Genomic DNA, 225307 nt, shown 5'->3' with positions numbered 1-225307 from the left:
AGAGATCAGCTCCGATGGTAGCGTGGCCTCGGGGCCGTTCGGCCGGACCCCCTTGATGACGGCCGAGGTTCAGAGGGCTACGCATGCGGGGGTCGCCGCTTGTGCCGATGCCAAGACCACGGGCGCACCTTTGCTACGCCTTACCTCGCAAGGCTTCGTCCCGTGGCGCGGCGGATACCGGGCTGCTATAGACAATCCGCTGATCTTTGCCGGGAATTCCTCGGTCTCGGTCGAAGTTGATCGCAGAGGCGCCTGCCACGTCAAAGTCACTCCGATCTACCCGATCGAGCTTCAGACTTTGCAATCCGTTACCTCTGGTGCCCTTGCTGGTCGCGGTGTGGGGTTGGATGTCTGGTTCGTTCGCAAAGGCGACGCTTATGAAGTGGTGCTGAATTAACATAAGGCACCGGCCTGCCACATCTGCCTCAGCCCCAACGACGGAGCATTTGATTGCGAGTGAACGGCAGGATCGTCCCGCAAAGCCGCCTCCCAAACAAAAAACGCCCGCCAATTGGCGGGCGTTTCCTGTTTCGCTCTGCCGCCCCGCTCAGACCGCGCGGATCGGGGTGACCTTGCCTTTCGGGGCGCTGCCGCCTGCGTTGGCGTCGATGAATTCCAGCACCAGCGGGCGGATGTTGTTGCGCCAGCTCGAGCCCGCGAAGATGCCGTAATGGCCTGCGCCCGGTTCCAGGTGCTGGGCTTTCTTGCTGTCGGGCAGGCCGGTGCACAGCCGCAGCGCCGCCACGCATTGACCCGGGGCCGAGATGTCGTCGTTCGAGCCTTCGACTGTCTTGACCGCGACATTGGTGATCTTGCCGATGTCGACCTTTTTGCCCGCCACCACGAATTTGTTCTGCGCGATTTCCAGACCTTTGAAGATGCGCTCGACGGTGGACAGGTAGAATTCGGCCGTCATGTCCATCACCGCCAGATATTCATCGTAGAAGATGTTGTGGTGGTCATGTTCGCTGCCTTCGCCTTTCGACTCGGCCAGGATCTTATCCTGAAACGCCTTGGCGTGTTTTTCGGCATTCATCGAGATGAACGAGGCCAGCTGCATCAGCCCCGGATAGACCAGACGCCCGGCGCCCTTGTATTTGAAGCCGACGCGCTGGATGACCATATGCTCCAGCTGGCCCATGGTGACGCGGGCACCGAAGTCGGTGACCTCGGTCGCGGCGGCGTCCGGGTCGATCGGGCCCCCGATCAGGGTCAGGGTGCGGGGCTGGGCGGCGGGGTCTTCTTCGGCCAGATAGGCGGTGGCGGCCAGCGTCAGGGGCGCGGGCTGGCACACGGCGATGACGTTCAGGTCGGGGCCCAGGTGGCGCATGAAATCGACCAGATAGAGGGTGTAATCCTCAATGTCGAATTTGCCGGCCGAGACGGGAATATCGCGGGCATTGTGCCAGTCGGTCACATAGACGTCACAGTCGGGCAGCAGACTGGCGACGGTCGAGCGCAGGAGGGTCGCATAATGGCCCGACATCGGCGCAACCAGAAGCACGCGGCGGGCCATCGGCTCGCGCCCGGAGACCTTGAAGTGAATGAGCGCGCCGAAGGGTTTGTCGAGGATCGTTTCGACGGAGATCAGGTGGTCGCGGCCATCGGCGCCCGGGATCGAGCGGATGCCCCAGTCGGGTTTGATCACCATGCGCGAGAAGCTGCGCTCGGTCACGCGCCCCCAGGCCGACATGACCTTGAACATCGGATGCGGGCTAAGGCCCCAGATCGGGTAGGATGCCATGGCCCGGGCCGAGGCCCCCATCCACTCATTGGTGTTCCTGATGGTCTCCATCAGGTCGTAACTCATAATGCCCTTCATCCGTATCTCCTTGGCCCGCAGGCTCCCTACAAAACGCCGCTTTACCCTCCCGCAAAGGCGGCGTTATGCTGCTGTTTGAAGGATAAGGAGGATTTCGGGTTATGACAACAACGGAGGAGGCCACCTCTGCTGCATCGCAGCAAATGCAGGAGAATCTGGCAAAGATCGAGGCTTTGACGCAACGCCTTGTCGAGGCTCTGTCGCATAAACGCGCGCCCAATCCGGCGCTGGAGGGGCCCGGCCTTGATCTTTATCTGAATGCGGGCGCGGCGCTGGTCAAGGAATGGGCGGACAAGCCGTCGAAGATTCTGGAAGCGCAGGTGAATTACTGGGGCCAGGCGATGAAGCACTACGTCGAGGCCAGTCACGCGCTAAGTCAGGGCCAGTTCAAGCCGCCGGCCGATACCGGGCCGAAGGACCGCCGTTTCTCCAATCCGTTGTGGGATACCCACCCCTATTTCAACTTCATCAAGCAGCAATACATGATCTCGTCCAAGGCGATCGAGGATGCGGTCGATGCGCTGGAGGATCTGGACCCGGTCGATCGCAAGCGGATCGACTATTTCGCCCATCAGATCATCGACATGATGGCGCCGACGAATTTCCTGGCGACGAACCCCGATGCGCTGGAACGCGCTGTGGCGACCGAGGGCGAAAGCCTTGTGAAGGGGCTGGAAAACCTGGTGCGGGATGTCGAGCTGAACAACGGCAATCTGGTGGTGACGCTGGCTGATCGCGATGCGTTCAAGGTGGGGCAGAATATCGGCACCGCCGAAGGCTCGGTGGTCTATCGCAACCGGCTGTTCGAACTGATCCAGTACAAGCCCACGACCGAGACGGTGCACAAGACCCCGCTGATCATCTTCCCGCCGTGGATCAACAAGTTCTACATCCTGGATCTGAAGCCCGCCAATTCGCTGATTCGCTGGATCGTCGATCAGGGGTTCACGCTGTTCGTCGTCAGCTGGAAGAACCCCGATGCCAGTTACGCCGATGTGGGTATGGATAGCTATGTCGAGGAAGGCTATCTGACCGCGATTGAGCAGGTGAAGGCGATCACCAAAGAGAAGAAGATCAACGCGGTCGGGTATTGCATCGCGGGCACGACGTTGTCGCTGACCCTGGCGCTGATGGAGAAGCGCAAGGATCGTTCGATCAACTCGGCCACGTTCTTCACCACGCTGACCGATTTCTCGGATCAGGGCGAGTTCACCACCTTCCTGCAGGACGATTTCGTCAACGGGATCGAGGCGCAGTGCAAGCGTGATGGGGTGCTGAGTTCGTATTTCATGACGCGCACCTTCAGCTATCTGCGCGCCAATGACCTGATCTATCAGCCCGCAATCCGCAGCTACATGATGGGCGAGGCGCCGCCGGCGTTCGATCTGCTGTACTGGAACGGTGACTCGACAAACCTGCCGGGCAAGATGGCGATCGAATATCTGCGTGGCCTGTGCCAGCAGGACAAGTTCGCCGCCAAGGGCTTCGAGGTGATGGGCGAGACGGTGAAGCTGAGCGATGTGAAGGTGCCGCTGTGTGCCATCGCCTGCGAGACCGACCACATCGCGCCCTGGATCGCCAGCTTCAATGGCATCGCGCAGATGGGATCGGCCGACAAGACCTTCCTGCTGTCGGAATCAGGGCATATCGCGGGCATCGTGAACCCGCCCAGCAAGCAGAAATACGGCCATTACACCAGCACGGCCCCGATCCACAATCCGAACGAATGGAAGGCCGAGGCGACCTATAACAAGGGCAGCTGGTGGCCGCATTGGGGCGAATGGCTTGCGGCGCGGTCGGGGCGGATGGTGCCCGCGCGCGAACCGGGCGATGCCGCCCATCCGGTGCTGGCGCCCGCGCCGGGCCTTTATGTGAACGAGGTGGTCCGGGTCTGACACCCGGGCTGCCTGCACCAAGACGACGCCCCGGCCCGACATCGAAGCGGGCAGGGGGCGTCCCGGTCGACGGCCGTTCCGTCCACACCCTCCGATTGTAAAAATTCTGCAACGCAGCATTTTTTCCTTGAAATGCTGCACTGCAGCATGTATATCTGTTTCGTAAGCGAACGGGCCCTCGCCACACCATCTTTCCTCGGGCCAAATCGGAGCAAGAACATGGCTAAGACCCAAGACTTCACCAAGATCATGCAAGATATGATGGCTTCCATGCCGGTGGACGCCTCGAAATTCCAGGACGCCTTCAAGTCGCAAGCCGCGCTGGGCGAGAAAATGACCAAAGTGGCGCTGGACGCTGCTGAAAAGTCGACCGAAATCACCTCGAAATGGGCCAAGGACACCATCGCCAAAGTTGGTTCGCTGGCCGCGAAAAAAGAAGAGCCCGCCGACTACGCCAAAGCTGTGAGCGACTTCGCGTCGGCTTCGGCTGAAATGGCTGCCGAAAACCTGGCCGCTTTCGCCGAAATCGCGAAAAAAGTGCAGATGGAAACCGTCGAGCTGATGCTGGCTGCTGGCAAAGACATCTCGGAAGATGCGACCGCCGCCGTCAAGAAAGCCACCGAGGAAGTCACCGCTGCTGCGAAAAAAGTGACCACCCCGGCGAAATAAGGTTCCTCCCGCAACCCGGCGTCCTCCTCCCTGCCGGGGAACGGAACCTGGAAGGGCGGGCTTCGGCTCGCCCTTTTCTTTTGTTGCTTTTGCGCCCGCGCCGCTCCAAGATTGCTGCGCTGCCAAAAAAAGGGGAGGAACCCGATGACTGATGACGCGAAGCCCTTGCTGATCAAACGCTACGCCAGCCGTCGCCTGTATAATACCGAAACCAGCGATTATGTGACGCTGGAAGACATTGCGCGGTTCATCCGCGATGGTCGCGAGGTGCAGATCGTCGATCTGAAAACCGGCGACGACCTGACCCGCCAATATCTGCTGCAGATCATCGCCGAACATGAAAGCCGCGGCGAAAGCGTGCTGCCCGTCGATGTGCTGACCGATCTGGTGCGCAGCTACACGACCTCGGCGCAGTCGGTCGTGCCGCAGTTCCTCGCCGCCAGCTTCGAGATGCTGCGCGAAGGCCAGTCGCAGCTGATGGAAAACTTTTCGTCCTTCCCCAATCCGATGGCGTCGATGCCCGGGTTCGACGCACTTCAGCGCCAGCAGCAGGCGTTCCTGAAGTCGATGATGGCGGGCTGGCCCACCTCGGGATCGTCGGGGCCCGAGGAGGAAGGCGACAGCACGGCCGCTAGCAAGGACCGCGAGGATCTGGCCACGATCAAGAAACAGCTGGCCGAGTTGCAGACGAAGCTGTCGAAACTCTGATCGCGCCGCGCCCGGCCTTGGGCCGTGGACGAAAAAAGGGGCGGGCCCAGCGGCGCCGCCCCTTCGATTTTTCGGACCTGACGAAGATCAGGCGACCTCGGCAAACACCTTTTTCAGCGCGCGGTCGAGCTTTTCGAACATCTCGTCCATCTGCGGCTCGGTCAGGATGAAGGGCGGGCACAGCACGATGGACTGGCCCAGCGGGCGGCAGATCAGCCCCATGTCGGTACAGGTATTGGCGATGCGTTCCGACACGCTCAGGCTGCCGTCGAAGGGCGTCTTGGTGGCGCGGTCCTTCACCGCCTCCAGCGCCCACATGTAGCCCACGCCGCGCAGCTCGCCGATATTGGGGTTCTGCGCGATTTCCGCCAGACCGGCCTCAAGCCGCGGGCTCAGCCGGTTGACGTTATCGGCCAGCCCCTCGTTCATCACCACGTCGATGGCCTTCAGCGCGATGGCGCAGCCGACCGGGTGCCCCGAGGCGGTGAAGCCATGCGGGAATTCCTCGATCGCCTCGGCTGCGGCCTGAACCCGCGCCGACAGCTCCGGCCCCAGGATCACCGCGCCCATCGGGAAGAAGCCCGCCGTCAGGTTTTTCGAGCTGATGACGGCATCGGGCATGAAGTCATAGGTCTGGCAGCCCCAGATGTTGCCGGTGCGCCCGAAGCCGCAGATCACCTCGTCCGAGATCAGCGGGATGTCGTATTTCTTCAGGATCGGCGCGATCGCCTGGAAATAGCCCTTCGACGGCGGAATCACCCCGCCCGCGCCCATCACCGGTTCGGCGAAGAAGCCCGCAATCGTGTCGGCGCCTTCCTTGATGATCGTGGCCTCCAGTTCCGCCGCCATGCGTTGCGTGAACTGCTCTTCGGTTTCGCCGGGCTTGCCGTTGCGCCAGTAATGCGGGCAGGTCAGGTGCAGGAAACCCGGCAGCGGCAGGCCGAAGACAGAATTATAGGGTTTGCCCGTCATGCTGGCCGACACCGCGGTCACGCCGTGATAGGCGTTCATGCGCGTCAGGATCTTGCGTTTCTGCGGCTTGCCTTCGGCGGCATGCAGGAACCACAGGATCTTGACCATCGTGTCATTCGCCTCGGACCCCGAGTTGGTGTAGAACACCTTGCCGCTGTCGAAGGGCGATACTTCGATCAGCTTCTCGCTCAGCATCACGGTCTGGTCCGACATCCGCCCGAAGAAGGCGTGATAGCCGGGGAAGCGCGCGTATTGGTCCTGCGCGGCCTTGATCAGCCCGGGGTGGTCGAACCCCGCGACCATGTTCCACAGCCCCGAGTTGGCATCCAGATACTGCCGCCCGTTGGTGTCAAAGACATAGGGGCCCTGACCATGCGTCAGAACAACGGTGCCCCGCTCGTGCACCGAGAGCAGATCGGTGAAACCATAGAGCGAAAACTCGTCGGCCCGGGCTTCCCAGCTGTTGGGGGTCTGATCACGCATGCGGCGTCTCCTTGTCTGAGTTGGCCACAGGCTAGCGGGGTGGATGGCGGCGTCAATGGGGCTGTCGCGGCACGCGATGGGGGCGAATTGGCGCAGGCCCCGTCAGAGGGGGCCTGCGAAATGCCTTTCAGCTTGGCGGAAATATCCCGGGGGTGAATGCCCGCAGGGCAGAGGGGGCAGGGCCCCCTCTCGCCGCTCAGACCAGCCGGCTTTGTTCCTTCGCGGCCTTGACGAAACCTGCAAACAGCGGATGCGGCGCGAAGGGTTTCGATTTCAGCTCGGGGTGGAACTGCACGCCGATGAACCAGGGATGGCCCTTGTGCTCGACAATCTCGGGCAGGCGGCCATCGGGGGACATGCCGGAAAACACCAGCCCGCAGTTTTCCAGCTGCTCGCGATATTTCACATCCACCTCATAGCGGTGGCGATGGCGCTCCTCGATCTCGCAGCTGCCGTAAACCTCGGCGACCTTCGATCCTTCTTTCAGCGTCGCGGAATAGGCGCCCAGACGCATCGTGCCGCCCTTGTCATCGTCGAGCTTGCGCTCGACCCGGTGGTTGCCCTGCACCCATTCCTTCAGGTGATAGACGACCGGGGTAAAGCGTTTGGCGCCGGCCTCGTGGTCGAATTCCTCAGATCCTGCATTGGTCACGCCCGCCAGGTTGCGCGCGGCCTCGATCACCGCCATCTGCATGCCCAGACAGATGCCCAGATAGGGGATGCCCTTTTCGCGCGCATATTGCGCGGCGCGGATCTTGCCCTCGGTGCCGCGCTCGCCAAAGCCGCCGGGCACGAGGATCGCGTTGAACCGTTCCAGATGTGGGCCGGGGTCTTCGCGCTCGAAGATTTCGGCGTCGATCCATTCGGCCTTGACGCGCACCCGGTTGGCCATGCCGCCATGGGTCAGCGCCTCAGCGATGGATTTATAGGCGTCTTCCAGCTGCACATATTTGCCGACGATGGCCACGTTGACCTCGCCTTCGGCATTGCTCAGCCGGTCCATCACGTCTTCCCAGCGGGTCATGTCGGGCTTCGGCGCGGGCGAGATGCCGAAGGCATCCAGCACCGCCTGATCCAGACCGACACGGTGATAGGCCAGCGGCGCCTCGTAGATCGACTTCAGGTCATAGGCGGGGATCACCGCCTCGGGACGCACGTTGCAGAACAGCGCGATCTTGGCGCGCTCTTTCTCCGGGATCGGATGTTCCGAGCGGCACACCAGAACGTCGGGCTGCAACCCGATCGAGCGCAGTTCCTTGACCGAGTGCTGCGTGGGTTTCGTCTTCAGCTCTCCGCTCGCCGCCAGATAGGGCAGCAGCGTCAGGTGCATGAAGATGCACTGCCCGCGCGGGCGGTCCTGGGCGAACTGGCGGATCGCCTCGAAGAAGGGCAGGCCTTCGATATCGCCGACCGTGCCGCCGATCTCGCACAGCATGAAATCGACCTCGTCATCGCCCACGGCGAGGAAGTCCTTGATCTCGTTGGTGACGTGCGGAATCACCTGGATCGTCTTGCCCAGATAGGCGCCCTTGCGCTCTTTCTCGAGCACGTTGGAATAGATCCGCCCCGAGGAAACGGAATCGGTCTTGCGTGCGGACACGCCGGTGAAGCGTTCGTAATGGCCCAGATCGAGGTCGGTTTCGGCGCCGTCATCGGTCACGAACACCTCGCCATGCTCAAAAGGCGACATCGTGCCGGGGTCGACGTTCAGATAGGGGTCCAGCTTGCGCAACCGCACCGAAAAGCCGCGGGCCTGCAGCAGCGCCCCGAGCGCCGCCGACGCCAGGCCCTTGCCCAGCGAGGACACCACGCCGCCGGTAATGAAAACGTAACGTGCCATGAGAGCCCCCGTGATTAGCCAAAATTCAGGTCTGTTCCCTGCACCGATTGGTCAGGGATCACGGGATTTAATGCTTACACGATTCGCGGCCCGCCCGCAACCGGACCGCAAGCAGTTGGGTGAAATGCGGCTGAATGCCCTAGGTCTGGGCTCAGTTCGCGGGAGGCGGGGTCACCGGGGCGTCGGCCGCCGCGGGCGGCAGTTCCACGGCCGGGGCCGCCGGAACGGTCTCGGCCGGGGCTTCGACAGGGGCCACCACGCGATCCACGACCGAGCTTTCCTCGGCCTTGCGCGCCGCCAGGATCGTCAGCGTGACCGAGGTCACGATGAAACCCGCCGCCAGAATCCAGGTCAGCTTGGACAGCGCATTGGCTGCCTGACGGCCGGTCATCACACCGCCACCGCCGCCACCGCCCATGCCCAGGCCACCGCCTTCGGAGCGTTGCAGCAGAACCACGCCGATCAGCAGGACTGCCAGGATCAGGTGGACGGAGAGGACGACGTTTTCCATGCGCGGGCTGGACCTTCTTGCAACAGACGCGCCTATCTAGGCGGATGCGGCCCGGGGCGCAAGGCTGTTTGTTCCCCGCGCGCCCTGGCAGGCACGCTCTGGCGGGCCACGGGGGCGCGCAATGAAGAGGGCGGCAGGGGGCGCTGCCCCCTCGCGCGTGCCGCGCTCACCCCCGGGATATTTGCACCAGAAAGAAGAACAAGCCCGGCTCGTTCTTTCTGGCTGAAATATCCCGGGGGGAGGCCGCAGGCCGGGGGGCAGAGCCCCCTTCGTGCGGTTGCCGCCTTACCTGCAGCCGGGAGCAGGAAATGACATAAAGATGACGGATGGGGCCGAAAAACCGGTTCCCCCCGCTGCGCGCCCCGGCTATATGTCGCACGGTTTTGCAACCCTCGAGGAGAGAGACATGGCCAATGTCGTGGTGGTCGGCGCGCAATGGGGCGACGAAGGCAAGGGCAAGATCGTTGACTGGCTCAGCGAACGTGCGGATGTGATTGCCCGGTTTCAGGGCGGCCATAACGCCGGTCATACGCTGGTCATCGACGGCAAGGTCTACAAGCTGAACGCCCTGCCCTCGGGGGTCGTGCGCGGTGGCAAGCTGTCGGTCATCGGCAACGGTGTGGTGCTGGACCCCTGGCACCTTGTGGGCGAGATCGCGAAGATCCGCGAGCAGGGCGTCGAGATCAACCCCGACTGCCTGATGATCGCCGAAAACACCCCGCTCATCATGCCCTATCACGGTGAGTTGGACCGCGCCCGCGAGGCGCAGGCCGCCGGGTCGAAGGCCAAGATCGGCACCACCGGGCGCGGCATCGGTCCGTGCTACGAAGACAAGGTCGGGCGCCGGGTGATCCGGGTGGCCGATCTGGCCGATGCGGCGACGCTGGAATTGCGTGTGGATCGTGCGCTGGTGCATCACAACGCGCTGCGCGCCGGGCTGGGGCTGGAACCGATCGACCGCGACGCGCTGATCGCCGAGCTGAACAAGATCGCGCCGGAAATCCTGCAATATGCCGCCCCCGTCTGGAAGGTGATGAACGACCTGCGCCGCGCGGGCAAACGCATCCTGTTCGAAGGCGCGCAGGGCAGCCTGCTGGACATCGACTTCGGCACCTATCCCTATGTCACCTCGTCGAACGTGATCGCCGGGCAGGCGGCAACGGGCGTGGGCCTCGGGCCCAATGCGATCGACTTCGTGCTGGGCATCGTCAAGGCCTATACCACCCGCGTGGGCGAAGGCCCGTTCCCGACCGAACTGAACGACGCCGACGGCGAGCGTCTGGGCACCCGCGGCCATGAATTCGGCACCGTCACCGGGCGCAAGCGCCGTTGCGGCTGGTTCGATGCGGCGCTGGTGCGGCAGACCTGCGCGATTTCAGGCATCACCGGCATCGCGCTGACCAAGCTCGACGTGCTCGACGGGTTCGACACGATCAAGATCTGCACCGGCTACAATCTGGATGGCGAGGTGCTGGACTATCTGCCCACCGCCGCCGATCAGCAGGCGCGCTGCACCCCGATCTATGAAGAGGTCGAAGGTTGGTCGGAATCCACCGAAGGCGCGCGCAGCTGGAACGATCTGCCGGGCGCCGCGGTGAAATACGTCCGTCGCGTCGAGGAACTGATCGGCTGCCCGGTGGCGATGCTGTCGACCAGCCCCGAGCGGGACGACACGATCCTCGTGACCGATCCCTTCGCGGATTGATCCTTTGCAGGCGGGCGTGTCGTCACCCGCCTTGCCCTTGCCGGAGGCGCCCATGAGTTTGTCTTACAAAGCCCGCCGTCGGCTGTCCTTGCTGGTTCTGGTTGTGGGGCTGCCGCTTTACATCGTGATTGCGGTTACCCTGACCGGGTGGCTGGATGCGCGGTTCGGACGGCTGCCGATCTGGGCGGAACTGGGCGTCTATGTCGGCCTTGGGTTCCTGTGGATCGCCCCGCTGAAGCCCGTGTTCACCGGTGTCGGCCGCGCTGAAAGCGACGACTGAGCCTGCCCACGGCGCCAAAATGAAAACGGAGGGGCGTTGCCCCTCCGTTTGCGTTTCTGGCCGGTGGATCAGGCGCGCTTGCCTTCGGAATAGAAGCGCGACTGTTCGGTGATCGCATATTGGCCGCGGCGGATCTTGGTGATCTTGCCCTGACGCAGCAGCTTGCCGAAGACACGCAGCCGTTCTTCGCGGCTGACATGGGCGCCTTCGGACATGGCGGCGATTTTCCGCATGATCTGCGGCGGCGAGAAATGCGGCCGACCCTCGACCTGCGCGGTATAGGCCGCTGCGGCCTCCAGCAGGTCGGACAGGCCCTGCGTGCCAAGGCTTTCGGCGAAATCGGCAAAGCTTTCGGCTTCGCCTGCCGCGATCGGAGTCGGGGTTTCGATCTCGTCCTCTGCCATGTCTTGCGCGATCTGCGAGGTCGAGATCCGGCGCGGGCGCACAACCGCGCCCGATGTCAGGGATTCGTCCGCCGGGCGATCCACGCGCTGCTCAGACACCAGAACCAGCGGAGCCGCGCGCACCGGCGCGACTTCGGGACGCTGGGTATGGGCCTGATGCGCCGCAGGTCGGCGCGGGCGCACGGCTTGGCTCAGATCGTCGCGATAGGCCTTGGTGTCGTCGGCAGGCTTCGCGCCCCCCTGAACCCGGCGATCCGCCACGGTTGCGGCAACGGCCGCTTTCAGATGCGCGATCGCCGAGAACCGGCGGCGGTTTTCCTGGCCCAGAAGCTGTTCATCGGCCTGCCGCATCAGGCGGCTCAGATCGGCTTCGGGATCGGGTTCGTTTTGCCCTGCCGAGGTGACCGGCGCCTGGTCGGCCACGTTCAGCGGCACCTCTTCGGGCGCCGGAGCGGCGGGGCTGTCGGCTTCGAGCGCGGCCAGTTCGGCTTGCAGATCGGCCTCGGCCTCGGGGCTCAGCGCGGTTTCGATGGCGGGTTCGTCTTCGGCCTCGGCGCCGGTTTCGGCGGCCAGCCGCGCAGCCAGCGCTTCGGAAATATCCGTGGCGTCCAGTTCGGCAATCGGCTGGGCTGAAGCTTCGTCGTCACCGTCCGGTTCCGCGGGGATGATCGGATCGGCGCGGCGCACCTTGATGACGCGGGCACGAATCTGCGGGCGCCGCGGTTGAACGGGCGGCGCCGCTTCGGCGGTGGCCGTTTCGGGCGTCTGTGCGGCGGGCGGGGCCGCTTCGGGCGCGGGCTCCTGCTGCGCCATGGCCGCTTTGACCGATGCCATCAGCGGCTCTTCACTGTCGTCCGGCACGGGGCCCGCAGATGCCGGGGTGGCCTCGGCTTCCGCTGCGACCTCTTGCACGGCTTCGTCTTCGGCGGCCTCCGGCGTCATCAACTCTTGCGCGGCGGCGGCCAGGGCGGCAGTCCGGGCTGCACGGCGGGCGGCCCGGCGCGCGGCCAACTCGGCCTGCCGGTCCGCTTCGGCGTCTGCCTCGGGCTCTTCGACGGTATCGGGCGCGGATTCGACGGCGGCCTGATTGGGCTCTTCCGCTTCCGTCTCTGCCGCCGGCTCAAAACCCATATCGGCGGCGGCGGCTTCAGCCTCCGGCACCGGGGGCTCTGCGGGCAGTTCGGCCGCCTCCTCCAGGTCTTCGGCGTTCAGCGGCCCCGAAATATCGAGCGAAAATCCAAAGTCCTCGGCCTCGGCCGAACTTTGCGCGCTGAAATCCGTCTCTGCCGCAGGGCCAGGCAGGGTGTCGGGGGCTTCGGTCTCCAGGATCTCGTCATCCTCGACATAGGTGGGCACGGCGCTGGCCGCCGCGCGGGCCGAGGCGACGGCGGCGCGGATACGCTGCAGCTTGGCGGCCACGGATTCAGGCACCGGGTTGGCCGTCGGAGCGGGCGCAATGATTTGCGGCATTTCTGCGGCAGCCGGGGGTTCGTCCGGCATCGTTTCCGGGGGCACCGTCGCGGCAACGGGCGCATGCTCGACCGGGGCTGCGGGGTCTGCGATGGCGGGGGCCGCAGGGCTCGGCGTCTGGACTACGGGTTCGGGCGCAGGTTCGGGCATGGGCTCTGGTTCCGGCTTCGGCGCGGTGTCGATCTGCGGGCGCAGCACCACGCCGTTGGCGTTGATCTTGGCTTCGACCCGGCGCTGAATCTCGCGCTCTGCGATCCTGTGCAGCATTTCGGCATCCGGGGTCGGCGGTTCTGCCCCGAAATAGCGGTCGTCTGCAGCAAGATCGCGGAAATACTCGGCAATCGCCTTCATCGTGTTGAACGGCTCGTCAAACCCTTCCAGAGTGCAGGAGAAGGTGCCGTAAGACACGGTAAGGATTTTACTCGCACCAACCATGGAACGCTCGCTTTCTCTAAACCAGGTCCGTTCACCCTCAGTGTAAACTGGTGCTTTACCGTGAACAGAAAAAGGAAATTGTGGGGCATTTTATCAAAGCAGATTGTGTTCCCTTGCCTTAATCGGCATCAATCCGGCCATGTCACCGAAGATTATCCACTCACAAACCGGGGTTACGCTGCTGGGCGGGGGGGCCGTCACGGCCGTTGATGTCCATGATGCGTTGACAATCGCTCCGCTCCTGGTCGCGGCGGACGGCGGGGGCGACCGGGCGCTGGACCTTGGCCTGACCCCCGAGGCGGTGATCGGCGACATGGACAGCCTGAGTGCCGGCGCGCGTGCGCGTCTGGGCACGCGGGTGCATGAAATCGCCGAACAGGACAGCACCGATTTCGGCAAATGCCTGCAGATGGTGGCGGCGCCCTTCTATCTGGCGCTCGGGTTCACCGGGCTCCGTCTCGATCACACACTGGCGACGCTGTCACTGGTCGCGGCGCGTTCCGGGCAGCGGGTGATCCTGATGGGCGAGGAAGACGTGATCTTTCGCGCGCCACCCGACCTGGCGCTGGATCTGCCGCTGGGGGCGCGGTTTTCCCTGTTTCCCTTCGGTCCGGTTTCCGGGCGCTCCCGCGGGTTGCGCTGGCCGATCGACGGTCTGGACCTGACACCTGACGGACGGGTGAGCACCTCGAACGAGGTGGCAGGCCCCGTGCGGATCAGCCTTTCGGGGTCATGCCTTGTGCTGCTGCCAAAGGCGCATTTGCCGGCCGTGCTTGGCGCGCTGCAGCTGCGGTGACGCGCTCGCGGTGGATGATGTAAAGCCCCGAAGCGGTGATGATCGCCACACCGATCCAAGTCAGCGTATTGGGGAAATCGCCAAACACCAGATAGCCGAACAGCGTCGCCGTCAGCATCTCGAAATAATGCAGCGGCGCGAGCGTCGAAGATGGGGCAAATTTCAGCGCGTAAGTCATCGACATATGGCTGACCGTGGCCGCCAGCCCGACGCAGAAGACCCAGATCCAGAACACCCCCTGCGGTGCCGCGAACCGCCACTGACCGAAGTCCAGAACCCCGCCCACCGCCAGCATCGGCACGCACAGCACCGTCGCGGCCAGCGCGGTATGCAACTGCATCGTCACCGGATGCATCTGCCGCGACAGCGCCCGCGTCAGCAGGATATAGAGCGCGAAACACACGGCCGTTCCCAACGGAAACAGCGCAACCGCGCCGAACCGCGAAAACGAGGGCTGAATCACGAATAACGCGCCGATGAACCCCACCACCGAGGCGCCCAGCCTGCGCGGTCCGACCTCTTCGCCCATCACGAAGCGCCCGATCAGCAGGATCACGAAGGGCTCGACAAAGGCAATGGCCAGCGCATCGGCGATCGGCATCACCTGCACCGCCGCGACGAAGGAATAGGTCGCCAGGATCGAGACGAAAGCCCGCGCCAGCGTCAGCCGCAGCGCCGCCGGGCCGATCCGCAGGGGCAGCCGCATCGCCAGAACGATCGGCGCCATCAGCGCGGCCTGCACCACGAAACGCCCCAGCGTGATCGTGCCCACCGGAACCGCCTGCGCGGCCAGTTTCGAGGCCACGTCGATCAGCGGGGCGATCGCGCAAAAGCCCAACATCAGGGCAATACCGGGGAAGATGCGGTCGGTCTGGGTCATGCCCCCGGCTATCGCGCGCCAACTGCGGCGTCCATCCTGAAAACGACATGCGGGGGTGTGATTTCAGATCGTGAAAGGGGGGACGCCGCCCCCCTCTTCGGCTGCGCCGAATTCACCCCCGGGGATATTTCGGCCAGAAAGAACGCGCAAAGATGGTTTTCTTTCTGGTCGAAATATCCCGGGGGAGCTTCCTGAAAGGAAGCCGGGGGGCAGCGCCCCCGCCTGCCGGGTCGGGCTCAGCCCATCCGTTCCGAGGCGTAGCTGCCCGGGCTGGCGGGGAAGACCACCGTCTTGTTGCCATTCAGGAAGGTGCGGTGATGGATATGGGCATGGATCGCGCGCGCCAGAACCTGCGCTTCGACATCGCGCCCGAGGCTGACGTAATCCTCGGGGCTTTGGGCATGGGTGATGCGCACGGTGTCCTGTTCGATGATCGGGCCCTCGTCCAGATCGGCGGTGACGTAATGCGCCGTGGCGCCGATCAGTTTCACGCCGCGTTCATAGGCCTGCTTGTAGGGGTTGGCGCCCTTGAAGGACGGCAGGAACGAATGGTGGATGTTGATGATCCGGCCCGACATCTTCTGACAGATCGCATCCGACAGGATCTGCATGTAGCGCGCCAGAACGACCAGTTCGGCGCCGCTGTCCTCGACCACCGCCATCAGCTGCGCCTCGGCCTGGGGCTTGTTTTCCTTGGTCACCTTGATGTGGTGGAACGGGATGTCGTGGTTTACCACCACCTTCTGATAGGTCAGGTGGTTCGAGATCACGCCCACGATCTCGATCGGCAGGGCACCGATACGCCAGCGATAGAGCAGATCGTTCAGGCAATGGCCGAAGTTCGACACCATCAGCAGCACTTTCGTCTTGGCGGCGCCGGAATGGATCGCCCAATCCATCGCGAAACTGTCGGCCACGGGGCCGAAGCCTTCGGTCAGTGCCTCTTGCGTGGCGCCCTGTTCCGACACGAAGGTCACCCGCATGAAGAACCGGCCCGTCAGCGGGTCGTCGAACTGATGCGAGTCGGTGAGGTTACAGCCCTGATCGGCCAGATAATTCGCAATCGCCGCCACGATCCCACGGGTCGATGGGCAGTTCACCGTCAGCACATAAGAAGTCATCGCAGGTCCTTTTGCTTTGCTCCGGGAAGCCCGGGCCGTCGCCGCAGATTTGCCGTGGCGCCGCGCGATTGGCCAGCCGGATACGACCGCGCACGCGCGAAAAGCGGCGTCGGGCGCGTCGCAATCGGGAACCGGCGTTTCCGATAGTGGACAGCGCGTCAGAGCCGGGGCAGACTGCGTGCCTGCACGAAAGGGGGATGCGATGGCCGGCGGATGGGCACAGGACGGGGCGGTGAACGAACAGATCGAGGCCTCGATCGCGGATGAGCTGGCACGGCTGAAGGCGCGGCGGGGTCCGGTGGGCGAGAGCCTGACCCATTGCGCCGAGTGCGACGAGCCGATCCCCGAGGCGCGCCGCCAGGCCTTGCCCGGGGTCAAGCTGTGCATCGACTGCCAGAATGCGCGCGATGCCCGCCCGAAACTGCGTGGCGGCATCAACCGGCGCGGGTCGAAAGACAGCCAGATGAAATAGCCGGGCGCGTGCCTGCGCGCACGCTACCGCCGCGCACATGCAAAGGCCGCCTTGCGGCGGCCTGCGGGTGATCCGGGGTCAGATCTGTTTTTCGGGGATATGCACCACCAGACCGTCAAGATCGGGCGTGACCTTGATCTGGCAGGTCAGCCGCGAGGTGACCGGATCGGGCTTCCAGGCGAAATCGAGCATGTCCTCTTCCATCGAATCCTTCGCCGGCACCCGGTCGACCCAGGCGGGATCGACATAGACATGACAGGTCGAACAGGCGCAGGCGCCGCCGCAATCGGCGTCGATCCCGGGCACACCATTGTCGCGCGCGCCTTCCATCACGGTGGCGCCGGGCTTGACCTCGACCTCGTGTTTGGTGCCGTTGTGTTCGATGTAGATGATCTTTGCCATGGCTGCTTTCCATTGCTTTGGGTTTCGTGGCGGGGAGGCCGCGGATCTGTTGCCCAAGGTTTAGGGCAAGGGCGCGGGCTTGACCAGAGGGCGCTGTGCCGCGCTCTTTCCCCTTTGTGTGAAAGTGGATAGACTGCGTGCGAGTTTTTCCAAAGGCCGCGCCCGAATGATCCGCCTGACCTGTCTGCTTCCGGTCGCAGCCCTTGCGCTGGCCGCCTGCACCCCTGCCGCCCCGCCATTGCCCGACGCGCCCCCGCAACCCACGCTGGCGGGCGAATGGCGTGCCAAGCCGCCGCAACCGGGCGAGGGCGGGTGTTTCGCGCGCCAGACCCGACCTGCGGTGCTGGAGACCGTGACCGAGCAGGTCCTGGTCCAGCCCGAGCAGCGCGACCCCGCCACCGGCAAGGTTACGCGACCGGCGGCCTATCGCACCTCGACCCATCAGCGGATTGTCGAGGGGCGGGCCGAGATGTGGTTCAAATCTCCCTGTGCGGCGGATCTGACACCGGATTTCGTGGCCAGCCTGCAGCGGGCCTTGAAGGCGCGGGGGCTATACAAGGGGCAGGCGCATGGGGTCTTGGACCCCGCGACCAGCACTGCGATCCGGGCCTATCAGGCGCCGCGCGGGCTGTTGTCGGCCACGCTGTCGACCCGTGCGGCGCAGGAGCTGGGGCTGATCGCCTGGACCGAATAGCGGCGCGGGCCGCGCGCGCCATCATCCACCTGTGGCTGTGCAAAACCGGGCAGGCATGAAAAAGGCGCCCCCGGGGGCGCCTTTGCCGTTTCGAAAGGGGGATGTCGCTTACTCCAGCGGCAGCGCCACGAAGCGCGGCTCGCCGCCGCGGCGGATCAGCAGCAACACCGATTTGCGGCCTGCGGCCTTGGCCTCGTCGATCCGGGTTTCCAGATCGCTCAGGCTGGTGACCGGCAATTGCCCGGCCTCGACGATCAGATCGCCCGCCCTCAGACCCTTTTCAAAGGCGCTGCTGTCCTCGGTGATCGACTTGACGATCAGCCCGGCGGTGCCGGTGGGCAGGCCCATTTCCGTGGACAGACCCGGCGTCACCGGGGTGACGACCATGCCCAGCAGTTCCTTTTCCTGATCCTGCGGCGCGGTCACCGCGGCGGGCACGGCCTCGCCCTCGGCCAGTTCGCGCCGGCCCAGCGTCACCAGCAGGGTTTCGGATTTGCCCGCGCGCAGCACGGTCACCCGCACCGCCTCGCCGACCGGGGCATCGGCCACGCGGCGCACCAGATCGCGGGTGTCCTTGACCTCGCCGCCATCGAAACTGATGATGATGTCACCGGCCAGCATGCCCGCCTCTTTCGCGGGGCCGTCGGGCACTTCGGAAACCATCGCGCCCTCGGGTTTGGCGATGCCCATCGCTTCGGCCATGTCGGGGGTCACGTCCTGGATCTTGACACCGAGCCAGCCGCGGCGCGTCTCGCCGAATTCCTTCAGCTGCCCCACGACCTTGTTCACCACGTTCGACGCCATCGAGAAACCGATCCCGATCGAGCCGCCGTTGGGCGACAGGATCGCGGTGTTCACGCCCACGACCTCGCCCGCCATATCGAACAGCGGCCCGCCCGAGTTGCCCCGGTTGATCGCTGCATCGGTTTGCAGATAGTCGTCATAGGTGCCGCTGAGTTCACGGTTGCGCGCCGAGATGATCCCGGCCGAAACCGAAAATCCCTGACCCAGCGGGTTGCCCATCGCCATCACCCAGTCGCCGACCCGCATCTTGTCGCTGTCGCCGAATTTCACGAAGGGCAGCGGCTTGTCGCTTTCGACCTTCAGAAGCGCGATGTCGGTTTTCGGGTCGGTGCCGATCAGCTTGGCCTTCAGCTTGTCGCCCGAGAAGAACTCGATCTCGATCTCGTCGGCGCCTTCGATCACATGGTTGTTGGTGACGATATAGCCGTCTTCGGAAATCACGAAACCCGACCCCAACGCGTTCGAGCGGCGCGGGGTTTGCGGGCCCTGCGGGCCGGTCGGGCCGTCGGGGAAGCCGAAATCGCGGAACAGATCCGAGAAGGGAGAGCCATCGGGGAACATCGGGCCCTGATTGGCCGGGGCGGCGACCATCGTCGAGGTGGTGATGTTCACGACCGAAGGGCTGATCTGTTCGGCCAGATCGGCGAAGCTTTCCGGGGCAGCGCGTGCTTCGGCCTGGGCCATCGGCACCACGGCAAGGCTGACTGCGAGCATCGTGGCGCACAGTGCGGTGCTCAGACGCAGACGCGCGGAGTTAAGTGCTGACAGGGACTGGTTTTTGATCGTCATGCTTGGCTCCCGATTTCCTCTGGACCGGTCACGGAACGCACGCGCCGGTTTCCCCCTGATAAATACCTAAGGGCAGGGCGGGGCAAATGAAAGCCTGTCGCGCGGGCTCAATTCGATGTGAGCCGGTTGTGAGCGGCAAAAAAACGCGTCAAATGCCGCCGGTTGTCCAGCGCAGCAGCGCCAGGATCGCGACGCCTGCCGCAAGGCCCGCCAACCCCAGCAGGCGCCGCCCTTCGGGGCCCAGCGAGGCCAGAAAGGCCAGCGCCTCTTCGATACGCGAAGGGGCCAGCGCAAGCGCCAGCCCCTCGATAATCAGAACCAGCGCAAGCCCGCTGATCAGCGCGTGGATCATTGCGCCGCCGTTTCGCCGATGCTTTGCAGGAAGCGGTCATAGTCGAAATAGACGCTGTCCGGCTGGGTCACGAGCGAGGACGAGCCCGGCTTCATGCTGCTGGCATAGAACTGCAGCGCGCGGGTGAAGGCAAAGAAATCGGCGTCCTTGCCATAGGCTTCGGCATAGATCCGGTTGGCTTCGGCGTCGGCCTCACCGCGGATGATCTCGGCCTGTTTGCGGGCCTCGGAGGTCAGTTCGACCACGGTGCGGTCGGCGGTTGCGCGCACGCGTTGTGCGGCCTCGCCGCCCCGGGCGCGTTCATCCGCCGCCTCGCGTTCGCGTTCGGCGCGCATCCGGGCATAGGTGGCCGAAAGGTTCTGGTCGGGCAGGTCGGTCCGGGTCAGGCGCACGTCGATGATGTCGACGCCCAGTGCCGCCGCCTCACGCCGGGCCAGATCGCGGATCTGGTTCATCAGCGGCGTCCGGTCGGCCGACAGGACCGAGGTCGAGGGCACCGAGCCCAGAACTTCGCGGATCGCGGCATTGATGATGCTGTCCAGACGCGATTTCGCGACCTGCTCGCCACCGGCACCCACGGCTTCGCGGAAGTTCACCAGATCGACGATGCGCCAGCGCGCGAAAGCGTCCACCACCAGGCGGCGGTCATCAAGCGGCGTCACCTCGAGCGGGCGGGTCGGCAGGCTCAGGATGCGGTCGTCATATTTGACGACTTCCTGAATCAGCGGCAGCTTGAAGCCCAGACCGGGGTCGGTCTTGATCTGCTTGACCTGGCCGAATTGCAGCACCAGCGCCTTTTCGCGTTCGTCGACCACGAAGATCGACGACAGCGCGATGCCGGCCACGATCACGGCAGCGGGGATCAGAAACGGAGCGCGGGCCATCAGTTCGTCCCCCCATTGGTCGGTTTGCGCAACTGGTCAAGCGGCAGATAGGGCACCACGCCCGAGCCGCCAGCGGTCTGGTCGATGATGACCTTGTTCACCGATCCAAGGATTTTTTCCATGGTTTCCATGAACATACGGCGTTTTGTTACCTCGGGCGCCTTGATGTATTCGGCATAGACACTGCTGAAGCGCGCGGCTTCGCCCTCGGCGTTGTTCACCGTCTGGGCGCGGTAGGCCTCGGCCTGTTCCTTCAGCTGCGCGGCTTCACCGCGGGCGCCGGCGGTCACCTGGTTGGCATAGGCGTCGGCCTCTTTTTCCAGCCGGTCGCGTTCCTGCTGGGCGGCCTGCACGTCGCGGAAGCTGTCGATCACCTCGCGCGGCGGATCGGCGCGGTTGAAGTTCACGCGCACCACGTTGATGCCCGCGTTATAGCTGTCCAGCGTGCCCTGCACGGCCTGACGCAGGTCGGCGGCGATCACGCCGCGGTCGCGGTTCAGGATCGGCGCCAGTTCGGACCGCGCGATGATGTCGCGCATCGCCGATTCCGACACCGCGCGGATCGTGTCCTCGGGGTCGGCCAGGTTGAACAGGTATTTCGCCGGGTCGGTGATGTTCCAGACCACCTGGAATTCGATGTCGACGATGTTCTGGTCGCGGGTCAGCATCAGGCCGGTGTCCATGTCGCCGCCGCGCCCGGTGCCGACATCGGTCGTCTGTTCGCGGGTGACCTGCACGATTTCGGCGGTGACCACCGGCCAGGGGGCAAAGTTCAGGCCCGGGCCGCCGGTCGACTGGAACTGGCCGAACATCAACTCGACCGAGCGTTCCTCGGGTTTCACGGTGTAGAACGACGCATAGGCCCAGAGTCCCGCCGCCGCCAGTGCCGCCAGCGCCAGCGTCGAGCCGGTGAAGGCCGGGCCCGAAGGCAGGTTGCCCGAGGGGCGCTGACCGCCGGTGCCGCCACCGCGCCCGCCCATCAGCACGCGCAACTGTTCGGAGCCCTTCTTCATGAACTCTTCGATCTCGGGGATCGGGGCGCCTTCGCCGGGGCGGCGCTGGCCGGGGCGATTCTTGTCGCGGCCGCGATCGTCGTCACCGTCACCGCCGGTGCCCCAAGGTCCTCCGTTGCTCATCCTGTCCTCACTTCTTCCATCTGTTCCATTGCCACTTGGGCATGAGTTTGCCGATTTCAACCGCCCGCAGCGGCGGAATCACGCGTGCCGCACAGGTTTGCGCATCGTCACCAGCTCTTCGGCCATGGTGGGATGCACCGCGCAGGTCGCGTCGAACTGTGCCTTGGTTGCGCCCATCTTGATGGCGATGGCCACCATCTGGATCATCTCGCCCGCATCCGGGGCCACGATGTGGCAGCCCAGAACGCGTTGCGTTTCCTTGCACACCACCAGTTTCATCAGCACCCGGTCGTCCGCCCCCGCAAAGCTTGATCGCATCGGACGGAAGGCCGAGACATAGACCTCGATCGGGCCGCGCTCGCGGGCGGCCTCTTCGCTCAGGCCGACGGTGCCGAATTCGGGCTGGGTGAAGACGGCCGAGGCGACCAGATCGTGGTCAACCTTGCGCGGCATCGCGCCAAAGACGGTATCGGCAAAGGCGTGGCCTTCGCGGATCGCGACCGGCGTCAGTTGAATCCGGTCGGTCACGTCGCCCACGGCGTAGATCGAGGGGATGTTGGTCTGCGACCAGTCGTCGACCTTGACCGCGCCATTCTCGGCCAGCTCGACCCCGGCCTCGGCCAGCCCGAGCCCCTCGGTATAGGGCACGCGGCCGGTGGCATAGAGCACCGCATCGAAGGTGTCGTCGCGCAGATCCGAGCCGTGGATCTTGAGGCCCGCATCGGTCTTTTCGATCCGGTCGATCACAATGCCGGTGTGGATCGCGATACCGTGCGCCTGCATCTGCGCCACGATCAGATCGCGGCATTCGGCATCAAACCCGCGCAGCAGGGCCGAGCGGTTGATCTGCGTGACCTGCACGCCCAGCCCGGCCATGATCCCCGCAAATTCACAGGCGATATAGCCACCGCCGACAATCAGCAGGCGTTTGGGCAGTTCGGGCAGCTGGAAGATCTCGTTCGAGGTCAGAACATGTTCGCGGCCCGGGAAGTCCGGCACGAAGGGGCGCCCGCCGGTCGCGACCAGAATATGCTTGGTGGTAACCACCTGACCATCGGCCAGCCGCACCTCATGCGGGCCCGCGACGGTCGCGCGCTGGTCATAGACCGTGACGCCCGCGTTCTGCTGGCCCGCGCGATAGATCTTTTCCAGCCGGGTCAGTTCGGCATCGAGCTTGGCGCGGAAGGCGGTCCAGTCGAAGCCGCCGATCTGCGCGTCCCAGCCATAGGCGCGCGCTTCCTCGACCGCGCCGGGCATGCCCGAGGCATAGACCATCAGTTTCTTCGGAACGCAGCCGCGGATGACGCAGGTGCCGCCCATCCGGTATTCTTCGGCCAGCGCGACGCGCGCGCCATGTTCGGCCGCCGCGATGCGCGCCGCACGCACACCGCCCGAACCGCCGCCAATCACGAACAGGTCATAGTCAAAGCTCATCTCGGCCATCGCCCCTTATATCTTGCGTTCCCCCATGCCAGATAAGGGCTGCGGGGGCGGTTTCCAGCGTCCAATATGTCGCGGCCGCAGCAAAAGCCCGGATCGGGCTGTCGGCCCGCGCGCGCGGCTCGGGCTGGCCTGCCGTCAGTCCAGATCGCTGAAGATGTTGCTTTCCTCGGCAAAGTCGATGCGCTCATGCGCGACGGTGCCTTCGTTGATGTCGCGGATCTCGACCTTGCCATCGGCGCCGCCGATGATGACCTTGTCGCAGATGTCGATGAACAGCCCGTTTTCCACCACGCCCGGGATCTGGTTCAGCACCAGGCTCAGTTGCCGGGCATTGCCGATCCGGTTCAGGTGCAGATCGACGATATAGTTGCCCTCGTCGGTCACGAAGGGCTGGCTGCCGTTCAGCCGCAGCGTGGTGGTGCGGCCCAGCACATCCATGCTGACCAGCATTTCCTCGATCAGCGCGCGCGAGGTCTGCCAGCCGAAGGGCACCACCTCGACCGGCAGCGGGAAGCCGCCCAGCTGTGCCACCTCTTTGGCGGCATCGGTGATGACGATCATCTGATCGGAGGCGGTGGCCACGATCTTTTCTTGCAGCAGCGCCCCGCCACCGCCCTTGATCAGGTTCAGGTCGGGGTCGAATTCGTCGGCGCCGTCGATCGTCAGGTCCAGCCATTTCGCCTCGTCCAGCCCGACGACGGTGATGCCCACCTGCCGCGCCAGATCGGCGGTGCGCGAACTGGTCGGCACGCCGGTGATCCGCAGGCCTTCCTCGCGCACCATCTCGCCCAGGCAGCGCACCATCCAAGCGGCGGTCGATCCGGTGCCAAGGCCCACTTTCATGCCGTCTTCCACGAAGTCAACGGCACGGCGGGCGGCGGCGAATTTCGCCTTGTCGATCGGGGAAAGTTCGGCGGGCATGGGCAGCTCCTGCAAGGGGTTTGCGGTGGTTATAGGCAATCGCCCGCCCGCGTGCGAGACCGAATCGGCCCGAAATTGCATTGGCGGATGCGCCGGGGCTTGCGCGTTCGGGCGCTCAAATGTCGCTTTGGCACTGTCGGGCCGGGCAATCCGTGGCATCGTGGGGGCCGGGAAAAGGGGCCACGGATGTTTCTGAGCGTTTTCGATATCTTCAAGATCGGGGTCGGGCCGTCCTCGTCGCACACGATGGGGCCGATGGTGGCCGGGGGGCGGTTTCTGGCGGCCCTGCGGGCCTCGCCCTTTCAGGCGGCGGGGCTGCGCGCGCGGCTTTACGGCTCGCTCGCCTTCACCGGCAAGGGGCACGCGACCGACCGTGCGACGATCCTGGGGCTGGCGGGGTTTCTGCCCGAAACCTATGACGCCGCGGCCGCCGAGGCCGCGCTGGCGGCCAATCGCGATACCGGCCTGCTGACGCCCCCCGATCTGGCGCCGCTGCGGTTCGATCCGGCCCGCGATCTGGTCTTCGACTACGGCCCCGCGCTGCCCGGCCATGCCAACGGCATGGTGATCGAGGCGCTGGACGCCCAAGGCGACGTGCTGCTGCAGGAAACCTATTATTCGATCGGCGGCGGTTTCGTGCTCAGCGCGGCCGAGGCCGAGGCCGTCACCGACCGCGCCCTGAGCGCGCCCAGCCCGGTGCCGTTCCCGTTCCGCACCGCGGCCGAGATGTTGCAGATGGCGCATGGCGCGGGGCTCAGCATCGCGCAGATGAAACGGCGCAACGAGGCGCGGTTCCGCACCGAGGCAGAGATCGACGCGGGGCTGGCGCGGATCTGGGCGGTGATGAGCGATTGCATCGCACGGGGCCTGACGCAGGACGGTATCCTGCCCGGCGGGCTCAAGGTGAAGCGCCGCGCCAAGGCGATTCATGCGGCACTGCTGGCCGAACGCGGCCAGAACCTGACCGCGCCGCATGTCATCAACGACTGGATTTCGACCTATGCCATGGCGGTGAACGAGGAAAACGCCGCCGGCGGCCAGGTGGTCACCGCGCCCACCAATGGCGCGGCGGGCGTGGTGCCTGCGGTGATCCGCTACTGGCTGGATCATGTGCCCGGCGCCAGTTCGGCCCGGGTGGGCGAGTTCCTGCTGACCGCCGCCGCCGTGGGCGGCATCATCAAGACCAATGCCAGCATCTCGGGCGCGGAATGCGGCTGCCAGGCCGAGGTCGGCTCCGCCGCCGCGATGGCCGCCGCGGGGCTTGCCGCGGTGCTGGGCGGCAGCCCCGAGCAGATCGAGAACGCGGCCGAAATCGCGCTCGAACACCACCTCGGGATGACCTGCGATCCGGTCAAGGGGCTGGTGCAGGTGCCCTGCATCGAACGCAACGGGCTTGGCGCGATCAAGGCGATTTCCGCGGCGAGCCTTGCACTGCGCGGCGACGGCACACATTTCGTGCCGCTCGATGCGGCGATCGAGACCATGCGCCAGACCGGGCGCGACATGCACGAACATTACAAGGAAACCAGCCTCGGCGGGCTGGCGGTCAACGTCCCGAACTGCTGAAGCCGGGCAGGGGGCGCTCGCGCCCCCTCGGGGCTGCGCCCCTTCCCCCCCTGAGGATATTTTGCCAGAAAGAAAGCTCTTTCACTTTGGCCCAAATATCCCGGGGGGCGCGCGTCCGCGCGGGGGGCAGCGCCCCCCTGCACGGTTTCAAAGTGCGCGCCAGCCGATGTCGCGGCGGCAAAAGCCCTGCGGCCAGTCGATCCGGTCGACCATCGCATAGGCGCGCGCCTGCGCCTCGGCCAGCGTGTCGCCGCGTGCGGTGACGTTCAGGACCCGCCCCCCGGTGGCGACGATCTGGCCGTCGCGCGCGGCGGTGCCGGCATGGAAGACCATATTGAAGCTGTCTTCGGGCAGGGCGTCGAGCCCCTTGATCGGCGTGCCCTTTTCATACGCGCCCGGATAGCCGTTGGCGGCCATCACCACGGTCAGGGCGTGGTCGTCCGCCCATTGCGCGCGCACCTGATCAAGCCGCCCTTCGGCGCAGGCCAGCAGCAGATCAAGCGCCTGCGCGCCAAGCCGCAGCATCAGCACCTGGCATTCCGGGTCGCCGAAACGGACGTTGTATTCCACCAGCCGCGCCTTGCCATCCTTGATCATCAGCCCGGCATAAAGCACGCCCTGGAACGGGGTTCCACGGCGGGCCATCTCGGCCACGGTCGGGCGCACGATCTGATCCATCACATCGGCCTGGATCGCGGGGGTCAGCACGGGGGCGGGCGAATAGGCGCCCATGCCGCCGGTATTGGGGCCGGTGTCGCCATCACCCACGCGCTTGTGGTCCTGCGCGGTGCCGACGGGCAGCACGTTCACCCCATCGGACAGGATGAAGAAGCTGGCTTCCTCGCCCTCCATGAATTCCTCGATCACCACTTCGGCGCCGGCGTCGCCAAAGGCCCCGCCGAAAATCTCATCCAGACCGGCCAGCGCCTCGTCCAGCGTCATCGCCACGATCACGCCCTTGCCCGCGGCCAGACCATCGGCCTTGACCACGATCGGGGCGCCCTGTTCGGTGACATAGGCCTTCGCAGCCGCCAGATCGGTGAACCGCGCATAGCCCGCCGTGGGCGCGCCGCAGGCATCGCAGATTTCCTTGGTGAAGGCTTTCGAGGCCTCCAGCCGTGCGGCCTCGGCCGAGGGGCCGAAAGTCAGGATGCCCGCCGCGCGCAGGCGGTCGGCCACACCGGCAGCCAGCGGTGCCTCGGGGCCCACGACCACGAAATCAATCGCATTTTCCTCGACGCAGGCCAGCACCGCCGCCGTGTCGCAGGGGTCGATGGCGGCGCATTCGGCCAGCGTGGCGATCCCCGCATTGCCCGGCGCCACGATCAGCCGGTCGCATTTCGGGTTTTGCTTGATCGCCCAGGCCAGCGCATGTTCGCGCCCGCCGCCGCCCAGCACCAGAATATTCATCGCATCCCCCTTGGCCTCGGTTTGCGGGCCTTCTAAGCTTTGGCAACCCATCAGGCAAGGCAGGCAATGGACCTTATCGACGAGCCCGCGGGCAATAATGCCCATGAATACACCGTTTCGGAAATCTCCGGCGCGGTGAAGCGCGTGATCGAGGGCGAATTCGCCCGGGTCCGGGTGCGCGGCGAGGTGGGGCGCGTCAGCCGCCCGGCCTCGGGGCATCTGTATTTCGACCTGAAGGATGACCGCGCGGTCATCGCCGCGATCAGCTGGAAGGGGCAGGTGGCGAAAATGCAGATCCGCCCCGAAGAGGGGATGGAGGTGATCGCCACCGGCCGGATGACGACCTTCCCGGGCCAGTCGAAATATCAGCTGATCGTCGATGACATCGAACCGGCAGGCGCGGGCGCGCTGATGGCGATGCTGGAGGCACGCCGCCGTGCGCTGGCCGCCGAGGGCCTGTTTGATGACCGGCGCAAGCAGCCGATTCCCTGGCTGCCCAAGGTGATCGGAGTCGTCACCTCGCCTTCGGGGGCAGTCATTCGCGACATCCTGCACCGGCTGCGCGACCGCTTTCCGCGCCATGTGCTGATCTGGCCGGTGGCGGTGCAGGGCCAGGCCTGCGCGCCCGAGGTGGCCGCTGCGATCCGTGGTTTCAACGCGCTGGCGCCCGGCGGGCCGATCCCGCGCCCCGATCTGATCATCGTGGCGCGCGGCGGTGGCAGCCTGGAAGACCTGTGGGGTTTCAACGAGGAAATCGTGGTGCGCGCCGCGGCCGACAGCGCGATTCCGCTGATCTCGGCGGTGGGCCATGAAACCGATACGACGCTGATCGACCACGCCGCCGACCGGCGCGCGCCCACGCCCACGGCGGCGGCCGAAATGGCGGTGCCGGTGCGGGCCGATCTGATGGCCTGGCTGTCCGAGGCCGAGGCGCGGATGGCGCGGGCCGCGCGCGGGCGGATGGATGTGCGGGCGCAGCGGCTGGCCGATCTGGGCCGGGCGCTGGGGCGCCCCGAGGCGCTGGTGGCGCCCGCGCGGCAGCGGTTCGATCTGTGGGCCGACCGTCTGGCGCCCGCGCTGCGCATGGTCACCACCCGCAAACGCGCGGGTTTTGCGCCGCTCGAGGCGCGGATCGCGCCGCGCATCCTGCGCGGTTTCATGCGGCAGGAAGAGGACCGGCTGACCCGTCTGGCCGCCCGTCTGGCCCCGGCGCTGGCCCGCAACCGCGCCGAGGCCGCGCGCAGCAATGCGCGCAACCGCAGCGCCCTTGATACGCTGGCCGAGCGGCTGGAGCGCGCGCCCGCGCAGCGTCTGGCGGCGCTGGCCGAACGGTTGGAGCGGCTGGACCGGATGCGCCAGACGCTGGGCTACACCGAAACCCTGCGGCGCGGCTATGCCGTGGTGCGCGATGCGGAAGGCGTGGTCACCGGGCGGGCGGCCGCAGCCGGGGCGGTGGCGCTGGAGATCGAATTCCACGACGGCCGGCTTTCGGTGCGCCCTGATGATGCGCCGCCGCCCGCCGCGCCACCCGGGGCCACCCCTGCGCCGGAACCGGCCAAACCGGCGCCGAAACCCGCCCGCAAGAAGCCCGCGCCCCCTGAACAGGGCAGCCTGTTCTGAGCGCTGTTTCGCGCGCGGCCTCCGGTCGTTTTTGAGTATTTATGCCAAGAAGAAGGACAGGGTTTCTTCTTGGCATAAATACTCGGACCCGGCCTGTCCCGGGCACCGCGCCGGTCAGACGCCCAGATCGGGGCCGTGACAGGCCAGCGGATCGGGGCTTTCGCTGAGCGACACCAGCGGCTCGGCGGCATCGTCGCCCTGAAACTTGGCGCTCAGCCCCTGCGGGGTGTCGAAGAACGTCCAGCACTGCAGCCCGCTGTCATCGTGATAGTCAAAGCAGATCTGGTCGCCCGCGGGAAACCAGGTGCCTTCCTTGCATTCGCTTTCGGTGAAGGCCCAGAGCACGCGCCGCCCCGGCAGGTATTGCTCCACGCCATAGGGCTCGCCGCCCGCGGAATAGGTGATGGTGCGCCCGACGGTGCGGGCATCGAATTCCATCGCGTTGAGGGGGCTGGGGGCGGGGCCATCCTGGGCGAGGGCGGCGGTGGCACACAGGGCGCAGGTCAGCACGGCGGCGGCGAGGGCAGTTCGCATCGGATCTCTCATCTCGGGTCGGCACCAGCCTGCCAGAGCGGGCCCGGGATGGAAAGCCACAGCCCCGTGAGGCTCAGCCCGGTGCGCAGGGTTGTGCTGCGCGCAGGGCGGTTACCCGCCGGTCCATCACCCGGCGCCAGAGCGGTGGGATCAGGGCGATAGCCGCCATCGCGGGCAGGCTGCGCGGCAAGACGGGGCGGCCCGGCGCGGCCAGATCGCCCAGCCGCAGCGCCGGATAGATCCGCCCCGGGTGGGCATGGTGGTCGGAATGGCGCGGTGCGTTCAGCATCCACAGCGCCGAGACCGGCTGCGGCGCGTCCCAGCTGTGGCGGGCGTCCACCGGCTCGAACCGGGTCGCGTCCAGCGCCCGGCGCTGCAGGCCGTAGTGTTGCACATAATCCGAAAGCAGAAGTTGCATCTGCGCATAGGCACAGAGCGCGAGATAGGCCACCACGCCGGGCCCGCCGAACAGCTGCGCCATCAATGCCACCCACCACAGCGCGCCCAGCACATAGACGACATAGGGGTTGATCGCCGCGATTCGTGCCCGCAGCCCTTTCGGGGTGCGGGCCGCGGCGCGGGCGCGCTCCATCTCGTACCCGGCGACGAAAGAGCCGATCCAGGCGCGCGGCGCGAAGGTCCAGAACCCCTCGCCCAGGGGGGCGGAGTTCGGATCTTCGGGGGTGGCGACAAAGCGGTGATGCACCAGCCGGTGCGCCGAGGTGTGATGCCCGAACAGAAGCGAGATATAGATCCATTTCCCCAGCATGAACAAACGCTTGTCGCTGCGATGGATGAGTTCGTGCGCGTTCGAGTTCGATACCTGCCCGAAGAACAGCCCGAAGGCGAAGAACAGCACGATCCGGTTGCTCCAGTCCAGATCGGTCGCGCCCGACAGGGCGGCGACGCCAGCCAGAAGTGCTGCGAAATGGGCCAAGGCCAGCCCGACGGACAGGGCATTTGCGGCGGGAAACTCCGCGCCTTCGGGGGCATCGGGCGCGGCACGGGCGATCAGCGTGTCGAGCACGAAGATCAGCGCGGCGATATAAAAGGCCGCAGCCCAGGCAAAGATACCACCAATGGCCGCCCCGAGCCCCAGCAGCGGCAGTGGCGCCAATGTGACAAGGGCGAAACTGCGCACCCTGGGGACCTTGTGGCTCAACCCGCGCAAGGGGGCAGGCATGCGCAGGCGGGGTTGGCGGCGGGGAAGGTTTGGGTCTTGGGGCATCGGGTCACCTGAAAATCGCGACCAGACTAGCGCAAAATTCGGCCAAATCAGGGCGGATGCTTGAAATGGTGCAAAATCTCTGCCCCTGTTGCGCGATGATCCCGTTGACCGTTTCTCCGATCTCCGCCCTGTTGCTGGTCACTGCCGCCGGTTTGGCGCTGTGGCAGGTGCTGCGCTATGCGGCTGCGCCGCCAAGTTGGATGAAAACCTGGGTCAAGACCGGTTCGGTCGCGGCGCTGGCCCTGGCGGCGCCGGGGTTGGCTGCGCCCTGGGCCATCACCTTGGGGCTGGCACTGGGGGCGGTGGGCGATTTCTGCCTGTCGCGACCGGGAGAGCGCGCCTTTCTGGCAGGGATGGGCGCCTTTGCGGCGGGGCATCTGGCCTATCTGGCGGCATTCGTGGGTTTTGGCGCGACGCTGCCGGGCGCGGGGGCAATCCTTGGGCTGCTGGTGCTGGGGGCCTCGACCGAGCTGTGGCTGGCCCCGCGCACCGGGGCCTTGCGCTGGCCGGTGCGGGGCTATGTGCTGATTATTCTGGCGATGGCGCTGGCGGCGCTTGGTCTGCCGCCCGAAGGTTTTGCGGGGCAGGGTCTGGTGCTGCTGGGCGCGCTGAGCTTTGTGGCCTCGGATCTGATCCTGGCGGTCGAGATGTTCGTGCTGCCCGAGGGCCGACTGCGGCAGATCGCGCGGCGGGTGCTTTGGGTGCTGTATTGGGGTGGGCAGGCGCTGATCCTGTGGGGCGCGCGGGGCTGAGCGCGTGGCGACTGGGGCATTGGCCCTTCCATCGCGCGCGCGGATTGATTAGGTGAAGGGAAACCGGAAGGGCCCTGCGATGTCGTTTTTCAACAAGCTGAAATCCCGCCTGACGCGTTCTTCGACCAAGCTCGAAGAGGGGCTGGAGGCGATTGTCGCCGAGGCGCCCGAGGCCCCGCCCGCGCCCGAGGCCCCGCAATCCACCGTGCCGCAGGCTGCCCCCGCGCCTGATGCAGGCAAGAAGCCGGGCCTGTTCGGGCGGATTCTGGGCCGGTCCGAGGCCGAAGCCGCGCCGCGCCGGGTGCTGGACGATGCGATGCTCGAAAGCCTGGAGGAGCTGCTGATCGCCTCCGACATGGGCGTCGATACGGCGTTGCGCGTCAGTGCCAATCTGGCCGAGGGCCGGATGGGCCGCCGCCTGTCGGTGCCCGAAATCCAGGGCCTTCTGGCCGCCGAAATCGCCCGGATCATGGAGCCGGTGGCGCGCCCGATGCCGATTTACCCCAAGCGCCCGCAGGTGGTGCTGGTGGTGGGGGTCAACGGATCGGGCAAGACCACGACGATCGGCAAGCTGGCGGCGCAGTTCCGCGCGGCGGGCAAGTCGGTGGTGATCGCGGCGGGCGATACGTTCCGCGCCGCCGCGGTGGGGCAGTTGCAGGTCTGGGGCGAACGCGCGGGTGTGCCGGTGCTGACCGCGCCCGAGGGTTCGGACCCGGCCTCGCTGGCCTTCGATGCGATGACCAAGGCCGAAGCCGATGGCGCCGATCTGTTGCTGATCGACACGGCGGGGCGGCTGCAGAACCGCGCCGACCTGATGGAGGAACTGGCCAAGATCGTGCGGGTCATCCGCAAGAAAGATCCGAGCGCGCCGCATAACACGCTGCTGGTGCTGGACGCGACGACGGGCCAGAACGCGCTGAGCCAGGTCGAGATTTTCCGCAAGATTTCCGATGTGTCGGGGCTGGTGATGACCAAGCTGGACGGCACCGCGAAGGGCGGCGTTCTGGTCGCGCTGGCCGACAAGTTCGGGCTGCCGATCCATGCCATCGGCGTGGGCGAGCAGATCGACGATCTGGCGCCCTTCGACCCCGAGGAATTCGCCCGCGCCCTGGTCGGCGCGGATGTCTGAGGCTCAGTCCTCGGTGCCCGGCGGGCGTCTGGCATGCGTGGAGGCGCCCGGTGCCGGTTCGGGGGTGACCGGGGTCTGGGCGGCATGGCTTTCGATCCGGTCTTCAAGCACGCGGAACAGCCACAGCACGATCACCGTCAGCGTGGTGGCCAGCAGTCCCAGCCCGATCTGGCCGGTGCCGCAGGCCAGCCCCACGGCCCCCGCCAGCCACATGCCCGCCCCCGTCGTCAGCCCCTTGACCCGATTGCCGGCCGTGAAGATCGAGCCCGCCGCCAGAAACGCCACGCCCGAGGTCACCGCGCCGATCAGCCGCAAGATGTCATTGCGTGCCCCCGGATCGCCCGAATTGGCCGAGATCTGGACCAGCTCCAGCGCGATCAGCGCAAACAGCGCCGCGGCCACCGAGATCAGCATATGCGTGCGCAGCCCGGCCGATTTGTGGTGCCATTCGCGTTCAAAGCCGATCGCCCCACCCAAGCTCAGCGCCGCGACCAGCCGCAAGGTGGCGACCGAGGGCGGCGTCGCCACGAACGAACTGGCCAGATCGAGCCAGAGACGATCAAGGATTTCCATGGTGGGCGCACTCCGTTCCGGTAAGGCGACCCTGCACAAGAGGGCAGCATGAGTCAGTTTATCGCCTCGCTCGAGGGCACGCCAGCGGGCCATGACGCGGCGCTTGTGCTGGCGCTGATGGCGGCGCTGCTGCATGCGCTGTTCGGGGCGCTGCAGAAGGGCCGCCATGACCCCTGGCTGAGCCGCGCCGCGATCGACGTGAGCTATGGCGTGATCGCGGCCCCGTTCGCGCTGTTTGTCGTGCCCTGGCCGGAACCGCATATGTGGCCGATCTTTGCCGGGGCCTTCGTGATCCATGCAGGCTACAAGCTGGCGCAGGCGATGACCTATACCCGGGGCGCCTATACCGTTGTCTATCCGGTGGTGCGCGGCACCGGCCCGCTGTTTGCCGTGATCGGCGCCGGGCTGATCTTTGGCGAGCATTTCAACGCGGGCCAATGGGCGGGGGTGGCGGTGCTGCTGGCGGGGATCTACGGGCTGGCGCTGTATAATCTGCGCACGATCACCGTGAACCGCGACACGATGCTGCCCGCGCTTGGCTTTGCCGTGCTGACCGGGGGCTTTGTTGCGCTTTACACCACCTATGATGCCTATGGCATCCGCGCCACCGCCGATCCGTTCACCTTTCTGGCGTGGTTCTTCTTCATCGACGGCTGGTTCATGCCCGCCGTGACGGTGCGGCGCTGGCGCCACTTGCCCAGTTCGGAAATCGTGCCGCTTCTGAAAAGGGGTGTCATCGGCGCCTTTGTGGCCTATTTCTCGTTCGGCGCGATCATGCTGGCCACCCGCCTGGACAAGGTGGGCGAGGCGGCGGTGCTGCGCGAAACCTCGACCGTGTTCGCCGCGCTGATCGGCTGGCTGGTTCTGGGGGAAAAAGTGGGGCCCCGTCGCACCGCGCTGATGGCGCTGATCGCGGTCGGGGCGGTGATTGTCGAAGTTGCGGGGTCCTATGGCGGGTAAAAAGATCAATCCCTGGCTGAAGGCCGGGCTGGAATTCGGCCCGCTGCTGGCGTTTTTCGTGGCCTTCGGGCGGATGAAGGAGGCCACCTTCCACATCGGCAATACCGATTATTCGGGCTTCGTCGTGGCCACGGCGCTGTTCATTCCGCTGATGGTGGTGACGACGCTGGCGTTGTGGCGGCTGACCGGGCGGCTGGCGCCGATGCAGATCGCGACGCTGGTTCTGGTGGTGGGCTTCGGCGGGCTGTCGATCTGGTTCAACGATCCGCGCTTCTTCAAGATGAAGCCGACGCTGATCTATCTGATCTTCGCGGGTCTTCTGGGGTTCGGCCTGTTGCTGGGCAAGCCCTGGCTGCAACTGGTGATGGACGAGGCGATCCCGATGCAGCCCGAGGGCTGGCTGATCCTGACCAAGCGGCTGGCGCTGTTCTTTCTGGGGCTGGCCGTCGCGAACGAGCTGATCTGGCGCAATATGTCCGACCAGGCCTGGGTGAATTTCAAGACCTTCGGTCTGACGGCGGCGATGTTTGCCTTCTTCATGGCGCAGTCGCGGCTGTTCGCGCGCTACGGCTATGAACGTCCCAAGGCGGATGACGACAAGGCCTGATCGGGCTGCCAGCCCGGGCTGGCCGCATTCAAACCCTTGAATACAAGGCCGAACTGCACCTGATGAAGGGCGTGGCAGGTTGACGCAGCCGGGGCTTGGCGTTAGGGCAAGGCACTTTTGCAACGAAAGGCCCGGCCCGATGACGCAGGAATGGAACACCCGCACGAAACTGGTGCATGACGGCATCCGCCGCAGCCAATATGGCGAGATGGCCGAGGCGCTGTTCCTGACGCAGGGCTTCGTCTACCCCACGGCTGAGGCCGCCGAGGCGCGTTTCATCGCCAGCGGTGACGACGAATTCATCTATGCCCGCTATGGCAACCCGACGACGCGCATGTTCGAGGACCGGATCGCGTCGATCGAGGGCACCGAGGATGCCTTTGCCACCGCCAGCGGCATGGCCGCAATCAATGGCGCGCTGACCGCATTGGTGAAGATGGGCGATCACATCGTGGCCGCGCGGCAGATGTTCGGCTCGTGCCTGCATGTGCTCAAGGTGCTGCAGGGGTTCGGGGTCGAGGTGACGCTGGTCGATGGCACCAAGCTGGACGAATGGCGCGCGGCGATGCGGCCCAACACCAAGGTGTGCTTCTTCGAAAGCGTGTCGAACCCGGGGCTGGAGGTGATCGACATCGCGGGCGTGGCTGAAATCGCCCATGCCGGCGGCGCGGTGGTGGTAGTGGACAACGTGTTCTCCTCGCCGATTTTTTCGCGGGCGGTGGCCTTGGGCGCCGATGTGGTCGCCTATTCGACCACGAAACACATCGACGGCGGCGGCAGGGTGCTGGGCGGTGTCGTCTGCGGCACGCGCGCCTTCATCCGCGGCCCGCTGGAAACCTATGTCAAACACACCGGCGGCGCGATGAGCCCGTTTCATGCCTGGATCATGCTGAACGGCATGCAGACGCTGGATCTGCGGGTGCGCGCGCAGGCCGCCAGTGCCGCGATGATCGCCAGCGCCGTGGCAGGGCATGACAAACTGAGCCGCACGATCTATCCGGGGCTGATGGATCACCCGCAACACGCCTTGGCGATGGCGCAGATGGGGTCGGGCGGGACGATGCTGGGGCTGGATCTGGCGGGCGGCAAAGAGGCCGCGTTCCGTTTCCTCAATGCGCTGAATATCGTCAGCATTTCCAACAATCTGGGCGATGCCAAGTCGATTGCGACCCATCCCGCCACGACCACGCACAAGAACCTGACGGACGAGGAACGTGCCGTGATCGGCATCACCCCGGGTCTGGTGCGAATCTCGATGGGGATCGAGGACAGCGGCGATCTGCTGGCCGATATTCAGGCGGCGCTGTCCGCCGCCTGAGTCCCACGCGCAACTTTTCTTGGACTTGGTGCGTAAAACTCCCATATGTCACCAAAGCGCCCTGCGTGCCCATGCGCGGCGCTGCTCCAAGGGGAAGCAGATGAATAGCCAAGGCCGTATCGAGAGACCCGACACCGAAGAGGCGCGCGCCGCGCTGGCCACCTTGCGTGACTGGGCACAGCGCGCCGATCCGGTCGAGGTGGCACAGCTGGACCCGGCCATCGCACGACTTTTGCCGGGCCATGCGCTGCCCAACTACCCCGATCTGTCGCGCGTCTATGACGATGCGTTCCGCGTCGATGCCACCTACAAGGCCGGGCTGCCCGATCTGCAGAACGGCCCCGCCAGTCTGATCGTCGGCGCGAAGACCCGGATCGAACATGTCGGCATTTCCAATTTCCGCCTGCCGATCCGGTTTCGGATGCGTGACAATGGCGATCTGACGCTCGAAGCCTCGGTCACCGGCACGGTCAGTCTGGAAGCCGAGAAGAAGGGCATCAACATGAGCCGCATCATGCGCTCGTTCTACGCCCATGCCGAGCGCGCCTTCTCGTTCGAGGTGCTGGAGGCGGTGCTGGATGACTACAAGGATCATCTGGACAGTTTCGACGCCCGGCTGATGATGCGCTTTTCCTTTCCGGTGAAGGTGCAAAGCCTGCGCTCGGGGCTGCAAGGCTGGCAATATTACGACATTGCGCTGGAACTGACCGAGGTCGCCGGTGCGCGCGTCAAGATCGTGCATCTCGATTACGTCTATGCCTCGACCTGCCCCTGTTCGCTGGAACTGAGCGAACATGCGCGCGCCACGCGCGGGCAATTGGCGACGCCGCATTCGCAACGCTCGGTCGCGCGGATCTCGGTGGTGGTCGAGCCGGGCAATTGCCTGTGGTTCGAGGATCTGATCGACATCGCCCGCGCCGCCGTGCCGACCGAAACGCAGGTGATGGTCAAACGCGAGGATGAGCAGGCCTTTGCCGAACTGAACGCCGCCCACCCGATCTTTGTCGAGGATGCGGTGCGCGCCTTTGCGGCGGGCTTGCTGGCCGATCCGCGGGTGGGCGATTTCCGGGTGCTGGCCAGCCATCAGGAAAGCCTGCACAGCCATGATGCCGTGGCGGTTCTGACCGAAGGCACCACTTTCGCCAGTGCCAGTCTCGATCCGCGGCTCTTTGCCTCGCTGGTGCATGGGGGGTGACCGGGCAGGGGGCGCTCGCGCCCCTCGGGTCTGCGACCCTCACCCCCTGAGGATATTTCGACCAGAAAGAACCTGGCTTTTCCCTCTGGCGCAAATATCCCGGGGGAGCGCGGCACGCGCGGGGGCAGCGCCCCCATGCCCACGCGGGGTTTTTCTTGAACAATAGGAGAACATGCCTTGGCCTTGCCGTGTGGGATCGCTAGATTGTGGCCATGAGCGGATATGATGACACCGATGCTTTCGAAGGCGCGCTGAGCCTGTCGCAGCGCGCGATGATGGGCGCGCGGGGCCCCGCGCCCTATCTGGAGGGGCTGAACCCCGCACAGCGCGCGGCGGTCGAGACGCTCGACGGGCCGGTGCTGATGCTGGCGGGGGCGGGCACGGGCAAGACCAAGGCACTGACCTGCCGCATCGCGCATCTGATCCATACCGGGCGGGCGCGTCCGAATGAAATTCTGGCGGTGACCTTTACCAACAAGGCCGCGCGCGAGATGAAGGAACGCGTCGGGCATCTGTTGGGCACCGGTCCCGAAGGCATGCCCTGGATGGGCACGTTCCACTCGGTCTGCGTGAAACTGCTGCGCCGTCATGCCGAGATGGTCGGCCTGCGCGCGAATTTCACCATCCTGGATACGGACGATCAGATCCGGCTGCTCAAGCAGTTGATCCTCGCCGCCAATATGGACGAAAAACGCTGGCCCGCGCGGATGCTGGCCGGGATCATCGACGGCTGGAAGAACCGCGCGCTGACGCCCGAGCGGGTGAAGGGCCGGGATACGGCCGAGTTCAACAACCGCGGGTCCGAGCTTTACGCCGCCTATCAGGACCGTCTGCGCACGCTCAACGCCGTCGATTTCGGCGATCTGCTACTGCATATGATCACGATCTTTCAGGCCGCGCCCGACCTGCTGGCGCAGTATCAGCGCTGGTTCAAATACATTCTGGTCGACGAATATCAGGATACCAACGTCGCCCAGTATCTGTGGCTGCGGCTCTTGGCGCAGGGGCATCGCAACATCTGTTGCGTGGGGGATGACGACCAGTCGATCTATGGCTGGCGTGGCGCCGAGGTCGGCAACATCCTGCGGTTCGAAAAGGATTTTCCGGGCGCGCATGTGGTGCGGCTGGAACAGAATTATCGCTCGACCGAGCATATTCTGGGCGCGGCCTCGGGGTTGATTTCGGCCAATCAGGGGCGGCTGGGCAAGACCCTGTGGACCGAGGCGAAGGGCGGCGAGAAGGTGCGCCTGATCGGCCACTGGGACGGCGAGGAAGAGGCGCGCTGGATCGGCGAAGAGATCGAGGCGCTGCAGCGTGGCACCCGCGGGCTGGCGCCGGTCGATCTGGACGGGCAGGCCATTCTGGTGCGCGCGAGCCACCAGATGCGCGCCTTCGAGGACCGTTTCCTGACCATCGGGCTGCCCTATCGGGTGATCGGCGGGCCGCGGTTTTACGAACGGCTCGAGATCCGCGATGCGATGGCCTATTGCCGGCTGGCGGTCAGCCCCGATGACGATCTGGCCTTCGAGCGGGTGGTGAACACGCCCAAGCGCGGGTTGGGCGACAAGGCGCAGGCGCGGATTCAGGCGGTGGCGCGCGACAACGGGATCAGCCTGTTCGATGCGGCGCGGCTGCTGCTGCAACAGGGCGAGATCACCGGCAAGGCCGCGGGACAATTGCGCGGCTTCGTCGAGAATATCGCTCGCTGGCATGCGGCGGTGCAATCCGCCGGGCCGGTGCCGGTGGTGTCGCTGGGCGAAGAGGACGACGCCGTGATCGAGGCGGACCCCGATGCGGTGCCGGTGCGTGCGGCCAATGACCAGTCGCACATCCGTCTGGTGGAGCAGATTCTGGAGGAATCGGGCTACACCCAGATGTGGATGAACGACAAGACGCCCGAGGCGCCGGGGCGGCTCGACAACCTGAAGGAACTGGTCAAGGCCTTGGAACAGTTCGAAAATCTGCAAGGGTTTCTGGAACATGTTTCGCTGATCATGGACAATGACCGCACGGGCGACGAGCCCAAGGTCACGATCATGACACTGCACGCGGCCAAGGGGTTGGAATTTCCGGTGGTGTTTCTGCCGGGCTGGGAGGACGGGCTGTTCCCCAGCCAGCGCGCGATGGACGAGAGCGGGCAAAAGGCTATCGAGGAGGAACGCCGTCTGGCCTATGTCGGCATCACCCGGGCCGAGGAGTTGTGCACGATTTCCTTTGCGGGCAACCGGCGGGTCTATGGCCAGTGGCAAAGCCAGCTGCCCTCGCGCTTCATCGACGAATTGCCGGTGCGCCATGTCGAGGTGCTGACCCCGCCGGGGCTCTACGGGGGCGGTTTTGGCGCGGCGGGCGGCTTTGGCGGCGGGCGCGGGCATAGCAGTATCGACGAGCGGGCGACCCGGGCCGATGTCTATAACTCGCCGGGCTGGAAGCGGATGGAAAGTCGTGGTGTGACCAGCCAGCCGCAGCGCCGCGGGGCGATTGCGCCCGTTGCTGACGGGCCGGAGTTCGAGCCGGGCGAGCGGGTGTTTCACAAGAAATTCGGTTATGGTGAGGTCACCGGGGCCGATGGCGACAAGATCGTGGTGGCCTTTGACAAGGGGGGCGAAAAGCGGCTTCTGGCGTCGTTCGTGGTGCCGGCCGATCAGGCCGGGGACGTGCCGTTCTGAACAGGTGACACCGGGCGATCAGGGGCGGGATCGGCCCCGCGCAGCAGATGGGCGTAGGCTTCCAGCCCGCCGATCGCCTGCCATGTCGGCAAGTTGCCGGACGGGCGCGCGGGCAGGACATAAACGCCGCGTCCCGGTTTTTTGCTGGCCAGGAACATCGCGCGTTTTTGGCCGTTGGCTTGGGTGATCGCGGCCCACAGATCGGCGCCCTGCCGGCGGGTCAGCAACGGGCGCGCCGGGGTGTAGTTGCGCAGCATCAGCGGCTCGGGTAGCCGGGTCTGCAACCGGGCCATCATGAATTTCGCCTGCCGCCCCATCAGCAGGCTTTCCACCGCCATGCCTTGCGCGCTCAGCACCTCGTGGCGGGGGAGCAGCAGGTGGACATAGGCCATGCGGGGGCGGGGCGCGAGACGGATCGTGGCGCCGTTCACGAAGCTGATCGCGGGGGCCAGCACTTCGGGCACGCCATGGCGGGCGGCGACCTCGGGGCCGGACAGCAGGATGCGGTGTTGCTGGCTCAGTTCCAGCGGGGCGGTATTACCCAGGATGTCGCGTTCAAACCAGACCGGCGCGCCGCGCCCCTGGCCGGGCACCTCGGCCCGGGCGACCCACAGCACCGGCTGCGGCCCGTGATCGCGGGTCAGCACCCGATCCCCAAGCGCCAGACGGCCCACAGGGCGGGCGCCCGATGCGGTCTCGATCAAGGTATCCGGCGCGAAACAGGGCGCGGCATAGGTCGCGGCGGCCGCGTCGGCGGTATAGAAACCGGGCGGGTTGCCGCCGCTGTAATGATCCCAATACCACTTTTCCAGATCGAATTCCGGGGACCAGACAACCTGCACAAGATCGCCGTTCTGATCGAGCCCTTCGAAGACCACCGCCCAGCCCTGATCGCCGCCGACATCGACCGGGTCCGAGCGGATCACCACGGCGTCCTGGATCGTCGCGCCACCATTGCCGCCGAAGCTGAGCGTATAGGTGTCGCCGGGCGAGAAGATGAAAGGCGTCTCATCCCCCGGCTGCGAGGAAATCACCAGATCCTTGGTCGAGTTCGGCGGGTAATCGAAGGTCGATGTGCCCGGACCGTTGTTCACATTGCTGCCGGTCGCGGCAGCGAACTGATTGTCGAGGGCATAGATGGTCAGGGGCATCGGCGGGCTCTGGTTGGGCCTGCCGAGCCTAGCGCCCGGGGATTAAGGCGCGCTTAACGGCCGTTCAGCGCTGCATCGTGCCGGTTTCGACGAAGCGCTGATGCCAGCTCAGCGCCTCGGACAGGATATTCGGCGCGTGCTGGCCGTAGGAATGGGCCTGCGCGCGGGCGAAATAATCGGCCAGCTGGTCGCGATACGCGGGATGCGCGCAGCGTTCGATAATCAGTTTCGCGCGGGCCTTCGGCGCCAGACCGCGCAGATCGGCCAGCCCCTGTTCGGTCACCAGCACCTGCACATCCTGGCTGATGTGATCGGTATGCGCGACCTGCGGCACGATGGCCGAGATCTTGCCGCCCTTCGCGGTCGAGGGGGTCATAAAGATCGACACATAGGCGTTGCGCGCGAAATCGCCGGAACCACCGATGCCGTTCTGGATGCGAGACCCCATCACATGCGTCGAATTGACGTTGCCGTAGATGTCGGCCTCGATCAGCCCGTTCATCGCAAGGCAGCCCAGACGGCGCACCAGTTCGGGGTGGTTCGAGATTTCCTGCGGGCGCAGAATCAGCTTGTCGCGGAAACGGTGCGCCTCGGTGTTGAAGCGCATCGCCATTTCTGGGCTGAGCGAGAAAGCCGTGGCCGAGGCCATGCGCAGCTTGCCGGCCTCGATCATGTCGAGCATGCCGTCCTGGATCACCTCGGTGAAGGCGGTCATCTGCTCGAACGGGCCATCCATCAGCCCGGCCAGAACGGCGTTGGTAACATTGCCGACGCCGGATTGCAGCGGCAGCAGGCTGGCGGGCAGGCGGCCGCGGGCGACCTCGTGGCGGAAGAATTCCAGCAGGTGCCCGGCGATCGCATTGGCCACGGCGTCGGGCTTGGCGAAGGGGGCGTTGCGGTCGGGGCTGTCGGTTTCGACGATGGCCACGATCTTGGACGGATCGACGCGGAAATGCGGCTGGCCGATGCGGTCATCGGCGCGCACCAGCGGGATCGGCGTGCGGTGCGGCGGCAGCGCGGTGCCATAGTAGATGTCATGCATCCCGTCGAGCGCGGGGGATTGCCAGCTGTTCACCTCGAGGATGATTTTGTCTGCAATATCAAGCCATGTCTTGTTGTTGCCGATCGAGGACGAGGGGATCAGCGCGCCGTCTTCGGTAATCCCCGAGACCTCGATCACGGCGGTGTCCAGCGGTCCCAGGAACCCCTGCCAGGCCATCGGGGCGACCTGGCTCAGGTGCATGTCGAAATACTGCATCGTGCCCGCGTTGATCTTTTCGCGCGCGATCGGGTCCGAGTTGTAGGGCAGCCGGTAGTCGATGCCATCGGCCTTGGCCAGCGCGCCGTCCAGCTCCGGCCCGGTCGAGGCGCCGGACCAGATGCTGACCTTGAACGGGCGGCCCGCGGCATGCTCGGCCTCGATCCGCGCGGCCAGCGCCAGCGGCACCGCCTTGGGATAGCCCGACCCGGTGAAGCCGCTCATCCCGATTGTCGCCCCCGAAGGGATCAGCGCCGCGGCATCAGCGGCGGACATGACCTTGGCGCGCAGGCCGGAATGACGCAGGCGGGGATTGGTGAGCACGGGTGACCTCCTCAGGGCAAGCGGCAGGCGGGCATACCAACGCATACCGGGTTCCCGCAGAGGAAGCACGTTATTTAGGCATTGTCTAATTCGGGCTGATATGCGCTGAGGGCATAGCTTTCGGCGCAAACTGCATGGCTGGCGGTGCCTAGTGCCGCGCGGCAGCCAGAAACGCTTCGAACGCGCGCAGCGTCCGGTCCGAGACATGATGCTCGATCCCTTCGGCATCCAGTTCGGCGGTTTCTGCGGGCACGCCCACCGCGATCAGCAACTCTACCACCGTGCGATGGCGTGCGCGCACCCGCTCGGCCATCTCGGCCCCGGCTTCGGTCAGGAAAACCCCGCGATAGGGGCGCGATGTCGCCAGCCCCTCGCGCTTGAGCCGGGCGATTGCCTTGGTTGCCGTTGGCTGCGCCACCCCCATGCGCGCGGCGATGTCGGCCACCCGCGCTTCGCCCATCTCGGCGATCAGATCGCCGATCATCTCGACGTAATCTTCCAGCAGTGCCACGGCCTGCACCTCGCGGGCGCGGGCGAAACGGTCGGCCTGATCGGCGGGGGAGGGGCTGTCTTGGGGCACGCGCGGTCCTTGGGGCATCTGTCGGGGAAATCTTATAGCGGCGGGGGCGCCCTGCGGCCAGCGGATTATCCCGACTGCGTGAGCCGGTCGCACGCCGCAAGATTTGGGGTTGCGAAAAATATAGCATAGGCTATTTCTTCGCCCGACGGCTATAAAGAGAGCGACATGACCGACAAAAATGCCCCGACGCAGACCCTTTCGCAGCGCACGCAAAGCGGGATGGCGGCTGTTCTGGCCGGAGAGCGTGGCGGTCTGCGCAGCCGGTTGCTGTTTGCTGGCCCGGCGATCATCGCCTCGGTCGCCTATATGGACCCGGGCAATTACGCGACGAACATTCAGGCGGGCGCGGGCTATGGCTATGGGCTGCTGTGGGTCGTGCTGCTGGCCAATCTGATCGCGATGTTGTTTCAGGCGCTGTCGGCGCGGCTGGGCATCGTGACCGGCAAGAACCTGGCCGAGCTGTCGCGCGACAACTTCCCGCGCCCGGTCGTCTGGGTGATGTGGGCGGTCAGCGAGATTGCCGCGATGGCAACCGATCTGGCCGAATTTCTGGGGGGCGCGATCGGTCTGGCGCTTCTGTTCAATCTGCCGCTGATCGTCGGCATGGCGATCACCGCGATCGTCACCTATGCGATCTTGATGTTCGAAAGCAAAGGCTTCCGCCCGATGGAGCTGATCATCGGGGCGCTCGTGGGGGTGATCGGGCTGTGCTATCTGGCCGAGATCCTGATCGCGCCGGTCGACTGGGCGGCCGCGGGCATGGGGATGGTCACGCCAGAACTGGCCGATGCCGCCGCGCTGACGATTGCGGTGGGGATCATCGGGGCCACGGTGATGCCGCATGCGATCTATCTGCATTCCGGGCTGACGCAATCGCGCGCCGCCGTGCGCTCGGTTCAGGAACGGCGCCGGGTGCTGCGCTTCTCGAATGTCGAGGTGGTGCTGGCGCTGGCCGTGGCCGGGATGGTGAACATGGCGATGGTGATGATGGCGGCTTCGGCCTTCCATCAGGGCCATGCCGAGGTGGCCGAGATCGAGACCGCCTATCACACGCTGACGCCGCTTCTGGGCGCGGCGGCGGCGGGGATGTTCCTGGCCTCGCTGATCGCGTCGGGGATTTCCAGCTCGGTCGTGGGCACGATGGCGGGGCAGATGATCATGCAGGGCTTCTTGCGGGTGCGGGTGCCGATCTGGCTGCGCCGGATGGTCACGATGGTGCCGGCATTCGCCGTGGTGGCCGCCGGGGTGAACGCGACGCAGGCGCTGGTGGTCAGTCAGGTGATCCTGTCGATCGCACTGCCGGTGCCGATGATCGCGCTGATCATCTTCAGCGCGCGGCGCGACATCATGGGCGAATTCGTCGCCCCCCGTCTGGTGCGCGCGTTGGCCGGAGTGGGCGCGGTGGTGGTGCTGGGGCTGAACTTCGTCCTGCTGGCCGAGGCGTTCGGCCTGCCGATCCCGTTCCTGGCAGGCTGAGCGCGCGGCCTGTTAGAGCGTCTTGAACAATCCGGTCAGGCGTTTGGCCTCGCCCTCCAGCCCCCATGGCGGATTCAGCACGACCATGCCGGACCCGATCATGCCATGGCCTTCGCGGGCGGGCGGGAAGCGGACTTCGTGGATCAGCGCCTCGGGGTGTTCGGCGCGCAGGCGGGTGACCATCGCGCGCTGCGCCCCCGAGGCCGCAACGCGCCCGTCCAGCACCGGATACCACAGCGCGATGACGCCGACGTTCCATTTCCGCGCGACATGGCCGATCAGCTTGGGGATCGCCTCGTAATCGGCCTTCACCTCATAGCTCGGGTCGATCAGCAGCAGCCCGCGGCGCGGCGTCGGCGGGCATAACGCCAGCGCCATTTCCAGCCCGTCCTTCTGATGGAAGATCCCGCCATGCGGCGCTATCGCGGTTTTCAGCGCGGCAAACTCCTGCGGGTGCAATTCGCACAGCTGGATCGTGTCGGTCGGGCGCAGCAGCTGCGCGGCAATCAGCGGAGAGCCGGGATAAGCCGCGGGGCCATGCGCGGCGCGGGTCGCGGCCAGCGCGCGGGTGTAGGGGTGATCGGGCGCGAACCAGCCCTGTTTTTCAACCCGGGCGATGCCCTGCGCCGCCTCGCCGGTCTTCAGCGCCTCGGCGGCATCCAGTGCATAAAGCCCGCGCCCGGAATGGGTTTCCAGATAGCTGAGCGGTTTGTCCTTGCGCGTCAGGTAGTCAAGCATCACCGCCAGCAGCGCATGCTTGTGCACATCGGCCAGGTTCCCGGCGTGATAGATATGTTGATAGGACAGCATGGCACCCTCGCTCGCTTTCGTTCTTCCATGCCTCGCCCGGGGGCCGCAGGCAAGCGCGCAAAAGAAAACGGCGGCGCCCAGGGAGGAGGAGGGGCGCCGCCGTCATCGTTTCCGACGACCCCAGGGAGGAGGAGGGGGCCTTCGGTATTTTGTCCGCCCTCAGGGAGGAGGAAGAGGGCGGCCGTCCCGGACCCAGGGAGGAGGAAGGGGCCCGGTATGAGGTGGCGGCACCCTCAGGGAGGAGGAGGAGAGTGCCGCCTGTAACGATCAGCCCAGGGAGGAGGAGGGGCCTTTCGTGTTCGGTTGGGCGTTGGCGCCCGAATGTCTGTTCCCGCCGCGGGGAGGCGAAGCGCGGCGGCCCCAGGGAGGAGGAGGGGGCCGCCGCCTTCATCACGAGACCCCAGGGAGGAGGAGGGGGCCTTCGCTTCGGCGTCCGGCGTGCCCCTTGCGGGGCTGTGGCCGGTATCTGATGGCGGCACCCTCAGGGAGGAGGAGGAGGGTGCCGCCGATTTCCGAGGCCCAGGGAGGAGGAGGGGCCTCAGGAACCGTATTACTTGCCGTAGGCGGCCTCTTGGGCCACGCGGGTGATCATCGACCGGTGGATGCCCAGATCGGACAGCTCACGGGTGGACAGGGCTTGCAGTTCGCGCAGGGTCTGCCGATAGACCCGACGGCGAGCGAGGGCTTCGGAGAGCCCCGCAAAGAGGCCGGAAAGACCGGTCTCAACGCTGCGGATATCTTGGACGAGTGCCATTGCGGATGCCTTGAATTGGTTATGTTCTGCGATGTTCTATCGCTGTTCGGGCTAACATGGCCCTTATGCTGCGACTGCACAATGGGCAGGGCTGGCAATGCTGCTATGCAGAAAGTGCATGCCGTTCCGGCGTCGTTTTGAGGCCTTTTTTGCGGGCTTCAAGAAACTTCCGCCGCGTCATAATGAGTGTTTTGTTTGCACATATTACCCGGCCCCCTTGCGCCCCGCGGCAAAAACGCCACAGTCGGCCCGAAATCGTGCGGAGATAGTCATGTCGGTTACCAAGGAAATGGTCCTCAAAGCGCTTCGAATCGTGCCATTGCCGGGGGGCGGTGACCCTGTGTCACGCGATCTGATCCGGGCGCTGGCCGTCGAATCGGGCGTGGTCCGCTTCGTTCTGGAGGGCGATTCCCCGGAAATGCTGGAGGCGGCGCGCCCCGCCATCGAGGCTGCCGTGCGCGCGCTGCCCGGCGTCAGCAGCCTGTCGGTGGTCATTCCGGCGGGCCCGGCCAAGGGCATGGGCGCGGGGCCGAAGATCGGCGGCCATCCGACGCCGCAGGCCGGTCCGATGGCGGTGCCTGGGGTGCGCAAGATCATCGCGGTCGGCTCGGGTAAGGGCGGGGTCGGAAAATCCACGGTCAGTTCGAACCTGGCCGTGGCGCTGGCGCGCGCGGGCAAGCGCGTGGGCTTGCTGGATGCCGATATATACGGGCCGAGCCAGCCGCGGATGATGGGGGTCGCCAAGCGCCCGGCCTCGCCCGATGGCAAGACGATCCTGCCTTTGCAGGCGCATGGCGTTACGCTGATGTCGATCGGCTTGATGCTGAAGGAAGACGAGGCGGTGATCTGGCGCGGGCCGATGCTGATGGGGGCGCTGCAGCAGATGCTGGGTCAGGTGGCATGGGATCATTACGGCCCGCTGGATGTGCTGATCATCGACCTGCCGCCGGGGACGGGCGACATTCAGCTGACCCTGTGTCAGAAAACCAGGCTGGACGGTGCGATCGTGGTCTCGACCCCGCAGGACGTGGCGTTGCTGGATGCGAAAAAGGCGCTTGATATGTTCCGCCGTCTGGGCACGCCGGTGATCGGGCTGATCGAGAACATGTCGACCTATATCTGCCCCAACTGTGGCCATGAGGCGCATCTCTTCGGGCATGGCGGCGTGGCGCAGGCGGCGCAGACGCTGGGGCTTCCTTATCTGGGGGAATTGCCGCTGGATCTGGAAGTCCGGCTGGCGGGCGATGCGGGCACGCCGGTGGCGGCGGGCGAGGGGGCCGCAGCGCAGGCCTATGCCGGTCTGGCCGCCCGGCTGATCGCATCGGGCGCGATCTGACCGCGCAGGGGCGCGAAATCCGATGATCTGATGCTGGGGCGGCCGGTTGGCCGCCCCTTTGCCATGTGAGGGGCTCCGAGCGGGGCTATGGGAATTCATGGAATCCGGGCGACCGGATCGTCGTTCACAGCGAATCGCAGGCGCGTGATGGCCCGTGATTCCGCGAAATTTTGGATGGATGCGCCCTGCTGAGCGCTCTCGCTGCAATATTTTTAGAAGGTTTGGCGGGGCTTTGGGATTTCATGGGCTTTCGATGGGGTGTGCCTGCGGAACAATATCTGGTGGCTGGGTGTAAGTTGGGCGCTACTTCTGGCGCATGGTGGCGCCAAATTGACCACAAGACCTTGTTTTTCAATGTGGTCTGGAACCAGATCTGGCCTCGGATTTCCATGGCTGACCATTTTTTCCCTTGATTTCCCACCCCGGCCCGTGGCACCAATTGGACATCGAGAAGACGGGCTAACGAGGCACAAAGACCTCACGGCGAAATTAGCAGGTTTCATACAGGCACCCGCTTCACGAACACACGAGATCCGGCGCGCGGGCGAGCAGACATCCCCCCAGGTGGCGCGCGCAGTCGGACATACCCAGAGATGGGACGAGGGCGGCGGATTGGGCAGTGGCAGCAGCCCAATCCGCCGTTTTCGTTTCTGAAAACCAGGCGGGGGAACGGGACAGGAGCACGCGCCTTTGGCACGTCGGTTCAGAGGGTCAGAGACGTTCAAGGTGGACGCGAAGGGTCGCGTTTCCATCCCTGCCTCTTTCCGCCGCGTGATCGAGGCCTGCGATCCCGACTGGCAGCCCGGCCAACGCCCCAATATCGTCATCGTCTACGGTCCGCCCGAGCAGAAATATCTCGAGGTCTTTACCATGGAAGCGGCGTATGAGATCGATGATCAGATCGACGCCATGCAACGTGGGTCGCAGGAACGGCGCGAGGTCGAGGAAAAGATGTATGAGCTGTCGCATCAGACCGATATCGACAACGACGGCCGTCTGGTCCTGCCGCAGAAGCTGCGCGAAAAGATCGGCCTGAAGTCCGAGGCCTATTTCGCCTCGGCCGGGACGACCTTCAAGATCTGGGACCCCGAGGCCTATGAGGCCGACCGCGAAACCCGCATGGACCGCCCGAAAGATTATGACCCGCTGGTCAACCTGCCACAGGTGGCGCCATGACCGAGGCACCGCATGTCCCGGTATTGCTGCGGCCGCTCCTCGGGGCGGTCGCGCCTGTCTCTGGGGGCTGGCTGGATGGCACCTTCGGCGCGGGCGGCTATAGCCGGGGCCTGCTGGAGGCGGGCGCCGATCTGGTGATCGGCGTCGACCGCGATCCGATGGTGTTTCGCATGGCCGAGGATTGGCGCGGCGCCTATGGCGACCGCCTGCGGCTGGTCGAGGGCACGTTTTCCGAGCTGGACAGCTATGCTGCCGAGATCGCGCCGGGTGAGGGCGGTTTCGGGGGGCTCGATGGGGTGGTGCTGGATCTGGGCGTCAGCTCGATGCAGCTCGATCAGCCCGAGCGCGGGTTTTCCTTCCTGCGCGACGGGCCGCTGGACATGCGGATGTCCGACACGGGCCCCAGCGCCGCCGATCTGGTCAATACGCTGGAAGAGGGCGCGCTGGCTGACATCCTTTATCACTATGGCGAGGAACGCGCCTCGCGCCGGATCGCGCGGGCCATCGTGGCGGCGCGCCCCTTCACCACCACGCTGCAACTGGTGGCGGTGATCGAGCGCTGCCTGCCGCGCCCGAAACCGGGCCAGAGCCACCCGGCAACCCGCAGCTTCCAGGCGATCCGCATCGCCGTGAACGACGAATTCGGCCAGCTGATCGAGGGGCTGGAAGCCGCGGAGCGCGCCTTGAAACCCGGCGGCAAGCTGGCGGTCGTCAGCTTCCATTCGCTGGAGGATCGTGTGGTCAAGCGCTTCCTGTCGGCACGCTCCGGCGGGGCCGGGCAGGGCTCGCGCTATGCGCCGGTGCAGCAGGCCGAGGCGCCCGCTTTCCGGCTGCTGACCAAGGCGATTGGCCCCGACGATCAGGAACTGGCGGAAAATCCGCGCGCCCGGTCTGCCAAGTTGCGGGTGGCGGTGCGCACGGACGCCCCTGCGGGCCAGGCCGACCGCACCACCCTGGGCCTGCCTGCACCTGTCCTGAAACCAACTGGTTTTAAAGGGAAAAACCGATGAGATCGCTGATCTATCTTGCCACTGCGCTTTGTGTCATGGGTCTGGCTTTCTGGGCCTATCGGGTGAATTACGAAACGCAGGACAAGCAAAGCGAGTTGCGCGCGCTGCAGCGCGAGATTGCCTCGCTGCACGAAGGTCTGGGCGTGCTGAATGCCGAATGGGCCTATCTGAACCGGCCCGACCGGCTGCGCGAACTGGTCAACATGAATTTCGGCCGGCTGGCGCTGCTGCCGCTGACGCCCGAGCAGTTCGGCGATGTGGCGCAGATCGCCTATCCCGATCCGCAGGCGCTGCCGGTGACCGACCCGATCGACGTGATTGCCACCGGAGTTGAGGAGGCCGCCCAATGATCCGCACGCCGCTGCGCCCTCTGGCCCGCATTCTGGACGCCCGCGCCCGGGGGGTGAACCCGGACACGATCGAACGTGAAAACATCCGCCTGCGCGGAGAGGCGACGCGCGACCGCTCGCGCCTGGTGGCCGAGGGGCGGTTGCTGATGATGGGGCTGCTGTTCGTCGGCGCCTTCACCACTGTCGGGCTGCGGATGGGGACGCTGGCCGCGTCCGAACCCGTCGAACCGCAGCTCTCGGATACCGGCGCCGCGATCATGGCGCAGCGCGCCGACATCACCGACCGGCAGGGCCGCGTTCTGGCAACCAATCTGGTGACCCACGCGCTCTATGCGCAGCCGCCGATGCTGATCGATCCGGTCAACACCGCGGAAAAACTGGTCGAGATCTTCCCTGATTTGGATCGCGACAGGCTGGTGCGCGATTTTACGGGGACGCGCAAGTTCTTGTGGATAAAGAAGAAAATTAGCCCCGAGCAGATGCAGGCGGTGCATGACATCGGCGATCCCGGGCTGTTGTTCGGCCCGCGCGAGATGCGGCTTTATCCCAACGGCGCGCTGGCGGCGCATGTGCTGGGCGGCGCGCGCTTCGGGGCCGAAGGCGTGTCCTCGGCCGAGATCGTCGGCGTCGCGGGGGTCGAGAAGGCCTTTGACGGCTGGCTGCGCGACCCGGCCAATGCGGGCGCGCCGCTCAAGCTCTCGATCGACCTGACGATCCAGTCCGCGATGGAGGAAATCCTGTCGGGCGGGATGAAGCTGATGAATGCCAAGGGCGCGACCGCCGTGCTGATGGAGGTGCAGACCGGCGAGATCGTGGCGATGGCCAGCCTGCCCGATTTCGACCCCAACGATCGCCCCGCGCCGTTGACCAAGGGCGATGCGGGCGACAGCCCGCTGTTCAACCGCGCGGTGCAGGGGGTCTATGAACTGGGCTCGACCTTCAAGATCTTTGCCGTGGCGCAGGCGATGGAAATGGGGCTGGTCAATCCCGGCACGATGATTTCGACCAAGACGCCGCTGGTCTATGGCCGGTTCCGCATCCGCGATTTCCACAATTACGGCGCTGAAAACTCGGTCACCGACGTGATCGTGCATTCCTCGAACGTGGGCACCGCGCATATCGCGCAGATGATCGGGCCGGAACGGCAGCGTGAATTCCTGGGCAAGCTCGGGTTCCTCGAACCGACCCCGGTCGAACTGGTCGAGGCGCCGACGGGGCGGCCGATCATTCCGCAGAAATGGTCCGAGATCTCGGCAATGACCATCGGCTACGGTCACGGCCTTTCGGCCAGCCCGCTGCATCTGGCCGCCGCCTATGCGACGGTGGCCAACGGCGGGCGCAAGATCACGCCGACGCTGGTGCACAACGCCGATCATGCCCCGGGCGAGCGGGTGATGAGCGAGGTTGTCGCGCGGCGCACGCTGGCGATGATGCGCGCGGTGGTGACCCGCGGCACCGCCTCTTTCGGGGATGTGAAGGGCTATCAGGTGGCCGGCAAGACCGGCACCGCCGACAAGGCCAAGCCCACGGGCGGCTATTACAAGGACAAGGTGATCGCCACCTTCGCGGGCACCTTCCCGGTGACCGACCCGAAATATGTGCTGATCCTGACGCTGGACGAGCCGTCGGAAAATTCGGGCAGCGAGCCGCGCCGCACCGCGGGCTGGACCGCCGTTCCGGTGGCCGCCGAGGTGATCCGCCGTGTCGCGCCGCTGCTGGGCCTGCGCCCGCAGGCCGATCCCGAGACGCTCGAAGGGATTCAGCTGGTCAAAGTCAAAGGCTGACCGGATGGGAACGGACAGGGCGGCGGGTATCGGCAAAGCCGTGCCTGCCGCCTTTTTTACAGGGACCGTCGCGTTGACGCGCGGGGGCGCACCACGATAAATGGCAGCAGGCAAAAGCGGGGCACAAGATATGGGCAACTCAACCAAAACGCTCAGCGCACTTGGCCTGACGGCATTGCACGGGGCGGATGCGGAAATCACCGGGCTTAGCGTGGACAGCCGTCTTGTGCGCCCGGGCCATCTGTTTGCGGCGCTGCCCGGCACCAAGGCACATGGCGCCGAATTCATCCCCACCGCGCTGGAACGCGGCGCCGTGGCCGTGCTGACCGACCGCGAAGGCGCCGAGATCGCGCGCGCAGTGCTGGCGGGCGTGTCGCTGGTGGTGACCGAAGATCCGCGTCAGGCGCTGGCCTTTGCGGCGGCGCTGTGGTTCGGTCGCCAGCCCGAGACCGTGGTTGCCGTGACCGGCACCAATGGCAAGACCTCGGTCGCCACCTTCACCCGGCAGATCTGGCAGTTGCTGGGGCTGGAGGCCGCCAATATCGGCACCACCGGGGTCGAGGGCGCCTTTTCCGCGCCGTCCCCGCACACCACGCCCGAGCCGATCACCCTGCACCGGCTGCTGTCCGATATGGCCACCGCCGGGGTGACCCATGCCGCGATGGAGGCCAGTTCGCACGGGTTGGCGCAGCGGCGGTTGGACGGCGTGCGGCTGTCGGCGGCGGCGTTTACCAATTTCACCCAGGATCATCTGGATTATCACGCCACCTTCGACGAATATTTCGCCGCCAAGGCCGGGCTGTTCACCCGGGTGCTGCCCGAGGATGGCGTGGCAGTTATCAACCTTGATGACCCGAAGGGGGCCGAACTGGCGAAATACGCCACCGTGCGCGGCCAGCGGGTGATTGGCATCGGGCACGGCGAGGATTGCGAAATGCGCCTGCTGGGCCAGCGTTTCGACGCGACCGGGCAGGATGTGCGGTTTTCCTGGTTGGGCGAGACGCAGATGGTGCGCCTGCCGCTGATCGGCGGGTTTCAGGCGATGAACGTGCTGACGGCGGCGGCCCTGGCGATCGGCTGCGGTGCCGATGCGGCCGAGGTCTTTGCCGTGCTGCCGCGCCTGTCCACCGTGCGCGGGCGGATGCAGCTGGCCGCGACCCGCGACAACGGCGCGACGGTGTTCGTCGATTATTCGCACACCCCCGACGCGGTGCAGACGGCGCTGCGCGCGCTGCGCCCGCATGTGATGGGGCGGCTGGTGGCGATTGTCGGTGCGGGCGGCGACCGCGATCGCACCAAGCGCCCGCTGATGGGCCGGGCTGCCGCGGAAAACGCCGATCTGGTGATTGTGACCGATGACAACCCGCGCAGCGAAGACCCGGCCACGATCCGCGCCGCGGTGCTGCAGGGGGCGGGCCCCGAGGCGACCGAGGTCGGCGACCGCGCCGAGGCGATCCTGCGCGGGGTCGATGCGCTGGGGCCGGGCGACGCGTTGCTGATCTGCGGCAAGGGCCATGAAACGGGGCAGGTGATCGGCACCGACATCTACCCGTTTGACGATGTCGAACAGGCAAGCGTGGCCGTGGCCGCGCTGGATGGGAAAATCTGATGGCTGTCTTGTGGACTTCCGCCGACGCGGCCGCCGCAACCCGGGGCCGCGCCACGCGCCCGTTTGCGGTGACCGGAATTTCGATCGACACCCGCTCGATCCGGCCCGGCGATCTGTTCGTCGCGCTGAAGGATGTGCGCGATGGCCATGACTTCGTAGCCGATGCGCTGAAGAAAGGCGCCAGTGCGGCGCTGGTCAGCCGCATCCCCGAGGGCTGTTCCGAGGCCGATCCGCTGCTGATCGTGCCTGATGTGCTGGCCGCGCTGGAAGATCTGGGCCGCGCGGGTCGGGCGCGGACACGCGCCCGGGTGATCGCGGTCACGGGGTCTGTCGGCAAGACCTCGACCAAGGAAATGCTGCGCGCGGTTTTGTCGGCACAGGGCAAGGTCCATGCCGCCGAGGCCAGCTTCAACAACCACTGGGGCGTGCCGATCACGCTGGCGCGGATGCCGGCCGACGCGGATTTCGCGGTGGTCGAGATCGGCATGAACCACCCCGGAGAGATCGCGCCGCTGGCCCGCATGGCCCGTCCGCATGCCGCGATGATCACCACTGTCGCCCCCGCCCATCTGGAGGCCTTCGCCGATCTGGCCGGGATAGCGCGTGAAAAAGGTGCGATTTTCGAGGGGCTGGAACCGGGCGGCGTGGCGGTCATCCCGACCGGGCTGTCGGTCACCCCGATCCTGCGCGCGGCGGCCGCCGGTGCGGCGCGGGTTCTGACCTTCGGGCCGGAACCGGGCTCGGACTATCGTCTGACGGCCGCACGGATTGCGGGCGATGCGACGATCGTGCAGGCCGAACATGGCGGGCAGCCGCTGTTGTTCAAGGTGATGACGCCTGGAAAACATTTCGCAAACAATGCCTTGGGCGTACTGGCGCTGGCCGAGGCGGTCGGCGCCGATCCGGCGGTCGTCGCCTGTGACATGGGCCTGTGGGAGCCGCCCGCGGGCCGCGGTGCGCGCGAACGGATCTATCTGGATATCGTCGATGAGGGCCAGAGCTTCGATCTGTTCGACGATGCATTCAACGCCAACCCGGCCTCGATGGATGCCGCGCTTGATGTGCTGGCCGCAGCCAGCCCCCGCGACGGGGTGGGGCGCGTGAAGCACGGGCGCCGCGTGGCGATTCTGGGCGACATGCTGGAACTCGGCCCCGATGAGATCGCGCTGCATGCCGCCATCGCCGACCACCCGGCCATGGCGGCCGTCGATACCGTGCATCTGGCCGGGCCGCGGATGCACGCGCTGTGGGAGGTTCTGCCGCGGGCCAAACGGGGCGAGTGGTTCGATACCGCCCGCGCGCTGGCCGAGCGCGCGCCACATCTGGTCGACGCCGGCGATGTGGTGCTGGTCAAGGGCTCCAAAGGATCGAAAGTCAGCCTGGTGGTTGACGCGCTGAAAAAACTCGGGCAGCCCGGCGCGGCCGAGGCTCATAAAGGAAAAGAGTAATGTTGTATTGGCTGGCGAACCTGTCGGACGGTGGTGATTTCTTCAATCTCTTCCGATACATTACCTTTCGGGCCGGGGCTGCCTTCTTTACCGCGCTGATCTTCGGCTTCCTTTTCGGGCGTCCGCTGATCGACATTCTGCGCCGCAAGCAGGGCAAGGGTCAGCCGATCCGCACCGACGGACCGCAGACCCATTTCGCCAAGGCGGGCACCCCGACGATGGGGGGGCTGTTGATCCTGTCCGCGCTGCTGGTTTCGACGCTCCTGTGGGCGCGGCTCGACAACGGGTATATCTGGATCGTGCTGGGCGTGACCTATGGCTATGCGCTGATCGGGTTTGCCGATGATTACGCCAAGGTCACCAAGCAGAACGTCAAGGGCGTCAGCTCGCGCATCCGGATGATCTTGGGGCTGGCCCTTGCGGCGGTCGCGGCGGCGGCGGCGGCCTGGCTGCATCCGGCCGATCTGTCGAACCAGCTGGCGCTGCCGGTGTTCAAGGATGCGCTGATCAATCTGGGCTTCCTGTTCGTGCCCTTCGCGATGATCGTGATCGTCGGCGCGGCCAATGCGGTTAACCTGACCGACGGGCTCGACGGGCTGGCGATCATGCCGGTGATGATCGCGGCGGGCACGCTGGGGGCCATCGCCTATATCGTCGGGCGCGTCGATTTCACCAATTATCTGGGCGTGCATTTCGTGCCCGGCACCGGCGAGATCTTCGTCTTCACCGCCGCGCTGATCGGCGGGGGGCTGGGGTTCTTGTGGTATAACGCCCCGCCCGCGGCGGTCTTCATGGGCGATACCGGCTCTCTCGCGCTGGGCGGCGCCTTGGGGGCGATCGCGGTCTGCACCAAGCACGAGCTGGTTCTGGCGATCGTCGGCGGGCTGTTCGTGGTCGAGGCGCTGAGCGTCATCATCCAGGTGCTCTATTTCAAGCGCACCGGCAAGCGGGTCTTCCTGATGGCGCCGATCCACCACCATTTCGAGAAGAAAGGCTGGGGCGAGGCGCAGATCGTGATCCGGTTCTGGATCATCTCGCTGATCCTGGCGCTGATCGGTCTGGCGACGCTGAAGATCCGCTGAAGCCCGTGCGTGAGGCCGATCTCTACCCGCCTGTCAAAGCCTATCTCGAAGCGCAGGGCTATACCGTCAAGGCCGAGATCGGCGATTGCGACGTGCTGGCCCGGCGTGGCGAGGAGCCGCCGGTGGTGGTCGAACTCAAGCTGACGTTTTCGCTGGCGCTGGTGATGCAGGGCACCGCTCGTCAGGCGCTGTTCGATTATGTCTATCTGGCGGTGCCCGTGTCGTCTGCGCGCGGCTGGAAACTGCGCTATGCCGATATTCTGCGGCTCTGCCGCCGTCTGGGGCTTGGGCTGCTGGCGGTTGATCCGGGGAAATCCACGGTCGAGGCGCATCTCGACCCCGGCCCCTATGCGCCGCGCCGCAATACCAAACGCGCGAGCCGTCTGCTGCGCGAGTTCGAGCGCCGTGTGGGGGACCCCAATCTGGGTGGCACCACTGGCCAGACCCGGATGACCGCCTATCGTCAGGACGCGCTGCGACTGGCCTATCATCTGGCACAGAAAGGTCCGGGCAAGCCCGCCGATCTGGCGCGCGCCACCGGGGTTGCGCGCGCCGCGACCCTGATGCGCGCCGATCATTACGGCTGGTTCGATCATCCGGCGCGCGGGCTCTATGCGCTCTCGCCCAAAGGTGCCGCGGCGCTGGACGAAAATGCGCAAACCCTGGCCGCGCTCGGGCTTGCGCCGCTCTGAAACCTCTTTCCCCTTCTCTCTGGTTCAAATATCCCACGGGGGTGCGGGGGTGTGAAACCCCCGCGACAAACGCTGGGGGTATGCGATGATTCCGGTTCTGGGGTATGAAGGCTGCAAGGTTGCGGTGCTGGGGCTGGGCCGGTCCGGTCTGGCAACAGCGGCGGCGCTCCGGGCGGGCGGGGCCGAGCCGTTGTGCTGGGATGACAGCCCCGAAGGCCGCGCGCGGGCCGAGGCGGCGGGCTTTGTCTGCCACGATCTGACCCGTGCGGATGCCTGGGACGGGGTGTCGGCGCTGATTACATCGCCGGGGATCGCGCACCTTTATCCGGCGCCCAACAAGCTGATCGCGCGGGCGATGGCGGCGGGGGTTCCGGTCGATAACGACATCGGGCTGTTCTTTCGCAGCTGGGCCACCGCCGCGTGGGACAATTTCGACGTGGCGCCGCGCACGATCTGCGTGACGGGGTCGAATGGCAAATCCACCACCACCGCGCTGATCCATCACATTCTGGAACAGGCCGGCCGGGTGACGCAGATGGCGGGAAACATCGGACGCGGGGTGCTTGATCTGGAGCCTGCGCAGGATGGCGAGGTCGTGGTGCTTGAACTCAGCTCGTATCAGACCGATCTGGCCCGCGCGCTGACCCCCGACATTGCGGTCTTCACCAACCTCTCGCCCGATCATCTGGACCGGCACGGCGGGATGGGCGGCTATTTCGCGGCCAAGCGGCGGCTGTTTGCCGAGGGCGGGCCCGATCGCGCGGTTATCGGGGTGGATGAGGCTGAGGGTGTCTATCTTGCCAACCAGATCGCGACGGGCCCCGAAGACGATCGTGTGATCCGCATCTCCAGTGCGCGCAAGCTTGGGGATTTCGGCTGGTCTGTCTTTGCCCGCAAGGGATTTCTGGCCGAATGGCGCAAGGGGCGGCAGGTTGCCTCCATCGACCTGCGCGAGGTCCAGGGCCTGCCCGGGGCGCATAACCACCAGAACGCCTGCGCGGCCTACGCGGCAACGCGCGCGCTGGGGATCGGTCCGCGGGTCATCGAAGAGGCGTTCCACTCCTTCGCCGGCCTGCCGCATCGCAGCCAGACCGTGGCCGAAAAGGCGGGTGTGCGCTATGTCAATGACAGCAAGGCCACCAATGTGGACAGCGCGGCCAAGGCTCTGCAGGCCTTTGCCAATATTCGCTGGATTGCCGGTGGTCTGGGCAAGGAAGGCGGCGTGAGCGGGCTCCGGCCGTTTGTTGGAACGGTGAAGAAAGCCTATTTCATTGGCCATTCGGGGCGTGATTTCGCGCTGGAACTCGGGATCGCTCACGAGATTTGCGAGACGATGGAGGCCGCAGTCGCTGCCGCCGCGCGGGATGCCGAGGCGGGTGACACCGTATTGCTGGCCCCTGCGGCGGCGAGTTTTGACCAATACCCGAATTTCGAAAAGCGCGGTGCGCATTTCACCGAGCTGGTGCAGGCGCTGCCCGATTGAGGCCCCTCGTGTCTTCGCAGCCCAGCCCGCGTGCGTCATGCCCAGGGGCGAGGCGCGGGCTGTCGGGCGTGCCGCAAGATCACGATGCAAGGCGTGCCGGTTCCTCCTCCTCGGCTTCGATGGTAAAGACCGAGCTGATTTCCTTGAGCGAAAGTGCCTGGGTCATCAGGCCTTGAACGGCGGCGGAGTTTTCCTCGAACATCGCGGCATTTTGCTGGGTGACCTGATCGAGTTGGTTCACTGCGGTCGTCACTTCGGAAATCCCTACGGCCTGTTCGGCCGCCGAGGCGGCGATGGTTGAGACCAGTGTGTCGAGTTCCGACACCAGATCGCCGATATCCCCCAGGGCGGTGTCCGATTGCGAAGCCAGATCGACGCCTGATTTGACCTGGTGTTCCGAGGTGCTGATCAACTCGGCGATTTCGCGGGCGGCTTCGGAGGATCGCTGCGCCAGTGCGCGCACCTCAGAGGCGACGACGGCGAAGCCCCGCCCTGTTTCCCCGGCCCGTGCGGCCTCGACCCCGGCATTCAGCGCCAGCAGGTTGGTCTGGAACGCGATGTCGTCGATCACGCTGGTGATGCGCGAGATCTTCACCGAGCTTTGCGCAATGTCATGCATCGCTGCCACGGTCTGCTTGACGATGTCGCGCCCGGCGGTCGTGGTGTCACGGGTCTTCTCGACCGCCTTGGCGGCATTGCGCGCGCCAGCGGCGGAATTGTCGACCGAGGCCGCCATCTGGTTCATCGCAGCGGCGGTTTCTTCCAGAGAGGCGGCCTGGGTTTCGGTCCGGCGCCCCAGTTCCAGCGATGCGCTGCGCAGACTGCCGGTTTCGGCCTCGATCATGTTCGCGCTGGAAATGATCGACGCGGCCAGTTCCGAGAACTTTTCGATCGCGGCGTTGAAATCGAGACGCAGCTGTTCATAAGAGGGCGGGAAGTGCTCGTGTATCGCGACGCTCAGATCGCCGTGCGACATCGCCTTGAGATTGCGTGCAAGGGTGCTGACCACCTTTTCCTGTTCGCGCATTTGCGCATCGCGCTCGGCTTCGGTCTGCGCGCGCAGCGCATCGCGTTCGGCGCGCTGTGCTTCTTCCTGGCGGTGACGTTCTTCGACCGCAGCGGCATCGCGGGCCTTCATGTCTTCTTCGCGCTTGCGTGCCTCGTCCTGGGCGCGTTTCAGTTCGGCGTCCTTTTCCGCCCGCGCCTGTTCCAGCGCGTCTTTCTCCAGCAAGGCCATGCGGAACTGATCGAGGGCACGGGCCATGTCGCCGATGTCGCTTTTGGCTGCGGTATAGGGCACGTCGGTGGCCGTATCGCCCGCCGTCATCGAGTTCATCCGCGCACAGATCGCCGCGAAGGGGATCGTCACGCTGCGGGCCAGCAGGGTCGAAATCACCAGCAGCACCAGCACGCTGAGCCCCAGTGTGACATTGGCCGCCATTCGCAGTTTGCTCAGGGCTGCGTCGATATCCGAAACATAGGAACCGGTGCCGACGATCCAGCCCCAGGTCGGGAACAGCTTGACATAGCCGATCTTCTTTTCCGCCTCTTGTGCGTCGGGTTTCTTGAAATAGTAGGTCAGGCTGCCCTTGCCGTCGGCCTCGGCGATCTTCTGCATCTCTTCAAAGACGCGAGTGCCATAGAAATCGGCATAGGCCGACTGGTCGGTGCCGACCCAGTCCGGCATCGTGGGGTGAACGATGATGGTGATGTCCTTGTCGAAGGCGTAGAAATAGCCCGAGGTGTCGAAGCGCAGCGCGCTGAGCACCCGGCGCCCTTCGGCCTGCGCCTCTTCCATGCTCAGGGCTCCCGCCTCGACCTCGGATTGCAGCTCTGCCAGCATGCTGATGGCGGTGTCGATCACATCGTTCAGATGGCGTTCGCGCATGTCGTAGGCGTTGTTCACTGCCGAACTCAGCAAGATCTGGGACAGGATGGTCAGCGAAATCGCCGCGATGGTGACGATCGCGTAGATGCGGGCTGGAATTCTATACAGCTTGGAGAACATGGCCGGGAATCCTTGGTTAGACCGGGCCATCCTAAGCGCAAGGCGTGAAGCAATCGTTAGCTGCCGCCGGGAAGCCGCGCATCCCGCGTGGCAAATGTAATGAAAAAGCCCCGGATTGCTCAGGGGCTTTTTGCGGCAGGTGCATGCCGGGCTTAGGCCCGCTAGCGGCGTCAGAGCGCGCCGTTGCGTTGCTGGATCATCATAAACGTGTCGAAGTTGTATTCCGACAGTTGCGCCCAGACATAGGCGTCGCGCTTGTAGGCCAGCTGGCTTTCGTAGATCTTCTTGAAGGCCGCGTTCGACGAGGTGATCTCGGCATAGACTTCCTGCGCGGCGTTGTAGCAGGCGGTCAGTACCTCGGCCGAGAACGGACGCAGCTGCGCGCCATTCGCCATCAGCGTTTTCAGCGCCGCGGGGTTCTTGTAATCATAGGCCGCCAGCATGTCCGAGTTGGCCGCCTGACAGGCCGCGGTAAGCGCAACCTGATAGGCCTCGGGCAGTTCGTCCCATTTCGATTTGTTGAAGAACGCATGCAGGCAGGCGCCGCCTTCCCACCAGCCGGGGTAGTAGTAGTAGGGCGCCACTTTATAGAAGCCGAGCTTTTCATCGTCGTAGGGGCCGACCCATTCGGTCGCGTCGATGGTGCCTTTTTCCAGCGCGGGGTAGATGTCGCCGCCGGCGATCTGCTGCGGCACGACGCCGAGCTTTTCCATCACCTTGCCGCCGAAGCCGCCGATGCGCATTTTCACGCCCTTCAGATCGGCGACGGTGTTGATTTCCTTGCGGAACCAGCCGCCCATCTGCGCGCCGGTATTGCCGCAGGGCAGGCCGTGGATGCCCTGAGTGTTGTAGAATTCGTTCAGCAGGTCATTGCCGCCGCCATAATAGAACCAGCCGTTCTGCTGGCGCGCGTTGAGCCCGAAGGGCACCGCAGTGCCAAGCGCGAAGGTCGCGTCCTTGCCCCAGTAGTAGTAAGAGGCGGTGTGGCAGGCCTCGACCGTGCCGTTCGACACCGCGTCCATCGCCTGCAGGCCGGGGACGATCTCGCCCGCGGCGAAGACCTGGATCTTGAACTTGCCGCCGGTCATCTTCGAGACGTAATTGGCCATGGTTTCGGCCGCGCCATAGATGGTGTCGAGCGATTTGGGGAAAGACGAGGTCAGCCGCCAGGTGATCTCGGGCAGGTCCTCGGCCATGGCCGGCGCGGCCACCGTGGCCGCGGCCGCTGCTGCGGCACCCCCAAGCGCACCCTTGCGGATGAAAGAACGACGATCCATTGGTATTCCTCCCGTTGTTTTCTGAACCGTTCACCCCCGGTCCGCAGCGCGGTTCCTCCCCGGAAGTGGGTCTGGTGGTCACTTTACTTGACCGAAATCGCCTGTAAAGCGTTAGTTTTGCGATTTTTGCAATGCCGCTATCGAAAATGAGAAACCCCGGAATGCGGTCTGCACCCCGGGGTTGAACGTGTGAAACCTGCGCCGAAAAAACGCGGCGCAGGCCCGAAATTCAGGCGATCAGAGCGTGCCGTTGCGCTGCTGGATCATCATGAAGGTGTCGTAGTTGTATTCGGCAACCTGGGTCCAGAGGTAGTTTTCCGACCGGAATTCCTTGATCGACTGCCACAGCTTCGCGAACTCGGGGTTCGTGGCTTCCAGCTCGGCATAGACCTCGTTGGCGGCGGTGAAGCAGGCCTGCAGGATTTCCGGGCTGAACGGACGCAGTTGCGCACCGTTGGCAACCAGCGTCTTGAGCGCCTTGGGGTTCAGGTAGTCATACATCTGCAGCATGTTCGCATCGACGCCCTGGCAGATCGAGCGCAGCAGCGACTGATAGGCCGGGGGCAGGGCTTCGTAGGCGGCCTTGTTGAACATGAAGTGGACGGTCGGGCCACCTTCCCACCAGCCGGGGTAGTAGTAGTAGGGCGCAACTTTATAGAAGCCGAGCTTTTCATCGTCGTAGGGGCCGACCCATTCGGTCGCGTCGATGGTGCCTTTTTCCAGCGCCGGGTAGATGTCGCCGCCGGCGATCTGCTGCGGCACGAGGCCCAGTTTCTCCATCACCTTGCCGGCAAAGCCGCCGACGCGCATCTTCAGGCCCTTCAGGTCTTCGACGGTGTTGATTTCCTTGCGGAACCAGCCGCCCATCTGCACGCCGGTGTTGCCGCCCGGGAAGCCGACGAGGCCCTGGGTCGCGAGGAATTCGTTATACAGGTCGATGCCGCCGCCATGGTAGTGCCAGGCGTTGATGCCGCGCGCCGAGAGCGAGAACGGCACGGCCGCCGCAACGGCCCAGGCCGGGTTCTTGCCCCAGTAATAGTAGCCCACGGTGTGGCAGGCCTCGACCGTGCCCGCAGCGGCGGCATCGGCGGCTTGCAGGCCGGGGACGATTTCGCCGCCCGCAAAGACCTGGATCTTGAACTTGCCGCCGGTGGCTTCTTCGACGCGCTTGGCCAGAACCTCGGCGCCGCCGTAAATCGTGTCGAGCGATTTCGGGAAGGACGAGGTCAGGCGCCAGGTCACCTCGGGCAGATCCTGCGCAAGGGCGGGGGCGGCGAGGCTGGCAGCGGCGCCGCCGATGGCGGCTTTGGTCAGGAATGAACGGCGATCCATAGGTTTCCTCCCGGATGATCAGACTGTCGGAGCGGCGCGGCGCTAGCCTGCGGCACTGCCGGGAAACTGGCAGTTTGGTCGGGTGCTGTCCAGATAAAGCGCAACAGAATCTCTGCGATCCGGCCAGATTTCCAGACGATTTTGCAGAGGCTTAGCCCGAAAACGGTGCTGCTGCGCGTAACTGCCGCAGCTATGGGCGGCCCTGCTTATCCAAGAGGCAGGGGCGCGGGGGCGGGCAGTTCAACCCTCGCGGGTGTCGGGCAGGGAAATGCGCGCGACCTGTTCGGCGATCGGGTCCACCGACAGCGGATGGGTTTCGCTGCAATGGTCCTCGGGGTTGCCGATGTCCTGCCAGCGCCCGCCCTTGAAGATCTCCAGCGCAGAGAAATTCGCCTTGTACCCCATCTTGCGCGAGCCCGGCACCCAATAGCCCAGATAGACATAGGGCAGGCCCGCGCGGCGCGCGATCTCGACATGATCGAGGATCAGGAAGGTGCCCAGGCTGTCGTCGATCCGGTCGGGGTCATAGAAGCTGTAGACCATGCTCAGCCCGTCATCGAGCACATCGGTCAGGCAGACCGCCGTCAGCGCCCGCACGGAGCCGGGGCTTGCCGCGGTTTCGCGATATTCCACCACCCGCGACTTGACCGGCGTCTCCTCGATCATCGCGGCGAATTCGAAAATATCCATGTCCGCCATGCCGCCATCGGCGTGGCGATGGTCCAGATAGCGGCGAAACAGCGCGAATTGTTCCTCGGTCGCCCAGGGGCTGGTGGCGGTGCGCTTCAGATCGGCATTGCGCCGCAGCACCCGCCGCTGGGTGCGCGACAAGGTGAAATCCGCCACCCGGATGCGGGCCGACAGGCAGGCCGTGCAATCCGCGCAGGACGGGCGATACAGCACATTCTGCGAACGCCGGAATCCCTGCCGCGACAGGGCATTGTTCAGCTTTTCGGCGCCTTCGCCCTGCAGCGCGGTAAACAGCTTCCGTTCGGCCCGCCCGTCCAGATAGGGACAGGGCTGCGGCGCGGTCACATAGAACTGCGGGGCGAGCGGAAGGGAATGACGCATGATCGCTGAGGTTTTGGGTGGTTGAGCGGAAGGCTAGCAACTTCGGTGGCTTGCGCCAAGCCTTTCCTCGAACCGAAATAGTCGCAGGCCCGGCTTTTTCAAGCCGGGCCCGGGAAGGGCGCGCGTGCGTGGCGTGCCGAAGGGACGTGCGAACTCAGTAATTGCCGCGCGGAGCGTCGTCTTCGGGGGCGTTCTGCTCGGTCGCGGGCGCGGCGGCGGCGTGGGCGCGTTCGTCCATGTACTGGTCGAATTCAGCCTTGTCGCGGGCTTCGCGCAGGCGGGCCAGGAAGGCTTCGAAATCGTCCTGCTCGCGCTCCAGACGGGCCAGGGTGTCGGCCTTGTAGGCGTCGAAGGCGGCGTTGCCGGTGCCGCGGCGGGCGTGGAAATGCAGGCGCGGCCCGCACATGCGGCTGGCCTCCCGGGCGCGGCGGCAGCCCTTGCCGAAGCGGCCGGTAATCAGGATGAAGCCCAGAACCAGCAGGCCCAGCGGGCCGGCAAAGATGAACGAGCCGACCATCACCACGATCCAGGAGACCGGCCCGCGCTCGTCAAGCCAGTTGAGCGTGCGGGTGATCCAGCCGGGGCGGGCGGCGGCTTCGGCGGCGGAATAGGCATAAGCAGACATGGAAACCTCCGTTGCGATGTGAATTGCCTTCACATTACGGAAGATGGGGAGGGTTCCGTCGCGCACAAGGGGGGATGTAAAACTTTTTTACATTTTTCGATAGCGGGCCGGGCGCCATGCGCTGTCGGGCAAATCCCATTGACCGGCGCGGGCGGCGCAGTAGTGTGGCGCCATGACTTTCGCATCCCGCCTGACCCGCTGTCCCATTCCTTTCGAACCGGAGAGGGGGGCGGATGCTGCGCTGCCCTTTGCCGACCTCGCGCCCGAGTTGCGCGCGTTGATTGCGGGCACGGGCGGGTGTTCGCCCTATCTGTCCGGTCTGCTGACGCGCGAGGCCGCCTGGATCGCGCCTGCACTTTGCGGCACGCCCGAAGCCGCGCTGGAGGCCGAATTCGCGCGGCTGGGCGATGTGGCGCTGGATCAGCTCGGCCCCGAGTTGCGGCGTGCCAAGCGCCGGGTGGCCCTGCTGGCGGGGCTGGCCGATCTGGGCGGCGTCTGGCCGCTGGAGACGGTGACCGGCGCGCTGACACGGTTGGGCGATCTGGCGGTCGATCTGGCCTTGAAGCGGCTGGTCGCCGATGAAATCCGCCGCGGCAAGCTACCCGGCGCGACGCCCGAGGATGCGGCGATCGCGGGCGGCATGGTGGCCCTGGCGATGGGCAAGATGGGCGCGGGCGAGCTGAACTACAGTTCGGATATCGACCTGATCTGCCTGTTCGACGAAAGCCGTTTCGATCCCGCCGACCAGATGGAGGCCCGCGCCTCTTTCATCCGCGTCACCCGCAAGATGGCGGCGCTGCTGTCGGACATCACCGCCGAGGGCTATGTCTTCCGCACCGATCTGCGGCTGCGCCCCGATGCCAGTGTGACCCCGGTCTGCATCTCGATGGCCGCCGCCGAACAGTATTACGAAGCCGAAGGCCGCACCTGGGAACGCGCCGCCTATATCAAGGCGCGGCCCTGTGCCGGGGATCTGGCGGCGGGGCAGCGCTTCCTGACCACGCTGACGCCGTTCGTCTGGCGCAAACACCTCGATTTCGCGGCGATCCAGGATGCGCATGACATGCGCCTGCGGATTCGCGAGCACAAGGGCCTTCACGGTCCGATCACCCTGCCCGGGCATGACATGAAGCTGGGGCAGGGCGGCATACGCGAAATCGAGTTCTTCACCCAGACCCGGCAACTGATCGCGGGTGGGCGTGACCCCGATCTGCGCGATCGCACCACGGTGGGCGGGCTGTCGCTGCTGGCCTCGAAGGGTTGGGTCGATGGCGAGGTGGCGGCCGAGTTGATCGCGCATTACCGCGAGCATCGCGAGATCGAGCATCGCGTGCAGATGGTCAACGATGCCCAGACCCACCGTCTGCCGACGGCCCCCGACGGGCTTGCGCGGATCGCGGCGATGATGGGCGAGGGCGACGTGCAGGCCTGGAGTGCGCGCCTTCTGGGCCGGTTGGAGCGGGTCGAAGCACTGACCGGCGCTTTCTTTGCCCCCGGAGAAGCCGCCGAGGCCCCCGATCTTTCCGAAGGTGCGCAGCGCATCGTCGATGGCTGGCGCAGCTATCCCTGCCTGCGGTCGGACCGGGCGCGCGGGATCTTCCGCCGGGTCGAACCCGAGGTGCTGCGCCTACTGCAACGCGCCGCCAACCCCGAAGAGGCCCTGCGCCAGTTCGACGGTTTCCTCAGCCGTCTGCCTGCCGGGGTGCAGCTGTTCTCGCTGTTCGAGGCGAACCCGCAGCTTGTCGAACTGATCGTCGACATCTGTGCCACCGCGCCGGGCCTGGCGGATTATCTGTCGCGCAATGCGGGCGTTCTGGACGCGGTTCTGGGCGGCGCCTTCTTTGCCCCCTGGCCGGGCGCCGAAGGGCTGGCCGCCAGTCTGGCGGCGGCGTTGCAGGCCGCGCCGGATTACGAGAAGAAACTGGATGCCGCGCGCCGCTGGGCGAAGGAATGGCGCTTCCGCGTGGGGGTGCATCATCTGCGCGGGCTGGCCGATGCGGCCGAGGTGGCGCGGCACTATGCCGATGTGGCCGGGGCTGCGGTGGCCGGGCTCTGGCCCGAGGTGGTGGCCGAGTTCGCACAGAAACACGGGGCGCCCCCGGGGCGTGGCGCGGTCGTGCTGGGGATGGGGTCGCTCGGGGCTGAACGGCTGAATGCCGCCTCGGATCTGGACCTGATCGTGATCTATGATGCCCAGGGGGCCGAGCAATCCGAAGGCCGCAAGCCCCTGGCGACACGGGCCTATTTCGCGCGGCTGACGCAGGCGCTGATTACCGCGCTGACCGCGCCGATGCCGGAAGGACGGCTCTACGAGGTGGACATGCGGCTGCGGCCCTCGGGGCGGCAGGGGCCGGTTGCGGTGTCGCTCGATGCGTTCCGCAGCTATCAGATGGACGAGGCCTGGACATGGGAGCATCTGGCGCTGACCCGGGCGCGGCCGGTGGCGGGCGATGCCGGGCTGGCCGCGGATGTCGAGGCAGTGCGCCGCGCGGTGCTGGCCGCCAAGGGCGCAGGCCCGCAGGTGATGCCCGATCTGGCCGAGATGCGCGCGCGGATCTTCGCCGCGAAGGCCCCCGACGGCGCCTGGGAGGCCAAGATTGGCCCCGGCCGGTTGCAAGACATCGAGCTGTTGGCGCAAAGCTTCGCGCTGCGCGCGGGTGATCCGGCGCGCCGGGTGGAACCGCAACTTCGGATCGGGCCGCGGGGCGGCTTCGTCACCGCGGCGCAGGCCGAGGCGCTGGCGTCGGCCTATCGGTTCCTGTGGCGATTGCAGGCGGGCGGGCGGTTGCTGACCGACAAGCCCTTGGATATGGCTGCGATCGGCGAGGGCGGGCGCGCCTTCCTGCTGCGCGAGGCGGGCGAGGACACTCTGGACGCCCTTGCCGCGCGGCTGGCGCGCACCACATCAGAGGTCGCGGCGATCGTGGAACAGGCGCTGAGGTAACATGGCGAGGAAACTGATGGAGTTGAGCATCGCGGACCCGAAGGGTCTGATCCGCGAAAGCTATCGGATCGAGGGGATCGGCGATGCCGAATGCCGTTCGATCTTCATGGACTGGGCGCTGAGCCTGGAGCCGGGCGTGGATGCGCGCGAGGCAATGCGGGTGGTGCTGGCGGCCTATGAGGGCGCCCCCGGGCATCCGATGAGCGCGGTGCTGAGCGAAGGTCTGACCCGCGCCGATGCGGCAGGCACTCGGCGCGGCGGGCGCGCGGCCCGGTTCGCGCCGGGCGCCTGAGGCCTCAGCGCGGCAAGGCGGCGGCCGCGCGGGCCAGTGCCTCGATCCCGGCCCAGTCGCCCGCCTGCACCATCGCATCGGGCGCCACCCAGCTGCCGCCCGCGCACAGCACGTTGGTCAGCGACAGATAGCTGCCGGCATTCTGCGGGCTGATCCCGCCGGTCGGGCAGAACGAGATCTGCGGCAGCGGTGCGCCGATGGCCTTGAGCGCGGCGGCCCCGCCCGCCACCTCGGCCGGAAAGAATTTCTGCACGTTGTATCCGCGTTCCAGCAGAATCATCGCCTCGGTCGCGGTGGCCGCACCGGGCAACAGCGGCAACCCTTCGTCTTCGCAGGCGCGCAGCAGCGCATCGGTGGCGCCGGGCGAGACGCCGAACTGCGCCCCCGCCGCCTTGGCCGCGCGCACATCGGCGGGTGTGATCAGCGTGCCGGCCCCCACCACGCCACCCGCGACTCCGGCCATCGCGCGGATCGCCTCCAGCGCGCAGGGCGTGCGCAGCGTCACCTCCAGCGCGGGCAGGCCCCCCGCCACCAGCGCGCGGGCCAGCGATTCTGCATGGGCCACGTCCTTGACCACGATCACCGGGATGATCGGGGCCATCAGGCAGATCTTGCGGGCAGCGGCGGATTGATCGGCGGGGGTCATGGGGCACTCCAGTCACGGGCCGCGCGCGGGCGGCGGGTTCGGGAGCCTCCGGCGGGGATATTTGGGCCAGAAAGAAGGGGGAAAGCCGCGCGCCGCCTCGGGCCGCTTGCGGGGGAGACGGCGCGCTTTCTCTCTGGACGGTCATCGACGTCCCCGCCTGTACCGTGACAGCAGCTTTCCCGAACCTAGTTTCTTTCTGGTTAAAATATCCCCGCCGGAGGCAAAAACTCAAACAACCACCGCCGCGCCGTCGGTCGCTGGGCCGACAGTGCGGCGGAAGGCATCGAACAACTCGCGGCCAAGGCCATGTGCATTGGCCGACAGATCGGCACTGATGGGGGCGCGATCCGCGAAACCGTCGGTCAGGCAATCGAGCGTGCCCGCCACGGCGTCAAGCCGCACGATATCGCCGTCGATCAGCCGCGCCAGCGGGCCGGCGCAGGCGGCCTCGGGGCTGACGTGGATCGCGGCGGGCACCTTGCCGCTGGCGCCCGACATCCGCCCGTCGGTCACCAGTGCCACCCGCAGCCCGCGGCCCTGCAAAACCGAAAGCGTGGGGGTGAGCGAGTGCAGTTCGGGCATGCCATTGGCGCGCGGGCCCTGAAAACGGACGACGACCACCGTGTCCGCAGTGAATTCGCCGCGCTGGAAGGCGGCCTTCACATCGGCTTGATCGTGGAAGATGCGCACCGGGGCCTCGACCAGACGGTGTTCGGGGGCCACGGCCGAAATCTTGATGACGCCGCGCCCGAGGTTGCCTTCAAGCTGCCGCAGACCGCCAGAGGCGGCGAAGGGCGCGGTGGCGGGGCGCAGGATCTTGTCGTTCAGCGTGGTTTCGGGGCCGTCTTCCCAGACCAGCGTGCCGTCGCGCAGTTTGGGTTCGCGGATATAGGCGGCCAGCCCGTCGCCGGTGACGGTCTTGGCATCGGGGTGCAGCAGCCCTGCGCCCAGCAATTCACGGATCAGGAACTGCATCCCGCCCGCCGCGTGGAAATGGTTCACATCGGCCAGACCGTTCGGATAGACCTTGGCCATCAGCGGCACGACATCGGAAATCGCATCGAAATCGGCCAGATCCAGCACGATCCCGGCGGCACGCGCCATTGCGGGCATATGCAGCACCAGATTGGTCGATCCGCCCGTGGCCATCAGCCCGACCAGACCGTTGACGAAGGCACGTTCATCCAGAATCTCGCCCGCGGGGCGGTAATCGTTGCCCAAGGCGGTGATTTCGGCGGCGCGCCGCGCGCCCGCGACCGTCAGCGCCTGGCGCAGATCGGTGCCGGGGTTGACGAAGCTGGCGCCCGGCAGGTGCAGGCCCATGATCTCCATCAGCATCTGGTTGGTGTTGGCGGTGCCGTAGAAGGTGCAGGTGCCGGGGCCATGATAGCTGGCCATCTCCGCCGCCATCAGCGCGTCGCGCCCGACCTCGCCGGTGGCAAACTGCTGGCGCACCTTGGCCTTTTCGTCATTCGGCAGGCCCGAGGTCATCGGCCCTGCGGGCAGGAACACTGCCGGGATATGGCCGAAGGTCGCGGCGGCCATCACCAGCCCGGGCACGATCTTGTCGCAGACCCCGAGGTAGAGCGCGGCATCGAAGGTGTTATGCGACAGTGCCACCCCGGCGGCGAGGGCGATCACATCGCGCGAAAACAGGCTCAACTCCATCCCCGGCTGGCCCTGGGTCACGCCATCGCACATCGCGGGCACGCCGCCTGCGACCTGTGCGGTGGCGCCCATCGCGCGCAGTGCCTCGCGGATCAGCGCGGGATAGGTTTCATAGGGCTGATGCGCGCTGAGCATGTCATTATAGGCGGTGACGATGCCGATATTGGGGGCACGACCCTCGGCCAGCGCGGGCTGATCGGTGCCCATGGCGGCATAGGCATGGGCCTGGTTGCCGCAGCTCAGATGCGCGCGCGCGGGGCCCGCCTGTGCCGCGGCCTTGATCTGCGCCAGGTAATCCGCCCGCCGCCCGGCCGAACGCGCCCGGATCCGGTCGGTGACGCGGGCGATCGTGGCGTTCAGCGCAGCGGGGGTCTGGGGCATGGCGGGTTCTCGTCTGCAGGAGCATCTGCTGCGGGGCAGCGATGGCGTCTTATAACGTTAGCGCTAACAAATCAATCGGGAAGCTATTCTTTAAAAATGGGCTGCAAGTGACCTGTGGGCAAGGGTTTTTCCGCAGAATTGCGCCACTGTTAACCCTTTTCTGCCACATTCGGCCTGCATCTTCCAGCCCGTCAGGATGGCTCAGCCGGAGATGAACATTATGAAACCGACCCGTATGATCGCCCTTTTCGCCGCGCTTGCACTGCTGGCGGGGTGCGCCGAGGTGGAGCCGGCGTCGCGCGGGGCGACCGATGTCACGCCGCTGGCCGAAATCACCGTGGGCGCCGAAGACGCCGTGATGACCGCACCGCTTTACGATGTGCGGACGGTCCGGGTGTCGGTGCCGCGCACGCTGCATGTGTCCGAGGCCAACCTGTATTATCCGATCGCCGACATCGTCTGGCGCGGCGAGGCGCGTGGCGACCGTTACGCGCAGGTTTCTGCACTGTTCACCGAGGCGGCGGATCGCGCGACGGGCGCGATGACCGAGGGCCGCCCGGTTGTGGTCGACATCGAGGTCGTGCGCTTCCACGCGCTGACCGAAAAGACCCGCTATACCTTCGGCGGCAGCTACAGCCTGAAATTCAGGATCGGCGTGACGGATGCCGAAACCGGGGCTGTTGTGGTCGCGCCGCATCTGGTCAATGCCTCGCAGCCGGCTTCGGGTGGGCAAAAGGCGATCGAGGAGGAAGAGCGCGGCCTGACTCAGAAGGTTGTGGTGACGCAGATCCTGACCGATGCCATCCGCGCCGATCTGATGACGCCGGTGGCCCAACCGCGGGGGGCGCTGTCCGAACGGATCTCGCTGCTGGCGCCTGCGCTGACGGTTGCCGAATAGTCAAAGCTTTCGCCCGGCACGCGAACGGGGTAGAGGGGGCGGCAACGCCCCCTTTCTGGTTTGAGGCCCCCGATGTCAGACATGATCGCCGAAGATACCGCCGAACCCACCGCGACCCGTCCGGTGGTGCGCCTGCGCCCCAAAGCCGAGGCCCGGGCGATCCGCCACGGCTTCCCTTGGGTCTATGCCGACGAGCTGGTGACCGACCGGCGCACGCAGGCGCTGGCTGCGGGCACGATCTGCACGCTGGAAGATGACGCCCGCCGCCCGCTGGCGACCGTCACCGTGAATACCAAATCCAAGATCATTGCCCGCGTGCTGGAACGCGATGCCGGGGCGGTGATTGACCGTGCCTGGATCGCCGGGCGTCTGGCCCGCGCGCTGGAACTGCGCGCGCGGCTGTTCGACGAACCTTTCTATCGGCTGGTGCATGCCGAGGCCGACGGCCTGCCCGGTGTCATCATCGACCGTTTCGGCGATCTGGCGGTGATCCAGCCCAATGCCGCCTGGGCCGAGGCGATGATCGACGATCTGGCTGCGGCGCTGGCCGAGGTGACCGGGGTGCAGACCGTTGTGAAGAATGGCACCGGGCGGGCACGCGGGCTGGAAGGCCTGCCCGAGGAAACCGTGGTGCTGCAGGGCGCGGTCACCGGCCCGGTGGCGGTGCCGATGAACGGGGCAACCTATATGGCCGACGTGCTGGGCGGGCAGAAGACGGGGCTGTTCTTCGACCAGCGCCCGAACCATGCCTTTGCGGCGCGCCTAGCGCAGGGGGCGCGGGTGCTGGATGTGTTTTCCCATGTTGGCGGTTTTGCGCTGGCGTGCCTTGCGGGCGGTGCCGAAAGCGCGCTGTCGGTCGATGCCTCGGGTCCGGCGCTGGATCTGGCCGGGCAGGGTGCGGCCGCGATGGGGATGCAGGCGCGGTTCGCCACCCGTCAGGGCGATGCCTTCGCCACGCTGGAAGCGCTGGCCGCCGAGGGCGCGCAATTCGATCTGGTGATCTGCGACCCGCCCGCCTTCGCGCCGAACAAGCAGGCGCTGCAAGCGGGGCTGCGCGCTTATGAACGTGTTGCGCGTCTGGCCGCGCCGCTGGTCGCGCCGGGGGGCTATCTGGCGCTGTGCTCGTGCAGCCATGCGGCCGATCTGACGCAGTTCCGCAATGCCTCGGCGCGGGGCATCGGGCGGGGCGGGCGGCGCAGCCAACTGCTGCACACGGGCTATGCCGGCGCGGATCATCCGATGCTGCCGCAACTGGCGGAATCGGCCTATCTCAAAGCGCTGTTCTTCCGGCTCGACTGATGCCGGGCGCGCCGATCAAAGTGGTGCTGGACGCCTGCGTTCTGGTGCCGACCGTACTGCGCGAGATCCTGATCGGCGTGGCGCGTGCGGGGCTTTACACACCGCTGTGGTCAGAACGTATCCTGGAAGAATGGGCCCGCGCCGTGCGCCGCTTCGGCCCGGTGGACGAGGCCATGGCGCGGGGCCAGATCGCTGTTTTGAAAGCGCAATTTCCGCAGGCCAGCGTGGCGCCCCGCTCCGGGCTGGAGGCGCGTCTGCATCTGCCCGATGACAATGACATCCATGTGCTGGCGGCCGCAATCGCCGGCGGCGCCGAGGCGATCGTGACCTTCAACGCCGTCGATTTTCCGCGCGGCGTGCTGGCGGGCGAGGGGATTGCGCGGCGTGACCCGGACGGGTTTCTGTGGCAGTTGTGGTCCGATCATCCCGCCGAAGTCGGTGCCGTGGTCGAGGCGGTGCGCGCCGAGGCCGAGCGGCTGTCGGGGGAACCGCAGCCGGTGCGCGCGCTGCTGAAACGGGCCAAACTGCCGCGGTTGGGAAAGGCGCTGGGCTGATGTTGGGATTTCTGAGCTGTGCCGAACGCGGGCGGGCCGATGCGCTGTTGGCCCGGCTGGCGGCCGAACGGTTTGCGGCGGGCCTGCCGGTGGTGGCGATGGTGCGCGACGAGCTGCCCGCTGCGCGCGCCTGCGAGATGCAGCTGCGCCTGCTGCCGGCCAATACGATCATGCCGATTTCACAGGATCTTGGCCCCGGTGCGGACGGCTGCACGCTGGATGCCGGCGCGCTGGAGCAGGCCGTCGCCGATACCGCACGCGCGATTGCCGCTGCCGCGCCCGGAACCGTGCTGATCCTGAACAAATTCGGCAAGCAGGAAGCGGCCGGGCGTGGTGTGCGGCCGCTGATCGGGCAGGGGTTGGAGGCAGGCCTGCGCGTGTTGTTGTCGGTTCCGCCTGAAACCCGGGCGGCCTTCGATGCCTTTTCCTGCGGTTTCGCTGAAGAGATTTCGCCGGATATTCAGGCACTTCGGGCATTTCTGCACAAGGACGCGTGAGCGGGTGCGCATTTGCTTGGCCCTGCCCGCGCCTCAGGCTAGACTTCGGCGGGCGCTGGGGCTAAAACGCCCGCGTTAGCGATAACAACGGAGTGCCACATGGTTTCGCGCGTAATTCCGGTCGATCCTTTCGATCTGGTGGTGTTTGGCGCCACGGGCGATCTGGCCACCCGCAAGATCCTTCCCGGCCTCTATCGGCGCTTTTTTGCAGGCCAGATCCCGGATGGGGCGCGGATCATCGGCGCGGCGCGCTCCGAGATGGATGCAGATGCGTTTCGCGCGCAGGTCCGCGCGGCGATTGATGACCATGTCGGCGCCGCCAAGCGCGACCCCGCGCAGATCGACGCCTTTCTGGCCAATCTGGATTACGTTGCGGTCGATGCGATGGGCGACGAAGGCTGGGCGCCACTGAAGGCGCTGGTGCATCCCGACCGGGTCAACGCGTTCTATTTCTCGGTGGCGCCCGCGTTGTTCGGTCCGCTTGCCGAACGCTTGCACGCCCACGGCATCGCCACGCCCGACAGCCGGATCGTGGTGGAGAAGCCTTTCGGCCGCGATCTGACCTCGGCCCGCGCGCTCAACGCCACGCTGGCCGAGCATTTCGAGGAGCACCAGATCTATCGCATCGACCATTATCTGGGCAAGGAAACCGTGCAGAACCTGATGGCGGTGCGCTTCGCCAATATCCTGTTCGAGCCGCTGTGGAACGCGCAGTTTGTCGATCATGTGCAAATTACCGTGGCCGAAACCGTCGGTGTGGGCGGGCGCGGGTCGTATTATGACAAGTCGGGCGCCATGCGCGACATGGTCCAGAACCACATGATGCAGCTGTTGTGCCTGATCGCGATGGAGCCGCCCTATCACTTCGACCCGGACGCGGTGCGCGACGAAAAACTCAAGGTTATCCGTGCCTTGCAGCCCGTTGTTGCCAGCGACATCGTGCGCGGGCAATATCTGGGCACCCGCTCGCGTGGCACGGATTGCGACACCGCCCAGCCCGGCTATCTGCAGGACAGCGAAAACCCCGACAGCCGCACCGAAAGCTATGTCGCGCTGAAATGCCATGTCGCCAACTGGCGCTGGACCGGAACGCCATTCTATCTGCGCACCGGCAAGCGGCTGCGTGCGCGCACCAGCGAAATCGCCATCACCTTCAAGGAGCCGCCGCATTCGATCTTTGACGAGGCGGACGAAACCTGGCGCGAGAACGTGCTTGTCATCCGGTTGCAACCGAATGAGGGTATGAACCTGAAGATGATGATCAAGGAACCCGGGCCGGGGGGGATGCGACTGGTGCAGGTGCCACTCGACATGTCGTTCGCCGAGGCGCTTGGAGAAGAGGGCGCCGATATTCCCGACGCCTACGAGCGGCTGATCATGGATGTGATCCGCGGCAATCAGACCCTGTTCATGCGCGGCGACGAGGTCGAGGCCGCCTGGGCCTGGACCGACCCGATCATCGCCGGCTGGGAGGCACGGGGCGACAAGCCGCAGCCTTACGATTCCGGTTCCTCCGGGCCCGAGGATGCGCTGATGCTGATGCATCGCGACGGTCGCCGCTGGCGGGAGATCCGGGAATGAACTTTGTCGCTTACCCCGACCGCGACCTGATGATGCTGGCCGTCGCCGACCAGATCGCCGCGCAATTGCGCCGCGCGATCGAGGTCGAAGGGCTGGCCACGTTTTCGGTGCCGGGGGGCACCACGCCGGGGCCGGTGTTCGATATCCTGTCGGATCTGGATCTGGACTGGTCCAGGGTCGCGGTGCTGCTGAACGACGAACGCTGGGTGCCCGTGGACAGCCCGCGTTCGAACACCCGTCTGCTGCGCGAACGCTTGCTGCGCGGCCGGGCGGCGGCGGCGCAACTGGTGCCGCTTTATGCCCCCGCTGACGCGCCCGAGGATGTCTTGGCGCAGCTGACCGAGGGCGTGGAAACCGTGCTGCCGATCACCGTCTTGCTGCTGGGCATGGGGGCGGACATGCATACGGCCAGCCTGTTTCCCGGCGCCGATCATCTGGCCGAGGCGCTGTCGGATGACGCGCCGCCGCTGATGGCGCTGCGCGACGAGGCCGCGGGCGAGCCGCGCCTGACGCTGACCGCGCCGGTGCTGCGCGATGCGATGCACAGCCATATCCTGATCACCGGCGCCGAGAAACGCGCCGCAATCGAGCGTGCCGCCACCCTGCCGGAACTGCAGGCCCCGGTGCGCACCGTTCTGAAAAACGCCACCATTCACTGGGCAGACTGACATGACCATCTGGCAAGACCTGCGCGACCACGCAGAGGCCGTAAAATCCCGCCGCATCGCCGAATTGTTTGAAAATGACAATCGCGCCGCCGAGTTCACCGCAGAATTCGGCGGGTTCATGTTCGATTACTCCAAGACGAACATCGACGCAAAGGCCCGTAGCCTGCTGCTGCGTCTGGCGGAAAAGCAGGGTGTCGCGGAAAAACGCGCAGCGATGTTCGCAGGCAAGAAGATCAACGAGACCGAGCGCCGCGCCGTGCTGCATACCGCTCTGCGCAACCTCGATGGCGAGGTGATGGTGGACGGGCATGACGTGATGCCTGCGGTGCGCGAAACCCATGCCCGGATGACCGCCTTCGCGCGCGATATCCGCGCCGGGCGCTACACCGGGCAGGGCGGCGCGATCACCGATGTGGTCAATATCGGCATCGGCGGTTCGGACCTTGGGCCCGCGATGGCCACGCTGGCGCTGGCCCCCTATCACAACGGACCGCGGGTGCATTTCGTCTCGAACGTGGATGGCGCGCATATCCATGACACGCTCAGAGGGCTGAACCCGGAAACGACACTGGTGGTGGTGGCGTCCAAGACCTTCACCACGATCGAGACGATGACCAATGCCGAGACGGCGCGCAGATGGATGGCGGCGGCGGTGGCGGACCCGGGCGCGCAATTCGCGGCGCTCTCGACGGCGGCCGAGAAGACGGCGGCCTTCGGCATCGACGGCAGCCGGGTGTTCGGCTTCGCCGACTGGGTCGGTGGGCGCTATTCGATGTGGGGGCCGATCGGGTTGTCGCTGATGCTGGCGATCGGGCCGGAAAATTTCGATGCGATGCTGGCGGGGGCCGCCGCGATGGACGCGCATTTCTGCGATGCGCCCTTCGCCGAAAACCTGCCCGTTCTGCTGGCGCTGGTCGGCATCTGGCACAACCAGTTTTGCGACTATGCGACCCGCGCGGTGCTGCCCTACGATCAGCGTCTGGCACGTCTGCCCGCCTATCTGCAGCAGCTGGAAATGGAGAGTAACGGCAAACGCGTCAGCATGGATGGCGCCGATCTGCCCTATCACTCGGGGCCGGTGGTCTGGGGCGAGCCGGGCACCAACGGCCAGCACGCGTTCTACCAGTTGATCCATCAGGGCACCCGCATCGTGCCGTGCGAATTCATGCTGGCCGCCCAGGGGCACGAGCCCGACCTGGCGCATCAGCACCTGTTGCTGGTGGCCAATTGTCTGGCGCAATCAGAGGCGCTGATGCGGGGCCGCGATCTGGCCGAAGCCACTGAAATCATGCGCAAGAAGGGCCTTGAAGGGGAAGAGCTGGACCGACAGGCGCGCCACCGTGTCTTCCCGGGCTCGCGCCCCTCGACGACGCTTCTGTATCCGAAACTGACACCCGAGGTCTTCGGCGGGATCATCGCGCTTTACGAGCACCGCGTGTTCGTCGAGGGCGTAATTCTGGGCATCAACAGCTATGACCAATGGGGGGTCGAGCTGGGCAAGGAACTGGCGCTGGCACTGGCCCCGGTGCTGGAGGGCACGGCTGACGGCGCGGGCAAGGATGGCTCGACGCTGCAACTGGCCGGCCGCATCCGCGCGTTGCGCGGGGTCTGAGCCGGCAGGGGGCGGCGCCCCCGGCGGCGGCCTTACCGCGTTTCCTTCGGCCGCAGCACCAGCCAGATCAGCGCACCGCCCGCCAGCGTCAGGAAGGGCAACATCGCCAGGTTCACCGCCTGCCAGCCCGCCTGCGGATCGCCCGCGGCCGAGCAGTTCATCAGGCTGCCCGAACTGAGCGAGGCCAGAAACACCCCGCCGAAGACGACGAAATCGTTCATCCCCTGCACATGGCCGCGTTCGTCCGCGCTATGGGCCGAGGCCAGCATCGCGGTCGAGCCGATGAAGCCGAAGTTCCAGCCCAGTCCAAGCAGCACCAGCGCCAGATAGAATTTCTCCAGCTCGACCCCGGTCATTGCCACCGCGCCCGAGGCCGCCAGGATCACGAGGCCGACACCCACGATCATTTCGCGCCCGAAGCGGGCGATCAGATGGCCGGTGAAGAAGCTGGGCAGATACATCGCCAGAACGTGCGCCGAGACGATATTGGCGGCGTCGCCAGCCTCGAACCCGCAGCCGACCACGGCAAGCGGGGTCGAGGTCATCACCAGGTTCATCAGCGCATAGGACACCATGCCGCAGATCATCGCCACCGCGATCACCGGGTCACGCAGCAATTCGCGCCGGGTGCGGCCGGGATGGGCCACGCCCTTGGCACGCCGCCCCGGGGCCGGGATGCGCAGGAAGGAAAACAGGATCGGCCCCAGCAGGTTGAGCCCGATGATTGCCAGATAGGTGGCCATGAAGGGCACGACCATCGCCTGCGCGGTGGCCTTGACCAGCTGCGGGCCGATGATCGCGGCGGCCAGACCGCCGGCCATGACATAGGAAATCGCCTTGGGCTGGAACTCGGGCGCCACGCCATCGGTCGCGGCGAAGCGGTAAAACCCCTGTGCCGACATATAGATGCCGGTCAGGAAAGACCCGGCCATGAACAGCGGAAATGACCCGATATAGAGTGCGCGTGCCGCGATCGCCGCACCCAGGCCGCCCGCCACCGTGGCAAGGATGAACCCCGCACGACGCCCGTAGGCGGCCATGAATTCCGACATCGGCTGTGCCGACAGCACCGAACCCAGCACGATCAGCGACAGCGGCAGCGTCGACCAGCAGGGGTTCGGCGCCAGCGATTGGCCTGCCAGCCCGCCGACGGTGAAGATCATCGACATCTGCGCGCCCAGCACCGCCTGCGCGATGACCAGCACGATCACGTTGCGCCATTTGGCGGGGCTCGGGACGGGGAGAAACTGGCTCGTATCTTTCATGTGCATGGCCTATCCGGCCAGAACGGGGCTGGCAAGCGCGGCGTTGATCGGGCAGGGTGGCGCCATGGTCGGACGCATCATCACCACCGAAGACGACATCGCCGAGGGGGCCGAATGGCTGGCCCGGGCCGAGCCGCGCTTTGCCCGCGTGCTGGATCTGACCGGCCCCTGGCCCCTGCGGCGCCGGGCCGACGGGTTCGAGGCGCTGCGCGATGCTATTTTGGGCCAGCAGGTCTCGGTCGCGGCGGCCAACTCGATCCGCGACAAACTGCTGGGGGCCGGGTTCGGCGGGGCCGAAGCCCTGGCCGACGCAGCCGAGGACGATCTGCGTGCCTGCGGCCTGTCGCGGCAAAAGGTGAAATATGTTCAGGCCCTTGCCCGGGCCGGGATTGATTTCGACGCGCTGCGCCATTTGCCAGACGAAGAGGTCGTGGCGCAGCTTCTGCCGCTGCCCGGCATCGGGCGCTGGACGGTCGAGATGTATCTGATCTTTGCGCTGGGGCGGGCGGATGTGTTCGCGGTCGACGATCTGGCGCTGGCAGAGGGGGCGCGGATGCTGTTCGATCTGCCCGAGCGCCCGAAACGCAAGGACTTCACCGCATTGGCCGCGGCCTGGTCGCCCTGGCGCGCGGTTGCGGCGCGTGGGCTTTGGGCCTATTACGCGGCGTGCAAACTCAGGGAAGGGGTGGCGCCATGACGCGCGAGCTGCAAGTGGGGCGCCGGGCGCCGAAATCGGGCACGGTCAAATCGGCGGTGGTGTTCTTGCATGGCTATGGCGCGGATGGCGCCGATCTGCTGGGGCTGGCCGATCCGCTGGGCCCGCATCTGCCCGACACGCTGTTCCTGGCGCCCGACGCGCCCGAACCCTGTTCGGGCAACCCCTTCGGGCGGCAATGGTTCCCGATCCCGTGGCTGGATGGGTCGAGCGAAGAGGCCGCCGCCGAAGGGCTCGCCCGGGCTGCTGCTGACCTGAATGCCTTTCTTGACAAGACACTTGAAGAAGAGGCTCTAACCCCTTCGCAGTTGGCGATTATCGGGTTTTCGCAAGGCACGATGATGGCGCTGGAAGTGGCGCCGCGCCGCGCTGCGCCGCTGGCCGCCATCGTCGCGTTTTCGGGCCGCCTGCTGCGCCCAGAGGCGCTGGAGGCCGAGGCGGTCTCGAAGCCGCCGGTGTTGCTCATTCATGGCGATGCCGACCCGGTCGTGCCCTTCGCCGACATGCAGCTGGCGGGCAATGCGCTGGTGGGGGCCGGGTTCGAAACCTACGGCCATGTGATGCAGGGCACTGGCCACGGAATCGCGCCCGACGGGTTGTCGATGGCGCTGGCCTTCCTGAAGGAACGCCTGCCCGGCTGAAGTGCCTGAAATTTCGTCACATCCCCGTTGCATGCGTTTGCTAGCAATGCCGCAGGGCAGAAAATCGCATATGGCGGGACTTGCCAGACGCGAAACGCCATATATAGTTTAATCATAGGCTGGGGCGGGTTCCCCGCTCTGGGCCACCGATTGGCGACAGGGCGAGGACGGAGTCACTCATGCTGGACCACGGCGATAGGTCGGATTTTCGAACGCAATTCGTGCGCGAGCCTTCTGCGCTCAAACGCTTCCCGGCGCTGGTGCTGAACGCCGACTTCCGCCCGCTCAGCTATTACCCGCTGTCGCTGTGGCCCTGGCAAGAGGCGATCAAGGCGGTCTGTCTCGACCGGGTCACCATCCTCGCCGAATATGACGAGGTGGTGCGCAGCCAGCGCGAGGCGATACGGATACCCTCGGTCGTGGTGCTGAAAGAATTTGTCAAACCCCAGAAGCGCGTGGCTTTCACGCGCTTCAATCTTTTTCTGAGGGATGAATTCTGCTGCCAGTACTGCGGATCGAAGACGGATCTGACCTTCGACCATGTGATCCCCCGGTCGCGCGGCGGGGTGACGAGTTGGGAAAACGTGGTGGCGGCCTGTGCGCCCTGCAATCTGAAAAAGGCCAATAAATCGCTGAAAGCATCGGGTATGCGCCTCAAGCGCCCGGCCTGCCAGCCCACGCCCGAAGAGATGCACGCGGTCGGACGCCGCTTCCCCCCGGGGCATTTGCACGACAGCTGGATGGACTTCCTGTATTGGGATGCCGAACTCGAGGCCTGAGGCCGGTTGCGGGAAAGCGTTCTTAACGCGATAGTCCGCGGCCGCTGGGACCCCACCGCAAACTTCAAACCCCCGGTGGTTTTTCGTCCAGCACGACATGATCGGAAAGACGCCCCGAAAGAGACGGCGCTGGCGGCGGGACCCGCAAGAGTTCGCCCGTCGTCGTGTTCAGATTGCTGTAATTGTAGACATGGGTTTGCACGTCGCTCAGGTCTTTCAGACCCGCCATCGCCTTCCAGTGGGCCGAGTAATTGCTGTTGCGGGCGGTCGCAATCGCATTGGAGGCAAGGCCCGTCGCGACCTTTGCCGCGATCTGGGCTTCGGTGCGGATCGGCATATGCAGGATGCGGATGGTGTCCAGATGGACCTTCTGAAACGGGGCACGTTTGTTGAACAGCGCCCCGTGGTTGCCCTGAATGATCTTGGTCACGGTTTCTGCCCGGCTCAGATTCACGGCCAGCTTATGGATCTGGCAGGGCCCTTCCAGCCAGCCCTCGATCTCTGTTGCGGCCTGAATCGGGGATTGCAGCGCGACGGGGTAAACATTCACCCATTTCATGCGAACGGTGATTGCCGCGCGGTATCGCGACAGCTCCCGGCGGATCTCGTTTCGGCCCTTTTCAAAGATGAATTCATCACCGTCCAGAAAGAACATCCACCCCTTCGAAGTATGGCTTGCCACTTCCAGAAAGGCAGAGGTCATGACGGCGGATTGATTGTTGCCCGGCTCGGTATAGTCCCGGATTTCAAGGTTGTGGTAACGCTTCGCCAGCTCAAGAAGACGTTCGTGCGTTCCGTCGGAACTGAGGTGATTGTAGATCAGGACATGGTCGAAGATCGCACTCAGATGCGCCACCCACACATCTATGATGTCGATTTCATTGCGCACCATGGATGCGCAGATCAGCGGACCATCCGCTGCGGGGGTAAAGACCGATTTGGCCTGGCAGCTTAGCCTGCGAAGGGTTCTTTTCAGGTTCCTGATCATTTTGCACTGTTCCAAATCTGCTGGGCGAAGAAACCCTTGTATCGGCGATCCTCTGACGGCGGGGACCGCCGATGAAGCATAGAAGGGAAAACATCGTCTGCGTCCAGACCCGCTCTGGTGTGGGGGCTGCCTGCTTAACGTTTCCGATACAGCGAAAAAGGGGCGAAAAGGTAACGCCGGTGCAGTTGGGGACCTTGTGGCCGCGGGCACCGTCTTGCGCCAATCTGGCAGGGGGGGGCATCCAGGCGATGCATAGTCTGCATCTGACCTGCGTGTCATGGTTTCGGGTCGACAGTGGAACGGACCCACCCTACACAACAGTCTTGTTGTGACCCGCGAACGCGTTTTTCCATGATTGCCAGAAACCTTATCCACCTTGTCCGTTCTCATGCGGATCTTGCCCCCGAACTACGCCGCAATCTGGCGCAGCTGGCGGCGGCCAATCCGGGCTGGCGGCAGATCATCCTTTCCGATGAGGAGGCGCTGGAGTTCGTCCGACAGCATTACACCCCGCGCCATCTGGAGGCGCTCGCCCGGATCGACCCGGCCTATGGGCCCGCCCGTTCGGATCTGTTGCGCTATCTGGTCCTGTATCAGATCGGCGGGGTTTATCTGGACAACAAGAGCGGGCTGAAACGCCCTCTGGATCAGATCCTGCGCCCGGATGACGAGTACCTTGTCGTGCAATGGGACAACGGCCCCGGGGGGGCAGAAGAGCACTTCGGCTTTCACCCCGAAATCGCGGAGGTCGACGGGGGCGAATACATCAACTGGGTGCTGTGCAGCCGCGCGGGGCATCCCTATCTGGCTGCCGTGATCGACCGGATCGTCGAGAATATCGAGACCTATTCAGTGGCGAAATTCGGGGTTGGCAAGCTGGGAACCCTGCGCACGACCGGCCCGATCGCCTACACGCAGGCGATCCATCCGATCCTGGGGCTGCACCCGCACCGGCGGGTGCTGAGCGTGCCAGAGGGGTTTCTTTACACGGCGCTGAGCGAACCTTCGAGCCATCTTTTCCTGCACAAGCTGCATTACAGCCGGTTGCGGCATCCCGTCGTTTTGCCGGACCCGCGCGTGACGCCCTTGGGCACGCGGATGGCCGCGCATCTGTCGCGGCGCGTCCTGATCGGTCTTGCGTGGCTGCGTCACCGGAATCGGCACAGACGCAAGCAGTCGCGCCTGCGCCGGGGTGTCGTCAGGCGGCGTTAACTGGTGCAGGCCGCGTCTTGCGGGATCTCTTTGGCGTTCTGAACCTTGATGACCCGGACAGAGCCGCCCGATCCCATTGTAACGGTGGCAATCATGCGCTTCCCCTTGGGGGGGCTCGGGCCTTACACAGGGCGGGCAGTGGCAGTGGAGATCGGCGATGCGGGTGTTCATCAACGGATTCGGGCGGATCGGGCGGTCGGTGGTGCGGGCCGCGCTGCAGGATCGGGCGCGGGGCGGGGGGCGCTGGTCCGGCATCACGATCGCGGGCATCAATGACATCGCGACGCCCGAGATGTGCGCCTATCTGTTTCAATACGACAGTGTGTTCGGCCCCTGGCCGGGAACGGTCGCGCTGGAAGATGGCGCGCTGGTGGTCGACGGGTTGGCGATCCCGCTGCACCGCACCGCCGATCTGGCCGCGCTGGACCTGAGCGGCACCGATCTGGTGATGGAATGCACGGGCCGCGCGGACCGGCCCGAGATCGCGGGGCAGGGGCTGGCCGCCGGGGCCGACCGGGTGCTGATTTCCGGCCCTTCGCGCGCGGCCGAGTTCACCGTGGTTCTGGGCGCGAACGAGGCGGCGCTTGGCGCGCAGCGGATCGTGTCGAACGCCAGTTGCACCACCAATGCGCTGGCCCCGCTGGTCGCGCTGATCGAGGCGCACTGGGGCGTGGTGACGGGCACGATGACAACGGTGCATTGCTATACCGGCAGCCAGCCGACCGTGGATGCGCCCGCCGCCGATTTCGCCCGCTCGCGCGCCGCCGCGCTGTCGATGGTGCCGACGACGACCTCGGCGGGGCGCCTGCTGGACGGGGTTTTGCCCGGGCTCGAAGGACGGATCATCGCGCAGGCGGTGCGGGTGCCCACGGCCAGTGTCTCGGCGGTGGATCTGGCGGTGGTGACTGCGCGCCCGGTCACCGTCGATGCGGTGAACGCGGTGTTCCGTGTCTGTGCGGCCAAGGGCGGGGTGATCGGCGCCACGGATCAGCCGCTGGTCAGTTCCGACCTGCGTGCCCGGCGTGAAAGCGTGGTCATGGCCTGCCCGGAAACCCGGGTCACCGGCGTTCCGGTGGCAGGCGGCAGCTTGCTGCGGGTGTTCGGCTGGTATGACAATGAATGGGGCTTTTCCAACCGGATGCTGGATGTGGCTGCCCGGATGGCGGGCTGACCCCACCGCAGGCCCCGACATGAAAAAAGCCCCGCTTGCGCGGGGCTTTTTCGGTTCTGTGCGCTGCGATCACTCGCGGTTGCCAAGGAACTGCAGCAGGAACATGAACATGTTGATGAAGTCGAGGTAGAGCTGCAGCGCGCCCATGATGGCGGCCTTGCCCAGATATTCCTCATCGCTCTGCGCCATTTGCAGATAGATGTTCTTGATGTTCTGCGTGTCGAAGGCGGTCAGGCCCGCGAAGATCAGCACGCCGATCACCGAGATCGCGAATTGCAGCGCGCTCGACGCCAGGAAGATATTGACGATCGAGGCCACGATCAGACCGATCAGACCCATCATCAGGAACGAGCCCATCGCGCTCAGGTTGCGCTTCGTGGTGTAGCCGTAAAGCGACAGGCCAGCGAAAGCGATGGCGGTCACGAGGAAGGTCTGCGCGATCGAAACGCCGGTATAAACCAGGAAGATCGACGAGAGCGACGCGCCCATCAGCGCGGCATAGACCCAGAACACGATCTGCGCGGTCGAGGTCTGCATCTTGTGCAGCGTGGCCGAGAAGGCAAAGACCACCGCCAGCGGCGCGAACATCAGCACCCATTTCAGCGGGCTGGTGTAAAGGGTGGCGCCGAACTGCGTCAGATATTTGCTGGCACCGATCTGCGCCACGCCCAGTGCCGGATCGGTCGTCATCGCCATATTGGCCAGCAGGAAGGCCACCGCGCCGGTAATCAGCATCGCCGCCGACATCAGCCCGTAGACCTTGTTCATGTGCGCGCGCAGCCCCGCGTCGATCATTGCGGTGCGCGTCCCCGCATGCGTGGCGCGCATCGTGTTGAAATCAGCCATTCTTGCCTCCGTAAATCCCTTTGGCGGCCCCCTGAGACCGCGTCCTGTCGGATATTGGCATGGGTGCCCCGGGATTCAAGCGCCCGGGGCGGAAAAACCGCGCCCCTGTCCACCGTTTCTGCAAAGGCTCAGCGGGTCGAAGTTTCCCCCGCGCCGGTCAGCACCACAACCTTGCCGGTCGAGCGCCGCGCGCGCAGCAGGTCCAGCGCCTCGGTGGTCCGTTCCAGCGGGATCTGCGCCGAGATATGCGGCACCAGACCACCTTCCGAGAACCAGTCGAACAGCTGCGCCATCGAGCCGGTCAGCAATTCGGGCGCCAGTTTCAGATAGCCGCCCCAGTAAAGCCCGTGGATTTCCAGGTTCTTCACCAGGGCATGGTTGAGCGGCAGTTTCGGTTGCGCGCCCGAGGCGAAGCCGATCACCAGAAAGCGCCCGCCGGGACGCAGCGCGCGAAACGCCGCTTCGCCCGCCGCCCCGCCGATCGCATCATAGACCACGTCGGCCCCGCCCGCCGCTTTCAGCGCGGCTTTCAGATCGGGGGTCTCGGCGTCGATCAGCACCGTGGCCCCGGCCGCCCGCGCCACCTCGAGCTTGTCGGCGCCGCGTGCCACCGCAATCACCCGCGCGCCCATTCGCGCGCCGATTTCGACCGCGGTCAGTCCAACGCCACCCGCCGCCCCCAGCACCGCCAGGGTCTCGCCCGGGGCCAGACGGGCGCGCATTTCCAGCGCCAGATGCGAGGTGCCATAGGCGATCTGGAACGCCGCCGCCTGCGCAAAACTCATCGTATCGGGCAGCGGCGTGCAGCGATTTTCGGGAAAATTCCCCATTTCAGCAAGGCCACCCTGCCCTGAAAAGACAGCTACGCGCGTGCCGGGCGCCAATTTCGCGCCCGCTCCGGTTGTGCGGATCGTGCCGGCCAGCTCCATCCCCATCACAAACGGGGTCTGCGGAGTGTCCTGATATTTGCCCTCGATCATCAGAAGATCGGCAAAATTCAGCCCGCAGGCGGCAATTTCAATTTGCACTTCGCCCGGCCCGGGCGCTGGCAAATCCAGATTTGTCAATTGCGGCGGGGTGTTGAGGGCGGCAAGCTGAAAGGCGCGCATCGGGTCTCCGGGAGCTGAAATCCGCATCACAATAGCCCGGGACCCGGTGCGCGACCAGCCCGGACAGGCACTTCTGCGCGAATCGCGGGATTTGCAGGCTGGAATGATTGACGTTAAGGTAATTGCATTTTGCAATGCATTTTGCAAAACACGCGGGGCGTGAATTCTGTGTTTTTCAGTCCATCAGAGGCTGCGACCGGAAAAATTTGGTTCATTTGCCATGGCGCGTATCAATTCAGTGTCGCTGACCTGTCTTTTTGGACAGGTTTTGTCATTTGCGACGGAAAGGCGGTGCGAGGCCGTGGTAACCTTGCGGAACCGTAAGTGGTTTGAAGGACGATTGCATGAAACACCCTGTCGATGTCCACGTGGGCAAGCGTATCCGTCACCGTCGTTGGATGATCGGGATGACCCAACAGCAACTGGCCGACAAGGTCGGGATCAAGTTTCAGCAGATCCAGAAATACGAAACCGGGATGAACCGCGTTTCGGCCTCGCGTCTGTGGGATATCGCGGATGCGGTCGATGTGCCGATCTCGTTCTTCTTCGAAGGCCTTGCGGGCGAGGCGCTGGATCGTTCCGAAGTGTCCGGCGACATTCTTGCCGACAAGGAGGCGCTGGCCTTGGTGCGCTCTTACTACGCGATCCCCGAGGCGCAGCGCCGTCGACTGTTCGAACTGGCCAAGGTTCTGTCCGACGCGGCCTGATGCGCCGCGGACAATGGAATGACGGGTGTTGACCCGGACCGGGGGGGCGGCTACCGCTCCCCCTGATCATGTCCGAGCCCCGGAGACCCCGATGACCCAATCCCCGCCCGTGCTGAGCGCCGCCCTTCAGGCCGAGTTGATCGGCGTGGCGCAGGATCTGGCCGATGTCGCCCGCGTCGAGACGCTGCGCCACTTCCGCACCGAGGGCGGGCTGGGGGCCGACAGCAAGGAAACCGCCCGCTTCGATCCGGTGACCGTGGCCGACCGCGCCGCCGAGGCCGCGATGCGTGACATTCTGGCAAAGCGCCGCCCGCAGGACGGGATCTACGGCGAGGAATACGGCATCAGTCAGGGACGGTCGGGGTTCAGCTGGGTGCTTGACCCGATCGACGGCACCCGCGGCTACATGTCGGGCACGCCGACCTGGGGGGTGCTGATCGCGCTGACGCAGGATCTGGGCACGACGCTGGGGGCGCCGGTGCTGGGCCTGATCGACCAGCCCTATATCGGCGAGCGGTTTCTGGGCGGGTTCGGCCGGGCCGAGACCTCGGGGCCGTTGGGTCTGCGCCCGCTGCGGGCGCGTCCGCCGCGCGCCCTGTCCGATGCGATCCTCTACACCACCTTCCCCGAGGTCGGCACCCCCGCCGAAGGCGCCGCCTTCGCGCGCCTGTCGGCACAGGCCAAGCTGACCCGCTATGGCACCGATTGCTATGCCTATGCGCTGATCGCGGCCGGGCAGATCGACCTGGTGGTCGAGGCGGGGTTGCAACCCTACGATGTGCAGGCGCCGATCGCGGTGATCGAGGCGGCCGGGGGCATCGTGACCAACTGGCAGGGCGGTCCCGCACATATGGGCGGGCAGGTGCTGGCCGCGGCCAACCGGGCGGTGCATGCTGCGGCGATGGCGGTGCTGAACGGCTGACCCCTTTCGGGGCGTCGGCCGTGTGGATTCGCACGGACCGGGGCGGCGCCCCGGACCCCGAGGTATTTGCGGCAAGATGAAAGGGCTGGCGAGATGCACGAAATCCTGATCCGGGGCGCCGAGGTCGTGGTGACGATGGACGCCACGCGGCGTGAACTGGCAGGCGCCGATGTGCTGATCCGGGGCGGGCAGATTGCGGCTGTCGGGGCCGGGCTGGCGACGGATGGCACGGTCATCTCGGCCCACGGCTGCGTGGTGACGCCGGGCCTCGTGAACACCCATCACCACCTGTATCAGACGCTGACCCGCGCGGTGCCGGGCGGGCAGGATGCGCTGTTGTTCGGCTGGCTCAAGACGCTCTATCCGATCTGGGCGCGGATGGGCCCTGAAGAGATGCGGGTTTCGGCGCAGGTGGGCCTTGCGGAACTGGCGCTGAGCGGATGCACGCTTTCGTCCGATCACCTCTATCTTTATCCCAATGGCGCGCGGCTCGAGGATACGATCCATGCCGCGGCCGAGCTGGGCCTGCGCTTCCATCCGACCCGGGGCGCGATGTCGATCGGCGAAAGCGCGGGCGGGTTGCCGCCCGACAGTCTGGTTGAACGGGAAGCCGACATTCTGAACGATTGCATCCGGGTGATCGACGCCTTTCACGACCCGCGCGAAGGGTCGATGTGCCGGGTGGGCGTGGCGCCCTGTTCGCCGTTTTCGGTCAGTCGCGGGTTGATGAAGGACGCGGCCGATCTGGCGCGCGACAAGGGCGTGATGCTGCACACCCATCTGGCCGAGAACGACGAGGATATCGCCTATTCGCTGGCGCAATTCGGTTGCCGCCCCGGACAATACGCCGAGGATCTGGGCTGGACCGGCGCCGATGTCTGGCACGCGCATTGCGTCAGGCTGGATGCCGCCGAGATCGACCTGTTCGCCCGCACGAAAACCGGCGTGGCGCATTGCCCCTGCTCGAATTGCCGCCTTGGCAGCGGGATTGCCCCGGTGCGGGCGATGCGCGATGCGGGGGTGAGGGTGGCACTGGGAGTGGATGGGTCGGCCAGCAACGATGCAGGCAGCCTGATCGCCGAGGCGCGCATGGCGATGCTGCTGCAGCGCGTGCAGAACGGTGCCGATGCGATGAGCGCGCGCGAGGCGCTGGAAATCGCCACGCTCGGCGGCGCGCAGGTGCTGGGTCGACCCGATTGCGGCAGTCTTGAGCCCGGCAAACGCGCCGATCTGGCGATTTGGGATGTGTCGGGGCTGGAGGCCGCGGGCGCCTGGGACCCGGTCGCGGCACTGCTGCTGGCCGGTCCGCCGCGGGTGAAACACCTGTTCGTCGAGGGCCGCCAGATCGTCGCGGATGGCCAGATCGCCACGCTCGACATGCCGCGCCTGATTGCGACGCAAAACCGCCTGGCACGGGCCTTGATGGGCTGATCTTCATCTTGCCCGAAATACCTCACCGGGGGGGCGGGGGAGTGAATCCCCCGACGCGCGCGGCGCTCAGCGCAGCTTGCGCCCGCCGACCCAGACGCCCGCGACCGCGCGGTCATCGCCCATCATGATGGTCGGGAACAGCGCCTCCCAGAAACTGCCAGCATGGGCCACACGCTGGGCGATCGCCGGGGTCGAGGCCAGGTCGATCACCACCAGGTCGGCCTCCATCCCCGGGGCGATATTGCCGACCTTGTCGCCGATCTTCAGCGCCTGCGCCGAGGCGCCGGTGGCCAGCCACCACAGCTGCGCAGGGTGCAGCGGGTGATGGCGCAGCTGCGCCACCTCATAGGCCGCGGCCATCGTGCGCAGCATCGAAAAACTCGACCCGCCGCCGGTGTCCGTCGCCAGCCCCACCCGCAGCCGCCCGGCCAGCCCGTGCATGTCGAACAGCCCCGATCCGATGAAGGTGTTCGAGGTCGGGCAATGCACCAGCGCGGCGCCAACCTCGGTCAGCCGGTCCACCTCGCGCGGTTCCAGATGGATCGCATGGCCGTATAGCCCGTTCTCGCCCAAGAGGCCGAAGGCCTCGTAGGTGTCCAGATAGTCGCGCGCGGCGGGGAACAGCGATTTCACCCAGGCGATCTCGTCCACTTGCTCGCTCAGATGGGTTTGCATCAGGCAGGCCGGATGCTCGGCCCAGAGTGCCCCGAGCGCGTCGAGCTGTTCAGGCGTCGAGGTGGGCGAGAACCGCGGCGTGATGACATAGGACAGACGGTCGATCTGATGCCAGCGTTCCAACAGGCGCTTGCTGTCGTCATAGGCGCTTTGGGCGCTGTCGCGCAGACCCTCGGGGGCGTTGCGATCCATGCAGGTCTTGCCGCCCAGGGCCCGCATGCCACGCACCTGTGCCGCGCTGAAATAGGCATCGACGCTTTCGGGATGGACCGTGCAATAGCTGCACATCGTGGTCGTCCCGTGATCCAGCGCCAGATCGAAATAGCGCGCGGCAATCTCGCCCGCGTGGACCGGATCGTCGAAGCGCATCTCTTCGGGGAAGGTATAGGCATTGAGCCAGTCGATCAGCCGTTTGCCCCAGCTGGCGATGATCGCGGTCTGCGGATAATGCACATGCGCGTCGATGAACCCGGCCGAAATCAGCGCAGATCCGTAATCATGCACCCGCGCCTCGGGGTGGGCCGCGCGCAGGGTTTCTGCATCGCCCAGGGCCACGATCCGGCCATGCGCCACCACGACCGCGCCGCGGGTGATATGGCGCGCCGCCCCGGGGCCTTCGGTCATCGGGTCGCCGGCAAAGGAAATCACCTGCCCCAGCAATATCTCGGTCATTCGCGCCTCCGTTTTGGCCATGCTACGGCGTGGGGCGGCCAAGAACAATCGCCCGATGGACAGGGTTTTTCTGCCCGCGCCCCTGTTGCCTCGGGGCGCGCTCGGGTAAGGTGCGGGCAAACCACACGGGGGCGGCATGGCGGAAGAACGGGCAGAGGAACACGAGCGCGAGGAAGAAGACTATCGTCTGGATGGCGAGGTCGTCGACCAGATCCTCGAGGCCGTCGCGGCCGAGGACGCGCCCCGCCTTGCCGCGTTGATGGAGCCGCTGCACGCTGCCGACATCGCCGACCTTCTGGAACAGATCGGCGGGGCCGAACGGCGCGGCATCCTGCGGCTCTGGGGCCGCGAGATCGACGGCGAGATCCTGACCGAGATCGACGAATCGATCCGCGAAGAGGTGATCGACGCGATGCCGCGCGAGGTGCTGGCCGAGGCCGTGCGCGAACTCGACTCGGATGACGTTGTTGACCTGATCGAAGACCTGGAAGAACCGCAGCAGGAAGCGATCCTCGAGGCGCTGGACGATACCGACCGGGCCGCGGTCGAACAATCGCTGGCCTATCCCGAATATTCCGCAGGCCGCCTGATGCAGCGCGAAGTGGTGATGGCACCCGAGCACTGGACCGTGGGCGAGGCCATCGACCACATGCGCCACAACAAGAAAGACCTGCCCGAACAGTTCTATCACGTCATTCTGGTCGATCCGCGGATGAAGCCCACGGGCTATGTCACGCTGGGCAAGATCCTGTCGTCGAAACGCGCGGTGCCGCTGACCTCGATCGTCGAGGACAGTTTCCGCACGATCTCGGTCTATCAGGAAGAGGCCGACGTGGCCTATGCCTTCAACCAGTATCACCTGATCTCGGCGGCGGTGGTCGATGAAAACGACCGGCTGGTGGGCATCATCACCATCGACGATGCGATGGCGGTGCTTGATGACGAACACGAAGAGGACATCCTGCGTCTGGCCGGTGTGGGTGACGAGTCGGCGATTTCCGACACCGTGCTGGAAACCGTGCGTCAGCGGCTGCCGTGGCTCGCGGTCAACCTGATGACGGCGATCCTGGCTTCGGGGGTGATCGCGCTCTTCGAGGATACGATCGCGCGGCTGGTGGCGCTGGCCGTGCTGATGCCGATCGTGGCTTCGATGGGGGGCAATGCGGGCACCCAGACGCTGACCGTGGCGGTGAGGGCGCTGGCGACCAAGGATCTGACCGAAAGCAACGTCTGGCGCGTGGTGCGTCGCGAGGCGGTGGTGGGATTGCTGAACGGTCTGGCCTTCGCGCTGGTGATGGGGGCGGTGGCCTGGGTCTGGTTCGACACCGCCAGTCTGGGGCTGGTGATCGGCGCGGCGATGGTGATCAACCTGTTCGTGGCGGCGGTGGCGGGTATCGTCGTGCCCTTGTCGCTTGAAAAACTGGGCGCCGACCCGGCGCTGGCCTCGGGCACCTTCGTCACCACGGTGACCGATGTCGTGGGCTTCTTCGCCTTTCTGGGCCTGGCCGGGGCGTTGCTGCTGTGACCAAGGACGCGGCCCGTTGCGCCGCCTTTGCCGCTCGCAAGGCCGCCCATGCCGCCTATAGCGGCGATGCCACCGCCCATCTGCGCGCGGCACTGGCGCGTTTTGGGGACGCGCCGCTGGCCGGTTACATGCCGATCCGCACCGAGATCGACCCGCTGCCCTCCATGGCGGCGCATCCCGGCCCGGTGGGGGTGCCGGTGATCCTGGGCCCCGGCCAGCCGCTGATCTTCCGCACCTGGCGCCCCGATACACCGATGATCGTCGGCCCCTTCGGCGCGCTGATCCCCGAAACCGGGGCCGAGATCACGCCGCGGGTGCTGATCGTGCCGCTTGTCGCCTTCGATCGGCGCGGTTTCCGTCTGGGCTATGGCGGCGGTTTTTACGACCGCACGCTGGAACGGCTGCGCGCGCAAGCTCCGGTCACCGCCATCGGCTTTGCCTACGCGGCGCAGGAGCTGCCCGAAGTGCCGGTCGAACCCACCGACCAGCCGCTTGATCTGATCGTGACCGAAAGGGGCATCCTCACGCCCGCGCGCTGATCTTCTTCTTGGCCCAAATACTCCGGGGGGCAGGCTTGCCTGCGGGGGCAGCGCCCCCTCCAGCCTCGTCAGTCGGGCTCGCCGGGGGTTTTGCCCCCCCGGACCCCCGCAGGATATTTTCGCCAGAAAGAAGGGAAAAGATTGCCCTTTCGGGATCGTGGGCCTATGGGAGAGCGCATGAAAATCCTGTTTCTTGGCGATGTGATGGGGCGCGCGGGGCGTGCGGCCGTCTCTGGACAACTGGCGAAGATCCGTGAGGATTGGGGCCTCGATTTCGTTGTGGTCAATGGCGAGAACGCCTCGGGCGGCATGGGGCTGACGGGCGATCACGCGAAGCTCTTGCTGGCGGCGGGGGCCGATGTGGTGACGCTGGGCGATCATGCTTTTGACCAGAAAGACATGCTGCGATTCATCGACAGTGAGCCGCGGGTGATCCGACCGATCAACTATGCCAAGGATGCACCGGGCAAGGGGGCGCGCCTGTTCGAGGATCGCCGCGGGCGCAAGGTTCTGGTGGCGCAGGTGCTGGGGCAGGTCTTCATGAAGCGGGCCTTCGACGATCCGTTCTCGGCCATCGACGGGGTGTTGCGCGCGCATCCGCTGGGCGGGCTGGCGCAGGCCATTCTGGTTGATGTGCATTGCGAGGCGACGAGCGAGAAGATGGCGATGGGCCATTGGTGCGACGGGCGCGCCAGCGTCGTTGTGGGCACCCATACCCATGTGCCGACCGCCGATGCGATGGTTCTGCCTGGTGGCACCGCCTATCTGAGCGATGCGGGCATGTGCGGCGATTACCATTCTGTCATCGGCATGGACAAGGCCGAGCCGATGCGCCGCTTCATCACCGGCATGGCGCGCGAGCGCTTCAGCCCGGCCACGGGCGAGGCCACGCTGAGCGGATTTTACGTAGAGACCTGCGACCGGACCGGCAAGGCCAAGACCTGCCAGGCGGTGCGGCTGGGCGGGCGGCTTGCGCCCTCCGCTCCGGTTTGAGGCGCGCAGGCCGGAACCTGCCGGTTTTGCGGGCGTGGCGTGGCCGGGCCGGGGGCGGCGCGGCGAAAGGGCGCTTGTCTAACGCCCGCGCGCCGCTAGTATCGCGCTGAAATGAACGGTTCAGACGAGGCATCATGATCACTCTTCCCCTGTCCGAGACCGGCACCGCCCTGTTGGCGCTGGGGATCGTCGTGGGCATGTTCGTGATGTTCCTGCGCGAAAAGCACCCGCCCGAGGTTGTGGCCATGGGCGGCGCCGCGCTGATGCTGGTGCTGGGCATGGTGCCCTATGACACGGCGGTCAAGACCCTGTCGAACTCGGCCCCCTGGACGATCGCCTTCATGTTCCTGATCATGGGGGCGCTGGTGCGCACCGGTGCGCTGGACCGGATGACGCGCTATGCCGAAAGCCATATCTCGGCGCGTCCGGTGACCACGATCATCTTCATGTTCGTCATCACCATGCTGGCCTCGGGGGTGATGAACAACACGCCGGTGGTGGCGGTGATGATCCCGGTCTTCATCCAGGTCGCGCGCAAGCTGAATATCTCGCCCTCGCGGTTCCTGATGCCGCTGAGCTATTTCACGGTGATGGGCGGGATGCTGACGCTGATCGGTACCTCGACCAACATTCTGGTCGACGGGGTGGTGCGCAAGGACGGGCTGGAGCCGTTCTCGATCTTCGAAATCCTGCCGGTGGGCCTTGCCGTCGCGGCGGTGGGGTCGATCTTCATGGCGCTGTTTGCCAAGCATCTGGTGCCCGAGCGGCAGTCGATGTCCTTCCTGCTGGGCGAGCGGCCGAAGATGAAATATTTCACCGAGGTCGCGATCCCGGAAAACAGCAGCCTGATCGGGCAGGGGGTGCTGGGCGTCGATGCGTTCAAGCGCGAAGGCGTGCGCGTGGTCGATGTGCTGCGCGGCGATGCCAGCCTGCGGCGCGATCTGCCCAATGCGGAACTGGAGGCGGGCGACCGCGTGGTGCTGCGCACCGAGATGTCGGAATTGCTGGGCATGCAGCAGAACCCCGATCTGCGGATGGTCGACAAGCTGAGTTCGGTGGCGACCGAGACGGTCGAGGTGCTGATCTCGCCCGGCTGCCGGATGATCGGGCGGTCCTTGGGCGAATTGCGGCTGCGGCGGCGCTATGGCGTCTATGTTCTGGCCGCGCATCGGCGCAACCAGAACATCGGGCGTCAGCTGGACGATCTGGTGGTGGTGGTGGGCGACACCCTGCTGCTGGAGGGCGCACCCGAGGACATCGCGCGCCTGGCCGCCGACATGGATCTGGTCGATGTGTCCAAACCCACGGTGCGGGCGTTCCGGCGCAGCCACATGCCGCTGGCGGTGGGTGCGCTGGCCGCGGTCGTGGGGCTGTCGGCGCTGGATGTGGCGCCGATCATGGCCCTGGCGATGGTCGCGGTCGCGGTCATCCTGATCAGCCGCTGCATCGACGCGGACGAGGCGTTTTCCTTCATCGACGGGCGGTTGCTGGCGATGATCTTCTCGATGCTGGTGGTGGGCGAGGCGCTGGACGAGGCGGGGTCGGTCAAGCTGATCGTCGACGCCGTGGCGCCGTTCCTGGCCGAACTGCACCCGATGGCGGCGCTGTTCGCGGTCTATTTCCTGGGTCTGGTGATGACCGAGTTCCTGTCGAACAACGCCGTCGCGGTGATCTATACGCCGATCGCGATCAAGCTGGCGCTGGCGCTGGGGCTCGATCCGCGGCCCTTCGCGGTGGCGGTGATGTTCTCGGCCTCGGTCGCCTTTGCCACGCCGATCGGCTATCAGACGCATATGATGGTTTATGGTCCGGGCGGCTATCGGTTTTCGGATTTCCTGCGGCTGGGCATCCCGCTGGATATCGTCACCGGGCTGACCGCCTGTCTGGTGATCCCGCTGATCTGGCCGCTCTGAGGCGCGGTTTGCAGGCTTGGCTTGCGGGCGGGGCCCTTGCTGGCATATAGAGGCGCAAATTCAGAAATTCGACGGAGAAGGTCATGGCAGGCCATTCAAAATGGGCGAACATCCAGCACCGCAAGGGCAAGCAGGATAAACTTCGCTCCAAGATGTTCTCGAAGCTGGCGAAGGAAATCACCGTCGCGGCCAAGATGGGCGACCCGGACCCCGACAAAAACCCGCGTCTGCGTCTGGCGGTGAAAGCCGCGCGCTCGCAGTCGATGCCGAAGGATGTGATCGACCGCGCGATCAAGAAATCGCAGGGCGGCGATGCGGCCGATTACACCGAGATCCGCTATGAAGGCTATGGTCCGAACGGGATTGCGGTGATCGTCGAATGCATGACCGACAACCTCAACCGCACCGCCTCGAACGTGCGCAGCTATTTCACCAAGGCAGGCGGCAACCTGGGCCAGACCGGCTCGGTGTCGCACGGCTTCGACCGCGTGGGCGAAATCACCTATGCCGCCGATGTTGCGGATGCCGATACGGTGATGATGGCCGCGCTGGAAGCGGGCGCCGATGATGTCGAAAGCGACGAGGACGGGCATTTCATCTATTGCGCGATGGAAAGCCTGTCGGACGTGTCCGATGCGCTGGAAAAGGCCCTGGGCGAAAGCCAGGAATCCAAGCTGATCTGGAAGCCGCAGGCCCGTACCGAGGTCGATCTGGAAACCGCGCAGAAGCTGATGAAGCTGATCGACCTGCTGGAAGAAGACGATGACGTGCAGGAAGTGACGCATAACTTCGACGTGCCCGAAGACGTGGCGGCCCAGCTCTAACCCCTTGCAGACGATGACAAATGCGCCCTTCGGGGCGCCTTTTGCGTTTGGTGCGGGGGGGCGGCAGAAACGAACTGTTAGGCAATTAATCCTTTTGTGCCAGACGGATAGGGGGATCTGTGGCAGTTTCGGCGGGTCGCGTCCTTGCCGGAGGGAATTGCCGTGCGCCGTCTTCTGTTGTCGCTGATCTTGTTTCTTGCCCTGCCCTTATCGCCTGTCAGCGCCGAGCAGGCGCCCGACGGGCCGGTGCTGGTTCTTGCGGGCGATCTGCCGGGGCGGCCGCCGGGCACGGAAATCGCGTTCGACATGGCCGCGTTGCAGGCGTTGCCCGTGGCACGCTTCGCCACCACGACGATCTGGACCGAAGGCGAACAGCAGTTCGCTGGGGTGCCGCTACGGGCCTTGCTGGATGCCTACGGGATCGACGGGGGCACGGTGCAGGTCACCGCGGTCAACGATTACAGCGTGAAGATCCCCGTGTCCGAAATCCGCGAGGGCGAGGCGCTGCTGGCCTATGAACGCAACGGCGCCGCGATGCCGCTGCGCGACAAGGGGCCGCTGTGGCTCGTCTATCCCTATGATGCGGCCGAGAGCCTGCGTAACGAGGTGATCTATTCCCGCAGCGTGTGGCAGGTCGCCCGGCTGCGGATCGAGAAATAACCGGTTCGGTGAATGCACAGGCGCCCGAAGACAATGGCGTTCGCTTCCCCGGCCCCCGAGGGTGAGCGCCGGCCATCCCGGCTGCGCAAGGCGCTGGTTGTGCTTGGCGTGCTGGTGCTTCTGGGGGCGGCGCTTTGGGGGATTTATCGCTACGGCGCCGAGGTCAAGCAAGAGATTGACTCGCTTGCGATTGCCAATTCCGACAGTCAGCAATGGTCTTTGGCGCAGCTGGATGTCGAATTTGCGCGCATGCAGATCGCCCTGCTGCGCAGCGATCCGCAAGACCCCGCCAGCATCGCCGAATTTTCCCGCCGCTTCGATGTGTTCTACAGCCGCGTGCAGACCGTGCTGGATGGACACAGTTTCCGCCGGATCGTCATTACCCCGGTGGCGATTGCGCAGATCACGCAGCTGCAGGACTTCTTGCGCGATGCGGCCGGGCTGATCGACGCGCCTGACACCCCCTTCGCGCAGATCCGCCCCGATCTGATGGCCCGTTCCGACGCGCTGGCCGAAGCGGTGCGCAGCCTGTCGCTGCTGGGGGTGCGCGAATTCGCGGCCCAGGCGAAAGAGCAGCGCGAGCGCGTCTTCAATGCCCTGATGCGGCTGGCGATCCTGACTGCGCTGCTGATGGCGGTTCTGGCAGGCGGGTTTCTGGGGCTGTGGCTCTTGTGGCGGTTCGGGATGCGGCAGGCCCGCTCGCTGCGGGCGGCGAAACAGCGGCTGGAGGCGGTGATCGGAACCGCGCTGGACGCGGTGATCGTCGCCGATCAGCGCCTGCGGGTGATCGAATTCAATGCCGCGGCCGAGGCGATCTTCGGTGTCAGCCGCGATGACGCGATGGGCCGCGATCTGGCCGATCTGATCCTGCCCGAAGGGGATGCCGCGACCCGGGCGGGGGCACTGGCACATCTGCGTGGGACAGCGGGGCCGGGATTGGTGCAGCTTGATGTATGCCGCCACGATCGCACGGTGTTTCCGGCGGAACTGTCGGCGACCAACACCCGGATCGGGCGGCGGGACATCTATGTCCTGTTCCTGCGCGATATTTCCAGCCGGGTCGCTGCGCGGCAGGAACTGATTGCGGCGCGCGACACCGCGATGGCGGGCGAACGTGCCAAGGCGGCCTTCATTGCTGTGATGAGCCATGAGCTGCGCACGCCGCTGAACGGGTTGCTGGGAACGCTTGAAATCCTGCAGGGCACCTCGCTTGACGACCGTCAGCGCGATTTCGTCGCGGCGATGGCGCAGGCGGGGCAGATCCTGCTGCACCACGTCAACGATGTTCTGGATGTGGAGCGGCTGGACGCGGGCAAGCTGACGTTTTCGCGCGTGCCCTTCGACCCCGAACAGATCGCGCGGCAGATCATCGACACGCAGCGATCGGCCGCGGCCGCGCGCGGCAATGATATGGAGGTCGAGGTGCTGGGCCCCCCGATCGGGCGTGTGCTGGGGGACCCGGTGCGGGTCCGGCAGGTGTTGCTCAATCTGATCGGCAATGCGGCCAAGTTCACGACGGACGGGGTGATCCGTATCGAACTGGAATATCATCCCGCCCGCAGCACGCTGGAAATCCGCGTCATCGACACGGGAATCGGCATTTCGCGCAGCGATCTGTCGACGATCTTTGACGATTTCGTGTCGATCGACGCTGATCTGTCGCGTGAAAATACGGGCACCGGGCTGGGCCTGGGTATCGTGCGGCGGCTGGTGCAGGCGATGGGCGGCACGGTCGATGTCGAAAGCGAACTGGGCGAAGGGTCGGTCTTCTGGCTGTCGCTGCCCGCGCCACGGGCCGATCTGTCAGAGCCGGCAAGCAGCCCGACCGGACCTGCAGAGCCACCGCCGCCGGTGGAGCGTGCCGATCTGCCCGCGCTGGAGGTTCTGCTGGTCGAGGACAACACGCTCAACCGCACCGTGCTGAGCGAATTGCTGCGGCAGGGCGGACATCGGGTGACGGCGGCGCGCAATGGGCGTGAATGCGTTGATCTGGCATCGGAAAAGGTGTTCGACGTGATCTTGATGGATCTGAACATGCCGGTGCTGAACGGGTTGGAGGCGACGCGCATCCTGCGCACGGCGCCGGGTCCGAACCAGCACACGCAGATCATCGCGGTCACTGCGAACGTGTTGCCGGAAATGGCCGAGCGGTTGTTGCAGGCCGGGTGCAATCAGGTCACGTCGAAACCGGTTACCCGCAAGTCGCTGGCCGCTGCGCTGACGCAGCTTCATCTGAGGGCGAACGATAAGAATGACGACCCTGCCAGCCCGCTGGATGAAACGGTGCGGGCCGATCTGGAGGCCGTCTTCGGAAGCGAGGAATTCGCGCAACTGCAGGCGGATTTCCTTGCCGAAGGGCGCCGGCGGCTGGCCCGGATGCAGCAACTGGCGGCTGCGGGCACGTTGCCTGATTACGCTCAGGTGGCACATAAGTTCGCGGGCTCTGCGGCGATGCTGGGCCTGACCGGGTTGCATGCCGGGCTCAGACGGCACGAAATCCTGGCCGGGCAGGGGGACTTGCCTGAAATTCGTCAGGCGCTGCCCCCGCTCGCGACGCTCTGGGCCGAGGCTGAGGCCATGCTGGCCACCACACCTGGCGCGCGACCCACCACCTTGTCAGATCCGAGGCCGGGGCGCGCCCGCCTGCATTAGCGACGCTCGCCGCCATCTGGCAAGGCGGGGACGGCAGCGGTGTCGCGTGCAGCGGTTTCGGACTCAGGGGGCGTTGCGCGCGGCGGTGTCTTGCCCAGAATGCCGCGCGGTCCGCCTGCGATCAGCAGCGCGACATCGGCCATCGCCATCATCGGCGACACGCCGGGCGGCAGGGCGATGAACCGCGGCTGCCAGTCGGGGCGGAATTTCTGCTTGAACCCGCGCAGGCCCTCGAAATTGTAGAAAGCCCCGCCATGGCGGAACATCAGGTGGCCAAAGCGGTCCCAGAGCCGGGCGGTGCGTCGCTCGCTCAGCCCGGCCAGAGGCGCCACCCCAAGGCTGAATTCGGCCGCGCCCGCATCGCGATAGTGCTCGATCAAGGCCAGGAACAGGAACTCCATCAAACCCGACCCCCGCCCGGGACGATAGCGCATCAGGTCGATCGCCACCCGCGTGCCATTCCCCGGCGCCATGATATTGGCGAAGGCCAGGATCGGGGCCGGGGCGCCGGGCATCTCCGGATCATGCTGCCGCAGCACGGCAATCGGGAAATGCGCCAAATAGTCCGCATGGAAATGCCCGACAGAAAAGCGCTTCTCGCGTCCGGCCTTGGCCGCCAGCCATTCTTGCGAAATCGTGCCCAGCTCGGCCAGCAGCGTCTCGGAATGGGGCGGGTGCAAAAGCTGCAACGCCAGCCCCTCTCGCTGGGCCTTGTTATAGGCCGCGCGCATGGTCTTGAACGCCCCGCCCGCCAGAGAGAACCCGGGCAGCGCGATGACTGCCTCTTCGCCGACCTTGTGCAAGGCCAGCCCCATTTCGACCCAAAGCGTCAGGTGCCGCGCGCTGACCTCGTAGAAGATCGCGCGCCCCCCCGCGCGCAGCGCCTCTTCATGGAAGGCCCAGGCAGCCTCGACGCCAGAGCTTGCCGGCCCGACCGGGTCCCCCAGGGCGACCCAGTTGGCACGCTGGCGGCCATACATCACGAAAGCGCGTTGATCGGGCGAGAACTGAAAGGACTTGTCGCCGGTCAGCGCCAGACAGGCCTGGGGCTCATTTTGCGCGGCAATGATCTGCGCGGCCAGCGCGAGGCTTTCCTCGCAAGGGGCCCCAGATCGTGCTCGTGAGGGTTGCAGCGCCAGATAGACCGTGAAGGTCAGCAGCACTGCCGAAGCCGCCAGCGCCGCCCGGAAGGCCCGCGGCGTGTTGGCGTCATGGGTGAACTCGGTCCAGAAGGCCTGCGAATAGGGCGTGGCCTCGTGGACGAAGAAGAAGAACGACCCCGCCGCCAGCACCACCGCCGCGACCATCGCGAACCAGGCGGGGGTGAACACGCCTTCGGTGATCTTGGCATGACGGTGGAATTCATGCCGGAAGGGCAGCAGCGCCAGCGCGCCCAGCGTCAGAAGCAGTGCGCTTTCGATGTCGAAATTGTTCATCAGGGCCGCGATCACGCCGCCACCCAGGGCAACGATGGTCAGCCAGAATGCCCCCGACAGGCGCCGCATCAACCCGTGTGACAGGATCATCAGCACGATCCCCATCACGGCAGAGACCAGCGTGCCGCCTTCCAGTAGGATCGCGCCGACCAGATCGTCGCTGTCGCCGGTCGGGATGGCCGAAGGCATCAAGGCGACCAGCAGCAGATAGCCGCCAAAGCCCAGGGCCCAAAGCCCGGTCAGCCAGGGCGCGGCGCCGCCCAGTGCCCCCATCACGGGGCGCATCGGTTCGGACAGCTCGCCAAAGACGCGCGCCGCCCAGCCGCCCGCCAGCCGTGCCTCGTTCAGCGAAACGATGACGAAGGCAATGGCGAAGGGCAGCAGGTAATAGATCGAGCGGAACATCAGCAGCGCGGCGGCCACGTCCCCCACCGCAATGCCCGGCGGCATCGCCGCCAGCACCACGGTTTCGAAAACGCCCACGCCGCCCGGCACATGGCTGAGCACGCCGACCATCGTGGCGGTGGCATAGATCGCGAGGAAGGTGGTGAAGCCCGGCGCGCCCTCGGGCAGCAGGATATAGAGCGTCAGCGCCGCCATGGTGGAATCGAACAGCGCCACCACCAGCTGACCCACCAGAATCCGCGGGGCGGGCATGGTGATGTCATAGCGCCAGATCTTCAGGCTGCGGCGGCTGGCCGAGAGCCAGAACAGCAGCGCCAGCGTGCCGCCCCCCGCGCCGAAGGCTCCCAGCCGGATCAGCGATTGGGGCAGCGGCAACAGCCCGTGCAGCGCTGCGGGGTGCAGCCCCAGCGCAAACAACCCGACCAGCGTCAGCCCCATCCCCATCGCCAGCGCGATATAAGAGGCCAGCGCCGCCACGTCGAAGGCATTGAGGCCGAAGGCCGAATAGATCCGGTAACGCACCGCGCCGCCGGAAATCACACTGATGCCGATGGTATTGCCGAAGGCATAGCCCAGAAACCCGCCCAGGGCGACCGCGCGCAGCGGCAGGCGTTTCTCCAGATAGGTCAGCGCCCACCAGTCATAGCCGATCAGCGCCATGTAACCCAGTGCGGTGGCCGCCATCGCGATGGCCAGCGCCGAGGGCGGCATCGTCTTGATCTGAAGCAGGATATCGGCGGCATGCACGGGTTTGAGCAACCGATAGAGCGCCCAGAGCCCGACGGCAAACAGCCCCAGCCCAAGCCCGATGGGCAGCAGGTTGCGCAGGCGCGCGGTGCGGGGCGTCGCGGACGATGGACTTTGGGGCATCTGGGCACGATTCTGTTGCGCTGGTCATGGTATCGGCTATGCGCGCGCCCATCACAACGGCTTTGCGCCGAAAAATGTCGCATCCGGCGTAGCGGTGGATTGCCCCGGCGCGGGGGCTTTCCTTGGCGGCGCGCAGAGCTATCTTGCGCAAGGCATTACAACGGAGCCCCCGATGACCCGCTATCACAAGACCCCCGAGGCGTTGGCCCGCCTGAGCGCCGAAGAATACCATGTGACCCAGGAAGCGGGCACCGAACGGCCCTTTACCGGCGCGCTTCTGGGCAACAAGGCCCGCGGGATCTATGTCGATATCGTCTCGGGCGAGCCGCTGTTTGCGTCGTCCGACAAGTATGAATCGGGCTGCGGCTGGCCGTCGTTCACGCGCCCGCTGGTGACCAGCCATGTCGTCGAACTGCCCGACCCGAGCCTGGGCCATATGCGCACCGAGGTGCGTTCTGCCCATGGCGACAGCCATCTGGGCCATGTCTTCGAGGACGGCCCGGCCGAGGCGGGCGGTCTGCGCTATTGCATCAACTCGGCGGCGCTGCGCTTTGTGCCGGTCGAGGAGATGGAGGCCCAGGGCTATGGCGATCTGATCGACCAGGTCGGCTGAGCCGGTCGCTTGGGGGTTTCCCTCGCGCCGGGGCTGTGGCAGGCTCCGGCAAAATCCAGACAGGAGGCAGAGATGCGCAAGCGTGAATTGGGCCGGACCGGCCTGATGGTGTCCGAGATTTGTCTTGGCACCATGACCTGGGGCACCCAGAATACCGAAGCCGAGGGCCACGCCCAGATCGACCACGCGCTGGCGCGGGGCGTCGATTTCCTGGACACGGCAGAAATGTATCCGGTCAACCCGGTGACCGCGGAAACCGTGGGCGATACGGAAACGATCATCGGGTCGTGGCTGGCGAAATCGGGGCGGCGCGACGAGGTGGTGATCGCCTCGAAAATCGCCGGTCCGGGGCAGATCATCCGCAAGGGCGAACAGATCGACCCCGCCAACATCCGTCGCGCGCTGGAGGCCAGCCTGACCCGGCTGCGCACCGATTACATCGACCTGTATCAGTTCCACTGGCCCAATCGCGGCAGCTATCACTTCCGCCAGAACTGGGGCTTCGACGCCAGCAAGCAGCCCGCGCGGGCCGAGGTGATCGAGAACATGGCGGCCTGTCTGGAAACGCTGAAGGATCTGGTGGCCGAGGGCAAGATCCGGCATTTCGGCCTGTCGAACGAAAGCGCCTGGGGCACCGCGCAATGGCTGGCCTTGGCCGAGGCCGGGCATGGGCCGCGGGTGGCCTCGATCCAGAACGAATATTCGCTGATGTGCCGTCTGTATGACACCGATCTGGCCGAGCTGGGCGTGCATGAGGATGTCACCTGTCTGGCCTATTCGCCGCTGGCGGTGGGGATGCTGAGCGGCAAATATTCCGGCGGGGCGGTGCCCGAGGGCTCGCGCCGGTCACTCAACCGCGAGCTGGGCGGGCGCTCGAACCCGCGCGCCTATGAGATCGCGGATGTCTATGTCGGTATCGCGCGCGAGGCGGGGCTGGACCCGGTCACGATGGCGATCGCCTGGGTTCTGGGGCGCCCGTTCCCGGTCATCCCGATCATCGGCGGCACCTCGGTCGCGCAGCTGGACAAATCGCTGGATGCCGCAGGGATGGTGCTACCGCCCGACGTTCTCAAGGCGATCGAAAAGGCCCATCATGCGCATCCGATGCCGTTCTGACCGGCGTGTGAGGGTCGGGCTTGGTGTGGCTGTGGTCCTGCTGTCGCTGGCGGGCTGCAAGCCCGCCGATGACAGGCCGCCCAAGCTTGAACCCGTGGGCGCCGCGCTGGTCGCGCAGCAAAAGACGCTGTGCGAAGGGCAGGGCGGCGATTGGGTGGCAAGTCGCGACGGGCTGATCTGTCAGCATCGCCCGAAGGATGGCGGCAAGGCCTGCCGCACCGGCGCCGATTGCGAGGGCGTGTGTCTGGCGCGGTCGATGACCTGTGCGCCGGTAGTGCCCTTGTTGGGATGTAACGAGGTGGTGACCGCCTCTGGTTTGCGGGTGACCGAATGCGTCGACTGATCTGGGCTGCGGCCCTTGGGCTTGCGGCCTGTGCCGCCCCGGCCCCGGCGCCGGGGCTGCGCGAGGACGGGGCGTGGATTTCCTCGGCCGCGCTGTTCGATCCGGCGCGCTTCGCGGGCCGCTGGAAGGTGGCCGCAAGCGGCACGCCGGGCTGCGCGGGGGCCACGCAGGACTGGGCCTATGACGGGCACGGCGGCTATGCCCTGTCGGGTGTGGATTGCAGCGGGGCCAAGCCTGCGGTGCTGGCCGGGCGCGCGGTGGTGACGGGGCCGGGCGGGCGGATCACGCCCGACACGGGCTTCGGGCGCGAACCGGTCTGGGTGCTGTGGGTCGATCAGGATTACCGCGTCGCGGTGCTGGGCACGCCCTCGGGGCGGTTCGGCATGGTGCTGGCGCGTGATCTGCCGGCGCGGGCCGATCTGCGGACGGCGGCGCATGAGGTGCTGTCCTTCAACGGCTATCTGCCCGGCAAGATCGGGCGATGAGCGGGGCGCTGTTCGTCGTCATCACCTTCGCGGCGGCGGCGGTGCAGACGTTGCGCTTCATGCTGCAAAAACGGTTAACCGGCACCGGGCTGTCGGTCGGCGGCGCGACGTTTTCGCGGTTTCTGTTCGGCGCGCCGATTGCGGCGACGGTGGCGGCGCTGGTGCTGATCGCCACCGCGCAGGGCTGGCCCGAAACGGGCGCGCGGTTCTGGGGCTTTGCGCTGGCGGGGGGCGCCGCGCAGGTGGTCGCGACCTTCCTGACGGTCGCGCTGTTCAAGCTGCGCAATTTCGCCGTCGGTGTTGCCTTCACCAAGACCGAGACGGTGCAGGTCGCGCTGTTCTCGCTGCTGATCCTGGGCGAGGGCGTGTCGGTGCTGGGCTGGCTGGGCATCGGTGTCGGGTTGGCGGGGGTGCTGGCGCTGTCGAAATCCCCGGCGGGTGGCGCGATGTCGCCGCGCGCAGCACTTTATGGTATTGCGGCGGGCGGTTTGTTCGGCCTGTCGGCGATCTGTTATCGTGGCGCCACGCTCGAACTGATGCCGCTGCCCTTCTTTACCCGTGCCATCGTCACACTGGCCTGCGTTACCTTCGCGCAAAGCCTTGGCATGGCGGCCTATCTGCGCCTGCGCGAGCCGGGCGAGCTGGGCCGGGTGCTGCGCGCTTGGCACAAGACGGTCTGGGTCGGCATCACCGGGGTTGCGGGATCGGCGGGGTGGTTTGCGGCCTTTGCGCTGCAAAACGCGGCCTATGTGCGGGCCTTGGGGCAGGTGGAAATCGTTTTCACGCTGCTGGTGTCCGCGCTGGTATTCCACGAACGGCTGACCCGCCGCGAAGGCGTGGGGATCGCGCTGGTGGTGGCCTCGCTGCTGATTATCGTGCTGGGCGGCGCGCGCGGTTAGTCGATCCGCCGGAAGATCGAACGCGACCCGGAATTGTCGAAGAACGGCACGCTTTCGGGCGGCCCCAGCGGCCCGCTGGTGGACTCCAGCAGGGCCTGCACCTCGGCCAGCACGACCTCGGTGATGAAGGGCAGGTTCAGCGCGCGGGCCTCGGCCATCGGCACCCAGTGCAGATGGCTGAGTTCGTCGCAGGCGCGCGAGAAATCGTCGGGGTCCGAGGCCAGATCGGCGACATCGGTCAGGAAGAAACGCGCATCGAACCGGCGCGGGCGGCCCGGTGGGGTGATCGCGCGAAAGACGAAATGCAGCGGGGCGGCGGCGGGCAGGTGCCCGGTTTCTGCAAAGCCCGTCCAATCCGCGGGCGGGGTGTCCGGCCAGGCCCCGGGCGCCCCCAGCAGAAGGCCGGTTTCCTCCCACAGTTCGCGCACGGCGGCGGTGGCGAGGGCCGGGCCCACATCAACGGGCGCCTCGAAGGCCAGCCGCCGCGCGCAGGTCGCCGACAGTGGCGTGGCCTGTGCAATCGCGCTGTCGCCCGCATCGAGCGCGCCGCCCGGGAAGACGTATTTCGACGGCATGAAGGCCGCGCCAGCGCCGCGCATCCCCATCAGGACGGCAGGGCCTTGCGTGCCGTCGCGGCGCACGACCAGCACGGTCGCGGCATGGCGCAGCGCGGTCTTGTCGATGGTGGGGTGATGCGGGGCGGCGGGCGGGCTTTGTTCAGTCATGCACGATCTCTCCGGCGCCGAAGCCATGCATCCGGCGCGACCATTGAATGCCCACGATCATGCCTTTCAGCCGCGGCAGCAGCGCTAGCGACAGCGCGACCGTGCCGGTGGCGAAGATCGCGATCAGGGTTTGCGGGCTGGGGCGATAGGCGACGAAGGCCCACAGGATAGCGGGCGCCATCAGATGCCCGACGATCAGGATCGTCAGATAGGCCGGGCCATCGTCGGCGCGTTGGGGGGTGAAATCCTCGCCGCAGGCGGGGCAGGCGTCGCGCACCGTCAGATAGCCGCTAAGCAAGCGCCCGCGCCCGCACGCCGGGCAGCGGCACAGCAGACCGCGCGTGATGGCACGGCCCAGCGGGCGGTCGTCTTCGGTGTCGATCTGGGTCATGGTCATCGCGCTCTCCCCTTCGCGTTGCTTTGTTATCGGACGAAAGCGCGCGAGGGGGAAGGAAATTCCGCCGATAGTCCGTGGCTCACGATCGCTTCACGCTTGAGTGAGGGGCGCGCGTATGGCGACGGAACCCCGGGAATGCCGCGTTTGGAGGGTATCAGCGGCGCAGGAGGGTGCCGCGAAACACGGAGTTGATACGATGAAACGTACGCTGAAACAGACGATCGTGGCCGCGCTGATGGCGGGGACGGCGCTGGCCGTGGCCGTGCCGGTCGTGGCGCAGCAAATGAATGGCCAGCCGCCGGTGATGGCGCAGGCACAGGATGGCACCGGCCCGGTGGGTCAGGGTCCGATGGGGCGGCCCGGCATGGGCGGTCAAGGTCCGATGGGCCAAGGCCCGATGGTCGATGCGCCGATGGGTGGCCCGATGGGCGGTCCGATGCTGGGCTTTGACTTCAAGGACTTCGATACCGATGGCGATGGCAAGGTGACCGCGGAAGAGATCGCCGCCAAACGTGCCGCGGAGGCGGCCGCGCTGGATGCCAACGGGGATGGCAAGCTGAGTGCCGAAGAACTGGTGGCGGCGGATATGCGCAAGGCGCAGCTGCGTGCGGAAGCGCGGGTGAAGGCCCGGATCGCGGCGCAGGACACTGACGGCGACGGGATGCTGTCGGCGGCGGAACTGGCGCTGCCGCGCGGCCCGCAAGGGATGTTCGATCGCTTCGACGCCAATGACGATGGCGCGGTGACCGAGGACGAACTGGCTGCTTTGCAGGCCCGGATGGGGGATCGCATGGGGGGCCAGAATCGCGATGGGCGCTGGCATGATCGCCACGGCGGCAAGCACGGCGACCGGATGCGGGGCGATTGCAACGCGATGGGTCCGCAGGGGCCGATGGGCCGTCCGGGTGCCAATGGCCCGATGGGGCCGCAAAACGACGGCTGGGGGCAGTTCTTCAACCGCCAGACCGCGCCTGCGCCGCAGCAGGGTAACTGATCCGGTTCCGGCCCGGGGGAAACCTCCGGGCCGGGACGATGCACAAATTGCCACGGGACGGGAATAAGGCTAGGCCTACGGGAAGCATGGATATGGCATTCGACGCGCTCACCGAGGTCTCTGACGAGACGCTTCTGGTCCTTTATGGCAATGGGGACCGGGCGGCGGCGCGTTCGCTGACGTTGCGGCTGGGGCCTTTGGCCTACAGGGTTGCGCTGCGGATGCTGGGCGATCGGGCCGAGGCCGAGGATCTGGCGCAAGAGGCGCTGTTGCGGCTGTGGAAGATCGCACCCGAGTGGCGCGCCGGCGAGGCCAAGGTTTCCACCTGGCTTTATCGGGTGGTGACCAATCTGGCGACCGACCGGCTGCGCAGGCGGCGTGGCGTGGGGCTGGACGAGGCGCCCGAAGTGGCCGATGGCGCGGCCTCGGCGCTGGAGCGGATGATCGACGCGGACCGTGCGCAGGCCCTGCAACTGGCATTGGCGCAGCTGCCCGCACGGCAGCGTCAGGCGGTTGTTCTGAGGCATCTGGAAGGGTTGTCGAACCCCGAGATCGCCGCAGCGATGGAAATCGGGGTCGAGGCCGTAGAAAGCTTGACGGCCCGCGGAAAGCGCGCGCTGGCCGCGCTATTGGAAGGTAAACGCGAAGAGTTGGGGTATGGTCATGACTGACAAGGATCTGAACGGGACGGTGCTGGACGATTTCTTCGCCGCGGCCCGGGCCGATATGCCCGAGCCTTCGGACGCATTTCTGGCGCGGGCGCTGGCCGACGCCGAAGCTGTGCAGGCCGGGTTTCAGGCGGCTATCCCGGTTTCGCGCGCGGCGCCCAGGGGTGGTTTCCTGAGTGGCCTGTCGGCGGTGTTCGGCGGCTGGGCGGGGCTGAGCGGCATGGCCACGGCGACGATCGCCGGTCTGTGGATCGGCTTTGCCGGGGCCGATCAGCTGGGCACGGTGGCGGCAAGCTATATTGGCGGAACGGATACGCTGGGCACGGTCAACCTGTTGCCCGATGGCGATTTCTTCGCGCTGGCGGCGGAATGAGGCAGGAGGGGGAAAGATGACGCAGAAAACCGAAACGACGGCCCCGGTTTCGCAGGGGGGCGCGCCCAAGGCTGGGATGCGCGGCTGGGTGAAGGCGCTGTTCGTGATCTCGGTCACGCTCAACCTGCTGGTGGCCGGGGTGGTGATCGGCGGCATCGTCGGGCATGAACGCCATCCGCCGCGCCCGCAGGTCAGCGATGTCAGTCTGGGTCCGTTTACCGAGGCGCTGTCGCGCGAGGATCGCGAGGCGTTGCGCAAGGCCGCCGAGGCGGAGGGGCAGAGCTTTCGCAAGATGCGTCGCGAGGCTGCGGCCGATTTCAGCCGGCTGGTCGACGCGCTGGATGCCGAGCCCTGGGACGAGGCGGCGGCGCGGGCGCTGCTTGAAGGGCACCGGGCGCGGATGCTGGGCCAGATCGAGATTGGCGAACGGCTGATGTTCGAGCGGCTGCGGCAGATGACGCCGGAGGCGCGCCATGCCTTCGCCGAGCGGCTTCGTCATGCATTGTCGCATTCCGATCGCAAGTTTGCACCGCCGCCCGCTGCGGCCCGGCCCTGAGGGCGCGGCCAGCGCGTCCTTAATGACGGGTGAGGGGGTCAGGCGGCCGAAGGCCGGTCGAAGACCTTCACCTGATTGCGGCCATCGGCCTTGGAGCCGAGCAGCGCGCGGTCGGCCAGCGAAATCAGCGCATCGACCGGGTCATGTTCGGTGCCACCCCCCAGTGTCAGCCCGATCGAGACGGTCACCTGCACCGCGCCGGACCCGTCGGGCAGCGGGACCGGCGTTTCCTCCATCACGCGGCAAAGTCGTTCGGCGACGACTCGCGCCGCGTCGAGCGTGGTTTCCGGCATCGCGATCAGAAATTCCTCGCCGCCGATCCGGGCAATCAGATCGACCTGCCGCAGGTTGAAGTTGAGCCGCCGCGCGACCTCGACCAGGACGGCATCGCCCGCGGCGTGGCCGTAGGTGTCATTGACGGATTTGAAACGGTCGAGATCCAGCACCATGACCGCGAATTGCCGTTCCGTAATGCGCGACCGCTCGGCGATCCGGGCCAGATGCGGCATTGCGTACCGGCGGTTATACAGCCCGGTCAGCGGGTCGGTGACCGCCAGCCGCAGCCCGTCGGTGACATTCTCGCGCTGCTGATCCAGCGTGCGCTTGCGCATCAGTTGCGCCTTGAGCCGCAACGTCGCCTCTTCGGCGGTGGCCGGATCGGTCAGCACCTCGGGCAGCAGGTCGCTCGCCCCCAGATCAAGTGCGACGGCCGCCGTTTCGCGGGCATGTTCGCCGCTGACGATACAGATCACCGCATGGCGCGAACTGGGGCGCGAGCGGAGTTCGGACATCAGGCGGAGCCCTTCGCCGGGGCGCGACAGGTCGGCGGCGATGACGAAGGCATCGGGGCCATTGGCGCTGCTCGCCTCGATCAGCGCTTCGTCACGGTTGAGCACGACGAAAGTGTCGAGCGACATGAACCGTGCCAGCATGGTTTTCCACAGAAGACCCGTTTCGCGATCGGGCGCGACCAGGCCGATGCGGGCGGGGGCGCCAAAGCTGGCCTGCGCCTCGGCAAAGCCGAGTTCGCGGCAGGTGCTTTCACGCAGGCTCAACTCTTCGTCGGTTTCCTTGGCACGCAGTAGGCTGCGCAGACGCGCCAGCAGCAGCAGCTCGTCAAAGGGTTTGACAAGAACGTCGTCGGCCCCGGCGCGCAGCGCGTCAAGCCGTGTCTGCGGATCGGCGAAGGCGGTGATTATCACGATCGGGATGCCCCGGGTGGCGGGGCCGGCCTTGAGCGTGCGGCAGATTTCGATGCCGCTGCAATCGGGAAGCTGCACATCCAGAAGAATAAGATCAGGACGGCCCTGCGCGACATGCTGCAGAGCCTCGGTCCCGCTGCTGGCCTGAATCGTTTCGTATCGTGCGCCCGAGAGCTTCACTTTCAATACGATTCGATTTGTCGCAACGTCATCCACGATCAGGATTTTTCCTGCCATGGGGTCCCGCTCTCCTTCGACCTGCAGTTTTATTTGGTTCAGCTTTGCGCCAGATAGGTTAACAAAGTCTTTCGAATTGTGCGACGGGTAGTTGATGCAGCAGGAAACCGCTTATGTTCTGGCTCTTCGGGTGCTTGGCTGGCTGGCCGGGCAGGACGAGCTTTTCGATTCCTTTCTGGGGCAGTCCGGTGCTGATGCAGGGCAGGTGCGCGGGCTGGCGCAGGACCCGGCTTTTCTGTGCGCGGTCCTTGATTTCGTGTTGCAGTCCGATGCGTGGGTCATAGGCTGCGCGGCGGAACTGGGGGAGCGCCCCGAAGCGCTGGTGCAGGCGCGCGCGCTGCTGGGCGGGGGCGATCAGCTGCACTGGACCTGAGACGGGCGCGAGCCCCCGCAGAGAGCGGGGCGAAAGGACGGGCAGATGCGTGCGGAAACATCGCAGTCGATTGCGGCGGTGCTGTTCGACAAGGACGGGACGCTGTTTGATTTCAATGCCACCTGGGGTGCCTGGGCGCGCGGGATGCTGGCGGAACTGAGCGCGGGGGATGATCTGCTTGCGGCGCGGATGGCCGAGGCGATCCGTTTCGCGCCCGAGGCGGCGCTGTTCGAACCCGACTCGCCGGTGATTGCGGGCACTGTGGCCGAGGTGGCGGCGCTGTTGTTGCCGCATCTGCCGGGGCTGGAGGCCGACCAGTTGATCGCGCGGCTGGACGCCGGCGCACAGAAGGCCCCGCAGATGCCCGCCGTGCCGCTTGTGCCCTGCCTGCAGCAGTTGCGCGGTCAAGGGCTGCGGCTGGGCGTGGCGACCAACGATGCCGAGGCGTCGGCCCGGGTGCATCTGGCGCAGGCAGGCGTCGCCGGGCTTTTCGATTTTGTCGCAGGCTATGACAGCGGGCATGGCGCGAAACCCGCGCCGGGGCAGTTGCTGGCCTTTGCCGCGGCGATCGGTGTGGCACCGGGCCGGGTGGCGATGGTCGGTGACAGTCTGCACGACCTGCACGCCGCGCGGGCGGCGGGAATGGTCGCCGTGGGCGTGCTGAGCGGGCCTGCGCGTGCCGAGGTGCTGGCGCCGGTGGCCGATGTGGTGCTGGACGACATCGCCGCAATCGCGGGTTGGCTGGAGCAGAGCGCGCCCGGTGCCGGGCGTGCCTGAGCCGCGCGAAGAGAGCGTGGCGGGCTGGCAATTGCGCGTCCCGCCCGTTAGCCTGCGCACCAAGGGGTGTCCGGCGGGCATCCGGCAGGCAAGGGGAATGCGATGATCGGCGCAAGAGTGCAGTTTCTGATGCTGGGCAGTGCCGGGGGGCTTGCCTTCTGGGCGCTGACGGACCTTTTGTCGGATTGGCACGATACCCGGGCGCTGCTGGCGCTGGTGTTGCTGGCGGTGGTGTTTTTCGGCACGGCACTGGCGACGCTGGGTGAGTTGGGCGCGCGTCGGGCGCTTTTGGGCGGGGCCGCTCTGGGCGCGCTGGTAGCGGGGCTGGGTCTGCTGAAAAGCCTGAGTTTTTCGACTGCATCGCAGATGTTGGAGGCGGGCCATGTGCTGGTGGCGCTGATTGCGTTGGGCAGCCTGCCGGTGCCGTTCTGGGTCGCGCATAACCTGCGGGGCAGCACCGGCTGGGCCGATTATCGGGTGCTGTTTCTGGAAAGCTGGAATATCGTCGTGCGCTACGCCGCCGCCTGGGCTTTTGTCGGGGTGGTCTGGGTCGTGCTGCTGCTGTCGGCGGCGCTGCTGCGGCTCGTCGGGGTCGAATTGCTGGCCGATCTGCTGGATCAGGAGGTGGTGATCTGGCTGGTGTGCGGTGCGGCACTGGGGCTGGGTCTGTCGGTGGTGACCGAAATGTCGGACATGGTTTCGCCCTATCTGCTGCTGCGGTTGCTGCGGCTGTTGTTGCCGGTGGTTCTGGGTGTGGTGCTGATCTTCGTGCTGGCGTTGCCGCTGCGCGGGCTGACGCATCTGTTCGGGCATCTCTCGGCGGCAGGAACGCTGGGCGGCGCGGCGGTCGTGGTCATCTCGCTGATTGCGATTGCGGTCGATCAGGACGATGTCGAGGCGCCGCATGCGCCTGCACTGATCTGGTCGGCCCGCGGGCTGGCGCTGCTGCTGCCGGTGCTGAGCGGTCTTGCGGCTTGGGCGGTGGCGTTGCGGGTCGGGCAATATGGCTGGACGCCCGCGCGGGTGATGGCCACGGCGGGGGTTGCGGTGCTGCTGGGCTATGCGGTGACCTATGCGCTGGCGGTGCTGACCGGGCGCTACTGGATGGGCTGGGTCCGGCGCGCCAATACGGCGATGGCGCTGGCGATGATCGCGCTGGCGGTGGTGTGGCTGACACCGCTGATCTCGCCCGAGCGGATCGCGGTGAACTCGCAACTCGGGCGCTTCGCCGACGGGCGGCTGGCGCCCGAGGCGCTACCGCTGTGGGAACTGGCGAATGACTGGGGAAAACCCGGGCAGGCGGCACTGGCGGATCTGCGCGTGCGGGCCGGCAGCGACCCGGCCCTGGAGGCGGCCTTGGCGCGGATGGATCAGGCGGGGTCACGCTGGGAGCTGGAGCACCTTCTGCCGGCCGAGCCTGCCCGCGCGGAGGCCCTGCGCGGTGTGTTGACGGTGCAGCCAGCCGGCGCGGAACTGCCCGAGGATCTGTTGGCGGTGATTGCGCACAAGACCAGTTTTGACCCGGCGACCTGTGAACGCCGGACCCCGGCGGGGAACCCGGGATGCCTGGTGGTGCTGGCCGATCTGATGCCCGAAGTGCCGGGGGAGGAGGCCGTGCTGGTGGTCGCGTCCGGCACGGCAAGGCGCGATTTCCTGACCCTGCCGGTTGCCTTCTGGAAAGGGCCGCAGGGCTGGCAGCTCGGCCTGACCGTCTACCCGGACGGGCAGGACGGGTATCTTGAGGGGACGGGCGGCTTTGACGGTGCGGCTCTGATTGACGAGCTGAGCGCGGGCATGGCCCCGCTGGAGCCGGCGGGACTGATGGCGCTGCGGCTGGGACCGGGGCGGTTAACCATGACGCCCTGAAATCGGCCTGTGGCAGCCGGGCTTGGGGGTTTGTTAACTCGGCAGGTCTAGCGTCTCCGGTGACGGAGGGTCCATGCACGGTTTGATCAACAAGTCAGTTCAGGCGTTCTTGCGCGACAATTACGGGCCATCGCTGTGGTCCCGTGTCGCCCAGGATATCGGCATCGGCCCCGAGGGGTTCGAGGCGATGCTGCGCTATGACGACGCGCTGACCGAAGATCTGATCCGCGCGGCGATGGCGGCGCTGGACAAGCCGCGGGCGGTGGTTCTGGAAGATATCGGCGCCTATCTGGCAACGGTCGAGCCGGTGCGCCGACTGCTGCGTTTCAGCGGCACGGATTACTGGGAATTCCTGTTTTCGCTGGAGGAATTGCAAGGCCGCGGGCGGATGGCCTTGCCCGATCTGGAGTTTCCCGAACTGAGGTTCAATGCCGAGAGCCGGGGCCGCTTCACGCTGGAGGTGCGCGGCCCGATCCCGGGATGGGGCGCGGTGATCGCGGGACTACTGCGGGCAATGGCCGATGATTACGGTGCGCTTGTGCTGATCGAAGTGATCGAGCCGCAGGGGATCTGTGAACGCGTGCAGGTGCTGCTGCTGGAAGCGGCCTATGTAGAAGGGCGACGATTCGAGCTGGCCCGGCCGCGCGGGGGGCTGTGATGGTCGCGCGCTGCACCGTGGAACGTTGGGAAGATGCCCTGAGCGGGCTGTCGCCGCAAGAGATGGGGCAGTTGATGCCGATGTTCCTGTGGCTTGACCGGCGCGGAACGGTGCGCGCGCTGGGGCCGACGCTGGGCAAGATCCTGGGCCCGGAATGCCCGATCGGCACGCCTTTTGCGCAGCATTTTCAGCTGGGAAGCGCCCGGGCGCGGCGGTCGACTGCCGCAGGGGGCGGGGCGATGGCGGGGGGCAGGCGGCTGCATCTGACGCTATGCGCGCGCCCGGACATCAGCCTGCGGGGCAGCGCCGTCGAGGTTGGGCAGAACGGCGCCGAAGGGGTGTTGGTCAATCTGACCTTCGGCATCCATCTGGTCGAGGCTGTGCGGGTCTTCGGCCTGACCGAAGCGGATTTCGCGCCCTCGGACCTGGCGCTGGAACTGCTTTATCTACAAGAGGCGAAAACCGCGGTTCTCGATGAATTGCGCGCCCTGAACGCGCGGCTCGACGATGCGCGCCGTTCGGCGGTGACGCAGGCGCTGACCGATCCGTTGACCGGCTTGGCGAACCGCCGCGCGTTCGAACTGGCATTGGACAAGGCGCTCCAGGGGCTGGCCTTGGGTGGGCCGCCGTTTGCGCTGGCCCATGTCGATCTGGATCATTTCAAGGCGGTGAACGATACGCTGGGCCATGCGGCGGGCGATTATGTGCTGACCAAGGCCGCCGAAGTGTTGCGCGCGGAAACCCGGCGTGGCGATGTGGTGGCACGGGTCGGCGGTGACGAATTCGTGCTGCTCTTGCGGGGGGCACTGGCGCCCGCACGGCTGACGGCGATGGGCGCGCGGATCATCGCCCGTCTCGAGCAGCCTTGGGTGTTTGAAACGGCGATCTGTCGGATTTCGGGGTCGATCGGCGTGGCGCTGTCGGCCCATTACGTTACGCCTGACGCCGGGCAGATGCAGGCCGACGCCGATGCGGCGCTGTATTCCTCGAAGCGGCAGGGGCGGGGACGCTGCACCATCGCGGGCGGCGGGGAGATGGCCGAGGGCGATTCGCGCCTGAGCTGACCGGCGGTGCGGTCACCAGCGCGTTACATTGTGCTTCCAATGGCGGGGCGCAATCGCTAGGGCTGCGCTATGAGACAGGGTTTTCCCATTGCGCAGCCGGGCATGCGGATCGGTATTCTGGGCGGGTCGTTCGATCCGGCCCATGAAGGCCATGCCCGTATCACCCGCGAAGCCTTGCGCCGGTTCGGGTTGGACCGGGTCTGGTGGATGCTGAGCCCGGGCAATCCGCTCAAGGCGCATGGGCCCGCGCCGATGGCGGCACGGCTGCGCGAGGCGCGGCGGGTGATGCCAGACCCCCGCGTCGACATCACGGATCTGGAGGCGCGGCTGGGCAGCCGCTACACCGCGCAAACCCTGACGCGGCTGCTGCCGCTGTATCCCGGGGTGCATTTCGTCTGGCTGATGGGGGCAGACAACCTGGTGCAGTTCGATCGTTGGGACAACTGGCAGCAAATCCTGGATCTGGTGCCGGTGGGCGTGCTGGCGCGGCCCGGGTCCCGGATGGCGGCGCGGCGCTCGCGCGCGGCACAGATCTATGCGCAGGCGCGTTTGCCCGCGACCCAGGCCCGGGCCTTGCCGCTGGCGCGGCGCCCGGCCTGGTGCTTCATCGACATGCCGATGTCGGATCTGTCCTCCTCGGCGATCCGCGCTTCTGGCGCTTGGCGCGACAAGACCTGATCGGGGCCTTGAAGCCGGGGGGGCGCAAGCGTTACCGTGACGCGACTCCGGGGTATTTTTCCGGGGCCCGGCGGACGAGGCGATGATGCGGATTTCACGGCGCGGAATTTTAGGGGGCGCGGCCAGCATGGCTGCGCTTGCGACGCTGGGGGTGCCGGGGCGCGCAGCGGCGCAGGTGCTGCGGATGCCGACTGGCGCCGATCTGGTGGCCGCCGCGGGGTTGAGCGGTGATGTCTGCTACGTCGTGGCCGATCTGCGCTCGGGGCTGGTCCTGGAGGCGCGCGGCGCTGATCGGGCGATGCCGCCCGCCTCGACCGCGAAGGCGATTACCTCGCTTTATGCGCTGGAGACGCTGGGGCCGGGCTATCGGTTCCGCACCCGGCTGATCGCGACCGGGCCGGTGGTGGGGGGGCTGATCCAGGGCGATCTGGTGCTGGCAGGCGGCGGCGATCCGACGCTCTCGACCGACGATCTGGGCGATCTGGCGGCGCGGTTGGCGGGCACGGGGGTGCGCGGGGTCACGGGGCGGTTTCTGGTCTGGGGCGGGGCGCTGCCCTATGCGTCCGAAATCGCGGACGATCAGCCGGTGCATGTGGGATATAACCCTGCCGTTTCGGGCCTGATCCTGAACTACAACCGGGTGCATTTCGAATGGCGGCGCGCAGGCGGGGGGTATCAGCTGAGCATGGATGCGCGCGGTGCGCGGTTCCGGCCGCAAGCCTATACCGCCGATGTCGGGCTGGCCAACCGCAAGACACCGCTGTTCAGCTATAGCAAGTCGGGCGGCAAGGAACATTGGACGGTCGCCTCGGGCGCCCTGAACAAGGCGGGCAGCCGCTGGCTGCCGGTGCGCGACCCGGATGCCTATGCGGGCGACGTGTTCCAGACGCTGGCCCGCGCGCAGGGGATGCCGCTGCCCGCGCCGCAGCCGGTGCGCAGTCTGCCGGGGGGCACGGTTCTGGCCGAGCATGCCTCGGACAGCCTGCCCGCAATTCTGCGCGACATGATGAAATATTCGACCAACCTGACCGCCGAGGCGGTGGGCATGACCGCCAGCGCGCAGCGCGGCGCACCGGCGGGCCTTGGCCAGTCCGGCCCGGCGATGAGCGACTGGCTGCGTGCGCGGGCGGGGGTGGCCCAGGCGCAGTTCCGCGATCATTCGGGGCTGAACGCCGAGACCCGCATTTCGGCCATGGACATGGTGCGGGCGCTGGCGCAGCTCGGGCCGCAGGCGGGGCTGCGCGGGCTGATGAAAGGGTTTCAACTGCGCGATGACAGCGGGCGCAAGGTGCAGGGACAGAGCCTGCGGGTCGATGCCAAGACCGGCACCCTCAATTTCGTTTCTTCGCTGGCCGGTTACATGACGGCGCCCGATGGCACCGAGTTGGTGTTCGCGATTTTTACCGGCGATGTGGCGCGGCGGCGGCGAGCCGCCCGGACCGAGCAGCCCGAAGGCTCGACGCTCTGGATCAAGCGCTCCAAGATCCTGCAAAGCCGTCTGATCGAGCGGTGGGCGGCGCTTTACGGCAGTTGATCAGCCGCTGGCGGTCATCCAGACGATGTCTTCAAGCTCTTGCAACAGGGTTTCATAGGCGACGGCCAGATCGTCCAGCGTGTCGAGGCTCAGTGCCTGTCCCTCGAGCGCGGGGTCGAGCAGTTCGCGCATGTCGGTCCAGATCAGCAGCGATCTGTCCAGTGCCTCTTCGGTTTGGATGTCGGGCGGGGGCGCAACCCCGGCGTCGTCATCGCCCACCCGCAGCATGCTCATCGAGAGTTCGAACAGATCGGTGCGCGCGGTGATGGCGGCGTGATGGGTAGTGGTGTCGAGCCCGAGGGCTTCGGCGCGCGACAGCAGGCAGGCTTCCATGATGATGGCCTGTGACAGCATCCGCTGACGTCCGGCCATGTCGACGGCGCGCAGCCGCGTGGCCTGATTGGGCGAAATCGCGAGGTTCGCGGTCAGCGCGGCGACGACGCCTTGCGAAGCGGTCAGCAGGGCGGGTTCGTGTTCGGCTAGGTCGCGCAGCGCTTCGGGACTGGCGTCGCCCGTCAGCACGGCCTTGACCCGGGGCTCGACCTGCCCCCAGACCATGCGCGCGCCCTGCAGTGCCCAACGCACCTGCGGATCGGTCGTGGCGGGCAGGTTCAGCAGCGTATCGCCGCGGATCAGCCGGTTGAGCGTGGTGGGAAAGATTTCGCTGACCTCGGTCAGGGCCAGCGCCTGGGTGTCGTGCTGGATGCCCAACGACAGGAAGCAGGCCGAGGCCACCAGACGTTGCGAGAGCATCCGCTGGCGCCCGGCCATGTCGATTTGCAGGGCGAGGATTTCGGCCGGGTCACGCTCTGCCGCGGGGGCGGGTAGGGCAAGGGCACTCAGCAACAGGCCCAATGCGAGGGTGCGGGCGGTGCGCGCCAGCGAAAATGCGGTGTTGGTCATGGCGAATATCCTTGGCCCGGATCTGCGATGACCGTCTTGCTAGCAAAGGTTGGACAGCAATAGCTTAACGCCGCCCCCCTTACGCATCGGAAAGGGCGTGGAAATCCCGCTAAAATTTGTGTTGATTTGTAGCAGTGCAGAGGTGTCCCTGCGCCCGGCTGCGGGGCGCAGGGCGGTCATGCGATCACAGGTTGATGTGACGGACCCGGGCGCCCCATTCGATGGCCACCGCATGCAGCCGGTCGATCGCCAGTTCACCGCGCACTTCTTCGAGCATGCGCAACTCGGGCTGATGCAGCACACCGTCGGCCGCAGCCACATCGCAGGCCAGGGCATAGGCAGTTTCATAGAGCCGCTCGGGCAGGGCATCGCGGACCAGACCGAACAGGGCCTCCAGGCCCTCTTCTTCCTCGAACAGCGCATAGACGGTCTGCGCCACCGAGGAAATCCGGTCTTCGTCATAGGTCGCGAAGATCGGCATGTGGTTGACCATCCGTTCGATCGCGACGAGTTCGGAGGTGCGGATCTGTTCATCCGAGGCCGAGACCGCGACCATCACGGCAACGAGCGCATCCTGGGGCGAAAGCGAGGGCAGGGCATCGGTCACGGGCAGTTCCTTTCACTGGTTGGAGTGCAAATTATTGACGATTGCCCCCCCGTTCAATAGGTGAGGCGCCAAGGGGCGCATGGGGCGCCTGCGATGAGGTATGATATGACGAGCCTGCGTGACGCTGCGATGAACTCCAAAGCCTGGCCTTTCGAGGAAGCGCGCCGGGTTCTGAAGCGTTACGAGAAGAAGGATCCCGAAAAGGGATATGTGTTGTTCGAGACGGGCTATGGCCCCTCGGGTCTGCCGCATATCGGCACGTTCGGCGAGGTGGCGCGCACCACGATGATCCGCCGTGCGTTCGAGGTGATTTCGGATATCCCGACGAAGCTGCTGTGTTTCTCGGACGATATGGACGGCATGCGCAAGGTGCCCGAAAACGTGCCCCAGCAAGAGATGCTGCGCGAGCACATGCAAAAGCCGCTGACCGCGGTGCCCGACCCGTTCGGCGAATTCGACAGTTTCGGCAACCACAACAACGCGATGCTGCGCCGGTTTCTGGACACGTTCGGGTTCGATTACGAATTCGCCAGCGCGACAGACTATTACAAATCGGGCAAGTTCGACGCGATCCTGCTGCGTGCGGCCGAGAAATACGATGACATCATGGCGATCATGCTGAAGTCGCTGCGCGAGGAGCGTCAGCAGACCTACAGCTGCTTCCTGCCGATCAGCCCGAAGACCGGGCGGGTGCTTTATGTGCCGATGAAGAACGTCGACCCCAAGGCGGGCACGGTGACCTTCGATGACGAAGACGGGCAGGAGCTGACGCTGCCGGTCACCGGCGGCAATGTGAAACTGCAGTGGAAGCCCGATTTCGGTGCCCGCTGGGCCGCGCTGGATGTCGATTTCGAGATGTATGGCAAGGATCACGCCGCCAATACGCCGATCTATGACGGTATCTGCCGGGTGCTGGGCGGGCGTCCGCCGGAACATTTCACCTATGAGCTGTTCCTCGATCAAAACGGCGAGAAGATTTCGAAATCCAAGGGCAACGGGCTGTCGATCGACGAGTGGCTGACCTATGCCGCGACGGAATCGCTGAGCTATTTCATGTATCTCAAGCCGAAGACCGCGAAGCGGATGCATTTCGACGTGATCCCGAAGGCGGTGGATGAATACCACCAGCAGCTGCGCGCCTATCCCGATCAGCCGGTCGAGAAGCAGGTCGACAACCCGGTGTGGCATATCCACGGCGGCAATCCGCCCGAAAGCAAGATGGTGGTGCCCTTCGCGATGCTGCTGAACCTCGCGTCGGTTGCCGGGGCCAAGGACAAGGACGGGCTGTGGGGGTTCATCAAGCGCTATGCCCCCGAGGCCAGCCCCGAAACCCACCCTGATCTGGATCAGGCGGCGGGCTTTGCGGTGCGCTATTTCCACGATTTCGTGGCGCCCAAGCGGGCCTTCCGTCTGCCGAACGATCAGGAGCGCGCGGCGATCGAGGATCTGGCGGCCCGGCTGCGCGCCTTGCCCGATCAGGATCTGCACCTGACCTTCGAAGACCCGTCCGAGGGCCTGCAGACGCTGGTCTTCGCGGTCGGCAAGGATCACGGGTTCGAAAACCTGCGCGACTGGTTCACCGCGCTGTACGAGGTGCTGCTGGGGGCGAGCCAGGGGCCGCGCTTTGGCGGCTTCATCGCGCTTTACGGTGTGCAGGAGACCGTGGCACTGATCGGTCACGCGCTGGCGGGCGAGTTCGTTTCGCAGGGCTGAGACGCGCCGCTCAGTTGCGTTCGGCGCGCCAGAGTTGATACCAATGCCCCCAGCGTGCGCTGAGCGCCGCGGGGTCCTCGCCCAGAAGCCGGGTGCCGAGGTGGAAAGCCTCGGCCTCGCGGGCGCGTTGTTCCTGTCCGATCAGCCGGTCGAGAGCGTCAGACTCGGGTTCGGGCAGATGCGCGGGCACGGCGTGACGCAACACCGCCAGATCGTGATGTTCGCCCAAAATTTCGCCCAGCCGATCGGCGATGGTGATTTGAGGTTCCATCATCTCGGGCCAGATCGGGGCGAGCAACCGGGCCTGATACCAGTGATGTTTGATGCGTGACCGCCAGCGGTGAAAATTGCTGTCGGACAGGGTTTTGCGCGCGGCTTTCATGCGCTTTTGCGCCTGATGCAGCGTGAGTTCGAGCCCGGGTGCATAGGCGTGCCAGCCCTTTTCATGCGCCTTCCAATGCTCGGCCCGATGGCGGATCTGGGCGATTTCCTCGGAGAAGCGGGTCAGCGCGCTGTGATCGGGGCCGGTTTCGGACAACGGCGGCAGCTGCGCGCGCATGGTCGCGGCGGCCTCGGCGGCCTGCGTATTGCCGGGCAGGGCCGCCAGGGACTCGAGGGTGAGGCGCATCACTTCAGCATCGCGCAGCGCTGAAATCCCGGCGGCGGCATCGCGCAGCGCGGCGTTTTCGGTTTCAAAATCGGCAAATACCGGGCGCAGCAGACGCAGAAGGCCGCGGGTTTTCTTGACCGATTTGCGCAGTGCATGAAGGGGCGAGCCCGCGCCCGGGTCCTGCGCCAGTTTCAGGGCATCTGACAGTTCGGCATGCGCGATGCGGCGCAATGCGTCGGTAGGAGTCTTGTCTTCAGGGATCAGGCAATAGGGCATGGCACCAGTCTTTCGGATCAACCCCGACCTAGCAAGGCCATACGGCAGTTTCGTGACATTGTGCTGCACTGCGGCGTGGCGCGCGGTGGTCTCAGCAGTTCTTTAACCTTTCTGGCTAGACCTGAGCACGCCGGGGCGCAGAGGCACCGGCACATTCCCAGAGAAAGACCTGTCGCGGGGCGCGCGGCTGCGCGGGCATCCGGCCTGCGCCCCGATGCCCCATGCGTGGGACCGATCTGGGCGGGCCGGAACAAAGAGGATTCTCGGATGAACAAGGCGATTACCGATGGGCTGGCGCTGACCCCGCCCGCGTTTGAACTGGGTCTGGATGTCTGGTCGAGCGAGAACGGCACCGCAGGATCGGCGACCTATGACGGGGCGGCCAATGCCGCACTGATCGCGGCGGATGCCGATTTCGGGGCGTGTCTGGAAATGGTGAAGACCCAGACGACGCAGCAGCTGCGGTATATGGGGCAGACGCCGATCCTGCCGGGGTGCTATCTGCGGGTGACCGCGCGCGTGAAGGCGATCAGTGGCAACCTGCCGTCGGTGCGGATTGCAGGCTATGCGATGAGCGGGTCGGGCCATGTCGGCGGGCTGGTCGAGGTGGGCAGCGAGACGGCGCTGGATGCCTATGGCGAGGTGGTGACCGTCTCGGCCATCGTCGGCACCGGCAATCGGGGCGGCGTTGATATGATCTGGGGCACGGTGCCGATCTATGGTCATTTCGGGCTGGATCTGACCGGGCTGAACAATGGTGTGGTGCGGATCGACGATCTGCAGATCGAGGACGTGACCGAGGCCTTCCTGCGCGACATGATGGATTGGGTCGATGTGCGCGATTTCGGCGCGGTGGGCGACGGGGTCACCGATGACCGGGCGGCCTTCATGGCGGCGGATGCGGCGGCGGCGGGCCGGATGCTGGTGGTGCCCGAGGGCAGCTATTACATCGGGGCCAGCGTGTCGATCTATGCGCCGATCCGCTTTGTCGGGACGCTGGTGATGCCGGTCGATGCGCGCCTGTCGCTGCTGGCCAGCTATGATTTCCCGACCTATGCCGAGGCCTTCGGCGACGAGATGACCGGGTTCAAGAAGGCGTTGCAGGCGCTGTTCGGCTATACCGATCACAACACGCTGGACCTGAAGGGCCGCCGGATCGAGGTGACCGAACCGATCAATGTGGCCGAGATCGCGCCGGGCGTGACCTCGTTTGCCAACCGCCGGGTGCTGCGCAACGGGCAGTTCAACGTGATCGCCGGGCCGGCCTGGGATGATGTGGTGGTCACCTCGCAGGCGAGCTATGCCACGAGCGCGCCCAACACCCTGACCAATGTCGCCAATATCGCCAACATTCCGGTTGGCGCGCGGGTCAGCGGCACCGGCGTCGGGCGCGAGGTCTATGTGCGCGCGGTCAATATCGGCGCGGGATCGCTGACCTTGTCGCAGCCCTTCTATGGCGGTTCGGGCACCCGGACGCTGACATTCACGCGGCATAAATACCTGCTGGATTTCTCGGGCCTGTCGAAACTGGATCGCTTCAACATCGACGACATCGAATTCCTGTGCAACTCGCAGGCCAGCTGCATCATGCTGGCCCCGGTGGGCGAGATGTTCCATGTCCGCGACTGCTATCTCAACGCACCCAAGGACAAGGCGATCACCTCTATCGGGTCCGGCTGTCAGGATCTGCTGGTCGACCGTTGCCAGTTCCTGTCGAGCGAGATGTCGATGCCTGCGCAGGACCGGGTGTCGGTGGCGATCAACGTCAATGCCAATGACAGCAAGATCCGCGAGTCGCGCTTCGTGCGGTTCGGCACGACGATGATCCTGAACGGATCGGGCCATCTGATCGTGGGCAACCACTGGTTCCAGGGCGACAACGAAACCAACGCGGTGCGTGTCGCGGGGCTGGTGTTCACGCAGACCAACGTGCAATCGGCGGTGACGGGCAACTACATCGACAATTGCGTGCTGGAATGGACCAACGAATATTCGCCGAACCCCGATTTCGGCACGGAATATTCCTTCGGCGGCCTGACGGTGACGGGCAATACCTTCGTCGCCAGCAATGTCGCGCCCTGGTTCACTTGGTTCTCGGTCAAACCCTATGGCGCGGGGCATTTTCTGCACGGGCTGAATATCTCGTGCAATGTGTTCAAGGTCATCAACGGCAGCATCGACCGGGCCGAAAAGGTGGATACCACTTTCGCGACGCTGGATTATTCGCGCATGCGCAACATCCTGATGGAGGGGAATATCTTCAACGCCGTCAGCCAGTTCGTCTGCAATCCCGTCTATCTGCAGGTCGATCAGGCCACGGCGCAGTCGGTCTGGACGGTGCAGCCCGGAGCCTATCTTCCGTTCGGTGGCTGGGCGCGCAATGTCGAAAGCATCGTGGCCGAGGGGATGATCGCCAACGGCGCCGGTGCGCGGGTGTCGGGCACGCCCTATGTCAACGTCGAGCAGGGCACGGCGAAGCAGAACGTCACGCTGAACTGGCCCGAAGCGGCGAAGGGGCGGGTGCAGGTGCGCATTCGGATGGATAACCCGAACTGAGGACGGCCAAATTTCCCAAGCGGGCGCCGATGGCGCCCGTTTTCCTGTGTCAGGGGGCCAGATCGGCGGGGCCGAGCCGGTAGGCCCGGGCAAAGCCGCCGTTCAGGCTGCCACCCAGAAGAATGAATTCGACGAAGAAGAAATCCGGCAGGTCGATGTAGAGCTTCGCCTTGGGATGGTCAGTCAGCCAGCGCGTGCGCGCGGCGTCGAACCGGGGATCGTCGCGCGTCAAAGGCCGGGCCTCGACCTGCAGGCTCAGCCGCGGATGGGTCAGCGGATCGCCCTTGGGGCCGGGCTCGCCGACGAGCAATCCCGCGCGCGGATCGGCGCGCAGCGCCCGGCTGTGGGCCGACAAGCCCGACACCAGCGTCCAGAGCCCGCCTTCGGGGCCGGCGCCAAGGGCGATCCGGGTCACGGCGGGAAAGCCGGTTTCGGGGTCGATCACCCCAAGCGCGCCGAACCGGGCCCCGGCGATCAGCCTGCGGGCCAGTGCCCGCGCCTCGTCATCGGTGGCGCGGATCGGATCGGGGCGGTCATCGAGGGTGTCCGGCATGACGGGCCTTTGCGAGTTGCTTGACAACCCCGGGGTCGAGGTTTCTGTTAGCGGCACCTAACCGGTATCAACGAGCCATGCCCCATACAAGCCAAGACCTGCCGCGGCCGCGAGAGCCGCTGGAACCGATGTTGCTGAGTGCGCTGCGCGAAGGTTATGGCGGAGGGACGCTGCGCGCGGATGCGGTTGCAGGGATGACGGTGGCGATTGTGGCGCTGCCGCTGTCGATGGCGATTGCGATTGCCTCGGGGGTCGGGCCGGAGCGCGGGCTGTTCACCGCGATCGTGGGTGGTTTTCTGGTCGCTTGCTTCGGGGGCTCGCGCTATCAGATCGGCGGCCCCGCGGGGGCGTTCATCGTTCTGGTCGCGGCCTGCGTCGCGCAGACCGGGATTGCGGGGTTGGTGCTGGCGACCTTCCTGTCGGGCGTGATGCTTGCGGTGCTGGGGCTGGCGCGGCTGGGCAGTTACATCCGGTTCATGCCCTATCCGGTCACCGTGGGCTTCACCACCGGCATCGGCGTCATCATTTTCGTCAGTCAGGTCAAGGATATGTTCGGTCTGACCCTGCCGGGGGGCGAGCCCGGACCGATCCTGCCCAAGCTCGAGGCCCTGTGGGCGGCGCGCGACAGTGTCACGCCGGTTGCGGTGGCGGTCGCGCTGGCGACCGTGGTGCTGATCGAAGCGGTCAAGCGCTTCCGCCCGCGCTGGCCCAGCCTGCTGATCGGGATCGCGGCGGTCACGGCGGTCAGCGCGGTGCTGGGGCTGCCGGTGGAAACCATCGCCAGCCGTTTTGGCGCGTTGCCGCGGATGCTGCCCACGCCCGCGCTGCCCGAATTCAGCGCGCAGGCCGTCTGGGCCGCGCTGCCCTGGGCGGCCAGTTTCACCCTGCTGGGCGCGATTGAATCGCTGCTCTCGGCGATGGTGGCCGACGGGATGAGCGGCACGCAGCATCGCTCGAACATGGAGCTGGTGGCGCAGGGGCTGGCCAATATGGGCGCCGCGCTGGTGGGCGGCTTCTGCGTGACGGGCACGATCGCGCGCACGGCAACCAATGTGCGGGCCGGTGCGCAAACGCCGGTGGCCGGAATGCTGCATGCGGTGTTCGTGCTGGCGGTGATGCTGATCGCGGCGCCGCTGGCGGGCTATATTCCGCTGGCCGCGCTGGCCGGTCTGCTGGCCATCGTCGCCTGGAACATGATCGAGCGGCACGAATTCGCGGCGCTTACGCGGGCGTCGAAAGGCGACGCGCTGGTGTTGTGGGTGACCTTCCTGATGGTGGTGTTCCGCGATCTGGCCGAGGGGATCGTGCTGGGCTTCGCGCTGGGGGGGCTCGTCTTCATCCGGCACATGTCCGAGATGACGCGGCTGCACGAGGTACCGGCCGCCCCGCCCGAGGCGCTGCCCGAAATCACCCGTCAGCCGCATGATGTGGTGACCTATCGGCTGCACGGTGCGGTGTTCTTCGGTTCGGTTGCGCGGCTGGGCACGGTGCTTGACCGTATCGCGCAGCGCCCGCGTGCGGTGCTGCTGGACGTGTCCGACGTGAGTTTCATCGATTCCACCGGCGCACGGATGGTCCAGACGCTGGGCCAGACACTGTTGCGGCGGGGCGGTGAGCTGGTGATCGTGGGCGCGCGCCCCGCTCTGGCCCAGAGCATGCGGGCGCAGGGCGTGCAGGCGCCGCAGGTGCGCTTTGCCGAAGTCGCGGCACCCGGCGTGCAGGCGCCCAACTGACCTTTCGATGATCTGATGTCCGACGCCCGCGATGCGGGGCAAGCCGGGGACTTCGGCCCGAATCGCGCCGCTTTTGTGCGCGCGCGGCATGTCGTTGCCGCACTGCAGTGTCAACTCTGACCGGAAAGTCAAGTCCTGCGACGTAACGTCGTTTCGCGACTTCGTGAACAGGCAAGGGCTTGAAAGAAAATATCAAAATTTGGTCACAAATGAAAACATTTACATAGTTATCGCTGTGGCTGTGAATAAGTTTACAAAAAAATTCAATACACATGGGGGCTTACATAAAAAGTAATAATCGGTTTACACTGCGCTTGGGGTAGAACGCTCTCGATGATTGTTGAGGGCAGGGTGCGGCCTGAGGGCCGCGAAGATTTCTTTGGAGGAGGTCGAGTATGGCGACTCAGGAACAGGCAGCATCGGCACCGGAAGTGCGCGAGATTCCCGCGAATTTTGAAAACAGCCATTGCAGCACCGCGAAATACCGCGAGATGTATCAGGAATCGATCAGCGATCCTGACAAGTTCTGGGGCCGTGAAGGCAAGCGCCTCGACTGGATCACCCCCTACACCAAGGTCAAGAACACCGATTTCACCTTCGGCCATGTGTCGATCAAATGGTTCGAGGACGGCGTGCTGAACGCTTCGGTCAACTGCATCGACCGCCACCTCGCCACCCGCGGCGACCAGACCGCCATCATCTTCGAGCCCGATAGCCCGGACACCCCGGCCGAGCACATCACCTATCGCCAGCTGTCCGAGCGCGTGAACCGCATGGCCAACGTCCTGCTGAGCCAGGGCGTGATGCGCGGCGACCGCGTCGTGATCTACCTGCCGATGATCCCCGAAGCCGCCTATGCGATGCTGGCCTGTGCCCGGATCGGTGCGATCCATTCGATCGTCTTCGCCGGCTTCTCGCCCGATGCGCTGGCCAACCGGATCAACGATTGCGGCGCCAAGCTTGTCATCACCGCCGACACCGCCCCGCGCGGTGGCCGCCGCACGCCGCTGAAGGCCAACACCGACGCGGCGCTGCTGCACTGCTCGGACAAGGTGCGCTGCCTCGTGGTCAAGCACACCGGCGATCAGACCTCGTGGATTCAGGGCCGTGACGTCGACCTGAAACTGCTGATGGAACACGCGAGCCCGGAATGCCCGCCGCGCCCGATGAACGCCGAAGATCCGCTGTTCATCCTTTATACCTCGGGGTCGACCGGCAAACCCAAGGGCGTGGTGCATACCACCGGCGGCTACCTCGTCTATGCCTCGATGACCCACCAATACACCTTCGACTATCAGGACGGCGATGTGTTCTGGTGCACCGCCGACGTGGGTTGGGTCACCGGTCACAGCTATATCGTCTATGGTCCGCTGGCCAATGGCGCCACCACGATCATGTTCGAAGGCGTGCCGACCTACCCGGATGCGGGCCGCTTCTGGGAAGTCTGCGAAAAGCACAAGGTCAACCAGTTCTACACCGCGCCCACCGCGATCCGCTCGCTGATGGGGCAGGGCACCGAATGGGTCGAGAAATACGATCTGTCGTCGCTGCGCGTGCTGGGTTCGGTCGGCGAGCCGATCAACCCCGAAGCCTGGGTCTGGTATGACAAGCATGTCGGCAAGGGCAAATGCCCGATCGTCGACACCTTCTGGCAAACCGAAACCGGCGGCCACATGATTACGCCGCTGCCGGGCGCCACGCCCACCAAGCCGGGCTCGGCCACGATGCCCTTCTTCGGCGTGAAGTCGGTCATTCTGGACGCCAACACCGCCGTGCGTCAGGGCGAGACCGAGGCCGAGGGCGTGCTGTGCATCTCGGACAGCTGGCCGGGTCAGATGCGCACCCTGTGGGGCGATCATGAACGCTTCCAGGAGGCCTATTTCGGCCAGTATCGCGGCTATTACTTCACCGGCGACGGTGCGCGCCGCGACAAGGACGGCTATTACTGGATCACCGGCCGCGTCGATGACGTTATCAACGTCTCGGGTCACCGGATGGGCACCGCCGAGGTTGAATCCGCGCTGGTCGCGCATTCCGCCGTGGCCGAGGCCGCCGTCGTCGGCTACCCGCATGAGCTGAAGGGGCAGGGCATCTATGCCTATGTCACCCTGATGAACGACGTGGAGCCGACCGAGGAACTGCGCAAGGATCTGGAAAAATGGGTCCGCACCGAGATCGGCCCGATCGCCAAGCCCGACCTGATCCAGTGGTCGCCGGGCCTGCCCAAGACCCGTTCGGGCAAGATCATGCGCCGCATCCTGCGCAAGATCGCCGAAAACGACTATGGCAGCCTGGGCGACATCTCGACGCTGGCCGATCCGTCGGTCGTGCAGGAGCTGATCGACAACCGCATGAACCGGGGCTGAGAGCATGGCGGATACGGACAACACCGTTGAAACCAAGCCCGCCGTGCTGATCCTGCTCGGGCCTCCGGGCGCGGGCAAGGGCACCCAGGCGCGGATGCTGGAAGAGCGTTTCGGCCTCGTGCAGCTGTCCACCGGCGATCTGCTGCGCGGCGCGGTTGCCGCGGGCACGCCCGCAGGCCTGGCCGCCAAGGCGGTGATGGAAGCGGGCGGTCTGGTCAGCGACGAAATCGTTCTGGCGATCCTGCGCGAGCGGATGGCCCAGCCCGATGTGCAGGCCGGTGTCATCCTTGACGGTTTCCCGCGCACTGCGGGTCAGGCCGAGGCACTGGATGCGCTGCTGGCGCATTCGGGCCAGAAGGTCACCGCCGCGATCAGCCTTGAAGTGGATGACGAGGCGATGATCGCGCGCGTCGCGGGCCGCTATACCTGCGGCACCTGCGGCGAGGGCTATCACGACGAATTCAAGCAGCCCGCCGTTGCGGGCACTTGCGACAAATGCGGCGGCACGGAGTTCAAGCGCCGTGCCGACGACAATGCCGAAACGGCGCGTGCCCGGCTGCAGGCCTATCACGCGCAGACGGCGCCGCTGATCGCCCACTATGGCGCACTCGGCGTGCTCGAAAAGATCGACGCGATGGGCGGCATCGAGGACATCGCTTCGGGTCTTGGGTCGATCGTGGAACGCGTTTCGGCTTGATACGGGGAGGGGCGGGCCCTGAGAGGGGGCCCGTTCGGAGGTAAAAAACAGGGAGTTACGCTTATGGCGGACAAATCTTCGTCCAACGCCTACTGGAAAGCGAACATCCGGACCATCCAGATTTCTCTGGTGATCTGGTTCGTGTGTTCCTTCGGCTTTGGCATTCTGCTGCGCCCGATGCTGGCGGGTATCAAAATTGGTGGCACCGATCTGGGCTTCTGGTTCGCCCAGCAAGGTTCGATCATCGTGTTCCTCGTGCTGATCTTCGCCTACGCGGCCAAGATGAACAAGCTCGACAAAGAACACGGCGTGGAAGAATAAGGGAGCGCAGGGACAATGGATCAATTTACCCTCAACCTTATCGTTGTGGGCGCGACCTTTGCGCTCTACTTCGGTATCGCGATCTGGGCCCGTGCGGGCTCGACCGCCGAGTTCTACGCGGCCGGTGGCGGCGTTCACCCGGTGGCCAACGGCATGGCGACGGGCGCGGACTGGATGTCGGCGGCCTCGTTCATCTCGATGGCCGGCATCATCGCCTTCGGCGGCTATGACACCTCTGCCTATCTGATGGGCTGGACCGGCGGCTATGTGCTGCTCGCCATGCTTCTGGCGCCCTACCTGCGCAAGTTCGGCAAGTTCACCGTGCCGGAATTCGTGGGCGATCGCTTCTACTCGGGCACCGCGCGCGTCATCGCCGTGATCTGCCTGCTGATCATCTCGATTACCTATGTGATCGGCCAGATGTCGGGCGTGGGCGTCGCCTTCTCGCGCTTCCTGGAAGTGAAAGCGTCGACCGGCCTTTATATCGGTGCGGCGGTCGTGTTCGCCTATGCCGTGCTTGGCGGCATGAAGGGCATCACCTACACCCAGGTTGCGCAATATGTCGTTCTGATCATCGCCTACACCATTCCGGCGATCTTCATCTCGCTGAACCTGACCGGCAACCCGATCCCGGGTCTGGGCCTGTTCTCGAACGCGACCTCGACGGGCGAGCCGCTGCTGACCACGCTGAACGGTCTGCTGGCTGACCTGGGCTTTGCCAGCTACACCGAACAGCACGACACCACGCTGAACATGTTCCTGTTCACGATGTCGCTGATGATCGGCACCGCCGGTCTGCCCCACGTCATCGTGCGCTTCTTCACCGTGCCGAAAGTGGCCGATGCCCGTTCGTCGGCCGGCTGGGCGCTGGTGTTCATCGCGCTGCTGTATCTGACCGCTCCGGCGGTGGGTGCGATGGCACGCATGAACCTGATCAACACGATCTACCCGAATGGCGTGAGCGAAGCGCCGGTTGCCCGTGCGGACGTGCCCGATTGGGTCGACAACTGGGAAAAAACCGGTCTGCTGAAGTTCAACGACCTCAACGGCGACGGCCTGATCAACTACACCTCGTCGAAAGACACCAACGAGCTGGACGTGAACAAGGACATCATCGTGCTGGCCAACCCCGAGATCGCGCAGCTTCCGGGCTGGGTTATCGCGCTGGTTGCAGCCGGTGGTCTGGCGGCGGCCCTGTCGACCGCAGCGGGCCTGTTGATGGCGATCTCCTCGGCCGTGTCGCACGACCTGATCAAAGGCCAGCTGAACCCGGGTATCTCGGAAAAAGGCGAGCTGATGGCGGCGCGTGTGTCGATGGCGGTTGCGATCGGTGTGGCGACCTGGCTGGGTCTGAACCCCCCGGGCTTCGCGGCGCAAACCGTGGCTCTGGCCTTCGGTCTGGCGGCGTCGTCGATCTTCCCGGCGCTGATGATGGGCATCTTCTCGAAGCGCATCAACTCGAAAGGCGCGATCTGGGGCATGCTGGCCGGTCTGACCACCACGATCGTCTACATCTTCCTGCACAAGGGCTGGTTCTTCGTGGCGTCCACCGCGTCGTTCTCGGATGCCGACCCGCTGCTGGGTTCGATCAAGTCGACCTCGTTCGGCACGATCGGCGCGATCATCAACTTCGGTGTGGCCTATATCGTGTCGAACATGACCGAAGAGACCCCGGCCGAAGTTCAGGAACTGGTCGAATCGATCCGTATTCCGAAAGGTGCGGGCGCGGCGACGGGTCACTGATCCAAGGCTCCGGGCGGGGCGTCAGGCTCCGCCCGCTGGAAACAGGGTTGCGCCCCCGGCGGGGCGCAACCATCCCAAGCCGGAGAAAGTCATTATGGGCACGGATCTTCAGACCATCATCGCGTTTCTGGAAACCGTGCATCCCTATGACAACCTGCCGCGGGACGAGTTGGCGCGGGTCGCCGCCTCCTTCAGCCGCAGGGAATATGCCGCAGGCACCCAGATCTACACCCTGGGTGCGCCGCTTGAAGGCGTCTATCTGATCAAATCGGGGGGGGTCGAGGTGACCGACGCCAATGGCGCGCTGGTCTCGGTCCTGTCCAAACGCAATTCCTTTGGCGAGCGCGGGCTGATGCGCGACGGGCTGGCCGCCACCCATGCGCGCGCGGCCGAGGACAGTGTCGTGCTGCTGCTTCCGGTGGCCGAGTTCCGGCGGCTGAGCGCCGAGTTCCCGCCCTTCGCGCGGTTCTTCAACCGCTCGCGCAAGGCCGAGCCGCGGGGCACGGACATCGCCACGATGAAGATCGCCGATCTGCTGGCGCGCAAGCCGCTGTCCTGCGGCCCCGATGCGACGGTGCGCGAGGCCGCGCAGATCATGCGCGATGCGCATATCTCTTCGCTCGGGGTGACCGAACCCGCGCCGGGTGGCCAGAAGTTGCGCGGCATCGTCACGGTGCGCGATCTGTCCAACAAGGTGCTGGCGGGAGGGATGAGCCCCGACACGCCGGTCAGTGCGGTGATGACCGCCGATCCGATTTCCTTGCCGCCCACGGCGCTTGGCTCTGACATCCTGCATATCATGTTGGAACGCCGGATCGGGCATCTGCCGATCGTCGATCACGGGCTGTTTGCCGGGATGATCACGCAGACCGACCTGACGCGGTTTCAGGCGGTCAGTTCGGCGGTGCTGATCCGCGACATCGCCAGCGCCTCCAGTGTTGCGGAAATGGCCAATGTCACCGCGCAGATCCCGCAGCTGCTGGTGCAGCTGGTGGGCGGGCATCAAAGCCACGAGGTGGTCACGCGGCTGATTACCGACATCGCCGATGCCGTCACCCGCCGCCTGCTGGCGATGGCCGAGGCGGAACTTGGCCCCGCGCCGGTGCCCTATCTGTGGCTGGCCTGCGGCAGTCAGGGCCGCCAGGAACAGACCGGCGTTTCCGATCAGGACAACTGCCTGATCCTGGACGATGCCGCCACGCCCGACGACATGCGCTATTTCCACCGGCTTGCGAAGATAGTCTCGGACGGGCTGAATGACTGCGGCTATGTCTATTGCCCGGGCGACATGATGGCCACGGCCGAGCGCTGGTGCCAGCCGGTGCGGGTCTGGCGCGACTATTTCCACGGCTGGATCAACAAACCCAGCCCCGAGGCGCAGATGCTGGCGTCGGTCATGTTCGACCTGCGCGTGATCGGTGGCACCGGCGTCAGCCTGTTCACCGACCTGCAGGCCGAGACGCTGGAGCGCGCCTCGAAGAATTCGATCTTCGTGGCGCATATGATTTCGAATTCGCTGAAACACACCCCGCCTCTGGGGCTGATCCGGGGCTTTGCCACCATCCGCTCGGGCGAGCATCGCAACCATATCGACATGAAGCACAACGGCGTGGTGCCGGTGGCCGATCTGGGCCGGATCTATGCCCTGCAAGGCCGCCTGACCGAGGCCAACACCCGCGCCCGCCTGCAAGCCGCCGAAGAGGCCGGCGTGATTTCCGCCAGCGGGGCGCGCGATCTGATCGAGGCCTATGACCTGATCGCGACGATGCGTCTGGAAAGCCAGTCGCATCTGATCAAATCGGGCCGCAAGCCCGACAATTACCTGGCCCCCTCGGATCTGAGCGATTTCGAACGCTCGCATCTGCGTGACGCTTTCGTCGTCGTGCGCACGATGCAATCCGCCGTGGGGCACAACAAAGCCGCCGTAAGCTGAGGAGCGCAGATGGCCAACGATTTCCTTTCGATGCTGGCGGCGGCCTTTCTGGCGGTGGTGGTGGTCTATGCCGCCAAACACGCGCTCCGCAAGCTGACCGGCTATGTGCTGCCCAAATGGGTGATGCCCGCGGCGGCGGGCCTGTCGATGCTGGGCTATACGATCTATGCCGAATATTCCTGGTATCCGACGGTGCGCGACGGGCTGCCGCCCTCGGTCGCGGTGCTGCGCACGGTCGAGGACAGCGCGCCCTGGCGGCCCTGGACCTATGTCGCGCCGCTGACCACGCGGTTCATGGCGCTTGACTTGGACAAGCTGCGCCATCCGGCGCCGGGAATCGTCGAGGGCGAGTTGATGCTGATCGCGCGCTGGACGCCGATTCAGCAGGTCTCGGTCGCCTATGATTGCACCAATGCCGCGCGCGCCGATCTGGTCGAAGGCGCGCGGATCGACGACGGCGGGGTCTTGTCGGGGGCTGAATGGCGCCCGATCGACGCCACCGATGAGGGACTGAAGGCCGCCTGCAACGGAGGATGAGCATGGCCGACGGGGGGAGGAAGCAGCGTGTCCTGATCGTGGAGGATGAGGACAACATCGCGATCGCGCTCGATTATCTGATGGGGCGCGAAGGCTACGAACATGACCGCATCGCCAGCGGTGCCGGCGCGCTGGAAAAGATCCGCGCGACCCGCCCCGATCTGGTCTTGCTCGACGTCATGCTGCCCGAGGTGTCGGGCTATGAAATCTGTCAGGAGGTGCGCGCCGACATCGGGTTGAAAGGCGTCAAGATCTTGATGATGACTGCGCGCGGCTCGGCGATGGAACGGCGCAAGGGGTTGGCACTCGGGGCCGACGGGTTCATCGCAAAACCCTTTGAATTGAGGGAGTTGCGCGACGAAGTTCATCGCCTTCTGGACCCGGAGGGCGCGTGATGGATCTGACCCGGCTGAGCCTGCGCCTACGTGTTTTCCTGTTCTTTGCAGGACTTGCCGCAGGCAATGTCGCCGCGCTTGTCGCCGGTCTGGTCTTCGGGTTCGAACGTCTGGGCAAGCCCGAGGCGCTTGACGGCTTCATCATCGGCGGCGTGGTCGCGGGCTTCGTGATCGTCGGGCTGATCGTTGCGGTCTGGTTCCTGTTCGATGAAAACGTGGCCAAGCCGATCGAGCGGCTGGCGGGTGGGATGCGCGCGCGCACCCACGCCGAAGTCGCCGCCGATCTGGACCAGAACGCGGGCCGCTATCTGGGCGATCTGGCGCCCGCCGCCGCCGCGGTGACGCAGCATCTGGCCGAAACCCGCTCGGCCCTGACCGAAGCGGTGCAGCGCGAAACCACCCGTCTGGCACAGGAAAAGGAACGGCTCGAAACGCTTTTGTCGGATGTGCCGGTGGGGGTGTTGCTGTGTACGGCCGATCACCAGCTGGTGTTCTATAACGGGCAGGCGGTCGATCTGCTGGGGGGCGCGCATGCGCCGGGGCTGGACCGGCGCGTGTTCGATTACCTGCATCAGGCGCCCGTCGCCCATGCCTATGCCCGCCTGATGGAGACCGACGACCCCGACGCGGCCTCGGATCTGCTGTGCGCGACGGTGGCCGATGGCAAGGTTCTGGCCGCCCGGATGCGGCTTCTGTCCGAGGGTGAGGATCACCACGTCACCGCGCGCCCGGGCTATGTGCTGACATTGCGCGACGTGTCGGGCGACATGCGCGCCCATGCGCAGCGCGAACAGCTGATGGACGAGCTGTTCGACCGCATCCGCCGCCCCGCCGCCGCCCTGCAATCGCTGATCGGGGTGCTGACCGCCGATGACGGCCCGCAGGGCGCCGCACGCGACCGGGTGCGCGAGGCGGCGCGCGCCGAGGCCGGGCTTTTGAGCGGGGCGATCCACACGCTGTTCGAACGCCACGAACAGAACCGCGTCGACTGGTGGCCCTTGTCGATGATCCGCGCCTCGGATCTGGGCGAGGCGGTGCGCGCCCGGGTCGAGGCCGCGGGCGGCCAGGTGCTGAGCGTCACGGCCGGGCTGATGCTGCGCTGCGAAGGCTTTGAAATGGTGGCGTTTCTGGCGGCTCTGCTCGGGCGGCTGGAAGGCCGCAGCGATTTCCGGCTGGAGATCACCGAAGAAGGCGCAGGCGCCCTGATCGCGCTGGAATGGCGGGGACCGCCGGTGCCGATCGCCGAGCTTGAACGCTGGCTCGATGCGCCGCTCGAAGTGGGGATGGCCGATGTGACCGGGCGCCGCGTGCTGGTGACCCATGCCACCGAAATCTGGCCCGAGGTGCTCAACGACGGGCGCGCGCGGCTGTGTGTGCCGCTGCGCGAGGCGCGGCGGGTGTCGAAACGGCCCAAGCCGGTGCCGCGCGCCGTGGTCTATGATTTCGACCTGCTGGGCCGCGCGCGCGATGCCGAGGTGGCCGATACGCCGCTGGAACGGCTGACCTATGTCGTGTTCGATACCGAAACCACCGGGCTCTTGCCGACCGAGGGTGACGAGATCGTGCAGATCGCTGCGGTGCGGATCGTCAACGGGCGCCGGGTCGAGACCGAGGTTTTCGATACGCTGGTCAACCCGGGGCGCCGGATACCGCCCGGCTCGACCGAGGTGCACGGGATTTCCGATGCGATGGTGGCCGATGCCCCCGATATCGTCGAAGTGGGGCGCAAGTTCCACAAATTCGCCGAAGGCGCGGTTCTGGTCGCGCATAACGCGCCCTTCGATATGGAGTTCCTGCGCCGCAAAGAGGTTGCGATCGGGCAGAATTTCGACAATCCGATCCTCGATACGGTGCTGTTGTCGGCCGTGGTCTTCGGCCAGTCCGAAAGCCACAGCCTCGATGCGCTGACCCACCGGCTGGGCATCACCATCCCCGAAGAGGCGCGCCATACCGCGATTGGCGACACGGTGGCGACGGCGGATGCCTTCCTCAAACTTCTGCCCGCGTTGAAGGCGCGCGGCCTGACCACCTTCGGCGAGGTGGTGGACGAGGTGCGCAAGCACGGCCGCCTGATCAAGGATCTGAACGGGTGAGATGAGTATTTTTGCCAAGAAGAAGATGTTGATTTCTTCTTGGTGAAAATACTCCCGGGGGTGCGGGGGCAGGCGGCCCCCGCGCGTGCCCTTACAGGATGGCCAGCACAGCCTCGGGCGGGCGGCCAAGAGCGGCGGCGGTTTCGGTCAGCACCAGCGGACGTTCTATCAGGCGCGGATTGGCGGCAAGCGCGGCCAGGATCTCGGCCTCGGGGGCGTCTTTCGTCAGACCGGCGGGCAGGTCGGCCTCTTTCCAGCGCAGCAATGCCGCGGCGGGTTGGCCCAGCCGTGTCCGTGCCGCGGCCAGTTCGTCCAAGCTGGGCGCGTCCTGCAGATAAAGTCGCACCTGCGGGGTGATCCCGTGCGCCTGCAGCAGGGCCAGTGTCTCGCGCGATTTAGAACAGCGCGGATTGTGCCAGATCGTCACAACCACCGTTCGCGCCCCGTGCCCACCGCCTCGGCCACCGAGGTAAAGCCGTCGCGCGCCAGCAGCGCATCGAGCCCGCGCGCCACATCGGCGGCCAGCGACAACCCGCCAAAGACCATCGCGGTATAAAGCTGCACGGCAGAGGCGCCGGCGCGGATCTTTTCATAGGCCTGTTCGGCGCTGCCGATGCCACCGACACCGATCAGCGGCAGCTTGCCTGCGGTCAGCCGCGACAGCTGCGCCAGAACCCGGGTGGATTTCTCGAACAGGGGCGCACCGGACAACCCGCCCGGCTGATGGGCATCGGCGCATTTCAATCCGTCGCGGGCCAGCGTGGTGTTGGTGGCGATGATCCCGTCGATCCCGGAACTCAGCGCGACCTCGGCCAGATCTTCCAGTTCCGCCGGGCTCAGATCCGGGGCGATCTTCAGGAAGACCGGAATCGGCTGGGCAAGCCCCGCGCGCGCCGCGATCACGCCCGACAGCAGGGCGGCCAGCGCCTCCTTGCCCTGCAGATCACGCAGTTTCTCGGTATTGGGCGAGGATACGTTGACGGTCGCGAAATCCAGATGCGGCCCGGCATGGGCCAGCACGCGGGCGAAATCGGCGGCGCGATCGGCACTGTCCTTGTTCGCGCCGAGGTTGAGACCCACCGGAATGCCCGCAGGCCGTGCGGCGAGGCGCGCGGTAATCGGCTCCATGCCTTCGTTGTTGAAACCGAAGCGGTTGATCGCGGCGCGGTCCTCGGTCAGGCGCCAGAGCCGCGGGCGGGGGTTGCCCTCTTGCGGACGCGGCGTGGCGGCGCCGACCTCCAGCCAGCCGAAGCCCGCACGCATCAGCTGCGGCAGCGCCACGGCATTCTTGTCGAACCCCGCCGCCAGACCTACCGGGTTGGGCAGTTTCAGCCCGGCCAGATCGGTCGCCAACCGTGCCGAACTGACAGGCCCGGGCAGGGCTGCCAGGCCGGCACGCAGCGCGTGCAGCGACAGGCCATGCGCGGTTTCAGGGTCAAAGCGGTGCAGCAGGGCCAGTCCGGCGCGTTCGATCAGGGTCACAGCAGGGCCTCGGGGAAGATATGGCCGGTCGCCCCCAAGGGCAGGGAGGTATCCCAGACCACTTCGGACAGCTCCAGCGGGCGGTAAAGATGCGGGAACAATGCGCCCCCGCGCGAGGGTTCCCATTTCAGCGCCGGTCCAAGGGTATCGCCGTCAAAGGCGACCAGGACCAGGTCGCTTTCGGTCGCGAAATGCCGTGCGGCGGTTTCGGTGACCTGGGCCGCGGTCGAGAAGTGGATGAACCCGTCCGTCAGATCGACAGGCGCGCCAAGCGTCTGCCCGGCGTTGCGGAACGCATCCCATTCGGGGCGGCGAAAGATTTTGTAGATCAGCATGGCCTTCACATGCCCTGTGCCCGGTCAATGGTCAATCCCGCTTGGTGCCGCACGGAAGCGGGTTTCGCAGGCCTGTCATCCCGACGTCATGCTGCGCCATTACGCCGATTGCGTAAATCGGGTTTTGACAGCGCGTCCGCATGACCGCAGTGTAACACCCATGTGACAATCCCTGGAGGTATTCATGAACGCCCGTTTTCTGGCATCCGCAGCCGTTCTGGCTTTGAGCGCAGGCGCCGCGCAGGCCGACTACACGCTGCATGTGCTGCACACCAATGACCTGCATTCGCGTATTGAATCGATCAACAAATACGATTCGACCTGCGGCGCCGAGGATGAGGCCGAGGGCAAGTGCTTTGGCGGCATTGCCCGGCTGGCGACCAAGGTTGCCGAAATGCGCAAGGAACTGGAGGGCCAGAACGTCATCCTGCTGGATGCGGGCGATCAGTTCCAGGGCAGCCTGTTCTACACGACCTACAAGGGCAAGGACACGGCCGAATTCATGAACGCCATCGGCTATGATGCGATGGCGGTGGGCAACCACGAATTCGACGATGGCCCCGAGGCGCTGTCGGCCTTTATCGACATGGTGAAATTCCCGCTGGTGTCGGGCAATCTGGATGTCAGCCAGTCGAACCTGTTGAACGGCAAGGTTCAGGACACCGTCGTTCTGGAAGTCGGCGGCGAGAAGATCGGCATCATCTCGGCGCTGGCGACCGATACGGTGGAAACCTCTTCGCCCGGTCCGAACGTGATTTTCCAGGACGAGGCCGAGAGCCTGAAAGCCGATGTCGCGGCGCTGACCGAGGCGGGCGTGACCAAGATCATCGCGATCCCGCATACCGGCTTCGTGAAGGACAAGGCGCTGGCCGAGGCGGTGCCGGGGATCGACGCGATCGTGGGCGGGCATTCGCACACGCTGTTTTCCAACACCGAAGAGGGGGCCGAGAAATACCCGACCATGGTCGGCAACGTGCCCGTCGTTTCGGCCTATGCCTATTCGAAATATCTGGGCCATCTGGTCCTGACCTTCGATGACGAAGGCAATCTGAAGGACGCGGGCGGCGACGCGATTCTGCTGGACGCCTCGGTCACGCCCGATGCGACGCTGGCGGCCAAGATCGCCGAGATGGCCAAGCCGCTGGACGAGATCCGCGCCAAGGTCGTGGCCGAAACCAGCGCCGAGATCGACGGCTCGCGCGATACCTGCCGCGCCGTGGAATGCGCGATGGGCAACCTTGTGGCCGATGCGATGCTTGATCGTGTGGCCGCGCAGGGCGTGAGCATCGCGATCCAGAACGGCGGCGGTCTGCGCTCGTCGATCGACGCGGGGCCGGTGACCATGGGCGAGGTGCTGACCGTGCTGCCGTTCCAGAACACGCTGTCGACCTTCGAGGCCAAGGGCTCCACCGTCGTTGCGGCGCTGGAAAACGGGTTGAGCCAGGTCGAGGAAGGCGCCGGGCGCTTCCCGCAGGTGGCCGGGCTGAAATTCACCTGGGATGCCGCCAAGCCGGCGGGCGAGCGGGTGTCGGATGTGATGGTCGGTTCGGGCGACAGCTGGGCGCCGATTGAGGCCGATACCGTCTATGGCGTGGTGACTAACAACTATGTGCGCAACGGTGGCGATGGCTACAAGATGTTTGCGACCGAGGGCATGAACGCCTATGACTTCGGCCCCGATCTGGCGGATGTCACGGCCGAATATCTGGCGAAGGCCGGGCCTTACACGCCCTATACCGACGGCCGCATCAGCAAGAAATAAGCCCGGGTTTGCCGGGGCTTCCGGCTCTGGACAGGGTGCGCGACGGGGGCAGAGATGCCCCCGTTTTTTCATGCTTCCTGGGTGGCGGCGGTGGCCGGGCGTGGTTTTCCCTTGTCATGGCGGCGACGTGGCGGAACTGTGGGGCAGGCGTGGGGCGTTTCCGCCTGCCGCCCGTCAGACCACAGAAAGGCACCGATATGGCCGTGACAGACCCCTCCGCCTTCTTGCGTTCTCTGTTCGATGCGGCGGTGGCGGCGGCCGATCCGATGCGCGTCGTGCCCGCCGCCTTGCCGCCGCGGCCTGTGGGGCGCGTGGTGGTGGTCGGTGCGGGCAAGGCTTCGGCGCGGATGGCGCAGGCGGTCGAGGCGGCCTGGGGCCCTTGCGAGGGGCTGGTGATTACCCGCTATGGCTATGCCCAACCCTGCGAGGGGATCGAGATCGTCGAGGCCGCCCATCCGGTACCCGATCAGGCCGGTGTCGAGGCCACGCAGCGGATGCTGGAGCTGCTGCGCGGCCTTGGCCCCGAGGATTTCGTGCTGGCGCTGATTTCGGGCGGCGGGTCGGCGTTACTGTGTGCGCCTGCGCCGGGGGTGACGCTGGCGGACAAGCAGGCGGTGACGGGCGCGCTGCTGCGCAGTGGGGCCCCGATCGACGAGATCAACACCGTGCGCAAGCATCTGAGCGCGGTCAAGGGCGGGCAACTGGCCGCCGCAGCCTGGCCCGCGCGGATGCTGGCGCTGGTGATTTCGGATGTGGCGGGGGACGATCTGGCCTTCATCGCCTCGGGGCCGACGGTGGGCGATGCGCGCGGGGTGACCGAGGCGCGGGCGGTTTTGCAGGCCTATGGCATCACACCGCCGCCCGCGGTGCAGGCGGTTCTGGCGCGGGGTTCGGGCGTGTTGGCGCCGGGTGACGCACGGCTGGCGCAGGCCGAGACGCGGATCATCGCCGCCCCGGGGCAGTCGCTGGCGGCGGCAGCGGATCTGGCGCGCGCGGCGGGCGTCGAGGTGCGCCAGCTGGGCGATGCGCTGGAAGGGGAGGCACGCGATCTGGGTGCCGAACAGGCACGGATGGCGCTGCAGCTGGCTGCCGAACGCCCGGCATCCGCGCCGCCCTTTCTGCTGCTGTCAGGCGGCGAATGCACGGTGCAGCACCGGGGCGAGGGTGGCAGCGGTGGGCCGAATGCCGAATTCATCCTCTCGGCGCTGATCGCCTTGCAGGGCGCCCCGGGGATTCACGCGCTGGCCTGCGACACCGACGGCGTCGATGGCGCGGCCGAGGTCGCAGGCGCGCTGATCGGCCCCGAGGCCTGGACGCGCGCGCAGTCGCTTGAGCCGCATGCGGCGCTGGCGGCCCATGACAGCCACGGTTTTTTCGCGCGTTTGGGCGCGCAGGTCGTGATCGGGCCGACGCTGACGAATGTCAACGATTTCCGGGCGTTCCTGATTTTCGGCGGGGCTCAGACGGCGTAATAATCGCGATACCAGGCGACGAATTTCGCCACGCCCTCGGGCACGCGGGTCTGGGGGGCATAGCCGGTCAGACTGCGCAAAAGACCGGCATTGGCCCAGGTTGCGGGCACGTCGCCGGCCTGCATCGGCATCAGGTTGCGCGTGGCGGTGCGGCCGGTCGCGGCCTCGATCGCGGCGATGAAATCGGTCAACTGAACGGCATCGGAATTGCCGATATTCACCACCCGCCAGGGCGCCACCGGCGACAGGCTGTCACCTTCGGGCACCACGCCATCCGCAGGGCGCACCGGCGGCGTGTCGATCAGCAGGCGGATGCCCTGGACCAGATCCTCGACATAGGTGAAGTCGCGCTTCATGTCGCCGTAGTTATAGACGTCGATCGGGTCGCCGTTCAGGATCGCCTTGGTGAATTTGAACAGCGCCATGTCGGGCCGTCCCCAGGGGCCATAGACGGTGAAGAAGCGAAACATCGTCACCGGCAGGCCGAACAGATGCGCATAGCTGTGCGCCATGTTTTCCGTGGCCTTCTTGGTGGCCGCATAGAAGCTCATCTGATGGTCGGCGCGGTCGGTCTCGGTATAGGGCATTTCGGTATTGGCGCCATAGACCGAGCTGGTGGAGGCCAGCAGCATGTGCTGCGGCGGGTGGGCGCGGGCGGCTTCCAGCAGCTCGAACGTGCCGACGATATTGCTTTCAAGGTAAGACCGCGGGTTTTCGATCGAATAGCGCACGCCGGCCTGCGCGGCGAGGTGGATCACCACGTCGGGCTTCTCGGTTGCGAACAGACCCATCAGCAGGCCGGGCGTTTCGACCGCATCGTTGATGGCGCGGAAATTCGGGTTTTGCAGCAGCATCGACTGGCGCCGCTGCTTCAGCGCCACGTCGTAATAGTCGGTCATCGCATCCAGGCCGATCACCCGGAACCCGTCTTCCAGCAGCTGCTTGCAGGTGAAATAGCCGATGAACCCGGCCGAGCCGGTGACAAGCGCGGTGCGCGGGGTGGGGGAGGTCTGGGACATCAACGATCGCCTTTACGGATTGGGCACTGGGACTTCGGCTGTGGCACGGCACGCGCAGGTCGCTGGATACAGAGTGCGCGCCCCCGATGGCAAGGGGCATGGACGTCTGCCAGTGTTTACAGATGCACCGCCAACGGTGCGCTCAGCGGGTATTCCTGCAGGTTTGCGCCGGGGCCGATCCGGTCGATCACCGCAAACAGGCCCGGCGCGGACAGGGGCGTCAGCACGCCGTGCCAGACCCCGCGATGCAGGTTGATCCCCTGCGCACCATTGGTCAGGAACGCGCGCGGCAGGCCCGGTTTGCCCCCGTCATCGGGCGCGACGATCACCAGAAACGGATCGGCGCTCATCGGGATGAAGGCCTGGCTGCCTTCGGGGTGACGTTCGAGCAGAGTGCAGATGTAGGGCAGACTGCGCGGCTCGGCCTTGAAGATCGAGATCCCGGCGCGGCCATCGGAAAACTCAAGCCGCGCGCGGTCGTGATAGCGTCCGCACAGCCCGGCGTTGATGATCTTGTCGGGCGCGCCGCTGGCGTCGAGCACATCGCCGAAGGGGGCGAAAGCGGCGGCGGTGAGGGGTTCGGCCTTGATGTTCATTGCGGGCTCCGGATGGCGAGGCCGGGGGCTGTCTGCCCCCGGACCCCCGAGGATATTTTCGCCAGTGAGAAGATCAGCGGGTGAAGGGGCCGCGCAGCCGGGCGTGGCGGTTCACGTCCTTGTAGAGCAGATAGCGGAACGGGCCCGGGCCCGCGGCATAGCAGGCCTGCGGACAATAGGCGCGCAGCCACATGAAATCGCCCGCCTCGACCTCGACCCAGTCGGTGTTGAGTTTGTAAACTGCCTTGCCTTCCAGCACATAGAGCCCGTGCTCCATGACATGGGTTTCCTCGAACGGGATCAGGCCGCCGGGCTGGAAGGTGACGATGTTGACATGCATGTCGTGGCGCAGGTCGGTGGGGTCGACGAAGCGCGTGGTGGCCCAGCGGCCGCCGGTGTCGGGCATCGCAGTGGGGGCGATTTCGCGTTCATTCGTCACGAAGGCCTCGGGCGCGGGCAGGCCGGGGGCGGGTTCGTAGAGCTTGCGCACCCAGTGGAAGCGCAGCGGATGGTCGGCGCCATTGCGCACCGCCCAGTCGGTGCCGGGCGGGATATAGGCATAGCCGCCCGCCGCGAGTTCATATTCCTGCCCGTCGAGCGACAGCCACATCTCGCCCGCGGTGACGAACAGCACCGATTGCGCACCCGGTTCCGGGTCGGGGGTGTCCGATCCGCCATCGGGGCCGACCTCCATCACATATTGGCTGAAGGTTTCGGAAAACCCGGTCATCGGGCGGGCGATCAGCCAGAGTTTGGTGTCGGTCCAACCCGGCAGATAGCTGGTGACGATGTCGGAGAAGCAGCCTTTGGGAATGACCGCATAGGCCTCGGTAAAGATCGCGCGGCCGGTCATCAACGCGGTTTGCGGCGGCAGGCCGCCCGGCGGGGTGTAGTAACCACTCATGGCAGGATGTCCTTCAGGCGCAGCGCGGCGATACGTTCGACCTGTGCGCAGGCGGTGGAAAATTCGGTTTCGGCGTCATTGGCGATGCGGGTCTTGAAGGCGCGCAGGATGCCGGTCTTGGTGTGGTCCCGCACTGCGATGATGAAGGGGAAGCCGTGGCGCGCGACATACTCGGCATTCAGCCGCTCGAAAGCGCGGCGTTCATCATCGGTCAGCGCGTCCAAGCCCGCGCTGGCCTGTTCGGATGTGCTTTCCTGGGTCAGCCGTTTGGCCTGCGCGAGTTTGCCCGCCAGATCGGGGTGGGCGCGCAGCACAGCCAGACGTTCGTCGCGCGTGGCCGAGCGGAAGACCCGTGCCAGCGCATTGTGCAGCCCGACCGCGCTGTCATGCGCGGGGCCGAGCTCCAGATCGAAGGCACGCTCGGCGATCCAGGGGGAATGTTCGAAAATGCCGCCGTAGCGGGCGACAAATGTCGCGCGGTCCATCTCGCTCGGGCGGTCGTAATGCTGCGGCGGGTGGGTCGCGGCCCAATGCGCCGCGATCTGGCCGCGGGTGGCGAACCACACGCCTTCATGCCCGCGCGCATAATCGAGGAAGCGTTTCAGCCCGGCGATCTTGCCCGGGCGCCCGATCAGGCGGCAATGCAGCCCGACCGAGAACATCTTGGCCGCGCCCGCGGCACCCTCAGCATAGAGCGTGTCGAAGGTGTCCTTCAGATAGGTGAAGAACTGTTCGCCCTCGATATAGCCGGGCGCGGTGGCAAAGCGCATGTCATTGGCTTCGAGCGTGTAGGGGATGACCAGCTGATCGCGCCCGCCAATGTGACGCCAATAGGGCAGGTCGTCATCATATGTGTCCGAAATCCAGTCGAATGCGCCGGTTTCTGCGGTCAGGCGCACCGTGTTTTCCGAACAGCGCCCGGTATACCATCCGCGCGGAGGGGTGCCCATCACCTCGGTGTGCAGGCGGATCGCCTCGGCGATCTGGGCGCGTTCCTCGGCCTCGGGCATGTCGCGATGCTCGACCCATTTCAGCCCGTGGCTGGCGATCTCCCACCCCGCCGATTGCATGGCCGCAACCTGTTCGGGGCTGCGCGCGAGCGCGGTGGCCACGCCATAGATCGTGACCGGCAGGTTCAACCCTGTAAACAGCCGATGCAGCCGCCAGAACCCGGCGCGGGCACCGTATTCATAGATCGATTCCATGTTCCAGTGCCGCTGGCCCGGCCATTGTGCGGCGCCCGCGATGTCGGACAGGAACGCTTCGGATGCGGCATCGCCATGCAGGATGCAATTCTCACCGCCCTCTTCGTAGTTCAGCACCAGCGAAATCGCGACGCGCGCGCCGCCGGGCCAGCGTGCATCGGGGGGGGTGGGGCCATGGCCGCGCATGTCGCGGGGGTATCGGGTCATTTCTGCCTCCGGGTTTTGGCCGATCAAAGGCGCAAATCGTGGCAGGCGCAAGGGGGGCCGGCCCCGCTTGCGGGGCGCGCGGGGGGCGGGCATAGTCGGCAAAAAGGAGTTTGAAATGGCCGGATATCTGACGACGCATGTGCTGGATACGGCGCGGGGACTGCCTGCCGCTGGGTTGAAGATCGAGCTTTACGCGCTGTCGGGCGCATCGCGCGCGTTGCTGGCCGAGGTGGTGACCAATGCCGACGGGCGCAGCGATGCCCCTGTTTTGCCTGCGGATCGCTTCGCGCCCGGGGTCTATGAACTGGTGTTTCACGCGGGCGATTATCTGCGTGCGACCGGGCAGGCGGGCGAGGAGCCGCTGTTTCTGGACGTGGTACCGATCCGCTTCGGAATCAGCGACGCGCAGGCGCATTACCATGTGCCGCTGTTGCTTTCGCCCTATGGGTTTTCGACCTATCGCGGCAGCTGAATTTTTGACTGCCTGATAAATTTGCACTACTGCCCCGAAATGAGGCGCCTGCGTCGTTGCGGTGATCTGGCGCGGGGGCAGGCTTGCGGTTTGCGGGGCGCTCGCGGAAGCTGGCGCAAAATGAGGTTGGGATGTTGGACACTACCTTCTGGCTGGAATGGGCGCAGTTTGCCGTGCGCTGGGTGCATGTGATTACCGCGATCGCGTGGATCGGGTCGTCGTTTTATTTCATCGCGCTCGATCTGGGGTTGCGGCCCGAGGCCGGGGCGCCCAGGGGCGTGCATGGCGCGGCCTGGCAGGTGCATGGCGGCGGATTTTACCACATCCAGAAATATCTGGTGGCGCCCGTCGCGATGCCCGAAGAGCTGACCTGGTTCAAATGGGAAAGCTATGCGACCTGGCTGTCGGGCTTTGCGATGCTGGTGCTGGTCTACTGGCTGGGGGCGGAGTTCTACCTGATCGACCCGCGGGTGGCCGATCTGCCGGTCTGGGCGGCGGTGGCGATTTCGCTGGGTTCGCTGGTGTTCGGCTGGATCGCCTATGACCTGATCTGCAAGTCGCGCTTTGGCGATGACAATACCCGGTTGATGCTGGGGCTCTATGTGATTCTGGTTGCGATGTCATGGGGTTATACGCAGGTCTTCTCGGGGCGGGCGGCCTTGCTGCATCTGGGGGCCTTCACCGCCACGATCATGTCGGCCAATGTGTTCATGGTGATCATTCCGAACCAGAAGATCGTGGTGGCCGATCTGATCGCGGGGCGCGCGCCCGATCCGAAATACGGCAAGATCGCCAAGCAGCGTTCGACCCATAACAATTACCTGACGCTGCCCGTGTTGTTTATGATGCTGTCGAACCATTACCCGCTGGCCTTCGCCAGCCAGTGGAACTGGCTGATTGCGGCGCTGGTCTTCCTGATGGGGGTGACGATCCGGCACTTCTTCAACACGATGCATGCCCACAAGGGGATGCTGTGGTGGACCTGGGGGCTGACGGCGGTCTTGTTCGCGCTGGTAGTGTGGCTGTCGTCCCTGGCGCCCGCCGAGGCCGAAGGCGAGGCGGCCGCGCGGTTGAGCCCGGCGCAGCACCGGTTCGCGGCGGCAGAGGGGTTCGATCAGGTGACGGACATCGTGCTGGGCCGCTGTTCGATGTGCCATGCCGCCGAACCCGGGTATGAGGGCATCGGACGTGCGCCGAAGAACGTGCATCTGGAGACCCCCGAACAGATCGCGGCGGCAGCAGAACAGATCTATCTGCAGGCGGGGCTGACCCATGCCATGCCGCCCGGAAACCTGAGCTTCATGGAAGATCAGGAGCGCGCGGCCATCAGGGCCTGGTTCGCTGCGGGGCGGAGCTGAGCCCCTGCGCCATTCTGGATTGTGGCGTGCCCGGGGACGGGCCGCCATGCCGTTTTGGGCCCGGTCCGCGCGACTGATTCGTCCTTACTCCAGCCACCAGAACCACCTGGTTCAGGCGCATCCGCTCTGCGAGGCGCGCAGAGCAAGCTGGCCAACGGCGGCGATGTGCTTGTGCATCTGTGCGAGGACGCTGCTGTCGGTCGTGCAGGCCTGTCACCGTGATGCCGGCGGATCAGGCCGGCCCGATGACCATCGTCTGGAAAAGGACCGACCGGGAGCTGGGCGTTTGGAACCGGGCTGTGGCAGTGGCGACATTCCGGCACGGTGGGGGCGATTTGCCGGCAATCAAGGCGCCGCTCTTTGCGCAGGATTGGCCGCGTTCTGGGCAAGATTTTTCTCCCGCCCTTGCAGCGCCTAGCCCGCGACACTAAGACTCCGGTAAAGTTCTGTGGCTATGACAGCAAGAGACACGCAGGGAAGGCAGGCCGATGAGAGATCCGATTGAGACCTATATGAATACGCTGGTGCCGATGGTGGTCGAACAGACCTCGCGCGGCGAGCGGGCGTATGACATCTATTCGCGCCTGTTGAAGGAACGGATCATCTTTCTGGCGGGCCCGGTGCATGACGGCATGTCGACGCTGATCTGCGCGCAGCTGCTGTTTCTGGAAGCGGAAAACCCGAACAAGGAAATCGCGATGTATATCAACAGCCCGGGGGGCGTGGTGACCTCGGGCCTGTCGATCTATGACACGATGCAATACATCAAGCCGAAGGTCTCGACGCTGGTGATCGGGCAGGCGGCCTCGATGGGGTCGCTGCTGCTGACCGCGGGCGAAAAGGGGATGCGGTTCTCGCTGCCCAATAGCCGCGTGATGGTGCACCAGCCCTCGGGCGGGTACCAGGGCCAGGCCACCGACATCATGATCCACGCGCAGGAGACGCAGAAGCTGAAGCGCCGCCTGAACGAGATCTACGTCAAGCACACCGGCAACGATTACGAAACGGTCGAGGCCGCGCTGGAGCGTGACAACTTCATGTCGGCCGAGCAGGCGAAGGACTGGGGTCTGATCGACGAGATCCTGGAAAACCGCGGCAAGGCCGAAGACGCAAAATGACCGGGCCCGCAAGCGGGCGGTCATTTTGACATTGTGATGAACATTGGGCTGCCCTAGACTTTTGCCTAAGACAGCTCATCACGGACCCGGGCATCCGGGCCAGCGCAGAGGATTACGATGGCGAATAATTCCGGCTCCGACAGCAAGAACACGCTTTACTGCTCGTTCTGCGGCAAGAGCCAGCACGAGGTCCGCAAACTGATCGCGGGTCCGACCGTGTTCATCTGCGACGAATGCGTCGAATTGTGCATGGATATCATCCGCGAAGAGACGAAATCCTCGGGGCTGAAAACCACCGACGGCGTGCCGACCCCGCGCGATATCTGCAAGGTTCTGGACGATTATGTGATCGGTCAGGAACATGCCAAACGGGTGCTCTCGGTCGCGGTTCACAACCATTACAAGCGGCTCAATCACGGCTCGAAAAGCGATATCGAGCTGTCGAAATCGAACATCCTGCTGATCGGCCCGACCGGCTGCGGCAAGACCCTGCTGGCGCAGACGCTGGCGCGGATTCTGGATGTGCCGTTCACCATGGCCGATGCGACCACGCTGACCGAGGCGGGTTATGTCGGCGAGGATGTGGAGAACATCATCCTCAAGCTGCTGCAGGCCAGCGAATACAACGTCGAACGTGCGCAGCGCGGCATCGTCTATATCGACGAGGTCGACAAGATCACGCGCAAGTCCGACAATCCCTCGATTACCCGCGACGTGTCGGGCGAAGGGGTGCAGCAGGCACTGCTGAAGATCATGGAAGGCACGGTCGCCTCGGTGCCGCCGCAAGGCGGGCGCAAGCATCCGCAGCAGGAATTCCTGCAGGTCGACACCACGAACATCCTGTTCATCTGTGGCGGGGCGTTTGCGGGGCTGGACCGGATCATCGCGCAGCGCGGCAAGGGCACGGCGATCGGCTTTGGCGCGGATGTGAAGAACAACGACGACCGCGGCGTGGGCGAGATCTTCAAGGAACTCGAACCCGAGGATCTGCTGAAATTCGGCCTGATCCCGGAATTCGTGGGCCGTCTGCCGGTGATCGCCACGCTGACCGATCTCGACGAGGCGGCGCTGGTCACCATTCTGACCGAGCCCAAGAACGCGCTGGTCAAGCAGTATCAGCGCCTGTTCGACATCGAGGGCGTCAAGCTGACCTTCACCGACGATGCGCTCAGCGCCATCGCGAAGCGCGCGATCAAGCGCAAGACCGGTGCGCGGGGCCTGCGGTCGATCATGGAGGATATCCTGCTCGACACGATGTTCGAATTGCCGGGGCTCGACTCGGTGCAGGAAGTGGTGGTGAACGAAGAGGCGGTGGAGACCCCCGATGCGAAGCCGCTGCTGATCCATTCGGACACGAAAAAAGAACCCAAAACCGCCGGTTAAGGCGGGGCGACGGCGGGCGAAGGCCCGCCGTTTTGCTTTGAAGGGGCGCGACAATCCGTCCTAAATCACTGGACCTCGCTGCGCCCTGCGCTATAAGGGGCCAAGCAAGCTCTGCGGAGGTAACTGATGAAATTCCTGCTTCGCCTTCTGACCTGGTGGAACGGCCAGACCCTTGGCACCCAGATCTTTACCGCTCGCAAAGGCGTGAAAGTGGGCGAGGACGAGCAAGGCAACGCCTATTACCAGACCCGCGACGGCAAGCGCCGTTGGGTCATCTACAACGGTGAGGTGCAGGCGAGCCGGATTTCCCCCGATTGGCATGGCTGGATCCATTTCACCTGGGACGAGCCGCCGACCAAGACCCCGCTGAAGCACAAGGCCTGGGAACTTCCGCATCAGGAAAACCAGACCGGCCTGGTCACCGCCTATGCGCCTGCCGGGTCGCTGCGCCGCATCCAGCCGCTGGAGCGCCGCGATTACGAGGCGTGGCAGCCGAAGTGAGACTTGACCCTTTCTGGAGGGTGGCATGAGCGAAAATCGTGCGGAACTTCTGGCCGGGGCGGTCGTTCTGGCGGCCGCCATCGGCTTCATGGCTTGGGCGGGCAAGGGCATTGGCCTTGGCACGAGCGTGGGCAGCTATCCGCTGCACGCCTCGTTCCGTTCGGTCGAGGGGGTCGTGGTGGGCACCGATGTGCGCATGGCGGGCGTCAAGGTCGGCACCGTGACCGATGTCGTCCTGAACCCGAAAACCTTCTTCGCCGACACCACCATCAGCCTGCGCGACGATGTGATCCTGCCCGACGATTCGGCTATTCTGGTGTCGTCCGAGGGGCTGATGGGCGGGTCGTTCATCGAAATCATTCCGGGCGGCAGCCTCGACAATCTGGCGGCAGGGGATGAGATCCTCGACACGCAGGGGGCGGTTTCGGTGATTTCGCTGATGATGAAATTCGCGGGCGGCAGTTCCGAGGAGGCACCGCAATGATCCGGGCTTTGATGCTGGCGCTCCTGTTGTCGGGGGCTGCCCAGGCGCAGGAGGCGCCCGAGGGCACGGCCGAGGCCGGGGGGGCGCTGCTGCGCGGGCTCGACAAGGTTGCGGGCACGGCCTCCGATATCCAGCTTGCGGTGGGGCAGACGGCGGAATTCGGCCATATCACCGTGACGCTGCGCGAGTGCCGCTATCCGGCGGACGATCCGTCGTCGAACGCCTATGCCTATCTGATCATTGCCGACAAGGGCGCCGCCGAACCGGTCTTCTCTGGCTGGATGATCGCGGACAGCCCGGCATTGTCGGCGCTGGATCATCAGCGCTATGACGTCTGGGTCATCCGCTGCAAGATTGACTGAGCATCCGGCACCGGCGGCGCGGTGAAATCGGCGCGCTGCTGCAGGGCCTGCGCCAGTTGCGCGCGATAGGCGGCGCGGGGGATCTCGATCCCGCCAAGGCTTGCCAGATGCGGGGTCAGGTATTGCGTATCGAACAGGACGAACCCGGCCTGCCGCAGCCGGTCGACGGTATAGGCCAGGGCGACCTTCGAGGCGTTTGTCGCCCGGGAAAACATGCTTTCGCCGAAAAAGGCCCCGCCCAGCGTGACGCCGAAAATCCCACCGACCAGAGTGTCGCCCTGCCAGACCTCCAAACTATGCGCGAAGCCAGCGGCATGCAGCTGGTCGTATAGGGCGAACAAGGGTCCGTTGATCCAGGTCTCGGGGCGGTCGGCACAGCCTTCGACCACGGCACGAAAGGCGGTGTCGGTTCGGATCGTGAAAGTCCCGCGGCGGATCACCCGGGCGAGCGAACGGGAAATGTGGAAATTGTCCAAGGGGATCACCCCGCGCAACTGCGGTTCGAACCAGTGCAGCTCCGGGTTCTCGCGGCTTTCGGCCATCGGGAAAATCCCCTGGGCATAACCTGCCAGCAATAGCTCGGGGCTGAGGGGAGGAAACATGGCGGGCCTGTGATCGCTTGGTGCGCGCTCACGATGGCAAAGAACGCGGGCAAGCGCAAAGCGGTTTTGGCAAAAGCCACGGAATGAAAAACGCCCCCGAAACGGGGGCGTTTGTCTGGTCGTAACGCTTAGCCGAAGGTGCGGGCTAGCCATTTTTCCAGCCAGTGGATCGAATAATCCCCGGACTGGATGTCAGGCTCGGCCAGCAGCGCGTTGAACAGCGGCACAGTGGTGTCGACCCCGTCGACGATCAACTCGCCCAGGGCGCGGCTCAGACGGGCCAGCGCCTCGTCGCGGTCGCGGCCATGCACGATCAGCTTGCCGATCAGGCTGTCGTAATAGGGCGGGATCTTGTAGCCGTCATAGAGCGCACTATCCATCCGCACACCCAGACCGCCCGGCGCATGATACTGGGTGATCTTGCCGGGGCAGGGGCTGAAATTCGGCAGTTTCTCGGCGTTGATCCGCACCTCGATCGCGGCGCCGCGGATCTTCAGGTCTTCCTGACGGAATTCCATCGGCAGGCCGGCGGCCACGCGGATCTGTTCGCGCACCAGATCGACATCAAAGATCGCCTCGGTCACCGGGTGTTCGACCTGCAGGCGGGTGTTCATTTCGATGAAATAGAACTCGCCGTCCTCGAACAGGAATTCGATGGTGCCCGCGCCCGAATAGCCCAGTTTCGCCATTGCATCGGCGCAGATCCCACCGATGCGGGCGCGCTGTTCGGGGGTGATGCAGGGGCCGGGGGCCTCTTCGAACACCTTCTGGTGACGGCGCTGCAACGAGCAGTCGCGCTCGCCCAGATGCACGGCGCGGCCCTTGCCGTCGCCGAAGACCTGAATTTCGATGTGACGCGGCCGCTGGAGGTATTTCTCCATATAGACCTCGTCATTGCCGAAGGCGGCCTTGGCTTCTGAACGCGCGGTGCGGAACGCCACTTCCAGCGTGCTTTCGTCCTGCGCCACCTTCATGCCACGCCCGCCACCGCCGGCGGTGGCCTTGATGATCACCGGATAGCCGATTTCCGCGGCCACCTTGCGGGCGGTCTCGTAATCGGGAACGCCGCCGTCCGAGCCGGGCACGACGGGAATCCCAAGGTTTTTCGCGGTTTCCTTGGCGGTGATCTTGTCGCCCATGATGCGGATATGCGCCGCCGAGGGGCCGATGAAGGTGATGTCGTGATCTTCCAGCACCTGCACGAAGGTCGCGTTTTCGGACAGGAAGCCATAGCCCGGGTGGATCGCCTGCGCGCCGGTGATTTCGCAGGCCGCGACCAGCGCCGGGATCGACAGATAGCTTTCCGACGAGGGGTTCGGCCCGATGCAGACCGATTCATCGGCCATGCGCACATGCATCGCGTCGCTGTCGGCGGTGGAGTGAACGGCGACCGAGGCGATCCCCATCTCTCGGCAGGCGCGGATCACGCGCAGCGCGATCTCGCCGCGGTTGGCGATCAGGATCTTGTCGAACATGGGGGCCCCCTTACTCGACGATCATCAGCGGCGTGCCGAATTCGACCGGCGTGCCGTCTTCCACCAGAATCCGCTTCACCGTGCCTGCTTTGGGCGCCGGAATGTGGTTCATGGTCTTCATCGCCTCGATGATCATCAGCGTCTGGCCTTCCTTGACCTGTGCGCCAACGGTGACGAAGGGCGCGGCACCCGGTTCGGCCGCCATATAGGCGGTGCCGACCATCGGCGAGGCCACGGCGCCCGGATGGCTGGCCGGATCGGCAGGGGCGGCGGTTGCGGCTGCGGGTGCTGCGGTCGCGGCCGCAGGGGCCGGGGCGGCAGCCGTGGCGGGCGCGGCATAAACCGGGGCCGGGGCCGCAATCACGGTCGCCTGTTTGACGACGCGGACTTCGAGGCTGTCGTCCTCGCCATATTCGCGCACGACCGCCAGTTCGGTCAGCTCGTTCTTGTTCAGAAGCTCAGCCAGCGCCTGAATGAAGGCCACGTCGTTTTCATGGGAGTGTTTGGTCATGCCGTCCTCGAAGGGTGCGTTTCACGTTCTTGTCCGGCCTGTCGTATCGCAGGCCGTGCGGTATTGCGGCCCGTTATACGCGAGGCGGCAGGGCGAGGAAAGTGGGAACGACTGACGTAACGTCCCCGTGCGCGCGTCGTGTCTGATTAAACTTTGGGCAATTGCGCGGTGTTTGGGCGCGTGTCGCGCGCCGGCGGGGCGATCTCTGGCGGTTCCGTATTTTACCGCTTGATAAAATTTCTGCCTGTGGCAGCGTGAGGGAAATAAAAAGCAAGCCAGGGAGGTCCAAGGTGACCAATAGCCAGCTTACCCCCGGTGTGGTGCCGGGGCGGCTCTCGCCGCAGGAATATGATGCGAATTTCGCCGATGTCGCGCCGCCGCTGGACGCACATGAGGCGCAGGTGGCGGCGGATCGGTGTTATTTCTGCCATGACGCGCCCTGCATGACGGCCTGTCCGACCTCGATCGACATTCCGCTGTTCATCCGCCAGATCGCGACCGGCACCCCCGAGGCTGCGGCAAAAACCATTCTGGGGCAGAATATTCTGGGCGGCATGTGCGCCCGGGTCTGCCCGACCGAAACGCTGTGCGAAGGCGACTGCGTGCGGATGGAATCCGAGGGCAAGCCGGTCGAGATCGGCGCGCTGCAACGCTTCGCCACCGATACGCTGATGGCGGCGGGCAAGCATCCCTTCACCCGCGCCGCCCCGACCGGCAAATCGGTGGCGGTGGTGGGCGCGGGGCCTGCGGGCCTGTCGGCGGCGCACCGTCTGGCGATGCGCGGCCATGAGGTCACGATCTATGACGCGCGCCCCAAGCCCGGCGGGCTGAACGAATACGGCATCGCCTCCTACAAGGCGCCCGAGGCCTTCGCGAGCGCCGAGGTGGCCTGGCTTTTGCAGATCGGCGGCATCACCGTGGTGCAGAACTGGCAGATGGGGCGCGCGGGCGACGGCACGCTTGACGATCTTCTGGCCGACCATGATGCGGTGTTCCTGGGCATGGGCCTGTCGGGTGTGAACGCGCTGAACCTGCCGGGCGAGGAACTGGCGATACCCGCCACCGATTTCATCGCGGCGCTGCGCCAGACCGAGGATCTGTCGACCCTGCCGATCGGGCGCAAAGTCGTGGTGATCGGCGGCGGCATGACCGCAGTCGATGCGGCGGTGCAGGCAAAACTGCTGGGGGCCGAGACCTCGACCATCGTCTATCGCCGCTCGCAGGGGGAAATGCCCGCCTCGGAACACGAACAGGATCATGCGCTTGGCTGCAATGTCCGGCTGATCTGCAACGCCGCGCCGGTAGCGATCCATGCGGTCGAAGGTGGGCTTGAGGTCGAATTCGCGCGCACCGAAACCACGGGCGCGGGGCTGCGCAAGCTGGACGATACCTTCCGGCTCAAGGCCGATCAGGTGTTCACCGCGATTGGCCAGACCCTGGGTGCCACGCCTGCCGAAATCCGGTTGGCCGGTGGCAAGATCGCCGTCGATGGCGCGGGGCGCACCAGCCTGTCGCGGGTCTGGGCGGGGGGCGATTGCGCGCTTGGCGGCGAGGATCTGACCGTCACCGCCGTGGCCGAAGGCCGCGATGCCGCGGAAGACATGCACAAATTTCTGATTGGGGAGTGACCCATGGCCGATCTGCGTTCTGAATTCGTGGGGATCAAATCCCCGAACCCGTTCTGGCTGGCCTCGGCCCCGCCGACCGACAAGGAATATAACGTGCGCCGCGCCTATGAGGCAGGCTGGGGCGGCGTGGTCTGGAAGACGCTGGGCAGCGAGGGGCCGCCGGTGGTGAACGTTTCGGGGCCGCGCTATGGCGTGATCTATGGCGCCGACCGCCGCGTGCTGGGGATCAACAATATCGAGCTGATTACCGACCGCCCGCTGGAGGTGAACCTGCGCGAGATCAAATCGGTCAAGCGCGACTATCCCGACCGCGCGCTGGTCGTCAGCCTGATGGTGCCCTGCGACGAGGCCAGCTGGAAGGCGATCCTGCCGCTGGTCGAGGAGACTGGCGCCGATGGGGTCGAACTCAATTTCGGCTGCCCGCATGGCATGGCCGAACGCGGCATGGGTTCGGCCGTGGGGCAGGTGCCGGAATATATCGAGATGGTCACCCGCTGGGTGAAACAGAACACGCGGATGCCCTGCATCGTGAAGCTGACGCCCAATATCACCGATGTGCGCAAACCCGCCGAGGCCGCCAAGCGCGGCGGCGCCGATGCGGTCAGCCTGATCAACACGATCAACTCGATCACCTCGGTCAATCTGGACGATTTCGCGCCCGAACCCATGATCGACGGCATGGGCACGCATGGCGGCTATTGCGGCCCGGCGGTCAAGCCGATCGCGCTGAACATGGTCGCGGAAATCGCGCGCAATGCCGAAACCGCGGGTCTGCCGATTTCCGGCATCGGCGGGGTCACGACCTGGCGCGACGCGGCCGAGTTCATGGCGCTTGGCGCGGGCAATGTGCAGGTCTGCACGGCCGCGATGACCTATGGGTTCAAGGTCGTGCAGGAAATGATTTCGGGCCTGTCCGAGTACATGGACCGCAAGGGCATGGTCTCGACCTCGGAAATCGTGGGGCGCGCGGTGCCGAAGGTGACCGACTGGCAATATCTGAACCTGAATTACGTCACCAAGGCGGTGATCAATCAGGACGATTGCATCAAATGCGGGCGCTGCTATGCCGCTTGCGAGGATACCTCGCATCAGGCCATCGCGATGGACGAGGACCGTACCTTCACCGTCAAGGATGAGGAATGCGTCGCCTGCAACCTGTGCGTCGATGTCTGCCCGGTGGATTGCATCACCATGCGCGAACTGGCCAAGGGCGAGACCGACCCCCGCACCGGGCGCGAGGTCGGCGACTATGCCAACTGGACGACGCATCCGAACAACCCGTCCTCGGCCAGCTTCTGCGGGCTTCGCCCCGCAGAGTAGGCCCTAGCGGGTCAAATCCAGGCTCGGCTCCGGCGCCTGATCCAGCTTTTGCCAGTCGCCCTGCGGGGCGGGGGCAGGCGGGTCTGCCGGGGCCTTGGTCGTCGCCGACGGGGCGAGGGACGCTGCCGCGGGCTCTGTCATGGGCCCTTGAATGGGGCCTTCGGGCGCGGTGTCCGTCGTCATGGGGCGCACGTTTTGCACGGCCTTGCGTCGCGTGGCCTCTGCCTCCAGCGGAGTCATTTCGAAGGTCGGCGGCGGCCCGGTCGGTGCATCCGGGTCGGGCGGAGGGCCACTGTCGCCTTCGTTCTGCGCCAGCGCGGCGGCTGTGCCCTGGCTCAGCACGGCCTGTTGCATCAGCTGCGCCCGCACCTGTTGGGCCCGGTCCTGGCCGGTCTGCGTGTCAACCTCGGCCCCCATGCCGCCATTGGTATTCGCGGCCTTCGCCGCCGGTTCGACCGTCGTGGCCGGCGCGTGTTTCGGCGGCGCCGGCATCAGCACCGGCGACCAGCCAATCTGAGGCATAAGCCCCGAAATCCGGTCCATCCCCACTCTCCTCGCATATAGACCCCCACGAGACGACTCTGCGCGTCAGGGGTGAAGGAAGGATGAATCCCGGACGATTTCTGAAAACGGAGTTAACGCCTCAGGGCGCCAGCAGCCGCTCGAACAGCATGTCGAGGAACGATCCGGCCTCGGCGAAGGGGTCGCGATCAGGCCCCAGAACCGCCCGCACCTGCACGTCGAAATCGGCATAATGCTGGGTCAGCGCCCAGATCGAGAAGATCAGGTGATAGGGGTCGACCGGCGCGATCCGGCCCGCGTCGGCCCAGGCCTGGATCACGGCGGCCTTGTCGTCGACCAGCGTCTTCAGATCGCCCTCGATGCCCGCCATCATCCGCGGCGCGCCCTGCAGAATTTCATTGGCAAACAGCCGGCTCTCGCGCGGCATCTCGCGCGACATCTCCAGCTTGCGGCGCATGTAGGCCATGATTTCGGCGCGCGGCTCGCCCGCCGGGTCCATCGCGCGCAGGGGCGCCAGCCAGACATCCATCAACCCGCCCAGCAGCTCCAGATGGATCGCTTCTTTCGAGGGGAAATAATACAGCAGGTTCGGCTTGCTCAGCCCCGCGACCTCGGCGATCTGATCGAGCGTCGCCCCGCGAAACCCCTGCGCCGAGAATACGTCCAGCGCAGCCTGCAGAATCGCCTCGGTGTTGCGGCGCTGAATCCGGGTCTGTGGGCGCGGCGTCTCGTTCACAATCAATCCTCCCAATTGCGGGGCCTATAGCGCAGCCCTTGACAGCAATCAACGCCGGGGTGTCCATATTTGCCATGCATGACGGCTTCTCGGGCGGCGCTGCTTGACTGGCGCAAAGCGCATGCTAGCGTGCAACCTGACCAAGTAGTCAAATCATAATCCGGCCCCCCTGCGGGCCTTTCCACGGGAGACCCCAATGGCGCTGGACCGCAAGACGCCCAACGATCTGAACGCATTCTGGATGCCTTTCACCGCGAACCGGCAGTTCAAGAAGAACCCGCGCATGTTCGTGGGCGCCAAGGACATGCATTATACCACCGCCGACGGGCGTCAGGTGCTGGATGGCACTGCCGGGTTGTGGTGCTGCAACGCGGGCCATTGCCGCCCCAAAATCACCGAGGCGATCCAGAAGCAGGCCGCCGAGATGGATTATGCGCCCGCCTTCCAGATGGGCCACCCGGCAGCGTTCGAACTGGCTAACCGGTTGGTCGAGATCGCGCCCGACGGGATGGAACATGTGTTCTACACCAACTCGGGTTCGGAATCGGTCGAGACCGCGCTGAAGCTGGCGATCGCCTATCACCGGGCGCGCGGCGACGGGGCGCGCACCCGGCTGATCGGGCGCGAGCGCGGCTATCACGGGGTGAACTTCGGTGGGATCTCGGTCGGTGGCATCGTCACCAACCGCAAGGTCTTCGGCCCGCTGGTCCCGGGTGTGGACCATATGCCCCACACCCACCTGCCCGCGCAGAACGCCTTCACCAAGGGCCAGCCCGAACATGGCGCGCATCTGGCCGACGAGCTGGAGCGGATCGTGGCGCTGCATGGCGCTGAAACCATCGCGGCGGTCATCGTCGAGCCGATGGCGGGGTCGACCGGCGTGCTGCTGCCGCCCAAGGGCTATCTGCAGAAGCTGCGCGAAATCACCCGCAAACACGGCATCCTGCTGATCTTCGACGAGGTGATCACCGGGTTCGGCCGTCTGGGCAGTGCCTTCGCCGGCCAGCATTACGGCGTGACGCCCGACATCATGACCACCGCCAAGGGCCTGACCAACGGCGTGATCCCGATGGGTGCGGTGATGACCACGGCGGCGGTGCATGACGCCTTCATGACCGGCCCCGAGCACATGATCGAGCTGTTCCACGGCTATACCTATTCCGGCAACCCGATCGCCAGCGCCGCGGGCATCGCCACGCTGGAAACCTATCGCGAGGAAGGCCTGTTCGAACGCGCGGCCGAACTGGCACCCTATTGGCAAGAGGCGCTGCACAGCCTGCGCGGCACCCGCAACGTCATCGACATCCGCAACGAAGGCCTGATCGGCGCGGTCGAGCTGGAAAGCATTCCGGGCGAACCCACGAAACGGGCGTTCTCGGCCTTCCTGAAAGCCTATGAAAAAGGCATCCTGATCCGCACCACGGGCGACATCATCGCAATGAGCCCGCCGCTGATCATTTCCAAAGTCGAGATCGACCAGCTGATCGGCACGCTGAAAGACGTGCTGGATACGCTGGAGTAATCCGGTCTGGTGCATCAAAAAAACGGGCGGGGCCGCATGGTCCCGCCCGTTTTGTGCCGGGCATCTGCCCTCACACCACCCCGATCCCCCTTAGCACCACCTCTTTCACGCTGGCCTTGGCGGCTTCCCAGTCGGCCTCGCTCAGCGGGCCGCCGTTCAGCACTTCGATCTGGTGGCCGAAATCTGCGTAATGCTGGGTCGTGGCCCAGAGCATGTAGAGCAGGTGTTCGGGGTTGACCGGGGCCATCTTGCCCTCGGCGATCCAGCGGGTGATCACCGCCGCGCGCCCCGCGGTCCAGTCGCGCAGCGTGGTTTCCAGATAGTCCTGGATCACCGGCGCGCCATGCATCACTTCGCTGGCCCAGACCTTCGATCCGTTTGGATGGCGACGCGAGATTTCCATCTTGGCGTCGATATAGGCGCCGATCCCTTCGGCCGGGCCGGGGGCGCCGTCCATTGCGTCGGCGGCCTCCAGCCAGATCTGGAAAATGCGCTGCACCACCGCGCGATAAAGCGCCTCTTTCGTGGCGAAATAGTAATGCAGATTGGCCTTGGGCAGCCCGGCCATATCCGCGATCAGCTGCATCGTCGCCCCGCCGAACCCGGCCTCGGCAAAGACGCTTTCGGCAGCGGCCAGGATCGTGGCCTCGGTCGCGCGGCGGTTGGCGGAACGGCGCTTAATTTTTGTGCGGTTGATCGCGGAATTTTCGGTCACACAGCCCTCCGAGCCGGGATTTTCGTTGACCGGTTGGTCAGAACGTGGCTCCCTGAACCTGACCATACGGTCAGAAAAAGATTCGTCGCAAGAGGGCAAAGGCCCCGCCGCCGACAGGGAGTATGAACGATGTCCGCACCCGGGGAAAACCTCCGTATCAATTCCGCACGCTTGTGGGACAGCCTGATGGAAATGGCGAAAATCGGCCCCGGAATCGCGGGGGGCTGCAATCGCCAGACGCTGACCGACGAAGACGCCGAGGGGCGTGCGCTGTTTCAGAAATGGTGCGAAGAGGCCGGGCTGACGATGGGCGTCGATGCCATGGGCACGATGTTCATGCGCCGCGAAGGCACCGACCCCGACGCGCTGCCGGTCTATGTCGGCAGCCATCTGGATACGCAGCCGACGGGCGGCAAATACGACGGGGTGCTGGGGGTTCTGGGCGCGCTGGAAGTGGTGCGGTCGATGAATGACCTGGGCATCAAGACCCGCCATCCGATCGTCGTCACCAACTGGGCCAATGAGGAAGGCGCGCGGTTTGCGCCCGCGATGCTGGCCTCGGGGGTGTTCGCGGGGGTGCATACGCTGGATTACGCCTATGCCCGCAAGGATCTGGAAGGGCTGAGCTACGGCGAGGAACTGGCACGGATCGGCTGGAAAGGCGACGAAGAGGTCGGCGCGCGCAAGATGCACGCCTATTACGAACTGCATATCGAACAGGGCCCGATCCTGGAGGCCGAGAACAAGACGATCGGCGTTGTCACCCATTGTCAGGGGCTGTGGTGGCTGGAATTCACCCTGACCGGGCGCGAGGCGCACACCGGGTCGACTCCGATGGCGATGCGCGTCAACGCGGGGCTGGCGATGGCACGCATCTTCGAGATGGTGCAAGAGGTCGCGATGAAAAACCAGCCCGGCGCCGTGGGCGGGGTGGGGCAGGTGAAATTCAGCCCGAACTCGCGCAACGTGCTGCCCGGAACGGTGGTCTTCACGGTCGACATCCGCACCCCCGATCAGGCCAAGCTCGACGCGATGCGCGCCGAGATCGAGGCCCGCGCGGCCGAGATCTGCGCCGCTCTGGAGGTCGGGTGTTCGGTCGAGGCGGTGGGTCATTTCGACCCGGTCACCTTCGCCCCGGAACTGGTGAAGAACGTCCGTCAAGCCGCTGAACGGCTTGGATATTCGCATATGGATATCATCTCGGGCGCGGGTCACGACGCCTGTTGGGCGGCGAAGGTCGCGCCCGCGACCATGGTGATGTGCCCCTGCGTCGGCGGGCTGTCGCATAACGAGGCCGAAGAGATTTCCCCCGAATGGGCGGCGGCGGGCACCGATGTGCTGTTCCATGCCGTGCTGGAAACGGCCGAAGTCGTCAGCTGAGAGCGCCGGGGGCTGCGCGCCCCCGGACCCCGCGGGATATTTGAACCAAGTTGAAAGCAGCAGCTTTCCGGGAGAGCGATATGACCACAGTCATCAAGAACGGAACCATCGTCACCGCCGATCTGACCTACAAGGCGGATGTGCTGATCGAGGGTGGGCAGATCATCGAGATCGGTCAGGGGCTGAAGGGCGACGAAGTGCTGGATGCCACCGGTTGCTATGTGATGCCCGGCGGCATCGACCCGCACACCCACCTGGAAATGCCCTTCATGGGCACCTATTCGAGCGACGATTTCGAAAGCGGCACGCGCGCGGCGCTGGCGGGTGGCACGACGATGGTGATCGACTTCGCGCTGCCGGCGCCGGGGCAGGGGCTCTTGGATGCGCTCAAGATGTGGGACAACAAGTCGACCCGCGCGAATTGCGACTATTCCTTCCACATGGCGGTGACCTGGTGGGGCGAGCAGGTGTTCGACGAAATGCAGGCGGTGACCGAGCGCGGCATCAATTCCTTCAAGCATTTCATGGCCTACAAGGGCAGCCTGATGGTCAATGACGACGAGCTGTTCGCCAGTTTCAAACGCTGTGCGGAACTGGGCGCGCTGCCGATGGTGCATGCCGAGAACGGCGATATCGTGGCCGAAATGTCGGCCAAGCTGCTGGCCGAGGGCAATGTGGGCCCCGAGGCGCATGCCTATTCGCGCCCCTCTCAGGTCGAGGGCGAGGCCACCAACCGCGCGATCATGATCGCCGATATGGCGGGGGTGCCGCTGTATGTCGTGCATACGTCGTGCGAAGAGGCGCATGAGGCGATCCGGCGCGCGCGCATGCTGGGCAAGCGGGTCTATGGCGAGCCGCTGATCCAGCACCTGACGCTGGACGAGAGCGAATATTTCAACGCTGACTGGGACCATGCCGCGCGGCGCGTGATGAGCCCGCCCTTCCGCAACAAGATGCATCAGGACAGCCTGTGGGCCGGGCTGTCGGGGGGGACGCTGTCCTGCGTGGCCACTGACCATTGCGCCTTTACCACCGATCAGAAACGCTATGGCGTCGGCGATTTCACCAAGATCCCGAATGGCACCGGGGGGCTGGAAGACCGGATGCCGATGCTCTGGACCTATGGCGTCAACACCGGGCGGATCACGATGAACGAATTTGTCGCGGTGACCTCGACCAATATCGCGAAAATCATGAATATGTATCCCAAGAAGGGGGCGATTCTGGTGGGGGCCGATGCGGATATCGTGGTCTGGGACCCGGCGGCGAGCAAGACGGTGTCTGCCAGTTCCCAGCAATCTGCCATTGATTACAACGTGTTCGAGGGCAAAGTTGTGACGGGTCTGCCGCGCTACACGCTGACGCGCGGGCAGGTTGCAGTGGCCGAAGGCGTGGTGCAAACCCGGGAGGGCCATGGCGAATTCGTCGCCCGTGCGCCGGGGGCTGCGGTGAACAAGGCACTGAGCACCTGGAAGGAACTGACCGCGCCGCGGCCGGTGGTGCGCAGCGGCATCCCCGCCTCGGGCGTCTGATGCCGAAGCTGAACAACGGTCCGTAACGCCATGACAAGAAAGACACAATGAAAGCGCCAGTGATCGAAGCCAAAGACCTCAACCTGACGTTCGAGACGAATGACGGGCCGGTTCATGCGCTCAAGGATGTGAACCTGACGATTGATCAGGGCGAGTTCGTGTCCTTCATCGGACCTTCGGGCTGTGGCAAGACCACGTTCCTGCGTTGCATCGCGGCGCTGGAACAGCCGACGGGCGGGGTGCTGCGGGTCAATTCGATGACGCCGGAACACGCTCGTCAGGCGCGCAGCTATGGCTATGTATTCCAGGCGGCGGGGCTGTATCCGTGGCGCACGATTGCGGGGAACGTGAAGCTTCCGCTGGAAATCATGGGCTATGCCAAGGCCGAACAGGACGCGCGCGTTGAAAAGGTGCTGTCGCTGGTCGATCTGCAGGGCTTTGGCAAGAAATTCCCCTGGCAGCTGTCGGGCGGCATGCAGCAGCGCGCCAGCATCGCCCGGGCGCTGGCCTTCGATGCCGACATCCTGCTGATGGACGAACCCTTCGGCGCGCTGGACGAGATCGTGCGCGACAAGCTGAACGAGGAGCTGCTCAAGCTGTGGGCGCGCACCGGCAAGACCATCGGCTTCGTCACCCATTCGATCCCCGAGGCGGTCTATCTGAGCACCAAGATCGTGGTGATGAGCCCGCGTCCGGGGCGGATCACCGATGTGATCGACAGCACCCTGCCGCGCGAGCGCCCGCTGGAGATCCGCGACAGCCCCGAATTTCTGGCGATCGCGCATCGGGTGCGCGAAGGTCTGCGCGCGGGGCATGCCTATGAGGAATGATCTGCACAGCTTCGACACCCGGGCAGGGGGGCGCCAATGAAAGCGCTGCTTCCCATTCTGACCGTTCTGGCCGCGATTGTCGTGCTTTGGTATGGCGCTGCGGTCTGGCTCAACAGCCAGTGGATCTATGACCAGGCCGCGCGGGCGGGGACCGAGGTCACCGTGACGCAACTGCTGAGCGAAACCATGGTGCAGGACCGCCCCGTCCTGCCCGCGCCGCATCAGGTGGCGCAGGGGCTGTGGGACGGGCTGGCGGGGCAGAAGATCACCTCGAAGCGCAGCCTAGTCTATCATGGCTGGATCACCCTGTCGGCGACGATGGCGGGGTTTGCCCTGGGCACCGGACTGGGCATTCTGCTGGCGGTGGGCATCGTGCACAGCCGCGCGATGGACATGTCGGTGATGCCTTGGGCGATTGCCAGCCAGACGGTGCCGATCCTGGCAATCGCGCCGATGGTGATCGTGGTGCTGGCAAGTCTTGGGATCAAGGGCTTGCTGCCCAAGGCGATCATCGCGGCCTATCTGAGCTTCTTTCCGGTGCTTGTGGGCATGGTCAAGGGCCTGCGCGCGCCTGAAGGCCAGCAACTGGACCTGCTGCGCACCTATAACGCCAGCGGCGCCGCGACCTTCTGGAAGCTGCGTCTGCCCTCGTCGATGCCCTATCTGTTCGCCAGCCTGAAGGTCGGCATCGCGGCGGCGCTGGTGGGCGCCATCGTGGCCGAACTGCCCGCGGGCGCCACCATGGGATTGGGCGCGCGGCTGTTGTCGGGCAGCTATTATGGCCAGACGATCCAGATCTGGGCCGCGCTGTTCACCGCCGCCGCACTGGCCGCATCGCTGGTGATGATCGTGGGGGTGATCGAACGGGTGACGCTCAAGCGCATGGGGATGGCACGATGATCTGGGCGCTTGGGGCGATTGCCTTCTGGATTGCGGGCTCTGCGCTGAATGTGTGGATCGCGGGGCGCTATGGGCGGGCACGCTGGGCGCGGCTTTTCGTGCCGTTGCTGTTTGGCGCCACGCTGCTGGTGCTGTGGGAAGGGCTTGTGCGCGGGCTCGATGTCAGCCCGGTGATCCTGCCGCCGCCCTCGATGATCGCGGCGCGGTTCGCGCAAAGCACCGATCTCTTGTGGGGCGATTTCATCCAGACGATCCTGAAAGGTGCGCTGTCGGGCTATGTCATCGGCTGCGGTGCGGCGGTGGCGGTGGCGGTGCTGATCGACCGCTCGCCCTTCCTGCAGCGCGGGCTGCTGCCGGTGGGCAATTTCGTGGCCGCCCTGCCGATCGTGGGCATCGCGCCGATTCTGGTGATGTGGTTCGGCTTCGACTGGCAGTCGAAGGCGGCGGTCGTGGTGGTGATGGTGTTCTTCCCGGTGCTGGTGAACATGGTGGCGGGGCTGGCCGCGACCGATCACCTGCAGCGCGACCTGATGGCGACCTATTCGGCCAGCTACGGCCAGTCGTTGCTGAAACTGCGCCTTCCGGCGGCGATGCCGTTTCTGTTCAACGGGTTGAAGATCGCCACCACGCTGGCGCTGATCGGCGCGATCGTTGCCGAATTTTTCGGCAGCCCGACGCGCGGCATGGGCTTTCGGATCAATACCGCGGTGGGCCAGCTTGATATGCCGCTGGTCTGGGCCGAGATTACCGTGGCGGCGCTGGCCGGTTCGGGATTCTTTGGCGGCATGGCCCTGATCGAGAAGGCGGTGACCTTCTGGCACCCCTCGCAACGCGCATGATGAGTTTACAACACCCGGGAAAATCCGGGGATCAACAGTGGAGACGGCGATGAAGAAATTGATGTTGGGGGCGGCGCTGGCCGCGCTGGCCGCAGGTGCAGCCTCGGCCGAGGATGTGACGCTGCAGCTGAAATGGGTCACCCAGGCCCAGTTCGCGGGCTATTATGTGGCCAAGGAAAAGGGCTTCTACGACGAGGAAGGCCTTGATGTGACGATCCTGCCGGGCGGCCCCGATATTTCGCCCACGCAGGTGATGGCGGGCGGTGGCGCCGATGTCACGGTCGACTGGCTGCCCTCGGCGCTGGCGGCGCGCGAAAAGGGGCTGGCGCTGGTCAACATCGCGCAGCCGTTCAAATCCTCGGGCATGATGCTGACCTGCCTGAAGGAAACCGGCATCACCGGCCCCGAGGATTTCAAGGGCAAGACGCTGGGTGTGTGGTTCGGCGGCAATGAATACCCGTTCCTGAGCTGGATGGCGCATCTGGGCATCCCGACCACCGGCGGTGCCGACGGGGTCGAGGTGCTCAAGCAAGGCTTCAACGTCGATCCGCTGCTGCAAAAGCAGGCGGCCTGCATCTCTACCATGACCTATAACGAATATTGGCAGGTGATCGACGCCGGGCTGACGCCCGAGGATCTGGTGACCTTCAAATATGAAGACGAGGGCGTGGCGACGCTGGAAGACGGGCTTTATGTCATGGAAGACAAGCTGTCCGACCCGACCTTCGAAGAGAAGATGGTGAAATTCGTGCGCGCCTCGATGAAGGGCTGGAAATACGCCGAGGCGAACCCGGACGAAGCCGCGATGATCGTGCTGGAAAACGACGAGACCGGCGCGCAGACCGAAACCCACCAGAAGCGGATGATGGGCGAAGTCGCCAAACTGACCGCCGGGTCCAACGGCGCGCTCGACCCGGCCGATTTCGACCGCACGGTGAAGACCCTGCTGGCGGGCGGCTCGGACCCGGTGATCTCGGCCGAGCCGGTGGGCGCCTGGACCCATGTGATCACCGACAAGGCGCTGCAATAAGCGCAGTCCCGGCGGATCGGATCGACGGCGCGTCCCCTTGCGGGGGCGCGCCTTTCGTTTTGCCACGATTCGTTAACCCTGCTGTGCTGTGATCCCCGCAACGGGAGGCCGCATGGACAAGCTGCGCAACGAGGAGGACAGGCTTTCGCCCCGCGTCGTCTGGGGCGGCGGGGTGGCGCTGGCGGCGCTGCTGGCCGTGCTGTTCTGGGCGACGTGGAAAAGCCAGTTCGCGGCGCCGCCCGGTTATCTGTTCGGCACCGCGACACAAGCGGTCGAGGCGGGCTATTGCCTGACGGTGGCGCAGGTGATCGTGCCATCCGGGGCGCCGGTGGGCAGCTATTTCGACGAGGCGGCGCAATTCTGGGTCGCCCGGCTGAAGGCGCTGACCTCTGACATGGGCCCGGCGATCAGCGCAGGGCGCGCCAGATTCGGCCGCGACAAGGTGGCGGCGGGGGCGAAGGGCGATGTCTGGGCACAATTCGCGATGGGGGAGTGTTCGAACCGCGCACTGATCTATGGCGCGCATTTTCGCAGTTTCGACTAGGGGCGCGTTATTCGTGCTTGATTTAAATCAGGGCACGAAATTAAAGTGAACCGTATAGTTCATTCACGGCGCGAATAGAGGAGATAGCGATGTCGATGATGCGTGAGAAATCCCGTGGGCTTGTGGGCCTTGCGGCGGTGCTGGTGCTGGCGGTTCTGGCGGGCTGCACCGATCTGGAAAAAGATGTCGGCCAGTGCGAGCCGGGCGTGGGCGATCTGAGCACCGCGCCGATGGTGGCGCCTGACTGCTGATCGGCAAAATACCCGGGAGGAGCGGGGACGGCGGGGCTCAAGGGTCCAGTCGTCCCTTTTCTTTTCGGGCGTAAAGGTCTGTAAATTGCTTTGTAATCTTGGGGATTGGCGGTAAATCGGGGCGTGAGGCAACCCCGAGGAGACCATGGCCCGTTCCGCCCTGACCGGCACCCGCATTCGCGAACGGCGCACTGCGCTGCGGATGAAGCAGGCCGATCTGGCGCGTGCGGCGGGGATCTCGCCGGCCTATCTGAACCTGATCGAACACAACCGCCGCCGGGTGGGCGATAGTCTGCTGGAGCAGTTGGCGCAGGTTTTGGGCGTCGATCCGGTGGCCCTGTCCGAGGGCGCCGAAGGGGTGCTGTTCGACGGGCTGCGCGAGGCACTGGCGAGTGCGGAAACCGAAGGGGGCGCCCAGGCCGCGGGCCTGCCCGAACTGGAACGGATCGAGGAATTCGTCGGCCGCTTTCCGGGCTGGGCCGCGGTTCTGGCCGGGCGGCAGGCCCGTGTCGCGGCGCTGGAGCGGGTCGTTGAAAGCTATTCCGAACGCATGGCGCAGGACCCGTTCCTGCTGGCGTCGCTGCACGAGGTGCTGTCGGCGGTGACCTCGCTGCGCTCGACCGCGGCGATCCTGGTCGAGACCGAAGACATCGAGCCGGAATGGCGCGCGCGCTTCCTGCGCACGATCCAGGACGAAAGCCTGCGTCTGTCCGATACCGCCGAGGCGCTGGTGGGCTATCTGGACGAATTGGAAGAGGCCGAGACCGGGCTGAGTTCACCGCTGGAACAGGTCGAGGCCTGGCTGTCGATGCGCGGCTGGCATTTGCCCGAGCTGGAACAGCCCGACCCGCCCGCACCCGAAACGCTGATCGAAGGGGTGGCGGAACTCGCCTCGGGGGCTGCGCGCAAGCTCGCGCTGGCGCATATCGCGCGCGCGGCCGAGGATGCGCGCGCGCTGCCGCTGGCGCCCTTTGCCGCCGCGTTGCTGGACTGCGGCAGCGATCCGGCGCGGCTGGCGCAACGTTTCGGCGCGCCGATGGGGGCGGTGTTTCGCCGTCTGGCGACGCTGCCCGCCGGGATCGAGGGCGCGCCGCCCGCCGGTCTGGTGATCTGCGACGGATCGGGCACACTGACCTTCCGCCGCGCGGCGCCCGGGTTCACCATGCCGCGCTTCGGCGCGGCCTGTCCGCTCTGGCCGCTTTACGAGGCACTGACCCGCCCGATGCAACCGATCCGCACCGTGGTCGACATGGCGGGCCGCCTGCCGCAGCGGTTCCTGACCTATGCCTTCTGCGCCCCGCGCCAGCCCGCAGGGTTCGAGGGGCCGGTGCTGATGGAGGCGATGATGCTGATCCTGCCGCCACCGCCCGAACGCGCCAGCGGCGAACGTCCGGTCGGCTCGTCATGCAGGATCTGCCCGCGTGCCGACTGTGTCGGGCGGCGCGAACCCTCGATCCTGTCCGAAGCGTGACGCCAGCGTTTGACAGTTCCCGAAAGGGTCGCAATAGTTGCGACGGGGGAGAGGAGGAAGCGCCGATGTCGGGAAAACATGTGCTTCTGATCGAGGATGAGCCGCATATCGCTGAGGCGATCCGTTTCATCCTCACACGCGCAGGCTGGGAGGTCTCATTGGAAACCAGCGGTGCCGCGGCACTGGGGCGGATCGCGGACGAGGGGCCCGATGCGGTCATTCTGGATCTGATGCTGCCGGGGCGGTCGGGGTTGGAAATCCTGACCGATCTGCGCGCAAAACCGCGCTTCGCGGATCTGCCGGTGCTGATGCTGACCGCACGGGGGCAGGGCCGCGACCGCGAGGCCGCCGAGCGCGCCGGCGCCAGCGCCTTCCTAGCCAAGCCCTTTGCCAATGGCGATGTGCTGGCCTGCCTGGAGGCGATTGTCGCACGCGCCCATTCGGTGCGGAGCGCCTGATGCCGAAATCCGGCCAGCCGCTGTTTCTGGCCCGCCGGTCCTATCGGCGCAGACGGATGATGGACGCGGCACGGATCTTGCCGCTTCTGGGCGCGGTGCTGATCCTGCTGCCCGGGCTGTGGGGGCCGGCGGATGATCCGGTGCCCGATACCGGGCGCGGCGGGCTTTACCTGTTTGTGGTCTGGGCCGGGCTGGTGGCGGCGGCCTTCGGTCTGGCGCGCGGTCTGGAACCGGCGCTGGAGGAAGAGGAAAAGGCCGAGGGCGCGCCCGAGTTGCACGACAGTTTCCTGCGTGCCGACGAAGGGGACAGCTGATGCCCTTCAACGTGCTGGTCGCGGTCTGTCTGACCTATGTCATCATGCTGTTCTCGGTGGCCTTCGTGGCCGAACGCCGCGCCCGCCGCAACCGGCTGCGGTTTTTGCACAGCCCCTGGGTCTATACGCTGTCGCTGTCGATCTATTGCACCGCCTGGACGTTTTACGGCGCGGTCGGCTATGCCGCGCGCTCTGGGTTGGAATTCGTCACGATCTATCTGGGGCCGACGCTGGTCTTCGTCGGCTGGTGGTGGGTGCTGCGCAAACTTGTGCGGATCGGGCGGGCGCAGCGCGTGACCTCGATTGCCGACCTGATTTCAAGCCGTTACGGCAAGTCGAACCTGCTGGGTGTAATCGTCACGCTGATGTCGGTGGCCTCGTCCACGCCCTATATCGCGCTGCAGCTGCAATCGGTCACGCTCAGCTTCGGGGTGTTTGCCGCCGATACGCCCGAAGGCTGGGCGCTGCCCGATCAGGGGGCGACGGCGCTGTGGATCGCCGGCGGGCTGGCGCTGTTCACCATCCTCTTTGGCACCCGCAATCTGGACGCCAACGAACGCCATCACGGCGTGGTCATGGCGATCGCGCTGGAGGCGGTGGTCAAGCTGGTGGCGCTGGTGGCCGTCGGGGTGTTCGTGGTCTGGGGGCTGGCCAGCGGCCCGTGGGACATGCTGGCCAAGATCGACGCCTCGGCAATCGCGCAATGGGATCTGCGGCCGGGGCGCTTTGCCGGGCTGGTGTTCGTCTCGGCCGCCGCGGTGCTGACCCTGCCGCGGATGTTTCAGGTGCTGGTGGTCGAGAATGTGGACGAACGCCACCTGACCACCGCCAGCTGGGCCTTTCCCGGCTATCTGATGCTGATGAGCCTGTTTGTCGTGCCGATTGCCGTCGTCGGGCTGGAGCTGATGCCCGCAGGCGTGAACCCCGATCTGTTCGTGCTGACCCTGCCGCTGAGCCAAGGGCAGGGCAAGCTCGCGCTGCTGGCGTTTCTGGGCGGGTTTTCCAGTGCCACCTCGATGGTGATCGTGGCGGCGATCGCGCTGGCGACGATGGTCAGCAACCATATCGTCACGCCGCTCTGGCTGGCGCTGCGCAGCGGCTCGTCGCGGGTGCCGGGCGATATTCGCGGGCTGGTGCTGATGTCGCGCCGGGTGTCCATCGCGGCGGTGCTGGCGATGGGCTATGGCTATTACCACCTGTCGGGCGGCTCGGCCGCGCTGGCCTCGATCGGGCTGATTGCCTTCGTGGGCGCGGCGCAGGTGCTGCCCGCGCTGCTGGGCGGCATCTTCTGGCGCGGGGCGACCCATGTCGGCGCGGCCGTTGGCCTGAGCGTCGGGTTTGCCGTCTGGATCTATACGCTGTTCCTGCCGTCCTTCGGCGAGGGCGGGCTGATTTCGGCGCAGGTGATGGCGGCAGGGCCGTTCGGCATCGCCTGGTTGCGGCCGCATGCCCTGTTCGGGGTGGCGGGGCTTGACCCGCTGCTGCATGCGCTGTTCTGGTCGCTCTTGCTCAACAGCCTGCTGTTTCTGGCGTTTTCGATGGTGTCCTTCCCCGGCCCGATGGAGCGGCTGCAGGGCGTGGCCTTCGTCAACATCTTCGATCAGGCGCCCGGCGCCCGCGGCTGGTCGCGCGGCGCGGCCGAGGCCGAAGACCTGCTGTCGATGTCGCAGCGCATTCTGGGCGCAGAAGAGGCGCAGCGTTTCTTTCAGGCGCAGGCGGCGGGGCAGGGCAAGCTGGGCTTCCTGCCCGACACCACCCCCGATTTCATTGCCCGGCTGGAACGCCAGCTGGCCGGGTCGGTGGGCGCGGCCACGGCCCATGCGATGATTGCGCAGCTGACCGGCGGCAGTTCGGTTTCGGTGCAGGATCTGATCGCGGTGGCGGGCGAGGCGGCCGAAATCAAGGAATATTCGGCTCAGCTGGAGGCCAAGTCCGAGGAACTCGCCCGCACCGCCCGCGCCCTGCGCGAGGCCAATGACAAGCTGACCGAACTGTCGGTGCAAAAGGATGCCTTCCTGGGCCAGATCAGCCATGAATTGCGCACGCCGATGACCTCGATCCGGGCGTTTTCCGAAATCCTGATGGAGCCGGACCTGCCCGAGGCCGCGCGCGCCCAATATGCCGAGATCATCCATGAAGAGGCCCGCCGCCTGACCCGGCTGCTCGATGATCTGCTGGATCTGGCGGTGCTGGAAAACCGCAAGGTGCAGCTGAACGTGGGCGTGGCCAACCTGCACGATCTGATTTCGCGCGCGGTGCAGGCGGCCTCCTCGACCCGGCCCGAGCGGGTGTTCCGGGTCGAGCGCGACTTCCCGACCGAGCATATGCCGGTCTTTACCGACACCGACCGTCTGGTGCAGGTGTTCATCAATCTGGTGTCGAACGCGCGCAAATATTGCGATGCCGAACGCGGTGTCCTGCGGATCGAGGTGAAGAAGCGCGCCGGACGGGTGCAGATCGACTTCATCGACAACGGATCGGGGATTCCCAAGAAATCCCAATCGCTTATCTTTGAAAAATTTGCCCGTCTGACCGATACCAGCCGCGCGGGCGGCGCCGGTCTGGGGCTGGCGATCTGCCGCGAGATCATGACCAATCTGGGCGGTTCGATCGACTATCTGCCCGGCCAGGGCGGCGCGGGGTTCAGGGTCAGCCTGCCGCTGCGCCGAAAAGAGGCGGCCTGAGGAATTTCCGGCTGTGTTCAACGATTTGTAAACCTTGATCTGCGATGCCTGTTCCCATCGGTCCCCCAATGGGGCCGGAATGGACGGCATGGCAGACGAACGGATTCAGTCGGTGTTGCGCAGAAAGGCCGAGGCGGGCAAACCCGTCGCGGACAGCGCCCCCATGACGCCCGATCGCGCGATCACCCAGGCGCTGGCCAAGGTCGCGCAGGACAGTTTCGGGCTGCCGCTGCAGGTCACCGCGGCGCGCGAAAGCCGGATGTCGCTGGCCGACCTGCCCGAGGCGTTGGAGGATCTGTCGCTTTTGGCGATGATCGAAGGCCCGGGCGAGGCCCTGGGGCTAATGGTGCTGCCGCCCGCCACGCTGTCGGCGCTGATCGAGATGCAGACCATGGGGCAACTCGCGAAATCCGCCCCCGCGCCGCGCCGCGCAACGCGGATCGACGCCTCGATGGCGGCGGATTTCATCGACGCGGTGCTGGTTCAGATCGGCGATTTCCTGGCCGAAACCGAGGCGGTGATCTGGGCGGGCGGCTTTCGCTATGCCTCTTATCTGGATGATCCGCGGCCGCTGGGCCTGTTGCTTGAAGACATCGGCTATCGGGTCTGGTCGCTGCAGCTGGAACTGGGGGCGGGTGGCATGCGGCAGGGCGGGTTGCTGTGGGTTGTGCCCGCCAACGGGCGCGGCGCGCAGTTGCGTCGCAACCCGGGCCAGACCGCGCTTGCCGCAACGGCCGAAGGGATCGCCTCGGCGGCGGCTGAACGCGCTGCGCAAGAGGCCGCCTGGGGCAAGCAGATGCAAGGCACGGTGATGGGTACGCAGGCGGTGATCGAGGCGGTCTTGTACCGCGTCTCGCTGCCGCTGTCGGCGGTGATGGCGCTGCGGCCCGGCGTGGATATTCCGCTGCCCTCCGACGCGCTGGAACATCTGCGGCTGGAAGGTGCGGGGCGGCGGCGTCTGTCGCTTGGGCGGCTGGGCCAAAGCCGCGGGATGCGTGCCGTGCGGGTGATCGCCGAAGAGGATCTGGCGCAGGGCACGATGGCCGATGTCAGCACCGCCAAGGCGAAGCCCGCGAAAACAGACCCCGCGCCCGCCTTCGAGGCTGGCGCCAGTCCCTTTGCGGGCAAACCGCAGGACACGCTGGCCCTGTCGACCCTGGGTGACCCGGGCTCGTCCCTTTATGACCCCCCTGCCGGAGAGGCGGGCGAGGATGCGGATTTTCCGCCCATTGGAATGGCGCTTGACGGGTTCGGCGCCACCGAGGACACGGGCGATCTGCCACCGGTCAAGATTGGCAGCGGACTATAGGCCTTGCGGTTCTGGCTCAGGCGTCGTCCTGCCCGGTGGGCGGCGGATCGAGGCGTTGCAACAGGCCCCGCAAGGCGGGCGTCAGTGCCATTCCCGCGCCCATCGCCAGCACGAACAGCGCGAATTGCCAGCCGCCGAAGGCCAGCGCGCCAAGCGCCGGACCCGGGCACAGCCCGGCCAGCCCCCAGCCCGCCCCGAACAGCAGCGATCCCAGCACCAGATTGCGGTCGACCAGCTGCGGAAAATCGCCCGGCATCGGCAGGCCCAGATAGCTGGTCTTGCGCCGCGCCGCGATCCGCCAGACCCCCATCATCGGCAGCACCGCGCCGCCCATCACAAAGGCCAGTGTCGGGTCCCAGTCGCCGAACACGTCAAGCCAGCCCTGCACCTTGGCGGTGTCGACCATGCCCGCCACCAGAAGCCCCGCGCCGAACAGCCCCCCAGCCAGAAATGCGGTGAAATTGCGCATCAGATCAGCCCCAGCCCATGCCGCGCGATCACCAGCGCCAGCCCCCCGCCCAGCAGGTAGAACACCGTCGCCACGATCCCGCGCAGCGACAGCCGCGAGATGCCGCAGACCCCGTGCCCCGAGGTGCAGCCATTGGCCAGCCGCGTGCCGATGCCCACCAGCAGCCCGGCCAGGATCAGCACGCCGATATTGCTGCTGACATGGGTGTCGACCACCTTGTAAAGCGGCACCAGCAACGGCGGCACCACGATCAGCCCGGCCAGAAAGGCGAACCGCTCGGGCGTGGTGTCGCGCCCGCTGCCGTCGATCAGCCCGCCCAGAATGCCGCTGGCACCCATGATCCGGCCGTTCAGCAGCAGATAGACTGCCGCACCCGCGCCGATCATCAGGCCCCCGACGAGGCCCCAGATCCAGTCTTGATGCATGATAAATTCCTTATTCTCCCTGCACCTATGCTAGGATCGCTCGACACGGCACGCAAGCCGTTTGACCTGCGTCAAGGCCCGGCCTGGCTGCGCGGTCTTAGATGGGTCGAACAGGAGGAGGACGCCATGAAAACGCTCGACACCCGCAAAGCCGAACTGGAGGCCCGTCAGGCCCAGCTGAGTGCGCGGCTCGATCAGATCGAGACCGAATTCGAGGGCCATGACTCCAAGGATTGGGAAGAGATGGCGACCGAGCGCGAGGGCGACGAGGTGCTGGACGATCTGCGTCTGTCCGCCCGTCAGGAGTTGCGCATGATCGAGGCGGCGCTCACTCGGATCGACGAAGGCGAGTATGGATATTGCGTCACCTGCGGGGCGCAGATCTCGGAAGAGCGGCTCGATCTGATCCCCGCGACACCGTTCTGTCGTGACCACGCCGCCGGGCACTGAACCCGCATCGGCAGGCAAGTCCCTGGAATGATGCGAAATCAGCGTTGCCTCGGCCCGCTTTCGCCGTAAACTCGGCCAGACGCGGGCATGATGGCCCGGAGGGTGGAAAGCAGGGCAGGCAATGGCACGACGGGTGAAGCTGCAACGGCGCGAAGGCGTGGCCCTGGTCACGCTGCCCGGGGCCGGTGGTGCGCAGGACCCGGGGTTTGACGCCGATCTCTGTGCCAGCCTGAACGGTGCGCTGGATCTGTGCCTGAAAGACGAAGGATTGCGCGCAATGGTGCTGCGCGCGGGTCCCGGGGGATGGCCGGTGGCTGCCGATCCGGCCCGCGATTACGACGGGCCGGGGGCCGCGCGGCTGGCGTCCCTGACCGGGCGGCTGGCGGGGGCGCCGGTGCCGGTGGTGGCGGTGCTGTCCGGGCGGATTTCGGGCGGGGCGTTGGCGCTGACGCAGGCCGTGGATCTGCGCATGGCCTTGGCCGACACGGTCTTTGCCGCGCCGGAATATGCGTTGGGGCTGATCCCGGCGGGGGGCGGTCTGGTGCGGCTGGCGCGGCGTGCGGGCGCGGCGCAGGCGCTGAGCTATGTCACCTCGGGGCACGACTGGGACGCGCAGGCCGCGATGGGGCTGGGGCTGTGTGATGCGGTGGCCTCCGAAGGGGCGATTGAATCGGCGGCGGTATCGGCCGCGCTGCAGGTGGCCGAGGGCGGCGGCGAGATGCCCTTTGCCCCGCGCGACGGCGCTGTTGCTGCGCCGCAGCGCGCGCTGGACGATCTGGCAGCGGCGCGTGCGGGGCTTGCGGGCGGCGTGATGGCCCCGGTCGCGCAGCGCGCGGCCGAAGTGGTCGAAGCCGCCCTTCTGTTGCCGCTGTCAGAGGCGCTCGATTTCGAGGCGGTGGCGCTCGATGATCTGCGCGCAGCTGAACTGGCGCAGGCGCTCCATCACGTCGCGCAGGCCGAGCGGTCCGCGGCGCGGGGCGGGTTTGCGCCCGCAGAGGGCGCGGATCTGCACAGGATTGCGCTGTGGAACCAACCGGATCGTCTGGCGCTGGCGCTGCTGGAACAGGGGCGGGCGGTCATCATGGGGGCCACTGATCCCGGGGCGCTGGAGCCTGCATTTTCGCGCATCGCCCATGCGCAAGAGGCGGCGGTGCAGGCCGGAACGCTCGACCCCGATCAGCGCGAGGCCGATTGGGCCCGGCTGGGCGCGGCCCTTGATCCGGCGGGGTTGAGCGGGGTCGATCTGGTGCTGGCGGCCCCGGGGGCCGAAGAAGTGCCCCTGCTTCAGGCGTTGGATCTGCCCCTGGCGCTTGCAGGGTTTGCTGCGGCGCGGGCGCAGGATCTGCGGGTCGACAGGCTGCCGGGGCTGGTCGCCCTGAGCGCGGGCGGCGCCGAGGCCGAGCCGCTTCTGGCCCCGGTCGCGGATCTGTTGCGCGCCACTGGTGATCTGGTGATCCAGGCCGCGCCGGGTCTGGGCGCGCGGTTGCGGGCGGCGTTCTGGGCTGCGGCCGAACGCGCGGTTCTGGCCGGGGCCACGCCCGAAGCGGTCGATGCCGCACTGCAGGAGTATGGGTTCGCCGAGCCGCCCTTCGTGCAGGCCGACCGGCTGGGGATCGACACGGTGCTGGCGCAGATCACGGCGGCGGGCCGCGCGCCGGGGGCGTTTTTCACCTTCCTGCAACTCGAGGGGCAGAGCGGGCGTGCGGCCGGGCGTGGCGTTTATCTTTATGCGGGGGCCACGCCGCAATCGGCGCCGGGCCTGCCCGAAATTCTGGCTGCGCTGCGGGACGAGGCGGGAATTGCGCCGCAGCGACTGGGCACGCGCGAAATCGTGGCGCGGGTGCTGGCCGAGCTTGCGGGCGAGGGGGCGCAGGCGCTGCAGCGCGGGCAGGCGCATCGTGCGGGCGATCTGGATCTGCTGGCGTTGCGGGTCCTGGGCTTTCCGCGCGCCCATGGTGGCCCGCTGTTTCAGGCCGATCGCGCCGGGTTGCTGGCGACACGCAAGCGGTTGCGCGCGCTGGCGGCCGAGGGCGCGCCTGCGCCCGTCACGCTTTGGGATGTGCTGATCCGCAACGGGCGGAAATTCGGCGATCTGGACAGCTAGGCGCGATGCCCGGTGGCGGGCCTCAGCCCAGCATCACCCCCGCCACCACCATCATCAGCCCGATGACCGAGGTGAATAGCGCGCCCAGATTGATCGTGACCACACGCTGCAGCCGCGCGCGCAGTGCGGCGTCGTCCAGCCCGGCGCGTTTGGCCTTGGCGATCGCCAGAATGCACCAGATGATACCGGCAAGTCCGGCCATCGAAACCGCGGCCCCGGCCCAGATCAGATAGTCCATGCGCCCCTCCGTTTGTCGCGCCCCGGGCCTAGCCTGCGCGGCGCGGGCTGGCAAGGGGGAAGGGCTGGTGGTGGTTTTCATCTTGCCCGAAATACCTTGGGCGAGGCTGCGGCACGCAGCCGGGGGCAGCGCCGCTTCGGCGGGCACCCCCGAATGCAACGCCCAAGTCTCTTGAAGCGGGGGCGCGGGCGGGCTAGTCAGGGCCAACCCGAAGCGCAGGCCTTCAGACAGGAGTTTTTCGATGCCCAGTGATGCCGCCTATAATGTTGCCGCCGACGAACTGCGCCAGTTCATCGAGCAGTTCGAACATCTGGAAGCCGAGAAGAAAGACATCGCCGAGCAGCAGAAAGACATCATGTCCGAAGCCAAGGCGCGCGGCTATGACACCAAGGTTCTGAAAAAGATCGTCGCGATGCGCAAGCGCGACAAGAACGATCTGGCCGAGGAAGAAGCCATCCTCGACATCTACAAGGCCGCGCTCGGGATGATCTGAGCCGGGCGGACCCAAGGCACCAAAGGCCCCCGCGGGGGCCTTTTTGCATGCGGCGCGTGGCGTGCGCAGGCGTCAGGGCAGCAGAAACTCGACCCCGTCCATCGCGGCGATCTCGGCCACGTCGGCGTCATAGGCGGCGGTGATTTCGGCGACCAGATCGTCGGTCCAGCCGGGCAGGGGGATCTCGACCTCGACGGCCTCGGGCAGGACGAACTTGTCCAGGAACGCGCTGACGATCTTGCGCCGTTGCAGCACGGTTTGCGGCGGATGGCTGCGCAGGTAGCTGCGCAACCGTGCCAAGCCTTCCTCGCTCATGATCGTGGCCAGAAGCGCATCGTCGCCTTGCAGCAGCGTCGAGGCGGGCAGCCCCGCCAGATTGCGCAGCACCTCGGGCCAGAGCATCGGCAGATCCTCGTTGCACCACAGCACCAGCCGGTTGCCGCCCGCAGCCTCGACCATCGCGCGCACCACTGGTGCCCACCGCAACTCGCGCGGGTCGCGGCCTGCCATCATCTCATCGTAGCTCATCTTCGGCAGCCGCGCCTTGAGGGCCGGCAACAGCGTGGCGGGATTGATCAGCGCCATGTGAAATTCGGTTTGTGCATCGGGGAACAGGTTCGCCAGCGGCCCGAGCTTGGCGGGCACCATGGCGTAGAACCCTGCCTCCGTCACCACGCGGCCCGGGATGCACAGAAAGAATTCATGGCTGAACACCAGCCGCCGCAGCGTCTCGTCGGCGTCGCAGGCCTGCAGAATGCGCGCCTGGGTATCGGCATCGGCCGACCCCCCCTTCAGCGCCATCAGCGTTTCGCGCAGGACCGGGCGATAGCGATTGGCGGCGGGCACCGTCACCCCCGCCTGTGCCAGCTGCGCACGGTTTTCGGCCAGGGTGCGGATCAGCCGCTCCTCATCGGTCGAATGGGCGCCAAGGTGATATACAACCTGCATCTTTTTGTGTCCTGCTTTGCGCCCGGCAGATTACAGGGGCTTTTCTGGACAGGCAAACCCGTTTCGGTGTAAGCCCGACCGCATGGTAACCGATCAGAAGACTCAGGTAATGACCCCGGCCCCGATGGGCACTGCCCGCAGGCGTTCGGCGGGGGCAGGGGGCATCGGCTTGCGCCATGCCGGTTCGGGGCTGTGGTCGGCGGGGGCGGTAGTGATTGCGCTGCTGATCGTCGCGCCGATCGTCGCGGTGATCTGGGTCGCGCTGAACCCGACCGAGAATATCTGGCCGCATCTGATGGCCACGACACTGCCGCGCTACATGACCAATACCGCGGTTCTGGCGGGGGGTGTGGGTGTGCTGGCGGCGGCGGTGGGCGCGGGGGCAGCCTGGCTGATCTCGATGTATCGGTTCCCGGGGGCTGGCTGGCTGGAATGGCTGTTGCTGCTGCCGATGGCGATTCCGGCCTATGTGGGCGCCTATGCGCTGGTCGATTTCCTGGATTACAGCGGCCCGGTGCAGACCGCCCTGCGCGAGGCCTTCGGCTGGGCATCGGCGCGCGACTACTGGTTTCCGCAGGTGCGCTCGCGCACGGCGGCCGTCGTGGTGCTGGCCTCGGCCTTCTATCCCTATGTCTATCTGCTGACGCGCTCGGCCTTTCGCGAACAGTCGGGCGGTAGTTACGAGGTCGCCCGCGCCCTTGGGGCGGGGCCGGTGGGGCTGTTCTGGCGGGTCGGCCTGCCGCTGGCACGCCCGGCGATCGTGGCAGGCGCCGCAATCGCGATGATGGAGACGGTGGCCGATTTTGGCGTGGTCGATTATTTCGGCGTGCAGACCCTGACCACCGGGATCTTCACCACCTGGCTGGAGGCCGGCAACGCGGGCGGGGCGGCGCAGATCGCGGTGGTGATCCTGGGTGTGATCTTTGTGCTGTTCGCGCTGGAAAAGACCAGCCGGCGCAATTCGCGCTATTACCAATCCGCGCGCCAGCCACGCCCGATCCTGCGCACGCAGTTGACCGGCGCGGCGGGCTGGTTCGCCACCACCCTGTGCGCCATCCCGTTTCTGATGGGGTTCGTGCTGCCGGTGGCGGTGATCTGCACCTATGCGCTGGCCAACCCCGAGGCCTGGTTCGGCCCGGGTCTGGCACGCGCGCTGTTCCATACGCTCAGCGTGGGTGGCATCGCGGCGGTTGTGACGGTCGCGGCGGCGCTGTTCATGGTCTATGGCGTGCGGATGACGGGGCGGCGGCTGCCGCGCGTCGTGCTGCCCTTCACCACGCTGGGCTATGCGGCGCCGGGCGCGGTGTTGGCGGTGGGTATCCTGATTCCGCTGGCCGCGCTGGATCACCGGCTGGCCGACGCGATCTGGGCGCTGACCGGCTATGACCCCGGGCTGATGCTGACCGGCACCGCCACGGCCATCGTTCTGGCCTATGTGGTGCGGTTCTTCGCGCTGGCGCAGGGCGCCGCCGACAGCGCATTTGGCCGTGTGTCGCCCAGCCTGCCGATGGCGGCGCGCTCGCTCGGGCGGACGGCGGGGGGGGCGCTGCGCGAGGTCTATCTGCCGCTGATGCGCGGGTCGGTCGGCTCGGCGCTGCTGCTGGTCTTCGTCGAATGCGTGAAAGAGCTGCCCACCACGATGCTGTTGCGGCCTTTCAACTACGACACGCTGGCAACGCGGGTGCATGAAAAGGCAAGCCTTGAAAACCTGGGCGATGCGGCGCCCGCGGCGTTGTTGGTGATGGCGGTGGGCCTGCTGGCGACCCTGGTTCTGGCGCGCGCCAATCTGGAAAAGCGGCGCTGAACGGCAATCTTGCGCCCGCGCGCGCGGGACTGTATTGCAGCCCGTAGGCCGGTGTAGCTCAGTTGGTAGAGCTGCGATTTTGTAAGTCGAGGGTCGGGGGTTCGAGTCCCTCCACCGGCACCAGCCCCTCGGGGCGTCACGCGGGGGGATGGACATGACAGGCGCGGCAACGGATCTGGCAGGTCGCCTGGGCGGCATCCTTGATCTGGGCGGTCCGGCGATGTGGGCCATCGGCGTGCTGTCGGTGCTGACGCTGGCGCTGATCTTGTGGAAATTGTGGGATCTGTTGCGCGCGGGCGCCTGGTCGGGGGGTGCGCATTCCTCGGCCGCGATTACCGCCTGGCAGGCGGGCGATCCTGCCGCGGCGCTGGCGGAACTGGACGGGCGCCATTCGCTGCGCGCGCGGTTGGCGCGGGCGGCGATCGTGGCGCTTGGGGACAGCACGCTGGACCGCGCCGGGGCCGAGGCCGAAACCGCCCGTGTCGCGCGCGGGCTTCTGGCGCGGGCGCGGGCCGGGTTGCGCGGGCTGGAACTGGCGGTGGCGATCGGGCCGCTGCTGGGCCTTTTGGGCACGGTGACCGGCATGATCGCGGCGTTTCAGGCGCTGCAAGAGGCAGGCGCGCGCGCCGATCCCGCCACCCTCGCCGGCGGTATCTGGGAGGCGCTGCTGACCACGGCCGCGGGCATGGCGGTGGCGATCCCCGCGCAGGTTGCGCTGACCTGGTTTGAATCTGTGGTCGACCGGCTGCGGCACGACATGGAAGACGCGGCCACGCTGATCTTTGCCCGTGCACCGCAGCGGGCCCCGGCAGAGGCCGCGCCCGCCCGCGCGGCGGCGGAATAATGTTTTCCTTCGGCGAGGCGCGGCCGCGCCGGCGCCCCTCGCTCACTCCGATGATCGACGTGGTGTTCCTGCTGCTGGTGTTCTTCATGCTCGCCTCGCGCTTTGGCCATGATGCAGATCAGGATCTGGCCCTGGCCGGGGCGCCGGGCGGGCAGTGGCAGGGTCCGCCGCGCCTGATTGATCTGGACGATGGCGGGTTGCGGCTGAACGGGGTGGCGGTGGCGCAGGTCGATCTGGTGGCGGATCTGACCCCGCTGATGGCCGATCCGGGCGATCCGGTGATCCTGCGTGCGCGGGGCGGCACGGTGCAGGATCTGGTCGGTCTGACCCAGACCCTGCGGGATGCGGGGATCACGCAGCTGGTGGTGGTGCCCTGATGCAGTTTTCCGAACCGCCCCGCAAGACGCCCTCTGAAAACCTGTTGCCGATGATCAACGTGGTGTTTCTGCTGCTGATCTTCTTTCTGATTGCCGCCACGCTGGCACCGCCCGAACCCTTTGCCGTGACCCCGCCCACGGCCGCAAGCGGGGGCGAGCCGGGCGAGGGCGCGGTGCTTTACCTCGGTCCCGACGGGGCGCTCGGGTTCGAGGGCGCGCGCGATGCGGCGGTCTGGCCCGCGCTGAGCGCGTGGCGTGCGGGATGTGGCGCCGATTGCCCGACATTGCGCCTGCGCGCGGACGCCGGGGCGAAGGCAGCCGATCTTGCGGCGCTGATGGCGCAGCTGGCCGAGCAGGGCTTTGCCCGCGTCGCCCTTGTGGCGGAGCTGAACTGATGCGGCGGGGGCTGTCCTTCGGTGGGTTCGTGGTGCTGGCGGCGGCGCTGCATCTTGGCGCCTTTGCCCTGTGGGACGACAAACCCGGATCGGCCGAGGCGGCCGGGGCGGGCGGCAGCGAGCTGATTACGCTGGCGGGCGCCGACGGTGCGCTGGAGGCGCTGATCGCGGACTGGGAGCGCCCGCCCGAACTGACGTCCGAAGCGCCGGACACCCCGGCCGATCCGGTGCCCGAGCCGATCACCGATCTGCCGCACGAGATCACCCCCGAGATCGCCCCCGACACACCGCCGCAAACCGCGGCGCTGAGCCTGCCGCAGGCCCCGACCTTGCCGGATGCCCCGATGATGCCACAGGCCGCGCCCGAGCCGCCGAAACAGCCCGAACCGCCGAAACCCGAAGCCCCGCCCGCGCCGAAAAAGCCGAAAGCGGTCCAGAAACCCGCGGCGCCGCAGGCGCGGGCGCAGGCGGCGCAACAGGCCGCGGGGGCGGGGGGGGCTGCGGCGGGGCGCAACGGGCGCGCCGAGGCAGCGACGCTCAGTCCCGGGCGCGAGCGCGATCTGCGCGCGGAATGGGGCGCGGTGATCCGGGCGCGGATCGAGCGGCGCAAGGCCTATCCGCCCGCCGCAGGATCTGCGCGCGGACGGGTCGTGGTGCAGCTGACCGTGACATCGGCGGGCGCGCTGCGCGGCGTGTCGGTGGTGAAAAGCTCGGGCGTGGCGGCCTTCGACGCGGCAGCAGTGCAGGCGGTGCGGGCGGCAGGGCGGTTTCCGGTGGCGCCCAAGGAACTGACGGCGCGTAACTACACATTCACCCTGCCGATGAGCTTCGCGCGCTGAGCCTGTCAGGGGCGCGCGGCAATGCGGCTGCCATCCGCGATCAGGCTGCCCGGGTAGGCCACGACCCGTTCGCCCTCGGCCAGACCGGACACCACCTCGGCCACCTGCGCATTGCTGTGTCCGATCTCGACCGGCACCAGCACCGCGCGGCCCGCGCGTTCGGCAAAGACGGCCCAGCCTGTCCCCTGCCGGAACAGCGCCGATTGCGGCACCAGCAGCACCGCGTCTGCGCCCCAGGTGACGATGCGGACATAGGTGCGGAAGCGGTCGCCCAGACCCGCGCGCGCCTCGGCCGGGGTCAGGATATCGAGGCGCAGCTTGACCCGCTGTTCCTCGATCCCCAGGGCCGAGACCTTGGTCACTGCGGCGGGCTCGATCCGGCTCACGCGCGCTTCCAGAACGCCCGCGCCGCCCCAGCGTTCGATATGGGCCGACGCGCCAAGCGCCACCTTGACCGCATCCGAGGACAGCAGATCGACCTCGATTTCCAGATCCTCCACATCCCCGATGGTCAGCAGCGGCGCCCCCGCCTGCACCAGCCGGGCCGAGCGGTCCTCGATCGTCAGGATGGTGCCGCTGGCGGGCGCGGTGATCGCCACGCAGCAGCTGGCGCCGTGCTGATCGGCGCCGGGGTCGGTCGGGATCACCAGCTGCGCCTGCGCCTTGGCCAGCGTGGCGCGGTTCAGGTCGAGTTCCGAGCGTGCGGCGATCAGCGCGGCCTCGGCGCTCTGGCGGGCCTGCAGCGCGGCCTCGAGCGTGCGCGAGGGCACGATGCCGCGCGCGGCCAGTTCGCTGTTGCGCTGATATTCGCCGCGCGCATAGGCCAGATCGGCCTCGGCGCGGGTGATATTGGCCTCGGCCAGGCGCACCGCAGCCTGGGTTTCGGTCACGGTGGCCTCGGCCTGCGCGCGGGCGCGGGCATCCAGAAAGGCGGGCTCGGCCGGATGGATTTCGGCCACCACGGTTTGCCCGCGCACGACCGCATCGCCCACTTCCACCGGGCTGCGCACCGTGGTGCCGGTGATCGGGGCCGTGACCAGATAGGGCGCGCGCACCCGGGTCATGCCCTCGGCCTCGACCGTGGTTTCCATCGGGCCGCGCGCGATGGTGACCAGATCGACCAGTTCGGCGCGCGGCCACAGCGCCCAGCCGCCAAGGGCCAGCAACGCGATCACCGACAGGGCGGGGAAAAGCCATCTTTTCATCGGGGTGATCCTTTCCTAATCGCGCGCCTTGAGCGCCTGAACAATGTCGATCCGGTCCAGCCTGCGCCGCACCAGCAGCGCCGCGCCAAGCGCGGTGGCGGCCACGATCAGGCTGGCCCAGCCGAAGGTGCGGCGCTGCACCACCAGCGGCAGCGCCACGACATCGGTCGAAAACCCCTGCACCACCAGCGCCGCAAAGCCATAGCCCGCCGCCCAGCCCAGCGGCAGCGCGGCCAGCGTCAGCACCATCAACTCGCCCACCAGAACATAGCCGACCTCGGCGCGCCGGAACCCCAGCACCCGCAGCGAGGCCAGTTCATGGCTGCGTTCGGACAGCTGGATGCGCGCCGCGTTATAGACCACGCCCATCGTGATCAGCATGCCCAGGGCACTGTAGATCACGGTCGAGATTGCCAGGTTTTCATTGATCGTGGCGGTGAACTGTTCCTGTGTGCGCGCCAGATCGGCCAGCCCGGCAATCGCGGGGGTGGCCTTGACCGCGGCTTGCAGCGCGGGCATCTGCGCGGGATCGACCCGCAGGTTGATGCGGTTGACCTGCGGCGCCTGACGCATTAGCGCGGCCAGCGCGGGGGCGGCGATATGCGCCTCTTGGCCCAGCGTCTGGCGGATCGTGGCGGCCAGCGGAATCTCCCAGGTTTCGCGCGGCGGGCTCAGCCCCTCGACCCGCACCCTGTCGCCGGGGGCCAGCGCCAGCTTGCGCGCCAAGCCCTCGGGCAGGACCAGCCCGTGATCGGGCAGGCTGACCGCGCGGCCCTGATCGTCGATCAACCGCGACAGGGTGACCTGCGCAGGATGGGCGGTCAGCGTCGTCAACTCGGCCCGCGGCCCGTTGTGCAGCCGCACCGGCAGGCTCAGCGCGCCTTCGGCCACGATCACCCCGGGCAGCGCGCGGGCATCGGCAACGGCGCGGTCGTTTTCCGGCTGCGCCAGCATCAGCGTGACGTTCTGGCGGTTCGCCTTGGTGAAGATCTCGTCCACCATCAGCTCCATCGCGTCATAGGTGAAGAAGGACGCGATCAGCACCGCGACCGAGGCCGCCACCCCGAACAGCGTTACCGCCGCCCGCCCCGGCCAGCGCGTGATCGAGCGCAGGATCATCATCGTCGTCTGCCGCAGCCCCAGCCCCGCGCCGATCGCATCGGCCCAGCCGCGCCGGAACAGCGGCGGCGCAGGCGGTTGCATCGCGACCGCAGGCGGCAGCCGGACAGACCCCGCCACGGCGCGCCCCGCGCCGGTTGCCACCGTTACCAGCGCCAGCACCGCCGATACCGCGAAGGGCCAGCTTGAGGGCGCATAGATCAGCCAGGGCAGGCGGAAGAACTGCGTATACATCCGCGTCATCGCCGCCCCCAGATACCAGCCCGCGACCCAGCCGATCACGATGCCGACCAGCCCGATCCCGAGCGCGAGCTTCAGGTAATGCGCGGCAATCGCCCGGGTGGTGTAGCCCACGGCCTTCAGCAGCCCGATCTGCGGCCGCTCCAGCGCGATCAGCCGCCCCAGCACCATGTTCACCAGGAAGGCCGAGACGGTCAGGAAAATCGGCGGCAGGATCAGCGCCATTGCGCCCAGCTGTTCCAGCTCGGATTGCAGGAAGGCATGGCTGACCTGATCGGCGCGGCCATGCGCGCCAGTGCCGCCATAGGGCGCAAGCAGATGGTCGAGCGCGGCAATGACGCCAGGTTCCGACGCACCTCGCGACAGGCTGACGCTCAGACTGTTGAAGGCGCCGTCCATATCGGTGGCCGCGGCCGCCGCTGTGTGCCCCAGCCACAGCACGCCGAACAACGCGTCGTCCGGCATCATCGCCCCGGGCCCGATGGTGTAGATATACTCGGGCGACAGCACATGGCCGGTCACCACCAGTTCGCGCCGCTGTCCCTCGATCACCGCGAAGAACCGCGCGCCGGGTGCCAGACCGCGCGCCTCGGCGAAGGGGGCGTAAAGCGCGACCTCCTCGGGGTGGCTCGGATCGGGCAGGCGGCCGGCGCGCAGCAGCGGCGCGTTCAGCACCGGCGCGGCCCCCGAGGCAGGCAGCGACAGCACGCTGGCCGAGACCGGCTCTGTCACGCCGGGCAGATCGAGCAAGGCCTGCGTCACGATCCGCGGGCTGATCCGGGCCACGCCCGCGACAGCGGCAATCTCGGGCAGCAGGGTCTCGGGCGCGCGGGTCGCGGTGACAAACACATCGCCGAACCGCTGGCGGTCGTAATACTGCGCGCGCGAGGCTTCCAGCGAGGCGCGCGTGCCGGTGCCCAGCACCAGAACCATCACCCCGCAGGCCAACACCGCCGCAATCGCCAGCACCTGCGCCCAAAGCCGCAACAGGTCGCGCAAGAGCTTGCGATCCAGCGCGCTTACCATGTCACCTCCGAGGGCGGGATGCGGACCTCGTTGATCGTCTCGCGCGCGATTCGGCCGTCGGCGATATGGATCACCCGGTGCGCGATCGCCTGAATGCCTGCGTTATGGGTGATGATCGCGGTGGCCGTGCCCAGATCGCTGTTCACCTGGGTCAGGGCCTCCAGCACGGTGACGCCGGTCGCACTGTCAAGCGCGCCGGTCGGCTCGTCGCACAACAGCAGTTCGGGGCGCTTCGCGATGGCGCGGGCGATGGCCACACGCTGCTGCTCGCCCCCCGACAGCTCGGCCGGGAAGTGATGCAGCCGATGGCCCAGCCCGACCCGCTCCAGCGCCTCTTCAGGGCGCATCGGGTCGGCTGCGATCTCGGTCACCAGCGCCACATTCTCGCGCGCGGTCAGTGCGGGCATCAGGTTGTAGAACTGGAACACGAAGCCCACATGCTCGCGCCGGAACCGGGTCAACTCGCGGTCGGGCGCGCGGGTCAATTCGGTGTCGCCAAAGAACACCCGCCCCGACGTAGGCGTGTCGAGCGCCCCCAGAATGTTCAGCAACGTCGATTTGCCCGAGCCCGAGGCGCCCAGCAGCACCACCATCTCGCCCGCATCAAGCCGCATCGTGACACCACGCAACGCCTGCACCTCGACCGCGCCGGTGCGGTAGATGCGGGTGATGTTTTCACAGCGAAGGACCGGGTCAGACATGGCGCCACGCTAGCGCGGTTGCGGTGTGATTTCCATGATTTGCCGCAAGTGACGGGCGGGGCAGGGGGCGCCGCCCCCTCTGGCCTGCGGCCATTCACCCCCGGGATATTTCAGCCAAGATGAAAACGCAGCCCTTTCGCCTTGGTTCAAATATCCCGGGGGGCCGGGGGCAGAGCCCCCGGCGCGTGGGATCAGCGCCCGCGGATCCGCGGATCGAGCGCGTCGCGCAGCCCGTCGCCGATGTAGTTCACGCTCAGCACGGTGAGCGAGATCGCGACGCCGGGCAGGATCACCCGCCAGGGGTAGAGCTGCATCTGGTCGACGGCATCATAAAGCAGCCGCCCCCAGGTCGGGAAATCGGGCGGGAAGCCGAGGCCGAGGAAGCTGAGCGCGGATTCGGTGATGATCGCGCTTGCGATGCCCAGGGTTGCCGAGACCATGATCGGGCTGAGCACATTGGGCAGCACATGGCGCAGGATCATCCGCCGCGCGGGCGTGCCGATGGACCGCGCCGCCAGCACGAATTCGCGTTCCTTCAGGCCCAGCACCTCGCCGCGCACGATGCGGGCGGTCTGCATCCAGCTGGTCGCGCCGATGGCAAAGACGATCAACAGGAAGATCCCGCGCTCGGGGCCAAAGCTTTTCGACAGCGGCTCGCGGAACAGGGTGACCATCAGCAGCAAGAGTGGCAGCAGCGGCAGTGCCAGGAACAGGTCGGTCAGCCGCATCAGCGGCCCTTCGAGGCGGCGGAAATAGCCCGCCAGAACCCCGATCGTGGTGCCCAGCATGATCGACAGCATCATCGCCGTCAGCCCGACCGAGATCGAGACCTTGCCCCCCGCCATCATCCGCGCCAGCACATCGCGGCCCAGCTGGTCGGTGCCCAGCGGATGGGCCGCCGAGAAGCCCTTGTTGCGGGCGCGCAGGTCGACATAGGTCGGCGCCATATCCCACAGGAACGGGCCGATGGTGATGGCCAGCAGGATCAGCACAAAGATGCTGAGCCCGACCAGCGCGCCCTTGTGGGTCTTGAACTGGTCCCAGACATCCCACCACTGGCTGCGCGGCGGGCGGATTTTCACTGTTGTGGGGGTGGTGTCAGTCATAGCGAATCCTCGGGTCGAGAATGCCGTAGAGCAGATCGGCAACGAGGTTGAAGAGAACGATCAGGATCGCAAAGATGAAGGTCAACGTCATCACCATCGGCATGTCGTTGGCGTGGATCGACAAGATCAGCTGCTGGCCCAGCCCATTCACCTTGAACACCTGCTCGGTGATGATCGCGCCGCCGAAGATCGTGGGCACGCCAAGCGCGATCACGGTCACCACCGGGATCAGCGAGTTGCGCAGCACATGGATCAGCACCACGACCTTTTCGGTCAGGCCCTTGGCGCGTGCGGTGCGCACATAATCCTGCCCCAGATTGTCGAGCATCGAGGCGCGCATGAAGCGCGAGATCTGCGCCGCGTTATACAGCGCCAGCACCGTGACCGGCATCACCATCTGGCGCATCTGCTGTTTGAAACTGGCCCAGTCGGTGACCTGCAAGGTGGTGTCATAGACCGAGGGGAACCATTGCAGCTTGACCGCGAAGACGATGATCAGCACGACGCCGGTGAAGAAGGTCGGCACCGAAAACCCGATCATCGAGATGAAGGTGCCGAGATTGTCGAACCAGGAATATTGCCGATAGGCCGAGATGATGCCGATCGGCAGCGCGATCAGCACCCCCACCAGATAGGCCAGCCCGACCACGGTCAGGGTCTGGGGCAGGCGCTCGGCGATGATCTGCATCACCGGCTGGCGCGACTGGAACGAGATCACGCGCTGCATTCCGTCACCGAAATGCGTGCCGAACAGCGCATCCCACAGGTGCACCGGCTCGACCCAGAAAAACTGTTTCATCCAAAGGCCGTAGCGAACGTACCACGGGCTGTCGAGCCCCAGTGCGAGGCGCATCTTTTCCTTCACCTCGGGGGGCACGGTCAGCGGCACATCGCCCAGCGGGTCGCCGGGGGCGGCCTCGAGCAGCAGGAAAATCACCAGCGAGATGATGATGAGCGTCGGGATCGCAATCAGCAATCGGCGCAGCGTCAGGGTTAACATGGGCGGCCTCGGGGGGCTTGGCGCGGGCCGGGGAGGGCCGCGAGATCGTCAGGGGCAAAAGGGGCGGGGCACCGACGGCCCCCCGCCCGGAAGGGCGCACGCCCCCGTGGGGGCGTGGCTTGGATCACTTGATGCGATACCAGTCCGAGGCGTTCCACAGCTCGGAATCCCAGGTGTTCAGCACGACGCCGCCCAGGGTGTTGGAATGCGCCGACAGACGGCCACGGTCGACCAGCGGCACCACCACCATGCTGTCCTTGGTCAGCATGTCGTTGAGCTTTTTGGCGATGACCGCACGTTCCTCGATCCCGCGGGTGCGGACCAGTTCGGCCAGCAGCTTGTCATATTCCGGGTCGCAGAAGCGGTTGACGTTTTCACCCTGCCACTGGCTTTCCGGGGTCGGGGCCTTGTCGCAGGTGTATTGCGCCAGATAGGGCTCGGGGTCGGTGCCGTCGAAGTTGTTGGCATACATTTCAACGTCGGCATAGAACTTCTGGAAGGTGTCGGGCGAGCCCGCATCGCCGCCGAAGAACACGCTGCCGTCGACCGATTTCAGCTCGACCTCGACGCCGATGTCGTTCCACCACTGCTTGATGATCGCCTGGAAGTCCTGACGGATCGCGTTGACCGAGGTCTGGTAAAGCAGGCTCAGCTTCTTGCCGTCCTTGTCGCGGATGCCGTCGCCGTCGCTGTCGGTCCAGCCCGCCTCGTCCAGCAGCGCCTTGGCGCCCTCGACGTCCTGGGTCAGACAGCCGGTGTTGTCCGAGGCAAAGATTTCCGGCGCGGGCACCAGGTTGCAGGTCGCACGACCCGCGGCGCCATAGCCGATTTCGACCAGGATTTCACGGTCGATCGCCTTCGACAGGGCGGTGCGCACGCGGATGTCCGACAGGATCGGGTGCGGGTGCTTGGCGGTGGCGCGCTCGCCCTCGGGCAGATCCGGGGACGGGTCGGTCATGTTCATCTCGATCCGTTCGACCAGCGTGCCGAAGCCCGAGACGAACTTGCCCTTGCCGCCGGCCAGCATCTGTTCCTGCACTTCGGGCGAGATCTGGGTGTTCCAGGCGTAATCGAATTCGCCGGTCTCCATCACCGCGCGCGCGGCCGAGGTGGCATCGCCGCCGCCCTTGACCAGTGCGGTCGCGAAGGCGGGTTTGGCCGGGTCGCGGTATTCCGGGTTCGCTTCCAGCTGCACGGTGTCGTTGGTGCGGAACTCGACCACACGGAACGGGCCGGTGCCGATCGGCTTGAAGTTGGCGTCGGTGCAGGTCGAGGCGGCGGCGCCCAGGCATTTCTCGAACTGCGCCTTTTGCAGGATCGGCGAGGTCGCGCCGACGAAGGCGGTGAAGGGGTTCGGCTTCGGCTCGGTGTAGCTGATCTTGACGGTCAGATCGTCCAGCGCCTCGACCTTTTCGATGCCTTCGTAACGCGCGAGCTGCGCGCAGCCACCGGCCGGGTCCATGCAATATTGCGCGGTGAACACCGCGTCATGCGCGGTCACCGGGGTGCCGTCGGACCATTTCAGCCCGGGCGTCAGTTTCCAGGTGATGGATTTCAGGTCTTCGGCAATCCCGCCGTTTTCCAGGCTCGGGATTTCGGTCACGAGGCGCGGGATCACCTCGCCCTTTTCGTTGAAGCCGGCCAGCGGCTCCAGCACGAGGCTGCCGACTTCGACGTCTTTCGTCCCCGAGGACAGATAGGCGTTCATCGTCGACACGGCCTGCGAATACAGGATCTTCACGTCGCCATCGGTGCCACGTTCCGCGAAAGCGGCGGGCGCGAAGGCCAGCGTGGCGGCAGCGCCCAGAAGGGCGGTTCTGAGTTTCATCTTACTCTCCTTGTTGGATCGTTTTTTCTGTGTGCTCGGAGCGTGCCCCGGGTGCCGCCGCTTCACCGGCGGTCTGTTCGTAAAGATGGCACGAGACGAAGCGCCCGGGCAGGATTTCCCGGAACTGCGGTTCGGTCTCGTGGCAGATCGCCATTGCCTTGGGGCAACGCGTGCAGAAATTGCAGCCCTTGGGCGGATTGGCGGGCGACGGCACGTCGCCGGTCAGCACGATCCGGCGGCGGCTCTTTTCGGCCTCTGGGTCGGGTTCGGGCACCGCCGACAGCAGCGCCTGGGTGTAGGGGTGCAGCGGCTCGGCATAGATCGCGTCGCGCGGCGCCAGCTCGACGATCTGGCCCAGATACATCACCGCCACGCGGTCGGCGATATGGCGCACCATCGACAGATCGTGGCTGATGAACAGATAGGTCAGGCCAAGGCTGTCCTGCAGCTCTTCCAGCAGGTTGACCACCTGCGCCTGGATCGACACGTCCAGCGCCGCGATCGGTTCGTCGCAGACGATGAACTTGGGGTTCAGTGCCAGCGCGCGGGCAATCCCGATCCGCTGCCGCTGGCCGCCGGAAAATTCGTGCGGATAGCGGTTGGCGAAATCGCGGTTCAGCCCGACCTGATCCATCAGCGCATAGATCTTGGCCAGTTTCTCGGCCTTGGACAGCTTGGTGTGTTCGTCCAGCGGCTCGCCAATGATCGCGGCCACGGTCATGCGCGGGTTCAGGCTGGCCTGCGGGTCCTGGAACACCATCTGCATCTTGGGACGCATCTGGCGCAGCGTGTCGGAACTGGCGGCGATCACATCGGTGCCGTCGATCCGCACCGCGCCGGCGGTCGGTTCGTAAAGCCGCAGGATCGCCCGCCCGCAGGTGGACTTGCCGCAGCCGGATTCGCCCACAAGGCCCAGCGTCTCGCCTTCGAAAATGGTGAAACTGACGTTGTCGACCGCCTTCACATTGCCCACCTGACGGCGGAACACCCCGGCGGTGATCGGGAAATACATCTTCAGCCCGGCGACTTCGACCAGCGGTTTTTGCGCGGCGTCAAACATGGGCGGCTCCTGCAATCGCGTCGATCGGGCGCGGGGCGCCGGTGTCGAAATCCCAAAAACAGGCGGCGTCATGGCCGGGCCCGACGGGATAGCGCCGCGGGTTGGCCGTGGCGCACAGCGCGAAGGCCTGCGCGCAGCGGTCGCGGAACGGGCAGGCGGCAGGTTCGGCGCGCAGGATCGGCGGCTGGCCCTCGATCACGTTCAGCTTTGCCTCGCGCACGCCGCGCACCGAAGGCACGGTCTTCAGCAGCGCGCGGGTATAGGGGTGACGCGGGCGGTGGAACACCTCGGACACCGGGCCCTGTTCGACGATCTGGCCGCCATACATCACCATGATCCGGTCGGCGATGCCCGCGATCACGCCCAGATCATGGGTGATCCAGATGATCGCCATGCCCAGCTTTTCACGCAGCTCTTTCACCAGTTCCAGGATCTGCGCCTGAATCGTCACGTCCAGTGCGGTCGTGGGTTCGTCGGCAATCAGCACCTTCGGGTCACAGGCCAGCGCGATCGCGATCATCACCCGTTGCCGCATGCCGCCCGAAAACTGGTGCGGATAATCGCGCAGGCGCCGCGCCGCATCGGGAATGCCGACCAGTTCCAGCAATTCCTGCGCGCGTTTCTGGGCCTGCGCCTTGGTCATGCCCATGTGCTTGATCAGCGGCTCGCGCAGCTGGTAGCCTACGGTGAACACCGGGTTGAGCGAGGTCATCGGGTCCTGAAAGATGAAGCCGATCCCCGGGCCGCGCACCGCGCGCAGCTGATCGGGTGTGCAATGCAACAGGTCCAGCCCGTCAAAGCCGACGCGGCCGCCGCGCACATCGGCGGGCGGGCTCGGCAGCAGGCCGATCAGCGACATCATCGTCACCGATTTGCCAGAGCCTGATTCCCCAACCACGCCCAGCAATTCGCCGGGGCGCAGGTTGAACGAAACGGAATTGACGGCATGGACCTCACCGCCGCGGGTCCTGAATACAGTTTTCAGGCCCTCGACCTCGAGAACAGGCAGCGCCCCATCGGGCATATGGTAACCCCCAGTCGGTTGTTTTCGCAGTATTTTTACTGTCGTATTCTGTTCGCGCCGGGTTCCCGGTCGCGCATATTTGACCAAGTGTTAGGGATTTTGCCGCAGCGTGCAAGCGCGATTTTCGTCGCGGGAAGTGGCGTCATCCGGGCGGCCCGCGCGGCGGGGCGGCGCAAGGCTGGTTCCCGCAGGGCGGGGCTTGACGGCGGGCGATGCCGCGGCGCAGCTTTTGCGCAAACATGGAGAGTCCGATGACCGATTACGCCACTGCCCGCATGCTGCTTGACCGTCTGGTGGCGTTTCCCACCGTCAGCCGGGGCGGCAACCGCGATCTGATCGACTGGGTGGCAGGGTGGCTTTCCGGGCAGGGAATCGAGGCGGTTGTGGTGCCCGACCCGTCGGACCCGCGCAAGGCGAGCCTGTTTGCCCAGGTGGGGCCCGCGGTTCCGGGGGGCGTGGTGCTGTCGGGCCACAGCGATGTGGTGCCGGTCGAGGGGCAGGACTGGTCCAGCGATCCCTGGACCGTCACCGAACGCGACGGGCGGCTTTACGGGCGCGGCACCTGCGACATGAAGGGGTTCGATGCGCTGGCGCTTGCAGCGCTGGCGGCGGCGGCAAGGCGGCCCCTGAAGCGCCCGCTGCAACTGGCGCTCAGCCATGACGAGGAACTGGGCTGCATCGGCTGCATCCCGATGATCGAGGCGATGGCCGATCTGCCGCGCGCCAGTGCCGTGGTGGTGGGCGAGCCGACGATGATGAAGGCGGTCACCGGCCACAAGGGCGGCGTGGCCTTCTGGGTCAGGATGCGCGGCCACGAGGTCCACAGCTCGTTGATGCACACCGGCGTCAGCGCGATTCTGGAGGGCGCCAAGCTGTTGATGTGGGTCAATGAAATGAACGCGGCGGGGCAGGCGGCAGCCAAGGAAAGCCCCTTCGTGCCGCCCTGGACCACGGTGCATACCGGCGAGATCCACGGCGGCACCGCGCATAACATCACCGCCGGAAACTGCGAATTCGGGGTCGATTTCCGCGTCCTGCCCGGCGAAGACCCACAGGAGTGGCGGCGCAAGTTCCTGGCCAAGGTGGCCGAGGTCGAGGCGGGCATGAAGGCGATCCACCCCGATGCGGGCATCGAGGTGACCGAGAAATTCGCCTTGCCGGGGCTTGCCCCCGAAACCGACGGCGCCGCCGAGGCGCTGGTGCGCGCGATCACCGGCGACAATGGCAGCCAGGTCGTCAGCTATGGCACCGAAGCCGGGCAGTTTCAGGTGCGCGGCTGGTCGGCGGTGGTCTGCGGGCCGGGCGACATCGAACAGGCGCACAAGCCCGATGAATATCTGGAGGTGGCGCAGTTCCGCGCGGGCTGGGCCTTCATGGAAAACTTGCTCGAAAGGCTTGAGGCATGAGCTTCGTAATCTCGGCCGACAGCCCGGTCCGTTTTGACGCCCCGCAGCCCGAAGCCGCCGATGTGGTGGTGATCGGCGGTGGCATCGCCGGGGTGATGAGCGCTTATTACCTGGCGCAGGCGGGTAAGCGCGTGGTGCTGTGCGAAAAGGGCCGGATCGCGGCCGAGCAATCCAGCCGCAACTGGGGCTGGATCCGGCAGCAGAAACGCGACCCGGCCGAGCTGCCGATCATGATCGAATCGCTGCGGTTGTGGCAGGGGTTGGCGGCGCAGCTGCCGCCCGAACTGGGCTTTCGCCAATGCGGCGTGGCCTATACCACCCACGATCCCGCGCAGATGGAGGGCTACGCCCGCTGGGTCGCGCTGGCCGCCGAACATGGCGTCGAAAGCCGGTTGCTCAGCCGCGCGGACCTGCAGGCTCTGGTGCCCAACAGCGCCGGCTGGGTCGGCGGGCTGATTACGCCCTCGGACGCGCGCGCCGAACCCTTCGTCGCGGTGCCGATGCTGGCCGAACTGGCGCAGGCCGCGGGTGTCACGATCCTTGAAAACTGCGCGGTGCGCGGGCTGGACCGCGTGGCGGGGCAGGTTGCGGGTGTGGTCACTGAACGGGGCCGGATCGCCGCGCCGCAGGTGCTGCTGGCGGGGGGCGCGTGGTCGTCGATCTTCGCGCGGCGCGAAGGGGTCGAGCTGCCGCAGCTGATGGTGCGCTCGACCGTGGCGCAGACCGCGCCGATGCCCGAAATCACCCAGGTGTCGAACGCCGATAACGTGTTTGCCTGGCGCCGGCGTCTGGATGGCGGCTATACGCTGGCGCCCGGCACCTGGCACGATTTCTTCATCGGCCCCGACGCGTTCCGGCATCTGGGCGCCTATCTGCCGCAGATCCGCCGCGACATTTCAAAAACCGCGATGCGCCCCTGGTCGCCCGCGCGCGGCTGGCCCGATGGCTGGAGCACGCATCGCAACTGGTCGCAGGCGCGCCAAACCCCGTTCGAGGCGATGCGCGTGCTGGACCCCGCGCCCAACCTCAAACGCCTGCGCGAGGTGCAGGAGGCCTTCGCCCGCGCCTTCCCCTCGCTGGGCCGACCGCGCCTGCTGCGGGCCTGGGCGGGCATGATCGACGTGATGCCCGATACGGTGCCGGTGCTCGACCAAAGCCCGCTGCCGGGCTTCTGGATCGCCACCGGCCTGTCCGGCCACGGCTTCGGCATCGGGCCGGGCGTGGGCCGGGTGATGGCGGATCTGATGTGCGGGCGGCCTGCGGGCCACGACATGACACGCTTTCGCTTCGGTCGTTTTACCGACGGATCAAAAATCGACCTCGGACCGACGTTCTGAGGGTTGCGGGAGCGCGGGCTTTGTAACAGGTTGCACTCAAGGCGCGCCAAGGCGCCAGCAATTTCCAACACATCTGGGAGCCCCTCATGCCCGTCAAGAACCGCTTTGCCGAACTTTTGCCCGAAATCACCGCCTGGCGCCGCGATTTCCACGAGAACCCGGAACTCCTGTTCGAAGTGCATCGCACCGCAGGCAAGGTGGCCGAACTGCTGCGCAGCTTCGGCGTGGATGAGGTGGTCGAAGGCATCGGGCGCACCGGCGTTGTCGGCGTGATCCGCGGCAAGACCGACACGGCGGGCCGTGTGGTCGGCCTGCGCGCCGATATGGATGCGCTGCCGATCCTTGAAGCGACGGGTCTGCCCTATGCCTCGAAAACGCCGGGCAAGATGCATGCCTGCGGCCATGACGGCCATACCGCGATGCTGCTGGGCGCTGCCAAATACCTGGCCGAGACGCGCAATTTCGACGGCACCGCGGTGGTGATCTTCCAGCCCGCCGAAGAGGGCGGCGGCGGCGGTCGCGAGATGGTCGAGGATGGCATGATGGACCGGTTCGGCGTGCAGGAAGTCTATGGCATGCACAACTGGCCGGGCGTTCCGGTGGGCAGCTTCGCGATTCGTGAAGGCGCGATCATGGCGGCGGCCGATCAGTTCGAGATCATCGTCACCGGCAAGGGCGGCCATGCCGCGAAGCCGCATGAAACCATCGACACCACGCTGGTTGCCAGCCACATCGTCGTGGCACTGCAATCGATTGCCAGCCGCAACGTCGATCCGCTGAAACAGGTCGTGGTCTCGACCTGCACCTTCCGCACCGAATCCGAGGCGCATAACGTGATCCCGCAGACCGTGCTGCTGAAAGGCACGGTGCGCACGATGGACCCGGCCGTGCAGGATTTCGTGCAGGCACGGCTGAGCCAGGTGGCCGAACACACCGCCGCAGCCTTCGGTGCCACCGCAGCGGTAAAATACATGCGCGGCTATCCGGTCACCGTGAACGCGGCCGACAATACCCAGTATGCGATTGATGTGGCGCAGAAGGTCTCGGGCCAGGTGAACCCGGATGTCGCGCCGCAGATGGGCGCCGAGGATTTCAGCTACATGCTCAACGCCCGCCCCGGCGCCTATATCTTCCTGGGCAATGGCGATAGCGCGATGGTGCACCACCCGGCCTATAATTTCGACGACAACGCGATCCCCTTCGGCGCGAGCTGGTATGCCGGAATGGTCGAAGAACGGATGCCCGCGGCCTGAGCGGGCGGGCAGAGAGGGGCTCTGCCCCTCTTTTGCCTGCGGCAAAATTCACCCCGGGATATTTGGACCAAGATGAACCCGGTCTGCGTTCACCTTGGTCCAAATATCCCGGGGGGAGCGAAGCGGGGGGCGGCGCCCCCCGATCCCGTCCTTACCGCATCACCATGACAGAGCAGGGCGCATGGCGCACAACGCGCGCCGCGGTCGAGCCGATCAGGTAATCGCCATAGCCCGGGCGATGCGAGGCGATGACGATGCAATCGGCGCCGATCTCGGCGGCCATGTCCAGGATTTCATTGGCCGCATGGCCCTGCCGGATCACGCCGGCACCGTTCTCGAATTCGGCGGCCAGCTTGTCCAGCTCGCCCTGCAGGGTGCGTTTCAGATCGCTGGCATAGCCTTCGGGCATGTAGGAAATCGCGAATCCCGGCACATCGGCCATGACATGCAGCAAGGTCACGCGCGCCCCCGGCGCGGCCAGCGCACGGGCGATGTTGAGCGCGGCATCGGGGTTGTGGTCCTCGTCGAAGGCGAGGGGGATGACGATATTGGAATACATCGAGGGGCTCCTTTGTCGGTTGTGTCACAGTGGCCTAAATCGGGGGCGGTTGCCTTGATGCAGGTCAGGCGCCGCGGGGTCCTGTTTGCGGGCGGTTCAGCACTGCGATCAGCCAAAGATAGGCCAGCGCGGTCAGTGCCATCAAGGCAGGTGTCAGCACGGGCTGCCAGATCAGCGCGCCGAAGGTTTCGCCCGGCAGCCAGGCCGCGCCCTGATCGGCGGCAAATCGCGCGCCGACCCGATCGCCCGCCCAATACCAGCCGCCCAGCACCAGCGCGACGGCCAGCGCGCGCATCGGCCAGGGCCCGGCCAATGCTGCCAGCAGCGCCAGCGGCGGCACCAGCGGCGCGCTTGCCATCAGCGCATCGCGGGCCAGCGAAGCCCGGGTGATGGTCTGCGCCGGTGCCAGGGCATAGGGCTGCCCGGTCAGGGACTGGCCCGCGCCCCAGACCAGATCGAGCCAGATCGTGACCGCAACGGCCAGCGCGGCCAGCACCCCGGCGCCCAGGCCCCGCAAGGCCCGGCCGGCGGGCCCGATGTTGCCTGGCGCCGCTGCCATCACCCGCCCGTGTGGCTCATATGGCGGCGCATCTGGCCGGCCACTTGCTGGCGCGAATAGTCGAAATCATGGCCCTTGGGCTTGCGCGCGATCGCCGCGCGGATTGTGGCGATCAGCTGGGCGTCGTCGGGGCTGGCGCGCAGGGGCGCGCGCAGATCGGCCACGTCCTCCTGCCCCAGGCACATGAACAATTCGCCGGTGCAGGTCACCCGCACGCGGTTGCAGCTTTCGCAGAAGTTATGCGTAAGCGGCGTGATGAAACCGATCCGCTGCCCGGTTTCGCGCAGCCGGACATAGCGCGCCGGGCCGCCGGTGGTTTCGGCAGTCTCGTCGAGGGTGAAGCGTTCGGCAAGCCGCGCACGCACCTGCGACAGTGGCCAGTATTGATCCAGCCGCGTCTCTTCGCCCATGTCGCCCATCGGCATCACTTCGATGAAGGTCAGATCATGCCCTTCGGCACCGCACCAGGCGACCAGATCGAACAGCTCGTCCTCGTTGAAGCCCTTCAGCGCCACCGTGTTGATCTTGACCCGCAGCCCCGCTGCCTTGGCGGCCGCGATCCCTTCGAGAACCTGATCGAGTCGCCCCCAGCGGGTGATCGCCGCGAATTTGTCTGCATCGAGCGTATCAAGCGAGACATTGATGCGTCGCATTCCCAGTGCCGCCAGATCGGGGGCGAAGCGGGCCAGCTGGCTGCCGTTGGTGGTCAGCGTCAGTTCCTTCAGCGCGCCGGTTTCCAGATGCCGGGAGATGCGGCGAAAGAAGGTCAGGATGTCGCGCCGCACCAGCGGTTCGCCGCCGGTGATCCGCAGTTTCTCGACCCCGAGCCCGATGAAGGCCGAGCACAGCCGGTCGAGTTCCTCGAGGCTGAGCAGGTCTTTCTTCGGCAGGAACTGCATATGTTCGGCCATGCAATAGGTGCAGCGAAAATCGCAGCGGTCGGTGACCGAGACGCGCAGATAGCTGACGCGGCGGGCGAAAGGGTCGATGAGGGGCGCGTGATCCATGGCGGCAAACCTAGGCTGCGGGCGGCGCCGCGGCAAGGGGGCGTGGTGGCGGCTGACGGGGCTTGTGGCGGTGGGGGGCAGATGCTTAGGCTTGCGCAAGCAGGCAAACGGGAGGGTGGCATGGCAGTGCGCATGTTCAGGCCGGGAATGGCGACGGCGGGTATGGCGATCGCGGGGCTCGCGCTGGCAGGGTGTGGTCCGTTGGGGATCGGCGGCAGGCCTGCGGCGGCCCCCGCGCCGGTTCTGGCCGCGCCCGAGGCGGTCACGGTGGCGCCGCTGCCCAAGCCCACCGCGCGGGCGCCCGAAGAGTATGACACCACGACGCCCGCACAGCGCGCTGCTGCTGCGGCCGCGCCGGTTGCCGCCGAAACCCGTCTGGGCACCACCATTGCCAGTCTGGGCGATCCGACCGATCCGGGCTTTTGGCTCAAGACGCCGCTGGTCAGCGCGCCGGTCAAGGGGCGGGTCGCGGTGGCGGGCGGTGGCTCGGCGCAGGTCGACTTGCTGCCGTCGGGCGGGGCGCCGGGTTCGGGCAGCCAGATCAGCCTGCCCGCGCTGCGCCTGCTGGGGGTGGCGCTGACCGATCTGCCCGAACTGACGGTGTATCGGCAATGATGCCGCGCGCGCTGGATCTGCCGCCGCTGTGGATGGCGCTGTTTGCGGCGCTTGGCTGGTCGATTGCGCAGGCGGTGCCGGTGGGCCTGCCCTATGGGGGGCCGATCGGCGCCGCACTGGCCGTTTTCGGCGTGGGGCTGATGGCGGCGGCGGCGGGACAGATGGTGCTGCATCACACCACTTTCATTCCGCGCCGCGATCCGCAGGCCCTGGTCACCAGCGGCCTGTTCGCGCTGTCGCGCAATCCGATCTATCTTGCCGATGCCCTGATCCTGGCTGGCCTGCTGATCTACTGGCAGGGTGTGCTGGCGCTGCCCTTGGTTCCGCTGTTCATGGCCTTCATCACCCGGCGCTTCATTCAGGGCGAGGAGGCGCGGATCGCGGCCCGGTTCGGGGATGCGTTTCACGCCTATTGCCTGCGCACCCGCCGCTGGATCTGAGCCGCGCTGCCGCCCTGGCGCCGATGGTGTGGGCCCCCAAGGGGGCGACGCAACGGCAGATTCTGCGCCTGCGAAAAAATAGCGCAGCCCGGAGGGCTTTCGCCCCTTGGGTATATTGTGTTAAGATCTTGATAAGAAAAGGAGAAGTGTAGGTATACCACGGCACGCAAAGGTATACAATCAACCTGTGTCGCAAATGCAGCACTTTTCCAAGGATTTCAGAGACCTCGGCGCTTGTGAAACTTTATTGCGCGGTGCTATGGAGGCCTTCGCCACATTTGAATCCGTCGGGCTTTCCCGGCCCGAACGGTGTGAGAAGGGGGAGATGAGAGTGAAGATCGGCGCTCCGAAGGAGATTTTCGAGGGTGAATCGCGGGTCGCGATGACGCCCGAGTCCGCGCTGCAGCTGCAAAAGCTGGGGCACGAGTGTTTCATCGAGGCCGGCGCAGGCCATAGCGCGGGGTTCGAGGACACGGCCTATACCAAGGCCGGTGTCACCGTGGTCGGGTCGGCCGCCGAACTGTTCGGCGCGGTCGATTTCGTGGTCAAGGTGCGGCCGCCGACCGAAGAGGAAGTGGGGCAGCTGCGCAGCGACCAGACCCTGATCTCCTTCTTCTATCCTGCTCAGAACAAAGAGCTTTTGGAAGCCGCCCAGAAAACCGGCGCCTCTGTCATCGCGATGGATATGGTGCCGCGGATCTCGCGCGCGCAGAAGATGGATGCGCTGTCCTCGATGGCCAACATCTCGGGCTACCGGGCGGTGATCGAGGCGGGGAACAACTTCGGCCGCTTCTTCACCGGCCAGGTGACCGCGGCGGGCAAGGTGCCCCCGGCCAAGGTTCTGGTGGTGGGCGCGGGCGTGGCCGGTCTGGCCGCGATCGGCGCCTCGACGGCGCTTGGCGCGATCACCTACGCGTTCGACGTGCGCCCCGAAGTGGCCGAGCAGATCGAATCGATGGGCGCCGAGTTCGTCTATCTCGATTTCGAAGAACAGCAGCAGGACGGCGCCGCCACCGGCGGTTATGCCGCGCCTTCCTCCCCGGAATTCCGCGAAGCGCAGCTGAAAAAGTTCCGTGAACTCGCCCCCGACATGGATATCGTCATCACCACGGCGCTGATCCCGGGGCGCGATGCGCCGAAGCTGTGGCTGGCCGACATGGTCGCCGCGATGAAGCGTGGCTCGGTCGTGGTCGACCTTGCGGCCGAGCGTGGCGGCAACTGCGACCTGACCGTGAAGGACGAGAAGATCGTCACCGAAAACGGCGTGACGGTGATCGGCTACACCGATTTCCCGTCGAAGATGGCCGCGCAAAGCTCGCAGCTTTACGCAACGAACATTCGTCACATGATGACCGACCTCACGCCCGGCAAGGACGGCGTGGTCAATCACAACATGGAAGATGACGTGATCCGCGGCGCGACCGTGACCCATCAGGGCGCGATCACCTTCCCGCCGCCGCCGCCGAAAGTGGCCGCGATCGCCGCCGCCAAGCCGAAGGAAAAGCCCAAGGAGCTGACCCCCGAAGAGATCAGGGCCGCCGAGAAAGCCGCCTTCAAGAAGGCCACCCGCAACCAGATCACGCTTCTGGCGGTGGGCACGGCGCTGCTGCTGACGGTGGGGGCCTTCGCACCTGCCAGCTTCATGGCGCATTTCGTGGTCTTCGTGCTGGCCTGCTTCGTCGGCTTCCAGGTGATCTGGAACGTCAGCCATTCGCTGCACACGCCGCTGATGGCGGTCACCAACGCCGTGTCGGGGATCGTGATCCTGGGCGCGCTGTTGCAGATCGGCTCCGGCAACTGGCTGGTGGTGATCCTCGCGGCGCTGTCGGTGCTGATCGCTTCGATCAACATCGTCGGCGGCTTCCTTGTTACCCGGCGCATGCTCGCCATGTTCCAGAAATCGTAAGGGGAGGGTGCTGACATGACGATCGGTATCGTTTCCGCAGCCTATATCGCGGCTGCTGTTCTGTTCATCCTCTCGCTTGGCGGTCTGTCCGGGCAAGAGAGCGCCAAGCGCGCCGTGTGGTATGGTATCGTGGGCATGGGGATGGCGGTCATCGCCACCATCTTCGGGCCGGGCGTGGGGCACTGGTTCATCATCGCGCTGATGCTGATCGGTGGCTCGGCCATGGGCTGGTATGTGGCAAAAACGGTCGAAATGACCGAGATGCCGCAGCTGGTCGCGGCGCTGCACAGCTTCGTCGGTCTGGCCGCCGTGTTCATCGGCTATAACGCGCAGATCGAACTGACCCGCGTTCAGGGCATGGACGAGGCCGCACGCCAGGCGCTGCAAGGCTTCGCCGCGATCCTGGCGCACAAGACCCCGGTCGAGGTGGCGATCCTGAAGGTCGAGGTGTTCCTGGGCGTGTTCATCGGCGCGGTCACCTTCACCGGCTCGGTCGTGGCCTTCGGCAAACTGGCGGGCAAGGTCGACGGCAAGGCGAAAAAGCTGCCCGGCGGGCATCTGCTGAACGCCGCTGCCGCGCTGGCCTCGCTGGTGTTGCTGGTGATGTTCATGCAAGGCGCCGGCATCTGGACGCTGATCGTGATGACGCTGCTGGCCTTCTTCATCGGCTATCACCTGATCATGGGTATCGGCGGCGCCGACATGCCGGTCGTGGTGTCGATGCTGAACAGCTATTCAGGTTGGGCCGCGGCGGCGATCGGTTTCTCGCTCGGCAATGACCTGCTGATCGTGACCGGCGCGCTGGTCGGCTCTTCGGGGGCGATCCTGTCCTACATCATGTGCAAGGCGATGAACCGCAGCTTCATCTCGGTGATCCTGGGCGGCTTCGGTGGCACTACGGGCCCGGCGATGGAAGTCGAGGGCGAGCAGGTGGCGATCGACGCCGCTGGCGTGGCCGACGCGCTGAACGATGCCGACAGCATCATCATCGTCCCGGGCTACGGTATGGCCGTTGCGCAGGCGCAAAACGCGGTCAGCGAGCTGACCTCGATGCTGCGCGGGCGTGGCAAGAACGTGCGCTTCGCGATCCACCCGGTTGCGGGCCGTCTGCCGGGGCATATGAACGTGCTGCTGGCCGAGGCGCGCGTGCCCTATGACATCGTGATGGAGATGGACGAGATCAATGACGACTTCCCGGAAACGGATGTGGTCATCGTTATCGGCTCGAACGACATCGTGAACCCGGCCGCGCAGGACGATCCGAACTCGCCCATCGCCGGCATGCCGGTGCTGGAAGTCTGGAAGGCCAAGCAGGTCTTCGTGTCGAAACGCGGTCAGGGCACCGGCTATTCCGGCATCGAAAACCCGCTGTTCTACAAAGAGAACACGCGCATGTTCTACGGCGACGCGAAGAAATCGCTGGAAGAGCTGCTGCATCTGGTGCGGATGTAAGCAGACCTCTGAAAGACCGAAAGCCCCGCCACTCCGGCGGGGCTTTTGTTTGTCTGGCGGGCAGAGGGGCAGGCCCCGGGCTCAGCACCATCGCCAGTGCGGGGGGGAAGGGTCGGTTGCATCGGGCACTCCGTTTGACTGCGTGATGCAAGGGAATACGGGCACAGGCGCGCGGCCCTGCGCGCTTGCCGCGCGTTTTTGTCGCCGTATCGGGGGGATGCGCAGGATTGTGCACCGTGGTATGCTGATAAAGATTTGTTATTGCTGAATATTTTTGTTTACACGCGGGCATTTCGCGCTAAGCAGAAATTTCCCGGCAGGAGAGTTCCGATGACCGCCCCGACTGACGATCACCCGCTGCGTTATGCGCTGGTCAATGAATTGCACGCGCGCCCCTTTCCGCAGCTGGGCGTGCCGAGCCATGTGATCTATCTGGCGATCAAGGAACCGCATGACGCCGCCAACCGCGACCGGGCGCTCGATCACGCGCATCTGGTCGATCTGCTGGCCCGGCACGGGGCGCCGCACCCGTTGCCCGGCATCACCCATTACGCCGGGCAGATCGGGCGCCACACGCTGAAATGGGAAAGCCACACCGAATTCACCACCTATCTGGCACATGCGCCGGGGGTTTCGGCACGGCCTTTCGATCCGGCCGAGGCCGAGCTGTTCCCGGCCGACTGGATCGCCGCGGCCCCCGGCAAGCGCATCGCCGCCGTGGCGATCCGCATCGAGCCGCTGCCCGACGATCCGCTGGCCATCGCCCCGCAGCTGGAAGACTGGTTCGTGCCCGAAAGCCTGGTCTGTGCCTGGGTGCTGGACGGGGCGGCGGTGATCGCCACCGATTTTCGCATTGATCCGGCCGGGCAGATGCGGTTTGCGGCCTTCGTGCGCCCGGGCACCGGCCCCGGCCGGGTGGGGCGCATCGTGCAGCGGATCTGCGAGCTGGAAACCTATCGCGCGATGTCGATGCTGGGGCTGGGCCGCGCGCGGGCGCTGACCGCACGGCTCAATGCGCTTGACCCCGAACTCTCGGCGTTGGTCGCGGGGATGAGCGACGACACCCATCCGGCGGAAGAAACGCTTGATCGTCTGCTGGCGATCTCGGCGGATCTGGAAAGCCTGGCGGTGCAGAACTCGTTCCGCTTCGGGGCCACCGGCGCCTATGAGGCAATCGTGACGCAGCGGGTCGAGGTCTTGCGCGAAAGCCGGTTCGAGGGGCGGCAGAAGTTTTCCGAATTCATGCTGCGCCGCTATGATCCGGCGATGCGCACGGTGAAATCGGCCGAAGCGCGGCTGCGCACGATGCTGGAACGCGCGGCGCGGGCGGGCGAATTGCTGCGCACCCGGGTCGATGTCGAACGCTCGGCCCAGAACCAGGAGTTGCTGGCCTCGATGGACCGGCGGGCCGATCTGCAACTGCGCCTGCAACATACGGTCGAGGGGCTGTCGGTGGTGGCGATCAGCTATTACGCAGTCAGTCTGGCGGGTTATCTGACCTATCCGCTGGCCAAGCAGATGGGCATCTCCAAGGAAATGGCGGTGGCCGGGCTGACACCGCTGGTGATCCTGGGCGTCTGGCTGATGGTGCGCCGGATCAAGAAGGGGATGGGCGGGCACTGAACGCCCCATGAAAAAGGCGCCCCGCGGGGCGCCTTTCGATTCCGGGCAGGGGTTCAGATTCCGGTAGGGGCTCAGAGGCCCAGCTTGCGCGCCACGATCTCGTTCACCGCGGCCGGGTTGGCCTTGCCGCCCGAGGCCTTGATGACCTGCCCGGTGAACCAGCCCGCCAGTTTCGGGTTCTGCTTGGCCTTTTCCACCTGCGCGGGGTTGGCGGCGATGATGTCATCCACGGCCTTCTCGATGGCGCCCAGATCGGTGACCTGTTTCATGCCGCGCGCCTCGACGATGGCCGCCGGATCGCCGCCCTCGGTATAGACGATCTCGAACAGGTCCTTGGCGATCTTGCCCGAGATGTCGCCCGCCTTGATCAGCTTGACGATCGCGCCCAGCTGTTCGGGCGACACCGGGCTTTGGCCGATCTCGTGGCCTTCCTTCTTCAACCGGCCGAACAGCTCGTTGATGACCCAGTTCGCGGCCAGCTTGCCATCGGTGCCCTCGGCCACCTTCTCGAAATAGGCGGCGTTCTCGGCCTCGGCGGTCAGCACGCTCGCATCGTATTCGCTCAGCCCGAAATCCTTGACGAAACGCGCCTTCTTCTCGTCGGGCAGTTCGGGCATCGAGGCGGCGATATCGTCGACCCAGCCCTGTTCGATTTCCAGCGGTAGCAGGTCGGGGCAGGGGAAATAGCGATAATCATGCGCCTCTTCTTTCGAGCGCATCGAGCGGGTCTCGCCCTTGTCGGGATCGTAAAGACGGGTTTCCTGCACCACGCTGCCGCCATCCTCGACGATGGCGATCTGACGGCGTGCCTCGTATTCGATGGCCGCCTGGATGAAGCGCATCGAGTTCATGTTCTTGATCTCGCAGCGCGTGCCCAGATGGCTGAAATCCTGGGTTTCCTGATAGCGCTCATAGGCGCCGGGCGGGCAGACCGACACGTTCACGTCGCAGCGCAGGTTGCCGTTTTGCATGTTGCCGTCGCAGGTGCCCAGGTAACGCAGGATCTGGCGCAGCTTGCCCACATAGGCCGCCGCTTCCTCGGGGCCGCGAATGTCGGGGCGGCTGACGATCTCCATCAGGGCGACGCCGGTGCGGTTGAGGTCGACGAAGGACATGTTCGGGTCCATGTCATGGATCGACTTGCCCGCGTCCTGCTCCAGGTGGATGCGTTCGATGCGCACGCGGCGCGCAACTCCCGGGCCCATGTCGACGATGATCTCGCCCTCGCCCACGATCGGGTGGTACAGCTGGCTGATCTGATAGCCCTGCGGCAGGTCAGGGTAGAAATAGTTCTTGCGGTCGAAGGCCGAGAACAGGTTGATCTGCGCCTTCAGCCCCAGCCCGGTGCGCACCGCCTGCGCCACGCAGAACTCGTTGATCACCGGCAGCATGCCGGGCATAGCCGCGTCCACGAAGGCGACGTTGGAATTGGGCTCTGCCCCGAACTGCGTCGAGGCGCCGGAAAACAGCTTGGCGTTCGAGGCCACCTGCGCATGCACCTCCAGCCCGATCACCAGCTCCCAGTCGGATTTCGCGCCGGCGATCACTTTGGGTTTGGGGGCTTCGAAGGCGAGATGGTCAAGCATGATGCAGTCCTGTTTCCGGTGGCTATCCGCCTTCTAGGACAGGGCCGCGCGCGGGGCAAGCCTTGGGCGGGCTGCGCGTCTCCACGAGCGGGCGGGATTTGAGTATTTATGCCAAGAAGAAGCCCTTTCATCTTGGCATAAATATCCCGGGGTCCGGGGCAGAGCCCCGGCGCGCGTCCCGGGCGCCGCCTTAGCCCAGAAGCCGCGCGGTCATCTCGGACAGATCGCGGCTCAGCCCCGGTTGCGCGGCGATCCGTGCCAGTTCGGCGCGGATCAGCGCCTGCCGTCCGGCATCGTAGCGCGCCCAGGTTTCAAAGGCGGTGGACATCCGTGCCGCGGTCTGCGGGTTCAGCGGGTCAAGCCGGATCAGCCAGTCGGCAAAGAAGCGATAGCCCGCCCCGTCGGCCCGGTGAAAGCCCGCGTGATTGGCGGCAAACCCGCCCAGAAGCGCGCGGAAACGGTTGGGGTTCTTCCAGTCGAACAACGGATCGGCGGCCAACTGCTGCGCCAGCTCCGCCGCTTCCTCGGGCGGGCAGAGCGCGGCCTGCGTCATGAACCATTTGTCCATCACCAGCCGGTTGTCGGCCCAACGGGCGCGGAACTGCGCCAGTGCCTCGGTCGCCTGCCCGGCGGCGACCAGCACCGCCAGCGCGCCCATGGTTTCGGTCATGTTGTCGGCCCGCGCAAACAGCGCCTGCGCCCGTTCGCCACCATCGGTCCGGCCCAGCAGGTGCAGCGCCGCCAACCGCAGCGCGCGTTGGCCTGCAGGTGCTGCGTCGGGGGCATAGGGGCCGGGCACCGCCATCGCCTCATAGATCGCCGCCAGCGCCGCGCCGTGGCGGGTGGCCAGCGCATCCATCAGCCGCCCGCGGGCGGCATGGATCGCCTGCGGATCGGGGATCTGGCCCGCCTCATGCAATGCCTGGGCGATTTCATCTTCGCCGGGCAGCCGCAGGCACAGGGCGCGAAAGGCGGGTTCGGCGCCTTCGTCGGCAATCAGGCGACCGACCGCGTCCAGGTATTCGGCCTGCGGCGCGGCGCCCTGCGTCATCGCCATCAGGGTTTGCCGCGCCAGGGTGCGCCCCGCTTCCCAGCGGTTGAACGGGTCGGTGTCATGCGCCAGCAGGAAGGCCTGTTCGGCGGGGGTGGTGGCGCGATCCAGAACCACGGGCGCCGAGAAGCCGCGCAGGATCGAGGGGACCGGGCGGCTGGCCAGTCCAGGGAAGGTGAAGCGCTGCGTGGCTTCGGTCATTTCCAGCACGGTGGTCGGCAGCACCTCGTCACCGTTGGGCGACAACAGGCCCACCGCAATCGGGATATGGCGCGCGGGTTTTTCGGGCTGGCCCGGCGTGGGTTTGGTTTCCTGCGTGAATTCCAGTGTATAGGTGCCGTCGCTGAAATCCTCGGTCACGCTCAGCCGCGGCGTGCCCGCATCGGTATACCAGCGCTTGAACTGGCCCAGATCGCGGCCCGAGCTGTCCTCGAACACCTTGATCCAGTCCTCGATCGTGCAGGCCTGCCCGTCGTGGCGGTCGAAATACAGATCGAGCGCAGCGCGATAGCCTGCGTCGCCCACCAGCGTTTTCAGCATCCCCACCACCTCGGCGCCTTTTTCATAGACGGTGGGGGTGTAGAAGTTGTTGATCTCGCGGTAATGATCGGGGCGCGGGGGATGCGCCAGCGGGCCCTGATCCTCGCGGAACTGGCGCGCGCGCAGGGCGGCCACATCCTCGATCCGCTTGACCGCGCCTGCGCGCATGTCGGCGGTGAAGGATTGGTCGCGGAACACCGTCAGCCCCTCTTTCAGGCACAGCTGGAACCAGTCGCGGCAGGTGATGCGGTTGCCGGTCCAGTTGTGGAAATATTCATGCGCGATCACCGCTTCGATGCGTTCGTAATCGGTATCGGTCGCGGTTTCGGGGCTGGCCAGAACGAGTTTGGAGTTGAAGATGTTCAGCCCCTTGTTCTCCATCGCGCCCATGTTGAAATCGTCCACCGCGACGATGTTGAAGATGTCCAGATCGTATTCGCGGCCATAGGCGCGTTCATCCCAGGCCATCGAGCGTTGCAGCGCCCCCAAGGCGAAATCGCAGCGGTCCTGATCGCCCGGTCGCACCCAGATGTTGAGCGCGACCTCGCGCCCCGAGGCGGTGGTGAAGCTGCCCGAGGTTGCCACCAGGTCGCCCGCGACCAGCGCGAACAGATAGGCGGGCTTCGGCCAGGGGTCGTCCCATTCGGCCCAGCCGGGGCCCTGCGCCACCGGATTGCCGTTCGACAGCAACACCGGAAAATCGCCTTCGATGCGCACATGGAACGGCGCCATCACATCGGGGCGGTCGGGATAGAAGGTGATCTTGCGAAACCCCTCGGCCTCGCATTGCGTGCAATACATGCCGTTCGACATATACAGGCCTTCCAGCGCGGTGTTGCCTTCGGGCGCGATCTCGACCTCGGTTTCCAGCGTGAACGAGCCTTCGGGCAGCGCGGCGGGGTGGATCGTCAGCCCGGTTTCGGTCAGCAGGTAATCGGCGGGTGTCAGTGGCGTGCCGTCAATCGCCGCCCCGATCAGCCGCAGATCCTCGCCATCCAGATGCAGCGCCGTGCCGGGGGCCTGCGGCGTCAGCGACAGCCGTGCCTGAACCCGCGTGGCCCGCGGCGCCAGCCGGAAGGTCAGCGCGACCGTGTCCAGCGTGAAGGGATAGGGGGCGTAATCGGAAAGAAGCGTCGTGCCGTCCATGGAGTCCTGCCTGTGGCTGTTTTCGGTCAAGCTAGGCCTCGGGGGGCGGGGCTGCAAGGCGGGGCTCTGCGGAAAGCGCGGGCGAAAAATCGCCACGACCGCATGAATTGGTAAAATAATATCACCAAAAATGCCATTCCGGCGCAGTTTTCGCTGGACAGCCCGGCGGTGCTTGGCAAAAGTGCCCGCAACCAAGGGAGAATGAGATGACGACACGGGTTGATCGCGCGGGGCTGCAAGTGGCCGCCTCGCTGGCCGATTTCATCGAGACACGGGCGCTGCCGGGCAGCGGTGTCACGGCAGAGACGTTCTGGGCTGGATTTTCGGCGCTGGTTCACGACCTGGCCCCGAAGAACCGCGCGCTGCTGGAAAAACGCGAAGCTGTGCAGGCCCAGATCGACGACTGGCATCTGCATCATCGCGGCCAGGGCCATGATGCGGCGGCGTACAAGGCCTTTCTGACCGAGATCGGTTATCTGCTGCCCGAAGGGCCGGACTTCGCGATTGAAACCCCGGAAACCGACCCGGAATTCGCCTCTGTCTGCGGCCCGCAGCTGGTGGTGCCGATCATGAACGCGCGCTATGCGCTGAATGCGGCCAATGCGCGCTGGGGCAGTCTGTATGACGCGCTTTATGGCACCGATGCCTTGGGCGATCTGCCGACGGGCGGCGGGTTCGACGCGGCGCGCGGCGCGCGGGTGATAGCGCGCGCCAAGGCGTTTCTGGATGAAACCTTCCCGCTGGTTGCCGGGTCCTGGGCCGGGGTCAGCCGGATCTGGGTGCAAGATGGCGGGCTGTTCGTGCAGACCGACGAGGAAACCGGGCTGGCCGACCCCGCGCAATTCGCGGGCTTTGCGGGCGATGCCATGGCGCCCTCGGCGGTTGCTTTGAAAAACAACGGCTTGCACGCGATTGTTGATGTGAACGCCGATCACCCGATCGGCGCGACCGACCCGGCCGGGATCTGCGATCTGCGCCTTGAATCCGCGATTTCCTCGATCATGGATTGCGAGGATTCGGTGGCGGCGGTCGATGCCGAAGACAAGGTGCTGGCCTATGGCAACTGGCTGGGGCTGATGCAGGGCACGCTGGCCGAGCAGGTGGAAAAGGGCGGCAAGGTCTTTACCCGGGCACTGAACCCCGACTTGCAGTTCACCGCGCCCGAGGGGGATACGATCACCCTGAAAGGCCGCGCGCTGATGCTGGTGCGCAACGTGGGCCATCTGATGACCAACCCTGCGGTGCTGGATCGCGAGGGTCGCGAGGTGCCCGAAGGGCTGATGGATGCGATGGTCACCACCCTGTGCGCGATGCACGATCTGGCCAAGGACGGCGGCGCGCGCAATTCGGTCACCGGCTCGGTCTATGTGGTCAAGCCCAAGATGCACGGCCCCGAAGAGGTCGCCTTCGCCTGCGAGATCTTCGACCGGGTCGAAGACTGCCTCGGCCTGCCGCGCCACACCGTCAAGCTGGGCATCATGGACGAGGAACGCCGCACCAGTGCGAACCTGAAGGAATGCATCCGCGCCGCGCGTCACCGCGTGGCCTTCATCAACACTGGCTTCCTTGACCGCACCGGCGACGAGATCCACACCTCGATGGAAGCCGGGCCGATGGTCGCCAAGGCCGAGATGAAATCGCAGCCCTGGATTTCGGCCTATGAGGATCGCAACGTCGACATCGGGCTGCGCTGCGGGCTGGCGGGCAAGGCACAGATCGGCAAGGGGATGTGGGCCGCGCCCGACCGCATGGCCGAGATGCTGGAGGCCAAGCTGGGCCATCCGATGGCGGGGGCGAACTGCGCCTGGGTGCCCAGCCCCACGGCCGCCACGCTGCACGCCACGCATTACCACAAGGTCAATGTGCTGCAGCGGCAAAAGGAGATCGCGGCAATGAACCGCCCGGCGCGTCTGGACGATCTGCTGACGATCCCGCTGGCCACCGGGCGCAACTATTCCGAGGCCGAGATCACCGCCGAGATCGAGAACAACGCGCAGGGCATTCTGGGCTATGTGGTGCGTTGGGTCGATCAGGGGGTCGGCTGCTCCAAGGTGCCCGACATCCACGACATCGCGCTGATGGAAGACCGCGCAACCTGCCGGATTTCCAGCCAGGCGCTGGCGAACTGGCTGCATCACGGCGTGGTCAGCGAAGGCCGCGTGATGGAGGCGCTGCGCAAGATGGCCGCGGTGGTGGACCGTCAGAACGCGGGCGATCCGGCCTATCGGCCGATGGCGCCGGGCTATGACGGGCTGGCCTTCCAGGCGGCCTGCGATCTGGTGTTTCTGGGCCGCGTGCAGCCCTCGGGCTATACCGAGCCGGTGCTGCATCAACGCCGCCTGCAGGTGAAAGGAGCAAACTGATGACGATCACACTGGAAGCTGCCAACATGATCATGGCCGCCGTGCGCCACCATGGCACCGAGCGCGGCTGGAAGCCGCTGTCGACCGTCGTGCTGGATGCGGGGGGGCACCCGATCGCCTTTTCGCGGGCCGACGGCGCCAGCGCGGGCCGGTTCGAGATTGCCCGCGCCAAGGCCTATGGTGCGGTGATGCTGGGCATGGGCGGTCGGGCGCAGATGGCGCGGGCCGAGGCGCAGCCCTATTTCATGGCGGCGCTCAATGGTGCCTTTGGCGGGCAGGTTCTGCCGGTGCCGGGCGGCGTGCTGGTGCGCGATGCGGCGGGCCGGGTGATCGGCGCGGTCGGTGTGACCGGCGACACCTCGGACAACGACGCCGAGGCGGCGCTTGCGGGGATTGCCGCCGTGGGGCTGATCGGCGAGGCCTGAGTCCGCTCTGGTCACCGGGCAGGGGGCTGTGTCCCCCTGCGCGCGCTCATGCACAGCGCCTGCGCATCCGGGGGGCTTTCGTCCGTGCGCAGACTGTCCTAGCTTGATTGGCAAAGGAGATCTGCATGACCAGACCAGTCGTTGGCATTATCGGCAACCGCGGCCTCGTGAACGATCGCTACCCGGTCCATGAGGGCGGTCAGATCAATTCCGAGGCGGTCAGCCATGTGGCCGATTGCATCCCGCTGCTGATCCCGGCCGATCCGAGCTATGTTTCGGTTCAGGAATTGATGGAGGTGTGCGACGGCTTTCTGCTGACCGGCGGGCGGCCCAATGTCCACCCCGAGGAATATGGCGAGGTCGAGACCGACAAGCACGGCACCTTCGACCGCGCCCGCGATGCGATCACCCTGCCGCTGGTGCGCGCCTGTGTCGAAAGCGGCCAGCCGTTCTTTGGCATCTGCCGCGGTTTTCAAGAGGTGAACGTGGCGATGGGCGGCTCGCTCTATCCCGAGATCCGCGAATTGCCGGGCCGGATGAACCACCGGATGCCGCCCGAGGGCACGCTGGAAGAAGCCTTCGCCCTGCGGCACAAGGTGCTGCTGGAACCGGGCGGACGGTTCGCCCAGCTGTTCGGCGCAACCGAGGTGATGACCAACACGCTGCACGGGCAGGGGATTTGCCAGCCCGGGCCTCGCATCGTGATCGAGGGCCGGGCCGAGGATGGCACGCCCGAGGCGATTTATGTGCGCGATGCGCCGGGCTTCACCCTGTCGGTGCAATGGCACCCGGAATGGAACGCCGAGGCCGACCCGGTCTCGCGCCCGCTGTTTCAGGCCTTCGGGCAGGCGGTGCGCGACTGGGCCTTGAAGAAGCGTGGCGGCATCAAGGTCGCCTGAGGAGGGACTATGAAAACACTGACTGGCCTGACCCTGACCGGGCTGACGCTGGCTGCGACGCTGATCGCGGGCGCCGCCGGGGCCACCCATCCCGGGGGCAAGATGGTCCCCGTGGTGGTTCCCAATCTCTCGCCCGAGGCGATCCGCGGGGCGGCGCGCTTCGATGCGAAATGCGCGTCCTGCCATGGCACCGCTGGGGCGGGCAACGACATGGCGGGCCCGCCACTGATTCACAAGATCTATGAACCCGGCCATCATGGCGATGCGGCGTTCTATTTCGCGCCGTTGCGTGGCGCCCAGGCCCATCATTGGCGCTTCGGGGATATGCCGCCGGTTGCGGGCTTCACCGAGGAAGACGCGCGCCTGATCACGATCTATATTCGCGAAGTCCAGAAGGCCAACGGGATTTTCTGATCGCTCACAGGTATCTGGACGCTTCCTTGCGGGCAAAGGGCTTGAGGCTGTCGCCATGCGCGGCCAGCCAGTCGCGCACCGCCTGCGGGTCGTGTTTGGACAGATCGCGCAGCCACCAGGCCACCGCCTTTTGCAAGAACCACTCGGGGCTTTGCGCCAGTTCCGCGCACCAGCCCAGAACCCGGGCGCGGATCGCGCGGTCGGCCTCTGACGGGTGGTTCTGCTTGGTCCAGGGCAGGGTGATGACCAGCGCCGCGCGCCGCGTCCAGAGGTGATCGGACTGCACCCAGCCCGCCACCGTCTCGATCCGCGCGGGATCGGCCTGCAGCCGCTTTTCGCCCGCCTTGCACGCGTGATCGGCCAGCGCCCAGCCGTCGAAATCGGGCACCCAGGTGCAGATCAGATCCCAGACCGCCTGATCGGGGCGGATACGCGCCTGCGCCAGCAGTTTCGTGGCGGCCACCCGTGCTTCGTGGATGTCGCTGTCCCATAGGCCCGCGGCCAGTGCCAGCCGCTCGTCCAGCGTGGATTGCGCGCGCCACAGCCGCGCCATGTCCTCGATCAGCGGCACCGGCACGCCCAGATACCGGCGCGGCAGCTTGTGATAGGCCGCGGCCCCGGCGGCCTTGTCCGCATCGCCGCAGCACTCAAGCGCGGCAATCGCATCGGCGACCGAGGGCGGGGGGGGCAGGTCCTCTTCGGCCTCGGGCTCGTGATATTGCTCGTATTCCGCGTCGCTTTCGGCATAGGCACGGGCTTCGGCGGCCAGTTCGGCCTCGGCCTCGGTCAGGGGGCGGTCCTCGGCGGTGATGATCCGGGATTTGCGGGTGCGCCCCATCACTCCACCGTCACGGATTTTGCCAGATTGCGCGGCTGGTCCACATCGGTGCCCTTGGCGACGGCGGTGTGATAGGCCAGCAATTGCGCGGGCAGCGCGTAAAGGATCGGCGCGAAGGGCTCGGCCACCTCGGGCATTTTCAGCGTGGCCCAAGTGCCCTCGGACGCCGTGGCCAGCCCCTTGCCGTCCGAAATCAGCAGCACCTGACCATGCCGCGCCATCACTTCCTGCATGTTGGACACGGTCTTGTCGAACAACCGGTCGTGCGGCGCCAGAACGATCACCGGCACCTGCCGGTCGATCAGCGCGATCGGCCCGTGTTTCAACTCGCCCGAGGCATAGCCTTCGGCGTGGATGTAGCTGATTTCCTTGAGTTTCAGCGCGCCTTCCAGCGCCAGCGGGAACATCGCACCCCGGCCCAGGAACAGGATGTCCTGCGCCTCGGCCAGTCGCTCGGCCAGTTTTTCGATCTGATCCGAGGTGCCAAGTGCTGCATTCATCAGCCCGGGCAGCGCGCGCAGCGTGGCCAGATGCCCGGCCAGAGCGGCCGGCGCGATATGGCCACGGTCGACGCCCGCCTTCAGCGCCATCGCCGCCAGCACCAGCAGCTGACAGGTGAAGGCCTTGGTCGAGGCCACGCCCACCTCGATCCCCGCAAGGATCGGCAACGCCACGTCGCATTCGCGCGCGATGGACGAGGTCGGCACATTGACCACGGCCACGGTTTTCGAAACCTTTTCATGGCAATAGCGCAGCGCGGCCAGCGTGTCGGCGGTTTCGCCCGACTGGCTGACGAAGATCGCGAAGCTTTGGCGCGGCAGCGGCGGCTCGCGGTAGCGGAATTCCGAGGCCACGTCGATTTCGCAGGGCAGGCCCGCCAGCGTCTCGAACCAGTATTTCGCCACCGAACAGGCATAGAACGCGGTGCCGCAGGCGACCAGCGTCAGCCGGTCGAGATTGGTGAAATCCAGTTCGGCAGGCAGGTTCAACCCGTCGCCCTGCAGGTAATGGCGCAGCGCATCGCCCAGAACCACCGGCTGTTCGGCGATTTCCTTGGCCATGAAATGCTTGTAGCCGGCCTTTTCTACCCGGGTCTGACCAAGGTCGATCTTGACCTCTTCGCGGTTCGCGCGGCGGCCCTCGGCGTCGAAGATCTCGGCGCCCGCACGGGTGACGAAGGCATGATCGCCCTCGGCCAGATAGGTGATGCGGTCGGTCAGCGGCGCCAGCGCGATCGCGTCCGAGCCCACGAACATCTCGCCCGTGCCGTGGCCGATGGCCAGCGGGCTGCCCTTGCGCGCGGCGATCAGCAGATCGTCTTCGCCCTCGAACAGCCACAGCAGCGCGAAGGCGCCCTCCAGCTTGGCCAGCGTGGCCACGGCGGCCTCGCGCGGGGGCAGGCCCTGATCCATGAACATCCGGGTCAGCAGGACGACGGTTTCGGTGTCGGTTTCGGTCTCGGGCATCAGCCCGGCTTGCGACAGTTCTGCGCGCAGCTCGCGGAAATTCTCGATGATGCCGTTATGCACCACGGCCACCGGCCCCGAGCGGTGCGGATGCGCATTGCCCGTGGTCGCCGCGCCATGCGTCGCCCAGCGGGTGTGGCCGATCCCCGCCTTGCCCGCCAGAGGGTCATGCACCAGCAGGTCGGACAGGTTCACCAGCTTGCCCACCGCGCGCCGACGGTCGAGCCGACCGGCGTTGACGGTGGCAATGCCCGCACTGTCATAGCCGCGATATTCCAACCGCTTCAGGCTTTCGACCAGCAGGGGCGCGACTTCGTGCGTTCCCAGAACACCAATAATTCCACACATTTACGCGCCCTTCTTGATAGCGGCCTTCTTGGCCCGGAGCATCTCGAACAGTTTCACCGCAAGGCCCGGCTTGGTCACCTGCTTGGCGCGGCCCAGGGCCACGGCGCCCGCAGGCACATCCTCGGTGATGGTCGAGCCCGAGGCGGTCAGCGCCCCGTCGCCCACCGTCACCGGCGCCACCAGCATCGTATCCGAACCGATGAAGGCATTGGCGCCAATCGTGGTGCGGTGCTTGAACACGCCGTCGTAATTGCAGGTCACCGTGCCCGCGCCGATATTCGTGCCCTCGCCCACATCAGCGTCGCCCAGATAGGTCAGATGGCCGACCTTGACGCCTTCGCCCAGGATCGAATTCTTCACCTCGACGAAATTGCCGATATGCACATCCTCGGCCAGTTCGGCGCCGGGGCGCAGCCGGGCGAAGGGGCCGACGGTGGCCCCGCGCGAGATGTGGCAGCCTTCCAGATGGCAGAAGGCGGCGATCTCGGCCCCCGATTCAATCGTCACATCGGGGCCGAAGACGACATGCGGGCCGATCACCACATCGCGGCCCAGATAGGTGTCGAGCGCGAAATAGACGGTGGCCGGATCGACCATGGTCACCCCGTTTTCCAACGCCTCGGCGCGCGCGCGGGTCTGGAACAGCGCCTCGGCGCGGGCCAGTTCGGCGCGGGTGTTGATGCCCAGCGTTTCCGCCTCGGGGCAGGTGACGACCTCGGCCGACAGGCCGCGCGCACGGGCGGCGGCCACGATGTCGGTCAGGTAGTATTCGCCCGCCGCATTGTCATTGCTCAGGCCCCCCACCAGGTCGGCCAACAGTGCCGCGTCGCAGGCGATCACGCCGGAATTGCAAAGGGTTATGGCGCGTTCTTTATCCGTCGCATCCTTGAATTCGACGATCCGGTCCAGATCGCGCCCGCGCGCGATCAGGCGGCCATAGCGGCCCGGATCGGCGGCCTCGAACCCCAGAACGGTGACATCGGCGGGGCTTTCGGACAGCGCTTCCAGCGTCTCGGGGCGGATGAAGGGCGTGTCGCCATACAGCACGATCACCCGGCCCTCGAACCCCGTCAGCAGCGGCAGCGCCTGAGCCACCGCATGCCCGGTGCCCAGCTGTTCGCCTTGCAGCGCGATCTGCGCGTCGGGGTCGAGTTTCGCGACCGCCTTGCTGACCGCCTCGGCGCCGTGGCCCGCGACGACGACGACCCGCTCGGGGTCGAGCGCGCGCCCGGCGGCCAGCGCATGCGCCACCAGCGGCGCCGCCCCTAGCCGGTGCAGCACCTTGGGCAGGTCGGAATTCATGCGGGTGCCTTGGCCAGCGGCCAGAACGAGGAGTGCGATCGCCATCAGGGTGCCTTTTCTTCTGCGCGCCTTCGTTTTACCCATACCATATCTGGCCGCAAGGGGAGCGCGTTCACGCTATCTTTCGGGGTCGTAACAGGCGACGGGAAGGCAGGGACGCGATGCGCACGGTGGTTTTCGATCTGGACGGCACGCTGGCCGATACCTCGGGCGATCTGATCGCGGCGGCGAACGCCTGTTTCGTAGCGCGCGGTCTGGGCGCGGTGCTGGACCCGGTCGACGATGCGCTGATCGCCTTTCATGGCGGGCGGGCGATGCTGCGGGCGGGCTATACCCGGCTCGGTCATCCGCAGGCCGAGACGCTGACCGAAGCCGATTACGCGGTGCTGCTGCGTTATTACGGCGAAAATATCGACACCCATACGCGGCTTTATCCCGGCGCGGTGGCGGCGGTCGAGGCCTTGCGCGCGCAGGGTTTTGCCACTGCGATCTGCACCAACAAGCCCGAGGGGCTGGCGCGCGAACTGGTGGCGCGGCTGGGGATCGCGCCGCTGTTCGGCGCGCTGATTGGCGCCGATACGCTGCCCACCCGCAAGCCCGATCCCGCGCCCTATGCCGCCGCGGTGGCGGGCGTGGGTGGCAGTGTCGCGCGCTCGATCCTCATTGGCGACACGGGGACCGACCGCGAAACCGCGCGCGCGGCGGGCGTGGCCAGTGTTCTGGTCACCTTCGGCCCGGAAGGGCGCGGCATCGCCCGGCTTGCCCCCGAGGCGCTGTTGGATCATTACGATGACCTGCCCGGTCTGGCCGCCGCGCTGCTGCCCGGCTGAGCCGCCTGTCCGGGCCGCAGCGTGAGTATTTGACCCAAGAAGAAGCCCGTCGGTTTTAGCGGGGTGTCGTGGCGCCGTTACCAGAGCGTTGCACGGTCCCCCCGTCCGCGCAGAAGGAAAGATCCGATGACCCACCCCGCCAGCCGCTCTGCCACCGGATTCGTCCTGATGGCCGTGTTTCTGGACATGGTCGGTTTCGGGCTGATCATTCCGGTGCTGCCCACGCTGATCGAAAGCGTGGGGCATATGACGCTGGCCGAGGCGGCCTTCATCGGCGGCTGGATGTTCGCCGCCTTCAGCCTGGCGCAATTCGCCTTCGCACCGCTGATGGGGGCGCTGTCGGATCGGTTCGGGCGGCGGCCGCTGTTGTTGCTGGCGATTGGCGGGCTTGGGGTGGATTACCTGTTTCATGCGCTGGCCCCTTCGGTCGGCTGGCTGTTCGCAGGAAGGGTGATCGCCGGGATCTGCGGGTCGAGCTATGTAATCGCCAACGCCTATCTGGCCGATGTGACCCCGCCCGAGGGCCGCGCGCGGGCCTTTGGCCTGATGGGCGCGGCCTTTGGGCTGGGCTTCGTGCTGGGGCCAGCGCTTGGCGGGCTTCTGGGCAGTTTCGGCCCGCGGGTGCCGTTCTGGGTGGCGGCGGCGATTTCGGGCGCCAACCTTCTGTGGGGCTATTTCGTGCTGCCCGAAACCCTGGCGCCCCAGAGCCGCCGCGCCTTCCGCTGGCGCGAGGCGAACCCGCTGGGGGTGCTGGCGGTCTTTCGCCGCTATCCCGGGGTCTTGCCGCTGGGCGCGGTGCTGGCGGTCTATTTCTTCGGCTCGGCCGTCTATCCGGCGATCTGGGCCTTCTGGGGCATGGCAAAATTCGGCTGGTCCGAGGCGACGGTCGGCTTGTCGCTGGCGGGGTTCGGCATCGTGATGGCGGTGGCGCAGGGCACGCTGACCGGCCCGGCAGTCGCCCGCTGGGGTGAGCGGCGCGTGCTGCTGGTCGGGCTGATCGTGGCGGCGCTGGCCTGCGTGGGCTATGGCTTTGCCACCGGAATCGTCATGGTGCTGGTGCTGCTGGTGCTGCACGCGCCCGAGGGGTTTGTGCATCCGATGCTGGCGGCGCTGATGTCGCGCGCCGTCCCCGAGGATGCGCAGGGCGCGCTGCAGGGCGGGATTTCTGCGGCGATGAACCTGGCGATGCTGGCGGGGACGTTGTTCTTCACCCAGATCTTCGGCTATTTCCTGAGCGATGCGGCCCCCGTCCGCACTCCGAATGCCGCCTTCCTGACTGCGGCGGTGGTTCTGGCCGGGGCGCTGGCGATCTATGTCGTGTTGATGCAACGTCACAAAGGGCTGGGCGATGACTGATACCCCCGAGGTTTTCACCGGCAACTTCACCCAGCAGGAGCCGATCGCCGAAGACGCCATCGCCGCCGCCGTTGCGGTGCTGCGCTCGGGGCGGCTGCATCGCTACAATACCGTGCCCGGCGAAGCGGGCGAGGTCGCCTTGCTGGAAGAGGAATTCGCCGCCCTGACCGGCGCGCGCTATTGCCTCGCCGTGGCCTCGGGCGGCTATGCCCTGGGCTGCGCGCTGCGCGCCTTGGGGGTGGCACCGGGCGATGCGGTGCTGACCAACGGTTTCACGCTGGCGCCTGTGCCCGGCGCGATCGCGGCACTGGGCGCGCAGCCGGTCTTCGTGGAGATCACCGGGGATCTGGTGATCGACATGGACGATCTGGCCGCCAAGGCGCGCGCCAGCGGCGCACGGGTGCTGATGCTCAGCCACATGCGCGGCCATATCTGCGACATGGACGCGCTGATGCAGGTCGCGCAGGCACACGATCTGCAGGTGATCGAGGATTGCGCGCATACCATGGGCGCGGCCTGGGCGGGGGTGCCGTCCGGCCGCCACGGCGTGATCGGCTGCTATTCGACGCAGACCTATAAACACATGAATTCCGGCGAGGGCGGGCTGATCGTTTCGGACGATGCCGCGCTGATGGCCAAAATGATCCTGCTATCGGGCAGCTACATGATGTATCCGCGCCACCGCGCCGCGCCGGGCCCCGAGGCGTTCGAGGCGCTGAAATACGACACGCCCAATATCTCGGGGCGGATGGACAATCTGCGCGCCGCGATCCTGCGCCCGCAGATCCCGACGCTGGCGGGACGCATCGCACGCTGGAACGCGCTTTATCGCAGGCTCGAGGCGGGGCTGGCCGCCACGCCCGGGCTGCGGCTGATCCCGCGCCCGCAGGCCGAATCCTACGTCGCCTCGTCCTTCCAGTTCCTGCTGCCGGGCTGGGACGCGGCGCGGATCACCGCTTTCGTCGCCCGCGCCGCCGCCCGCGGGGTCGAGCTGAAATGGTTCGGCGCCGCGGAACCCGCGGGGTTCACCTCGCGCTACGACAGCTGGCGCTATGCCGCGCCGCAATCGCTGCCGGTGACGGACCGGGTGCTTGCCGGCCTGCTGGATCTGCGCCTGCCGCTGACCTTCACCGAGGCCGACGCGGCACAGATCGCGCGGATCATCGACGCCGAAGCACGGGGTTGAAACCGGGCAGGGGGGCGCTGCCCCCCGCTGCGCTCCCCCCGGGATATTTCGGCCAGAAAGAAGGCGTGCGGATTTGCCTTTCTTTCTGGCCGAAATATCCCGGGGGTGAAGGACCGCAGGTCCGAGGGGGCAGCGCCCCCTTTATTCGGAGCCGAACAGCGGCACGGTCGAGATCGACATCTTCGCCGAACCCTCGGTCAGTTCGTTCGCGTGGGTCAGGTAGATCAGCGTCTGATGATCTTCGTCGAAAATCCGGGTCATCCGCAGCGATTTGAAGATCAGCGAGCGGCTTTCGGAAAACACCTTCTCGCCCTTCGCGCCGCGCGCGATGTCGCCGATCTTGATCGGACCGGTCTGGCGGCAGGCGATCGAGGAATTCGACGGGTCTTCGAACCAGTTGCCCTGTGACAGCCGGTCCAGAAGCGAGCGGTCGAAATAGGCGATGTGGCAGGTCACGCCCTGCACCTTCGGGTCTTCGATCGCCTCGATGATGATATCGTTGCCGATCCAGTCGACGCCGACCTTGCCCACCGTTTCGGCATGGAGGGGGGCGGCGAGAGGGGCGAGCGCGAAGAGTGCGGCGGCGGCAAGCGGACGGATCATGGCAATCTCCTGAACGGGTTTTCTTTCAGATGGGGCCGGGCGCGCCGCGCACAAGGCTTGACGCGACTCGAATCGACGGGCATTAAATGAACAAGCGTTCAATAAACGGGGAGGAGACCGCATGTTTGCCGCTTCGATGAGTTTCGATCTGGGGGAAGACGTCAACGCACTGCGCGACATGGTGCATTCCTGGGCACAGGACCGGCTTGTGCCGATTGCGGCGCAGGTCGACCGTGACAATGTCTTCCCGCATGAGCTGTGGGCCGAGATGGGCGAGCTGGGCCTGCTGGGCATCACCGTATCCGAGGAATATGGCGGGGCGGGCATGGGCTATCTGGCGCATGTCATCGCGACCGAGGAAATCGCGCGGGTCTCGGCCTCGATTTCGCTCAGCTATGGCGCACACTCCAACCTCTGCGTGAACCAGCTGAAGCTGAACGGCAGCGATGCGCAGAAGGCGAAATACCTGCCCGATCTGGTTTCGGGCGCCAAGGTCGGCGCGCTGGCGATGAGCGAAAGCGGCGCGGGCTCGGATGTGGTCGGCATGAAACTGCGCGCCGAGAAGCGCAACGGCTATTATGTCCTGAACGGCCATAAATACTGGATCACCAACGGCCCCGACGCCGATACGCTGGTGGTCTATGCCAAGACCGACCCCGAGGCGGGATCGAAAGGCATCACCGCCTTCATCGTCGAGAAATCCTTCAAGGGGTTCTCGACCAGCCAGCATTTCGACAAGATTGGCATGCGTGGTTCGAACACGGCGCAGCTGTTCTTCGACAATTGCGAAGTGCCGTTCGAAAACGTGCTGGGTACCGAAGGGAAGGGCGTGCGCGTCTTGATGTCGGGGCTGGATTACGAGCGCGTCGTGCTGTCGGGCATCGGCACCGGCATCATGGCCGCCTGTCTGGACGAGGTGGTGCCCTATGCCAAGGAGCGTCACCAGTTCGGCCAGCCGATCGGGAATTTCCAGCTGATGCAGGCCAAGATCGCCGACATGTATGTCGCGATGAACACCGCGCGCGCCTATACCTACGAGGTGGCGAAAGCCTGCGACAAGGGGCAGGTGACGCGTCAGGATGCGGCGGCCACGGTGCTTTATGCTTCCGAACAGGCGATGGTGCAGGCACATCAGGCGGTGCAGGCCCTGGGTGGCGCAGGCTTCCTGAACGACTCGGTCGTCAGCCGGCTGTTCCGCGACGCCAAGCTGATGGAGATCGGCGCGGGCACCAGCGAAATCCGCCGCATGCTGATCGGCCGCGAAATCATGGACAAGGCCTGAGGGGCAGGGGGCGACAATGAAACTCAGCTCTTCCTTCCTGGCAGGGTCCGAACAGGCGCAGGCCAATCGCGCGGCGCATCTGGCGATGCTCGACACCGTGCGCGAGGCTGCGGCTCTGGCTGCGGCCGGTGGCGGGGCCGAGGCCACCGCCCGCCATATCGCGCGCGGCAAGATGGCCCCGCGCGAACGGGTCGCGGGGCTTCTGGACCCGGGCTCGCCGTTTCTGGAAATCGGCGCAACGGCGGCGCATGGTCTGTATGACGGCGCGGCGCCGGGTGCGGGCGTGATCGCGGGCATCGGCCGCGTGATGGGGCAAGAGGTGATGGTCGTCGCCAATGACGCCACCGTCAAGGGCGGCACCTATTACCCGATGACGGTCAAGAAACACCTGCGCGCGCAGGAAATCGCCGAGGAATGCGCGCTGCCCTGCGTCTATCTGGTCGACTCTGGCGGTGCCAACCTGCCCAATCAGGACGAGGTCTTCCCTGACCGCGACCATTTCGGCCGCATCTTCTATAACCAGGCGCGGATGTCGGCCAAGGGCATCCCGCAGATCGCGGTGGTGATGGGGTCGTGCACCGCGGGTGGCGCCTATGTCCCCGCGATGTCGGATGTGACGATCATCGTGAAGGAACAGGGGACGATCTTCCTGGCCGGCCCGCCCTTGGTGCGTGCCGCAACCGGCGAGGTCGTCACCGCCGAAGATCTTGGCGGCGGCGATGTCCACACGCGGCTGTCGGGCGTGGCCGATTACCTGGCCGAGGATGACGCGCACGCGTTGGCCCTTGCCCGCCGCGCGGTCAGCCACCTGAACCGTGCCAAGCCCGCCACGGTGCAATGGCAGGCCAGCGAAGACCCCGCCTATGACCCTGACGAGCTGTTCGGCGTCGTGCCTGCCGACCTGCGCACCCCCTACGACATCCGCGAGGTGATCGCCCGCGTGGTCGATGGCTCGCGCTTCGATGAATTCAAGCCGCGCTTCGGGGAAACCATCGTCACCGGCTTTGCCCATGTGCAGGGCTGCCCGGTGGGGATCGTGGCCAACAACGGCGTGCTCTTTTCCGAAGCCGCGCAGAAGGCCGCGCATTTCATCGAACTGTGCAGCCAGCGCGGGATTCCGCTGGTGTTCTTGCAAAACATCACCGGCTTCATGGTCGGGCGCAAATACGAAAACGAAGGCATCGCGCGGCACGGCGCCAAGATGGTGACCGCGGTTGCCACCACCAATGTGCCGAAGATCACCATGCTGGTGGGCGGGTCCTTCGGGGCAGGCAATTACGGCATGTCCGGGCGCGCCTATCAGCCGCGCTTCCTGTGGACCTGGCCCAACTCGCGCATCTCGGTGATGGGCGGCGAGCAGGCCGCGGGCGTTCTGGCCACCGTCCGGCGCGACGGGATCGAGCGCAAGGGCGGCAGCTGGTCGGCGGAAGAGGAAGCCGAGTTCAAGCGCCCGACGATCGAGATGTTCGAACGGCAAAGCCACCCGCTCTATGCCTCGGCGCGGCTTTGGGACGATGGCATCATCGACCCGCGCCGCACCCGCGAGGTGCTGGCGCTGTCGCTCTCGGCCAGCCTGTGCGCGCCGATCGAACCCACGCGCTTTGGCGTGTTCCGCATGTAACAATGATGCCTCCGGCGGGGATATTTGAGCCAAGCTGAAAACCGATGTGGTTCATCTTGGTCAAAATATCCCGGGGGGCTCCGCAGGAGCGGGGGCAGCGCCCCCTCGCGGTTCCAAGGGGAGGAAACCGATGTTTCACAAGATCCTGATTGCCAACCGGGGCGAGATCGCCTGCCGTGTGATCGACACCGCGCGCCGCATGGGCGTGGCGACCGTCGCCGTCTATTCTGATGCCGATGCGGGCGCGCGCCATGTCGCGCTGGCCGATGAGGCGGTGCATATCGGCGGGCCGCGTCCGGC

At 66.1% G+C, this 225307-nt stretch carries 208 protein-coding genes and 1 tRNA gene (2 of these 209 only partly in view); 132 read left to right on the top strand and 77 right to left on the bottom strand.

Annotated elements, in window-relative coordinates; genetic code table 11:
- Positions 1-397, top strand: the 3' portion of a protein-coding gene (locus P2G62_RS01840) for a hypothetical protein (protein WP_275733143.1). Its footprint begins 53 nt before the window's first position; only the last 397 of its 450 coding nucleotides appear in the window; its start codon lies off the left edge, out of view; the stop codon is at positions 395-397.
- A gap of 150 nt (positions 398-547) precedes the next feature.
- Here P2G62_RS01840 and phaZ read toward each other — a convergent pair whose 3' ends face one another.
- Positions 548-1822 (bottom strand): polyhydroxyalkanoate depolymerase, encoded by a 1275-nt coding sequence (phaZ, locus tag P2G62_RS01835; RefSeq protein ID WP_275733142.1) that lies wholly within the window; start codon positions 1820-1822, stop codon positions 548-550.
- A gap of 101 nt (positions 1823-1923) precedes the next feature.
- On the opposite strand from phaZ, the gene phaC reads away from it, so the two are divergent.
- The 3 genes from phaC (at position 1924) to phaR (ending at position 5094) form a co-directional block, all read left to right on the top strand.
- A complete protein-coding gene (phaC, locus tag P2G62_RS01830) occupies positions 1924-3717 on the top strand; it encodes a class I poly(R)-hydroxyalkanoic acid synthase (RefSeq protein ID WP_275733141.1) in 1794 nt (597 codons plus the stop codon).
- 219 nt (positions 3718-3936) lie between these two features.
- Positions 3937-4386, top strand: a complete 450-nt coding sequence (locus P2G62_RS01825; protein WP_275733140.1) for a Phasin — start codon at positions 3937-3939, stop codon at positions 4384-4386.
- A gap of 144 nt (positions 4387-4530) precedes the next feature.
- Complete coding sequence (gene phaR / locus P2G62_RS01820) at positions 4531-5094, top strand: polyhydroxyalkanoate synthesis repressor PhaR (protein ID WP_275733139.1); 564 nt, start codon at positions 4531-4533, stop codon at positions 5092-5094.
- An 87-nt stretch (positions 5095-5181) separates the two neighbouring features.
- Here the strand turns inward: phaR and P2G62_RS01815 are convergent, their stop codons facing one another.
- From P2G62_RS01815 to secG, 3 genes are all read right to left on the bottom strand, one after another.
- Positions 5182-6549: an aminotransferase gene (locus P2G62_RS01815; protein ID WP_275733138.1), complete on the bottom strand. Its 1368-nt coding sequence runs from the start codon at positions 6547-6549 to the stop codon at positions 5182-5184.
- A gap of 196 nt (positions 6550-6745) precedes the next feature.
- Positions 6746-8389 carry a CTP synthase gene (locus tag P2G62_RS01810; protein ID WP_275733137.1) on the bottom strand — a complete coding sequence of 548 codons (1644 nt, stop codon included), beginning with the start codon at positions 8387-8389 and terminating at the stop codon, positions 6746-6748.
- Between the two features lie 151 nt (positions 8390-8540).
- A complete protein-coding gene (gene secG, locus P2G62_RS01805; protein WP_275733136.1) occupies positions 8541-8900 on the bottom strand; it encodes a preprotein translocase subunit SecG in 360 nt (119 codons plus the stop codon).
- Between the two features lie 406 nt (positions 8901-9306).
- On the opposite strand from secG, the gene P2G62_RS01800 reads away from it, so the two are divergent.
- Together P2G62_RS01800 and P2G62_RS01795 are read left to right on the top strand one after the other, a co-directional pair.
- The gene (locus P2G62_RS01800) at positions 9307-10605 is read left to right on the top strand and encodes an adenylosuccinate synthase (RefSeq protein WP_275733135.1); all 1299 of its coding nucleotides are present in this window, start codon (positions 9307-9309) and stop codon (positions 10603-10605) included.
- A gap of 52 nt (positions 10606-10657) precedes the next feature.
- Entirely contained in the window at positions 10658-10885 is a 228-nt protein-coding gene (locus tag P2G62_RS01795) for a DUF2842 domain-containing protein (protein ID WP_275733134.1), read from the top strand.
- A gap of 68 nt (positions 10886-10953) precedes the next feature.
- Here P2G62_RS01795 and P2G62_RS01790 read toward each other — a convergent pair whose 3' ends face one another.
- Positions 10954-13194: a hypothetical protein gene (locus P2G62_RS01790; protein ID WP_275733133.1), complete on the bottom strand. Its 2241-nt coding sequence runs from the start codon at positions 13192-13194 to the stop codon at positions 10954-10956.
- Between the two features lie 139 nt (positions 13195-13333).
- Here P2G62_RS01790 and P2G62_RS01785 point away from each other — a divergent pair, with 139 nt between their 5' ends.
- A complete protein-coding gene (locus P2G62_RS01785) occupies positions 13334-13990 on the top strand; it encodes a thiamine diphosphokinase (protein WP_275733132.1) in 657 nt (218 codons plus the stop codon).
- On the opposite strand, the gene P2G62_RS01780 is transcribed toward P2G62_RS01785, so the two are convergent.
- Both P2G62_RS01780 and purU read right to left on the bottom strand, forming a co-directional pair.
- The gene (locus P2G62_RS01780) at positions 13911-14870 is read right to left on the bottom strand and encodes a DMT family transporter (RefSeq protein WP_275733131.1); all 960 of its coding nucleotides are present in this window, start codon (positions 14868-14870) and stop codon (positions 13911-13913) included. The two genes, P2G62_RS01785 and P2G62_RS01780, sit on opposite strands and share 80 nt — an antisense overlap.
- Before the next feature lie 236 nt (positions 14871-15106).
- On the bottom strand, positions 15107-15991 hold the full coding sequence (gene purU / locus P2G62_RS01775; protein WP_275733130.1) for a formyltetrahydrofolate deformylase: 885 nt from the start codon (positions 15989-15991) through the stop codon (positions 15107-15109).
- A 202-nt stretch (positions 15992-16193) separates the two neighbouring features.
- Here purU and P2G62_RS01770 point away from each other — a divergent pair, with 202 nt between their 5' ends.
- Positions 16194-16463, top strand: coding sequence for a DksA/TraR family C4-type zinc finger protein (locus P2G62_RS01770; protein ID WP_275733129.1), 270 nt, complete (start codon positions 16194-16196; stop codon positions 16461-16463).
- 78 nt (positions 16464-16541) lie between these two features.
- Here P2G62_RS01770 and P2G62_RS01765 read toward each other — a convergent pair whose 3' ends face one another.
- Complete coding sequence (locus P2G62_RS01765; RefSeq protein WP_275733128.1) at positions 16542-16865, bottom strand: 2Fe-2S iron-sulfur cluster-binding protein; 324 nt, start codon at positions 16863-16865, stop codon at positions 16542-16544.
- 166 nt (positions 16866-17031) lie between these two features.
- On the opposite strand from P2G62_RS01765, the gene P2G62_RS01760 reads away from it, so the two are divergent.
- A complete protein-coding gene (locus P2G62_RS01760; RefSeq protein ID WP_275733127.1) occupies positions 17032-17559 on the top strand; it encodes a peptidoglycan-binding domain-containing protein in 528 nt (175 codons plus the stop codon).
- A gap of 108 nt (positions 17560-17667) precedes the next feature.
- Here the strand turns inward: P2G62_RS01760 and P2G62_RS01755 are convergent, their stop codons facing one another.
- The 6 genes from P2G62_RS01755 to rpiA form a co-directional block, all read right to left on the bottom strand.
- On the bottom strand, positions 17668-19077 hold the full coding sequence (locus P2G62_RS01755) for a DegQ family serine endoprotease (protein WP_275733219.1): 1410 nt from the start codon (positions 19075-19077) through the stop codon (positions 17668-17670).
- Positions 19078-19300: 223 nt separating this feature from the next.
- On the bottom strand, positions 19301-19504 hold the full coding sequence (locus tag P2G62_RS01750) for a DUF2065 family protein (RefSeq protein WP_275733126.1): 204 nt from the start codon (positions 19502-19504) through the stop codon (positions 19301-19303).
- Complete coding sequence (locus P2G62_RS01745) at positions 19501-20388, bottom strand: protease modulator HflC (RefSeq protein ID WP_275733125.1); 888 nt, start codon at positions 20386-20388, stop codon at positions 19501-19503. Before P2G62_RS01745 ends, P2G62_RS01750 begins: the two co-directional genes overlap by 4 nt.
- Positions 20388-21524, bottom strand: coding sequence for an FtsH protease activity modulator HflK (gene hflK / locus P2G62_RS01740; protein WP_275733124.1), 1137 nt, complete (start codon positions 21522-21524; stop codon positions 20388-20390). Before hflK ends, P2G62_RS01745 begins: the two co-directional genes overlap by 1 nt.
- A 78-nt stretch (positions 21525-21602) precedes the next feature.
- Positions 21603-22958 carry a glutathione-disulfide reductase gene (gene gor / locus P2G62_RS01735; protein ID WP_275733218.1) on the bottom strand — a complete coding sequence of 452 codons (1356 nt, stop codon included), beginning with the start codon at positions 22956-22958 and terminating at the stop codon, positions 21603-21605.
- 144 nt (positions 22959-23102) lie between these two features.
- Positions 23103-23888 (bottom strand): ribose-5-phosphate isomerase RpiA, encoded by a 786-nt coding sequence (gene rpiA / locus P2G62_RS01730; protein WP_275733123.1) that lies wholly within the window; start codon positions 23886-23888, stop codon positions 23103-23105.
- A 186-nt stretch (positions 23889-24074) separates the two neighbouring features.
- On the opposite strand from rpiA, the gene P2G62_RS01725 reads away from it, so the two are divergent.
- Positions 24075-25454 (top strand): L-serine ammonia-lyase, encoded by a 1380-nt coding sequence (locus tag P2G62_RS01725; protein ID WP_275733122.1) that lies wholly within the window; start codon positions 24075-24077, stop codon positions 25452-25454.
- A 147-nt stretch (positions 25455-25601) separates the two neighbouring features.
- Here the strand turns inward: P2G62_RS01725 and purD are convergent, their stop codons facing one another.
- Positions 25602-26864: a phosphoribosylamine--glycine ligase gene (purD, locus tag P2G62_RS01720; RefSeq protein WP_275733121.1), complete on the bottom strand. Its 1263-nt coding sequence runs from the start codon at positions 26862-26864 to the stop codon at positions 25602-25604.
- Between the two features lie 66 nt (positions 26865-26930).
- On the opposite strand from purD, the gene xseA reads away from it, so the two are divergent.
- Positions 26931-28484, top strand: coding sequence for an exodeoxyribonuclease VII large subunit (gene xseA / locus P2G62_RS01715; protein WP_275733120.1), 1554 nt, complete (start codon positions 26931-26933; stop codon positions 28482-28484).
- Between the two features lie 114 nt (positions 28485-28598).
- Here the strand turns inward: xseA and P2G62_RS01710 are convergent, their stop codons facing one another.
- Both P2G62_RS01710 and P2G62_RS01705 read right to left on the bottom strand, forming a co-directional pair.
- Entirely contained in the window at positions 28599-29018 is a 420-nt protein-coding gene (locus tag P2G62_RS01710; protein ID WP_275733119.1) for a hypothetical protein, read from the bottom strand.
- Between the two features lie 73 nt (positions 29019-29091).
- Entirely contained in the window at positions 29092-30159 is a 1068-nt protein-coding gene (locus P2G62_RS01705; RefSeq protein WP_275733118.1) for an alkane 1-monooxygenase, read from the bottom strand.
- Between the two features lie 182 nt (positions 30160-30341).
- Here P2G62_RS01705 and P2G62_RS01700 point away from each other — a divergent pair, with 182 nt between their 5' ends.
- Together P2G62_RS01700 and ftsY are read left to right on the top strand one after the other, a co-directional pair.
- Positions 30342-30998, top strand: a complete 657-nt coding sequence (locus P2G62_RS01700) for a lysoplasmalogenase (protein WP_275733217.1) — start codon at positions 30342-30344, stop codon at positions 30996-30998.
- Between the two features lie 79 nt (positions 30999-31077).
- Entirely contained in the window at positions 31078-32127 is a 1050-nt protein-coding gene (gene ftsY / locus P2G62_RS01695) for a signal recognition particle-docking protein FtsY (RefSeq protein ID WP_275733117.1), read from the top strand.
- Positions 32128-32130: 3 nt separating this feature from the next.
- Here the strand turns inward: ftsY and P2G62_RS01690 are convergent, their stop codons facing one another.
- A complete protein-coding gene (locus tag P2G62_RS01690; protein ID WP_275733116.1) occupies positions 32131-32700 on the bottom strand; it encodes an MgtC/SapB family protein in 570 nt (189 codons plus the stop codon).
- Positions 32701-32748: 48 nt separating this feature from the next.
- Here P2G62_RS01690 and P2G62_RS01685 point away from each other — a divergent pair, with 48 nt between their 5' ends.
- The 5 genes from P2G62_RS01685 (at position 32749) to P2G62_RS01665 (ending at position 39446) form a co-directional block, all read left to right on the top strand.
- On the top strand, positions 32749-33660 hold the full coding sequence (locus P2G62_RS01685; protein WP_275733115.1) for an EamA family transporter: 912 nt from the start codon (positions 32749-32751) through the stop codon (positions 33658-33660).
- Complete coding sequence (locus tag P2G62_RS01680; RefSeq protein ID WP_275733114.1) at positions 33650-34267, top strand: inner membrane-spanning protein YciB; 618 nt, start codon at positions 33650-33652, stop codon at positions 34265-34267. Before P2G62_RS01685 ends, P2G62_RS01680 begins: the two co-directional genes overlap by 11 nt.
- 139 nt (positions 34268-34406) lie before the next feature.
- Positions 34407-35585, top strand: coding sequence for an aminotransferase class V-fold PLP-dependent enzyme (locus P2G62_RS01675; RefSeq protein ID WP_275733113.1), 1179 nt, complete (start codon positions 34407-34409; stop codon positions 35583-35585).
- 100 nt (positions 35586-35685) lie between these two features.
- Entirely contained in the window at positions 35686-36780 is a 1095-nt protein-coding gene (gene folE2, locus P2G62_RS01670; protein ID WP_275733112.1) for a GTP cyclohydrolase FolE2, read from the top strand.
- A 212-nt stretch (positions 36781-36992) separates the two neighbouring features.
- The gene (locus tag P2G62_RS01665; RefSeq protein WP_275733111.1) at positions 36993-39446 is read left to right on the top strand and encodes a UvrD-helicase domain-containing protein; all 2454 of its coding nucleotides are present in this window, start codon (positions 36993-36995) and stop codon (positions 39444-39446) included.
- On the opposite strand, the gene P2G62_RS01660 is transcribed toward P2G62_RS01665, so the two are convergent.
- The 3 genes from P2G62_RS01660 to mntR form a co-directional block, all read right to left on the bottom strand.
- Entirely contained in the window at positions 39422-40597 is a 1176-nt protein-coding gene (locus P2G62_RS01660) for a Hint domain-containing protein (protein WP_275733110.1), read from the bottom strand. The two genes, P2G62_RS01665 and P2G62_RS01660, sit on opposite strands and share 25 nt — an antisense overlap.
- A 64-nt stretch (positions 40598-40661) precedes the next feature.
- Entirely contained in the window at positions 40662-42131 is a 1470-nt protein-coding gene (locus P2G62_RS01655; RefSeq protein WP_275733216.1) for an acetyl-CoA hydrolase/transferase family protein, read from the bottom strand.
- A 196-nt stretch (positions 42132-42327) separates the two neighbouring features.
- Positions 42328-42777 carry a manganese-binding transcriptional regulator MntR gene (gene mntR, locus P2G62_RS01650; protein WP_275733109.1) on the bottom strand — a complete coding sequence of 150 codons (450 nt, stop codon included), beginning with the start codon at positions 42775-42777 and terminating at the stop codon, positions 42328-42330.
- A gap of 147 nt (positions 42778-42924) precedes the next feature.
- On the opposite strand from mntR, the gene P2G62_RS01645 reads away from it, so the two are divergent.
- Positions 42925-44235 (top strand): Nramp family divalent metal transporter, encoded by a 1311-nt coding sequence (locus P2G62_RS01645; RefSeq protein ID WP_275733108.1) that lies wholly within the window; start codon positions 42925-42927, stop codon positions 44233-44235.
- A 12-nt stretch (positions 44236-44247) separates the two neighbouring features.
- Here the strand turns inward: P2G62_RS01645 and rlmJ are convergent, their stop codons facing one another.
- Together rlmJ and P2G62_RS01635 are read right to left on the bottom strand one after the other, a co-directional pair.
- On the bottom strand, positions 44248-45045 hold the full coding sequence (rlmJ, locus tag P2G62_RS01640; protein WP_275733107.1) for a 23S rRNA (adenine(2030)-N(6))-methyltransferase RlmJ: 798 nt from the start codon (positions 45043-45045) through the stop codon (positions 44248-44250).
- 550 nt (positions 45046-45595) lie between these two features.
- Positions 45596-45799 carry a DUF1127 domain-containing protein gene (locus P2G62_RS01635; protein WP_275733106.1) on the bottom strand — a complete coding sequence of 68 codons (204 nt, stop codon included), beginning with the start codon at positions 45797-45799 and terminating at the stop codon, positions 45596-45598.
- 271 nt (positions 45800-46070) lie between these two features.
- Here P2G62_RS01635 and P2G62_RS01630 point away from each other — a divergent pair, with 271 nt between their 5' ends.
- From P2G62_RS01630 to murD, 10 genes are all read left to right on the top strand, one after another.
- The gene (locus tag P2G62_RS01630) at positions 46071-47135 is read left to right on the top strand and encodes an Mrp/NBP35 family ATP-binding protein (protein ID WP_275733105.1); all 1065 of its coding nucleotides are present in this window, start codon (positions 46071-46073) and stop codon (positions 47133-47135) included.
- 726 nt (positions 47136-47861) lie between these two features.
- Positions 47862-48311, top strand: coding sequence for a cell division/cell wall cluster transcriptional repressor MraZ (locus P2G62_RS01625; RefSeq protein ID WP_275733104.1), 450 nt, complete (start codon positions 47862-47864; stop codon positions 48309-48311).
- Positions 48308-49321 carry a 16S rRNA (cytosine(1402)-N(4))-methyltransferase RsmH gene (rsmH, locus tag P2G62_RS01620; protein ID WP_275733103.1) on the top strand — a complete coding sequence of 338 codons (1014 nt, stop codon included), beginning with the start codon at positions 48308-48310 and terminating at the stop codon, positions 49319-49321. The genes P2G62_RS01625 and rsmH overlap by 4 nt, the downstream gene beginning before the upstream one ends.
- Positions 49318-49671: a cell division protein FtsL gene (locus P2G62_RS01615; protein WP_275733102.1), complete on the top strand. Its 354-nt coding sequence runs from the start codon at positions 49318-49320 to the stop codon at positions 49669-49671. Before rsmH ends, P2G62_RS01615 begins: the two co-directional genes overlap by 4 nt.
- Positions 49668-51455: a penicillin-binding protein 2 gene (locus tag P2G62_RS01610; protein ID WP_275733101.1), complete on the top strand. Its 1788-nt coding sequence runs from the start codon at positions 49668-49670 to the stop codon at positions 51453-51455. The genes P2G62_RS01615 and P2G62_RS01610 overlap by 4 nt, the downstream gene beginning before the upstream one ends.
- A gap of 130 nt (positions 51456-51585) precedes the next feature.
- On the top strand, positions 51586-53064 hold the full coding sequence (locus P2G62_RS01605) for a UDP-N-acetylmuramoyl-L-alanyl-D-glutamate--2,6-diaminopimelate ligase (protein ID WP_275733100.1): 1479 nt from the start codon (positions 51586-51588) through the stop codon (positions 53062-53064).
- Positions 53064-54512: a UDP-N-acetylmuramoyl-tripeptide--D-alanyl-D-alanine ligase gene (gene murF / locus P2G62_RS01600; protein ID WP_275733099.1), complete on the top strand. Its 1449-nt coding sequence runs from the start codon at positions 53064-53066 to the stop codon at positions 54510-54512. The genes P2G62_RS01605 and murF overlap by 1 nt, the downstream gene beginning before the upstream one ends.
- Complete coding sequence (mraY, locus tag P2G62_RS01595) at positions 54512-55594, top strand: phospho-N-acetylmuramoyl-pentapeptide-transferase (RefSeq protein WP_275733098.1); 1083 nt, start codon at positions 54512-54514, stop codon at positions 55592-55594. Before murF ends, mraY begins: the two co-directional genes overlap by 1 nt.
- Before the next feature lie 5 nt (positions 55595-55599).
- On the top strand, positions 55600-56286 hold the full coding sequence (locus P2G62_RS01590; RefSeq protein ID WP_345799258.1) for a DUF2161 family putative PD-(D/E)XK-type phosphodiesterase: 687 nt from the start codon (positions 55600-55602) through the stop codon (positions 56284-56286).
- Positions 56287-56371: 85 nt separating this feature from the next.
- Entirely contained in the window at positions 56372-57769 is a 1398-nt protein-coding gene (murD, locus tag P2G62_RS01585) for a UDP-N-acetylmuramoyl-L-alanine--D-glutamate ligase (RefSeq protein ID WP_275733097.1), read from the top strand.
- A gap of 79 nt (positions 57770-57848) precedes the next feature.
- Here the strand turns inward: murD and P2G62_RS01580 are convergent, their stop codons facing one another.
- From P2G62_RS01580 to P2G62_RS01560, 5 genes are all read right to left on the bottom strand, one after another.
- Complete coding sequence (locus P2G62_RS01580; RefSeq protein WP_275733096.1) at positions 57849-59777, bottom strand: methyl-accepting chemotaxis protein; 1929 nt, start codon at positions 59775-59777, stop codon at positions 57849-57851.
- A 170-nt stretch (positions 59778-59947) separates the two neighbouring features.
- Positions 59948-61054, bottom strand: a complete 1107-nt coding sequence (locus tag P2G62_RS01575) for a TRAP transporter substrate-binding protein (RefSeq protein WP_275733095.1) — start codon at positions 61052-61054, stop codon at positions 59948-59950.
- Positions 61055-61291: 237 nt separating this feature from the next.
- Entirely contained in the window at positions 61292-62386 is a 1095-nt protein-coding gene (locus P2G62_RS01570) for a TRAP transporter substrate-binding protein (RefSeq protein WP_275733094.1), read from the bottom strand.
- 240 nt (positions 62387-62626) lie between these two features.
- Positions 62627-63457, bottom strand: coding sequence for an arginyltransferase (locus tag P2G62_RS01565; protein ID WP_275733093.1), 831 nt, complete (start codon positions 63455-63457; stop codon positions 62627-62629).
- A gap of 154 nt (positions 63458-63611) precedes the next feature.
- A complete protein-coding gene (locus P2G62_RS01560; RefSeq protein WP_275733092.1) occupies positions 63612-64082 on the bottom strand; it encodes a DUF2852 domain-containing protein in 471 nt (156 codons plus the stop codon).
- A gap of 172 nt (positions 64083-64254) precedes the next feature.
- On the opposite strand from P2G62_RS01560, the gene P2G62_RS01555 reads away from it, so the two are divergent.
- Together P2G62_RS01555 and P2G62_RS01550 are read left to right on the top strand one after the other, a co-directional pair.
- Complete coding sequence (locus P2G62_RS01555; protein WP_275733091.1) at positions 64255-67026, top strand: glutamine-synthetase adenylyltransferase; 2772 nt, start codon at positions 64255-64257, stop codon at positions 67024-67026.
- 16 nt (positions 67027-67042) lie between these two features.
- Positions 67043-67318 (top strand): hypothetical protein, encoded by a 276-nt coding sequence (locus P2G62_RS01550; RefSeq protein ID WP_275733214.1) that lies wholly within the window; start codon positions 67043-67045, stop codon positions 67316-67318.
- 4 nt (positions 67319-67322) lie between these two features.
- Here the strand turns inward: P2G62_RS01550 and eda are convergent, their stop codons facing one another.
- Positions 67323-67964, bottom strand: coding sequence for a bifunctional 4-hydroxy-2-oxoglutarate aldolase/2-dehydro-3-deoxy-phosphogluconate aldolase (gene eda, locus P2G62_RS01545; protein WP_275733090.1), 642 nt, complete (start codon positions 67962-67964; stop codon positions 67323-67325).
- A gap of 228 nt (positions 67965-68192) precedes the next feature.
- Positions 68193-70013, bottom strand: coding sequence for a phosphogluconate dehydratase (edd, locus tag P2G62_RS01540; protein WP_275733089.1), 1821 nt, complete (start codon positions 70011-70013; stop codon positions 68193-68195).
- A 220-nt stretch (positions 70014-70233) separates the two neighbouring features.
- Here edd and P2G62_RS01535 point away from each other — a divergent pair, with 220 nt between their 5' ends.
- From P2G62_RS01535 to pgi, 7 genes are all read left to right on the top strand, one after another.
- Positions 70234-70911, top strand: a complete 678-nt coding sequence (locus tag P2G62_RS01535) for a DUF6778 family protein (protein ID WP_275733088.1) — start codon at positions 70234-70236, stop codon at positions 70909-70911.
- Between the two features lie 81 nt (positions 70912-70992).
- Complete coding sequence (locus P2G62_RS01530; RefSeq protein WP_275733213.1) at positions 70993-72210, top strand: class I SAM-dependent rRNA methyltransferase; 1218 nt, start codon at positions 70993-70995, stop codon at positions 72208-72210.
- Positions 72211-72224: 14 nt separating this feature from the next.
- Positions 72225-72764, top strand: a complete 540-nt coding sequence (locus tag P2G62_RS01525) for a PIN domain-containing protein (protein ID WP_275733212.1) — start codon at positions 72225-72227, stop codon at positions 72762-72764.
- Positions 72764-73261: a DUF2478 domain-containing protein gene (locus P2G62_RS01520; protein ID WP_275733087.1), complete on the top strand. Its 498-nt coding sequence runs from the start codon at positions 72764-72766 to the stop codon at positions 73259-73261. The genes P2G62_RS01525 and P2G62_RS01520 overlap by 1 nt, the downstream gene beginning before the upstream one ends.
- Before the next feature lie 99 nt (positions 73262-73360).
- Positions 73361-74842, top strand: a complete 1482-nt coding sequence (gene zwf / locus P2G62_RS01515; RefSeq protein WP_275733086.1) for a glucose-6-phosphate dehydrogenase — start codon at positions 73361-73363, stop codon at positions 74840-74842.
- Entirely contained in the window at positions 74839-75510 is a 672-nt protein-coding gene (gene pgl / locus P2G62_RS01510; RefSeq protein ID WP_275733085.1) for a 6-phosphogluconolactonase, read from the top strand. The genes zwf and pgl overlap by 4 nt, the downstream gene beginning before the upstream one ends.
- A gap of 1 nt (position 75511) precedes the next feature.
- Positions 75512-77122 (top strand): glucose-6-phosphate isomerase, encoded by a 1611-nt coding sequence (pgi, locus tag P2G62_RS01505; RefSeq protein ID WP_275733084.1) that lies wholly within the window; start codon positions 75512-75514, stop codon positions 77120-77122.
- Between the two features lie 32 nt (positions 77123-77154).
- Here pgi and P2G62_RS01500 read toward each other — a convergent pair whose 3' ends face one another.
- Positions 77155-78387 (bottom strand): MFS transporter, encoded by a 1233-nt coding sequence (locus P2G62_RS01500; protein ID WP_275733083.1) that lies wholly within the window; start codon positions 78385-78387, stop codon positions 77155-77157.
- 64 nt (positions 78388-78451) lie between these two features.
- Here P2G62_RS01500 and P2G62_RS01495 point away from each other — a divergent pair, with 64 nt between their 5' ends.
- The 3 genes from P2G62_RS01495 (at position 78452) to P2G62_RS01485 (ending at position 80522) form a co-directional block, all read left to right on the top strand.
- Positions 78452-79084, top strand: a complete 633-nt coding sequence (locus tag P2G62_RS01495; protein WP_275733082.1) for a DNA-3-methyladenine glycosylase 2 family protein — start codon at positions 78452-78454, stop codon at positions 79082-79084.
- Positions 79081-79743, top strand: a complete 663-nt coding sequence (locus P2G62_RS01490) for an alpha/beta fold hydrolase (protein WP_275733081.1) — start codon at positions 79081-79083, stop codon at positions 79741-79743. The genes P2G62_RS01495 and P2G62_RS01490 overlap by 4 nt, the downstream gene beginning before the upstream one ends.
- 179 nt (positions 79744-79922) lie before the next feature.
- A complete protein-coding gene (locus P2G62_RS01485) occupies positions 79923-80522 on the top strand; it encodes an HNH endonuclease (protein ID WP_275733080.1) in 600 nt (199 codons plus the stop codon).
- A 64-nt stretch (positions 80523-80586) separates the two neighbouring features.
- On the opposite strand, the gene P2G62_RS01480 is transcribed toward P2G62_RS01485, so the two are convergent.
- The gene (locus tag P2G62_RS01480) at positions 80587-81510 is read right to left on the bottom strand and encodes a glycosyltransferase family 2 protein (protein ID WP_275733079.1); all 924 of its coding nucleotides are present in this window, start codon (positions 81508-81510) and stop codon (positions 80587-80589) included.
- A gap of 351 nt (positions 81511-81861) precedes the next feature.
- On the opposite strand from P2G62_RS01480, the gene P2G62_RS01475 reads away from it, so the two are divergent.
- Together P2G62_RS01475 and P2G62_RS01470 are read left to right on the top strand one after the other, a co-directional pair.
- On the top strand, positions 81862-82722 hold the full coding sequence (locus tag P2G62_RS01475) for a glycosyltransferase (RefSeq protein ID WP_275733078.1): 861 nt from the start codon (positions 81862-81864) through the stop codon (positions 82720-82722).
- Positions 82723-82879: 157 nt separating this feature from the next.
- A complete protein-coding gene (locus P2G62_RS01470; RefSeq protein WP_275733077.1) occupies positions 82880-83893 on the top strand; it encodes a glyceraldehyde 3-phosphate dehydrogenase NAD-binding domain-containing protein in 1014 nt (337 codons plus the stop codon).
- A 69-nt stretch (positions 83894-83962) separates the two neighbouring features.
- Here P2G62_RS01470 and P2G62_RS01465 read toward each other — a convergent pair whose 3' ends face one another.
- On the bottom strand, positions 83963-84739 hold the full coding sequence (locus P2G62_RS01465; RefSeq protein WP_275733076.1) for a Bax inhibitor-1/YccA family protein: 777 nt from the start codon (positions 84737-84739) through the stop codon (positions 83963-83965).
- Between the two features lie 128 nt (positions 84740-84867).
- On the bottom strand, positions 84868-85848 hold the full coding sequence (locus tag P2G62_RS01460) for an NADPH:quinone oxidoreductase family protein (protein WP_275733075.1): 981 nt from the start codon (positions 85846-85848) through the stop codon (positions 84868-84870).
- A 344-nt stretch (positions 85849-86192) separates the two neighbouring features.
- On the opposite strand from P2G62_RS01460, the gene P2G62_RS01455 reads away from it, so the two are divergent.
- From P2G62_RS01455 to P2G62_RS01445, 3 genes are all read left to right on the top strand, one after another.
- Positions 86193-86555 (top strand): helix-turn-helix transcriptional regulator, encoded by a 363-nt coding sequence (locus tag P2G62_RS01455; protein WP_275733074.1) that lies wholly within the window; start codon positions 86193-86195, stop codon positions 86553-86555.
- Positions 86556-86646: 91 nt separating this feature from the next.
- Entirely contained in the window at positions 86647-87477 is an 831-nt protein-coding gene (locus tag P2G62_RS01450; protein WP_275733073.1) for an inositol monophosphatase family protein, read from the top strand.
- A gap of 93 nt (positions 87478-87570) precedes the next feature.
- Positions 87571-88908, top strand: coding sequence for an 8-oxoguanine deaminase (locus P2G62_RS01445; protein ID WP_275733072.1), 1338 nt, complete (start codon positions 87571-87573; stop codon positions 88906-88908).
- Between the two features lie 66 nt (positions 88909-88974).
- On the opposite strand, the gene guaD is transcribed toward P2G62_RS01445, so the two are convergent.
- Positions 88975-90255, bottom strand: coding sequence for a guanine deaminase (guaD, locus tag P2G62_RS01440; RefSeq protein ID WP_275733071.1), 1281 nt, complete (start codon positions 90253-90255; stop codon positions 88975-88977).
- A 136-nt stretch (positions 90256-90391) separates the two neighbouring features.
- Here guaD and mgtE point away from each other — a divergent pair, with 136 nt between their 5' ends.
- The 7 genes from mgtE to P2G62_RS01405 all read left to right on the top strand — a co-directional run bounded on the left by mgtE (position 90392) and on the right by P2G62_RS01405 (position 99361).
- Positions 90392-91780 carry a magnesium transporter gene (gene mgtE / locus P2G62_RS01435; RefSeq protein ID WP_275733070.1) on the top strand — a complete coding sequence of 463 codons (1389 nt, stop codon included), beginning with the start codon at positions 90392-90394 and terminating at the stop codon, positions 91778-91780.
- Positions 91777-92319, top strand: coding sequence for a 5-formyltetrahydrofolate cyclo-ligase (locus P2G62_RS01430; RefSeq protein ID WP_275733069.1), 543 nt, complete (start codon positions 91777-91779; stop codon positions 92317-92319). Before mgtE ends, P2G62_RS01430 begins: the two co-directional genes overlap by 4 nt.
- Before the next feature lie 177 nt (positions 92320-92496).
- On the top strand, positions 92497-93312 hold the full coding sequence (locus P2G62_RS01425) for a TIGR00282 family metallophosphoesterase (protein ID WP_275733068.1): 816 nt from the start codon (positions 92497-92499) through the stop codon (positions 93310-93312).
- A gap of 134 nt (positions 93313-93446) precedes the next feature.
- Positions 93447-95225 carry an SLC13 family permease gene (locus tag P2G62_RS01420; protein WP_275733067.1) on the top strand — a complete coding sequence of 593 codons (1779 nt, stop codon included), beginning with the start codon at positions 93447-93449 and terminating at the stop codon, positions 95223-95225.
- 83 nt (positions 95226-95308) lie between these two features.
- Positions 95309-96049, top strand: coding sequence for a YebC/PmpR family DNA-binding transcriptional regulator (locus P2G62_RS01415; RefSeq protein ID WP_275733066.1), 741 nt, complete (start codon positions 95309-95311; stop codon positions 96047-96049).
- A gap of 162 nt (positions 96050-96211) precedes the next feature.
- On the top strand, positions 96212-96709 hold the full coding sequence (locus tag P2G62_RS01410) for a molybdopterin-dependent oxidoreductase (RefSeq protein WP_275733065.1): 498 nt from the start codon (positions 96212-96214) through the stop codon (positions 96707-96709).
- 33 nt (positions 96710-96742) lie between these two features.
- Complete coding sequence (locus P2G62_RS01405; protein WP_275733064.1) at positions 96743-99361, top strand: ATP-binding protein; 2619 nt, start codon at positions 96743-96745, stop codon at positions 99359-99361.
- On the opposite strand, the gene mprF is transcribed toward P2G62_RS01405, so the two are convergent.
- Positions 99358-102072 (bottom strand): bifunctional lysylphosphatidylglycerol flippase/synthetase MprF, encoded by a 2715-nt coding sequence (mprF, locus tag P2G62_RS01400; protein ID WP_275733063.1) that lies wholly within the window; start codon positions 102070-102072, stop codon positions 99358-99360. The two genes, P2G62_RS01405 and mprF, sit on opposite strands and share 4 nt — an antisense overlap.
- A gap of 172 nt (positions 102073-102244) precedes the next feature.
- Between mprF and msrB the strand changes: the two genes are divergently transcribed.
- The 5 genes from msrB to P2G62_RS01375 all read left to right on the top strand — a co-directional run bounded on the left by msrB (position 102245) and on the right by P2G62_RS01375 (position 105528).
- Positions 102245-102685, top strand: coding sequence for a peptide-methionine (R)-S-oxide reductase MsrB (msrB, locus tag P2G62_RS01395; RefSeq protein ID WP_275733062.1), 441 nt, complete (start codon positions 102245-102247; stop codon positions 102683-102685).
- A gap of 72 nt (positions 102686-102757) precedes the next feature.
- Positions 102758-103801 (top strand): aldo/keto reductase, encoded by a 1044-nt coding sequence (locus P2G62_RS01390; RefSeq protein WP_275733061.1) that lies wholly within the window; start codon positions 102758-102760, stop codon positions 103799-103801.
- Positions 103779-104144 carry a hypothetical protein gene (locus tag P2G62_RS01385; protein ID WP_275733060.1) on the top strand — a complete coding sequence of 122 codons (366 nt, stop codon included), beginning with the start codon at positions 103779-103781 and terminating at the stop codon, positions 104142-104144. Before P2G62_RS01390 ends, P2G62_RS01385 begins: the two co-directional genes overlap by 23 nt.
- The gene (locus P2G62_RS01380) at positions 104132-104629 is read left to right on the top strand and encodes a lipocalin family protein (RefSeq protein WP_275733059.1); all 498 of its coding nucleotides are present in this window, start codon (positions 104132-104134) and stop codon (positions 104627-104629) included. Before P2G62_RS01385 ends, P2G62_RS01380 begins: the two co-directional genes overlap by 13 nt.
- Positions 104626-105528 carry a DMT family transporter gene (locus tag P2G62_RS01375; RefSeq protein ID WP_275733058.1) on the top strand — a complete coding sequence of 301 codons (903 nt, stop codon included), beginning with the start codon at positions 104626-104628 and terminating at the stop codon, positions 105526-105528. Before P2G62_RS01380 ends, P2G62_RS01375 begins: the two co-directional genes overlap by 4 nt.
- Here P2G62_RS01375 and P2G62_RS01370 read toward each other — a convergent pair.
- A complete protein-coding gene (locus P2G62_RS01370) occupies positions 105525-106253 on the bottom strand; it encodes an NUDIX hydrolase (RefSeq protein WP_275733056.1) in 729 nt (242 codons plus the stop codon). The two genes, P2G62_RS01375 and P2G62_RS01370, sit on opposite strands and share 4 nt — an antisense overlap.
- The gene (locus P2G62_RS01365; protein ID WP_275733055.1) at positions 106246-106650 is read right to left on the bottom strand and encodes a DUF983 domain-containing protein; all 405 of its coding nucleotides are present in this window, start codon (positions 106648-106650) and stop codon (positions 106246-106248) included. Before P2G62_RS01365 ends, P2G62_RS01370 begins: the two co-directional genes overlap by 8 nt.
- A 196-nt stretch (positions 106651-106846) precedes the next feature.
- Between P2G62_RS01365 and P2G62_RS01360 the strand changes: the two genes are divergently transcribed.
- From P2G62_RS01360 to P2G62_RS01345, 4 genes are all read left to right on the top strand, one after another.
- Entirely contained in the window at positions 106847-107644 is a 798-nt protein-coding gene (locus tag P2G62_RS01360) for an EF-hand domain-containing protein (protein ID WP_275733054.1), read from the top strand.
- An 86-nt stretch (positions 107645-107730) separates the two neighbouring features.
- On the top strand, positions 107731-108315 hold the full coding sequence (locus P2G62_RS01355; protein WP_275733053.1) for an RNA polymerase sigma factor: 585 nt from the start codon (positions 107731-107733) through the stop codon (positions 108313-108315).
- Positions 108308-108685, top strand: a complete 378-nt coding sequence (locus P2G62_RS01350) for a hypothetical protein (RefSeq protein WP_275733052.1) — start codon at positions 108308-108310, stop codon at positions 108683-108685. Before P2G62_RS01355 ends, P2G62_RS01350 begins: the two co-directional genes overlap by 8 nt.
- A 16-nt stretch (positions 108686-108701) precedes the next feature.
- Entirely contained in the window at positions 108702-109241 is a 540-nt protein-coding gene (locus P2G62_RS01345; protein WP_275733051.1) for a periplasmic heavy metal sensor, read from the top strand.
- A 38-nt stretch (positions 109242-109279) separates the two neighbouring features.
- Here the strand turns inward: P2G62_RS01345 and P2G62_RS01340 are convergent, their stop codons facing one another.
- Positions 109280-110680: a diguanylate cyclase gene (locus P2G62_RS01340; RefSeq protein WP_275733050.1), complete on the bottom strand. Its 1401-nt coding sequence runs from the start codon at positions 110678-110680 to the stop codon at positions 109280-109282.
- Positions 110681-110774: 94 nt separating this feature from the next.
- On the opposite strand from P2G62_RS01340, the gene P2G62_RS01335 reads away from it, so the two are divergent.
- From P2G62_RS01335 to dacB, 7 genes are all read left to right on the top strand, one after another.
- Complete coding sequence (locus P2G62_RS01335) at positions 110775-111053, top strand: DUF3572 domain-containing protein (RefSeq protein WP_275733049.1); 279 nt, start codon at positions 110775-110777, stop codon at positions 111051-111053.
- 45 nt (positions 111054-111098) lie between these two features.
- Positions 111099-111830: an HAD family hydrolase gene (locus tag P2G62_RS01330; RefSeq protein WP_275733048.1), complete on the top strand. Its 732-nt coding sequence runs from the start codon at positions 111099-111101 to the stop codon at positions 111828-111830.
- A gap of 102 nt (positions 111831-111932) precedes the next feature.
- Positions 111933-113696: a DUF4153 domain-containing protein gene (locus P2G62_RS01325; protein WP_275733047.1), complete on the top strand. Its 1764-nt coding sequence runs from the start codon at positions 111933-111935 to the stop codon at positions 113694-113696.
- Between the two features lie 73 nt (positions 113697-113769).
- Positions 113770-114354 (top strand): heme NO-binding domain-containing protein, encoded by a 585-nt coding sequence (locus P2G62_RS01320; protein ID WP_275733046.1) that lies wholly within the window; start codon positions 113770-113772, stop codon positions 114352-114354.
- A complete protein-coding gene (locus tag P2G62_RS01315; protein WP_275733045.1) occupies positions 114354-115418 on the top strand; it encodes a GGDEF domain-containing protein in 1065 nt (354 codons plus the stop codon). The genes P2G62_RS01320 and P2G62_RS01315 overlap by 1 nt, the downstream gene beginning before the upstream one ends.
- A 69-nt stretch (positions 115419-115487) precedes the next feature.
- The gene (locus P2G62_RS01310; protein ID WP_275733044.1) at positions 115488-116096 is read left to right on the top strand and encodes a nicotinate-nucleotide adenylyltransferase; all 609 of its coding nucleotides are present in this window, start codon (positions 115488-115490) and stop codon (positions 116094-116096) included.
- Positions 116097-116223: 127 nt separating this feature from the next.
- Positions 116224-117630 carry a D-alanyl-D-alanine carboxypeptidase/D-alanyl-D-alanine-endopeptidase gene (gene dacB / locus P2G62_RS01305; RefSeq protein WP_275733043.1) on the top strand — a complete coding sequence of 469 codons (1407 nt, stop codon included), beginning with the start codon at positions 116224-116226 and terminating at the stop codon, positions 117628-117630.
- Here the strand turns inward: dacB and P2G62_RS01300 are convergent, their stop codons facing one another.
- Positions 117631-118533, bottom strand: a complete 903-nt coding sequence (locus P2G62_RS01300) for a type IV pili methyl-accepting chemotaxis transducer N-terminal domain-containing protein (protein ID WP_275733042.1) — start codon at positions 118531-118533, stop codon at positions 117631-117633.
- Between the two features lie 184 nt (positions 118534-118717).
- Positions 118718-119140, bottom strand: a complete 423-nt coding sequence (locus tag P2G62_RS01295; RefSeq protein WP_275733041.1) for a tellurite resistance TerB family protein — start codon at positions 119138-119140, stop codon at positions 118718-118720.
- A 105-nt stretch (positions 119141-119245) separates the two neighbouring features.
- On the opposite strand from P2G62_RS01295, the gene P2G62_RS01290 reads away from it, so the two are divergent.
- A complete protein-coding gene (locus tag P2G62_RS01290; RefSeq protein ID WP_275733040.1) occupies positions 119246-120853 on the top strand; it encodes a lysine--tRNA ligase in 1608 nt (535 codons plus the stop codon).
- A gap of 10 nt (positions 120854-120863) precedes the next feature.
- Here P2G62_RS01290 and P2G62_RS01285 read toward each other — a convergent pair whose 3' ends face one another.
- Positions 120864-121739, bottom strand: a complete 876-nt coding sequence (locus tag P2G62_RS01285; RefSeq protein WP_275733039.1) for a CHAD domain-containing protein — start codon at positions 121737-121739, stop codon at positions 120864-120866.
- A gap of 267 nt (positions 121740-122006) precedes the next feature.
- Here P2G62_RS01285 and P2G62_RS01280 point away from each other — a divergent pair, with 267 nt between their 5' ends.
- Positions 122007-124295 carry a glycosyl hydrolase family 28-related protein gene (locus P2G62_RS01280; protein WP_275733038.1) on the top strand — a complete coding sequence of 763 codons (2289 nt, stop codon included), beginning with the start codon at positions 122007-122009 and terminating at the stop codon, positions 124293-124295.
- Between the two features lie 49 nt (positions 124296-124344).
- Here P2G62_RS01280 and P2G62_RS01275 read toward each other — a convergent pair whose 3' ends face one another.
- A complete protein-coding gene (locus tag P2G62_RS01275) occupies positions 124345-124848 on the bottom strand; it encodes a pyridoxamine 5'-phosphate oxidase family protein (RefSeq protein WP_275733037.1) in 504 nt (167 codons plus the stop codon).
- Between the two features lie 77 nt (positions 124849-124925).
- Here P2G62_RS01275 and P2G62_RS01270 point away from each other — a divergent pair, with 77 nt between their 5' ends.
- From P2G62_RS01270 to P2G62_RS01230, 9 genes are all read left to right on the top strand, one after another.
- A complete protein-coding gene (locus P2G62_RS01270; RefSeq protein ID WP_275733036.1) occupies positions 124926-126581 on the top strand; it encodes a SulP family inorganic anion transporter in 1656 nt (551 codons plus the stop codon).
- A 395-nt stretch (positions 126582-126976) separates the two neighbouring features.
- On the top strand, positions 126977-128947 hold the full coding sequence (acs, locus tag P2G62_RS01265; protein ID WP_275733035.1) for an acetate--CoA ligase: 1971 nt from the start codon (positions 126977-126979) through the stop codon (positions 128945-128947).
- A gap of 4 nt (positions 128948-128951) precedes the next feature.
- Entirely contained in the window at positions 128952-129644 is a 693-nt protein-coding gene (locus P2G62_RS01260; RefSeq protein ID WP_275733034.1) for an adenylate kinase, read from the top strand.
- Positions 129645-129707: 63 nt separating this feature from the next.
- Positions 129708-129965, top strand: coding sequence for a DUF4212 domain-containing protein (locus P2G62_RS01255; protein WP_275733033.1), 258 nt, complete (start codon positions 129708-129710; stop codon positions 129963-129965).
- A 15-nt stretch (positions 129966-129980) separates the two neighbouring features.
- Entirely contained in the window at positions 129981-131708 is a 1728-nt protein-coding gene (locus tag P2G62_RS01250; RefSeq protein ID WP_275733032.1) for a sodium:solute symporter family protein, read from the top strand.
- A gap of 94 nt (positions 131709-131802) precedes the next feature.
- Positions 131803-133641, top strand: a complete 1839-nt coding sequence (locus P2G62_RS01245; RefSeq protein ID WP_275733031.1) for a DUF294 nucleotidyltransferase-like domain-containing protein — start codon at positions 131803-131805, stop codon at positions 133639-133641.
- A 9-nt stretch (positions 133642-133650) separates the two neighbouring features.
- On the top strand, positions 133651-134178 hold the full coding sequence (locus P2G62_RS01240; RefSeq protein WP_275733030.1) for a hypothetical protein: 528 nt from the start codon (positions 133651-133653) through the stop codon (positions 134176-134178).
- 2 nt (positions 134179-134180) lie between these two features.
- Positions 134181-134573, top strand: a complete 393-nt coding sequence (locus P2G62_RS01235; protein WP_275733029.1) for a response regulator — start codon at positions 134181-134183, stop codon at positions 134571-134573.
- A complete protein-coding gene (locus P2G62_RS01230) occupies positions 134573-136666 on the top strand; it encodes an exonuclease domain-containing protein (RefSeq protein WP_275733028.1) in 2094 nt (697 codons plus the stop codon). The genes P2G62_RS01235 and P2G62_RS01230 overlap by 1 nt, the downstream gene beginning before the upstream one ends.
- A 91-nt stretch (positions 136667-136757) precedes the next feature.
- Here the strand turns inward: P2G62_RS01230 and arsC are convergent, their stop codons facing one another.
- From arsC to P2G62_RS01215, 3 genes are read right to left on the bottom strand one after another with little or no spacing between them, the layout of a single operon-like run.
- On the bottom strand, positions 136758-137099 hold the full coding sequence (gene arsC, locus P2G62_RS01225; protein WP_345799257.1) for an arsenate reductase (glutaredoxin): 342 nt from the start codon (positions 137097-137099) through the stop codon (positions 136758-136760).
- Positions 137090-138148: a quinone-dependent dihydroorotate dehydrogenase gene (locus P2G62_RS01220; protein ID WP_275733027.1), complete on the bottom strand. Its 1059-nt coding sequence runs from the start codon at positions 138146-138148 to the stop codon at positions 137090-137092. Before P2G62_RS01220 ends, arsC begins: the two co-directional genes overlap by 10 nt.
- Positions 138145-138483 carry a DUF952 domain-containing protein gene (locus P2G62_RS01215; protein WP_275733026.1) on the bottom strand — a complete coding sequence of 113 codons (339 nt, stop codon included), beginning with the start codon at positions 138481-138483 and terminating at the stop codon, positions 138145-138147. The genes P2G62_RS01220 and P2G62_RS01215 overlap by 4 nt, the downstream gene beginning before the upstream one ends.
- A gap of 184 nt (positions 138484-138667) precedes the next feature.
- On the opposite strand from P2G62_RS01215, the gene P2G62_RS01210 reads away from it, so the two are divergent.
- Together P2G62_RS01210 and P2G62_RS01205 are read left to right on the top strand one after the other, a co-directional pair.
- The gene (locus P2G62_RS01210) at positions 138668-140245 is read left to right on the top strand and encodes a 5'-nucleotidase C-terminal domain-containing protein (protein WP_275733025.1); all 1578 of its coding nucleotides are present in this window, start codon (positions 138668-138670) and stop codon (positions 140243-140245) included.
- A gap of 197 nt (positions 140246-140442) precedes the next feature.
- Entirely contained in the window at positions 140443-141717 is a 1275-nt protein-coding gene (locus P2G62_RS01205; RefSeq protein WP_275733024.1) for a glycerate kinase, read from the top strand.
- Here P2G62_RS01205 and P2G62_RS01200 read toward each other — a convergent pair.
- The 4 genes from P2G62_RS01200 to puuE all read right to left on the bottom strand — a co-directional run bounded on the left by P2G62_RS01200 (position 141705) and on the right by puuE (position 145648).
- Positions 141705-142736 carry an NAD-dependent epimerase/dehydratase family protein gene (locus P2G62_RS01200; RefSeq protein WP_275733023.1) on the bottom strand — a complete coding sequence of 344 codons (1032 nt, stop codon included), beginning with the start codon at positions 142734-142736 and terminating at the stop codon, positions 141705-141707. The two genes, P2G62_RS01205 and P2G62_RS01200, sit on opposite strands and share 13 nt — an antisense overlap.
- Positions 142737-142852: 116 nt before the next feature.
- Positions 142853-143332: an ureidoglycolate lyase gene (locus P2G62_RS01195; RefSeq protein WP_275733022.1), complete on the bottom strand. Its 480-nt coding sequence runs from the start codon at positions 143330-143332 to the stop codon at positions 142853-142855.
- 73 nt (positions 143333-143405) lie between these two features.
- Complete coding sequence (locus P2G62_RS01190) at positions 143406-144236, bottom strand: bifunctional allantoicase/(S)-ureidoglycine aminohydrolase (RefSeq protein ID WP_275733021.1); 831 nt, start codon at positions 144234-144236, stop codon at positions 143406-143408.
- Positions 144233-145648, bottom strand: a complete 1416-nt coding sequence (puuE, locus tag P2G62_RS01185; RefSeq protein WP_275733020.1) for an allantoinase PuuE — start codon at positions 145646-145648, stop codon at positions 144233-144235. Before puuE ends, P2G62_RS01190 begins: the two co-directional genes overlap by 4 nt.
- Positions 145649-145763: 115 nt before the next feature.
- Between puuE and uraH the strand changes: the two genes are divergently transcribed.
- The 7 genes from uraH to P2G62_RS01150 all read left to right on the top strand — a co-directional run bounded on the left by uraH (position 145764) and on the right by P2G62_RS01150 (position 151326).
- Entirely contained in the window at positions 145764-146120 is a 357-nt protein-coding gene (gene uraH / locus P2G62_RS01180) for a hydroxyisourate hydrolase (protein ID WP_275733019.1), read from the top strand.
- A 131-nt stretch (positions 146121-146251) separates the two neighbouring features.
- Complete coding sequence (locus tag P2G62_RS01175) at positions 146252-147478, top strand: urate hydroxylase PuuD (protein WP_275733018.1); 1227 nt, start codon at positions 146252-146254, stop codon at positions 147476-147478.
- 488 nt (positions 147479-147966) lie between these two features.
- Entirely contained in the window at positions 147967-148596 is a 630-nt protein-coding gene (locus P2G62_RS01170) for an ATP-dependent Clp protease proteolytic subunit (protein ID WP_275733017.1), read from the top strand.
- Between the two features lie 117 nt (positions 148597-148713).
- On the top strand, positions 148714-149979 hold the full coding sequence (gene clpX, locus P2G62_RS01165) for an ATP-dependent Clp protease ATP-binding subunit ClpX (RefSeq protein ID WP_275733016.1): 1266 nt from the start codon (positions 148714-148716) through the stop codon (positions 149977-149979).
- Positions 149980-150105: 126 nt separating this feature from the next.
- Entirely contained in the window at positions 150106-150480 is a 375-nt protein-coding gene (locus P2G62_RS01160; RefSeq protein ID WP_275733015.1) for an NADH:ubiquinone oxidoreductase subunit NDUFA12, read from the top strand.
- A 25-nt stretch (positions 150481-150505) separates the two neighbouring features.
- Entirely contained in the window at positions 150506-150964 is a 459-nt protein-coding gene (locus P2G62_RS01155; RefSeq protein WP_275733014.1) for an outer membrane lipid asymmetry maintenance protein MlaD, read from the top strand.
- On the top strand, positions 150961-151326 hold the full coding sequence (locus P2G62_RS01150; protein ID WP_275733013.1) for a DUF2155 domain-containing protein: 366 nt from the start codon (positions 150961-150963) through the stop codon (positions 151324-151326). The genes P2G62_RS01155 and P2G62_RS01150 overlap by 4 nt, the downstream gene beginning before the upstream one ends.
- Here the strand turns inward: P2G62_RS01150 and aat are convergent.
- The 3 genes from aat to accB form a co-directional block, all read right to left on the bottom strand.
- Positions 151290-151928: a leucyl/phenylalanyl-tRNA--protein transferase gene (aat, locus tag P2G62_RS01145; RefSeq protein WP_275733012.1), complete on the bottom strand. Its 639-nt coding sequence runs from the start codon at positions 151926-151928 to the stop codon at positions 151290-151292. The genes P2G62_RS01150 and aat overlap by 37 nt on opposite strands.
- A 128-nt stretch (positions 151929-152056) precedes the next feature.
- The gene (gene accC / locus P2G62_RS01140; protein WP_275733011.1) at positions 152057-153403 is read right to left on the bottom strand and encodes an acetyl-CoA carboxylase biotin carboxylase subunit; all 1347 of its coding nucleotides are present in this window, start codon (positions 153401-153403) and stop codon (positions 152057-152059) included.
- 10 nt (positions 153404-153413) lie between these two features.
- On the bottom strand, positions 153414-153914 hold the full coding sequence (accB, locus tag P2G62_RS01135) for an acetyl-CoA carboxylase biotin carboxyl carrier protein (RefSeq protein ID WP_275733010.1): 501 nt from the start codon (positions 153912-153914) through the stop codon (positions 153414-153416).
- A 290-nt stretch (positions 153915-154204) separates the two neighbouring features.
- Here accB and P2G62_RS01130 point away from each other — a divergent pair, with 290 nt between their 5' ends.
- A complete protein-coding gene (locus P2G62_RS01130) occupies positions 154205-155542 on the top strand; it encodes an NAD(P)-dependent oxidoreductase (RefSeq protein WP_275733009.1) in 1338 nt (445 codons plus the stop codon).
- Positions 155543-155545: 3 nt separating this feature from the next.
- Positions 155546-156862 (top strand): NAD-dependent dihydropyrimidine dehydrogenase subunit PreA, encoded by a 1317-nt coding sequence (gene preA, locus P2G62_RS01125; RefSeq protein ID WP_275733008.1) that lies wholly within the window; start codon positions 155546-155548, stop codon positions 156860-156862.
- A gap of 3 nt (positions 156863-156865) precedes the next feature.
- Here the strand turns inward: preA and P2G62_RS01120 are convergent, their stop codons facing one another.
- Positions 156866-157405, bottom strand: coding sequence for a hypothetical protein (locus tag P2G62_RS01120; RefSeq protein WP_275733007.1), 540 nt, complete (start codon positions 157403-157405; stop codon positions 156866-156868).
- A 100-nt stretch (positions 157406-157505) separates the two neighbouring features.
- Entirely contained in the window at positions 157506-158120 is a 615-nt protein-coding gene (locus tag P2G62_RS01115) for a TetR family transcriptional regulator C-terminal domain-containing protein (RefSeq protein WP_275733006.1), read from the bottom strand.
- A 196-nt stretch (positions 158121-158316) separates the two neighbouring features.
- On the opposite strand from P2G62_RS01115, the gene P2G62_RS01110 reads away from it, so the two are divergent.
- Positions 158317-159642 (top strand): aspartate aminotransferase family protein, encoded by a 1326-nt coding sequence (locus tag P2G62_RS01110; RefSeq protein ID WP_275733005.1) that lies wholly within the window; start codon positions 158317-158319, stop codon positions 159640-159642.
- Between the two features lie 70 nt (positions 159643-159712).
- On the opposite strand, the gene P2G62_RS01105 is transcribed toward P2G62_RS01110, so the two are convergent.
- The gene (locus P2G62_RS01105; protein WP_275733004.1) at positions 159713-160357 is read right to left on the bottom strand and encodes a TetR/AcrR family transcriptional regulator; all 645 of its coding nucleotides are present in this window, start codon (positions 160355-160357) and stop codon (positions 159713-159715) included.
- 129 nt (positions 160358-160486) lie between these two features.
- Here P2G62_RS01105 and P2G62_RS01100 point away from each other — a divergent pair, with 129 nt between their 5' ends.
- From P2G62_RS01100 to P2G62_RS01040, 13 genes are all read left to right on the top strand, one after another.
- A complete protein-coding gene (locus P2G62_RS01100; RefSeq protein WP_275733003.1) occupies positions 160487-161737 on the top strand; it encodes a Zn-dependent hydrolase in 1251 nt (416 codons plus the stop codon).
- Positions 161738-161817: 80 nt separating this feature from the next.
- Complete coding sequence (hydA, locus tag P2G62_RS01095) at positions 161818-163269, top strand: dihydropyrimidinase (protein WP_275733002.1); 1452 nt, start codon at positions 161818-161820, stop codon at positions 163267-163269.
- 47 nt (positions 163270-163316) lie between these two features.
- A complete protein-coding gene (locus tag P2G62_RS01090; protein WP_275733001.1) occupies positions 163317-164099 on the top strand; it encodes an ABC transporter ATP-binding protein in 783 nt (260 codons plus the stop codon).
- 36 nt (positions 164100-164135) lie between these two features.
- Entirely contained in the window at positions 164136-164999 is an 864-nt protein-coding gene (locus P2G62_RS01085) for an ABC transporter permease (RefSeq protein ID WP_275733000.1), read from the top strand.
- Positions 164996-165838, top strand: coding sequence for an ABC transporter permease (locus tag P2G62_RS01080; RefSeq protein WP_275732999.1), 843 nt, complete (start codon positions 164996-164998; stop codon positions 165836-165838). The genes P2G62_RS01085 and P2G62_RS01080 overlap by 4 nt, the downstream gene beginning before the upstream one ends.
- A 49-nt stretch (positions 165839-165887) precedes the next feature.
- The gene (locus P2G62_RS01075; RefSeq protein ID WP_275732998.1) at positions 165888-166868 is read left to right on the top strand and encodes an ABC transporter substrate-binding protein; all 981 of its coding nucleotides are present in this window, start codon (positions 165888-165890) and stop codon (positions 166866-166868) included.
- Positions 166869-166980: 112 nt separating this feature from the next.
- Positions 166981-167412, top strand: a complete 432-nt coding sequence (locus tag P2G62_RS01070; RefSeq protein WP_275732997.1) for a hypothetical protein — start codon at positions 166981-166983, stop codon at positions 167410-167412.
- A gap of 89 nt (positions 167413-167501) precedes the next feature.
- Positions 167502-167663: a hypothetical protein gene (locus P2G62_RS01065; RefSeq protein ID WP_275732996.1), complete on the top strand. Its 162-nt coding sequence runs from the start codon at positions 167502-167504 to the stop codon at positions 167661-167663.
- A gap of 145 nt (positions 167664-167808) precedes the next feature.
- Positions 167809-169134: a helix-turn-helix transcriptional regulator gene (locus P2G62_RS01060; protein WP_275732995.1), complete on the top strand. Its 1326-nt coding sequence runs from the start codon at positions 167809-167811 to the stop codon at positions 169132-169134.
- Positions 169135-169199: 65 nt separating this feature from the next.
- On the top strand, positions 169200-169592 hold the full coding sequence (locus tag P2G62_RS01055) for a response regulator (RefSeq protein ID WP_275732994.1): 393 nt from the start codon (positions 169200-169202) through the stop codon (positions 169590-169592).
- Positions 169592-169906 (top strand): hypothetical protein, encoded by a 315-nt coding sequence (locus tag P2G62_RS01050; protein ID WP_275732993.1) that lies wholly within the window; start codon positions 169592-169594, stop codon positions 169904-169906. Before P2G62_RS01055 ends, P2G62_RS01050 begins: the two co-directional genes overlap by 1 nt.
- Positions 169906-172590 (top strand): ATP-binding protein, encoded by a 2685-nt coding sequence (locus P2G62_RS01045; protein ID WP_275732992.1) that lies wholly within the window; start codon positions 169906-169908, stop codon positions 172588-172590. Before P2G62_RS01050 ends, P2G62_RS01045 begins: the two co-directional genes overlap by 1 nt.
- 79 nt (positions 172591-172669) lie before the next feature.
- A complete protein-coding gene (locus P2G62_RS01040; RefSeq protein WP_275732991.1) occupies positions 172670-173899 on the top strand; it encodes a FliM/FliN family flagellar motor C-terminal domain-containing protein in 1230 nt (409 codons plus the stop codon).
- Between the two features lie 16 nt (positions 173900-173915).
- Here P2G62_RS01040 and P2G62_RS01035 read toward each other — a convergent pair whose 3' ends face one another.
- Both P2G62_RS01035 and P2G62_RS01030 read right to left on the bottom strand, forming a co-directional pair.
- Positions 173916-174368 (bottom strand): DUF6691 family protein, encoded by a 453-nt coding sequence (locus P2G62_RS01035; RefSeq protein WP_275732990.1) that lies wholly within the window; start codon positions 174366-174368, stop codon positions 173916-173918.
- Positions 174368-174793 carry a YeeE/YedE thiosulfate transporter family protein gene (locus tag P2G62_RS01030; protein ID WP_275732989.1) on the bottom strand — a complete coding sequence of 142 codons (426 nt, stop codon included), beginning with the start codon at positions 174791-174793 and terminating at the stop codon, positions 174368-174370. The genes P2G62_RS01035 and P2G62_RS01030 overlap by 1 nt, the downstream gene beginning before the upstream one ends.
- Before the next feature lie 126 nt (positions 174794-174919).
- On the opposite strand from P2G62_RS01030, the gene P2G62_RS01025 reads away from it, so the two are divergent.
- Together P2G62_RS01025 and P2G62_RS01020 are read left to right on the top strand one after the other, a co-directional pair.
- The gene (locus tag P2G62_RS01025; protein WP_275732988.1) at positions 174920-175243 is read left to right on the top strand and encodes a TraR/DksA family transcriptional regulator; all 324 of its coding nucleotides are present in this window, start codon (positions 174920-174922) and stop codon (positions 175241-175243) included.
- 121 nt (positions 175244-175364) lie between these two features.
- Positions 175365-177347 (top strand): enoyl-CoA hydratase/isomerase family protein, encoded by a 1983-nt coding sequence (locus P2G62_RS01020; RefSeq protein WP_275732987.1) that lies wholly within the window; start codon positions 175365-175367, stop codon positions 177345-177347.
- A 22-nt stretch (positions 177348-177369) separates the two neighbouring features.
- Here P2G62_RS01020 and P2G62_RS01015 read toward each other — a convergent pair whose 3' ends face one another.
- The gene (locus P2G62_RS01015) at positions 177370-177585 is read right to left on the bottom strand and encodes a hypothetical protein (RefSeq protein WP_275732986.1); all 216 of its coding nucleotides are present in this window, start codon (positions 177583-177585) and stop codon (positions 177370-177372) included.
- A gap of 241 nt (positions 177586-177826) precedes the next feature.
- Between P2G62_RS01015 and P2G62_RS01010 the strand changes: the two genes are divergently transcribed.
- A complete protein-coding gene (locus tag P2G62_RS01010; protein ID WP_275732985.1) occupies positions 177827-178078 on the top strand; it encodes a DUF2312 domain-containing protein in 252 nt (83 codons plus the stop codon).
- Positions 178079-178150: 72 nt separating this feature from the next.
- Here the strand turns inward: P2G62_RS01010 and P2G62_RS01005 are convergent, their stop codons facing one another.
- Entirely contained in the window at positions 178151-179026 is an 876-nt protein-coding gene (locus tag P2G62_RS01005; protein WP_275732984.1) for a hypothetical protein, read from the bottom strand.
- A 109-nt stretch (positions 179027-179135) separates the two neighbouring features.
- Between P2G62_RS01005 and P2G62_RS01000 the strand changes: the two genes are divergently transcribed.
- From P2G62_RS01000 to P2G62_RS00975, 6 genes are all read left to right on the top strand, one after another.
- Positions 179136-180830: an iron ABC transporter permease gene (locus P2G62_RS01000; protein WP_275732983.1), complete on the top strand. Its 1695-nt coding sequence runs from the start codon at positions 179136-179138 to the stop codon at positions 180828-180830.
- A 47-nt stretch (positions 180831-180877) separates the two neighbouring features.
- A tRNA-Thr gene (locus tag P2G62_RS00995) sits at positions 180878-180953 on the top strand.
- A 31-nt stretch (positions 180954-180984) separates the two neighbouring features.
- Positions 180985-181674 (top strand): MotA/TolQ/ExbB proton channel family protein, encoded by a 690-nt coding sequence (locus P2G62_RS00990; protein WP_275732982.1) that lies wholly within the window; start codon positions 180985-180987, stop codon positions 181672-181674.
- Positions 181674-182051, top strand: coding sequence for a biopolymer transporter ExbD (locus P2G62_RS00985; protein ID WP_275732981.1), 378 nt, complete (start codon positions 181674-181676; stop codon positions 182049-182051). Before P2G62_RS00990 ends, P2G62_RS00985 begins: the two co-directional genes overlap by 1 nt.
- Entirely contained in the window at positions 182051-182446 is a 396-nt protein-coding gene (locus tag P2G62_RS00980) for a biopolymer transporter ExbD (protein WP_275732980.1), read from the top strand. Before P2G62_RS00985 ends, P2G62_RS00980 begins: the two co-directional genes overlap by 1 nt.
- Positions 182446-183285, top strand: a complete 840-nt coding sequence (locus P2G62_RS00975; protein WP_275732979.1) for a TonB family protein — start codon at positions 182446-182448, stop codon at positions 183283-183285. The genes P2G62_RS00980 and P2G62_RS00975 overlap by 1 nt, the downstream gene beginning before the upstream one ends.
- A 5-nt stretch (positions 183286-183290) precedes the next feature.
- Here the strand turns inward: P2G62_RS00975 and P2G62_RS00970 are convergent, their stop codons facing one another.
- From P2G62_RS00970 to P2G62_RS00935, 8 genes are all read right to left on the bottom strand, one after another.
- Positions 183291-184490 carry an HlyD family efflux transporter periplasmic adaptor subunit gene (locus P2G62_RS00970; protein ID WP_275732978.1) on the bottom strand — a complete coding sequence of 400 codons (1200 nt, stop codon included), beginning with the start codon at positions 184488-184490 and terminating at the stop codon, positions 183291-183293.
- Between the two features lie 15 nt (positions 184491-184505).
- Positions 184506-186875: an ABC transporter permease gene (locus tag P2G62_RS00965; RefSeq protein WP_275732977.1), complete on the bottom strand. Its 2370-nt coding sequence runs from the start codon at positions 186873-186875 to the stop codon at positions 184506-184508.
- Complete coding sequence (locus tag P2G62_RS00960) at positions 186869-187576, bottom strand: ABC transporter ATP-binding protein (protein ID WP_275732976.1); 708 nt, start codon at positions 187574-187576, stop codon at positions 186869-186871. The genes P2G62_RS00965 and P2G62_RS00960 overlap by 7 nt, the downstream gene beginning before the upstream one ends.
- A 191-nt stretch (positions 187577-187767) precedes the next feature.
- Positions 187768-188682, bottom strand: a complete 915-nt coding sequence (locus P2G62_RS00955) for an ABC transporter permease (protein ID WP_275732975.1) — start codon at positions 188680-188682, stop codon at positions 187768-187770.
- On the bottom strand, positions 188675-189682 hold the full coding sequence (locus tag P2G62_RS00950; RefSeq protein ID WP_275732974.1) for an ABC transporter permease: 1008 nt from the start codon (positions 189680-189682) through the stop codon (positions 188675-188677). Before P2G62_RS00950 ends, P2G62_RS00955 begins: the two co-directional genes overlap by 8 nt.
- Positions 189683-189806: 124 nt before the next feature.
- Positions 189807-191510, bottom strand: coding sequence for a peptide ABC transporter substrate-binding protein (locus P2G62_RS00945; protein WP_275732973.1), 1704 nt, complete (start codon positions 191508-191510; stop codon positions 189807-189809).
- A 1-nt stretch (position 191511) separates the two neighbouring features.
- Entirely contained in the window at positions 191512-192570 is a 1059-nt protein-coding gene (locus tag P2G62_RS00940; RefSeq protein WP_275732972.1) for a dipeptide ABC transporter ATP-binding protein, read from the bottom strand.
- Positions 192563-193594, bottom strand: a complete 1032-nt coding sequence (locus tag P2G62_RS00935; protein WP_275732971.1) for an ABC transporter ATP-binding protein — start codon at positions 193592-193594, stop codon at positions 192563-192565. Before P2G62_RS00935 ends, P2G62_RS00940 begins: the two co-directional genes overlap by 8 nt.
- Positions 193595-193845: 251 nt before the next feature.
- Between P2G62_RS00935 and argE the strand changes: the two genes are divergently transcribed.
- The 3 genes from argE (at position 193846) to P2G62_RS00920 (ending at position 197590) form a co-directional block, all read left to right on the top strand.
- Complete coding sequence (gene argE, locus P2G62_RS00930; protein WP_275732970.1) at positions 193846-195000, top strand: acetylornithine deacetylase; 1155 nt, start codon at positions 193846-193848, stop codon at positions 194998-195000.
- Positions 194997-196337, top strand: coding sequence for an FAD-dependent oxidoreductase (locus P2G62_RS00925; protein WP_275732969.1), 1341 nt, complete (start codon positions 194997-194999; stop codon positions 196335-196337). Before argE ends, P2G62_RS00925 begins: the two co-directional genes overlap by 4 nt.
- Before the next feature lie 86 nt (positions 196338-196423).
- Positions 196424-197590, top strand: coding sequence for a M20 aminoacylase family protein (locus P2G62_RS00920; RefSeq protein ID WP_275732968.1), 1167 nt, complete (start codon positions 196424-196426; stop codon positions 197588-197590).
- Positions 197591-197741: 151 nt separating this feature from the next.
- On the opposite strand, the gene P2G62_RS00915 is transcribed toward P2G62_RS00920, so the two are convergent.
- The 3 genes from P2G62_RS00915 to moaA form a co-directional block, all read right to left on the bottom strand.
- Complete coding sequence (locus P2G62_RS00915) at positions 197742-198149, bottom strand: universal stress protein (RefSeq protein ID WP_275732967.1); 408 nt, start codon at positions 198147-198149, stop codon at positions 197742-197744.
- A gap of 64 nt (positions 198150-198213) precedes the next feature.
- A complete protein-coding gene (locus P2G62_RS00910; RefSeq protein WP_275732966.1) occupies positions 198214-198708 on the bottom strand; it encodes a hypothetical protein in 495 nt (164 codons plus the stop codon).
- A complete protein-coding gene (moaA, locus tag P2G62_RS00905) occupies positions 198708-199715 on the bottom strand; it encodes a GTP 3',8-cyclase MoaA (RefSeq protein ID WP_275732965.1) in 1008 nt (335 codons plus the stop codon). The genes P2G62_RS00910 and moaA overlap by 1 nt, the downstream gene beginning before the upstream one ends.
- A 120-nt stretch (positions 199716-199835) precedes the next feature.
- Between moaA and P2G62_RS00900 the strand changes: the two genes are divergently transcribed.
- The 5 genes from P2G62_RS00900 to P2G62_RS00880 all read left to right on the top strand — a co-directional run bounded on the left by P2G62_RS00900 (position 199836) and on the right by P2G62_RS00880 (position 205751).
- Complete coding sequence (locus P2G62_RS00900) at positions 199836-200330, top strand: D-galactarate dehydratase (protein WP_275732964.1); 495 nt, start codon at positions 199836-199838, stop codon at positions 200328-200330.
- Positions 200327-200770 carry an isoprenylcysteine carboxylmethyltransferase family protein gene (locus P2G62_RS00895; protein WP_275732963.1) on the top strand — a complete coding sequence of 148 codons (444 nt, stop codon included), beginning with the start codon at positions 200327-200329 and terminating at the stop codon, positions 200768-200770. Before P2G62_RS00900 ends, P2G62_RS00895 begins: the two co-directional genes overlap by 4 nt.
- 331 nt (positions 200771-201101) lie before the next feature.
- Positions 201102-202676 (top strand): Re/Si-specific NAD(P)(+) transhydrogenase subunit alpha, encoded by a 1575-nt coding sequence (locus P2G62_RS00890; protein WP_275733210.1) that lies wholly within the window; start codon positions 201102-201104, stop codon positions 202674-202676.
- A 15-nt stretch (positions 202677-202691) separates the two neighbouring features.
- On the top strand, positions 202692-204128 hold the full coding sequence (locus P2G62_RS00885; RefSeq protein WP_275732962.1) for an NAD(P)(+) transhydrogenase (Re/Si-specific) subunit beta: 1437 nt from the start codon (positions 202692-202694) through the stop codon (positions 204126-204128).
- 330 nt (positions 204129-204458) lie between these two features.
- Complete coding sequence (locus P2G62_RS00880) at positions 204459-205751, top strand: DUF3422 domain-containing protein (protein ID WP_275732961.1); 1293 nt, start codon at positions 204459-204461, stop codon at positions 205749-205751.
- A 71-nt stretch (positions 205752-205822) separates the two neighbouring features.
- Here the strand turns inward: P2G62_RS00880 and gatB are convergent, their stop codons facing one another.
- Both gatB and pepN read right to left on the bottom strand, forming a co-directional pair.
- A complete protein-coding gene (gatB, locus tag P2G62_RS00875) occupies positions 205823-207337 on the bottom strand; it encodes an Asp-tRNA(Asn)/Glu-tRNA(Gln) amidotransferase subunit GatB (protein ID WP_275732960.1) in 1515 nt (504 codons plus the stop codon).
- Between the two features lie 190 nt (positions 207338-207527).
- Complete coding sequence (pepN, locus tag P2G62_RS00870; protein ID WP_275732959.1) at positions 207528-210074, bottom strand: aminopeptidase N; 2547 nt, start codon at positions 210072-210074, stop codon at positions 207528-207530.
- A 206-nt stretch (positions 210075-210280) separates the two neighbouring features.
- Here pepN and P2G62_RS00865 point away from each other — a divergent pair, with 206 nt between their 5' ends.
- The 4 genes from P2G62_RS00865 to P2G62_RS00850 all read left to right on the top strand — a co-directional run bounded on the left by P2G62_RS00865 (position 210281) and on the right by P2G62_RS00850 (position 214175).
- A complete protein-coding gene (locus tag P2G62_RS00865) occupies positions 210281-212437 on the top strand; it encodes a malate synthase G (RefSeq protein WP_275732958.1) in 2157 nt (718 codons plus the stop codon).
- A complete protein-coding gene (locus P2G62_RS00860) occupies positions 212437-212862 on the top strand; it encodes a heme-binding protein (RefSeq protein WP_275732957.1) in 426 nt (141 codons plus the stop codon). Before P2G62_RS00865 ends, P2G62_RS00860 begins: the two co-directional genes overlap by 1 nt.
- A gap of 125 nt (positions 212863-212987) precedes the next feature.
- Entirely contained in the window at positions 212988-213761 is a 774-nt protein-coding gene (locus P2G62_RS00855) for a gamma-glutamyl-gamma-aminobutyrate hydrolase family protein (RefSeq protein WP_275732956.1), read from the top strand.
- Between the two features lie 9 nt (positions 213762-213770).
- Positions 213771-214175, top strand: coding sequence for a cytochrome c (locus tag P2G62_RS00850; RefSeq protein ID WP_275732955.1), 405 nt, complete (start codon positions 213771-213773; stop codon positions 214173-214175).
- Between the two features lie 4 nt (positions 214176-214179).
- On the opposite strand, the gene P2G62_RS00845 is transcribed toward P2G62_RS00850, so the two are convergent.
- The 3 genes from P2G62_RS00845 to glmU are packed head-to-tail and all read right to left on the bottom strand — an operon-like array spanning position 214180 to position 218174.
- On the bottom strand, positions 214180-215016 hold the full coding sequence (locus P2G62_RS00845; protein ID WP_275732954.1) for a DNA alkylation repair protein: 837 nt from the start codon (positions 215014-215016) through the stop codon (positions 214180-214182).
- Complete coding sequence (glmS, locus tag P2G62_RS00840) at positions 215013-216827, bottom strand: glutamine--fructose-6-phosphate transaminase (isomerizing) (RefSeq protein ID WP_275732953.1); 1815 nt, start codon at positions 216825-216827, stop codon at positions 215013-215015. Before glmS ends, P2G62_RS00845 begins: the two co-directional genes overlap by 4 nt.
- Positions 216828-218174 (bottom strand): bifunctional UDP-N-acetylglucosamine diphosphorylase/glucosamine-1-phosphate N-acetyltransferase GlmU, encoded by a 1347-nt coding sequence (gene glmU / locus P2G62_RS00835; protein WP_275732952.1) that lies wholly within the window; start codon positions 218172-218174, stop codon positions 216828-216830.
- 116 nt (positions 218175-218290) lie between these two features.
- Between glmU and P2G62_RS00830 the strand changes: the two genes are divergently transcribed.
- From P2G62_RS00830 to P2G62_RS00820, 3 genes are all read left to right on the top strand, one after another.
- Entirely contained in the window at positions 218291-218959 is a 669-nt protein-coding gene (locus tag P2G62_RS00830; protein WP_275732951.1) for an HAD-IA family hydrolase, read from the top strand.
- 126 nt (positions 218960-219085) lie between these two features.
- A complete protein-coding gene (locus P2G62_RS00825) occupies positions 219086-220315 on the top strand; it encodes an MFS transporter (RefSeq protein WP_275732950.1) in 1230 nt (409 codons plus the stop codon).
- The gene (locus tag P2G62_RS00820) at positions 220308-221501 is read left to right on the top strand and encodes a DegT/DnrJ/EryC1/StrS family aminotransferase (RefSeq protein WP_275732949.1); all 1194 of its coding nucleotides are present in this window, start codon (positions 220308-220310) and stop codon (positions 221499-221501) included. The genes P2G62_RS00825 and P2G62_RS00820 overlap by 8 nt, the downstream gene beginning before the upstream one ends.
- A gap of 141 nt (positions 221502-221642) precedes the next feature.
- On the opposite strand, the gene P2G62_RS00815 is transcribed toward P2G62_RS00820, so the two are convergent.
- Positions 221643-222104, bottom strand: a complete 462-nt coding sequence (locus tag P2G62_RS00815) for a CreA family protein (protein WP_275732948.1) — start codon at positions 222102-222104, stop codon at positions 221643-221645.
- A gap of 121 nt (positions 222105-222225) precedes the next feature.
- On the opposite strand from P2G62_RS00815, the gene P2G62_RS00810 reads away from it, so the two are divergent.
- The 3 genes from P2G62_RS00810 to P2G62_RS00800 all read left to right on the top strand — a co-directional run.
- Complete coding sequence (locus tag P2G62_RS00810) at positions 222226-223386, top strand: acyl-CoA dehydrogenase family protein (RefSeq protein WP_275732947.1); 1161 nt, start codon at positions 222226-222228, stop codon at positions 223384-223386.
- 16 nt (positions 223387-223402) lie between these two features.
- Positions 223403-225007: a carboxyl transferase domain-containing protein gene (locus P2G62_RS00805; RefSeq protein WP_275732946.1), complete on the top strand. Its 1605-nt coding sequence runs from the start codon at positions 223403-223405 to the stop codon at positions 225005-225007.
- A 130-nt stretch (positions 225008-225137) separates the two neighbouring features.
- Positions 225138-225307: the beginning of a biotin carboxylase N-terminal domain-containing protein gene (locus P2G62_RS00800; RefSeq protein ID WP_275732945.1), read on the top strand. The gene runs 1765 nt beyond the window's last position; only the first 170 of its 1935 coding nucleotides appear in the window; its start codon is at positions 225138-225140; its stop codon lies beyond the right edge, outside the window.

Source organism: Paenirhodobacter sp. CAU 1674, from assembly GCF_029222945.1.
GTDB lineage: Bacteria > Pseudomonadota > Alphaproteobacteria > Rhodobacterales > Rhodobacteraceae > Rhodobacter.
Note: the sequence above shows the minus strand (reverse complement) of the source record. Positions and strands in the feature narration are given on the sequence as shown.

Excerpts from the sequence above, each read along its gene's own strand:
- P2G62_RS01310 (WP_275733044.1), top strand. The coding sequence starts at position 115,488 with ATGAGACAGGGTTTTCCCATTGCGCAGCCGGGCATGCGGATCGGTATT.
- P2G62_RS01155 (WP_275733014.1), top strand. The coding sequence starts at position 150,506 with ATGAGCGAAAATCGTGCGGAACTTCTGGCCGGGGCGGTCGTTCTGGCG.
- edd (WP_275733089.1), bottom strand. The coding sequence starts at position 70,013 with ATGCCCCAGACCCCCGCTGCGCTGAACGCCACGATCGCCCGCGTCACC.
- P2G62_RS01190 (WP_275733021.1), bottom strand. The coding sequence starts at position 144,236 with ATGAGTGGTTACTACACCCCGCCGGGCGGCCTGCCGCCGCAAACCGCG.
- P2G62_RS00960 (WP_275732976.1), bottom strand. The coding sequence starts at position 187,576 with ATGTCTGACCCGGTCCTTCGCTGTGAAAACATCACCCGCATCTACCGC.
- P2G62_RS01790 (WP_275733133.1), bottom strand. The coding sequence starts at position 13,194 with ATGGTTGGTGCGAGTAAAATCCTTACCGTGTCTTACGGCACCTTCTCC.
- P2G62_RS01450 (WP_275733073.1), top strand. The coding sequence starts at position 86,647 with ATGACCCAATCCCCGCCCGTGCTGAGCGCCGCCCTTCAGGCCGAGTTG.
- P2G62_RS01495 (WP_275733082.1), top strand. The coding sequence starts at position 78,452 with ATGGTCGGACGCATCATCACCACCGAAGACGACATCGCCGAGGGGGCC.
- P2G62_RS01080 (WP_275732999.1), top strand. The coding sequence starts at position 164,996 with ATGATCTGGGCGCTTGGGGCGATTGCCTTCTGGATTGCGGGCTCTGCG.
- P2G62_RS01085 (WP_275733000.1), top strand. The coding sequence starts at position 164,136 with ATGAAAGCGCTGCTTCCCATTCTGACCGTTCTGGCCGCGATTGTCGTG.
- rlmJ (WP_275733107.1), bottom strand. The coding sequence starts at position 45,045 with ATGCTGTCCTATCAACATATCTATCACGCCGGGAACCTGGCCGATGTG.
- msrB (WP_275733062.1), top strand. The coding sequence starts at position 102,245 with ATGACCCGCTATCACAAGACCCCCGAGGCGTTGGCCCGCCTGAGCGCC.
- hflK (WP_275733124.1), bottom strand. The coding sequence starts at position 21,524 with ATGAGCAACGGAGGACCTTGGGGCACCGGCGGTGACGGTGACGACGAT.
- P2G62_RS01285 (WP_275733039.1), bottom strand. The coding sequence starts at position 121,739 with ATGCCCTATTGCCTGATCCCTGAAGACAAGACTCCTACCGACGCATTG.
- P2G62_RS00920 (WP_275732968.1), top strand. The coding sequence starts at position 196,424 with ATGCCCGTCAAGAACCGCTTTGCCGAACTTTTGCCCGAAATCACCGCC.
- P2G62_RS01555 (WP_275733091.1), top strand. The coding sequence starts at position 64,255 with ATGACTTTCGCATCCCGCCTGACCCGCTGTCCCATTCCTTTCGAACCG.
- P2G62_RS01230 (WP_275733028.1), top strand. The coding sequence starts at position 134,573 with ATGGATCTGACCCGGCTGAGCCTGCGCCTACGTGTTTTCCTGTTCTTT.
- P2G62_RS01760 (WP_275733127.1), top strand. The coding sequence starts at position 17,032 with ATGATCCGCCTGACCTGTCTGCTTCCGGTCGCAGCCCTTGCGCTGGCC.
- P2G62_RS01445 (WP_275733072.1), top strand. The coding sequence starts at position 87,571 with ATGCACGAAATCCTGATCCGGGGCGCCGAGGTCGTGGTGACGATGGAC.
- P2G62_RS00850 (WP_275732955.1), top strand. The coding sequence starts at position 213,771 with ATGAAAACACTGACTGGCCTGACCCTGACCGGGCTGACGCTGGCTGCG.
- P2G62_RS01415 (WP_275733066.1), top strand. The coding sequence starts at position 95,309 with ATGGCAGGCCATTCAAAATGGGCGAACATCCAGCACCGCAAGGGCAAG.
- P2G62_RS01675 (WP_275733113.1), top strand. The coding sequence starts at position 34,407 with ATGACGCAGGAATGGAACACCCGCACGAAACTGGTGCATGACGGCATC.
- pgi (WP_275733084.1), top strand. The coding sequence starts at position 75,512 with ATGACCATCTGGCAAGACCTGCGCGACCACGCAGAGGCCGTAAAATCC.
- P2G62_RS00880 (WP_275732961.1), top strand. The coding sequence starts at position 204,459 with ATGACCGCCCCGACTGACGATCACCCGCTGCGTTATGCGCTGGTCAAT.
- P2G62_RS01315 (WP_275733045.1), top strand. The coding sequence starts at position 114,354 with ATGGTCGCGCGCTGCACCGTGGAACGTTGGGAAGATGCCCTGAGCGGG.
- P2G62_RS01580 (WP_275733096.1), bottom strand. The coding sequence starts at position 59,777 with ATGTTCTCCAAGCTGTATAGAATTCCAGCCCGCATCTACGCGATCGTC.
- P2G62_RS01665 (WP_275733111.1), top strand. The coding sequence starts at position 36,993 with ATGAGCGGATATGATGACACCGATGCTTTCGAAGGCGCGCTGAGCCTG.
- P2G62_RS00915 (WP_275732967.1), bottom strand. The coding sequence starts at position 198,149 with ATGTATTCCAATATCGTCATCCCCCTCGCCTTCGACGAGGACCACAAC.
- P2G62_RS01475 (WP_275733078.1), top strand. The coding sequence starts at position 81,862 with ATGATTGCCAGAAACCTTATCCACCTTGTCCGTTCTCATGCGGATCTT.
- P2G62_RS01455 (WP_275733074.1), top strand. The coding sequence starts at position 86,193 with ATGAAACACCCTGTCGATGTCCACGTGGGCAAGCGTATCCGTCACCGT.
- P2G62_RS01025 (WP_275732988.1), top strand. The coding sequence starts at position 174,920 with ATGAAAACGCTCGACACCCGCAAAGCCGAACTGGAGGCCCGTCAGGCC.
- P2G62_RS01365 (WP_275733055.1), bottom strand. The coding sequence starts at position 106,650 with ATGACCATGACCCAGATCGACACCGAAGACGACCGCCCGCTGGGCCGT.
- pgl (WP_275733085.1), top strand. The coding sequence starts at position 74,839 with ATGAACTTTGTCGCTTACCCCGACCGCGACCTGATGATGCTGGCCGTC.
- P2G62_RS00910 (WP_275732966.1), bottom strand. The coding sequence starts at position 198,708 with ATGGCAGCGGCGCCAGGCAACATCGGGCCCGCCGGCCGGGCCTTGCGG.
- P2G62_RS01710 (WP_275733119.1), bottom strand. The coding sequence starts at position 29,018 with ATGCGAACTGCCCTCGCCGCCGCCGTGCTGACCTGCGCCCTGTGTGCC.
- P2G62_RS01795 (WP_275733134.1), top strand. The coding sequence starts at position 10,658 with ATGAGTTTGTCTTACAAAGCCCGCCGTCGGCTGTCCTTGCTGGTTCTG.
- P2G62_RS01250 (WP_275733032.1), top strand. The coding sequence starts at position 129,981 with ATGGATCAATTTACCCTCAACCTTATCGTTGTGGGCGCGACCTTTGCG.
- uraH (WP_275733019.1), top strand. The coding sequence starts at position 145,764 with ATGGCCGGATATCTGACGACGCATGTGCTGGATACGGCGCGGGGACTG.
- P2G62_RS01050 (WP_275732993.1), top strand. The coding sequence starts at position 169,592 with ATGCCGAAATCCGGCCAGCCGCTGTTTCTGGCCCGCCGGTCCTATCGG.
- P2G62_RS01800 (WP_275733135.1), top strand. The coding sequence starts at position 9,307 with ATGGCCAATGTCGTGGTGGTCGGCGCGCAATGGGGCGACGAAGGCAAG.
- P2G62_RS01245 (WP_275733031.1), top strand. The coding sequence starts at position 131,803 with ATGGGCACGGATCTTCAGACCATCATCGCGTTTCTGGAAACCGTGCAT.
- P2G62_RS01500 (WP_275733083.1), bottom strand. The coding sequence starts at position 78,387 with ATGAAAGATACGAGCCAGTTTCTCCCCGTCCCGAGCCCCGCCAAATGG.
- folE2 (WP_275733112.1), top strand. The coding sequence starts at position 35,686 with ATGAATAGCCAAGGCCGTATCGAGAGACCCGACACCGAAGAGGCGCGC.
- P2G62_RS00955 (WP_275732975.1), bottom strand. The coding sequence starts at position 188,682 with ATGACTGACACCACCCCCACAACAGTGAAAATCCGCCCGCCGCGCAGC.
- P2G62_RS01110 (WP_275733005.1), top strand. The coding sequence starts at position 158,317 with ATGGCGCTGGACCGCAAGACGCCCAACGATCTGAACGCATTCTGGATG.
- P2G62_RS01680 (WP_275733114.1), top strand. The coding sequence starts at position 33,650 with ATGGCGGGTAAAAAGATCAATCCCTGGCTGAAGGCCGGGCTGGAATTC.
- P2G62_RS01055 (WP_275732994.1), top strand. The coding sequence starts at position 169,200 with ATGTCGGGAAAACATGTGCTTCTGATCGAGGATGAGCCGCATATCGCT.
- murD (WP_275733097.1), top strand. The coding sequence starts at position 56,372 with ATGATTCCGGTTCTGGGGTATGAAGGCTGCAAGGTTGCGGTGCTGGGG.
- P2G62_RS01575 (WP_275733095.1), bottom strand. The coding sequence starts at position 61,054 with ATGGATCGTCGTTCTTTCATCCGCAAGGGTGCGCTTGGGGGTGCCGCA.
- gor (WP_275733218.1), bottom strand. The coding sequence starts at position 22,958 with ATGAGCTTTGACTATGACCTGTTCGTGATTGGCGGCGGTTCGGGCGGT.
- P2G62_RS01615 (WP_275733102.1), top strand. The coding sequence starts at position 49,318 with ATGAGATCGCTGATCTATCTTGCCACTGCGCTTTGTGTCATGGGTCTG.
- P2G62_RS01320 (WP_275733046.1), top strand. The coding sequence starts at position 113,770 with ATGCACGGTTTGATCAACAAGTCAGTTCAGGCGTTCTTGCGCGACAAT.
- P2G62_RS01015 (WP_275732986.1), bottom strand. The coding sequence starts at position 177,585 with ATGGACTATCTGATCTGGGCCGGGGCCGCGGTTTCGATGGCCGGACTT.
- P2G62_RS01470 (WP_275733077.1), top strand. The coding sequence starts at position 82,880 with ATGCGGGTGTTCATCAACGGATTCGGGCGGATCGGGCGGTCGGTGGTG.
- P2G62_RS01065 (WP_275732996.1), top strand. The coding sequence starts at position 167,502 with ATGTCGATGATGCGTGAGAAATCCCGTGGGCTTGTGGGCCTTGCGGCG.
- P2G62_RS01205 (WP_275733024.1), top strand. The coding sequence starts at position 140,443 with ATGGCCGTGACAGACCCCTCCGCCTTCTTGCGTTCTCTGTTCGATGCG.
- P2G62_RS01150 (WP_275733013.1), top strand. The coding sequence starts at position 150,961 with ATGATCCGGGCTTTGATGCTGGCGCTCCTGTTGTCGGGGGCTGCCCAG.
- P2G62_RS01040 (WP_275732991.1), top strand. The coding sequence starts at position 172,670 with ATGGACGGCATGGCAGACGAACGGATTCAGTCGGTGTTGCGCAGAAAG.
- P2G62_RS01325 (WP_275733047.1), top strand. The coding sequence starts at position 111,933 with ATGATCGGCGCAAGAGTGCAGTTTCTGATGCTGGGCAGTGCCGGGGGG.
- P2G62_RS01520 (WP_275733087.1), top strand. The coding sequence starts at position 72,764 with ATGTTGGGATTTCTGAGCTGTGCCGAACGCGGGCGGGCCGATGCGCTG.
- zwf (WP_275733086.1), top strand. The coding sequence starts at position 73,361 with ATGGTTTCGCGCGTAATTCCGGTCGATCCTTTCGATCTGGTGGTGTTT.
- P2G62_RS01020 (WP_275732987.1), top strand. The coding sequence starts at position 175,365 with ATGGCACGACGGGTGAAGCTGCAACGGCGCGAAGGCGTGGCCCTGGTC.
- ftsY (WP_275733117.1), top strand. The coding sequence starts at position 31,078 with ATGTCGTTTTTCAACAAGCTGAAATCCCGCCTGACGCGTTCTTCGACC.
- P2G62_RS01630 (WP_275733105.1), top strand. The coding sequence starts at position 46,071 with ATGTCGGTTACCAAGGAAATGGTCCTCAAAGCGCTTCGAATCGTGCCA.
- hydA (WP_275733002.1), top strand. The coding sequence starts at position 161,818 with ATGACCACAGTCATCAAGAACGGAACCATCGTCACCGCCGATCTGACC.
- P2G62_RS01405 (WP_275733064.1), top strand. The coding sequence starts at position 96,743 with ATGGCGTTCGCTTCCCCGGCCCCCGAGGGTGAGCGCCGGCCATCCCGG.
- P2G62_RS01350 (WP_275733052.1), top strand. The coding sequence starts at position 108,308 with ATGACTGACAAGGATCTGAACGGGACGGTGCTGGACGATTTCTTCGCC.
- P2G62_RS01345 (WP_275733051.1), top strand. The coding sequence starts at position 108,702 with ATGACGCAGAAAACCGAAACGACGGCCCCGGTTTCGCAGGGGGGCGCG.
- P2G62_RS01300 (WP_275733042.1), bottom strand. The coding sequence starts at position 118,533 with ATGACCAACACCGCATTTTCGCTGGCGCGCACCGCCCGCACCCTCGCA.
- P2G62_RS01725 (WP_275733122.1), top strand. The coding sequence starts at position 24,075 with ATGTTTCTGAGCGTTTTCGATATCTTCAAGATCGGGGTCGGGCCGTCC.
- glmS (WP_275732953.1), bottom strand. The coding sequence starts at position 216,827 with ATGTGTGGAATTATTGGTGTTCTGGGAACGCACGAAGTCGCGCCCCTG.
- mraY (WP_275733098.1), top strand. The coding sequence starts at position 54,512 with ATGTTGTATTGGCTGGCGAACCTGTCGGACGGTGGTGATTTCTTCAAT.
- P2G62_RS01340 (WP_275733050.1), bottom strand. The coding sequence starts at position 110,680 with ATGGCAGGAAAAATCCTGATCGTGGATGACGTTGCGACAAATCGAATC.
- P2G62_RS00825 (WP_275732950.1), top strand. The coding sequence starts at position 219,086 with ATGACCCACCCCGCCAGCCGCTCTGCCACCGGATTCGTCCTGATGGCC.
- purD (WP_275733121.1), bottom strand. The coding sequence starts at position 26,864 with ATGAATATTCTGGTGCTGGGCGGCGGCGGGCGCGAACATGCGCTGGCC.
- P2G62_RS01560 (WP_275733092.1), bottom strand. The coding sequence starts at position 64,082 with ATGTCTGCTTATGCCTATTCCGCCGCCGAAGCCGCCGCCCGCCCCGGC.
- moaA (WP_275732965.1), bottom strand. The coding sequence starts at position 199,715 with ATGGATCACGCGCCCCTCATCGACCCTTTCGCCCGCCGCGTCAGCTAT.
- P2G62_RS00900 (WP_275732964.1), top strand. The coding sequence starts at position 199,836 with ATGGCAGTGCGCATGTTCAGGCCGGGAATGGCGACGGCGGGTATGGCG.
- P2G62_RS01100 (WP_275733003.1), top strand. The coding sequence starts at position 160,487 with ATGTCCGCACCCGGGGAAAACCTCCGTATCAATTCCGCACGCTTGTGG.
- P2G62_RS01270 (WP_275733036.1), top strand. The coding sequence starts at position 124,926 with ATGCCCCATACAAGCCAAGACCTGCCGCGGCCGCGAGAGCCGCTGGAA.
- P2G62_RS01810 (WP_275733137.1), bottom strand. The coding sequence starts at position 8,389 with ATGGCACGTTACGTTTTCATTACCGGCGGCGTGGTGTCCTCGCTGGGC.
- P2G62_RS00815 (WP_275732948.1), bottom strand. The coding sequence starts at position 222,104 with ATGATCCGTCCGCTTGCCGCCGCCGCACTCTTCGCGCTCGCCCCTCTC.
- P2G62_RS01660 (WP_275733110.1), bottom strand. The coding sequence starts at position 40,597 with ATGCCCCTGACCATCTATGCCCTCGACAATCAGTTCGCTGCCGCGACC.
- clpX (WP_275733016.1), top strand. The coding sequence starts at position 148,714 with ATGGCGAATAATTCCGGCTCCGACAGCAAGAACACGCTTTACTGCTCG.
- P2G62_RS01375 (WP_275733058.1), top strand. The coding sequence starts at position 104,626 with ATGAGCGGGGCGCTGTTCGTCGTCATCACCTTCGCGGCGGCGGCGGTG.
- P2G62_RS01570 (WP_275733094.1), bottom strand. The coding sequence starts at position 62,386 with ATGGATCGCCGTTCATTCCTGACCAAAGCCGCCATCGGCGGCGCCGCT.
- P2G62_RS01380 (WP_275733059.1), top strand. The coding sequence starts at position 104,132 with ATGCGTCGACTGATCTGGGCTGCGGCCCTTGGGCTTGCGGCCTGTGCC.
- P2G62_RS01770 (WP_275733129.1), top strand. The coding sequence starts at position 16,194 with ATGGCCGGCGGATGGGCACAGGACGGGGCGGTGAACGAACAGATCGAG.
- P2G62_RS01565 (WP_275733093.1), bottom strand. The coding sequence starts at position 63,457 with ATGCGTCATTCCCTTCCGCTCGCCCCGCAGTTCTATGTGACCGCGCCG.
- aat (WP_275733012.1), bottom strand. The coding sequence starts at position 151,928 with ATGTTTCCTCCCCTCAGCCCCGAGCTATTGCTGGCAGGTTATGCCCAG.
- P2G62_RS01235 (WP_275733029.1), top strand. The coding sequence starts at position 134,181 with ATGGCCGACGGGGGGAGGAAGCAGCGTGTCCTGATCGTGGAGGATGAG.
- P2G62_RS01210 (WP_275733025.1), top strand. The coding sequence starts at position 138,668 with ATGAACGCCCGTTTTCTGGCATCCGCAGCCGTTCTGGCTTTGAGCGCA.
- acs (WP_275733035.1), top strand. The coding sequence starts at position 126,977 with ATGGCGACTCAGGAACAGGCAGCATCGGCACCGGAAGTGCGCGAGATT.
- P2G62_RS01275 (WP_275733037.1), bottom strand. The coding sequence starts at position 124,848 with ATGCCGGACACCCTCGATGACCGCCCCGATCCGATCCGCGCCACCGAT.
- argE (WP_275732970.1), top strand. The coding sequence starts at position 193,846 with ATGACCGATTACGCCACTGCCCGCATGCTGCTTGACCGTCTGGTGGCG.
- P2G62_RS01360 (WP_275733054.1), top strand. The coding sequence starts at position 106,847 with ATGAAACGTACGCTGAAACAGACGATCGTGGCCGCGCTGATGGCGGGG.
- P2G62_RS01420 (WP_275733067.1), top strand. The coding sequence starts at position 93,447 with ATGATCACTCTTCCCCTGTCCGAGACCGGCACCGCCCTGTTGGCGCTG.
- P2G62_RS01035 (WP_275732990.1), bottom strand. The coding sequence starts at position 174,368 with ATGCGCAATTTCACCGCATTTCTGGCTGGGGGGCTGTTCGGCGCGGGG.
- P2G62_RS01755 (WP_275733219.1), bottom strand. The coding sequence starts at position 19,077 with ATGCTCGCAGTCAGCCTTGCCGTGGTGCCGATGGCCCAGGCCGAAGCA.
- mgtE (WP_275733070.1), top strand. The coding sequence starts at position 90,392 with ATGGCGGAAGAACGGGCAGAGGAACACGAGCGCGAGGAAGAAGACTAT.
- P2G62_RS01000 (WP_275732983.1), top strand. The coding sequence starts at position 179,136 with ATGACCCCGGCCCCGATGGGCACTGCCCGCAGGCGTTCGGCGGGGGCA.
- P2G62_RS01815 (WP_275733138.1), bottom strand. The coding sequence starts at position 6,549 with ATGCGTGATCAGACCCCCAACAGCTGGGAAGCCCGGGCCGACGAGTTT.
- mprF (WP_275733063.1), bottom strand. The coding sequence starts at position 102,072 with ATGCCCCAAAGTCCATCGTCCGCGACGCCCCGCACCGCGCGCCTGCGC.
- puuE (WP_275733020.1), bottom strand. The coding sequence starts at position 145,648 with ATGACCCGATACCCCCGCGACATGCGCGGCCATGGCCCCACCCCCCCC.
- P2G62_RS01465 (WP_275733076.1), bottom strand. The coding sequence starts at position 84,739 with ATGGCTGATTTCAACACGATGCGCGCCACGCATGCGGGGACGCGCACC.
- glmU (WP_275732952.1), bottom strand. The coding sequence starts at position 218,174 with ATGGCGATCGCACTCCTCGTTCTGGCCGCTGGCCAAGGCACCCGCATG.
- P2G62_RS01690 (WP_275733116.1), bottom strand. The coding sequence starts at position 32,700 with ATGGAAATCCTTGATCGTCTCTGGCTCGATCTGGCCAGTTCGTTCGTG.
- P2G62_RS01780 (WP_275733131.1), bottom strand. The coding sequence starts at position 14,870 with ATGACCCAGACCGACCGCATCTTCCCCGGTATTGCCCTGATGTTGGGC.
- P2G62_RS01290 (WP_275733040.1), top strand. The coding sequence starts at position 119,246 with ATGACGAGCCTGCGTGACGCTGCGATGAACTCCAAAGCCTGGCCTTTC.
- P2G62_RS01255 (WP_275733033.1), top strand. The coding sequence starts at position 129,708 with ATGGCGGACAAATCTTCGTCCAACGCCTACTGGAAAGCGAACATCCGG.
- P2G62_RS01215 (WP_275733026.1), bottom strand. The coding sequence starts at position 138,483 with ATGCTGATCTACAAAATCTTTCGCCGCCCCGAATGGGATGCGTTCCGC.
- P2G62_RS01825 (WP_275733140.1), top strand. The coding sequence starts at position 3,937 with ATGGCTAAGACCCAAGACTTCACCAAGATCATGCAAGATATGATGGCT.
- P2G62_RS01370 (WP_275733056.1), bottom strand. The coding sequence starts at position 106,253 with ATGACTGAACAAAGCCCGCCCGCCGCCCCGCATCACCCCACCATCGAC.
- P2G62_RS00945 (WP_275732973.1), bottom strand. The coding sequence starts at position 191,510 with ATGAAACTCAGAACCGCCCTTCTGGGCGCTGCCGCCACGCTGGCCTTC.
- P2G62_RS01390 (WP_275733061.1), top strand. The coding sequence starts at position 102,758 with ATGCGCAAGCGTGAATTGGGCCGGACCGGCCTGATGGTGTCCGAGATT.
- mntR (WP_275733109.1), bottom strand. The coding sequence starts at position 42,777 with ATGCCCCAAGGACCGCGCGTGCCCCAAGACAGCCCCTCCCCCGCCGAT.
- rsmH (WP_275733103.1), top strand. The coding sequence starts at position 48,308 with ATGACCGAGGCACCGCATGTCCCGGTATTGCTGCGGCCGCTCCTCGGG.
- P2G62_RS01120 (WP_275733007.1), bottom strand. The coding sequence starts at position 157,405 with ATGGACCGGATTTCGGGGCTTATGCCTCAGATTGGCTGGTCGCCGGTG.
- P2G62_RS00855 (WP_275732956.1), top strand. The coding sequence starts at position 212,988 with ATGACCAGACCAGTCGTTGGCATTATCGGCAACCGCGGCCTCGTGAAC.
- P2G62_RS01750 (WP_275733126.1), bottom strand. The coding sequence starts at position 19,504 with ATGATCCACGCGCTGATCAGCGGGCTTGCGCTGGTTCTGATTATCGAG.
- P2G62_RS01160 (WP_275733015.1), top strand. The coding sequence starts at position 150,106 with ATGAAATTCCTGCTTCGCCTTCTGACCTGGTGGAACGGCCAGACCCTT.
- xseA (WP_275733120.1), top strand. The coding sequence starts at position 26,931 with ATGGACCTTATCGACGAGCCCGCGGGCAATAATGCCCATGAATACACC.
- P2G62_RS01005 (WP_275732984.1), bottom strand. The coding sequence starts at position 179,026 with ATGCAGGTTGTATATCACCTTGGCGCCCATTCGACCGATGAGGAGCGG.
- P2G62_RS00940 (WP_275732972.1), bottom strand. The coding sequence starts at position 192,570 with ATGTTTGACGCCGCGCAAAAACCGCTGGTCGAAGTCGCCGGGCTGAAG.
- P2G62_RS00970 (WP_275732978.1), bottom strand. The coding sequence starts at position 184,490 with ATGAAAAGATGGCTTTTCCCCGCCCTGTCGGTGATCGCGTTGCTGGCC.
- P2G62_RS01090 (WP_275733001.1), top strand. The coding sequence starts at position 163,317 with ATGAAAGCGCCAGTGATCGAAGCCAAAGACCTCAACCTGACGTTCGAG.
- gatB (WP_275732960.1), bottom strand. The coding sequence starts at position 207,337 with ATGCTTGACCATCTCGCCTTCGAAGCCCCCAAACCCAAAGTGATCGCC.
- P2G62_RS00895 (WP_275732963.1), top strand. The coding sequence starts at position 200,327 with ATGATGCCGCGCGCGCTGGATCTGCCGCCGCTGTGGATGGCGCTGTTT.
- P2G62_RS01355 (WP_275733053.1), top strand. The coding sequence starts at position 107,731 with ATGGATATGGCATTCGACGCGCTCACCGAGGTCTCTGACGAGACGCTT.
- P2G62_RS01610 (WP_275733101.1), top strand. The coding sequence starts at position 49,668 with ATGATCCGCACGCCGCTGCGCCCTCTGGCCCGCATTCTGGACGCCCGC.
- P2G62_RS01335 (WP_275733049.1), top strand. The coding sequence starts at position 110,775 with ATGCAGCAGGAAACCGCTTATGTTCTGGCTCTTCGGGTGCTTGGCTGG.
- P2G62_RS01785 (WP_275733132.1), top strand. The coding sequence starts at position 13,334 with ATGTCACCGAAGATTATCCACTCACAAACCGGGGTTACGCTGCTGGGC.
- accC (WP_275733011.1), bottom strand. The coding sequence starts at position 153,403 with ATGTTCGACAAGATCCTGATCGCCAACCGCGGCGAGATCGCGCTGCGC.
- P2G62_RS00985 (WP_275732981.1), top strand. The coding sequence starts at position 181,674 with ATGTTTTCCTTCGGCGAGGCGCGGCCGCGCCGGCGCCCCTCGCTCACT.
- P2G62_RS00980 (WP_275732980.1), top strand. The coding sequence starts at position 182,051 with ATGCAGTTTTCCGAACCGCCCCGCAAGACGCCCTCTGAAAACCTGTTG.
- dacB (WP_275733043.1), top strand. The coding sequence starts at position 116,224 with ATGGCTGCGCTTGCGACGCTGGGGGTGCCGGGGCGCGCAGCGGCGCAG.
- P2G62_RS01645 (WP_275733108.1), top strand. The coding sequence starts at position 42,925 with ATGACCGACAAAAATGCCCCGACGCAGACCCTTTCGCAGCGCACGCAA.
- P2G62_RS01535 (WP_275733088.1), top strand. The coding sequence starts at position 70,234 with ATGAAACCGACCCGTATGATCGCCCTTTTCGCCGCGCTTGCACTGCTG.
- P2G62_RS01240 (WP_275733030.1), top strand. The coding sequence starts at position 133,651 with ATGGCCAACGATTTCCTTTCGATGCTGGCGGCGGCCTTTCTGGCGGTG.
- P2G62_RS01480 (WP_275733079.1), bottom strand. The coding sequence starts at position 81,510 with ATGATCAGGAACCTGAAAAGAACCCTTCGCAGGCTAAGCTGCCAGGCC.
- P2G62_RS01200 (WP_275733023.1), bottom strand. The coding sequence starts at position 142,736 with ATGTCCCAGACCTCCCCCACCCCGCGCACCGCGCTTGTCACCGGCTCG.
- P2G62_RS00810 (WP_275732947.1), top strand. The coding sequence starts at position 222,226 with ATGTTTGCCGCTTCGATGAGTTTCGATCTGGGGGAAGACGTCAACGCA.
- P2G62_RS00965 (WP_275732977.1), bottom strand. The coding sequence starts at position 186,875 with ATGGTAAGCGCGCTGGATCGCAAGCTCTTGCGCGACCTGTTGCGGCTT.
- P2G62_RS01060 (WP_275732995.1), top strand. The coding sequence starts at position 167,809 with ATGGCCCGTTCCGCCCTGACCGGCACCCGCATTCGCGAACGGCGCACT.
- P2G62_RS01685 (WP_275733115.1), top strand. The coding sequence starts at position 32,749 with ATGAGTCAGTTTATCGCCTCGCTCGAGGGCACGCCAGCGGGCCATGAC.
- P2G62_RS01460 (WP_275733075.1), bottom strand. The coding sequence starts at position 85,848 with ATGCGCGCCTTTCAGCTTGCCGCCCTCAACACCCCGCCGCAATTGACA.
- P2G62_RS00805 (WP_275732946.1), top strand. The coding sequence starts at position 223,403 with ATGAAACTCAGCTCTTCCTTCCTGGCAGGGTCCGAACAGGCGCAGGCC.
- P2G62_RS01655 (WP_275733216.1), bottom strand. The coding sequence starts at position 42,131 with ATGTCCGCCGCTGATGCCGCGGCGCTGATCCCTTCGGGGGCGACAATC.
- P2G62_RS01280 (WP_275733038.1), top strand. The coding sequence starts at position 122,007 with ATGAACAAGGCGATTACCGATGGGCTGGCGCTGACCCCGCCCGCGTTT.
- preA (WP_275733008.1), top strand. The coding sequence starts at position 155,546 with ATGGCCGATCTGCGTTCTGAATTCGTGGGGATCAAATCCCCGAACCCG.
- P2G62_RS00975 (WP_275732979.1), top strand. The coding sequence starts at position 182,446 with ATGCGGCGGGGGCTGTCCTTCGGTGGGTTCGTGGTGCTGGCGGCGGCG.
- secG (WP_275733136.1), bottom strand. The coding sequence starts at position 8,900 with ATGGAAAACGTCGTCCTCTCCGTCCACCTGATCCTGGCAGTCCTGCTG.
- purU (WP_275733130.1), bottom strand. The coding sequence starts at position 15,991 with ATGACTTCTTATGTGCTGACGGTGAACTGCCCATCGACCCGTGGGATC.
- P2G62_RS00820 (WP_275732949.1), top strand. The coding sequence starts at position 220,308 with ATGACTGATACCCCCGAGGTTTTCACCGGCAACTTCACCCAGCAGGAG.
- guaD (WP_275733071.1), bottom strand. The coding sequence starts at position 90,255 with ATGACCGAGATATTGCTGGGGCAGGTGATTTCCTTTGCCGGCGACCCG.
- P2G62_RS00935 (WP_275732971.1), bottom strand. The coding sequence starts at position 193,594 with ATGCCCGATGGGGCGCTGCCTGTTCTCGAGGTCGAGGGCCTGAAAACT.
- P2G62_RS01485 (WP_275733080.1), top strand. The coding sequence starts at position 79,923 with ATGCTGGACCACGGCGATAGGTCGGATTTTCGAACGCAATTCGTGCGC.
- phaC (WP_275733141.1), top strand. The coding sequence starts at position 1,924 with ATGACAACAACGGAGGAGGCCACCTCTGCTGCATCGCAGCAAATGCAG.
- P2G62_RS01070 (WP_275732997.1), top strand. The coding sequence starts at position 166,981 with ATGGACAAGCTGCGCAACGAGGAGGACAGGCTTTCGCCCCGCGTCGTC.
- P2G62_RS01550 (WP_275733214.1), top strand. The coding sequence starts at position 67,043 with ATGGAGTTGAGCATCGCGGACCCGAAGGGTCTGATCCGCGAAAGCTAT.
- P2G62_RS00830 (WP_275732951.1), top strand. The coding sequence starts at position 218,291 with ATGCGCACGGTGGTTTTCGATCTGGACGGCACGCTGGCCGATACCTCG.
- P2G62_RS01010 (WP_275732985.1), top strand. The coding sequence starts at position 177,827 with ATGCCCAGTGATGCCGCCTATAATGTTGCCGCCGACGAACTGCGCCAG.
- P2G62_RS01700 (WP_275733217.1), top strand. The coding sequence starts at position 30,342 with ATGATCCCGTTGACCGTTTCTCCGATCTCCGCCCTGTTGCTGGTCACT.
- phaZ (WP_275733142.1), bottom strand. The coding sequence starts at position 1,822 with ATGAAGGGCATTATGAGTTACGACCTGATGGAGACCATCAGGAACACC.
- P2G62_RS01330 (WP_275733048.1), top strand. The coding sequence starts at position 111,099 with ATGCGTGCGGAAACATCGCAGTCGATTGCGGCGGTGCTGTTCGACAAG.
- P2G62_RS01385 (WP_275733060.1), top strand. The coding sequence starts at position 103,779 with ATGCGCATCCGATGCCGTTCTGACCGGCGTGTGAGGGTCGGGCTTGGT.
- P2G62_RS00865 (WP_275732958.1), top strand. The coding sequence starts at position 210,281 with ATGACGACACGGGTTGATCGCGCGGGGCTGCAAGTGGCCGCCTCGCTG.
- P2G62_RS00885 (WP_275732962.1), top strand. The coding sequence starts at position 202,692 with ATGACGATCGGTATCGTTTCCGCAGCCTATATCGCGGCTGCTGTTCTG.
- P2G62_RS01260 (WP_275733034.1), top strand. The coding sequence starts at position 128,952 with ATGGCGGATACGGACAACACCGTTGAAACCAAGCCCGCCGTGCTGATC.
- P2G62_RS01530 (WP_275733213.1), top strand. The coding sequence starts at position 70,993 with ATGATCGCCGAAGATACCGCCGAACCCACCGCGACCCGTCCGGTGGTG.
- pepN (WP_275732959.1), bottom strand. The coding sequence starts at position 210,074 with ATGGACGGCACGACGCTTCTTTCCGATTACGCCCCCTATCCCTTCACG.
- P2G62_RS01045 (WP_275732992.1), top strand. The coding sequence starts at position 169,906 with ATGCCCTTCAACGTGCTGGTCGCGGTCTGTCTGACCTATGTCATCATG.
- accB (WP_275733010.1), bottom strand. The coding sequence starts at position 153,914 with ATGACCAAACACTCCCATGAAAACGACGTGGCCTTCATTCAGGCGCTG.
- P2G62_RS01195 (WP_275733022.1), bottom strand. The coding sequence starts at position 143,332 with ATGAACATCAAGGCCGAACCCCTCACCGCCGCCGCTTTCGCCCCCTTC.
- P2G62_RS00950 (WP_275732974.1), bottom strand. The coding sequence starts at position 189,682 with ATGTTAACCCTGACGCTGCGCCGATTGCTGATTGCGATCCCGACGCTC.
- P2G62_RS00925 (WP_275732969.1), top strand. The coding sequence starts at position 194,997 with ATGAGCTTCGTAATCTCGGCCGACAGCCCGGTCCGTTTTGACGCCCCG.
- P2G62_RS00860 (WP_275732957.1), top strand. The coding sequence starts at position 212,437 with ATGACGATCACACTGGAAGCTGCCAACATGATCATGGCCGCCGTGCGC.
- murF (WP_275733099.1), top strand. The coding sequence starts at position 53,064 with ATGGCTGTCTTGTGGACTTCCGCCGACGCGGCCGCCGCAACCCGGGGC.
- P2G62_RS01635 (WP_275733106.1), bottom strand. The coding sequence starts at position 45,799 with ATGGCACTCGTCCAAGATATCCGCAGCGTTGAGACCGGTCTTTCCGGC.
- P2G62_RS00990 (WP_275732982.1), top strand. The coding sequence starts at position 180,985 with ATGACAGGCGCGGCAACGGATCTGGCAGGTCGCCTGGGCGGCATCCTT.
- eda (WP_275733090.1), bottom strand. The coding sequence starts at position 67,964 with ATGACCCCCGCCGATCAATCCGCCGCTGCCCGCAAGATCTGCCTGATG.
- P2G62_RS01170 (WP_275733017.1), top strand. The coding sequence starts at position 147,967 with ATGAGAGATCCGATTGAGACCTATATGAATACGCTGGTGCCGATGGTG.
- P2G62_RS01745 (WP_275733125.1), bottom strand. The coding sequence starts at position 20,388 with ATGGCCCGCGCTCCGTTTCTGATCCCCGCTGCCGTGATCGTGGCCGGC.
- P2G62_RS01175 (WP_275733018.1), top strand. The coding sequence starts at position 146,252 with ATGTTGGACACTACCTTCTGGCTGGAATGGGCGCAGTTTGCCGTGCGC.
- P2G62_RS01490 (WP_275733081.1), top strand. The coding sequence starts at position 79,081 with ATGACGCGCGAGCTGCAAGTGGGGCGCCGGGCGCCGAAATCGGGCACG.
- P2G62_RS01030 (WP_275732989.1), bottom strand. The coding sequence starts at position 174,793 with ATGCATCAAGACTGGATCTGGGGCCTCGTCGGGGGCCTGATGATCGGC.
- P2G62_RS01075 (WP_275732998.1), top strand. The coding sequence starts at position 165,888 with ATGAAGAAATTGATGTTGGGGGCGGCGCTGGCCGCGCTGGCCGCAGGT.
- phaR (WP_275733139.1), top strand. The coding sequence starts at position 4,531 with ATGACTGATGACGCGAAGCCCTTGCTGATCAAACGCTACGCCAGCCGT.
- P2G62_RS01605 (WP_275733100.1), top strand. The coding sequence starts at position 51,586 with ATGGGCAACTCAACCAAAACGCTCAGCGCACTTGGCCTGACGGCATTG.
- P2G62_RS01765 (WP_275733128.1), bottom strand. The coding sequence starts at position 16,865 with ATGGCAAAGATCATCTACATCGAACACAACGGCACCAAACACGAGGTC.
- rpiA (WP_275733123.1), bottom strand. The coding sequence starts at position 23,888 with ATGCCCGCCGAACTTTCCCCGATCGACAAGGCGAAATTCGCCGCCGCC.
- P2G62_RS01425 (WP_275733068.1), top strand. The coding sequence starts at position 92,497 with ATGAAAATCCTGTTTCTTGGCGATGTGATGGGGCGCGCGGGGCGTGCG.